Consider the following 230,686-nt stretch of genomic DNA (forward strand, 5'->3'; position numbering starts at 1 on the left):
TGTTGCTTACGTATTTTAAAAAATGCGTAAACCATTGGAATGTAAAACACTAGAAAGGCACAAATCAGAACAATCACACCAAATTGATAATTATGACTGAGATGGAACATGATCTATGCCTCAATAGAAACCTTTCTCGCCCTCTCCAAAGGAGAGGGAATTTATGGAGAGAGGTATTAAATTACTGACAAGCTTCGCAGTCTGGGTTGTCAATTGAACACGCCAATGGCACTGGCGCTGCTGTTGAGAAACCATCATCTTCAGTTTGAACTTCAGCTTTTTCTGCTACAACCGCTGCTACCGCAACCACAGGTGCTTCAACCGATGCTGGTTTCACTGCATTCAGTGCACCCGTATTAATGGTTGATTTCTCAGCCGATGTTGCACCTAAAGCTCGGAGGTAATAAGTGGTTTTAAGACCGCGTAACCATGCCATCTTATACGTGATGTCAAGTTTCTTACCATTCGCACCAGCGATGTAAAGGTTCAATGACTGTGCTTGGTCGATCCATTTTTGACGACGTGACGCAGCATCTACGATCCAGCGAGTATCCACTTCAAACGCAGTCGCGAAGATTGCTTTTAATTCTTCAGGAATACGTGCAATCTTTTGAACTGAACCTTCGAAGTGTTTTAGGTCATTGACCATCACGGTATCCCAAAGACCACGTTCTTTTAATGCACGAACAAGGTAAGGGTTGATCACTGTGAATTCACCAGAAAGATTCGATTTCACATACAAGTTCTGGAATGTTGGCTCAATCGATTGAGACACACCACAAATGTTAGAGATGGTTGCTGTAGGGGCAATCGCCATCACATTTGAGTTGCGCATACCGTCTTTTTGAACTTTGGTACGTAAGCTATCCCAGTCTAAACGTTGTGTACGATCCACTTCGAACATACGCTCTGGACGAGATTTCGCAACGATTTCTAAAGAGTCGATTGGCAGAATACCTTGATCCCACAATGAACCTTTGAATGTTGAGTAAGCACCACGTTCGATTGCAAGGTTGCTTGATGTTTCGATTGCGTAGTAGCTGATCACTTCCATTGATTCATCAGCGAAGTCAACCGCTTCATCTGAGCCATAAGCAAGATTCATTTCATACAATGCATCTTGGAAGCCCATGATCCCCATACCCACAGGGCGGTGTTTCAAGTTTGAGTTCTTCGCTTGTGGCACAGCATAGTAGTTAATGTCGATTACGTTATCGAGCATACGTACCGCAGTTTTTACAGTGCGTGCAAGCTTCTCACGATCTAACACACCACCTTGAACGTGTTGTACAAGGTTGATCGAACCTAAGTTACATACCGCAATTTCGTCTTGGTTTGTATTTAACGTGATTTCTGTACACAAGTTAGATGAGTGAACTACGCCCACGTGTTGTTGTGGTGAACGTAAGTTACATACATCTTTGAATGTGATCCATGGGTGGCCAGTTTCGAACAACATCGAAAGCATTTTGCGCCATAAGTCTTTCGCACGTACTTTCTTGTGTAGCATGTTTTCTTGTTTTGCTACAGCTTCGTAGTGTGCATAACGCTCAGCAAATTCAGCACCTGTTAAGTCATGCAAGTCTGGTGTTTCAGAAGGCGTGAACAGTGTCCATTCAGCATCTTCAAATACACGTTGCATGAATAAGTCAGGAACCCAGTTTGCAGTGTTCATGTCGTGGGTACGACGACGGTCATCACCCGTGTTCTTACGTAGCTCTAGGAATTCTTCAACGTCCAAGTGCCAAGTTTCTAAGTACGCACAAACTGCACCTTTACGCTTACCACCTTGGTTTACCGCAACTGCAGTATCATTGGCAACTTTAAGGAATGGAACTACACCTTGTGATTTACCGTTAGTGCCTTTGATATAAGAGTTCAAAGCACGTACAGGTGTCCAGTCATTACCTAAACCGCCAGCCCATTTTGATAACATTGCGTTGTCACGCATTGCACCATAAATGTCATACAAGTCATCACCGATGGTGGTCAAGTAACAGCTTGATAATTGTGGACGCAAGGTACCAGAGTTAAACAGGGTAGGCGTAGATGCCATATAGTCGAAGCTAGACAATAAGTCATAGAATTCGATTGCGCGGTCTTCTTTATTTTCTTCGTTAAGTGCCAGACCCATCGACACACGCATAAAGAATAATTGTGGTAATTCAAAACGCACGCCATTTGAGTGGATGAAGTAACGGTCAAATAAAGTTTGTAGACCTAAATAAGTGAATTGGTTTGAGCGTTCCGGTTTGATCGCAGCAGCCAATTTTGCAAGGTCAAAGTCAAGCAGATCTTTAGAAAGAAGATCAAGCTCAATACCTTTCTTCAAGAAGGTTTCTAAAGCATCGCCTTCAAGCGTATCTGTAGGTAGACCTAAGAATTCTAAACCTGTGCTAACAAGTTCGCTACTGAGTAAGCGCGCAGTCACATAAGTATAGTTTGGCTCTTGTTCGATACGGGTACGCGTTGCCATCATCATGGTGGTCGCGATATCGCTTTCTTTTACGCCGTTATATAAGTTCTTAACCGTTTCATCCAAAATGGCTTGAACATCAATTCCTTCTAGACCTTCACTTGCAGTTTGAATGGTTGTTGTAAGCGCATCCAAATCCAATGGTTGGAGTTGACCATTAGCATCTGTAATTTGAAGAGTAGGGTGATGGTTCGCACCAGTTTGCTGACGGGCACTTGCGCGTTGGTCACGATAAATCACATAGGCACGAGCAACTTTCTGCTCGCCTGTACGCATCAATGCCAATTCAACTTGGTCTTGGATTTCTTCGATATGAATCGTACCGCCAGAAGGTAAGCGGCGATTAAAGGTGTTCATTACCATTTCAGTCAATTGAGTAATGCGGTCATGGATACGACTTGAGTCAGTACCTTGTTGACCTTCAACTGCTAAAAATGCTTTCCCAATCGCAACAGAAATTTTCTCGGCATTAAATGTCGCAATCTCACCGGTGCGCTTAATGACCTGAAGTTGGCCAGGAGTAGAAGTGATGATGCTCATGTCAGCATAGCTCCATTATCATCTATTTTTATGTTCATGGACCGTTTGAATCGAGCAAAAAGTATGCCACGATGTTTGAGGGATAAACACAATACTTAGTGGTTAAAGTTTATTTTCAACACAAGATACGGGATTTTTTGCAGTAGATCAATCCTTGACATTTTACTAATTTTTTTTTCATGTGTTAACTGCTGAATTCACAGGGACATAGCATAACAAAGCCGTTAAAAAAGGCTTATAGATAACTCTGTGGATAACTCAAAAAACAGACACTTAAATTGTTTTGGGCGAATAAAGAAACAAATTGTTTAACATTGGCACAAAATCTATACTAAATATTCATCCTGTCGGAAAAAGCATAGAGAACTGAAAAATATATTAAAATTCATAATTTTAATAAAAAGATAACAAAATGGCTTAAGCGTGTATCAGTTTGGTGAACGCCTACTTGTTTACAATGTAAACGTGTGTATATTGCAAAACATAAACCAATGTATCTGTCAGATTTCATAGACAGATTCACTCAGATTTTAGGGGCAAACAAATGAGCCAAGAAGAAAAGTTACCGAAGATTTTGATTGTAGAAGATGACGAACGCTTAGCACGTTTAACACAAGAGTATTTGATTCGTAACGGATTAGAAGTTGGAGTCGAAACTGATGGTAACCGTGCAATCCGTCGCATTATCAGCGAGCAACCAGATCTTGTTGTACTGGATGTGATGTTACCAGGTGCAGATGGTCTAACCGTTTGTCGTGAAGTACGTCCGCATTACCATCAACCAATTTTGATGTTGACTGCACGTACTGAAGATATGGATCAGGTTCTTGGCTTAGAAATGGGTGCAGACGACTATGTTGCGAAGCCTGTTCAGCCGCGTGTTTTATTGGCACGTATCCGTGCTTTATTACGTCGCACTGACAAAACAGTGGAAGACGAAGTAGCACAACGTATCGAGTTTGATGACTTGGTGATTGATAATGGTGGTCGTTCAGTGACTTTAAATGGTGAATTGGTCGATTTCACTAGCGCTGAATATGACTTGTTATGGTTATTGGCATCGAATGCAGGTCGTATCTTGTCTCGTGAAGATATTTTTGAGCGTTTACGCGGTATCGAATACGATGGTCAAGACCGTTCAATCGACGTACGTATTTCACGTATCCGTCCAAAAATTGGTGATGATCCAGAAAATCCAAAACGTATCAAAACAGTGCGTAGTAAGGGTTATTTATTCGTTAAAGAAACCAACGGACTCTAAAGTCTCTAAAGCCTCCTTTTTAAAGGGGGCTTTTCCCTTGATAGAGGGCCTGTGCAGTATGGCTGTTCAGGAGAGATTTTAACTAGCTTGGAATTATTTACCCTATGGTAAGTCGAGTACTGAAAAACAGCATATTCTTGCGTATCTATGCTGGTTTGGTGGTTTTGGTTGTTGTGGTTGCAGCATTTTGTTATTTGCTGGTGCAGATCATTAACTATCAACGGGCGCAAGAATATCGTGAATCTCTTACCGATGGCATTTCTTATGTCATTAGTGAAGGGGTGTCTCGTCAGCCAGAAAAGCAACAAAAGTTAGATTGGATTTCCGATGCATCTGATTTGCTGGAATTGCCGATCTACTATGTAGATGCGGAACGGGTAGAATTATCCCGTACCGAGAAAAAGCGCATTGCTGAGCAAAAATCAGTGGTTCGTTATGATGCCAATAATGGCATTGGTTATATTATTATCGGTCTAAAAGACGACCCTAAGCATTTCCTTTATATCAAAGTCGATAAAATTGGCGAACGCCAAATGAAAGCGCTTCCGATTTTTGTACTGGATTATTTGATTTTTTATCCGGGGCAGGAGCGTGAATACTTAGATAAAATTAAAAAGCATTTCTATTATCCGATTGAAATTTCAGATATTAAAAATATCAATTTAGATTCAGAGCAAATTGGTCGTTTGCGCCAAGACCAAAGTGTGTTGCTGTATAAGGATAGTGCAACTGTACGTGGTACCACCATTTCGATTGTTTCTCCAATGCCTAACCATCCTGCACAAGTGCTGATTTTAGGACCTGTTCCAATGTTTAATTGGATGCCATTCCAGCTTTCAGCAGGGATTACCTTATTTAGCTTATTCTTATTGAGCTTGGGTGTTTATGGTCTGATCTTACCGTTAGAGCGTAAAATTCGTCAGGTACGTTATGCCTTGAATAAGATGAAATCAGGTGATTTGTCATTACGTGTGCCAATTGAAGGTACTGACGAAATGGCAAACTTGGCATCCAGTTATAACAATATGTCGGATCATATTCAGCGGTTGATTGAAGCACAGCGTGAGTTAATGCGTGCGGTATCGCATGAGCTGAGAACACCTGTCGCGCGAATCCGTTTTGGTATGGAAATGCTGGCTGAAGAGGATGATTATAATTACCGAATTCAGCAAGTGGATATGATTGATAAAGATATTGAAGCCCTCAATACCCTGATTGATGAGATCATGACCTATGCCAAGCTGGAGCAAGGTACACCATCTTTAGATTTCGAAGACATTGTCTTGGTTGAGGTGCTTGACCAAGTGGCAATGGAAACGGAAGCCTTGAAGACGCAAAAAGAAATTGAGTTAATTGCTCCACCATTGGCTTTGAAAGTGGATGCTGAGCGTCGTTATTTACATCGTGTGGTACAGAACCTTGTGGGTAATGCGGTTCGTTATTGTGATAATAAAGTTCGTATCAGCGGTGGTATTCGTGCTGATGGTAATGCCTATGTTTGTGTCGAAGATGATGGGCCGGGGATTCCTGAACAAGAACGTAGTCGTATTTTTGAGGCTTTTGCCCGTTTAGATGACAGTCGTACTCGTGCTTCGGGTGGTTATGGTTTAGGCCTGTCGATTGTGAGTCGTATTGCCTATTGGTTTGGTGGAACGATTCAAGTCGATCAGAGTCCAAACTTGGGTGGTGCGCGGTTTATCATGACGTGGCCTGCCAAACGTTATAAACAAGTGATGAAAAAATAACGAAAGAGTAAAAAGGAATGATGTATCTCATTCCTTTTTTATGTGCAGCTATAAAAAAGCCAAAGCAAGATGCTTTGGCTAAGTTAGGCCTTTCGGTGACCTCGGGTGATCACGGTCTATTCGTGAAGAGATGGATCTGGTTCAATTAGTGGTTTCCCTGAGCGAAGACCTTGTAGTGCATCTGCATTAAAATCAATGAGCAGCGCATTATTTTTAATATCGATTTTATAGCCTTTGATCAGGGCTTGATCTCCATTTAAGGTTTCGACTTTATAGCTATCTGCAATATTGAGAATACTTTCTAAATTGGTGGTTGTGGCGGCAAAATCCTCTCTAAATACTTCGTATATATCTCTTAAATCAAAAATTGCATTATCAGCATCTGGATGTTTTCGAACATAACTTTCTATATGACGCATCAGCAGTTGTGAAAAAAAGAAATAATCCGAAGCGTGTGTGTATTCTAGATGCATATTTTTCTCCTTTTGTGCTCATTCTAGAATACTCATCTATTGTGTTCGCTGTGTATAAAGATAATTAAAGTATTTAGCTGAATTGCAACATATTATGTCGAAATGACAACTTGGTTTCGACCTTGCCGTTTGGCTAGGTAAAGGGCATCATCGGCTTGTTTAAATAATTGCTCAATTGAATGTTGGTTTTCAGGAATACAAATACAAATACCAATACTCATTTGAATCGAGAAGCTTTGTTGTATTTCATATTCAATTGGGGTTTGGCTGATCTGTAGGCGGATTTTTTCAGCACAAAGATAGGCGGCATCCGCATCGGTGTCGGTCATGAAAATGGCAAACTCTTCGCCACCTAAGCGTCCCAATAAGTCTTGAGGCTTGAGTAAGGTTTGAATGGTTTGTACACAGCTTTGTAAGGCACGATCACCCATTTGATGCCCATAGTTATCATTGACCTGCTTAAAGTGATCAATGTCGAGCATGAGGAAAGCGGTGGTGTGACCAGAGTAGGTTGCTTGTTGTTGCAGCAGTTGTACCGATTGCAAAAATTGACGTCGGGTTAAACTTGATGTGAGTTCATCATGCGCAATGGTATGTTGTAGTTCTTGGATCAACTTGGATCTCACCATATTAATGCTAGACACCGTGAGTGGGGCAATGGTCATCATAATCAGTCCAAGGCGGATCGAGATGGCGTTGTTTAAAAATTGTTCTGGGTAAAGTAATAGATAGTTTTGAGAGACATGATAGATCACAAAAGCACAACTGATCGAGGTAATGATGGCCACTGAAAAATGGCGATAGCTCAATGCACACCAGATCAAGGCAGCAATCGGGTAGAGCAATGACCCTGGGCCCGCATCATAGTAGCCAATTGCAATTGAGAAAATGACCGCAAATAGCGGTAAACTTTGTTGAACTGTCTGTGTTTTAAATTCTTTTAGTTGTTGTTTAAACTCGCTCCAAAGTGGTGCGCTGATGATGGCGGGAAGTAGCAACAATGCATTTTGAATTTCAGCGGTAAACCAGTAGCCGAAATCAATCCAAAATGAACCTAAGGCAAATTTAGTGTTGAATAATGGCAGGGTAATGGCTGCAAAAAACGAGCTGGCCAAACCGCCAATACAGCAAAAACTAAATAGAAATAAATAAAAATAACCATGATGCATTGAACGGATAAATGCATTAAATTTGATATACAAGGTCAATGTCGTGATGACATACAGTAGGTTTGCAGAGGTGAGACAAATATTGAGTAAAAAAGGCGTATCTTGTGAGGTGTCGGCTACTAGATAACCTACGATTGCTCCAATAAAACTGATTGGATGGCGTGTTTGTGGAAAACGAATCAGTAAACCAAGTAGAACTGAGTTGGCTGGCCAAAAAGAGGCTAGAAAGGTGAGATGTCTAGTTGCGATACCGAGTAGGCAGCACAATAGAATTACCCCACTAAAGAGTAAAAATAATTGTAACAGTGAGCGTGGTTTTAATGCTGCATAGGCTTGGGGCATTCTGACGCGGTTCTATGGGGGAGATAAGGTCGCGCTATTATATAAATTCTGTTTAAATTTTCATCATAAATTTGTATCAATGCAATGATTTAGTTCGTGCTGCAATATATTGGGGCGAACCACTAGAAATTTAGTTTTTTTCATAATGTAGAAAAAGAAAAAAATGATCAATATGCTGTTCTTGATTAGATAATTCGATTTTTAGGGGTGAATTAACCATGATCTTGGATATATCGGTAAATTTAAGGACAAAATCATCCGAAAGACTAAAGCGCTTCAACTAGCATGAGAAATTAGAAATCAGGTACAATTGGCGGGATTAATTTTGTGTTTGGTGTATTTGAAGGCCAATACATACATTCTTTGTTAAAAATAGGCCTGCCAGGAGTTATCCCCGCATGAGTGCCATTACTCCATACGAATGGGCAATAATTGCCTTCGTGATCGGCGTTACATTTCTTTGCGTTTTTATGCTGACAGTTCCCTTACTCCTAGGGGGTAAAGCATGGGGACGTGCAAAGCAAGAGCAGTTTGAATCAGGTGTAGTTGGTGCGGGCGGTGCTCGTATCCGCTTGTCAGCCAAGTTCTATTTAGTTGCAATTTTCTTTGTGGTTTTCGATCTAGAAGCCCTCTATCTCTACGCTTGGGCAACTTCAGTTCGTGAAGTTGGTTGGGTTGGTTTTGCAACTGCTGCCGTCTTTATTTTAGTTTTATTAATCGGTTTGATTTATGAACTTTCTACAGGTGCGCTGAACTGGGCTCCTTCAGATCGTCGTAAAGCGGCTGGAATTAAAACCAAAATTGGTTCGCCAAATATGAACATTGCTGACATTACGCGATTCAATAACATTGAAGAGTTAGTCGTCGATCCTACTGGTCATATTCCAGCACAGTCTTCTGGTCGTGTTAAATCAAAAACACCGACTACATCATCATTTGAACAGGAGTAAGTCGGGATGAAATATACTTTAACCCGTGCGAATCCGGATGCAGATCAATATCCATTACAAGATCGTCAAATTGTTACTGATCCACTTGAAGAAGAAGTGAATAAAAGCGTAATGATGACGCGTCTTGAAGATGTGTTGCATACAGCGGTGAACTGGGGGCGTAAAAACTCTTTGTGGCCATTTAACTTTGGTACTTCATGCTGCTACGTTGAATATGCAACAACATTAACTGGCGTACATGACTTATCTCGTTTTGGTGCTGAGGTTATTCGTGCTTCACCACGTCAAGCGGACTTGATGATTGTTGCTGGGACTTGCTTTGTCAAAATGGCACCTGTAATTCAACGTTTGTATGAACAAATGCTTGAGCCTAAATGGGTGATCTCAATGGGTGCTTGTGCAAACTCAGGTGGTATGTACGACATCTATTCAGTAGTTCAAGGTGTAGATAAAATTATTCCTGTTGATGTGTACATCCCAGGTTGTCCACCTCGCCCAGAAGCATTAATCCAAGCATTGATGTTACTTCAAGACCAAATTCAACTAGAGCGCCGTCCACTTTCAGCGGTTATTGGTGATGATCTTCAGCCTGTGTATAAGCCAAAGATGATGCCAGAACGTGACCGTAAAAATGCTGAACGTATTGCGGTGAAAAACTTACGCTCTATGGATGATATTAAATAATTTTGACGATGAGTTTTTGACATGTCCCGTGATGGGTATGGTCATCGGAAAAATTGCCAGAATTTGTATTAAATAGGAAGCCAAGCCAATGGCTGAAACTGACATTGCTATGCCAGAATCAACACCAGTTGATTCCCGCCCTGCATTTGCAATCGTAGAAGAGCTCAAAACCAAATTTGGTGAGAACTTCTACGTGCAGACGACTTTTGAAGAGTTTCCAACAGTCTGGGTTGAGCGCGCACGCGTGCAAGAAGTCCTCATGTTCCTCCGTAAAGTGGAACGTCCTTATGTGATGTTGTTTGACTTGTCAGCGGTAGATGAGCGTTTACGTGTTCACCGTGATGGTTTGCCAGCATCTGACTTCACTGTGTTCTATCACTTGCTATCGCTTGAGCGTAATAGTGATATTCGTATTAAAGTTGCGTTGAATGAAAATGATTTAAGCATTCCAACTGCAACCAACATTTGGCCAAATGCCAACTGGTACGAGCGTGAAGCTTACGATATGTTTGGTATCGATTTCGCAGGGCATCCAATGCTCCGTCGTATCTTGTTGCCAACCTATTGGGAAGGTCACCCATTACGTAAAGAATATTCAGCGCGTGCGACAGAATATACGCCGTATATGCAAGACCAAGCAAAGCAAGATTTCGAACAAGAACACTTACGCTTTGTACCAGAAGACTGGGGTCTAAAACGCGGTAATGACGACGAAGACTTCATGTTCCTGAACTTGGGTCCTAACCATCCATCTGCGCACGGTGCTTTCCGTGTGGTGTTACAGTTGGACGGTGAAGAAGTGAAAGACTGTGTACCTGATATCGGTTATCACCACCGTGGTGTGGAAAAGATGGCTGAACGTCAAACATGGCATTCATTCATCCCTTATACGGATCGTGTTGACTACCTCGGTGGTTGTGCGCAAAACATGCCATATGTGATGGCTGTTGAGCAGCTTGCTGGTATTAAAGTACCTGAGCGTGCGCAAGTCATTCGTGTAATGTTGAACGAATTATTCCGTATCAATAACCACTTGTTGTTCTGTGGTACAGCGATTCAGGATGCGGGTGGTATGACCCCTGTATTCTATATGTTCGCAGACCGTCAAAAAGTCTATGACATCGTTGAGGCGATTACGGGTTACCGTATGCACCCAGCATGGTTCCGTATCGGTGGTACGGCACATGACCTTCCAAATAACTGGCAAAAACTTGTTAAAGAGTTGCTAGAGTGGATGCCGAAACGTTTGAACGAGTACTACACTGCTGCACTTAAAAACTCAGTATTTATTGGTCGTACTCGCAATGTTGCGCAATACGATGCTAAATCTGCGTTGGCTTGGGGTGTAACGGGTACTGGTTTACGTGCGACGGGTATTGATTTTGACGTTCGTAAATATCGTCCATACAGTGGTTATGAAAACTTTGACTTTGATATTCCAGTGGAATACGAAGGCGACGCATATGCACGTGTCTTGGTTCACTTCCGTGAAATCACGGAGTCGTTGAAAATCATTCAACAGTGCTTGGACAACATGCCATCTGGTCCATATAAAGCGGATCATCCATTGGCTGTTCCACCACCGAAAGATAAGACATTACAAGATATTGAAACCTTGATTACGCACTTCTTGAGCGTATCTTGGGGTCCAGTAATGCCTGCTGGTGAGTCATCATTTATGACGGAAGTGGTGAAAGGCGCGAGTACTTATTATTTGACTTCAGACAAGTCAACCATGAGTTACCGTACCCGTATTCGTACACCGACATTCACTCACTTACAGCAAATGCCTTCAGTGATTAACGGCAGTTTGGTTTCTGACTTGATCATTTATTTGGCGACCATTGACGTGGTTATGGCTGACGTGGATCGCTAGGGGTAAACGATTATGATGATTTTGACTGATAAAAAACCTCGTGTGAATGTTGAAGGGATTTTGACTGCTGAAGAAATCCATGAAATTGAACATCACATTGGTCACTATCCGTACCCACGTGCAGCATCGCTTGATGCGTTGAAGTGTGTACAAGGCCGCAATGGTTGGGTAGATGATGCGCAAATGAATGCAATTGCACAATTGCTGACGATAAGTGTGGCGGATTTAGAAGGCGTAGCGACATTCTATAACCGAATCTATCGCCAACCTGTGGGTCGTCACGTGATTTTATTATGTGACTCAATTGCGTGCTTCTTGATGGGTTCAGAAACTTTAGCTGAAGCATTTCAGCGTGAGTTGGGTATCCAGTACGGACAAACCACAGCAGATGGTCGTTTTACCTTGCTCCCAATTTGCTGCTTAGGCAACTGTGATAAAGGTCCAACTTTAATGATTGATGAAGATACTCATGGTTTAGTGGAAGTGTCATCAGTCAAACAGTTATTGGAGAAGTATGTATGAATACTGAACCAAAACCAATTTATGGCGACGGTAACCCAGAAACTCATCCATTAACTTGGCGTTTGAGCAAGCAAGAGCACGTCCGTGCTGCTGATGATTACGAAGCGCTCGAAGGTTATGCTGGCTTTAAAAAAGCACTCGGTATGCCGCCAAAAGATGTGCTTGAAGTGATTAAAGCTGCGACGGTTAAAGGTCGTGGTGGTGCAGGCTTCCCGGCAGGGATTAAATGGTCATTGATGGCACCAAATGATGGTGGTCCACGCTATTTGATCTGTAATGCCGATGAAATGGAACCAGGTACCTTTAAAGACCGTTTGTTGATGGAAAAACTTCCACATCAATTGATCGAAGGGATGCTGATTGCAGGTTATACCCTTGAAGCGACTCAGGGTTATATCTTCATCCGTGGCGAATATATCGAAGCGGCTCAATACTTAAATGAAGCATTAGAGCAAGTTCGTGCCAAAGGTTACTTGGGTGACAATATCCTTGGAACAGGTTGGAACTTTGAGTTGCACGTGCACACAGGCGCAGGTCGTTATATTTGTGGTGAAGAAACTGCATTGATTAACTCGCTTGAAGGTCGTCGTGCCAATCCGCGTACTAAGCCACCATTCCCGCAAGTTGCAGGGGCATGGGGTCGTCCAACGATTGTTAACAACGTTGAAACCTACAATAACTTGCCAGCGATCATGTTGCGTGGCCCAGAGTGGTACATCAATCTTTCTGCTGGTAAGTCGAAAGATCCGGGTACCAAGATCTATGGCGCATCAGGCAAAGTCAAATTCCCTGGTCTTTGGGAACTTCCATTCGGTACAACAGCGCGTGAAGTGATTGAAGAACATGCTGGTGGTATGCGTGATGGTCTTACTTTGAAAGCATGGTTACCGGGTGGTGCTTCGACTGACTTTTTAGCAGCTGAGCACATTGATTTGCCAATGGATTCTGAAACAATCATGAAAGCGGGTTCACGTTTAGGAACTTGTTTGTTGATGGTTGTGGATGAAACTCAATGTATGGTTTCTGCTACACGTAATTTAGAAGAATTCTTTGCGCGTGAATCATGTGGTTTCTGTACACCATGCCGTGATGGTTTACCTTGGGCAGTTAAAGCGCTTAAAGCACTGGAAGCAGGCGAAGGTAAGAAAGAAGATATCGATCATTTACAAGAGCTTACTCGTAAATTGTGGATTGGTAAAACTTTCTGTGCTCACGCACCAGGTGCGATGGAGCCGCTTATGGGCGCACTTAAATATTTCCGTAACGAGTTTGAAGCAAAGGTTAAAACCCATGCTCCTGCTCTAGACGTAGAACAAGCTTAAGGAATTCGACTATGGCTACAATTCATGTCGATGGAAAATCGTATGAAGTCAACGGCTCAGAAAACTTGCTACAAGCATGTCTTAGCCTTGGCATCGACATCCCGTATTTTTGTTGGCACCCATCCTTAGGTTCAGTTGGTTCTTGTCGTCAATGTGCGGTGACTCAGTATGCGAATCCTGAGGATACACGTGGGCGTTTGGTCATGTCATGTATGACACCAGCTGCCGACAATACTTTTATCTCGATTGAAGACAAAGAAGCAACGGATTTCCGTGCATCGATTGTTGAATTCTTGATGACGAATCACCCACACGACTGTCCAGTCTGTGAAGAAGGTGGTCACTGTCATTTACAAGATATGACTGTGATGACTCAGCACGATCGTCGTCGCTATCGCTTTACGAAACGTACTCACCACAACCAAGAGTTGGGTTCGTTTATTGCGCATGAGATGAACCGTTGTATCGCGTGCTATCGTTGTGTGCGTTATTACAAAGACTATGCTGGCGGCACTGACTTTGGTGTCTATGCCAATGCATCACGTGTTTACTTCGGTCGTCCAGAGTCAGGCACTTTAGAGTCTGAATTCTCTGGTAACTTGACTGAAGTTTGTCCAACAGGTGTATTCACGGATAAGACGCATTCAGCACGTTATAACCGTAAATGGGACATGCAATATGCGCCAAGCGTATGTTTCGGTTGCTCTTCAGGTTGTAACATCTCTCCGGGTGAGCGTTATGGCGAAATCCGTCGTGTTGAAAACCGTTTCAATGGTTCAGTGAATCAATACTTCCTTTGCGATAAAGGTCGTTTCGGTACGGGTTATGTGAATCGTGAAGATCGTCCACGTCAACCGCAGTTCCGTAATGGTGACACTGTTGCAACTGTGAGTGTTGATCAGGCACTTGATCAGGTGATTGCTCAGCTTCAAGGCAAGAAGGTATTAGGGATTGGTTCTCCACGCGCGAGCTTGGAATCTAACTACGCACTTCGTGAATTGGTTGGACAAGACAACTACTCAACAGGTATGTCTCAGAAAGACCAAAACTTGGTTGAGTTAGCTGCATCAATCATGCAAACACAGGGTATTTACAACCCGAACATGCGTGAAATTGAAAGCTATGATGCGGTGTTGATCTTGGGTGAAGACTTGACTCAAACTGCGCCACGTATGGCTTTATCGGTTCGCCAAGCTGCGAAAAATAAAGCTAAAGAAATGGCTGCTGCAACACGTACACCAGACTGGCTGGCTGAACCTGTACAGCGTATCGGTCAAGATGCAAAATCACCAATCTATATCCTTGCTGCAACACAAACGCGTTTAGCGGATGTTGCGACAGGTGAAGTGGTCGCATCTCCAAATGACATCGCACGTTTAGGTTTCGCAGTTGCTGCTGCTGTTAAAGGTGAAGCGCTTTCTGGTTTAGCGGATGATGCTAAAGCATTTGCGCAAACCATTGCAGATACTTTGAAAGCAGCGAAAAAGCCATTGATTATCTCTGGTACGAGCTTACAAGATCCTGCAATCATGGAAGCTGCAGCTCAAGTTGCACAAAATTTAGGTGAACATGCAGGCTTGTCATTGACTGTTCCTGAAGTGAACTCAATGGGCTTGGCGCTGTTTGGTGGCTTAAGCTTAGAACAAGCCTTTGCGCAAGATTATGATGCAGTGGTTGTGATTGAAAATGACTTAACTCGTCGTTTACCAGTTGCTCAAGTGAAAGCTGCATTTGACAAGGCTGAGACTGTGATCGTGCTCGATCATAGCGAAACTGAAACCTTGAAACTTGCGGATATCGTACTTTCGGCTGCAAGCTTTGCTGAAGGTGACGGTACTGTGGTTAGCCAAGAAGGCCGTGCACAACGTTTCTATCAAGTGTATGACCCAAGCTACTACAAACCTGAATATGCGATCAAAGAATCATGGCGCTGGTTACATGCCATTGAGACTGGTCTCAAAGGCAAAGCAGTGGATTGGACATTGCTTGATGATGTGATTGATGACATCGTGAAAAATGTTCCTGTGCTTGCTGCAATTGAAGACGTTGCGCCAGATGCTGGCTATCGTATCCACGGTTTGAAAATTGCACGTGAACCACGTCGTTACTCAGGTCGTACTGCAATGCGTGCGCCGTTATCGATTCACGAACCTAAGCAACCGACAGATATCGACTCTGCATTAACATTCTCTATGGAAGGTTATGTGGGGAATCAGACTGCATCTTCATTGGTACCTTTCGCATGGTCTGCGGGTTGGAACTCACCACAAGCTTGGAACAAATACCAAGATGAAGTGGGTGGTCACTTAAAAGGTGGTGATTCGGGTGTACGTTTATTCGATCGTTTAGCAAAACGTCCTGCGCGTAGCTATGTTGCACCTTCAGCTGTTGTTGTGAATCCTGAAAGTTTCCGCCTTGTGCCAATGCACCATATTTTTGGTTCTGGCGAATTCACCATTAAAACACCTGCGATGGAATCTCGTATTCCTGAAGCAATGTTTGCAGTGGGTGAGCAAGATGCGACACGCTTAAATGTTCAAGATGGTCAACGTATTACAGTGAAAGCGGGTGAAACGAGTATTAGCTTGCCAGTACAAGTGATCGAATATTTACCAACAGGTTATATTGGTTACCCAATTGGTTTAGCACCAACTGTTTCATTGGCAGAGCCTGTTTCTGTGGCGGTAGGAGTGTAATTCATGAATCAAGAAATTATACGTCAAACGCCACTTTGGGCTGAGAACTGGCCAATCGCTTATTCAGTGATTCAGGCGATTGTGATCTTGCTGGTGGTGGTTTTAGTTGCAGCTTTGATGTCATTTATTGAGCGTCGTCTCTTGGCATTATGGCAAGACCGTTATGGTCCAAACCGTGTCGGTCCGGGTGGTATGTTCCAGATCGTTGCCGACATGCTCAAGATCATGTTCAAAGAAGACTGGACACCAAAGTTTGCTGATAAGCTGACTTTCCGTTTAGCACCAGCAGTTGCGATGGCAACTGCGGTACTTTCGTTTATGGTGATTCCTGTAAGTCCTACACTGGGCGTTGCGGATATGAGTATCGGCCTATTGTTCTTTATGGCAATGGCAGGTATTGCAGTTTATGCAGTGTTATTTGGTGGTTGGGCATCTAACAACAAATACTCATTACTCGGTGGTCTTCGTTCTGCTGCTCAAACTATTTCTTATGAAGTGTTTTTGGGTATCTCGTTGATGGGTGTGGTTGCGATTGCAGGTTCATTCAACCTTCGTGAGATTGTTGAAGCACAACGTGATATGTGGTTCATCATTCCTCAGTTCTTAGGTTTCTTGATCTTTGTGGTTGCAGGTGTTGCGGTAACGCACCGTCACCCATTTGACCAACCAGAAGCTGAACAAGAATTGGCTGAAGGTTACCATGTTGAATATGGTGGTATGAAGTGGGGGATGTTCTTCGTTGCGGAATACGTCAACGTTGTTTTGATCTCTGCTTTGATCGTGACTTTATTCTTCGGCGGATGGCTTGCACCATTTAACTTAGAAATTCCATTTGTTCCACCATTATTCTGGTTCGTTATTAAAACAGCATTCTTTGTAATGATGTTTGTCTTGGCGCGTGGCTCGTTAATGCGTCCACGTTATGACCAAGTGATGAACTTTGGTTGGAAAGTTTGTTTGCCATTGGCGTTGGTCAACTTGTTAGTGACTGGTGCTGTGATTCTGATGAATCAGGCCTAGGACAGCAGGGAGTACAAAATGTATAAAATTCTAGCTGGCTTTGGATCGATTGTACGTTCGTTATGGATGGTGTTCAGCCATGTAACACGTAAACGTGACACGATCTTATATCCAGAAGTACCAGGTGAACAAATTGCGCCTCCACGCTATCGCGGTCGTATCGTATTAACGCGTGATCCAGATGGTGAAGAGCGTTGTGTGGCATGTAACCTTTGTGCGGTTGCATGTCCAGTGGGCTGTATTTCATTGCAAAAAGCGGAAAAAGAAGATGGACGTTGGTATCCTGAATTTTTCCGTATTAACTTCTCACGCTGCATTTTCTGCGGTATGTGTGAAGAAGCATGTCCAACCACAGCGATTCAGATGACACCAGATTTCGAACTTGGTGAATATGTACGTCAAGACTTGGTGTATGAGAAAGAAAACTTACTCATTTCTGGACCTGGTAAATATCCTGACTACAACTTCTATCGCGTAACAGGTATGGCTGTGAGCGGTAAAGAAAAAGGTCAAGCACAAAAAGAAAGTGCACCAGTAGATGTACGGAGCTTATTACCATGATGTGGCCATTTTATTTGATGGCACTTGTGGCCATTGTTTCGACAGTACGTGTTGTGACCAACACCAATCCTGTGCATGCATTACTTAGCTTGATCGTTTCTCTTCTTGCGGTTGCTGGCATTTTCATGATCGTGGGTGCGCCGTTTGCGGCTGCCCTTGAGATCATCGTTTATGCAGGTGCAATCATGGTCTTGTTCGTCTTCGTTGTCATGATGTTGAACCTTGGACAAGATACCATTGAACAAGAAAGCAAATGGTTGACTTCAGATGCTTGGGCTTTTCCTGCACTCATGAGCTTTTTATTGGGTTTAATTTTGGTGTGGATGCTCGGTGGTGAATACACCACGATTTCTGCGCCAATGGGGACAGAAGTTGTTGGTCCTAAAGCCGTTGGTCAAGCACTATTTACTCACTATCTATTATTGGTAGAAGTTGCCGCGATGTTATTGCTTGCAGCACTTGTTGCAGCATTCCACTTAGGCAAACGTGAACCAGGTGCAGAAGAGGATAAAGAATAATGGGACACATCCCTTTAGAACATGGTTTGATCGTTGCAACCATCCTTTTTGCACTGGGTTTTTACGGTGTAATGGTGCGACGCAACCTTTTATTTATGCTAATGAGCCTTGAGGTGATGATGAATGCTGCTGCGTTGGCATTCGTCTTGGCAGGTAGTGTTTGGGCTCAGCCAGATGGACAGATCATGTTCATTTTGATCCTGACGCTTGCTGCAGCAGAGGCATGTATTGGTCTTGCGATCGTCCTTCAGTTTTATCATCGCTTCCATCACTTGGATGTGGATGCTGCTAGTGAGATGCGCGGATGAGTACATTATATTTAACCGTTTTATTTCCGCTCATTGGTTTTATCCTTTTAGCGGCAGGGCGTGACAAACTTTCTGAAAATGTAGCTGCCATTATTGGCGTCGGTTCAGTTGGTTTATCTGCGTTATTTGCTTTAATTGCCGGTCTTGCATTTACCAGCAGTGGTCAAACCGTTTTTGTTCAACACTTATGGACTTGGTTCAGCGTTGGCGGTTTTGAGCCAGGTATCAGCTTACATTTAGATGGCTTGTCATTATTGATGACAGGTATGGTCACAGGTGTTGGCTTCCTGATTCACATCTTCGCATCATGGTATATGCGTGGTGAAGAAGGTTATGCGCGTTTCTTCTCTTATTTCAACCTATTCGTTGCCAGCATGTTGTTGTTGGTATTGGGCGATAACTTGGCGTTATTGTTCTTAGGTTGGGAAGGCGTAGGTCTGTGCTCTTACTTATTGATTGGTTTCTACTACTCAAACCCTGCAAATGGTTGGGCGGCAATCAAAGCATTCACAGTAACACGTGTGGGTGACGTATTCTTACTCATCGCATTGTTCTTGCTCTATCAACAATTTGGTACTTTGAATATTCAGTACATTGTTGAAAATGCAGCGACTGTTATGACACAAAGCTCATCATTGTCGATCTGGACAGCATTGATGTTGTTCTTGGGTGCGGCAGGTAAATCAGCGCAAATTCCATTACAAACTTGGTTAGCTGATGCGATGGCTGGTCCTACACCAGTATCTGCATTGATCCATGCTGCAACAATGGTTACAGCGGGTGTGTACTTATGCTGCCGTATGTTCTCTGTGATGGAAATGGCACCAGAAGTAATGCAGTTCATCTCGATTACAGGTGCTGTGACTTTGCTGGTTGCTGGCTTTGCCGCATTGGTGCAAACCGATATCAAACGTATCTTGGCTTACTCAACCATGAGTCAGCTCGGTTATATGTTTATGGCAGTGGGTGCTGAAGCATACCAAGCTGGTTTATTCCACATGTTGGCTCACGCATTCTTCAAAGCGTTATTGTTCCTTTCTTCAGGTGCAGTGATTCTTGCATGTCATCACGAACAAAACATTTTCAAAATGGGTGGATTACGTCACAAGATTCCATTCGTATTCTGGTGTTTTGTAATCGGTGGTGGCGCATTGGCAGCACTTCCAATCGTGACCGTTGGCTTCTTCTCTAAAGATGCGATCTTGGGTGCAGTATATGCACAGTCTACAATTGCAAATCTTCCGCTTTACAATACGTTGTACTGGGTAGGTGTTGCGGGTGCATTCTTAACGTCTATCTATACTTTCCGTTTAATCTGGGTGGTATTCTTCGGTGAAGAGAAAACCCATGCACATGCGATTCATGGCGTTACTTACTGGGGGCCGCTTGCGATTCTTGCTGCGTTATCAACAGGTATCGGTTACTTCCTGCAAGCGCCAGTTGCAAAATTACTGACTGCTGCAAGCATTCCAAGTTTTGTTGTTCCTGAGAGCTTAGAAGCAGCTGTTGCACATGCTGAACATTTAGCAAGTGGTGTTGCCCTTGCTGGTTTAGCTGTGGGTATCTTCTTGTTTGCTTTTGCATACGGTGCAGTAAAAGCTTTTGCTCAAACATCTTTGGGTTCAGGTTTAGCGCACATTTGCCGTACAGCATTTGGTTTCGATGCTTTGTATGACATCGTATTTGTAAAACCTTATTTATTGATTGCGAAAATTTTAGGTCGTGATCCAGTTGACGGTTTATGGTTAGTGCTTCCTGCAATTGTGAAGGGTGGTAATAGCTTTACAAGTTCGCGTCAAACAGGTTCATTACGTGAATACGCTTCAAGCATGTCACTCGGTGTAGTGGTGTTATTGATGATCTTGATCGTGATTCAGGTTGTGGGGAAATAAAATGGAAAACAATTTAATTTTACCCGCACTGATTTTAGTTCCTTTCATTGCTGGTTTTATTTGTTGGTTAGTCGATAAATACGACCAACATTTGCCGCGCTGGATTGCCTTGATTGGTATGTTGATTACCTTCGGTTTAGGCATTGCACTGTGGCAAAGTGGTACATTTAGCTACGAGTTGGGCGGTAAAGTCCCGACTTGGGCGGCTGAATTCCATCTTCCATGGATTCAGACTTTAGGCATTAGCATTCACTTAGCGGTGGATGGTTTATCTCTACTTATGGTGTTGTTGACTGCATTGCTGGGTGTACTTGCAGTTGGTTGTTCATGGGGTGAGATTCAAAAGAACGTTGGTTTCTTCCACTTAAACTTACTTTGGAGTTTGGGTGGGGTCATCGGTGTATTCTTGGCGATTGACTTATTCTTGTTCTTCTTCTTCTGGGAGATGATGCTCGTACCAATCTACTTCTTGATTGCGTTATGGGGACACTCAGGGTCGAATGGTCGTTCGCGTGTTTATGCTGCAACTAAATTCTTCTTATATACTCAAATTGCTGGTTTAATCATGTTGATCGGTATCTTAGGCCTTGTGGTCTATGGATACATGATGACAGGTATGATTGGTTTCGATTACAACTATCTATTGGCTGTTGCGAACCACTTACCACCTGAAGTTGCTTATGCATTCATGCTGTGTTTCTTCATTGGTTTTGCGGTGAAGTTACCAGTATTCCCATTACACGGTTGGTTACCTGATGCACATGCTCAAGCACCAACAGCGGGTTCTGTGGATTTAGCAGGTATCTTGATTAAAACAGCTGCGTACGGTTTGCTTCGTTTCGTAATTCCATTCTTCCCGGCTGCATCAGCACAATTTGCTGATATCGCTATTATTTTGGGTCTGATTGGTATTTTCTACGGTGCATTCTTAGCGTACCAACAAACAGATATGAAACGCTTACTTGCGTACACGTCTATTTCACACATGGGTTTCATCTTACTTGCAATTTATGCAGGTAATATCCTGACCTTCCAAGGCCTCATGATCATGATGTTGGCACATGGCTTGTCATCTGCTGCATTGTTCATTATGTCGGGTCAAGTGTATGAGCGTTTACACACACGTGATTTACGCTTGATGGGTGGTCTTCGTGGTCAGCTGCAATACTTACCATTCTTCTTGATGTTCTTTGTTGCAGCATTGGTTGGTGTACCAGGTCTAGGTAACTTTATTGGTGAATTCCTGATCTTGATGGGTTCATTCAAAGCTTATCCAGCGTTCACGATCATTGCCGCAGTGAGCTTGGTATTTGCCGGTCTTTATGGTCTGATTCTGATTCACAAAGCATTATTTGGTGAACCAAACCCAGAGCAAAAACAGCACTATACCAGTCCGCTTAAAGATCTATCTGCACGTGAAGTCACTATTTTGATGATCTGTGCGATCGGTTTGGTTTGGTTAGGTATTTACCCGCAAACATTCTTGGATATGTCTCATTCAAGCATGCAATGGTTAGTAAATAGTTATATGCCAGTACAAGAAGTTGTCGAAACTGTTCAACAGGCTGCAACTCAACTTGAACATGTGGAGATGCAATAAATCATGAACTTCACAATTTCTTTTTCTGAGCTAATGCCACTTGCTCCTGTGATGATTGTGGCTTTGACCGCAATCGTCGTGATGTTATTAACTGCGATTAAGCGTAATCACAATCTGATTGCAACAACTTCGGTTGTGGGTTTAAACCTTGCTGCAATTTATATTGGATACACCATGTTTAGTGGGCACTTTGCACCAGTAAACGTGATGGGCATGTTCATGGTTGATCCATTTACCATGCTCTATCAATTCCTGATTCTGATTGCTGCTTTAGCGTGCTGTACTTTATCTCATGCCTATATTGAGACCTATAAGGACAACCGCGAAGAGTTGTATATCTTGTTACTGTGTTCAGTGACAGGTGCAATGTTGTTGGTTTCAAGCTCACACTATGCAGCATTCTTCATCAGCCTAGAGTTGATGTCGATTCCTGTATACGGCATGTTGGCGTATACCTATCAACGTAGTCAGTCTTTGGAAGCGGGGATTAAATACCTTGTACTTTCAGCGACTGCTTCTGCAATGTTGCTCATGGGTATGGCGTATATCTATGCATATACAGGTTCATTGTCGTTCTATGACTCTGTTCAGGCATTGTTTACTGCAATCAAACAACCAATGGTGTTATTGGGCTTAGGTTTAATCATCTTTGCTGTTGCATTCAAACTTTCACTTGCACCATTCCATAAATGGACGCCAGATGTATATGCAGGTGCGCCAGCACCTATGGCAACCTTCTTGGCAACGGCTGCGAAAGTTGCAACGATTGGTTTATTTGTACGTTACTTACTGACTTCTGGTGCAATCTTGGTTGAATCATTAGTGACAGTCATTACCATCATTGCGGTATTGTCGATCGTGGTGGGTAACTTACTTGCAGTTCGTCAAGTCAACTTGAAACGTATCTTGGGTTATTCATCGATTGCACACTTCGGTTATTTGTTGATTGCTTTAATCAGCATGACTTACGCAAGTCTTGGTAGTGTGACTGTTTATGTAATTACCTATGTATTGACCACAATCGGTGCATTTGGTGCGGTTGCATTAATGTCGAGCCCGTATAACAACGTCGATGAAGCACAAAGCCTTGCCGACTACCGTGGTTTGTTCTGGCGCCGTCCGATCTTGACTGCAACATTAACTGTGATGATGCTGTCTTTAGCAGGTATTCCATTAACAGCGGGCTTCATTGGTAAGTTCTTGGTGGTGATGGCTGCGGTGACAACGCAACACTGGTTCTTGGCTGCAATGATCGTGGTGGGTAGTGGTATCGGTTTGTACTACTACTTACGTGTGATGGTGGTGATGTATATGACTCCACCAGATGTACCACGTATTGATGCTGATGCCCATTGGGGAAGCAAGGTCGGTGGTCTTATGGTCCTTGCTGCTGCGTTATTGGTATTGGTGATGGGTGTTTATCCAGATCCAATGATTAACTTGGCATTGAAGGCAGAGATCCTTTCTCCATTGCACTTTATGTTGTCTCAACAACAGTAATCGTCGGATTTGTACAAAAAAGCCTCCAAAGTTGGAGGCTTTTTTATTGATGAGTAAAAAAACACTTTATAATGGAGTGAGATTAATATTACCTAGGTACTCATTCGTGTCGATTCAAGAAATCCGTCATCCGCTTATTCGCCATAAACTTGGTTTATTACGTCGTTCAGATATTAGTACCAAGAACTTCCGTGAATTAGCGCAAGAAGTCACGATGTTACTGACTTATGAAGCAACAAAGGATCTTCCTGTTGTTGATCATGAAATTGATGGGTGGGCAGGGAAAGTCTCAACTCAGCGTATCGCAGGGAAGAAAATCACCATTGTTCCTATCTTGCGTGCTGGTATTGGTATGCTTGAGGGCGTTCTTAGCCTGATCCCAAGCGCGAAAGTGAGTGTCTTAGGTTTAGAGCGTGATGAAGCGACATTAGAAGTGCGCACGTACTATAAGAAGTTAGTGCCTGATGTTGCCAATCGCTTAGCCATGATTATTGATCCAATGCTTGCAACGGGTAATTCTTTAATTGCTGCAATTGATGTATTGAAAGCAAGTGGCTGTAAAGATATTCGTGTCATGGTCTTGGTTGCTGCGCCAGAAGGTGTTGCGAAAGTAGAAGCTGCACATCCAGATGTGTTGATCTATACCGCATCGATTGACCAAGGTCTGAATGAAGAAGGCTATATTGTTCCTGGTCTAGGTGATGCTGGCGACAAGATTTTTGGTAGTGTTCAAAAAGACTGATTTTTGGAACATTCATAAAAAGAGACTTGATCTCATCCTGATGTTGTTTTAGGGATAGATTGAAAGTCTCTTTTTTATTTTTATATACTGTGATGATCAGATTTGCAAAGTAGGATAAATGTCATGAAGCAAGAGTTCTATCAGGGAAAAATTAAACAATATAATCCAGACAAAGGTTTTGGCTTTATTGGGACCTCTGAAGGGGATGTGTTTTTTCATATTTCCGAGTATCCAGCTGGTGGCGAACCGAAAAGAAATGAAAAAGTGAAATTTGTGGTCGTTGAAAATGACGGAAAGTACAAAGCCACAAAAATAGAGCTTGTTGATCCAAATCCAGCGAAAACCAGAAAAACTAAAATAGCAACGCACAATAATTCGATTACAACCGAGTTGTTATCAAATTTCAGACGCTAATTTTTTGTGATGGTTTGATTTAAACTTGGTTTTAAATTTCAAGAGAGAAGAGGCATTTAGCCTCTTTTTCTTTCTATAGGGTCTAAATACGATCGCCTCTTCATTGCTTTATTGTGGCTAATCAACTGTTGAAGTAAGTCCGAGAGGCAAAAAGCATTTCATCGGTTATTAAGCTAAGAATAAATTATGTGAATTCTCATCATGAGATTTTTATATTTATTAAATAAATGGGTATTATTTTATTAATGATTTTTATTATCATTTGTTAGTTTATCTTATATACTGTGATCAAATTTTTATCGGGGTTTGATCACTTGAAAAAGAATATATTATTTTTATCTCTTATCGCACTACCAATGTTTGCTGTTGCAGATGACAATACTGTTTTACCAACGATTACGGTAAAAGCAGATTCTCAAGCAACAGACGCAACGGGCAAACTTAAAAAAGATGCGACCTTAGGTATTCTCGGTGAGAAAGCAGTATTGGATACACCATTTAGTATTCAGTCATATACAGAACAGGCAATTAAAGATAAGCAAGCCGATTCGATCGCAGGCATTCTTAAAAATGATCCAAGTATTCGTACTACCACCAACAGCGGTCATTTAAACGAAAACTTCATGATTCGTGGTTTTGCCGTGACATGGGAAGATGCCAATATCAATGGTTCTTATGGTATGTCACCAAGTGGTCGTACCCCGACTGATATTTTAAGCTCTGCAAGTGTCTTAAAAGGACCAAATGCGTTGATTGCTGGGATGGCTCCGGGCGGTAGCGTTGGTGGTGTGGTGATGGCGACGACCAAACGTGCTGATCGTGATTTGACTCAAGTGTCTGCCATGTATGAAGATGGTGGCTATTACAAATCAGGTTTTGATGTGGCTCGTCGTTTTGGTGAAAATAATGAGTTTGGTGCACGTGTCAGTGCGACCTATGGACAAGGTGAACATATTGTTGATGGTTTAGAAGATAAAAATACCGCCGCTGTATTAGCACTCGATTATACCACTGATCAAGCCAAAGTTAACTTCGATGCCTATACCACACGCGATAGTCGTGATGGTGGTTCACCAGCAATGATCTCTTTTGCAAGCTTAGAACGTGTTCTATCTGCGCCAGATGGCAAGCTGAATTATTTCCCGCATTTAGAAGGTATGCAAAGTGCCAATTATGTAGGCTTATCGGGTGAATATAAACTTTTACCGAATCTAAAAGCATTTGCTGGTGCTGGGTTCAATGAACGCGAATATCGTGGGCACTTGTTCGGTACCCGTATGGTTGTACGAAATTTAGCTGCAAATTATTGTGGCCCTTTAACAGGTAATAAATGCCTAGGCAATGCCAACCCCTTAGTTGCTGAGAATGGCGATGCGTTGTCACAATATTACCGTGTTGGTTCAAAAGAACATAACACCACATTTAATGCTGGCTTAGAAGGTCAAATTTTCACGGGTGATATTTCTCATACCTTGGCATTCCGTGCTGATTATTTAAAACGTAAATATAGCCAACATAAAGGACGTGGAGCAGCGGAGGTTTACTTCCCGACCAATATTTATAATCCAAGTAGCGAAGGGCATATGCCCAATACATGGCCTGAGATTGTTCCAACTGCGGATGATGTATATGTCAGCTACAGTTTGAGTGATCAAATTTCTATGCTTGATGACAAGCTACAGTTTATTTTAGGTGTACGCTATCAAGACATGAATTTAAAAGCGCTTACGACCAATACAAAACTGAAGGATGACAAAGTATCTCCAAGTGCTGCGATTGTTGTGAAACCTTTTGGTGAAGAAACCTCATTCTATGCCAGCTATGTCGAAGGCCTAGTTAGAGGGGCAACCGTGAATGTACCTACGGATGTCAATTACAATAAAACCTTTGCACCTTTTGAAAGTAAGCAATATGAAATTGGAGCGAAATATCAAGGTGAGCGTTGGTTACATACTCTAGCACTGTATCAAATTAAAAAACCAAGCACGATGACGGATACAACCTATCGTGATCCAAATGATAAAACCATTACCCAAATAACAACCGATGGTGCGAAGACTGAATCCAAAGGGGTTGAATACGGCTTTTCCGGTAAAGTCACTGACGACCTGATTGTTTACGGTAATCTGGCTTATATCGATACCGAATATAAAAAAGCTGCCATCAACCAAGGTAATATAATTGAAGGAACACCAGAATTTACCGCAGGTGTTGGTGTGGATTACCAAATTCCAATGGTTGAAGGCTTAAGTGTCAATGCTTTTGTAACTTATATTGATGACCAATATTTAACGGCTGATAATAAGCTGAAATTACCTGATTATACTTTGGTTGATTTAGGTGCGAAGTATGCAACTAAACTTGGTGGTGTAAATACAACGTTCCGTGCCAATGTTGATAATGTTGCTGATAAAAAATATTGGGATGGTGTGTTTACCAGTGGCTTTACCACAGTAGGTGCAGGTCGTACCTATAAACTCGGTGTTAGCTTCGATTTCTAAATCGAGCGACAATAAAAAACGCTTCCCATCGGAAGCGTTTTTTTATTAGGATGAATTAAACCTGATTTTCGCAGAATTGCAAAAAGGCTTTTAAACCTGGTCCTTGGTATTTTTGACGATGCACTAACATATAAAGAGGGCGGGTTAATTGCCAGAATGGGGTATCCAAGATTACCAGCTGGCCTTTTTCTTGTAGCGGCTCAATTGCCAACCTCGACACGCATGACATGCCTAAACCACCCGCGACAATTTTTAAAATCGCTTCATTATGACCCAGCGTTAAACGGATATTGGCATCGGGAAGGTCTTGCAAAATTGCATTATCAAACACTTCACGTGTACCAGAGCCTTCCTCACGTAGAATCCACTCCACATCTAGGAAATCAGTTGGACTCACGGGGCGATTCAGTTGTGCTAAAGGATGATCAGGCGCACAACATACGGCCAGCTCATCATCACGCCAATGGATACATTGCAGTTGAGGTAAATGACAAGAACCTTCAATTAAAGCTAAATCAAGTTGAAATTGATTCACCGCTTCAATCATTTGACGGGTATTGCCCACTTGCAGTTGCAGGTGTGCTTGAGGATGACGTTGTAAAAAGTCAGCCATCAAATCAGGCATCAAATAGTCACTAATGGTGAGCGTTGCACCTAAACGTAGGTCAATACTTTGGAGTTCCCCTTTAGCTGCTTGCTCAAACGATTCACAGCGACCTAAAATTTCCAAAGCTTGCGGGAGTAAGAAACGTCCCAAATCATTGAGTTGTAATCGTTTTCCTAAACGGTCAAACAGCGGTGCACCCAGTCCATCTTCTAAATCAGCTAAAGCCATACTTGCCGCACTTTGTGTGAGTCGGACAGCATCACTCGCTTTGGTAACAGTTCCTTCCTGAGCGACCGCCACGAAAACAGCCAACTGGCGTAATGTCATGCGCATGTTAAAAGCCTTAACGTATTGAGGATCTCATCGATTTAACAGATCCTAAGAGTATTCATGATTTATCTGATCATGCTAACATGAGCGCACTGTTTCGTGCCACGTTCTCATCATGTCAATTGAAAAATTTAGCGTAGAAAAGGTTTTATCTGTACACCGTTGGACTCATAATCTTTTTAGCTTCACCATGACTCGTCCAGCACACTTTAAATTTACCGCAGGGCAGTTTGCTCGTATTGGTTTAATGGTTGAAGGGGAACTGGTTGTTCGTGCTTATTCAGTTGTATCTTCACCCTTCGATGAAACTTTAGAATTCTTTTCAATTGTTGTGCCTGATGGTGCTTTTACTTCGAATCTGCAACACCTCAAAGTTGGTGATGAGTTGTATCTGGAAAAAATTTCCTATGGTTATTTAACGCTGGCACGTTATCAACAGCCATTACCGCAGGATTTATGGTTATTGGGAACAGGGACGGGACTTGCACCGTTTTTATCGATGTTACAAGATTTTGAGACATGGAATAAATATCAGCAGATCAATCTGGTGTATAGCGTACGTACTGAATCTGAGTTGGCTTATGTCGAGCGTATCCAAGAGATTGCAGCCGTATTTGGCGAAGGGCATACGGGCTTTAAGTTCATTCCAATCATTACTCGTGATCCGAATGCAGCCCTGCATGATCGTTTGCCTGTTTTAATTGGCAATGGTGAATTAGAAAAAGCAGCAGGACTCTCTTTTAACCGAGATAGTAGTCATGTGATGCTATGTGGTAATCCACAAATGGTGGAAGATACCAAAGAAGCGCTGAAGCAACGTGGTTTAATTATGAATCGCCGTGGTGAAGGGAATATTGCCGTAGAGAATTATTGGTAGAAAAGTGATAAATGGATATGTCTTAATGTACAAACATATCCATAAATTCACGAATTTCTTGAATGGCGGTATCGACATCTGTGGTTAACCAGGTGGGTTCAAACAAGCCGATATAATGCTCTAGACGATCTTGTGGGACGACCAGACGGACAGGGCAATCCTCTTCGAGTAACCGCCAAGGTAGAATTGGAACTTCATTATCCAAAAATGGTTGTACATTGCGAATATCGACAATCATGGCATTGATACAATCAGGCAATGGCATTACCGAAAACTCTTCTGTACGACGACGAAAGTATTCTAAATCGCCCCATTTCAGAATATAGCTCGGCTTATTGAACTCAATAATTCCAATCAAATGTTCATCGCGTGTGTGATGTAAAAAACATTGATGAGTAACATCAGTGTCTAATTCAAGAGAAACGCTTTGTTGGCTATAGGACATAAAGCAGAACGGCTGAGAAATGAGTCGCGTATTATAGCTTATTTTTATCGTATTCTAAAACCGACTATATTTTAAACAAAAAATAAATAAAAAAAAGTAGAGTTATGCAACCAGTGCAACGATAGTCCGAAGCTTTTTCACACAATGCAACACTGGGTATTGCTAAGATAAAACTTGAAAAGTAAAAGGATGAGGGCTGCTATCATGCATGATTTTAGTAAGCCACAGCCTCATGTGGCTAGCAAAGAAGAAATAACCAAAAAGAGAAGATTACCCGTTTATATTCTGATTTTAGTGGGAATCTTCCTGATTGCATTACTTGTATATATGGTTGCTGATCATTCAGCCAATCCAACTGCTCAAGTGGTTATGTCACATATGCAGTCGGCCATTCTGAATGCTTAAGTAAGCATATCTTTAGACCAAAACCAATTCATCATAAAGCTCATTGATGTGAATCAATGAGCTTTTTTGCAAAATTATGAGACCTTTTTGTTGTATTAGTGCAGCCATTGATTGATTGGAAAATAGACAAAAATTAAGGTGGAAGCATCCATAAATCATGTTCTTCTTTGCAGAACGTTCTTAGGTGGATGTGTATCAAGATTTAAAAACACAATATAAGGATAACAACATGAATGATTTTTTTAGTGACCCCTCCAATCGTGGAGGATTTGATGCAATGTATTATTGGGATCAGTTTCATCCTATTTTTGCTGCAGTTGTCATCCTACTTGTAGGGTGGATTGTTGCTTTAGTGATTGCGGCAGGTGTTAAAAAATTACTGCAAAAGCTTGATACCAATCATAAATTGTCTTCTGCAACAGGCCGTACTCCAAATATTGAAAATCTAGTCTCCAAACTGGTGTTCTGGTTTGTGATGATTCTTGCTGTCGTAGGCGCTCTTAATGTTCTAAATATCAGTGGTGTTAGCGATCCATTTAGCAATATGGTTGGCCGAGTGCTGGCTTATATACCTAACTTGCTGGCAGCAGTCGCTGTTGGATTCATTGGTTGGATTATCGCGCGTTTAGTTCGTGCAGGGCTGACCAATGTATTGTCTAAAACTGAACTCGACGAGAAGCTGAGTGGTGAAGTTGGTGTGAGTTCTCTCAGCACCAATATTGGTGAGATTTTCTATTGGTTAGTACTATTACTGTTCTTGCCTATTGTCTTATCAATTCTAGGTTTAACAGGGCTTTTAATTCCTGTGCAAAACATGGTGAATGAGGCAATTGCTTATCTACCTAACCTGTTTATTACGGGTGTGATCATTTTCGTGGGCTATGTTTTAGCGAAAATTGTAAGAGGTATTGTTGAAGGGTTAAGTAATAGTTTGGGCTTACAGGCACAAGCTGAAAAAGTCGGCTTATTTAAAAACTCAAATGTAGCTAAGTTCTTAGGTTCATTTGTATTTGCCATTATTATTATTACGACTTTAATTGTGGCCTTTGAAGCCTTGGGTATCCAAGCGATTTCTCAACCAGCAACCGCAATGCTCAATCAAATCATGTATGCAATTCCACAAATCATTGCTGCTGGCTTGATTCTAATAGTGGCTTATATTGTATCGCGTTTTGTGGGACGTTTAGTGGCTGAGTTGATTTCGGGCGCTGGCGTAGATGAAATTCCAATGAAGCTTGATTTACAACGTTTCCTTGGACAAACCCGTGTTTCTGACGTAATCGGTTGTTTAATCGTTTTCTTTACCATGCTATTTGCGGTTTCAGAGGCTGCCAATCGACTTGGCTTAGAGCAGGTCAGTGTACTGATCGCAATGTTTATCCAGTTTGGTGCAAGCATCTTACTTGGTGCTGTGATTCTAGTGATTGGCTTCTGGTTGGCTAATGTAGTTGCCAATATCGTACAACGTGGTGAATATAACAGCTCACGTTGGTTAGGCAATCTGGTTCGTATTCTCATTATGGGCTTAGTGATTGCGATGGGTCTAAAAGCCATGGGTATCGCTGATTCCATTGTGAACTTGGCTTTTGGTTTAACACTAGGCTCAGTCGCTGTGGCTTTTGCCTTGGCATTTGGTTTAGGTGGACGTCAACCCGCAGAGCGTTTACTTAGTGATTTGCTAGATAAAGCAAAAACTGAAGGCAATAAACCAAATCCGTTGCATAAGGATGAGGTTAAGCCAGTAGTTCCTGTGAGCCCGACACCAACGTCATCTGATACTCCGACGAATCCAACGCCACCAACACGGCCTTATTCGGATGAATAGTAAAAATAATCTTTGATTTTTCTGATCAATTCGACCACTCTAAGCAGGGTGGTCGTTTTGTTTGTATCAGCGCTATTGGCCTCTGTTTTGGATTGTGATTGGACATTTTGAGTAAGGTTAGAGGGTTTAAATAACAAATTTGACCTCAAAAGCAATTCATTTATAGCTAAAGTATCAATAGTCTCTAAATAAAAAATCTATAGGAGAATGAAATGAAGAGGCCAAATCGAGTATTCGCACCGATTATTATTGCAGGTATTACTGTTGGATTTTTAGCGAGTGCTTATAAGTTCGTTGTTGCTAAATCAAACTCTTCTAAAGAGAGACCCATTGAAAATACACAGCAAATCGCAACTTCAGAAGCTGCTAACTCTTCAGACCACCAAAACTGAAACAGACTGAATTGAAAAAGTCCGAAGTGCTGTAATTGATAAGGTCATATCAGACAAATTGAGCTGCTGCCTGTGCAGAAGACCATGCCCATTGGAAGTTATAGCCGCCTAAGTGGCCAGTAACATCCAGCACTTCACCGATAAAATATAAACCTTTCTGTTTTTTGCTTTCCATAGTTTTGGAAGAAACTTCACTGGTATCTACACCACCCAATGTTACCTCAGCAGTACGATAACCCTCAGTACCTGATGGTTTTACCGTAAATGCATGCAATTGTGCTGCTATATGCTCGAGCTGTGCATCACTGAGGTTACCAATGGCTGTTTCGCTTTGCTCAGCCCAAATCAGTTGTTGTAACTCCAGTACGATACTTTTGGCGGTAAATTCACTGATTAAAGTGCGTAGCAGAACTTTAGGCTGTGATTTTTTCTTATCTTTAAAGAATTGATTGAAATCTTGGCTTGGGAAGAAATCAATCTTGAAGCTTTCTCCAATGTGCCAGTAGTTGGAAAGTTGTAACGAACTTGGACCACTGAGACCACGATGGGTAAACAACAAAGCTTCAGTAAATTGATGACGATCATTGACCAAGGTTGCATCTAAGGCATTGCCGCTTAAACGTGTAGTCACTTCTTTAAAATGATCGGAGAAGGTGAATGGAACCAGACCTGCACGGGTTGGATAAACATGATGTCCAAACTGTTGTGCAAGTTCATAACCAAAGCCTGAACCGCCGAGGGTTGGAATAGAGAGTCCACCTGTTGCTACTACTACAGATTCACAGTGATAAGTCCCTTGACTGGTTTCAATAATAAAACTTGAGTCCCCTTGAGCTTTAACCTGTTGAACTTCACAATGGGTTTGAATCTGCACCCGTTTGGCTTTGTCACATTCTGAGAGCAAAAGTTCCAGAATTTCTTTAGATCCTTTCAGTGTGAACAATTGACCATGTTTACGTTCTTCATATTCAATACCGTATTCACAGACCAAACCAATAAAATCCCAATTGGTATAGCGGGTGAGGGCTGAAATGACGAAATGTGGATTTTCAGAAAGATAATTAGCAGGCTCGACATCCAAATTGGTAAAGTTACATTTACCACCACCTGACATTAAAATCTTTTTACCAACTTTATTGGCTTTCTCCAAGACTACAACTGAGCGCCCACGTTTGCCTGCTTCTGCAGCCAACATCAAGCCCGATGCACCTGCACCTAAAACAACAACATCAACTTGATGAACCATGGGAGAAATACTCGAGAGAGGAAAAGCGGGCAATTATAAAAGATTTAAAGCCTTTTGAGTATGTTGATTGTTTGATTAAAAAATATACTTTTAAAATCAAAGCATGTTATAAATTTGGTCTCTATAGAGGGGATTAGAATAATGAACGATAAGATATTTTTAGAGAATACACCGCCAGAAAGGCAAGATCAGTTACGCCAATATACTTTGATCATCTATGTATTGTATGCAGTCAGTATTTTTGTCGGCTTGACCAGTATCGCTGCCATTATTATGAATTATATGAAACGTGATGAGGTACAAGGGACATGGTTGGCCAGCCATTTTGAGTGGCAAATCAAAACTTTCTGGGTCACTTTCATTACCGCGATCATTGGTTTTATTTTGTCCTTTGTATTGATTGGTATTCCTATTCTATTTGCGATATCGATTTGGTTTATTTATCGCATCGTCAAAGGCCTAGTGCTGTTTATGGACAATAAGGCAATTGGTGATGGTTGGTTTTAATCATCCCGTTTAATTGGATCGAAAGTCACTTGAGAGTGACTTTTTATTTTAAGCGGCCTTGTAGTCCACCTGTATGAATTGCCAAAATACGGGTATTTTCAGGAAAATGCTGGTTTTGAATTAAGTCGAATAGCCCCATCATCATTTTAGCGGTATATACCTGTTCTAATGGAATTGCATATTGCTGTTCAAAATACCGCATAAATTGTAGTAGTTCTGGATTGGTTTTAGCGTAGCCACCACAGCAATAGGTATCGGTTAAAGACCAGTTGCGTTTATCTGTCCATTGTTGAATATCTTGCTTTAAAAAGTCTCCCTTCAATGCAGAAAACCCTAAAATCTGTTGTTGATCTGAACTACTTTTAATCAGTCCTGCAATGGTTCCACCTGTTCCAACCGCACAACAAATCACATCATAATTTTCCCGATCATCTTCGCTTAAAATTTCCTGTGTTCCTTGTAGTGCAAGTGCATTGCTGCCACCTTCTGGAACAATAAAGGCTTGCGGATATCGCTGTTGTAGTTGTTGTAAATAGTCAGCTTCATAACGCAGTCGGTACTCGGCTCGGCTGACAAAATGCAATTGCATGCCAAAATCGTGTGCAGTTTGCAGTGTAGGATTTAAGTCTTGTGAGCCAAGTTCTTCTCCACGAATGATACCAATACTTTGAAAGCCAAAGCGCTGCGCGGCATAGGCGGTTGCAGCGATATGATTTGAGAATGCACCCCCAAATGTCAGTACTTGGGACAAACCTTGTTGTTGTGCTGCAAGGAGGTTGTATTTCAACTTATAAAATTTATTACCTGAAATATGAGGATGAATCAGGTCCAGACGCTTAATGCTCAGTTGAACTGAATAGGGAAGTTGTAATGTTTGATTGGGTGTGGGAAAAGCAATGTGATCAAACATTTTCGAACAAGGGAAATGGATTTGATCACATTGTAAATGTATTTGATTGAGAATGTCAGTCTTGTCTTAAGAGTCGGTATCCACGGAGGTAATCACAGACATTCCAGGACGCAAGTTTTCGATGCCTTTTTGATTTGGATCTATCGCAATACGTACTGAAATGCGTTGTACCACTTTGGTGAAGTTGCCTGTTGCATTATCAGGTTTGAGCACACTAAATTCAGAGCCTGCCGCTGGGGAAATCTGCTCAACATGTCCAGTAAATTTTTGGTGATTCATGGCATCGACGGTGAAATAGGCTTGTTGTCCAATTTTCATATTGGCAATTTGAGTTTCCTTAAAGTTGGCGATCACCCACGTTTGTTTTGGAATCAGATAAAGCAATTGTGTTCCTGCCGCAACGTATTGGCCGACACGTGGGTTGACTTCACCCAACTGACCATCCAGTGGTGCAACAATGGTACTGTAATCCTTGGTGGTATTGGCTTGATCAAGTTGAGCTTGCGCGCTATTCACCTGTGCTTTTAAACCTGATTGTGCTACCTGAGCTGTTTTCAAAGCTTCTTGCGCGACTAAGATATTGGCTTCAGCTTGTTTCAGTAAAGCATGATTATTCTGTGCATCGGCTGCTGCTTTATCTTGTTCAGATTTTGAAGCGGCGCCGCTATCGCCAAGTTGCTGATAGCGTTTTAACTGTGCCACAGATAGATCATATTGTGCTTTGATCTGATCAAGTTTGGCTTGGGCTGCTGTGACATCGGCCTGACGTTGCGCAATGGCTTGAGTCTGATTGGCAAGACTATTTTCTGCCTGCTCTACACCAGAAACTGCTTGCGTCACTTTTTGATCATATGTGGTTGCATCGATATGCATCAATACCTGACCTTGTTTGACTTGATCAAAATCTTTAACCAACACATCTTTGATATAACCATTGATCTGTGATGACAGGATGGTGGTTTTACCTTTCACATAACTATTGTCTGTTTGTTCAACCGCTGTATGAAAGGGGCCAATGCGCCATGCCCATAAAATAATGGTGATTCCAACCAACAGCACCAATAGCATCCACCAAAGTGTTGAGCTTTTGGTTTTGATGAGCTTACTGGTGGGTGGAGGAGGCGGTGGTGGCATTTGCACGACAGCTTCTGGTGCTTTTACAGCTTCGGATGTTTCTTTTTGCTCGTTGTCTGGAGCTGAATTATTTTCGGGTTTATCTTGTTCAGACATAATGTTTTCTCAATCAAATACAATAAGGATTAACTGGTTGCTTGCAGGCTTCTTCGGGCTTTGTACTTGTTGCGTACATATTTGAATAATCCCCAAACTAAGAGCACCACAGCAAAAATACCGTTCAATACGATCACATCGTTGTAAGCACGTACCTGTGCTTCACGAGTCACCACTTTATTCAGGTTTTGCAAAGCTTGATTATTTTGTATAACAGGGTCATTGCTATTGACCACGGCACTATGCTGATAAGTTTGTAGACGCTGTGCCACAATTGGATCTGTCGGATCAAGATTACTGTTGATTTCGACTTTATAGTCATAGGTATGACGTTGTTGGTAGGTGTTGAAAAAGGATGAGCCGACCAGACCACCAAAATTTTGAGTCGCAGAAAACAGCACAATAAAGGTCACTACATATTGAGGACCGCGTTGTAAGGTACGCATAAATCCCATGAGTAGCAGTGGACCAATAAACACACCACCAGCGAAGCTGACTAAGAATTGACTACGATAGAAATTGGCTGGGCGCACATCACTGGTGAGGTGATAATCCAGTGCACAGGCAATTAAAATCAGGATTTCAGCAAGGAATAAATTCAGAATCAGCCTTTCACGATGAAAGGTCAGCGCACTAAACACCGAACCCGCAATCGTGCCACAGAAGATCACCACATACAGCGGCACGAATTGATCTGGTCCCATGCCCATGGTTTTAAGAAAATTCACAGCAGCATAGCTTTGCTCTGACATGAGTAAGCGTAAGGCAAAGGCGCTCACCACAAAACTGAGTAAATCTCCCGCCGCTAACCAACGGGTCATAATCAGTGGATTGCTACGATAATGTTCGTAGCTTAATCCCAATACAATCAAGCAAAAACCGACAATTAAGGTATAGGCCAACCATGGACTATCAAACCACCACAAAATCGGACCTTGGGTCAATACAATACACAGGCAGGCAAAGCCAGGGGCGAGCAGTGCAAAGGTAAAGAAATCCTGTTTCTCGAACACTTCCAAGCGCAAGCTACGTGGCAGTTTTAATGCAACGACCATAGCAAAACAGCAAATCGCCAAACCCAATTCAAAGGTATAAATCACGTCCCATTGATTGGCGCTGAGCAGAAAAGGGGAAATAATCCAAGCCAAAGGCAGACCGAGTTGCTGAAATCCAAAGGCTAGATAAATCCCTTTGGCCATATCGGCTTTGCCAAACGCTTGCATGGTGTAATACATGCCTAAGGAGCTTAACGGTGCAGCTGCCAAACCTGCAATAAAACGGACAAAAAGGGCCATCTCATAGGTTTTGACAAAGATATGTAATACCAATACAGCGATAAAAGCTAACAGACCAATTTCTGAAAATAGGCGTAAACCATATTGTTGCCGTGCTTTAAACAAAATCAGGTTAGAACTGACATTGGCCATCACATAGGCAGCAGGGAGCCATGCTGCTTGTGAGGGCGTTAAGCCATATTCGCCTTGGAAAATCGGTAAATTGGCAACGATAAAACCATTACTTAAACTGGCTGCAATACAAATAAACAGGCCAATAAAAAAGTAGGCAAAGCGTTTTGGTCGAGCATGTGCAATTGCAGCAGGCGAGCCGGGTAAGGTTGGGCGCTCATCAGCAGACCAATCTGGAGGTGTTTCAAGATAGCGAGGGCTTTTATCCATGTTATTCCTCGAACTAAACTTTTATGCCATTTAATAATAATTCTATTGCCCGTTTGGCTAAGCGAACCTGATCCGAAGCATGATGTCCTTGAAATGACGAACCTAGAATCGCCGTAATCATGGCAAAATCTTGCGGTGTTAAATCTGGTCGACATAATTTGTGTTGTATGGCGCGATCAATCAGTGGTTGTAATGCTTTATCACGTCGCTGATAGATGTTTAGCATGATTGGGTCTTGCCGATCAATAATGCGCCAGTAATCAATCAGTACCACCAGATGTGGTAACTGTTCAATATGACCTTCGATTAAACGAATAAAACCATCATCAAAGTCTTGTAAGGCAAGCGTGCGTTGTTCTAAACGTTCAATTGCACGTTCAAGCAGTGCAGTCATCAGCGCTTTACGATCGCTAAAGTTACGATAAAACGTTGCACGTCCCACGCCAGCATGATCAATAATCGCTTGTAACGGTACATAAACCCCTTGCTTACGGAAGATTTCTTCGGCGGCGTTAAGGAGTTCATCACGATTATGCGCTGCCAATTGCTGACGTTTTGCCATGGCTAAAATTTCTTGGGAGATTTAAGGTGAATTAAACGGACATTTTTGTCCGAAGTAAATATCTACAGAATCTTTATTTTGTTTAATTTCGGTAAAATCGCAGTAATAAGCTATTTTTATAAGACGATACAGTGTTAAAAAATAAGGCTAAATTGCTCATTCATAAAAAATACAAACAGGTGAAAAATGCAAGGACTGATACATCGTTTAGTTAGAGGAATAAAATATCGGCCTTATTTGTCTGCGACATTTTCTTTAGGGCTTTTGATTTATGGGGCTTTACATCTATTCACTCAATGGCATTGGGCGACTTGCTTACAGCTGGGGTGGAATATTGCCATTTGGCTGTACTTATTTCTAACCTTGAAAATGATGTGGCATCTGGATGCAACCCATATTTTACAACGCGCCAAGCAACAGGATGAAGGCAAGTGGATGATCTTGATCGTGGTGCTGATTGCGATAGTGATCTGTTTTATCTCAATTGTGGTGCAATTGGGACATGTGCCTAAAGATCAGCCGATTTTAAAAAGTGCCTTGATTTTACTCACCATCGGGACGATTTTTTCTACTTGGCTATTACTGCATACCTTATTTGCGATCCATTATGCCCATGATTACTACCTTGCCAAAAGTCGTCAGCAAGACGCAGGTTTAGATTTTCCTAAAACCGATCAACCTGATTATCTCGATTTTATTTATTTCAGCTATATCATTGGAACATCTGCGCAGACGGCTGATGTCTCGATTACCAGCTCAGAGCTCAGGCATCTCAATATTTTTCATTGTGTTTTGGCCTTTATTTTCAATACCGTGATTTTGGCTGTTGCGATCAATGTCGCAGCCAGCTTGATTGGCTTATGATTAATAACTTATTTTTATTAATTTAAATAAAAATGATCATTTTTATTTTTGATTTATGTTGGCTATTTTAAATATAGACCGACATCGCAAGGATAAAAATATGAATACCCAGCATCAAGTCAATCAACAACAGTATCAAGATAAATCCCAAGCCTATTTAAATAGCACAGTGCATGCGCAAGGTGTTGAGTTTGCAAAAATGCAGCACTTGATTCAGTCACATCAATTGAAGACCGTGTTGGACTTAGGTTGTGGTGGTGGACATGTGAGCTACCAGATCGCCCCATTTACTGATGAAGTGATTGCTTATGATCTAACGCCGTCGATGGTAGAGATGGTTGCGCAGCAGGCGAAGCAAAAAGGCTTGAACAATGTGAGTGCTCAGCAAGGCGCAGCAGAGTCCTTAGCTTTTGCCGATCAATGCTTTGATTGTGTGATTACTCGCTATTCAGCACATCATTGGCACAACGTGGCGCAGGCGATGGCAGAAATTCGCCGTGTATTGGCACCGCAAGGCAGGGTGATTATTGTCGATATTTTAGGGCACTCAAATCCAGTGATGGATACCTTTTTCCAGACTATTGAAACGATTCGTGATCCAAGTCATGTACGCAATTATAGTTTGCAGGAATGGATGCACTTTGCTGAATCTGCAGTTTTTAGGGTCGAGACTGTTGAAAAGCAATATTTGGATTTAGACTTTGGCAGTTGGACGGAGCGGATGCAAACCCCTGAATATGCGATTCAGACTATTCGTAACCTACAGAAAAAGGCATCGGATCAAACCCAACAGTATTATCAAATTCAGACCGATGGTTCATTCACCAGTGAAGTATTGTATTTGGTTCTTGCTTGATGAGAGCAGTTGAAGTAGATCACCGAGACCTACTTCATTTTTATCATTTCAGAGGCATTTAATGAAATACGGTTTCTAAGGCTTTTAAACCCACTTTAGGGTCGAGCAGACCGTTATAGATTTCAGGAACTTCACGATCCACACCGAAGAATTGATAAATGGCGAGCATGGCGCCACGAATAGAATATTCCACGGTAAACACCACATCATCCTCCAGTTCGATGAATTGACCCAAGAAGGCAAAATTCGCGGCATTCTCTGGAATCAATAGGGGGCGATCACCCGCTTTACGACAGGCAAACAGGGCAGAGGCATAAGGCATCATCACAGTCGTAATATCACTATGTGCCAGTACATGCTCTAGAATATCGTCGAACCCCAATTGATGAATCAACTCAATCAAAATTTCTTGACCTGTGGCTTCACTCATTGGTTTTTTGATGTAGTCACCCATGTGATCAATTTCGAAACCATAGCCCCACAACGTGAATTTACCTTCAGGTAAATCTGCAAAATGCGGTTGTGCTGGAACTACAATTGATAAATGCCAGCCCGACTCAAACCATGTCATGAGTGCACCCGTTCCCGGTTCATTACCTGTGTAATCAATGATGCGTTTAAGCAGCACATCATCATGCAGGGTCAGGGTAAAAGACTTCCATTTATGCTCATCGATATTGCCATAGAACGTCATTGGACGACCAAAATCAGGTGCTTTTTGTGCAAGGGTCTCCCATAAGCGCCAGCCATGATCCTGTCGATCACGAATTAAGGCAGGCACATCATTTTGACCACCATATCGTGAATCCGCTGTGATTGAACCTAGGGTAAATAATGCAAGATCATGTTCACCTAAGATAATCTGCTCAGTACCTTCTGGAAGGTTGAGATAAAGCTTGCTTGCCTTACGTTCTTTAGTCTGTGCATCTTCAACAAAATCAGCGTCGGTAACATAGTTACCAAAACGGACATCCACACCTTGTTCGACTAACCAACGTTGCAAGGGATAAATCATCGAATCATATTGATTGTACTTGGTGCGCTTAACGCCCGCCAAGGTATGGATACGGGGTAATTCTTGAATAAAGCGTAAGAAATAGCGACGTAATTCAGCTGCACTATGCCATTTCTGGAAGGCAAAAGTGGTGCGCCACATCCGCCAAAAATTGCTTTGGAAAAATGCATCATCAAAAAATTCATCAATACGACGACTGCCAATCCGTTCTTCTTTAAGCGCCAACAGGCGCAGCATCTGCGCACGATTCAAGGTGGATAGGCCGAGTTTTTCAGCTTCTGCAATAACATGCTCTGCATCGATTAAACGGGCTTGGGCATGGGTTTTAATCTTGTCATTAAATTCGCGGCATTCTTCACGGACAGAAATGTTTGGATCTTCCAGTGAGGGGATGCTGGAGAATAGATCCCATGTGCAGAGGTAGGTTTCATCTGTTAGCATTCTTCCGCCTCGAGTCACCCATGCATGATTGGGATTGAGTGGGTTATGTCCACCATCCATTGAACCGCCTGAGACCTCAAGTTCTTCTAAAATATGAATGTTTTGGGCAGGTACTTTGGCGTCACGAATGGCAAAGGCTGCCGCCGCCATACCAGCAATACCACCGCCAATAATCCACAGATGTGATTGTGAAGGGTCTAAATTTTTCAATTTTTTAGTTTGCATCTAATGTGCCTCGGTTATCGTTATTGATGAAAATGAATTTAATTCCATAAATTTATTATGGGATTTAAAAAACTAAAAATAAATGAAAGTTACACTAAAATGGATGACAAATTTTGATCATAAAATTAGTTTTATAGAAAAATCGGATACTCGATCCATGAGGGAGATGAATATGTTATTTTTAAGTGTTTGATATTCATTGTAAATTGAGTCTTTGCTCTAGCTAATGACCTTCTAATCAGCTTCTATTGCTTAAAGCTCATAAAAATTGCTGAGATTAGTCAAAATTTTTATATCTTCTAGCTCTGCTTTTTCAGTAAAATTAATATTTGAAAATTATTCTAATCTAGAGGTTTCACTTGGAATCGTTATTGATTTTAGGCTCAATTGCTTTGGCGTTAATGTTGGGTGCGATTAGCCCCGGTCCTACATTTATTTATGTCGCCAAAAACTCAATTGCGATTTCACGTAAGCATGGACTGTTTACCGCCTTGGGAACAGGCACGGGCGCAGCTTTATTTGGTTTGCTTGCGGTGATGGGGTTACAGGCAATTTTATTGGCAGTGCCATCTGCTTATATCGCGCTAAAAATATTTGGTGGTCTGTACTTACTTTGGCTGGCGTATAAAATTATCAAACACGCCAAAGAACCAATGGAAGCGGTGAATGGCACTGTGAATCGCATGAGCTATGCACAAGCCTTTCGTTTAGGGCTGATTACTCAACTCAGTAATCCGAAGATTGCGATTATTCTTGCCAGTATTTTTACCGCCTTATTACCGAAAGAAATACCAAGTTATTACTATGTGGTGTTGCCGATGCTGTGCTTCTTTATTGATGCAGGTTGGTATTCGCTGGTTGCGGTGGCATTGTCAGCAGAAGGCCCACGCAAAGTTTATTTAAAATCTAAATCGCTGTTTGATCGCATCGCAGGCGGTGTGATGACCTTGCTTGGACTAAAGCTGATTTTTGGTATGAAATAATGCAGCAGAAAAAAGCGACCCAATCGGTCGCTTTTTTATTGCTTAGAACCAACGTATCTAACTTAATCTTTAAAATGCACAGGAATCCATTGATAGCTCTTACCATCTGCTGAATAAATATGCCCAATCCCCGGGAAAGGTAAATGTGGTGCGGCAATGGTTTGTCCATTCTTGGCGAAATCAGCAAACTGTTTTAAGCGTGTAGCGACGGCTTTTTTCGGGTCAATATCGTATTCAATCGCAGTTTCGGGTTGATCAAATTGTACGGTATGTGAGTGCACGATATCCCCAATAAACACCACGCTTTCGCCTTTGCTTTTTAATTCATAGCTAAAGTGACCAGGCGTATGTCCCACCGTGTTAATAACTTTAAAACCTTGAATCTCATCACCGAGTTTATAGGTCTTAAAGCGTTGTTTGGCTTGGTATGGGGCAATGGCCTGTTTAATGTGCTTTACGGTTCCTTCATAACCCGCTTGTTTGTCTTTAGGAAGCTTGGCAGCCTGTTTTGGATCTAACCAATAACTGGCTTCATCACTGGAAACGTACACAGTTGCGTTGGGGAAGTTGGCAACACCATCTTTGCTAATGCCACACACATGATCAGGGTGTAAGTGCGTGAGTAAAATGGTATCGACCTGTTCAGGTTTATAGCCTGAAGCTTCTAGATTTTTTAGAATCGAGCCTAAATGTGCACCAAAACAACTGGCTGCACCGCTATCCACTAAAACCAATGATTTTCCTGTATTAACGAGGAAAGCATTGATGGAGGTCTGTACGCCTTTATCCTGATCGGCATAGTATTTCTTTAAGATTTGCTGCACTTGTTGTGGTGAAATATCTTTAAACAAGCTTGGTGACATAAAGTTAGTGCCATCGAGCAGGGCGGTAATTTGTACATCACCGACTTGGTGTTGATAGTAGCCCGCAACCTGTTTTTGTTGTTCAATGATTGGCAGAGTTTTGCTTGTTTCTGCGTGGCTGAGTAAAGGGAAGCAGCTCAAGAATGAGATAGAAAGGAGGAGGGCTGTTTTTTTCATTTATAAATATTCTCAAATTTGGTTGAATTGTCTACTTTTTAGCATGGATATATATTCTTTAAAAGGGAATAATCATTATCGAAGAAACATTATAATCTCAGAATATTTTATTGTTTGTAGTTCCGCTTGGGCTGAAAGAAAGGTACAGCCTGTATTTAGTTTGATAGAGTTTATTCGATTAAAGGTATTAAAATTATTTTGATTTTTTCCATTCAATAACGGCACAAATAGTAGTAATTGGCAGGATGAAAACAAATTGTAGATATAAAAAAGTCAGGAACCAGTCGTGAGCAAATTGTGAAAGTAGCAATAAAAGAGGTGCCCATAATAAACTAGTAAAACAACCGTAAGCGATGGTTTGATATAGATTTGCATTTACTAACTTATCTTTGAATATATGTAAAAATAACTCACCAGTAATATAGGCAGGAATGTAGCCAACAACATAGCCGACTACAATCGCAATTAACATTAAGCAAAGCATAGGAATAACCACACTGGGTGTGATTAAGCTTTGTAAAAAACGGACGGGATGGTCTAAATAAATCAAGATATGGAAACTGATTACAATGATAAATGTTCCAATAGTTGAACCATAACGTGTAAATGTAGTTGTCGCTGAGTTATTTTTATTCATTTTGAGATTCATTTGATTTATTTAAAAATAACATAAAAGGGCTTCCGAAGAAGCCCTTTATATCTTTATTGATTAAGACACTTTATCGCCTGGTTTTGCGCCAGATTCAGGTGAAATCACCCAAACTCCTTCGCCATTACCAGCGGCAAGTACCATACCGTTAGAAATACCAAAACGCATTTTACGTGGTGCAAGGTTAGCCACCATCACCACCAATTTGTCTTTTAGATCTTCTGGCTGATAAAACTCACGGATACCACTAAACACATTACGCGGCTCAGCTTCACCCACATCCAAAGTCAATTGAAGCAATTTATCAGAACCTTCAACGGTTGCTGCCTCAAGTACTTGAGCAACACGAAGGTCAACCTTCATAAAGTCTTCAATACCGATAATTTCAGCTTCACCTACTTTCGGCTCAGGCTTCTTCTCGGCTTTCTTTTCTTTTTTCTTCTCTGCTTTTGGCGCTTCTGCCGCAGCAGCTAAAGAATCTTTAGAGGCATCCACCATTGCCGCAACAGCTTTAGCATCAACACGTTGCATCAATGGTTGGAATTGAGCAATTTCATGCCCAACCAAAATTTGCTGACGTGATGCAAAGTCAAAGCTTTCAAGCTGTAAGAAGGCTTGAACTTGTGCAGCAAGCGTTGGCAGTACAGGTGCCAAGTAAACTGCAAGTTGACGGAATAAGTTAATACCGACTGAACAAACATCATGTACTTGTTGCTCTTGGCCTTCTTGCTTCGCAAGTGCCCAAGGCTTTTTCTCATCAATATACTGATTGGCACGATCAGCCAATGCCATGATTTCACGAATTGCTGCTGAGAATTCACGCGCTTCATAAGCTTGTGCGATTGAATCACCTGCATCAATAAAGATTTGAACCAGTTCAGATTCCACACATGTCTCTGACAAAGTATTATTGAAGTTGGTGTTAATGAATTTTGCACAACGGCTGGCGATATTCACCACTTTACCCACAAGGTCAGAATTCACTTTCTGAACGAAGTCATCTAGGTTCAAATCTGAATCTTCAACTTTGTCAGACAGCTTAGACGCAAAGTAATAACGTAGATATTCAGGATTCAAATGTTCTAAATAGGTTTCAGCTTTAATGAAAGTACCGCGAGACTTCGACATCTTCTGACCATTGACCGTCAAGAAACCATTCACGAATAAACCTGATGGGGTACGGTAGTTGGCACCTTCAAGCATTGCAGGCCAGAACAGCGCATGGAAGTAAACAATGTCTTTACCAATGAAGTGATAAACTTCTTTATCGCTGTCTTTTTTCCAAAAATCATTAAAGCTTAAATCTGGACGTTTGGTTTTGATGTAGTTTTCAAAACTAGACATATAACCAATCGGTGCATCGACCCAAACATAGAAATATTTGTTTGGCGCATCTGGAATTTCAAAACCAAAATAAGGCGCATCACGCGAAATATCCCAATCTGATAAACCAGCTTCAAACCATTCATCTAGCTTGTTGGCAATCGAAACAGGCAGACGACCTTGGTCACGTGTCCATTTCTGTAAATATTCTGAGAAATTCGGAAGTTTAAAGAAGTAGTGATCCGATGATTTCTCAACAGGGGTCGCACCACTTAAAGTTGAGCGTGGATTTTCTAATTCGGTGGCGTTATACGTTGTACCACATACTTCACAGGCATCGCCGTATTGATCTTCCGACTTACATTTCGGGCATGTGCCTTTAATGAAACGGTCAGACAGGAACATACCTTTTTCTGGATCGAATAACTGCGTTACAGGACGAATTGCAATATTGCCTGCTTCGCGGTTTTTGATATAGATTTCTTCTGAACGTGCTTTGTTTTCGTCGCTATTGGTTGAGTCATAGTGATCGAAATGTACGCCAAAACCGTCAAAGTCACGGATATGTTCTTTCTGAACATTGGCAATCTGTTGTTCTGGGCTAATTCCATTGGCCTCAGCGCGTAGCATGATTGCTGTACCGTGAGCATCATCCGCACATACATAAGTCACATCATGGCCCATTGCACGCATCGCACGAACCCAAATATCTGCTTGGATATAACCGAGTAAGTGACCCATATGGATAGGACCATTGGCATAAGGTAGGGCATTGGTGACTAAAATTTTACGCACGGATATTGTTCTCTCATTCGTATTTGCAAGGCAGATGATTTTACATGACTTAGCCTCGACTTGCACAAGGGATTCAGTGAAATCTTTTCAAGCTGAGTGATGCTTCTATTTTGACGACTTCATGCAAGCTTCACTTGTACTTCAATCAAAACACATTTCCTTTACTGATAATGGCTGTATGGTCAGTAAATAAAGGAAACAATCATGAGATCTTGGCATTTGCTCTGTGCATCTATGTGTGCAAGTGTGGCATCGGTTTTTAGTTTTGTGATTCCCTATTGTTTGTTCTTAAACTTTCAACAGCACCATTTATTGCATGTGGTCAGTAATGCGATGCAAGTGATGTTGTACCTCACTCCATTTCTGATTGTGCTTGCTTTTATTTTCTACGTGATTGTTTTATCAGTACTGAAATTGCCCAGCAAAATTTTTGATTTGATGCAGTTTTTTAAAATAAGTCTGATCTTTTTTACGGGGTGGATGTGCTTAGTGCTGATGATTTTGTTTGAAGATCAGGTCAATGGCTTTGATTTTGAAACTTTAGCCATGAGTCTTTTCATTTTTCTTGCTGTTTTGCCTGTGCTTGCAGTGGGGTGTATCAGCGCCAATAGTTGTTATGTGTTGATGTGCAAAAAGAAGTATGGTGATTTAAATCAATTTGAGAGAATTTAGGGAGAAAAGTATGCATCCCGAAGGATTACATACTTTGCATTTGTTTTACAGTGACACTGTGCTTTGAATTCTTTCTTAAAGAGATAATCTTTCCTTTAGACAGGAAATGGATGTGATAGCTCTTTAAACGATCTGTTTTAGGGTCAAGGGTAACTTCTGCGAACATCGGTGTTTGCCAAAGTTCATCACTACCTAAAATACCTAACCAAGCCTGTGCTTTTAAGGCAACACTAAATTCATCTTTGACTTCAAGATCAGTAATACTGAGTTCACTACACCAATGTTCGGTTTTAGGAAATTCGGCTTTAGAAAATTTCCAGCAGATCGTAAGCGCCAGACTGCTTTCAACGGGTGCTTTATCATCACTCTGTTGATCAATAACAGGGATTAACTGTTCAGCAAGGTCTTTTTCAAAAGAAAGAAGCATCTTTTGAATTCTTTTTTTACTTGAAAGAATGTACTTCAAACGTTTTTCTTGGGCCTGAAGCTCATGCTGAATTTCTAAAAGTTCATTTTCATTCATATTAGCTAATTCTGACAACGAGGTTTATGATTGAGATATTTCGGAAGTATATCCGAACTATCTCCTTATATTGTTAATAGTTTTTAATACAAATTTATTGGTTGTAAAAATGATCGAAACAGCTCGACTACGCTTAAGACAATGGCAAGAAGAGGACTATACCTCCTTTGCCGCAATGGGTAAAAATCTACAGGTCATGGAATATTTTCCTAAACTTCTGACCCGAGCAGAAAGCGATGTCATGATTGATAAAATGAAGTCGATTATTGAAACACAAGGCTGGGGCTTATGGGCGGTTGAATTAAAGCACAATCGGCAGTTTATTGGTTTTGTTGGTTTGCACGATCAGCCCACGCAGTTTTCCTTTTCTCCCTGTGTGGAAATTGGATGGCGACTTGATCAAGTGTACTGGGGACAGGGCTATGCGCCAGAAGCTGCTCAAGCTGCACTTACATTTGCTTTTGAACAGTTAAAACTGGATAAAGTGGTTGCCTTTACGACGCTGGAAAATGCTAAATCACAAAAGGTGATGCAAAAATTACAGATGAAAAAAGTGTCCGAGTTTCAGCATCCTGCTTTAGCTGCAGATCATCCTTTAAGCTGGCATGTGCTATATGAGATTTTAAGATCTGATTTTATTGAATAAAGGGGATGTTATTCATTTATATGATTTTTATATCTAAAAATTAAGAAGTTTATCAATCCGCAATCATTTGAATCTTCCTGTATCCCATTTGTTTCAATTTGCAGCGATGCACAAAAAAAGCTTCTAAACACGGTATAACTAAGATTGCTCCAAACAATATGTTTTTTACCTATAGTGAGGAAATATCATGACAAACGAAAAACTTGATGAGTTAAAAGACCAAGCCGCAGAATTGGGGAATGACTTAAAATACAAAGCAAAAGAAGCTCAGCTACAAGGTGAAAAAGCAGTTGATGACTTAAAACACTCTGCTGAAGAATTAAAGTTAAAAGGCGACAAAGCGCTTGATGATTTAAAGAAAGATGTCTCTGAGCAAAATGCAGAAGGTAAAGAGGCTGTTTCATCTAAAGTGGATGATATCAAAGCCAAACTTGAAGATACGCAACACGCGGTTCAAGATAAATTTGACCACTTCAAAGAAGAGGCTAGTCATAAGTTAGATGATGCCAAAGCAAAAGCATCTGAACTAAAAGATGAAGCTGCTGCAAAGTTTGATGATTTGAAAGCTCAAGCAAGTCATAAGTTGGATGATTTAAAGAAAGCAGCAACAGATACCATCAATAAATTCAAAGGCTAAGCTTTGTATAAATGCTAAATAATGGATGCTCATATCTAGAGAAGAAAAGTTGCTATAAAAAATGAGCAATTATCTACTTTGATATGAGCGTCAATTCTTCAATACTGCTAAACTAGCCAGACTCAGTGATATGTTGAACTGTTTTTGGAGTAAACAAAATGTCGTGGCTTTCTTCCTTAAAATCTGTTTTTTCACCAGCGCAAGAAGTGAAGGAAGACGAGATTCAAACAGTTCTACAAAATTATATATTGCCGCATTCTGAAAACAGTTTAAAAGATCGTATCAGCCAAGTGAATGTACAAGGCCGAATTTTACAGCTTACAGTGAATACCTTTCCCCAAGAAAAGGACCATTTACAGCAGATTCACGATGAATTGGCCGAAGCTTTAGAAAAGTGTGGTATCCAAGAATTAAACTTACATATTATTCAACAGAAACATGCAGCGCATGGTGAAGCAGGTCATAGCTGCTTATCAAAGCCAAAAGCAGAGAACACCAATTTACCCCCTGTAATGGATGCTTCGCCTAAGGCGGAAGCCGATCCGAATAATCCACCGATTCAAAAAGCAGCACCACAACAACGCGATGTAGCGGCACATCCACGCATCCAAAATGTGATTTTGGTTTCTTCTGGTAAAGGCGGGGTAGGTAAATCAACCACGACGGTCAACCTTGCACTCGCGTTACAACAACTCGGTTTAAAAGTTGGTGTTTTGGATGCAGATATCTATGGTCCAAGTATCCCAACAATGTTGGGCAATGCAGGCAGAACCCCGCAGATCGAAAATGAACACTTCGTACCTTTAGATGCTTATGGCATGGCGGTGCTGTCGATTGGACATTTAATTGGTGCGCACAATACACCCGTGGCTTGGCGTGGCCCAAAGGCGACAGGTGCGTTGATGCAATTGTTCAATCAGACTTTATGGCCTGATTTAGATGTGTTGGTGATTGATATGCCACCAGGCACAGGGGATATTCAGCTGACTTTGGCGCAACGTATTCCAGTAACTGGTGCAGTGATTGTAACGACACCACAAAATGTTGCGTTGATGGATGCAACCAAAGGTATTGAATTATTTAATAAAGTGAATATTCCTGTACTCGGTGTGATCGAAAATATGTCGACCCATATTTGCTCGAATTGCGGTCATGAAGAACAGGTTTTTGGTACAGGCGGTGGTGATCAACTATCTGAGCAATATCATATTCCATTGCTCGGTCATTTACCTTTAGATGCAAAAATCCGTGAACATGCAGATCAAGGTACACCAAGTGTGATCGCAAAGGATGCAGCCGCAGACAGTTATCTCAATATTGCACAAGCCGTGTTGCAACAAATGGAGAAGTTACCAAAACGTCAGAAAGACGATAAGCGTATCTTCTAAAGTGCTTAAAAACCCAGCATATCCTGCTGGGTTTTTACTATTTGATTAAAATAAGTTTTTATTTTTACGCTTTAAAAATAAATTAAAAAAACAAAAAATGGTATGTTGCTTGCTTATCACTTGTTTTGATTTTTGAGTATAGATCAATGATGCAATTTAAAGGCCTGATGGGTATTGTCAGTGTTTGTGCGGCTTTAGTTTTAAGTGCTTGTAATGGAGATAGTTCTTCAAATAGTAATAATCAGGTACAAGAAAAAACCAAGTTACAACCGATTGTGATCCAAGGTGCATTGCCTGTTGAATCAAAAAGAATGGCCTCAAAATTAGATAATGCAAGCTACGAAATCATTGGTGGTTGGGAATTTTGGAAAGGTACCTATAAAGGTTATCCAATGGTGATCTCTAAAACCCGTATGGGTATGAGCAACTCGGCCGCAGCGACAGCCATTGCAATTCAGCATTATCAGCCGATTGCGATTATCAATCAGGGGACCTCTGGCGGACACGATCCAGATTTAAAGGTATTTGATATTGTGCTAGGCAAATACACCACCAATATTGGTGCATTTAAAACACCAAATAAACCGATTGGTGGTGGTTCAAATGCATTGGAATGGAATGAAGCGTTCGATGTGTTGCCTGAGGATGAGTCTGATCCAGAACCGATTGCAATTCGAAAATTTGAAGGTGATAAGGAACTTTTAGTTGCGGCTTACAAAGCTAAAGCACATTACACCAAGGGACAAGTGGTAGAAGGTACCATCGGTTCGGCAGATACGTGGAATAATGAACTTGATCGTATCAACTTTTTCCATACCAAGTATGGAACCTCTGTAGAGGAAATGGAAGCTGCATCGGTTGCACAAATTGCGCAACAATTCAAAGTGCCATTCCTTGGGGTTCGTATCTTATCAAATAATATTACCAATAATGGTGCTTATAACCCTGCGACAGGAGAAGCTTGTCAGGACTATGCACTTGAGGTTGCAGAACAGTATATGAAGGCAAAAGCCGAAGCTAAATAATCTGTTTTCATAGAGAAGAAATCATTTAGATGGTTTCTTCTTTTTTATTTTTATAGCGATTTTTCCAGCTTCTAATCACCACCCAACGCCAGAGTAAATGTGTACTCAAATAAAATATAATGGCAAATAAAATAGCTTCGATAACGAGTCCAGAAACCAAGATCTTGGCTAAACTAAAATCAATATGACCATGCCCGAAGTTCTTAATCCAGTTTAAAATTTGATGTAACACACCAAGCAACATCTCCTTATTAATCATATTGACGTGATAAATTTTTGTCCCAAACCAAAAGCCTAAATACAGAATCGGTACCACGGTAAAGGGATTGGTCAACCATGCCATACAGAGGCCAATCGGTAAATTCACCTCAAAAAACAACACAGTCAAAATAATAAACAGACTATGGAAAGGGACCGGCAAGATTCCCCAGAAGGTGCCTATAAACATGGCTTTTGCAATCGAGCGACGATTCACATACCAAAGCAAAGGATTTAAGGCGCGGTCACCAAAAATTTTCATCAGCTTTAAGCTCGCGACTTTCTCTGATGAAGGCAGCCACTTGTGAAAGAATTGCTTAGGCATAAAAGGAGTAAATAGACTCGATAAGTCAAAGAAGTTTATGATTGTATATAAAATAGCATTATTTACTTAGTGAAAACTTAAAACATGTGCAAACAATATCGGACTTAAAATAAGTCTTGTACCGATACGTTACATTTATTGTATTTTAAATATACGCTTTTTATGCTGTGACTGCTGAGTAGAGTTGACTTGAAATCTATAAAGTAAATATAAAACAGTTGCTTAATCTATATTTAGTCATAACTGTTTACAGTTAATTTTTTGCTATGGCTTGTGAATTGGATTAATCTGAAACTATCTTCTAGTGAGGTCATTCAATGATTTCATGGTTCTTTATTGGTTTAGTCATTACCATTCTGTTGACTCCTGGCCCAACCAATACCTTATTGGCATCTTCTGGTATTCAGGTTGGATTACGTCGATCTTTATTATTGATTCCAGCAGAAGCAGTCGGTTATATCATTGCAATTACTGCATGGGGAATGCTGATTGGCAAAGTTTCTACAACTTTGCCTGCTTTGCCGATTTTTCTGAAACTATTAAGCGCGGGGTATATCGTTTTTCTAGCGGTAAAACTGTGGCGTACTGCGAACCAAGAAGTGGCCTTAAATCAACCCACGATTCGACCTAGAGAATTGCTATGCGCGACTTTGCTCAACCCGAAAGCACTGTTATTTGCTTCAGCAATTTTTCCTGTTGCAGCATGGAAAAGCCAAGAGCTTTATTTGGCGCATATGAGTAGCTTTGTTGGACTGATTCTTCCTATTGCATTGTTTTGGATTTCTGTTGGGGCAATGTTAGCAACCAATAAGGTGAAATGGCTGTCTCAATCAAAATTACAACGCACAGCCTCTGTCGTTTTGATGGCTTTTGCGATCCCAATTAGCTATTCAGCACTAATCAATCTATAACTTTCACAGTGCGATCCTTAATAAGGGATGGCACTGTTGTTTTCATTGATACCATTTTACGTTAAAGTACTCGCCAATTATTAACTTCGTCTATGGATAAAAAGTCATGGCAATAAAATCTGATCGTTGGATTCGTGAAATGAGCGAAAAACACGGCATGATTGAACCTTATGCAGAGAATCAAGTTCGTTTTGATGAAAACGGAGAAAAGTTGATTTCTTATGGGGTATCGAGCTATGGCTACGATGTCCGTTGTGCGCGTGAGTTTAAGGTATTTACTAACGTACATTCAGCAATTGTTGATCCAAAGAACTTCGATGATAAAAGCTTTATCGATATCGAATCTGATGTTTGTATTATTCCGCCAAACTCTTTTGCGTTAGCACGTACCATCGAATATTTCCGTATTCCACGTAATGTTTTAACCGTTTGCTTAGGTAAATCGACTTATGCGCGTTGCGGTATCATTGTAAACGTTACGCCATTAGAGCCTGAGTGGGAAGGTCACGTTACCCTTGAGTTCTCAAATACAACTAACTTACCAGCACGTATCTATGCCGGTGAAGGTGTTGCACAGATGCTATTCTTTGAAAGCGATGAGGTGTGTGAGACTTCATATAAAGATCGTGGTGGTAAATACCAAGGCCAAACTGGTGTGACTTTACCGAAGACCTAAAATTTTATAGTTGGCAAAACGAACCATTGGTCCAAGGAGCAATGGTTCAATTATAATAAAATACAGTAGAATATCGGTTTTTAAGATGAATTTAAAATAATAAAGAGATAAATTTTAATTTTCACTATTTTATTTATTCTTTAAATTAAAAAATGAAATACTTCTCGTTTTAACATTTTAGGCCTAAGTTATATTTAAAATATTTTTCTTATAATAATTTTTTTATTTTACCACTGGTCAGAAAAAGTGGTGAAATTATTTAAAATATAAAAAGATATGCTAAAAATAAACCGAAATTTTTTAAAAATATTAAAAACAGGTGGGAATAATTGTGAATAAGATCTATCAAGTGGTATGGAATGCTACACATCTTTGCTGGCAAGCAGTAAGTGAAATGGCGAAAGGGGGAGTTGTTGCAACGCAATCAACAACGAAAATCAAATCTAAAACCTCTGTTGCTTATACAGCAAAAGTAACAGCCTTCTTTGCTGTGAATATTTTAAGTGCAAGTATTGTATTTGCAGGACCAACAGGTGGGGTGGTTAGTTCGGGGACAGCGAACATTTCAACAGCAGGAACAACAACAACCATTAATCAATCCACCGCAAAAGCCGCGATTGACTGGAGTAGCTTTTCGACCAATAGCAATGAAATCGTGAATTTCGTGCAGCCGAATAGTAGCTCAATTACGTTGAACCGAGTCACAGGTACAAGTGCTTCAAACTTAAATGGTCAGCTCAATGCCAATGGACAAGTCTTCATTATTAACCCAAACGGGGTGCTATTTGGCAGTACTTCACAGATCAATACTGCGGGTTTAGTCGCATCGACCTTAAACTTAAGTAACAATGACTTTAATAATAATCTCTTTAACTTTAACAATCCTGATAATAATAAAGGTGTAGAGAACCGTGGCAAAATTACCGTACCGACAGGTGGTACAGTGGCTTTAATTGCGCCGACAGTAAAACAGACTGGCACGATTAAAGCACCACAGGGTAATGTATTATTGGCAGCAGGTGGTGATATTACCCTGAATCTAAATAATGGCAGTTTGTTGGGTTACACCATTAATCAAGGTAAAGCACAGGCTTTGATTAATTCAGGTGGAATGATTCAAGCCGATGGCGGTAAAGTTGTTCTTACCGCAAAAGGCATTGATGAGTTAAGCAATGCAGTGGTCAACAGTGTTGGGGTGATTCAAGCACAAACGGTGAATAATGTTCGTGGTGTGATTGAGCTCGGCAGTGATCTAAGTAGTGGTACCGTAAATGTTAGTGGTACTTTAGATGCATCAGCGCCGAACGGTGGCAATGGTGGACAAATCAAAACTTCTGCGGCAGAAGTACATGTCAATTCAGGTACCAATATTACGACACAGCGAAATAGTACGAGCAGTTTACCTCCGACGACCAGTGGCTGGGAGTTGAAATCCAAAAATGTCGATGTCGATTTCTTTGGTGGCACTGTCAGCAGTACCACTTTGGGTGATGCTTTAAACAAAGGCAATGTCAGCTTGAATGCGATTGGTACGGCAGAAGGCCAAGGTAATATTAATGTTAATGATGCAACTAGCTGGAATGCTAATACCGCACTGACACTGACTGCAAACAAAGATATTAATTTTAATAGTGATTTAGATTTAAGTGGAGATAAGGCTAAGCTTGCCATGAACTATGGAGCAGGCTCGGATTATAACTTAAATAATGGTGCCAAGATTAATATCAGTGGTTCATCCCCAACCTTATTAATTAATGGAACTTCTTACATTGTGATCAATGATCTAGGTGAAGAAGGCGATGCCAATATCAATACCTTACAAGGGATGAACAATAACCTGACTGGGAATTATGCTTTAGGTAGCAATATTGATGCCTCTGATACGGTCAATTGGAATGGTGGTAAAGGGTTTAATGCGATTGGACAGCTTCAAGTTAAGGTTGATGGTGGTATACAGTTACCCGAAGGGGGCATTCCACCCGAATTAGAACTACCATTCTTTCAAGGAAATTTTCATGGCCTAGGACATCAGATTGATGCGCTAACGATTAATCAAGCTCGACCTGAATGGGGAAATTTAGTATCTGTTCCAGAGACAGCCCCGCAAGGTCTGTTTAGTATTACCTATGGTAGTGAATTAAGAGATGTGGGTCTTACTAATGTATCTCTTTATGGGTACGCTTATATTGGTGCACTCTCAGGCTTGCATCTTAGCGGTAATATTAAAAATACCTACAGTACAGGTAAGGTTAATGGTTTGCTATATGTAGGTGGTTTAATTGGTATTGCAGGTAATGTTAAAGGCACTGAATTGAATTCACAACGAATTATACAGAGTTATTCTGAGGCTAATATCAAAGGTGTACTTGGTGTAGGTGGATTAGCGGCAGTGTCTTCGATCCCAATTTATGATAGTTATGCCACAGGTAATATTTCTTTGCCTGATTTTACAATGACTGCTGAACAAGAGCAAAATCTGGATCCTAATTATACGGGGGGGTTAATTGCTGGTGGTTTGGTGGGAAGTGGACAAGGCATCTATAATAGTCATGCTACGGGGAATATATTATCTGGCGCATATGTAAATGGAAATTGGCATTCAGAACTCGGTTTTGCTGGTGCAGGTGGTTTAGTCGGGTTTTTTGGATCCCAAGAAAATAATACTCATTATATTGATCAAAGTTATGCTACAGGCAATGTGAGTGGTTTGACTGGTCTAGGGGGATTGGTGGGAGGTACTGCTTTTAGAGGCTATGATTTAGCTCCTCGTTTATATATCAACAATAGCTACGCCACAGGTGATGTAACAGCGACAGGCGGTATTAAAAGTGAGAATATTGGCGGTCTTGTTGGTGTGAATGCTACTAAAGATATTATTAATGGTAGTTATGCGACAGGGAGAGTTAAAGGTGATACCTATGTTGGTGGGCTTGTTGGTCGAAATGACGGTATTGTTACAAACTCGTATTCAACCAGTGCAGTGGAGGGGGAAAACTCTGTCGGAGGGCTAATTGGTTACAACAATGGAACGGTTGAAAATAGTTATTCGAATGGGGGGGTGACGGGTGTAAATCATGTCGGGGGGCTCATTGGAGATGATCCTTATGCTAATGGTATAGTCATTAATAGTTATTGGAATACTGAAACATCAGGTCAGTCTAGCAGCGCAGGTGGCACTGGAAAAACCACAGCAGAACTGCAAAAAATTCTGACTTTTTCAGGTTGGGATATTGCCGATGCTTCTGACCCAAATTCAAGCTCGACATGGGTGATTGATGAGGATAGTACGACCCCATGGCTTCGCTATAATCATTAAGACGAAAAAGACATTATTAGAATATATAAGACCAGAGGCTAATGCTTCTGGTCTTAAACAATAAGATATTGATTAAATTTAGAGAAATAATGAAATTTTATTTATATAAACAAGCAAGGATGTACAGCAGAGTATTTCTTCAAATAATGGGTGGGGTGAATATTCTAGCCATTGCTTCTTCTATTGCTCATGCAGAAGTTGTTATTCCTGATAGTGGTACCATTACCAAACAATTGAATTCTGAGCAATTCAAAGAAACACCTAAAACAGACCAACAATACTTTGGCACTGATTCATCTCGGCAAAACTATAGTCAGGATCAAACCCCCATTTGGGTCACAAAAGTCCAGATAGAAGGGAATCAAAAAATTGCTACAGCCGTTTTACATGATTTAGTCAAATCACTGGAAAATAAAAACAATGTATTGGCTGATTTACAGCTTGGCGCAGAACAAATCACCCAATACTATAAAAAACAGAGTTACTTTTTGGCGAAAGCCTATTTACCCAAACAAAAATTAGAAAATGGAATATTGGTGATCCGAATTTTAGAAGGACAACTGGGGCAAGTCATTTTAAGCAACCAGTCTAAAATTAAAGATACAACGATTACGCGCTATACCGATCAAATTCCTCATGATCAGGCGTTACAACAACTGCAAAGTAATAAAACCTTATTATTGATTTCAGACCTATCTGGTATTGGGAAAATTCAGGCAAGCCTACAGGCCGGTGAACAGACAGGGCAAACGGATCTTGTTTTAGATATTTTGGGACAACCAACTTGGGTGGGGCGAATTGGTATTGATAATGCAGGCAGTAGCTATACAGGCAAATATCGACTTTCAGGCTATCTCGAGAGTAGTAGCTTGCTAGGATATGGAGAGAAGTTATCTGCTCAATTACTCGGAAGTAATCAAGATTTGGTTTCAGGAAGCCTAAATGCCCGATTACCTATAACAGGAACGGGTCTATGGCTGGGCGGTGGTTATAGCAGAACTGAATATGAGCTGGGAGAGCAGTTTAAGCAATTAGATGCGACAGGGACTTCTGAAAACTATAATTTAAATCTCGTTTATCCATTGATACGCAGTCAGAAAACCAACTTAGATTTGAAATTATTGCTTGAAAAAAGAAAGCTCTTTGATGAAATCGCAGTAACAGATACAGAGACATCCAAGCATATAGACGCGAGTCGAATTACACTGAATTTTAGTCGAATGGATGATTGGGGGATTGGCGACATGAAGGGTGGCATTAACCAGCTCGAATTCATCACTACCGTTGGCAATCTGAAAATTCAAAGTCCATCAGCCCTAAATATAGATCGATTGTCTGCAAAGACCCAAGGCGCTTTTTATAAGCATGAGCTGAAACTTTCCAGGCAACAAAGATTGACGGCATATTCATGGGTGACCAGTGAGTTATATGGACAGCTTGCCTCTAAGAATCTAGATTCAGCGGAAAAGTTTTCTTTGAACCCGATGCGTGCCTATCCAATAGCAGAAGGGCTGGGTGATCAAGGTTGGGGCGCATCAATCAATGTGTATCACCAGTTGACACCATTTTTAAATGCTTATCTATTCCAAGATGTTGGTAAAACACAACAAAATAAAAATCCATATCTTACAGATAAAAACAGTCGCTCTTTAGCAAGTACAGGTATTGGTATCGCTGGTGGATATAAAGGCTTTGACTACAATGCAAGTATTGCATGGCGTGATACTTCTGCTGCAAAAAGTGATAAGGATCAGCAACCGCGCTTGCAGTTTGGAGCTGGGTGGAGGTTTTAATTTAACACGTGAATCTAGAAGGGTTTAGTTTCTGTAGGTTATATATCTGGTTGTAACGATAAAGATTGATATTCAATGGTTGTGAGCTTGCCTAAGGCTTTAGGGATGACTTACATTTTGCAACAATAGATTATGAATAGGTGGCTGTTGTAATTTTACTTTATAGAAAATAACAAGTAGAGAAAAATCATTGATCTAAATAGATAAAAGATCTTTAAAATTTTATTTCACTCATCGGAAAATAGACCATTTACCTAAATTATTTTGCTTTTGTGTAAATTATCAGCATAATGAAGAATGAGATTATGTAGGCAGATTGTCTGCATTTGAGTGAAGCGTAAATACGGTTTTCCTATAGTTTGTAGGGCATCACTCAAAAGAAGGATGTTAGAAAAAGAATGATGATGCGGAGCATCAGGTAATAGGAAGGTCAAGATGACTAGATCAACTTCTACGGTTTTGTTTAAAAGAACTGTTTTAGCAAGTTTTATTAGCTTGTGCGTAAGTCAATCTATTTTTGCACTACAAGAAATTTCCGATGATGCTTTAAGTGAAACCACAGGTGAAGGGATTGCACTTTTACCTGAGAACTTTTCGTTCCGTTTTAATGGTGCGGATAATGCCAATAATGGTGCAGGGACTTATGGCGCTGGTTCTATTCGCCTGATCCCTGTAGGGCCTCTAAGTGCGACTGCTACGGCTAAAGGCTATAAAAAAGCAGATGCGTGGTTATATGGTTTGTCTTTATCACAGTCCAATAAAAACTTAGGTGCTGCAATTGATGGCAGTGATTGGGGGACATTATATGGTCGTCCAATTGATTCATGGGGGACTGCCGATAATCCTTGGGTTGTTACCACATTAAATGATCAAAATGTTCCTAATTTCGCTGGAACAATTAGCAATGTCACTTATTTAGCTTTAGAAGCTCCGTTACGTAAAATGGTACTTCCTGCAGCTGGTACCGCAGAATCCTCAGCATATAACTTAAAACTTGGTTTATGGACTGATATCTTTCAGCGCGATGCTGCGGTTCCCGAAAGTGGTTTAAACGGCTTAAGTAATCGTTTACGTCTTGCAGCAGTATGGGATGGTTTTAGTATTAATGGTTCGAATTTGAAAGTATTCCAGACACTTGGTGGCGTGACTCCATCTATGGGGGGGACTTACAATGCAACCTTAAAAATTAATAATGTCCCAACTACCAAAACTTTTAATTATGGAATGAATACCAATTATAACAATACGTTTGGCGTGGCTGGGCTGATCCGTATTAATAGTGGTGCAACTGATACCAAGCGCGGTACGGTCAGCAATCAAACCACGACCCGAGAAATTGTGCAGATTAATTATGATCCTGCAACCAATACTTTCTCTGAGGGGGCAGTATTGGCGACGGCCAATGGAGATATGACTAGCGCGCCAGCGAATGCGACTAATAACACCAATGGAATTCAAATATCTTATACACCAATGACCAATGGCGGGCTTGACCCTTACAAGAAATTTTATTCTGGTTCATTTTCTGGTGGCGGTGTTTGTACAACTCCTCAGTCGAATACAAGTAGTGGAAATGGACAATTTGGACAATGTTTGAACCAGAACGGTTTTACAACCCGTCGTTTAAGGGCGAAAGGGACCAATGATTGGATAGCACCCACTGCAACAAGTGTATTTAGGATTAGTACTCAGGAGATTGCAGGTGGAACTTATGATAGTAGTACCCCAGCATTGGGTGGTGCAGTTCCAAACTTTCAGCCCAATGCCAGTGCAGATGGTATTTTTCTCTATGATATGAATGTCAATCTGGTATTGGGTAATTTATACCAACCGCTAATGCTCAGTACCGATGGTAATAACTTTTCTATGGAGTTGGCACGTATTCCAAACGTACCGGAAGTGTATCGCCGTATTTATACCCGCTATGAAAATATTGACCCAGCCGCATCTGTAGATCCAGGTGTTACCTATCTCGGCTCAACTTGTAATATTTACCAATGTGGTACTTCGACTGTGGCAGGTTATCAAGGCAGTAGCGCGACACATAGTAGTATTACCATCGGTTCAACTGATTATGACCCTGTGACCAATAAATTATCAGCACATAAGGGCATTGGTGCTTATGGTGTTTCGATTGGTGAATTAAAATCTGGTACAGGGTTAGCGAGTGCAACTCAAGAAGATTTTACTCAAGTTTGGTTGCGTTCTCGTACTGCGAGTGGAAGTAGTTGGGGTTCTTGGGGTTCTTGGGGAGTTGTAACCCCTAAAGCTCCTCTGACAGGACAAGTGCATCCTTCATTAAATCGTCCAGATCCTTATGAAACGACATGGCGTCAAAATTATAATAATCAGATATTAGGAATTCAGACTACCACACCAACTGATATAGCTGGACGTCTTAACAATATGCAACCACCTGGTGCAACCGTTAGCAATAACTTTGGTTCAGCGGCAATTGATGGTTTACTAATTCAGCATCTAAAGCTAACCACAACAGGCTTATAAGGATATAAGGCGATGAAGGTTTCTAAAAGTAAAGAATATAGTTTTCGTGGCTTGATGATTGGCTTAGCTAAAGGATGTGGGTTGCTACTACTTTCTACTTCGTTATATGCAATGGAAAGCTTGGATGACTCTAGTTTAGAAAATGTGACTGGTCAGGCAGGTGCAGATCTTTCTTTGAAAATGATTTTAAATCAGGATGATAATGCAAATTTTTTATGTGCAGATTTACTTTATTGCCGCTTGGCATTGTCATTAAACAACCGTTACCACGATGGTACACAGGACACTTATGATGCGCAAGGTAATCGTGTGCCATCAGTGACAGGACGTAAGCAATGGTTAGTGATGAAGGGAATTCAAGGCACAGTCAATATTCAGCAAATCAAACTGGATGGTGAAGACGTCATATATGGTGGTCTAAATCATGCAGCAATCAAATTAGGTTTCGATCCGACCAAGCCGATTCAATTTCGTAATGTTGGATTCCAGTCTTTATCGATTGAAACAGATACCTGTACTGAAAGTAATCAAAACTGTTCCTCTGGTTCTACAAACTTACCTGGTTATTTAACCCCTGCCACGACGTATGGTGGTACTGGCTTTGATGCAAACAAGGAAAAGGGCTTTATTGGTGTGAATATGAATGGAAATCTGTCGATGACAGGGCAAGTTAAAATATTTTCTTGTGGCACATCACATCCACGTTGTTAAAATAAAAAGGAAATGGTTATGAAAAGGACAGTCAATAAAAATAAAACCAGCCATTTTGTTCTAACAACATTGGCAAGCAGTATGTTATGTCTGACTCAAACTGCTTACGCACTGCAAGAACTACAAGATACTGACCTTAGACAGATTAATGGGCAGGACGGTGTATCCTTACAAACTACTTATGATGAAATTAAGGTTGATCAACTTTATTGGGAAGACCGTGCTGGTATGGCGAGCAATGCCGAACAAACACTACGCGCTGTTGCAAATGATGTCAGAGTTCGTAAAAATCTAGCCTATGATGCAGGCGCAGGTGCAGGCAATTATAACTTAGGTACAGATTATAAAATCAATACAGGTTCTAATGGCTCTAAAACAGGTTTGGACTTACAAATCAAAAGTATGCCATCGACTATTTCAGTTGGAAGTTTTCAGATCTGTGCTCAAACCCCAACCGTGAGTTGTAATGCCAGTATTGGGAATTTTGCCATTCAGACTGGCTCCCCACAAGTTATTGCTTTTAATACCAAAGATGGCTTATTTAGTGCAAATTCACAATCCTCATTGCAGCTAGGTTTACAGAATATTAATTTATATGCGGGTTTGGGAACTGGAACAACAAATCAATATAACCAGTTAATTCTAAAGAATTTTAACTTTAATTTTTTAGGTAAAGGTGCGATGTATGTAGATGCAACCAAAGGATTGATTTTACAAACTAATCTTGGTACTGCATCTGCGACTAAAACGACTAGCCCAGATCTGACTTATGGCTATGTTGATTTTACACGTGTCACGGATCCTAATCAGCTCGGTGCGGCAACAGGAACTTATGCAGGGACTAGTTCGGGCTTAAATATTGAATTAATGACTAAAAATAATGTGACCATTAACCCAACCAATCCAATCTATAACTTGGATAACAGTAAAGGGCTAATTCGTGTTGGAATGAGTGGTCGTATAGTTAATGGAATGCTTCAGGTTAGAGGTACTAGTGCAAATGGCATTGCTGCGCCTGTGGATAATAATACAACCAATACCCATACACTAAATAATGTATTGGGTTTCGCCAGTGATGCCAGTACAACAGCAAGTGGTGCTAATGGCACAGTGATTGGTTCTAGTGGTTTGGCTATGCGCCTAAGAGGTGAGTTTACTCAAAAAGGCGATGCCATGTTAGGTGGAGACGATAGTAAAGCAACGACGTTAGAAATCGGTGGAGCTGGCTCGAATACCTTTGGTTTTGAATTTGGAGATCTTAGCCCTCTCGTGATCAACTCCAATCAACGTGCATATTTTGACAGTGGCAATGTGTATATTAACCTTGCAAATACACGTAATTTAAGAATGCCCGAAAACTCGGTACTCCGTAATGCACGTTTAGGTGGAAATGGTGGAACACTAACCAATGCTACAGATTATATTCAGCAAATTCATAATAATACGGTTAACCCATATAGTTTAGTGGTCGCTGTCCGTGGTGCAGATTTCCAAGCGCTTTCTAGACGAGGACGTTTTACGTCAAGTAGTGGAGTTTCTGCGGCCAATGCGATTGCAGCCAATGATGGATTAAATAATAAATGGGGCTTGGGTCTGCCTTTTTATAATGTCAATGCCAATCTGGCTACCTATGCTACCAATTATACGGGTGAAGTGTTTGGCTTAAATAATGTAAATAATAGTATTACTCGTTCGACGGTGACCAACTCACAACGTTTAGGATTGGCTTTAGGATTGAGTACAGAAGGACGTAATGCCGATGGTAGTAAAACTACTTCGATTTTAATTGTGGATGGTGATAAAAACTATTATATGGGTTTACGTAATATTGATATGTTGCTACGTGGTTATGGCAGTATGGGCTTTGAAGGCGGTAATGTTAATGTTGAGCTAAAAGACTTACTCATGGTAATGGCTGCTGAAATCGCTGCAGGATATCTACCAACCTACAGTAATCCAAATAGCGCAACACCAGTGATGGTAAATCCGTTTAATACTAAAGATGATGTGTTATTCGGCCTTAAACTTAAATTCTTGGGCGACATGAACTTAAGTCTGGTACCAAATAATGAAATCACCGCCACTAGTGGGAACCGATTATCCTTTATTGGACGTTATCGCCTGAGAGATGGTTCATTACAAATTAGTGATCCGATTGATGATGCCAGTATCGGTTTTGACAATATGACAGGCTTGGTTCAGTTTAATAATGCAATTGTGGTAAACAAAGACAATGTTGGTTTTAATTTAGGTTTTAACTTTAACCCAGACCGCACACCTAGCGATGTTTTCCGAGTACAAGACATTAACTTTTACCCACGAGTCGATGCGACCAATAACAGGGCGCAACGACTAGGTGAGATGGTGATGACGGGTGGACAGCTTCGCTCAGAATTTGCGATCAGACCACGTAATTAATAAGAGACAGGAAGAAAATGATGAAAAAAGGAATACATAAATCAATATTAGCCTCTTGTTTACTTATACCCGCGCTTGCTACCCATACATGGGCCAGTAGTGGTTTAGTTGAAATGAGCGATAATGAGTTATCTGCAGCACGGGGGCAGGCATTATTGTCATTGGGGTATACAGCCCCAGATACATCCAATGCCTTAAAAAACTTTGGCTATTATAAATTGGGCTTAGAAGCAAAGTTAGAGTTAAATGCCAATATTCGTGCTTTACAACTCGGTTGTGGCGGACGCAATGGCGCGGGTGCATGCGATATTGATATGGATAATGTATCGCTCAGTGGGCCGCCAGATGGAAAATTAGCTGATGGTACCCCAACTTGGTCTAAAGGACGTGCCAATACCAGTGCTTCCTTGACCAACCCCTTTATTGAATTTGCAATCAAGAACCCAACTAGTGCTTCTACACGAGAGGTCGCAGGTTTTCGACTCAGTGCCGAAGAGATTCTAGGTTATTTATCCGCAGGTACAGTCAATGATATTAATAGCAGCGGTCTGTCTACCGGGGGGGGGATTAATAGTTTCAGTGGTTTCTTGAAGGTTGGTCAAACGCCTGTTAATGCTTTTACAGATCCTGCAATTTTTGGTACAAGAGATGATCAGGCAATTTCAGCCGATGTCTGTATTCGAACTTTGTGGTGTAATAACCGTACAGCAACTAGTAATATTAATAAAATGACCCCTGGTCGTCCTGGGTATGAAGCGCCACCTGATAATGCGAATATATATAAATATAATGGTCAGAGTCTATGGGGAATAAACGTTCCTAGTCAAAGTGTTTCTTTTAATTTTCCTGAAACGATTGTCACAGGGAGTCGTATGAAACAATTAAATTTAGTTGTGAAGGATGTACCAATTCCTCGTATAGCAATTGGTCGAGATAGTGGGGGACTTACCTTGACTTTAGATAGCTCTATTCTAGGGACAAGTTCAGCTGGCTTTTTTATGGGGGCCAATAATAATCAAGGAACATATGCTTATTGTGCAGCGAATTATAGTCCTAGTACGTGTTCTTATATTACAGATTTGAAAGCAAATGTTCAGGTTAAACAAAATTTTAATTTGATTCATAATTTACCGATTACCAGTGGGGGCTATTTGGCTTTACAAAATACAGCACTTCAATGGCCTGGGGCTGATGTAGCTGATATAGCACAGCCTGGTTGGTGGTTATCTTTTAAAGATCCTTTGGATTTTGGTGCATTAAACCCTACAACGGGTATTCCAATGCAGGACGTATTACCTCAAATTGCGACTTTTATTACTGATTATCTATCAAATAATACAATTACGGTAAATGAAGGGGAGGCTTTCTTAGCTTTATTTGGGGTACCCTTGTATAAGGGGTTGGGAGATATTCGTTTAGCACCTGATGCTCGTGCAGTGATGGTATTGGAAAATCTTTTATTGGATAGCAACCAAAAACCTGTATCTAACTGTTTTGGTGGTTTAAAGTTCTGTTAATCTAAATAGAACTCTTTATAAAAATGAAAATTAGCCCTCTAGTAAAATAAAGGGGGCTGTATAACAAAGATTTAAGCGATTGTTTTAATTGCTATAGGACAGAAAATGAAAAAAATATTCTTTGGAACTGTATTATTGACAGCAGTCATTTATCAGCCAGTTTTTGCTCAATGTAATTTTAGTTTTAATGCAACACAAGCACAGATTCAGCAGTCACATTCAAGTTCGAGCTCTACAGTTTTGAAGTTCCCAAGTATTAATGGTATGAAGGTTTCTTATACAGTTGCTGCAAATCCAGATATGGGAACCAAAATTAATTATTATGCAATGAATGGAGATGAGTATAAATTCGCATTACCCCAGACTGGAATTATTGCCTATGAATATCAATTTAAAGTACCGACTTCAGTAATTTCTGGTGAGGGTAATATTGTATTTCTCCCTACAATCGGGAGAGGGATAGGGCAAGACCAAATTCCTTTTAGTGTAATGATTGTTTATGCAAATAATTTTGATCCTACACAAAATCAAAATAATATTTCAGTGGCTGTTTACAATTATAATAATGGATCAGGTGGCACAACTGGTCAGTCTTTTAACGTGAGTACGACTCCAAGTGGTTATCAACGTTTAGGGATTTATATTAATCAGGATACCAAACAGGTTGGGGCTATTTTTAATGGCGTCAATGTCGGTTATATCGGAACTGCATCAACTAAGCCTATGAATTATTTTTTTGAAATGAATTTAGGGCAGTATGCAATCCCTGCAGGGAATGCTGTGATTGGGCAAGAAATTTCACAAGAGCTAATTTTGGATAAAAGTCAGTTACAGTTTAAATATCCTGTAGGAACTAAAGACATCTGTGGAGCAGTTCTTTAATCGTTGAATAACTTCAAATATTATCCCTTTTGTGAAACCATCTGAAATGGCTCGACTTTAAGGATTTTATGTTGTGGTTTATTGAGAATATGCTAAGCTATAGTACATATTTTAAACATTTGTCTACGGATGAGGACAATGAATAAAAACAAGAAATTAGGATGTTTGTCGCTATTGTTATTAAGCCCATTGACAATGGCAATGCAACCGATGGATGACCAAAGCCTTTCTACCATGACTGGACAGGATGGTTTAAATATTGGTGTCCAGGCGAATGTTCAATTCAATCAAATGGCGATCATTGATAATGATGGCTTGTCTTATGGTGGCTATACAGCTCCATCATATACTAATCGCGCTGGTTTAGTCATTGCGGGCGTGGCAGGACAAGCGACTGCAGCTCCTGTTAAGGTAACCGCTTTAAATGGTGCCACTGAAACGACATTAGGATTTAAAGCGTTTGTTGATACTGATGCAGGAACCGCTGCTACAGGTGGAGCTTTTGCCAATATTGCTTTAGCTTTTAATAGTAACGTAACAGGCATTCGAATTTCTCCATTTTCTATTTATACGGCTGCGGCAGGTTCACTTTCAAATTTAAGTGGAAGTACTTATACACGTAATTCTATTTTTAGTTCGGGGACGTTACTAAAAAGTGATGTAAAAGAACTACTACGTGTTGGTGGTATCGATATTGTTTTTGCATCAAATAAACCGAGTATGAATATCCAGATGGGTGCTGCTCCACAAGGGCATATGGTGATGTTTGATGGAGCAATTGAGTCGATCTGTGGTACAGGCACTGGATGTAATATTATGTTGGTGTCGGATTATGTAGCGTCTGGAAACTCAACCACGGCACCTGTCGGTGCGAGTTTCGACTTTAAGTTGAAGGGAAATAATGGCAATCCCTTTAGTTTAAAAGGGTTTTATGCTGGTATTTATGGTCCAGTTGATGCGACGGATAAAGGTGGGGTTATTTTTGGAAATGCGGGAACAACGGATAAATTTGATTTACAGCTAAATAACGTATTGCTTGGTACAAATGGTTACCAGCAGACAGGGACATTTAATAACTTGCCAAATGCTTCAATTGGTAATATTGGTATTACAGGTGCTTCTGTGACAAATCTAAAAATGAAAATCAGTGGGATGTAGTAACGGCACCATTTGTTTTGGTTATAAAAAGCGGCTTAGGCCGCTTTTTATTGTAGCGAGAAAGGTATGGAAATCTAACTCTGTTTTAAATACTGAATAATTTCATCTAATTGCTTGATCTTCTTCACCTGACCCCATAATGCTTGTGCTTCAGGATAAGCCTTAGTCATCATGCCCAGCCATTGCTTATAGCGTCCGACCATGCCAATTTCAGTCTTATATTGGCCGCTTAGGAAGCGTAGTTGTAATTCAACTAAATCCTGCCAAGACAGCACTGCCTGATCCATATTCTCTCGAATACACAGGGTTAAATCTGGTGTGGTGACTGCGCCACGTCCAATCATAAGGTCTTGGCAATGCGATTGTGCTAAACACGCTTTTGCATCCGCATTATTCCAGATCTCACCATTGGCAATCACATTAATTTTTAAGGCTTCAGTAATTGGCTGAATTTTTTCCCAATAGGCTGGTGGGGTATAGCCATCAGCTTTGGTTCGTGCATGTACAGTAAGCCAGCTTGCACCTGCATCTTCAATCGCATGAGCATTATCGAGCGTATGATTTTCATCCAGATAGCCCAAACGCATTTTGGCAGAGATAGGAATATGTGCAGGTACAGCATCACGTACCGCTTTTACTAGCAGATGTACTGTTTCAGGCTCATCTAACAAAACAGAACCACCACGATGGCGATTCACCGTTTTGGCTGGACAACCGAAATTTAGATCAATAGCTGGCGCGCCAAGTTCTACGACTTTTGCTGCATTGGCAGCGAGCATATCAGGGTTGTTACCAAGAAACTGTACATGTACAGGTATACCTGCTGCGGTTTTGCCTCCATTTTTTAATTCAGGGCAAAAACTATCGTAGATATGATCAGGCAAGATGCTATCGGTAATACGGATAAACTCAGTCACGCACCAATCAAAACTGCCAACATGGGTGAGTACGTCACGCATGATCGGATCAGTCAGACCTTCCATTGGGGCGAGTACAAGTTTCACGATTTTTTACCTAAATAAGCGAAAACAGCGTTATACGCATTTTTTATTAAGATGTCTAGAAAATGTAGCGTGTTCTAAACATGCTGATCTTGAGCGTTTATAGAGAAGTTAATCCATAAGTTTTGATCATCAAAGTTTTGCACGTAAAGCTTAATTTTTTGTTGAGGATACATATTTTCTGATCCTAAAATAAATTCGCAGTCTTTGTAGTTTACGAAACCAAAAAAAATTTCACTATATTGAACAATTACCCATTGAGGGTAAAAGCAAACAATTTCTGAATCAATACATTGATTAATCTGAAATTTAGTCTTTAAGCGATTCCATGCATTTAAATATTGAGATGTTGATATACTCCAAAAACTTAAAAACTCGTCCTTTGTCGTAACAGATAATTCTTTTAATTGTTCTGAAAAGCTTCCTTCTGGGAGAAAAAAACTAGATGTTTCATTTATAAAAGCCGTATTTAAAATTATCGATGACGTAACACAAATTGCTCTTATGCAGTAATATTCCTGATTTAATTCATACAGGACAATTGTTCCGTCTGTATCTGTATATTTATAGTAAGAGTGCATATGAATCCATTTTAGAACGTTTTATCAACGCCCTAAAATCATTTCCAAAACAAATTTACTGCCCATAAAGCCAATGGCAAGCAGGACAAAACCAGTAATGGTAAAACGAATGGCTTTGCGACCGCGCCAGCCAAATTTGTAATGACCGATGAGCAAGGCGCCATATAAGAACCATGAAATAATACTAAAGGCCGTTTTATGTGCCAGATGCTGTGCAAAGAAGTTATCAATGGTAAAGAAGCCAAATAACAATGCTGCTGTCAATAAACCAAAACCCGTGATAATCAGGTCAAACAACAAAGATTCCATGACTTGGAAAGGTGGCAACAGATTGACCCAAATACGTTTTTTCTGCTTCTTTTTGAGTTCTCGATCTTGAAACCAGAGCAATACTGCATGAATGGTTGCCATTAATAAAACTGCATATGCAGCTAATGACAAAATAATATGTAAATCTAAGCCTAAGCTATGTTGTTCAATAATTTGATTGGGTTGGCTAAAGGCAAAGCCTAATATTAAACCAAAAGCAGCAACAGGTGTCCCGATCAGGTTTAAAGGAAGGATCGGGCGAATCAAACTTAAGATTAAACTCAGAGCTAACATCAGTCCTGAAGTGAATGACATTAGATTAAAGACATCATAATTCACCCCAATCGGTGTCATCATGTCCTGATAGAGCACGGTACTATGCAGTACTAACCCTAATCCAACCAAAAGACCATAGCACCAAAGATTTGGAGTACGTTTTGACATCAAATGAATAAACAAATACCAAAATGAACTGGTATAGGCGATGAGTGCCAAAATTGTGTAAACCAAGGGGAGACTGATCATGTCAAACCTTTTGCAGGAGGATGAATAATATTCACCATATAAGATATAAATTCGCTTCGAACTACAGTATCCTATAGCATCTTACGCATAAATTTTCTATTTTAAGAAAGATTTTTTTGCAACTAGCCATTTTAAGCGGATTTCGCAATGTTTGATACCTTAACAGAACGACTCACACAGAGTTTAAGAAATGTTACTGGCTCAGGGCAGCTGACCGAAGACAATATTAAAGATACCCTACGTGAAGTACGTATGGCACTTCTTGAAGCCGATGTGGCGTTACCTGTAACTCGTGAGTTTATCGCGAAGGTTAAGGAAGAAGCGCTAGGTCAAGAGGTGATGACTCAGCTTTCTCCTGGTCAGGCATTTGTAAAGATTGTCTATGATGAACTCACCAAGATGATGGGTGAGGCCAATGAAACACTAGATTTAAGCGCAAAACCACCTGTTGTTGTACTGCTTGCTGGTTTGCAGGGTGCGGGTAAAACCACAACTGCTGCAAAATTAGCGCGTTTCTTAAAAGAGCGCCAAAAGAAAAAAGTCATGACTGTTTCTGCTGACGTTTATCGTCCAGCGGCAATCAAGCAGTTAGAAACAGTATCGAATGAAGTTGGTGTCGGTTTCATTCCATCTGAAGCATCTGAAAAGCCAATTGATATTGTCAATCGTGCGATTGAACAAGCGAAAATCCAATTCGCTGATGTTTTGATTGTCGATACAGCAGGTCGTCTACATGTCGATGAAGACATGATGGACGAGATTATAGAATTACATGCAGCGGTTAAGCCAACCGAGACTTTATTCGTTGTGGATGCAATGACCGGTCAGGATGCGGCCAATACAGCGAAAGCATTTAATGATGCTTTGGCTTTGACAGGTGTGATTCTGACTAAGACTGATGGTGATGCACGCGGTGGTGCAGCACTTTCTGTTCGTGCGATCACAGGTAAGCCAATCAAGTTCTTGGGGATTGGTGAGAAACTGGATGCACTTGAGCCATTCCATCCAGATCGTGTTGCGCAACGTATCTTGGGTATGGGTGACGTCCTTTCTTTGGTCGAAGAAGTTGAACGCAAGATCGACAAAGAAAAAGCCGAAAAAATGGCGAAGAAATTGCAGAAAGGCGGTACCTTCAATTTTGAAGATATGCTGATGCAATTTGAGCAAATGAGCAAAATGGGCGGCATGATGGGCTTCTTGGATAAGTTGCCTGGTATGAGCAATGCTGGCATTCAGGATGCAATTGAAAAAGCCAATCCTGAAAAGCAAGTTAAGCGTATGGAAGCCATTATTCAGTCGATGACGATCAAAGAACGTCGGAATCCTGACTTGATGAATCCAAGCCGTAAAAAACGTATTGCTGCTGGCTGTGGTATGGATGTTGCCGAGGTCAATAAATTGATCAAGCAACAAGCACAAATGGCGAAAATGATGAAGAAATTTGCTAACCCATCGGGCATGAGCAAAATGCTGAAATCATTAGGCAATATGCAAAAACAATTTGGTGGTGGCGGAAATATGGGACCTTTGTTTGGTAGCAATGACCAGAAAAAGTAAGTTCTATTGTTCTTAAAAAAAGGCGCTTGATGCGCCTTTTTTAATGCGAGCGTATTGTATAAATTTAATACAAAACATCAACATTCAACTGAGTTTAAAAATAAGAAAATTAAAAATAAGTCTATGTTTTACATTGAAAAGTAGTGTTAAATATGTCACATAATTCAAAAAATAAGGTGTTTATTGTACATTGTGAACATGCAGATCCAGAACAACATTGGTATCACTGGCTAGAACATCATCTACAAAATGATGAGCTTGAGGTAGAGCGGGTTTTCCTTGCTGATGCGGGTCATCCTGAAGTGGAGATTTGGCAAACTTGTCTGGATGCACAGTTAAAAGGACTCAATGAGAAGAGTATCGTGGTGGCACATGGTTTATCCTGTGTTGCGGTGGCTCGATTTCTAGCAAAGAAACTGAAGCAAACCACTTTGAAAGCAGGGGTGTTTATCGCTGGTTTTAATGACCGAATCTCACCAGATTCTGAATTCAATCCATTTATTGAACATTCAGCTTTTGAGAGTGGCTTATTGCGTGCCAACATCCAAAGACGTCTGGTTTTCTTTTCCAGTAATGATCCTGTTGTACCTGTGCCGCTCACCTTCAAATTCTCAAATTTACTCAATGCCCAATTGATTGAAGTCGCTCAAGCTGGGCATTTCCGGGCAGAAGATGGTTTTAGTGAATTTCCACAACTATTACAAGCAATTCAAACTTTAGTGAAAGCTGAATTGAGTTGAACATAATGCCTTAAGCCTTTAAGCAATAAATCTGATTCGACTTGGGGCTGATAATGGCTGAGGAATTTGGCGAATAGAGTGGCATCACCACCTGTTAAAATTAGTTTTTTAGGCGATTGCTGCATAATTTGGTCAATGGTGCTGATCAGACCAAGTAAAATACCGTGATGTACAGCATCAACTGTATTGTGACCGGGTTTTAAGTTATCAAAAGCAGAGTCGGGAATTTTAATGCCTTTGGTATTTTGAATCAGTGAATCTCGTTGCAGGTACAAGTTTGGCAGAATATAACCGCCTAGATGTTGCAATCCTTCGACCAAATCAATGGTCAGGGCAGTGCCACAGCCAATCACACAAAAATTTTCATTTGGCTTCGCCATCGCCAAGACTTGTAACCAACGGTCAATCCCCAGTTGGCTTGGGACATCATAGCCACAATGTAAACCTGCATATTCAGCATGGACTTTGGCAAAAATAATCGGGATATCCAAAATATCCAGAATCATGTGAATACGTTGATTATTTTCAGAATCCAAAACCGAAGAAATCCCGACACGACTTAAATTTTGATGACGAAAGTGTTGAATCAACCCCAGTAATAGATCCGCAGGAGATTGTAGGTGTAATTCAGCAGCATGTTCGATCACTTGATCATGTGCTGTGATCCAATATTTTAGGCGCGTATTACCAATGTCCAACCATAAACTTTTCATAGAACCATCATTTCCTCAAATCGAAGCGAGACGCAAACGGCCTTGATAGAATTGTTGAATCTGATCAGTTTTGATCAGTACCGCACCGTCATTGGAAATGCCTTGAAACAGTCCCTGAACTTTACCTTGGGTATGTTCAAATTCAACTTGTTGATCGAGCCAAATCGCATGGTGATTAAAGCGTTCCGCTAGATTATAACTGCCATGTTCAAACCATTGTGCTGCCTGCTGGATTGCGCTGTAGAGTTCAGCAATCAGCGTTAACCGATCAATATGGGTTAAGCCAAGCATCTCTAATGATGTAATCGGTTGATCTGCATTTTCAACGGGTGGGGTATTCAAATTGATCCCAACACCAACAATTGCTTGGTTTGATGAAAGTGGCTCAACCAAAATTCCACCCCATTTGCCTTGTGGGCTATATAAATCATTTGGCCATTTGACTTGTAATGTTAAGCCGTGCAAGCTCGGCATCTGTAAAATATTCAGTGCAACTTCAAGGGCAAGGCGGCCATCGAGTGCTGTTTTGCTTTGAATCAGTGTGCTTAAATAAATGTTGCCTTCAGGAGACGCCCATTGTCGTTGGTGTTGACCTCGACCTTGCGTTTGTAGTGCGCTGCATACCAGTCCTGTTGTAATGCCTTTTTGCGCAATTTCACGCATATCATCATTGGTCGAGGTCGTGGTTGTTTTGAGTAGCACCACTTCTGGAAATTGATTTTTTGCGTTCAATAATTGCTGAAGCTGGCGGGTAGCGAAATCATCCATCATTTTTACAAGTAGAGTGGTCATGTGTTTATGGAGTTAATCATATATTTGCTGATTGGCGCAATTGCTGGATTTGCTGCGGGGCTATTTGGTGTTGGTGGTGGCTTAATTATTGTGCCAATTTTATATATTGTCTTTACGCAAATGAATTATGACCCCAATGTCATTATGCATATTGCAGTTGGAACATCGTTAGCAACCATTATTGTGACTTCGATTAGCTCGGTGATGGCGCATCATAAAAAAGGGGCGGTTCTTTGGTCGGTATTCCGTAATTTAGCACCTGGCTTAGTACTTGGTTCATTCCTTGGTGCTGGTGTTGCTGATTTGATGTCTGGACAGCACTTACAGTTAGTGATTGGTGTCTTTGCTGTTTGGATGGCTTACAAGATGTTTAGAGGTGCAAATGCGGTGGTTGATCCGAATCGTCATCTACCGTCGGCTGCATTACAACTTGCTGCGGGTGGAGGAATTGGGGTGGCTTCAGCGATTTTTGGTATTGGCGGTGGCAGTCTTACCGTGCCTTACTTAAATCGTCATGGCGTCGTGATGCAAAAAGCTGTTGCAACTTCAGCAGCCTGTGGTTTGCCAATTGCAGTTGCGGGAGCAATTGGTTTTATGTGGTTTGGTGCCAAAGAGCAGATTGAAGTGCCGAACACCATTGGCTATGTGCATATCTATGCTTTCTTGGGCATTAGTGTGATGAGCTTTATCACCGCAAAATTTGGCGCCAAAGTTGCACATCGTTTATCGCCAGCCATGCTGAAAAAATGTTTTGCTGGTCTATTAGTGGTTGTCGGTAGCTATTTTATTTATAAAGGATTGATCTAATTTCTTAGTGAATAAGACCATAATGTACTTCAATGGTGGCAATCAAGGTTTCGACCAGAAGAAGTACATCATCTTGCTGACGTGCATCGATAAAGAACATTGGGTAATTCAGTTCTTTGGCTTGCAGCCAGTCACGATAAATCGATAAAGTTCGTTCTGGCATACGGTCGATATGCGTAATTGCAATCACAATATTATTGCCAAACGGTTGGAAAGATTGAATGTATTGCTCTAAATCTAGTAGCGGGTTTTCAGCAGCATGGTCAATCATGACAATGGTGCCAATTGCACCTTTACAAATCACTGCCCAGATAAAATCAAAGCGGTCTTGGCCTGGCGTGCCATATAAACCGACCTTAACCCCATCGTCCAAAGTCAGTTCACCATAATCAATTCCAACGGTGGTGAGTAATTTTTCATGCGATTCAGTATCGGTGTTCAATGCCTCGGTACTCAGCACTTCAATTTCAGACAACGCTTTGATCGCCGTGGATTTACCTGAACCCATGGTGCCGCCAAAGACAATTTTATATTGATGTAAAATCATATTCGTGACCTTAATTAAAAGCCTAAACGGTGGCGTAAGCGACCAAATAGTTTTTTCATAAAATGCTGTTCTGTATTGTTCTGCTGATTTTTTGGACGATATTTCGCCTCAGGGTCTTTAATCAGTTTTCCACAGTTTGCGCCTAAACAAGCTGCAACGAAGTGCCTAACTTTTTGTTCAGGTAGATTCAATTGACTGGCAACCGTTGTGATTTGTGCACCTTGGGCAAAGCAAGCTGACATACGCAAGATATCTTGACGATCAATTTTATTTTTGGGTTGTGGCCACATTTCTAGATAAAAACTAGAAGCAGATGGTGGGCATAGCTCCTCAAAGTCCATTGATGTCCAAAGTAAATGCCATAACCATTGTTTTAAATCTTGTTGAACTGCATCTACGATCCAATACTGATCATTTTGCGTAGCATAGGTATAGTTCAGGCTTGGATCGGTTTGAAACGAGCTAAACTCTGGATTTTGCCATAGCCATTGATTACGCGGATCGGCAATGGCGAGTAATCCTTGGTTATCAAACAACTGAATCTTGCCATTTTTAGGATTTTGGATTTCTTGCAACACGTCTTTAATTTGTTTGCGATGAAAGGTTGGCGTATCTTCAATTTCGGTATTTACTGGAACCTGATTTAAGCGTTCATCCAGATGAAGGCTCAGCCAATGATGTAAGGAGTGAAGATGGTTGAGTGGTAGAAATAAAGTATCGTTTTCGATAGCGCTATTTTTATCTTCATCATTGGCAATCTTGAGTACATTGATCTTATTATTTTGCAGTAGGCTTTTGATATTGGGTGAATCAAAAAACACATGGTTGATCATTAGGATGTCAAGTTGCGGCTCAGCAATATTGCTCCAATTGATCTGGACATGATGAGGCACAGCAGTTTGTACCTGCTGTTTTAACTCATTCAATGTTCTGAGACTCAGCCCAAAAATGGCAATATTAACAGCCTGATCGACACCCATGATATGACTCATCTATATGTGTACTGCGTAATTCGGAGGGAAATTTAAAATGCGATACCTTTAATGAAAATATTATTTTTTGTGAATTACATCAATAAAAATACGATGAAAGAAAATCTTTCAGATATGCGGTTAAATAAGAATAGAACGGTTAAATATCTGATATTAAATATAGAAAAACTGACTTTTTAGTACATATTGAGAATTATTATTTGGTTTTTTAGCATGATTGGCTTAAAAAGCAATAAAATTGTCAGACAATGATATAGAATTTATGCGGTGAGATCAGTTAAAACAAAAAAGCGCAAATAGCATTGGATCAATGCGTATAACAAAGATAGCGAGGGGCTCATGAATCTCGAAGAGGCTGATAGTCTTTCTGAACAGATTGCAAAATATATTAGTGAACAAATTATTAGTGGTGAGCTGGTTGAAGGCGAACGCATCCAAGAGTTGCGCATTGCGAAAGAATTAGACGTCAGTCGTGGATCAGTTCGCGAAGCATTGTTGTTGCTTGAGCGAACTTATTTAATTGAAATTTTTCCGCGCCGTGGTGCAATTGTTTCTGAAATGTCAGCTCAACAAGTTAAAGCATTATTTGACACCAATGTGATGGTGCTTGGACATATTGTGCAACGGATTAGTGAAACTTGGCGAGTCAATGAAGCGGAGCAACTGCAAGCTTTATTGGATCAATTGGTCGAGTTTGTTCGTGCGGGCGATATCGAAAAATTTTACGATGCGATCTTTAAATATCTGGCTGAACAGCATGATATGGTGGCGAATCCTTATCTGATGCAGTTCTATAAAGAACTCCTACCATCATTACGTCGTAGCTATTTTTTGACCTTGAATACTTCACGTCGAGAGCTACAAGAATCGTTTACCCTGTTTAAGTTAGTGATTGATGCTATTTTGATCCGAAAATCACAACAAGCTGCTTTATTTATGGAAGATTTTTGTCGACACTTGCGCAACCTTGTGTTGGAATCTCTGACACGTATGAAACAGATTGAATTGGCTTGGGCTAGACGCTCACGCCGCTAGTTAGGGCAGTATGCGTTTAAGCAGTTTAAAACTTTCAGGCTTTAAATCTTTCGCCGATAGTACAACATTACATTTTAAGGCAAACCGTACTGCGGTGGTTGGGCCGAACGGTTGTGGTAAATCGAATGTCATTGATGCGATTCGCTGGGTTATGGGCGAGTCCAACGCACGTCAATTGCGTGGCGGTAGCATGCAGGATGTCATCTTTACGGGGACAGCCAAGCGTAAACCTGTTGGTGTCGCCAGTGTAGAACTTCGTTTTGACAATACCTATGGCAAATTAGGTGGTGCTTATAACGCCTATAGTGAGCTTGCGGTGCGTCGCCAAGTCACGCGTGAAGGTAAATCTGAATATTTCTTAAATGGTACACGTTGCCGTCGACGTGATATCACTGATATTTTCTTGGGTACAGGTCTCGGTCCACGTTCTTATGCGGTGATTGAACAGGGCATGATTAACCGTCTGGTCGATGCCAAGCCTGAAGAAATGCGTGTGTTTATTGAAGAAGCGGCAGGGGTGTCTCGTTATCAGGCGCGTCGACGTGAAACTTTGCAGCACTTAGAGCATACTGAACAAAATCTGGCACGTTTAGACGATATTGCCGCTGAACTAAAATCCCAACTTAGAAGCTTAAAGCGTCAATCTGAAGCTGCGATTCAATATAAGACCTTAGAAGGGCAGATTCGAACTTTAAAAATCGAGATTCTTTCATTTCAAGCCAATCAAAGTCAAAAGCTACAACAAGAATATACGGTTGAAATGACCGCGCTGGGTGAAAACTTTAAGTTGGTTCGTTCAGAATCTCAAACCATTGAACACGATCTTGAAGCCACCAGTGCTTTATTCCAACGCTTAATTCAGCAGTCTTCACCCTTGCAGCATGAATGGCAACAGGCCGAGAAAAAGCTGTCTGAATTAAAAATGACCTTGGAACAAAAACAGAGTTTATTCCAGCAAAACAGTACCAGCTTGCTGCAACTTGAACAGCAGAAAGTACAAACCAAAGAGCGTCTGCAACTCTCTGAATTACAGGTTGAAACCTTAAGCACTCAATTTGATGAGCAAAATGAAAGCTTGCTTGCCTTAGAACAGCAGACACAAACGGCTGAGCAAAATTTTACTGATGTTCAGGCACAGCACAAGCAAGCACAACAGCAATTTGATCAATTGAAAACCCAAGTCGATCAGCAACAACAGAAAAAGTTGCAGATGGCAGCGCAAATTGAGCAGTTGGGTAAGAATGTTCTGCGGATTGAGCAGCAAAAGCAGACCTTGCAAACGCAAAGCACTCAGATTCGTGCTCAGGTTCAGGATGATGAACAGGCGCAGTTAGAACAATTACAGCAGCAACTGCAACAGGAAATAATTGCGTTAGAAACAGCAATTGAGCAATTACAGCAGGATGTTCAGACAAAGCAAGATCAACAACAGTTGCAGAAGGCTGATGTGCAGAGTTTGAAAACCGAAATTCAGGTTTTATTGGCGGAACAAAAGAACTTAAATCAGCTCGTTGCAAAGCAAAGTCCGAAGCATGATCAAAATGCAGTTCGATTGATGCAAAGCCTACGTTTAAGCGCTCAAGCTAAAGCGCATGCAAGCATTATTGAGAAGTTCTTGGCCAAGTGGCTACAAGCGCATTTACTGGATGGTGAACAGTCATTTCAGGAAGGTGTGGCTCGACAGTTAAAAAATCCCTCCCAACCTCCCTTTGATAAAGGGAGGAGTTCCCCTCTTTCTCAAAGAGGGGTTAGGGGAGATTTAAAATATCTATCAGACTGGATAGAAGCTCCGCAATCTTCACTCTGGGCTAATGTAGCGGTTACAGAGAATTTAGCGATTGCATTGGAACATCAAGCAGATCTCCTGCATGCACAATCTATTCTGACGCTTGACGGTTATCATGTCGGCGCAGACTGGGTCATTGCTTTGCATTATGATGACGACAGTCAAACTGCACAGGGCATGCTCAGTCATCAAGTGCGTTTAGAGGAAATTGAACAGCAACTGGCACAGCAACAACCGCAGTTGCTTGATTTGGAACATCAGTTTTCACAGCAGCAGCAGGCTTTGCAACAGCAACAACAGTGTTTGCAGCAACAACAGCAAAGTCTGAAGCAAAAGCAAAAAGAGCTGCAACAGCTGGATGTGCAAATTGCCAAACTGCAAAGTACGGCACAAGCTTTTGTACTGCAGCAACAGCAGTTGGCCGATCAACTGAAACAGCTTGATCTACAACTTGAAGAAGATGCCATGCAGCGTGATGATCTGGAGATCGATCTACATGCGCTTGCATTGAAATTAGAAGCAGTGTTGCCGAACTATAAGACTTTGCAATTTCAGGTGGAAAACTTGAATGAGCAGTTGGATGAGCAACAACAGCAGTTGACTCAACAACAACAGCAACGTGAAACTTTACGTCGCCAGACCTCGCAAGCTAATCAGCAAATTGAGTTACTGGAAAAAGATATCTCGTTCCTGAAAACGCAGTATCGTCAAATCATTGAACAAATTGAGCAAGCAAAGAAGTTTGTTGATCCGATTCAGCTTGAGCTGCCGAACTTGGAGTCTCAATTCCAAGAGCAATTCCAGCAAACCGAAAAACTGCAAAAAACTTGGAATGAATGGCAGCTTGAACTGAATCAAGTGCAAGAGAAACAGCAGCAACTGACGGAACAACGTCATCAAGCTCAACAGAAAGACGAGCAGGTGCGTGAGCAGTTGGAACAAAAGCGCTTGGCTTGGCAAGCGGCGAAATCAGATCGTGAACATTATCTGGAACAACTGAAAGAACTCAATGCGGAAGTTTTATCTGATCTGTCGATTGAAATTAAAGATCACCAGCAGAAACTGGAAAAAGCCCAGCAGCAATTCGAGAAAATCGGTGCAGTGAATTTGGCAGCATCGCTAGAATATGAGGAAGTGTCGCAACGTTTTGATGAACTGAGTCACCAGATGCAGGATCTACAAAATACGGTTGATCAGCTCAAAGACGCGATGAAAAGTATTGATCAGGAAACCCGTAAGCTATTTATGACCACCTTCGATCAGGTCAATCAAGCGCTGCAGCTGTTGTTTCCAAAGGTATTTGGTGGTGGTGAGGCGACTTTAAGTCTTGAAGATGATTGGCAGTCTGGGGTGAAACTGATGGCACGCCCACCTGGCAAGCGTAACAGCTCCTTGGCCTTGCTTTCAGGCGGTGAAAAGACCTTAACGGCTTTGGCTTTGGTATTTGCAATCTTCAGATTGAACCCTGCACCGTTCTGCGTACTGGACGAAGTTGATGCGCCACTTGATGATGCCAATGTACAACGGTATTGTAATTTGGTAAAAGAGCTTTCTGAACAAGTGCAATTCATTTACATTACACATAATAAATTGGCGATGACAATGGCAACTGATTTACTTGGAGTCACCATGCCAGAGCCAGGTACATCAAAATTAGTGACTGTCGATTTAGAACAGGCAAAAGAATACGGGTTAGTTGCGGAGTCTTAGTATGGAAATGAATACAATAATAGGCATTGTTGCCGCCGTTGCGATTATGCTTGTTGGTTTAATCATGATTTTAAGAAAACCAAAACCAGTTGAGCCGTCATTAGAAGCAGATTTACATATTAATCCTGAAAGTCAGCAACCTGTGATCCCACGTCATGTGCGTGACCAACTTTTACAAAATGAAGTGGTGACTACAACTGAGCGTGTTGAGCCAAGTTTAAATACTGAAGCAATTGTAGTTGAGTCTGTAGCAGAGCAGGCAACTGAAGCGACTAGTGTTGAAACAAAAACGACGGAAGTAGAACAAACTGCTAAAGCAGATGAGACTGTTGAAGCTGTAGCAGAGCTTACAGTGGCTCAAAAAGATGAGACAGTAGTAACTGAAGCAGAAACAACTATCGTTTCTGAAAATGTAGAAGCTACAGAGAAAGCAGAGGAAAGCAAAGCGGAAACTGAGCTTAGCTTAAATCCAAATATTGAAACCGTCGCGATCGAAGAGTTTGATGGCGAAAGTAATATTCTGGATGTGCATTTACATGAACAGCAACGCTATGATGATGAAAGTGCTTTAGCAACCGCAGAGCAAATCATTGCCCTGAATGTTTATCCAAATCCACGTCGTGCCTTATCTGGTGATAAAGCACTGAAGGTATTATTGAAATATGGTTTACGTTTCGGTGAAATGTCATGTTTCCATCGTTATGAAAACACCGATGAGCCAAGTGCCTTGATGTTCTCGGTATTGCGTATGACGGATAATGGTCCTGCAGGTTTTGATTTGGAAACTTTATCGGGCGAGCAGGTGCAAGGTCTTGCATTCTTCTTGGCTTTACCAAATAGCAAAGCAGTTACGGGTTATGACATGATGACCAGTATTGCAGGCTTAATTGCACGTGAAGTGGATGGTAAGGTCTATGATGAAAACAATTTAGAGTTTACACCGCAGTTGAAAGAACATTGGCGTCATCATGTGATTGATTATCGTCCAAATCAAGCAACCGTCTAATGAATCTTTTATAATAAATTTAGTAAAAATTATAGGGCGGTTTTTCCGCCCTTTTATATGGTGAAATTTAAATGGAACACAACTCAGTCATTGAGCAAATGCGTCAGTTGATTCAACTGATTGCAAAACACAATCATGCTTACTATGTGATGGATCAACCCTCCATTTCTGATAGTGAATATGACCATTTATTTCATCAACTGAAAGCCTTAGAACAACAACATCCAGAATGCATTCAGGCGGATACCCCGACCAATAAAGTCGGTGGTCAAGCGCTGTCAAAATTTGAAAGTGTGACTCATGCAGTGCCGATGCTGTCATTGGGGAATGTCTTTAATCAAGAAGACTTGTTCGCTTTCGCCCGCCGTATTGATGAACGTTTACCGAATCAAGAAGTTCAGTATGACGTTGAACTGAAACTCGATGGTTTAGCGATTTCACTGTGGTATGAAAATGGTGTCTTGGTTCGTGGCGTGACACGAGGTGATGGTGAGACAGGCGAGGATATTACCCAGAATGTTAAAACCATTCGGAATCTGCCGAAAGTTTTATCCAGTCAGCATCAAGCAATTCCAGAATTTCTGGAAGTTCGTGGTGAAGTATTGATGCCAAAGCAAGGCTTTGAAAAGCTCAATGCCGATCAAGAAGCCAAAGGGGATAAGACCTTTGCCAATCCGCGTAATGCCGCAGCAGGAAGCCTGCGTCAGCTCGATCCAAATATTGCAGCTTCACGTCCATTGGCGTTCTATGCCTATGGTATTGCACAATGTCAGCCCAATCATGGCCTTGAAACCATGCACGACAGCCTGCATTGGTTAACCCGATTTGGTTTTGAAATTGCAGAACGTCAATTCCTGTGCGCTTCGATTGAAGAAGTTCAACAACGCTATGAGCAGATTCAGCAAGAACGTCCAGATCTTAAAGTTGAAATTGATGGCATGGTCATCAAGGTGGATAGCCTTAAACAGCAGCAACAATTGGGTTTCTTGAGTCGTGAACCACGTTGGGCAACGGCTTATAAATTCCCAGCACAGGCGGCACTGACCAAAGTCGAAAATATTGACTGGCAAGTGGGGCGTACTGGAACATTGACACCTGTTGCGCGTTTGGCACCAGTCTTTGTTGGTGGGGTAACGGTGTCTAATGTGACCTTGCATAACATTGGTGAAATCCATCGTTTAGATGTACGTGTTGGCGATACCGTCAGTGTCTATCGCACGGGTGACGTGATTCCAAAAGTTGAGAAAGTTTGGGCGGAGTTCAGACCTACCGATGCTGAGATGGTACATCTCCCGACCAATTGCCCAGTCTGTGATTCACCTGTGGTGATGCCAGAAGGTGAGGCCTTGGCACGTTGTTCAGGTGGTCTGTATTGTGCGGCACAACGTATTGAAGCCATTCGTCACTTTGTTTCACGTAAAGCACTGGATATTGAGGGCTTAGGCGATCGTTGGGTCGAGTCACTGTTACACCTCGATCTACTCAAAGATGTGGCTGATATTTATCATTTGCGTGAACATCGTGACACCTTATTGACCATCGAGAAAATGGGTGAGAAATCCGTTCAAAACTTGATTGATGCGATTGAAGCAAGTAAGAAAACCACTTTGGCACGTTTTATCTATGCCTTGGGGATTCGCGGTGTCGGTGAAACCACAGCACGTATGCTCGCCAATACCTTCCAGACGCTTGAAGCACTAAAAGCGGCGGATATTGAAGCACTCAAGAAAACCCCTGATGTCGGTGATATTACTGCAGAATGGATTGCTGACTTTTTCCAAGCACCACATAACATCGAAGTGCTGGATCGTTTAATGGCAGCAGGCATTCATTGGGATGCACCGACTGCACCGACACGCCAACCCTTAAATGGCGAAAGTTGGGTGGTCACAGGTACATTGGAAACCATGGGCCGTGATGAAGCAACACAAAAGCTTCAAGCCTTGGGTGCACGTGTCAGTGGTAGTGTGTCCAGTAAAACCAAATGTGTGGTTGCTGGCGAGAAAGCAGGTAGTAAGTTGGATAAAGCGCAGAAGTTAGACATTCGAGTATTGAATGAGCAAGAATTCTTAGAATTTTTGAAGCAGTATGAAGCCTGATTTTTTATTTAGACTTTGAGTCAGCACGAACTGATAAAAAAGGCGGCATTTATGCCGCCTTTTTTTGATATTAAATATATTTTTTCACAATGCCATCATCAAGCAATTGCTGAAAATGTTCACAGACACTCTCGCGCACATCGCGATATTCAATGCCGAGTTCTTGGACGCTGCGTTGCGCATTAAAATAGATTGGATAACCCATATTTAATTTTACAAATTCACGTGAATGTCCGAGAACTGGCGCCACAAAAGCAAAGGCGGTCTTTGGCACAGTAAAATGCGGGAACGGGAATTTATAACCAAACTTTTGTGTGAGTGCTTTACCCATATCTAATAAGCTAAGTGTGCCACCACAAATGATATAACGGCCTTGTGCCTGTGGATTCAATGCCGCAGCCACATGTGCATCGGCAACATCACGGACATCGACAATACCATTCCACATTGGCGGTACTCCAAATAAGGTGGTACCATTACCAAACTGTTGTAATACTTCAATACTACCTGACTGACTGGCATCGGTGAGGGAAGGTCCCATCACTAAGGCGGGATTAATACAGACTAAATCCCAGCGGTTTTGTTGTTCAGCCATTTCCCATGCTTTACGCTCGGCAGCAACTTTTGAATATGGGTAGGGTTGATGGGTTTCGCTACTGGTATTGTTCCAATGGCTCTCATCAAACTCATTATTGGCGGTATTTTGAATCTCAACTGCATCGCCATAGGTTGAAGCAATGCTTGACGTTAGCACCACACGTTTGACCGATTCAGTACGATTAACACTATCTAATACGTTTTCTGTGCCTTTCACCGCAGGTTCGATAATGTCTTTGACTGCATCTTTATAATTGGTCACCACAAAAGGGGATGCGGTATGAATCACGATTTCACAATCTTGCATTGCATCATCAAATGAACGCGGTTCAAGCAAATCTGCTTTAAAAAACTCAATCTTGCCAGAAGATTGATCTGCAAGATCATATAAATGCTGAATCTTATTTTTCTTTGATGGGTCACGCACTGTGGCATGAACCGTATAGCCTTGATTCAACAGACGTTCAATAATCCAGCCTGCAATATAACCCGTCGCGCCAGTGACCAAAATTGGTTTGCTTTTATCCATTGTGGTTTCCACATTATGTTTTTGTGATTGCTGTTATTTACCGAATTTTGCTTAAACAAACAACAGCTGAGCAGTCATTTTTTATGCTTTTTTGATCAAAACATCGGCGAAATAAGAAGCATTGCTAATCGTTACAAAAAATCAAACAAATGATTTTCAATGGAATTATCTCTTTTTAAAACTATAAATGATATGCAAAGGCTTATTTTATTTAGATAAATTGGGCTAATTAGAACTGTAAATGCGTATGTTTCTCATTTTAATTTTATAAAAATCATAAACTTACACACTTTTGTTTTTGCAATTCTATTGTAACTTGGCCATAATATTGTCATTCGATAGGAGTAAGTATTATGCGTGGCAATCCAGAAGTCATCGACTATTTAAATATGCTCATTGGCGGTGAATTGGCTGCTCGTGATCAATATTTAATTCATTCAAGAATGTACGAAGATTGGGGCTTGAGCAAAATCTACGAACGTATTGACCATGAAATGCAAGAAGAAGCATCTCATGCGGATTCAATCATTCGTCGTGTGCTGTTCTTAGGTGCTCAACCGAATATGAATCGTGAAGACATCAATGTCGGTAACGATGTTGTCAGCTGCTTAAAAGCGGATTTAGCACTTGAATATCATGTGCGTGAAAAATTGGCAGTGGGTATCAAACTGTGTGAAGAAAAAGGCGATTTTATTAGCCGTGATATGTTGCGTCAGCAGCTTTCTGATACAGAAGAAGATCATACCTATTGGTTAGAAAAGCAATTACGTTTAATTGAATTGATTGGTTTACAGAATTATATTCAATCACAAATTTAATCGATCAGATTTAAGCTTGTGAGGCATAAAAAGAGAACTTCAAATGAAGTTCTCTTTTTATTTTTAGGGGTATAAATCGTTTATTGAGCTATTAGACTAAGACTTAGAATTTTTTACTATAATTCACGAATAAACGATCTTCTCCAAAGTCATTGCCATGCTTCACATCATAGTCAATGCGGATGTATTGCAGTGCAAAGCCTTTGAGATAAGACTGTTGAAAAGCATAGTTCACAATAATATTGGACTCGGTTTCATGATTTTTCTCACCATTGGCTGTCTTAAAGTCATGACCATAAACATATTTCACCATCGCATTTAGCCCAGGGACATAGTCCTTAAAATCATAGCCATACATCAGGTGATAAGATTTTTCATTCTTTTTGAAGAAGCCTGTAGCATTCCAGTTGATAAAATAGGTTTCAGGCAGGAAACCATCTGGTAACGGGTAGGCAGACTCCCCGATAATCTGTTGATAGCCCAAACCAAAAGACTGATTATTCACTTTTAACATTTCCAGAATTCCAATATTTTGGGCATCAATCTCAAAGTTACTCCCATCATTTTTGGCATTGAAATACTTAAATTTGGAATTCAGAGAGAAGTTGGGTTGTTTCCATATATGGTCTAACCCAAGGTAGTGTTTATTGTAGAGGTCTTCTAAATTGCCAAAGTAGTATTCTGCCTTTAACGAGGGTGTCAGTTGATAACGTAGATCTAGATAATTCAAACCATCAGAATATTCAGTTTTGCCATTGGCAGTAAAAGAAAATTTCTTAAAGTCATCTTCATTACGCGGTGATACTTTGGTGACTCGGCCTATTTCGGCATAGAGTTGATCAGATAGTTGTGACTTTAAATTGGTCCCCCAATATGATGCCAATAGCTGGCGACTGGCATCTACTGCTGTCACAGGCAAGTCCAGCCATAGTTCACCGACACTAAGGAGTGTTTTGTCATAGCCCAGTTTGAGGGTCGCGCCATATTTTAAATAGTCAGACGCTTGAGATTGAGTTTGAGGATCAAAGGGTAACACCGTATCCGCCACGTGCTTATCTTGACTCAAACGTACCGCATATTGCACCGAAGCATCTGCCCCAATGGTGATCGGCTTGTCCGCGATTTGCAGTGGCGTATCCCGCATATTTGACTTGTAAAATAACGAAGCCGCTTGTGACCAACTGCCGGTATCTTTAAGGCTTGGGTTGTCATAGTCACGATTAATATAGGCATTTTTAAGTGTGAATTTCCATTGATCTTGAGTTGGTTGAGCTGTCTCCGCAGCAAAAACAACCGAGCTAGACCAACTGCCCATTGCCAATAGGGTTGCAACCGTTAAATGCGTAGGGGAAAAGCGCTGTAATAATTTCATAATCCATATCCGAAGTCAGTGCGCCAGTCCTCGGCGCACATGGTTTTATTGCTGAGTCAGTGAAGATGGTGAGTTAAAGCTCGTTGCTGGTTGAGCCGCAACCGAGACTTTTAAATTCACCAAGAAGATAGCGAGTGCCGCGATAATGCCGGGAATCGCGATGGCGAGAAAATTCATTTGATGAGGCAATTCAAAGGTCAGCAGAGCACCAGTTAGGACAGGACCGATGATGGCACCGATTCGGCCAATACCCGAAGCCCATCCCATACCAGTGGAACGTACTGCAGTTGGGTAGAATTGCGCCACAAAGGTATAGAGCAGAATCTGTGAGCCAATCGTGGCTGCGCCTGCGATTGCAATCAGGCTGTATAAAATAAATTGTGGGCTATTAAAACCAAGTAAGATCAGGGCAGCCGCGCCGATCACAAACATGCTGGTAATCACTGGTTTTAAGTGGAATTTATCCGCTAATGCACCACCGCCAATCGCACCCACCATTCCACCAATATTCAGTGCAAACAGGAATAGCATACTGGCACCTAAAGAATAACCCGCTTGTAGCATCAGTTTTGGTAACCAACTACCCAATGCATAGACCATCAACAGACACATAAAGAAGGCTACCCAAAACATAAAGGTGCTGAAACTACGACCTTGTTGGAATAGGGCGCGAACGGGCGCATCAGTCGTGGTACTTTCATTTAGAACCAGTTCTGAATGATTGCTTAACTCAGTTTCAGGTGCAATTTTACTGACAATCATTTTGGCTTGATCGTGATGATTCGATTTCACCAAGAAAGCCAATGACTCAGGCAGAAATTTCCAGATTACAGGCAACAGCAATAGCGGAATGCCTGCAATTAAAAACATGATTTGCCAGCCCATGTCTTTGACTAACCATGCGCCCAGTAAGGCAGAGCTCATCCCGCCAATGGCATAGCCACTAAACATCAGTGCGACTAAGGTACTGCGGATTTTTTTCGGCGCATATTCGGTCATCAGAGCCACGACATTCGGCATCACACCACCAATGCCAAGCCCCGCGATAAATCGTAAAATTGCAAATTCAGTGGGGCTTTTTGCAAACGCACCTAAGAAGGTAAAGCCACTAAATAAAGTGACACAGATCAGAATGGTTTTTTTACGGCCCAGTCTGTCTGAAAGCGTGCCAAAAATCATGGCACCAAACATCATCCCGAACAACGCTGCACTGGCAAGCAATCCCGCTTGCACAGCAGTCAGTGACCATTGCTGCATCAACAAGGGTAAGGCGACCCCATAAATAACCAGATCGTAACCGTCAAAAATAATAATGATGAGACACCAGATTAATACTTTCCAGTGAAATGCCGTAAAACTGGCTTTATCAATAATGTCATTAATATTGACCTTATGTGTATCCATTGCTTCACCTCCAATTTGTGAAGTACCGAGTTATTTTTTATTAAGCTATTTTGTTATTGGGTGAGAGTCAAAAACCTAATTGATATATCTTTATGTCTTTAAGGTATTGTGATTTTATTTGCTTAATTTATTGAAATTTATATGTTTGTTATTTTGGTTTGATTCTTTTTTAAAATGTAGGTGAAATATTAAATCGTGAGAATTTTAACTATTTTATGATGTTTAAACCTTATTTTTATAATTAAAAAATCAATAAATAAACTTATAGCATGATTGAAAATAAGTCAGGATATTTTATTTTACCTAATGGTTAAAATAATGATGAACCTCCAATTAAGTTGAATGAGTTGAGATTTTAAAGTGAGATTTTTAAAATTGCCTTACTGAATTTTGATCGCTCAGCTTTAGGTGCAAAGCAGTCTGTTATTCGACAGCAAGGCGGAGAGCCGGGAGAGTTGTTCGCTTTTTCTTAAGCGGATTGTGTTGCAGCGCGTTGAGTGAGAATGAAGTGAGCAATCACTCCAATACAAATGCCCCAAAACACTGAGCTTAATCCTAAAAAATGCATGCCTGAAGCTGTCGCTAGAAAGGTAATCAGTGCAGCATCGCGCTGTTGGTCATTTTTCATGGCAACGGCAATATTGGTGGAAATTGCACCCAGCAAAGCCAAACCCGCTAATGCAGCAACCAGTTCTTTGGGTAGTAAGCTAAATAGCATCACAATACTGCCCGCAAACAGTCCACCGAGAATATAAAAAATCCCATTGGCAATCCCTGCGATATAGCGTTTTTCTTTCAATTCATGCGCATCTTTACCCATACATAGAGCTGCTGTAATGGACGCGAGCACAATGGTAATACCACCAACACAGGCAACCGCTAAGGAGGCAATACTGGTTGCACTAATAATCGGTTTGGCAGGCGTGTCATAGCCACTCAGTTTCATAATTGCCATACCCGGTAAAAATTGACCTGTTAGACTCACGAGGATTAAGGGCAGCGCCAGATTCAAGGTTGAACTCCATGTCCATTCAGGGCTGATCCATTGCGGAATGGCAAGGTTAAAACTGATCTCTACAGGATTCATTTTTCCCAATACCAAGCTCAATAAAATTCCTGTGGCTAATACCCAAATCATGGTGTAGCGCGGCATCAACCGTTTAGCGACTAGAAACACAATTAACATGCTAAACACAATCAGCGGCATGCGATCTGTGGCTGTAAACAGATTAATGCCAAATTGGAACAAGATGCCTGCCATCATGCCTGCGGCAACATCTTGAGGAATCCATTTCAGTAGTTTGTCAAAACAGCCTGTAATCCCAATCAGAAAAATTACAATGGCAGAAGTGATATAGGCGGCAACCGCTTCATTCAGGGAAATGTGTGGAAACAGGGTGACCAATAAGGCCGTTCCAGGGGCAGACCACGCGGTAATGACAGGTGTTTTATATTTAATGGAGAGATAAATCCCAGCAACTGCCGCACCGATGGAAATGCCCCAAATCCATGACACCATCATCTCTGTTGAGACATGGGCACGTTGCGCTGCCTGAAAAAAGATAATTAAGGGTCCTGAATAAGAAATCAGAACCGCAAGAAAACCTGCAACCGTGGCTGAAATAGACCAATCTTGTTTTAATGTTTTGAATAGTGTTGTCATTCTCTGATGGCCTCCATGCACATTCTGTACTTGATCTGAAATGCAAAAATCAGGGCTAACCCTGATCCCCACCTCCCACAGGGATGACGCTACCCGTGATATAGGAGGCATCATCGGACGCAACAAAGACAATCGCTTTGACCTGTTCCTCAATGCTGCCATAACGGCCCATAAAAGTACGATCTATGGTTTGATCCACCACTTGTTGCATCCAGTCTTTTTCTTTTTGACTGAGTGGGTTGTTATTGCGTGGTACTTTGCGAGGTGGGGCTTCGGTTCCACCAGTGGCGATGGCATTGACGCGAATTCCATCTTTGGCATGTTCAAAGGCCAACGATGCTGTCAGTGCATTGACACCACCTTTGGCAGCAGAGTAGGGAATACGGTTAATCCCACGAGTCGCAATCGATGAAACATTGACGATAACACCTGCCTGTTGCTGAATCATTGCAGGCAAGACCGCTCGGCAGCACCATAAAGTCGGAAACAACGAGCGATTCACTTCCTTGATAATTTCCTGTTCAGAAAATTCCTGAAAAGGTTTCATCCAGATTGCACCACCGACATTGTTGATCAGCACATCAACTCGACCAAACTGCTCAATGGCTTTGGCAACCACACTTTGTGCGCCTGCAAAGCTTTCCAGATCGGCTTGAATGGTAATGGCATCAGCACCCAAGGCTTTGACTTCAATCAGTACGTCCTGCACATAATCAGAACGATCTGCCAGAACCAGTTGGGCACCTTCTGCCGCCAGTTGTAGTGCAACCCCACGGCCAATGCCCTGAGCACTGCCTGTGACAATTACCACTTTATGCTTAAATCTTTGAGTTTGAGACATGGCTTGGTTTTCCTGTAGCTATTAATTCGCAGAGAACTTTTCGAACAGGAAATTAGCTGGTTTGATCTGTTCAGCATCTAACCAGCCACGGACCGCTTCGACCATAGGTACAGGGCCACACAGATAAACATCAACATCACCACCGTTTAGCCATTCAGATTCGATATGGCCTGTGACATAGCCTTTACGCGCATGCTGACTGTCAGGATGGGCAACCACAGTCCGATATTCAAACCAAGGGAATTGCGCCTGTAATTCTGCTAATTTCTCCAAAGCCACCAGATCAAAATCGTTGGTCACACCAAACACTAAACGTACAGGTTGGGTTGAACCTTTTTCTTCAAGCACCTGCAACATCGACATAAAAGGAGCAATGCCTGTACCACCTGCGAGCATAAGAATAGGACGAGTAACATTACGCAGATAAAAGCTGCCAAAGGGACCAGTAAAAGTCATTTTGTTGCCTGCTTGCGCAGTTTTACTCAAGAAATCACTCATCTTGCCGTTTGGAACATTTCGCACCACAAAACCAGTTAAACGATTGCCTGGTTTTGAGCTAAATGAATATGAACGGGTTTCACCTGTTTCAGGAATAGCGACATTGACATACTGTCCTGCAAGGAAATGAATATCGGGTTGACCTTCATCCAGTTGAATATCGAAGGTAATGGTCGAGTCAGAAAGATTTTCTACCCGAGCCAATGTGCCTTGGAAAGAATGAATTTCGGTTTTACATACATCAGATGATGCCTGAATTTGGAATACAGCATCTGAGCTTGGACGACATTGGCACGCCAGAATATAACCTTGTTCTGCTTCTTCTGGGGTAAGGGCATCTTCGATATAAGTTTCTTCTGGCATGTCATAACTACCAGATTCGCAGAATGCACGGCAAGTACCACAGGCACCGTCACGGCAGTCCAATGGGATATTAATTTTTTGGCGATAGGCTGCATCGGACAGGGTTTCACCTTGAGCGACACTGATAAAACGCGTCACACCATCTTCAAATTGAAGTGCTACATTGTGGTTTGACATGAGACGTATCCTACAAAATAATTTAAATTTGGGACCTCAACCAACAGTCCATTTGGCTGAGGAGAGCTATTTTTACAGGTGATAGATATCAATCACTTGATTGATATAGTCATTTTTAAGCACCACATACTTGCTTAGAATTTTTGCTTCAGCACCAGAACAATCAATCACATAACGTGACATGCCAAAGTAGCTATAGGTGGTTTTATAACGGAAGCTCAAGGTATTCCAGTTGAAGCGAACGGTGAGCTTATCTCCGTCGCGTTCAATCACTTCAATATTGGCAATATTGTGGCAAGTACGGGTGTCAGGCATGGTGGCAGAAGAACGTTCAGTTTTGATTCGAAACACACGGTCTTCTAAACCTTGGCGATCTGGGTAATAAATTAGCGAGATTTCAGCTTGTGGATCTTCAGTGAGTTGATCGTTGTCATCCCAGGCTGGCATCCAAAAACTGGCTTCAGGCGCGTAGCAATTGAGCCAATCATCCCATTGTTCATCATCTAAAAAGCGTGCTTCACGGTAGAGAAACTGGGCAATATTTTCCAAGCTGCTTTTGTCTTGAATACTCATGCGTTTTCTCCTTGAGCCGCGATTTGCTTCTCAGCGACAATGGCGTGTTTCATGGTATGCAGCCAGTATTGATGTTGCGCCAGATAGAGGCCTTCATCTTCGGTTTTAATTCCGCTTAACATCGGTTTGAGACCAATTTCATTGGCTGCATCATCGGGGCCATAAATCCAGTGTTTTGAACCACGGCACATGTCATTCCATTCCAGCGCGATGCCTGCATAACCAGCCTGACAGGCACGGAATTCTTCTAGATCATCGGGTGTGGCCATGCCTGAGGCATTAAAGAAATCTTCGTATTGACGAATACGACGCGCACGCGCCTCTGGCGCTTCACCTTTTGGTGCAATACAGTAGATTGTCACTTCAGTCCGATCGACCGAAATAGGGCGCAATACACGAATTTGCGAACCGAACTGATCCATCAAATACACGTTTGGATAGAGGCACAGATTACGCGAGCGCTCAATCATCCATTTCGACATCGCGGCACCGTATTTCTCGGTATATTCATCTGCTTTAGGGAAGTTTGGGCGATCTTCTGGATTGGCCCATTGCGTCCATAGCAACATATGACCATTTTCAAAGCCATAAGAACCACCGCCTTGCTTGCCCCAAGAACCTGCGCTCATGGCACGAATATTATCGGCTGTCTGTGTTTCTTTGCGGTGTTGTGTGGTTGCGGCATAGTTCCAGTGCACTGCTGAAACGTGATAACCATCAGCACCATTTTCAGCGGTGAGTTTCCAATTCCCTTCATAAGTATAGGATGATGTACCGCGTAGAACTTCTAAACCATGCTCGGATTGATCGACAATCATGTCGATGATTTTGCTGGTTTCACCCAAAAACTCTTCAAGTGAAGGCACATCTGGATTGAGACTGCCAAACAAGAAACCTTTGTAGTTTTCAAAACGTGCGACTTTTTTCAGGTCATGTGAGCCATCTTGGTTAAAGCAATCTGAGTAGCCAGCTTCACTTGGGTCTTTAACTTTGAGGAGTTTGCCTGAGTTGTTAAAGGTCCAACCGTGGAAAGGGCAAGTGTAAGTGGCTTTGTTCCCGCGTTTATGACGGCAAAGTTGGGCACCACGATGCGAACAAGCATTGATCATGGCGTTCAGTTCGCCGTTACGATTACGGGCGATGATGACAGGTTGACGGCCAATATGAGTGGTGTAGAAATCGTTGTTATTGGGGATTTGACTTTCATGTGCAAGATAAACCCAATTGCCTTCAAAAATGTATTTCATTTCAAGGTCAAATAGGGCTTGATCGGTAAATACTGATCGATGTAGTTTAAATTCACCGGTGTCGATATTATCGACCAGTAATTCATCAATGCGGTCAAGATGGCTGGTATTGATTACAGGAATACGTGGCATGTCCGTTCTCCGACTTTCCAAAACTGTGGAAGTCATCGAGTTGCGCTTAAAGCGTCTCGATATCCTAATATGTTGTGTTGTGGCTTGAACCGATAAGGATGAATGTGGGCAGCTGGAATCTAGCGGAAGCGATTCATAACTTCATCGGTTTATCTCTTGTCTATACCTTAAAAGAATGAGTAAACTCTGTCTAAGACCGAATTTATATTTTTATATATCTTAAAGGTATGGAAACCTCATGGAATTACGTCATTTACGGTATTTTGTTGCAGTTGTTGAAGAACAAAGCTTCACCAAGGCTGCAGAAAAACTATTTATTGCTCAACCACCTTTGAGTCGGCAGATTCAAAATTTGGAAAGTGAGTTGGGTATTCAACTGTTTGAGCGGGGCAGCCGACCTCTACAAACCACACCTGCGGGACATTTCTTTTATCAGCATGCGATTAAACTTTTGTCTAATGCTGAAGAAATTAAAAGTATGACGAAACGGATTGGACTGATTGAACGCAGTGTCACGATTGGTTTTGTCGGATCGTTACTGTATGGATTATTACCTCGGATCATTTATTTATTTAGACAACAGCAGCCACATCTCAATATTCAATTGGTAGAAATGAGTACTACAGAACAGCTGCAAGCCTTAAAAGAAGGACGCATTGATGTAGGCTTTGGACGCTTGCGGATTAGTGATCCTGCGGTCAGACGGATTTTATTGCGGAAGGAGCGTTTGGTTGTAGCAGCGCATACCAGTCATCCGATTGCACAGCGGACGGAAGGGGTATATCTCGCAGATCTGATTGATGAGAAGATGTTTATGTATCCCACTTCGCCGAAACCGAATTTTTCGACGCAACTGCTGAATATCTTTGCCGAGCATAGTCTCGTGCCAAAAAATATGCATGAAGTACGGGAAATTCAACTGGCCTTAGGGTTGGTGGCCGCAGGTGAAGGTTTATGTGTGATTCCTGCCAGTGCCGATACCATTCGCTTTCCACATCTCAATTACATTCCGATTCTGGACAATGGTGCGGTTAGCCCAATTTTTCTGACGGCACGGGCAATGGATCGCAGTGAAGACCTACAGCTGTTATTTGATTGTGTTTATCAGGTCTATGATCTGGAAGGTATTCCGTATCAACGGACTGTGTTTACACTGGATCAGAATCCAATTGATGATTCCAATGGCATTGATTTTTAAACACGTATAAAAATGCCTAGTCTTTAAAAAACTAGGCAGATGATCAATCCAGAAATTGACTCGAGATATTTGAAGCGATTATTTGCTTTGTAAGGTTTTTAAATCCTTCAACACTTGATCGGCATGAGTTTGAGTATTCACACTGGTGTAGTGATACATCACCGCACCTTGAGGATTAATCAAAAAACTCTCGCGTTTGGCAATTTTAGTAATACCCAAGTTTCGAACAATACCAAATTTAGTTGCCAGTTCACCTTTATCATCAGCAAGAATTGGGAATGGCAGACCGAGCTTTTCTGAGAATTTTTGATGTGATGCAACATCATCTAGACTGACACCCAGTACCACAGCATTTGATTTGGTAAATTGAGGGTAGAGTGATTTAAATTGATTGGCTTCTTGGGTACAACCTGCTGTGTTGTCTTTAGGGTAGAAATATAGCACCACCCATTTGCCTTTATATTGATTTAAGGTGTGCCATTTGCCAGTTTGATCTTGCAGTTTAAAGTCTGGCGCAGACTGTCCAACCCATTCTTTTTGTGCAGTATCTTGCTTAGAAAATAAGGTACTTTGTGCGCTACTGAGTGTTGGTGCGCTGAGTAAAAAAAGTGAACTACATAAAACGAGAACTTTGGACTTTATCGTATTCATCATGTTGATCTCAAAGTGTAATAGCAGCTACTTTAGCAAATTTAGAGATTGGATGTGGTAGAAAATTCTTTACAGGGTTTTGCTCTGCTTTATATATTTAAATTGAATAGCGATTTAGAAAAAGAAAAGGAAAATCAATGGATGTTGGTGCAGTTCTGATTAAATTAAAAGCAAATAGGCAGGCTGAGGTCGAGGCTTGGCAGCGAGAAATTCAACAACGTAAAGCCGAAGCCATTCAAACACTTCAAGCTGAAGGGGTAACTGTTGAATCTTGGTTTCAACTTGAATTGAATGGCGATTATTATTTGCTCGCTTATATGCGTGCCAAAGATATTGCTCATGCTCAGCAGGTGGCGAGAAATAGTTGCTTTGATATTGATCAAGTTCATCGACAGTTCAAGCAACATTGGGAGCAAGTGATTCCAGCGCAGCTTTTGGTAGATTTGGAAAATAATAACGAATGTTAATCAGCGTATACTGTGTTGAAGTTTTTGGAATTGAGCAAACGCGTGATCTATAAGATTCTACTCATCACAGGATGGGGTGGTGGTTCCGAATTATTAAAACCTTTACATGAGGCTTTAGAACAAAAGGGACATAGTGTTGAGCGGATAAATATCTTTAATGCGCTGGATAATGACATTTTGCAACAGCATGTCGAACTTGCAGTGAAGTTTGATGTGATTGTCGGATGGTCGCTTGGCGGACAACTGGCAACTTTATTGGTCGATCAAATTCAACAACAATATGCTGAGCAGAAAGTTTTAATCACTTTAGCATCGAATCCATGTTTTGTGGAACAAGCAGATTGGATGACTGCCATGCCTGTTGAAACCTTTACCCAATTCAAACAGTCATTTGAACAGGATGCTATTACCACGCTAAAACGGTTTGGCTTATTGGTGTGTCAAGGTGCCAGTTCAGCAAAAAAAGACTTTTTGGCTATGCAGAAATTGATTCGTCCACAGCCGATAGCATTGCTTAGGGACGGATTGCAGTTGCTGGAGCAATTAAAACTGGTTGAGTTGTATGAAAATTATCAGGGTAGACAGTTGCATGTCTTTGCCGAGCATGATGCTTTAGTTCCTTACCAAGTTATGCAAAAAACTAAAGATTTGGCTGCAAAGAATCTATCTGTTGTTTCGATCGATGGCGCTTCACATGGTTTTCCATGTTTTATGGTTGAGCAGACTGTGCAAATAATTGAAGATTTTATTCAATAGACGGTTTAATCTTGCTTGAATTGAAAGTTCTCGCAATATATTTTAGATTTTGACAAGTTTAAGATTATGCATACAGATTTTAAATCTGTTTAAGGCGGAGTCGTACTGAGTTTTAATTTAATTTCAGGATAAGCTTTCAGCTAGACTTACTTTGGTTTCGCCCAAAGTAAGCAAAGGCATTTGTTAAGCTGATGGTACATCCTTGATACCACAGCTTAACAGGCGGCATCCATGCCGCCTCCATGATGGTAGAAACTGCCATGAATTTAATTGGCTTAGGATGAGGAGTAAATAAAGGATGACAGACCCATTTGATTTAGAACATATATGGCATCCCTATACTTCGATGTTAAATCCACTGCCAACTTTTAAAGTTAAACGTGCCTATAGTGCGACGATTGAATTAGAAGATGGTCGAACTTTAGTTGATGGCATGTCATCATGGTGGTGTGCAATTCATGGCTATAACCATCCTGAACTAAACCAAGCAGTTTCAGATCAATTACAAAACATGGCGCATATCATGTTCGGTGGTTTGACCCACGAACCTGCAATTGAATTAGGTAAATTATTATTAAAAATTACGCCGCCGAACTTAGATAAGATTTTCTACGCAGACTCAGGTTCTGTTGCCGTAGAAGTAGCGTTAAAAATGGCAGTTCAATATTGGGCTGCATTAAACAAACCAGAGAAAACCAATTTTATTACTACCCGTTCTGGTTATCATGGTGACACCTGGAATGCGATGTCTGTGTGTGATCCAGTCACGGGGATGCATCAAATTTTTGGTACAAGTTTACCAAATCGAATTTTTGTACCCGCGCCACAAAGCCGCTTCGATGGTGAATGGGATCCACAAGATATTCAGCAGCTCAAACAGCAGATTGAACAGCATCATCAGAGTATTGCTGCACTGATTATCGAACCGATTGTACAAGGTGCGGGAGGGATGCGTTTTTATCATCCTGAATATTTACGTCAAGCCAAGGCCTTATGTGAGCAATATAACTTGTTATTGATCTTTGATGAGATTGCGACAGGTTTTGGGCGCACAGGTAAAATGTTTGCTTGGGAACATGCCCAAGTTGAACCCGATATTATGTGTATTGGCAAAGGTTTAACGGGCGGTTATATGACGCTGTCTGCAACCTTGACCACTAAGCAAGTGGCTGAAACCATTAGTCGTGGTGAAGCAGGTGTGTTTATGCATGGCCCAACCTTTATGGCGAATCCGCTGGCTTGTGCAGTAGCATTAAGAAGTACGCAATTATTGGTTGAGCAAGATTGGCAAGCCAATATTCAACGGATTGAAAAGATTCTGGCTGAACAATTAACAGATTTAGCTCAGCTCGATCACGTTGCTAATGTACGTGTTTTAGGTGCGATTGGTGTGGTTGAATTGACATCTAATGTCGACATGAAAACCTTACAGCAGCAGTTTGTTGAACGTGGTATTTGGGTACGCCCATTTGGGAAATTGGTCTATGTAATGCCACCGTATGTGATTAGTGATGACGAGCTACATTATCTATTAACACAGATGAGTGAAGTGGTGAAAAATATGCAAGGAGTAAATGTGAATGTCCTTGCTTGATCATTATGCTGAGCAGCTTGACCAACTCAAGCAGCAAGGTAATTTTCGTCAATTTACTTCAAATCAACAGTCTGGACGATGGATTGCCATTCAAGATCGAACTATGTTGAATCTAGCCTCTAATGATTATTTGGGCTTGGCTGCTGATTTGCATTTAAGAGAAGAATTTCTTGATACGCTGAAAATCGAACGAGCGCTCTTTAGTTCATCTTCTTCACGTTTGCTTACGGGTAATTTTGCAGAATATGAACAATTTGAAAATAGCCTAAGCAAAGCCTTTTGTCGTGCTGCCTTACTCTTCAATAGTGGCTACCACATGAATATCGGTATTTTGCCTGCCTTGTGTGATAGCAAAACCGTGATTTTGGCCGATAAACTGGTGCATGCCAGTATGATTGATGGGATTCGTCTGTCGACTGCTCAATATGTTCGTTATCGTCATAATGATTTGCTGCATCTGGAACAGTTATTGCAAAAGTATCATCAAGATGAGCAAGTTGAACGCATTATTGTGGTGACCGAAAGTATTTTTAGTATGGATGGTGACGAGACTGATTTAGCTGCATTGGCTCAGTTAAAGCAAAGTTTTGCCAAAACCATGTTGTATGTTGATGAAGCACATGCGATTGGCGTCAGGGGGGAGCAAGGTCTGGGTTGTGCTGAACAATATGGTGTATTGGATCAGATTGATTTCTTGGTTGGAACCTTTGGTAAAGCAATTGCATCAGTGGGCGGTTATATCATTTGTGATTCGATTATCCGTGACTATCTGATTAATAAAATGCGTCCGTTGATTTTTAGTACCGCTTTGCCGCCAATCTCGATGGCATGGTCAGATTTTATTTTTCATAAAGTGTTGAGCATGCGGCAACAGCGTCAGCATCTGGCTGAGATTAGCCAATATTTACAGCAAGCAGTGATTAGGAAAGGTTTTTCAAGCCCATCGAGCAGTCATATCATTCCGATTATTTTGGGTGAAAGCCAAGCTGCAATTGAAAAAGCACGCTATGTACAACAACAAGGTTTTTATGCCATGCCGGTACGCCCACCAACAGTACCGCAAAATAGTTCACGCCTGCGTATTTCATTAACCTCTTTGGTGCAAAAAAATGAATTGGAACAATTGGTGGAGTATTTGTGAGCATCAATAAAGCACTGGTTGCTCAACGTTTTGCCAAAGCAGGGCAAAGCTATGTCGAGCATGCTGTGGTACAAAAACAGATTAGTGCGCAGTTATTTGAATACCTTAAAGTGTATTGTCCGCAAAGTTTGGGTTCAGTCTTTGAGATTGGCTGCGGTTCTGGCAATTTAACCCATTTATTTCAATCTCATTTTCAGGTTGAACAGCTGTTCTTAAATGACTTGTATGAAGATGTTGAGCAGCATTTTATACATTTTAAAGCTGTGAATTGGCTGATCGGAGATGTTGAACAGCTGACTTTACCTCAGTCCTTAGATGCAGTGATTTCCAGTTCAGCATTACAGTGGATGATTGATCTGCCTAGATTATTGCAGCGAATTCATGCTGTGTTAAAACCCAATGCATATTTCGGTTTTTCTACTTTTGGGCCAGACAATCTAACTGAAATTAAGCAGCTAACAGGGCAAGGCTTAAATTATATTAGCTTAGAATCTTTAAAGCGACAGCTTGAACAGCAAGGTTTTGAAATCCTATTGATACAGCAAGATCATAAGCAGGTTTATTTTGATCATCCAAAATCTGTATTACAGCATTTAAAGGCAACAGGTGTAACGGCAACAGCTCAATCGCATCGCTGGACCAAGCAATCCTTGCAGCAATTTTATTCAGATTATCAACAGTTTTATGATGAGCAGGGTTTCAGCCTGACTTATCATCCGATTTATGTGATTGCGCGGAGAATAGCATGAGTGCAGCAATTTATTTTGTCAGCGGTATTGATACTGAAATTGGTAAAACTTATGCCACAGGTTATCTTGCCAAACTTTGGACAGAACAGGGGCAGCGTGTCATTACTCAGAAGTTGGTACAAACTGGGAATGTAGATATCTCGGAAGATATTGAAAAACACCGTGAAATTATGGGCAGTGGCTGGTTTCAAGAAGATCATGAAAAGCTGACCATGCCTGAGATTTTTACTTATCCAGCATCACCGCATTTGGCGACACGTTTGGATGGACGAGATTTAGATTTCGCGAAAATTGAAGCTGCAACCAAAGAATTGGCTCAGCGGTTTGAGGTCGTATTGTTAGAAGGTGCTGGTGGATTGATGGTGCCTTTAACCACAGAATTGTTGACGATTGATTATATCGCTCAGCATCAATTTCCTGTGATTTTAGTGACTTCTGGGCGTTTGGGCAGTATTAATCATACCTTATTGAGTTTAGAGGCTTTAAAACAGCGTGGTTTGAGTTTGCATGCTTTAGTGTATAACTTAAAGGATGAGTCGAAAGATCCACTTATTTCGAAAGATACCGCTGATTATTTAAAAGCTTATTTGGCAAAGTATTTTCCTGTTGCTCAATGGATTGAGTTGGAAAAGTTTTAGTTTCATCCTTTATTGACGTTATAGTTTTTCATTTTCTAATAAGCGTTGTGCCAAGGAAACTTCAGCATCATAGGCGGTTTTATTCTGGGGCTTAGTCAATTTGATTTGAGGCGGAATACCAAGACGATCGACATCTTTGATGCCCAAATTGACATGAGTTCCTGCATAACTTAAGTAGATTTTATTTGATGGTGTTAACTTTTCTAGCATATTTGATGCTGCAATTGTGCCATAGGTATTTTGCCCCATTGTGATGATATTGGGGTTTTGTTTTACGGTTAAAATAAACTGTTCGCATGAACTTCCACACTCTGAACTCATCAAGATAATCACTTTTTGGGGGTGAGCTAAAGTATCCTGTTTGTTAATGGTGTGCTTAATTTCATCCGTATCAAATAGACTAACCCAATTCCATGGTTGTGTTTGCATTCTTGTGATGATTTCATCAATCGATTCGTTGTCCGAACTATTGTTGAGTAGTGTTTTATAGATTGCCCAAGCTTTAATATTTTCTGGAGTAGAGAATAGTTTAGGTGATTGGAACCAGTATTCATAGTGACCTAATAATTGCATTAAAGGTAAATAATTTGAGTCATTGCCACCGTTATTTTCACGAACATCAATAATGATATAGGGTGCAGTGCGGATATTATCCTGATTCTTTTGAATAACATTTTCTAACTTTTCTTTTACTCCCTCTCGAAAAGAGGTGACTTTGATGTAGGAGGTGAATTCAGATAATTTTTGCGTCTCGATTAATCTCTGATCTGAACTTGAAGTTGGATTCAAATGAAAACCATTAAAGATGGATTGATCCGCTGCCCACAGATGTCCTTTGCGTATCGTACGTAAAAACGGTTCAATGATTTCAACACAATCATTAACAGATGTAATTTGGGCTATTTTATTTTGTTGTGTTTCGAAGGTCTTAATGACGATATCTGGATATTTTTTCCAACCTTCAGCTTGAATACCTGCATCATTTTCTAGTAAAAAGTTTGCGATAAAATTGAAATCTTGTTGGCACTGTTCATTGGTGAAAGTAGTATTGGTCGTTGCTCAATGTGCAAGGCTAGCACAGGTGCTGAGCAATAAAGTAATACAGTATTTTTTCATGATTTATTAAAAGAAACGTATTTGATGTTTGTGTTATTGAAAATGATGTTCAGTTATTGGATTAAGATGAATGAAATGCACTTTTTATAAGCATTATCATTTAATGAAAATCGCTATAATTTCACATATGAATAAGGAAAATGCAATTCATCTGTAAGGATTTTAATAAACTAAAATAATTGATAGATATCATGTTTTTGAATAAGATAGCTTTATTTCGAATGAGACTGAATGGCAATAAAAAAAGCTAACAAGCGAACTTGTTAGCGCAGGAGTAAAATTGTAGTTATTGGATTAATTTATTGTTTTCTTTTTTTAGTTATTACTGACGATACCAATTTTAGTGACATTGCTCTGTTGAGCGAGTGCCATCACCATCGCAATATTTTTATATTCAGCTTGTGCATCAGGCTTAAACTTAATCTGATCCTGATCGGCTTTTTGCGCGACTGAATCAAACAAGGCTTTTAAGGCTGAACGATCTGCTACCGTTTGATCATTCCAAAAAATATGTCCTTGTGCATCAACTCGTAAATTAATGGTCTCAGGTGGTTTTTGCTCTGTCGGTGGAGGCGTGCCATTTGGCAAATTAATGTTAATGGCATTATTTGGAATCGGGATAGTGATAATAAACATAATCAACAACACCAACATGACATCAATCAGCGGTGTCATGTTGACGTCGAGCATCACATCTTCTTCATCATTCTTTGAACCCACATTCATACCCATGTGTGATTCCTCCTGTTATGGCGCAGAAGCAGGCGGGGTAGTGACAAATGCAATTTTGCCAATCCCTGCTTGTTGGGTTGTACTGATCACCTGATCAATTGCTTCATAGTGAGTCTGTTGATCGCCACGAATATGAACCTCAGGCTGCGGACGTTTTTGTGCTTCAGCTTGTAAACGAGCAAGTAAAGTTTCTTTATTTGCAACGTGTTGTTCATTCCAGAAAATATCGCCCGTTTTATTGACGGAAAGCTGGATATTTTGTGGAGTCGTGGCATAAGGTGTGTTTTTCTCTTCGGGTAGTTTTACTGGAACCGTATGTGTGACGACTGGAACTGTGATTAAAAAGATAATCAGCAGTACCAGCATGATGTCGACCAGTGGGGTCGTGTTAATCGTCCCGATGACATCATCGTCATTTTGATCTGAATTAATCATCATGCCCATAATAGTGTTCCTTATTTAGAATCACGGTTTGGGTGATTACTATTTAAGTCACCGCTAAGTAATACAGCATGTAGGTCTGAACCAAATGAGCGAACATTGTCCATCACTGCTTTATTACGACGGGTTAGCCAGTTATAGCCAAGCACAGCAGGAACGGCCACTGCAAGACCAATTGCGGTCATAATCAACGCCTCACCCACAGGGCCAGCAACTTTATCAATCGATGCTTGGCCTGAAATACCAATTGCAGTAAGGGCATGGTAAATCCCCCAAACGGTTCCAAATAATCCTACGAATGGCGCAGTTGAACCCACTGTTGCAAGGAAGGCTAGGCCATTACTGAGATGGCTTTGTACTTTCTCAATAGCACGTTGGATCGAGATCGTCACCCATGTGTTGAAATCAATACGCTCCAATAAGGTGCCATCATGATGTTTGGTTGAACGGATGCCTTTTTCAGCAATATAACGGTAGCTACTATTGCTATTTAAACTTTCTGCAGCGCTATTTAAAGACTCTGCTTCCCAGAAATGACGTTCAGCTTCTGTGCCATGGCGCTTGATTTTACTTTGTTGAAATACTTTCGACAGAATGATGTACCACGTCCCAATTGACATCAGAACCAAGATAAATAATGTTGATTTTGCGACTAAGTCACCTTCGCGCCAAAGTGCTTCTAAACCATATGGGTTATGTACTTTTTCAGCTGTTGCAGGTAATGGTGGCGGGGTTGGTGCTGCTTGTGCTGTGGCATCAGTTGTTACGGTGGTTACTGCTGTGGTTTGCGTAGTCTCATCAGCCCACACGGTTGCAACTGGTAGTAAGGTCGTGCCTGCGATTAGGCCAATTGCTGCGATTCGAGAAATACGTTTTGCTGTGTTCTTCATCTTTAAATTCTCCAAAAATTGTTTATTCAATGCATTTAATTAGGAAATCGTGAATGGATATTCGATTTCGTACCATTCTTGTTGTGGTACACCGTCTTTCATTGCTGGTTTAAATGTACACAGGCTATAAGCTTTGACTGCTGCTTTATCTAAGCTTTTACTACCACTCGACTTTTTGACTTTCGAATCAATCACTTTGCCTGAACCGTCAACCAGTACACGAATACGTACCGTACCTTCTTCTTCATTCATCAGGGCTTCACGTGGGTATTCAGGTTTTTGACATCCTGCTTCACCTTCAGAAACACCACGCGAAATTCCTGCTGGTTTAGCTGGAGCTGCAGGCGCAGTAGGGGCTGTTGGAGCGGCAACAGGACTCGGACTTGCTGCTGGCGCAGGCGTTGGTGTAGCAACAGCCGTTTTAGTTGGTTGAGCAGGTGCTGGTTTTTGTACAGGTGTAACTTTCTCCACCTGTTTCGGTGGGTCAGGCATCTTGGCCACTTTTTCGACCATTTTTGGTGGCTCGGGTGGCTTTTCTTTAGGTTTAGGTTCCTCTGGTTTTGGAGGCGGTGGTGGTTTGATGTCCTGAATAATCTGTAGTTCTACAGGTTTGTCGACGGGCTTGCTAAAGTCGGTCGCTAAACTTGTCATCAGAATATAGGCGATAATGAGATGGAGAAATAACACCAAGCCAATACCAACAAGGCGTTTGGCAGGTTGATTTTCACTCTCAGAAAAGGGAATGCCCATAATTACTCCTGAAATTGTAATCATGGATTCATCATCGTTTGGAGGACGGGATCAATTAAAAAATTGATACTGACCGCTTTAATTTTTGATGAATCATAGGATTACGGTAAACCACTGCGACATAATGGAATTTATGTTGCAGTGGCGAAACTTATTAAAATTTGTAGGTGCCTCTCAGGAAATATGCTCGCCCAGTTACATCGCTGTAGCGAGGGTCGTAACCATATTGGAAGTTATCTAATACATTCGATGCGGATGGTTCCTCATCAAATATATTTTTTATACCTGCAGTAAGCTCTAGATTTTTAAAACCTTTATAGGTTCCTGAAATGTTGTACAGGGTATAGTCACTAACACGATGGTTGTCGAATTTATCATCACCCGTTTCATTTTGATCTTTATAACCTCGGTAGAACTCTTGCTCGAATACCATTTTCCAGTTTTCATAGCTCCAATTTACATTGGCAACATGCTTCCAGCGTAAAATTGCAGGGTCATCGTATTTGCCTGTATAACTGTCCCAAGTTCCACCTTTTTCTTCTTGTCGGTCATAATTAATAATATAAGTTCCATCAATTCCAAAGCCAAAGCGGCCTGTTACGGTCATTGGGGATAGGTAATTTAAGGCAAGGTCAATCCCTTGGGTTTTAACCCCACCCATATTGGTTAATGCGCTATTGATATATTGGAGACGGCCATCTTCACCACGAATGAAACGATCTGCATATTTTTCTGGATCACCAAAAATCATGGCTTCACCAATACTATTAATCAGGCCATCAATTTTGATGTTGTAATAGTCAGCAGAGAAAACAAGATTCTTAATGGGTTCTACTACAAAACCAGCCGTGATTGAGGTGGATTCTTCTGGTTGTAAACCTTTGGTTCCGCCCTGAGTGCGATAAAATTGCGTATTACATTCAGTCTTATATTGTTCTGAGATCGCTTGTCCATTTGGGCAAAGTACAGGGTCATTGTATTTCGCTCCTGTATAGGTCTTACTCTGTGGTGCATTGATGTCATACAGACTTGGTGCACGGAAACCTGTACTGTATGAAGTACGGAACATTAACTGTTTTAAAGGCTCCCAACGGAAGGCTACTTTAGGATTGAAAGTATCACCAAAATCACTGTATTTATCATAACGGGCAGCAAGTTGGGCTTCTAATGTTTTGGTAACAGGGATATGTAGCTCAGTAAAGACGGCTGTGATATCTCGTTTGCCCTTACTTTCTGGTTTGTCTGGATCAATTCCACTGCCTGGGACTTGTCTTACAATGTCTGAGTTAACATTTGCTTTCCAGTCTTGAGAACTGAAGCTTCCACCGAATGCAAAACCGACATCACCAGCGGGAAGGGTATAAATTGGACGACTGACATTAAAGTCAAATGTAGTTGCAGTTAGGGTGCCTTTATTGGTATCTCCTTTAACTTCGAAGGATTGCCATATATTTTGATCAGCACTTGGACCAAATGGATTCAGTTTTCCTGCATTTAAAGCGGCTTGTACTTGGCTCTGATTGAGATAGCCACCCGCAAAACCATCTGTTGCTTCACTGCGCGCATAAGAAACACCAGTGTTGATATCCCATCCATAGGCTTCACCCTCTAAAGCAAGTAGTGCTCGATGTGATTCATTAACAGGATTGGATATTCGATTACCTGCTTGCGAACGTAAATAAAGCTCTAAAGGTTCTCCACTTAAGCCACTGACAGCAGGTGTAATTCCGTTTCCTGGGTAGTAAGGACTTGTTGATGGAAGTGTAACAGAGCGGCTATAAACATCAGGTGCAATAGAAGTTGTAACTTCATTACGTGAATAAACATATTCACCAATGGCATTAAAATTGTCATTTAATTTGAATGTGCCGCGCCCGAGTGCAGAAATGGTTTCTGATTTTGGAACGATACCGATCAATGCTTGTGTATTTAGATAGCACAGCCCACCATCTGCAACTGTATTTGGAGCATTATTACATCCTGTACTCGCATATGGGTTGCCCAGTTTTCCTGTTTTCGGATCACGAAAATTGGCAGGAAAACCATTGGCTGAACTTGCATCGATCCCTAGCTCAGGCAGAATGCCGCCTCTTTTACTGGCTTTACGATCACTTGCCATAATGTCATTTGAACGGCGGTAATCAATGACGCCCATCACATTAAAACCTTGCTCCTCCAAATCCCCATAACCACCAAATATAGAGACATCCTGTTTGTCTCCCTCATTTTCTTCAGGCTGGATCAAACCAGCACTAATATTTAATCCTTCAAAGGACTTCTTGGTAATAAAGTTGATTACACCTGCAATCGCATCTGCACCATAAATTGCAGAAGCTCCATCACGGAGGATTTCAATGCGATCAACCATAGCCATTGGGATAATATTCAGGTTGGTTGTTGATGTACTAAATGGACTATATGCCAGACGACGACCATTCAATAAAATCAAGGTCTTATCTGTACCTAATGCACGTAGATTTGCTGATGAACCTTCGGTATTACTTGCACCAACATTCTGGGCAGTAGCGAATCCAGCTTGGTTGGCACTGACTTTGGTTAAAGCCTCTTCAACGGTGGTTACGCCTTGCTTGGCAAGGTCATCGGCTTTGATAATCGTAATAGGCGATGCACTCTGTGCTGCAACCCCCTTAATGGATGAACCTGTAACAGCAACTTTTACGACTTTGGCTGCTTTTTCCTCGGAAGGCGATTCAGCCTCAGCAGCATGAGCCATGGTTAAACACAGCATACTTAAACTGAGCGTACTGAGTTTAAGTATGGTTCTGCTCGCTTTTGGCAGAGCGCTTGGTTGAGCGAAGTTGGCTTTTTTCATTGATTATTTAACCCCTAAATGGATTGCCACTCTAAAAATTCAATAAATCCGTTTTAGCAAGAGCTGTGCCAAACCCTATTTTTAGATTTCGGTTAATGTAGAATAAAATGTGTAAAAGTGTTTTAGTTTTTATATATAAGCTTTTCATATTTTTACTAAATATTAAAAATATTGAAATAATTTTAAATGTGGATTGGTTAACATAAAGTTCCAAATAAGGTTTGGTTTTGTAATGCATTAAAATGAATCATAAAGTTTTATTTTTGCTTTTTTGTGGTGCAAATCATCTTTTATTGTTATAAAACATGTGTTTTATTATTTTTATTTCATTGAAATGGAAAATAATATATAAAAATATGATTTGGCATAAAGTTACTTTTATTTAAGATGCGTGAAAATTAGACCTGCTAAGAATACATTTTGATTAAAAAATAAACATAATTTTTTTATTTGAAAAGTGGCATGAATTTAGCTAGGTAATTTGCGATCTTTAAGGGGTTTTTCTTTTGACTTAATTTTTCCAACTGGTAAAACATCATTAAATAAATGATTTTTTGATAAAAAATTGGAATGAGAATCGCTGAAAGGGAAACGGTTGTAGTGTTGAATGCTATGCGAAAGTCTAGTATTTATTAAAAAACGATGATGTGAGCACTGATTTGAAGTCAACTTTTTTTACGGTCACAGTATTATCAACCGTTATTGCACTCATGCCGATGGGGTATGCAAAAACACCTGCTCAAGCAGATAAAGTACTCCGTGTTGCATTTGAAGCACCAGATGATGGCTTTGATATGGTTAAAACTTTCAATTTTTATAGTGGCAGTGTTGCCGATGTAATTTTTGAAAGGTTGCTTCAATATGATTATCTAGCAAGCCCAGTTAAACTGGTACCTGCAACAGCTGAGAAGCTACCTGTTATTGAAAAGGATGGTCAAGTTTATATATTTAAAATAAAACCAGGGATTTATTTTACTGATGATCCGGCATTTAAAGGCAAGCGTAGAGAGCTGGTTGCAGAGGATTATGTATATTCAGTTAAGCGGATATTAGACCCTAAAAATCATGCTTCGGCATTTTCTTTTATTGATAATAAAATTATTGGTGCAAATGCATTGGTTGAGCAAGCCAAAAAAACAGGCACATTTAACTATGATGCCAAGATTGAAGGCGTAAAAGCTCTGGATAAATATACGATTCAATTCACGCTGACGCAACCTGATTATAATTTCCCTTATATTTTGGCCTATAGCACCTTTGGCGCGACTGCACGTGAAGTTGTTGAATATTATAAAGATCGTTTGGCTATGCATCCTGTGGGGACAGGGCCCTACATGCTGAGTAAATATGTGCCACGGAGTAAGATCGAACTAGTTGCCAATCCTGATTATCGTGGTTTTATCTGGAACTTTAAATCGACAGGAACAGCTTGGGATAACCAACTTGTCAAAGAAATGAGTGGCAAGCAAATGCCGCAAATTGGTAAGGTCAATATCAGCATTATCGAAGAAGAACAATCACGTTGGCTGGCTTTTCAGTCTAAACAGCTTGATTTTGATAAGGTGACTTCAAGTGCAATTCCGAAAGTGCTCGATCAAAACAACCAGTTAAAAGCCGAAATGAAAAAACAGGGTATACGCCTCTATGCCAATAAAGAGGCAGAAATCACTTATTCTATGCTGAATATGCGGGACCCAATAGTTGGTGGTAATAGTCTAGATAAAATTGCATTAAGACGTGCCATCGCCATGTCTTTTAATGTCAATGAATATATTCGTATCTTAAGAAAAGGTCAGGCGGTTAAAGCTGAAATGCTAGTCCCTGCTGGCATTAATGGTCATAACCCGAATTATCGTAGCAGTATTGGTTATAACCCTTTACTGGCGAATAAATTGCTGGATCATTTCGGCTATAAAAAAGGTCAAGATGGTTATCGCAATCTGCCTAATGGTAAGCCTTTAACATTAAAAATAAATACCGAGAGTGGCACATCTTCTGTGATGTATTCTGAACTGTGGAAGAAGAATTTAGATGCAATCGGTATCCGAGCAGACTTCAAAGTAAGTAATTTTGCAGATAACTTAAAAGCCGCTACCCAGTGTCAATACATGATGTGGAGTGGGGCATGGCATGCAGATTATCCAGAGGGTGAAAATTTCACCCAGTTGCTTTACGGTCCGAATGTTGGGCGTGGCAATCAGTCCTGTTATCAGTCAGCAGCCTATGACAGTTTATATAAGCAAGCGATGCAGCAGGCTCCTGAAAAACGTATGCCATTCTATGAAAAAATGAGCCGCCAAATTGAAGCAGATGGGACTTGGATTTTGCAAGATACACGGATTCGTAACTGGTTGATTCAACCTGAGGTTCAAGGCTTTAAAGCGCACCCAATTATGAATACCAATTGGCAATACTTAGATATTGTTTCACCAAATCAAAAATAAGTGATGCATTTATGATGAAGCAAAATTTTAAACTTTCGATACAAGATTACGGTTTGGCATTGTTATTGGGGACCAGCTTAAGTTTGGGGGTAACGAGTGTAGAAGCAAAAAGCCCAGCCGATCCAAAAAAAGTACTGCGTTATGCTTTTCCTGTAGCGGAAACTGGTTTTGATCCTGTGGCAACGCAAGACTTATATTCTGCCCATATTCTTCATTCGGTATTTGAAACCCTCTATACCTATGATTATTTAGCCTCACCAGCCAAGTTAATACCGAGAACCGCAGTTGCACTGCCTGAAGTCAGTGCGGATGGCCTAACCTATACGATTCGGATTCAGAAAGGCATCTATTTCACACCTGATCCTGCATTTAAGGGTAAGCCACGTGAGTTAACTGCGGCAGATTATGCGTATTCATTTAAACGATTAATTGATCCAAATCTACATTCTCCAAACAGTTGGTTGTTCGAAGATAAAATCGCTGGAATAGACACGCTTATTCAACAGGCCAGTAAAACAGGAACATTTAATTACGATCAGCCAATGGCTGGGATACAAACACCTGATCGTTATACTTTGGTCATTCGTTTAAAAGAACCGAATCATAATTTTCCGATGCTCTTGGCGCATCAACCGACGGGTGCAGTAGCACGCGAGGTAATTGAAAAATATCGTGATAAAGCGGGCTATGTGATGGGACGCCCTGTAGGAACAGGTCCTTATATGCTGTCACATTGGACACCAGGTTCACGGATTATTTTGAAGGCAAACCCAGATTATCGTGGTTTTACATGGGATTTTAAGGCCAGCAGTCCAGAAGATCAAAAAATCGTACAACAAATGCAAGGCAAGAGAATGCCGCAAATTGGTGTTGTCGATATTCAGGTGATTGAAGAATCACAATCAGGTTGGTTATCGTTCCAAAAAGATGGTCTGGATTTATTTACGCTGGATGGTGAATTACCTGTACAAGCACTCCAAACGGATGGCAGCTTAAAGCCAGAGTTAGCCAAGAAGGGCATTCAACTGTCTCGTATTTCTGACCCATCGATTGATTATCTGTACTGGAATATTCAAAACCCTGTGGTTGGTGGTTTGAGTAAAGACAAAATCGCATTGCGCCGTGCGATGTCGATGGCCATTTCTAAGGATAAATTTATTAGTATCTTGGCCAAAGGGAATGCCAAAAAACTCGAATCTCCGATTCCCTTTGGCGTAGCTGGATACGATCCAAATTACAAAAGCAGCATTCCTTATTCTGTTAAAGCTGCAAACTTACTACTCGATCGTTACAACTACAAAGTCGGGAAAAATGGTTGGCGGACTTTACCTGACGGAAAGCCTTTAGTCATTGAGTTTATGCCTTCCAGCAGCAGTGCACGTAGCATGCAAATGGCGGAGTTGCTCAAGAAAGATTTGACCAGCATTAAAATTAATATGGTGTCCAAACCTGTACCTTTTGCTGAAGGCTTAAAAGCAGAAAAACAATGTAAGACCATGTTCAAGGCATCGGCTTGGGTGGCTGATTATCCAGATGCAGATAATTTTGTGCAGTTGTTCTATGGCAATAATATTCACGCAACCAATCATACCTGCTTTAAATTACCTGAATATGACCGTTTATATGAGCAATCACAAAAGCTTGATGATGGTCCTGAACGGGATCTGTTGTACCGCAAAATGTCACGACTGTTAGAGTTTTATAATCCTGTGCAATTCATTTCCACGCGTTATCGCAATGTCGTCGTACAGCCTCGTGTCATTGGTTATAAGAAGCATCCAATTTTGCCAGCAGAATGGATGTATATCGATATTCAAGATAAGAGATAAGCAACAAATTAAATTGGAGAGAAAAATGGCGAAAAAAACGTTGAAGTTATCGACACTGGGTCTGTTATCAATAGCGGTTGCGGGAATGAGTCAATGCATATGGGCTGAAAGCACACGAACAACTTTACCGATTTTAAAAACGGCTGATAGTGCCCAATGGTGTGATGCCAATTTACAAACATTAAAGCAACGTATTGCTCAACTGGAAAAACAAAATATTAAGCCCCAATCTGATGCAGCTCCTGTGTTGGCGGAATGGGATCAGTTGATGGCAAGTTTTGAGGATTTTGCAGGGCCAATTAGCTTATATAGCAATGTTGATCCAGATGCTAAATTACGCCAAGCGGCTGAAGATTGTGAAGTCAAACTCAATCAACTACAAACTGAAATCTATCAGAACCCGAAGTTGTATCAACGCTTTAAAAACACAAAAGCCAACGATGCAATTGATACCAAGTACCGCCAAGATATTCTTGATGCCTTTGAAGATACTGGGGTACAGCTCCCAGCTGCAAAAAGAGCACGGGTCAAAACTATTTTTGATGAGCTCACCAAGCTTTCACAAGAGTTTTCTCGCAATATTCGTGATAATCCAGAAAAATTAGAATTTACACCTGCTGAGTTAAAAGGCTTACCAGACAGTTATATTTCAGGCCTAAAGAAAAATGATAAAGGCAATTATTTACTAGGTTTTGAATATCCAGAATACCAACCTTTTATGGAGCTGGCGGACAGTGATGATGCACGTAAACGTTATCAAACCGCATTTACACGTCGTGGTACAGAAAAGAACTTGGTTTTACTCAAACAAATTATTGACTTACGCTATGAGTTGGCGCAGTTGTTTGGTCAGCCAAGTTATGCTGATTGGGCTTTAAAGAAGCGTATGGCGAAAACGCCAAAAACGGTCAACACTTTCTTGGCCGATGTACATAAAGTCGTTGCACCACTAGAGCAAAAAGAGGTGGAAGAATTACGTACTTTTAAAGCCAAGACTTTAAACACAACTGTAGAAAAAGCTGAAATTAACCGTTGGAATGTGGGTTATTGGAGCGAGAAATTACGTAAAGATAAGTATCAGATCGACCAAGAAAAACTGCGCGAGTATTTCCCAACCTTAGCTGCACAAAAGTGGTTATTTTCGATTTCTTCTGATCTTTATGGCATTGAATTCAAGCCAGCCAAAGTCGCTGCATGGCAAGATGAAGTGGAGTATTACGATGTCACTGACAAAAAAACAGGCGAAGTCCTGGGTGGCTTGTACATGGATAAATTCCCACGTGAAGGCAAGTACGGGCATGCAGCGGTCTGGGGTGTCTATGGTGGCAGTACGCTGAGTAAGCGTAAACCAATTTCAGTCTTGGTCACTAACTTTAACCGCAAAGGTTTAAATAGTGATGAATTGGAAACCTTTGTGCACGAGTTTGGTCATGCCTTACATGGCATTTTATCAAAAACTCGTTATTCAGGTCAGTCAGGCACATCGGTAGAGCGCGACTTTGTTGAAGCACCATCACAAATGTATGAAGAGTGGGCACGTCGTAAAGAGACCTTATCGAAAGTGGCTGACTACTGTGATCCAGCTTGTCCGCGCGTTGACGATGCACTGATTGAGCGTCTTAAATCAGTACACAATTATGGGCGTGGTATGCGTTATGCACGTCAAACGCTTTATGCACAATATGACATGGCTTTACATGGTGCGGATGCATTTAAAGTACAACCGATGGGTGTCTGGGAAAAAATGGAATCGGCAACCGCATTGGGTTATGTACCGAACACCGAGTTCCCAGGGCAGTTTGGACATTTGATGGGCTATCAAGCGGGCTATTATGGTTATATGTGGTCTGAAGTATTGGCCTTGGATATGTTATCGGCTTTTGGCGACAATTTGAATAATCCAGAAGTAGGGCAACGCTACCGTCAAACTATTCTGTCACAAGGTAGTCAAAAGAATGCAGCGCAACTGGTCAAAGACTTTTTAGGCAGAGAGCCAGATAACAAAGCCTTCTTTAATGAAATTACAGGTCAACGGGTCAAATAAGGATTTGCCATTATGCTTGCTTATGTCGTGCGCAGACTATGGCAAATGATCCCGACCATGTTGGGTGTCATTCTGCTGATTTTCTTCTTGTTTAACTGGGTGGGGGGCGATCCTGCATATATTTTGGCAGGAAAAATGTCGAACCCAGAGCAAATCGAAAACATCCGTAAACAGTTAGGAGTCGATCAACCTTATTATGTGCAGCTGTGGATTTTCATTAAACAGATTCTGACTTTTGATTATGGTGCGAGTTGGAGTACGGGTGAATCAGTCTCTCAGATTATCTTGACTCGTTTAGGGCCATCGTTGACGTTATTGATTCCACTCACGATTTTACAAACGGTGATTTCAATTATCTTGGCATTGGCGGTTGCATCGGTTCGTGGTTCATTGACAGATCGTATGGTGATGATGCTCTGTACCATTGGTATGTCGATCAGTATCTTGGTGTATATCATCGTTTTCCAATATGTTTTGGCATATCAGTTAAGTTGGTTCCCAGTACAAGGTTGGAGTGATAGCTTTAGCCAAAATCTATTTCATTATGCGCTGTTGCCGATCTTAATTATGTTGGTGGTCAGTATTGCCCCAACGCTACGTTTATATCGCAGCTTCGTATTAGACGAAATTAACCAAGATTATGTGCGGACTGCACGTGCCAAAGGTGTGGGTGAGTCGCGTGTACTTGGTGTGCATGTATTGCGTAATGCCTCAATTCCAATCGTCACTGAAGTGATGGCTAGCCTGCCAGCGCTACTCATTGGTGCTTTCCTGATTGAGCGATTCTTTGGTATTCCAGGCATAGGACGGGAAATTATTATTGCCGTTGAGCGTAGCGACTTTCCTGTGATTAAAGCGATTACAGTGTATATCGCTGCTGTTACCATGATTTTTAACTTGATCGCTGATCTGATTTATAAGCTCCTCGATCCTCGTGTACAGTTGAAGTAGGAGGATGACGATGCTCAGTACAATTTTTAAAGGCAAAAGCTCCTCAAATGAATCATCTGCTTCAACAGGACTCTGGCATTTGGCTCTGAATCGGCTGAAATCAGATCGGATCGCCGTGGTTTCTTTTCTAGTGGTGTTGTTTTATTTCATCCTACTCGCTTTATCTATGACGGGAGTAATTGCCTCTAACTGGAATAAAGAAGTTGCTGTCAGTTACGCACCACCGACATTTTTAGGTGCAGATACTGAGTCTGATCAAATTAATGCAAATACTGAAAGCACAACAGCTTTGCCTGAAAATCCAGTTGATCCTCTAAAAGATATTATTCAACAACTCAATACCGAAATTCAGGCTGAACAACAAGCTGGAGCTGTAATTGATGATTATGGCATGGTCGATCCGCTGGCTGAGGATATCAAACAGATTGATCAGCAGTTAGGTGGACATCTCCTTGATCAAAAGCAAGAGTTAAAAACTACTTTGCCTTTTGGGGCGGATAAGTGGGGACAAGATGTTTTATTAAAGACTATTAAAGGGGCTGAAACGTCAATTTTAGTCGGCTTACTCTCTGCATTATTGGCAGTGGTGATAGGTACTTTCCTTGGCGCAATTGCTGGATATTTTGGCGGTTGGGTGGATGATGTTCTAAATTGGTTCTATAACATTTTCACCTCGATTCCTTATCTGTTATTGGTATTGGCCATTGCGGCAGTACTACAACAAAAAGGGATTCTGTCGATTGTGCTGATTTTAGGTTTAACCGGTTGGACTGGGGTATTCCGTTTAATTCGTGCTGAATACATGAAACACAAATCGCGTGAATATGTACTTGCAGCCAAAGCCATTGGAGTCAGTCATTTACGTCGGATGTTTGTACATATTTTCCCCAATGTCAGTCATATCGCCTTGGTACAGATTTCGATTCTGGTGGTGTCATTTATTAAATCAGAAGTGATTCTGAGCTTCCTTGGTTTTGGTGTACCTGTTGGGGTGGTGTCTTGGGGCAGTATGCTGAATGAAGCGCAAAGTGAATTGATCTTGGGCAAATGGTGGCAATTGGCAGCGGCATCAATTGCCATGGCTGTATTAGTCACAGCATTCTCGATGTTTACTGATGCATTACGTGATGCATTAGATCCTAAGTTGAAATAGCGGAGAGACAAAATGCAATATCAGAATGAAACGCTATTACGTGTCGATAATCTCCGTGTCAGCTTTAAAGGAGAAAATAAACAATGGATCGAAACAGTCAAAGGAATTTCATTTTCGATTCCTAAAAACAAAACTGTGGCTTTGGTTGGCGAATCTGGCAGTGGTAAATCGGTCACGTCCTTGGCGGTGATGGGGTTGCTGCCAAAAGGGCAAAGCCAAATTGCTGAACAGAGCCAGATTCGCTTTGAAGGTAAAGATTTACTCAATTTATCTGCCAAAGAGATTCGGAAGGTTTGCGGTAAGGAAATTGCCATGATTTTCCAAGAGCCTATGTCATCTTTAAATCCTGTCTTTACAGTGGGAGATCAAATTGCTGAGGTATTGCGTATCCATTTAGGCATGGGGCGTAAGCAAGCCAGGACACGCGTAATTGAGTTACTGAAGGAAGTGGGCATTCCAGCGCCTGAAACCAAGATTGATGCTTACCCGAGTCAGCTTTCAGGTGGTCAGCAACAACGGGTGATGATTGCGATGGCAATTGCCTGTGAGCCAAAGTTATTGATTGCAGATGAACCGACCACTGCTTTGGATGTCACCATTCAAAAGCAGATCATTGATTTGTTGGAATCTTTACGCCAACGCCATGAAATGTCGATGCTATTTATTACCCATGATTTAGCATTGGTGGGAGAAATTGCCGATGAAGTGATTGTAATGCGGCATGGTGAAATTCGTGAATGTGGTCCAGTTGAACAAGTACTGGAGCAGCCCAAAGATGTGTATACCCGCGCTTTGCTGCATTGCCGCCCGCAATTGTCGACCCGTCCATACCGTTTACCTGTGACCAGTGATTTTATGCAGCAGGATGAAAATGGACAACTGATTGAAGCCACCAATCTGTCCGATTTAAATCTGAAACAGCGTGTCCGTGGTTTGTCTGGTGATGAGCCGATTGTGCTTGATGTTAAAGATCTGAAAAAGTCGTTTTATAGCCGTAAGGGCTTGTGGGGGCGAGAAGAATTTCAAGCCGTTAAAGGTGTCTCTTTTCAATTGGCGAAAGGTAAAACCCTTGGTCTGGTCGGTGAGTCAGGTTCAGGTAAAACCACCATTGGTTTGTTGCTGATGCGCTTGCATGAAGCAACAGGTGGACAAGCCTTGATTGGTGGTAAAGATATTCTGGCGATGAGTGAGAAAGAGTTTTGTCAGTATCAACGCAAAATTCAAATCATTTTCCAGAACCCTTATGCTTCACTCAATCCACGCTTTACCATCGGGCAGATTTTATTGGAACCGATGCGGATTCATGGCATTGGTCAAAACGATGCTGAACGTAAAAAGATTGCATTGGAACTGTTGGAACGCGTGAGTTTACCAACACAAGCCTATGATCGTTATCCGCATGAGTTTTCTGGTGGGCAACGACAACGAATTGCAATTGCACGGTGCTTAACTTTGAAACCAGAGATTTTAATCTGTGATGAATCAGTTTCTGCACTGGATGTTTCAGTACAGGCACAGGTACTCAATTTATTGCAGGATTTACAGGATGAGTTTGGTCTGAGTTATATTTTTATTTCACATGATTTATCTGTCGTGAAATATATTTCTGATCAAGTAATGGTGATGAATCATGGCGAACTGGTTGAAATTGCCAACTCAGATGAACTTTATTTACATCCACAACATGAATATACCAAGAAGCTGCTGAATGCGATTCCGCAAGGTATTGTTCAGCTTATTTAAAACCAATAAAAAAACGCTCTATTCAGAGCGTTTTTTTATGATCAGCAATAAGAATTAGAACTTCTTAAAACCTTTGTTAAAACCAATGGTCTTACGGTTATTACTATTGTTGCTATTACCGCTTGGGCGTTGTTGCTGTGACTGATCTTGCTCATCATCACGACGTTGCTGACGTAGGTAGCCACCACGACGTGCCGCCATTGGCTTTTCAGACATACGTTCAGTACGGCGTTTTGCCATACCGAATAAACCTGTGCCTTGACGTGGTTTTAACTCAACAGATTTTGCCAAGTTATCGATATCTGTTTTATCCAATTCCATCCAACGACCTGTACGTAGCTCACGTGGTAAAATCACAGTGCCGTAACGGGTACGTAATAAACGGCTGACTTTCAAGCTTTGTGATTCAAAGATACGACGAACTTCGCGATTACGACCTTCTTTAACCACCACTTGATACCAACGGTTAATACCATCACCACCAATTTCTGAGAATGATTCAAACTTGGCTGGACCATCTTCAAGTTCAACGCCTTTCAGCATGTTATTGCGAATTTGTGGTGTTACTTCACCCATCACGCGAACTGCGTATTCACGCTCAACTTCATTTGACGGATGCATTAAACGGTTAGCGAGCTCACCATCATTAGTGAATAGTAATAAGCCAGTACTGTTAATATCCAGACGACCGACCATCACCCAACGATCATTGGCAATTTGAGGTAAATGATCAAATACTGTTGGACGCTTTTCAGGGTCATTGCGTGAACAAATTTCACCTTCTGGCTTATAGTAAATCAATACGCGACGGCGAATTTCATCTTCAATTTGGAATTGTACTTTACGACCATCGATACGAAGTTCATCACCTGGTTCGATACGTTCGCCAACTTGGGCAATCTGACCATTGATGCTGACACGACCAGCAGCAATGACTTCTTCCATATAGCGACGCGAGCCTAACCCGACTCTCGCTAAAACCTTTTGTAATTTTTCACTCATGACAGCACAACCTTAGACATAATGATCAACAGTTCACCTTTCTCAGGACTTCGGCGCATGTGCGTCGAGTGTCATGAATGCTTCCTTGGCGTTCTGCAGGGGAGGCAATTGACCTAGCGAAGCTAAGCCAAATGCATTTAAAAATTGGGGCGTTGTGACTAACAACGCAGGTCTTCCAGGTAAATCTCTGAAACCAGCTTCTTTGATCCAGTTCCAGTCAAAAAGCGTTCTTAAATTTTGGCTATTGTTGGATACACCACGAATCTGCTCAATATCGGCACGTGTGACTGGTTGATGGTAAGCAATCACTGCGACAGTTTCGAGTAAGGACGGTGATAACTTGGTTGGGCGCTCTGGCCAAACCTGTGCAATAACATTTCGATATTTGGCACGTACTTGAAAGCGAAAACCTTGTGCCGTTTCAATCAACTCGATTGAACGACCATGCTGTAACATTGCCAGTTGCTGTAAAAATGTACGTAATTGCTGCTTATTATATTGGTTTTGAAATGCTTCTTTTAGACGTGCAAGAGAAACTGGCGAGTCACTGGCGAATAAAATCGCTTCAAGTTGTAATAAAACTTCATGATGAATGTCTTCAAATGACATCCCTTCATTTTGCTCAAATTGATCAAAACTCATGCAGTAACTCCTTGAATAGTTAAAGGAGCTTCAATGCCTGTATGGATAATCTGAATTTTTTGCTGACGTGTAAGTTCAAGTACCGCCATAAAAGTGACCACCATTCCCATACGGCCTTGCATGGGATTTAATAACTCAATAAAACTCAATACCTCACCTGATGCAAGTTGGCTTTCAATAAAGGCAATACGTTCTTCTAATCGTACAGGTTCTTGCGCTACCACATGGGTAATCGGTTCTGGGCGGTTGAATACGCAAAATAAAGCATCATGTAAGGCTGCAACATCATAGCCTTCATAGATCGGGGCAATATGACCAATACTCACGTTAGCACTAAAAGTATCGCGTTCGAAGATGGGCATTTGTCCCAATCGTTCCGCAGCTTGCTTAATACGTAGATAAGTTTCTAAACGGTCAATTAACTCTTGTTTTGGATCTTTTTCAAATTGATCAACAGCAGCTGGTTTTGGTAGAAGTAAGCGTGACTTTAGGTCCGCAAGCAATGCTGCCATCACCATATAATCTGCCGTCAGCTCAATATTCAGCGATTTCATGCTATCCATGTAAGACAAATATTGAGTGGCAATCGGAGAAATATCGACCTGTAATAAATCAAAGCCATTTTTTTGAATCAGGTAAATCAGAAAGTCTAAAGGACCTTCAAATTGTTCCAGTAAAATTTCAAACGCAGCAGGCGGTATATATAAATCTTCAGGTATGACTTCTTGCCACTCGTCAAGCACGCGAATGGAAGGAGTGGACTCCAAAGTTTGGGGGAGAATTTGGTTCATTACCGTTATAAGCCACGCGAATTTTCAAAAGCATGAAAGATATAATTTTTTGTGCAAAGAGAGGCACATGCTACCAAGAGCAGGACTATTCTAATCGAAATTGCCAATTTAATAAATTACCCACTTACAAAAACCTTAAAGTTCTCAGGGTATTTTCTATATTTATGCAAGATTACATAGGTCATAGAAAAAACTTATGCTTAAATTAGCAGCAAATGTCATTTTTTATTTAAATTATAAAGCGCCATGAAACATTATCTAAAAACACAACAGAATCAATTTGGGCAAACTGTAGGATTTGCGATTGATCATCAACCTAACCAACTGATTCAAACTAATTTAGATGGGCAATCGGTCAAATTGATTCATATTGCTGGTGAAATCTCTGATCAGGCTGCAAGTCAAGTTTGGGAAGCTGTTGCAACGGAAGAAAATGCTGCCTGTTGGACGTATTTGCCTTATGCAGCACCACAAAGCCAAGTTTCACTAAAACAAGATTTGCAAAATTTATTTGGTTTTAAAGGTTCGACTCATTTTTTAATTGAAATTGATGGCATGATCCAAGGTTGGATTGCTTTGTTAAACCCAAGGTTAGAGCAGGGTGCCATTGAAATTGGTAATGTTTATTTTTCCCATAAAATGAAAAAATCCAAAGCCTCTACTGAAGTGATATTCCTACTCTTACAACAATGTTTTGCTAATGGTTTTAGACGAGTTGAATGGAAATGCGATGATTGTAATGCACCCTCTAAAGCTGCAGCCTTACGTTTCGGGTTTCAGTATGAAGGTTTATTTCGTCAAGATCGGATGACGAAAGGGCATAACCGTAATACGGCATGGTTTTCTATCATTGACGAGGAATGGCCTGCATTAGAAAAAATCTATCAACAATGGCTCAGTCCAGATAATTTTGATGCACAGGGTTTTCAGAAACAGCGATTGTCTGATTTTAATGTAATTTGATTCAGATACTAGGCATCATAAATTGCATATTCGATAATGCGTTGACATTGATCTCGAATGCACAAATTTTGACTTTCTAAATCTGTAAATAGTTCTTTTACTAAAAGAGCTTCTAAAAAATATTCAAAAATCGAGTTGTTATACCGAACTTGTATTAATCCGTCGTGGGGCTCTGTTAAAACAAGAGCTTGTGACTCTAAGAGCCAAGGTTCAATGACATAGATTGTTTGATCATCTTGATAATCATGTATGTTCAGTAAAATTTGGAATAAATCCATTTTTTCTCTTTTATTCTAGACCTACTCAAAAGCACTGACATCACCGACACCACGACGCACAATTTCAGGATTTTCTCCAGATAGGTCGACAATACTGGTGGTGGATAAAGTACCGAAGCCACTATCGATAAACACATCAATACGTTTACCAAGCTGGTTTTCAATATCAAATGGATCATCCAGCGGATCTGTTTGATCAGGTAAAATTAGGGTACTGGTTAACAGTGGTTCACCAAGTTCTTTTAATAGCGCCTGAGCAACAGGATTACTTGGGATACGCAGACCTATGGTTTTTTTCTTAGGATGCATTAAACGTTTTGGCACTTCACTGGTCGCAGGTAAAATAAAAGTCGTAACTGCTGGCGTATTATTTTTCAGTAAACGATACATGGCGTTATCGACTTTGGCATAGGTTGCAATATCAGATAAGTCACAACACATAATCGCATACTGGTGCTTTGGCCCTAAACCACGAATTTGAGCAATCCGCTCCATTGCACTCTTATTTCCAATCTGGCAGCCTATGGCATAGGCTGCATCGGTTGGATAAACCACCACATCACCAGCACGAATACGTTCTACTGCTTGTGTAATTAAGCGAGCCTGTGGATTTTCAGGATGAATATGTAAATGCAACATTATTTTAACTCCCTGATTTATACGGCTAAATTTAGTATGAAACGTGTTAGGGGCATGTTGCAAGTCTTAGATGTGATAATTTTGTCATTTAATCAAGGTGTTCACGTTTAAATTCATCGAGTTGTAATGGTGAGCCTTGACGGATGCATAAACAGATGCAATGAATGAAATGTACGGCATCACGAGGTAATTTTGCTTCACCAGAAAAATAACGCTGTACTTGCGCAAAGACGTGATCTTTAAATTGATCTCCATTACCGCCATCGCCTGTTAAGTTATCTAGCGACACACGAAATTTTCGACCAAAGGCAGTCGCAAATAGCCATTCTATGGCTTGAGGTTTAATTTCAACTTGCTCAAACAGGGCTTGTTGTTCTGAACTTCGTCCATCGGGCGCATACCAATAACCAAGGTCGGGAAGTAGGCGACGTTGCTTGCCAGCAATGCTCCAATGGCTAATCTCATGCAGGGCACTATTAAAAAAACCATGGGCAAATTGAATTCTCGCAGACTGCTCAATTGTCGCTGGGAAATATTCTGGTTCAAATTCACCTTTAACTAGTGTGACATTATGGTGGGAAAACCAGTGATTAAAGTGTAAAATAAGCCAATCGACCTGTTCTGGTTCTGTCGTTAACTTTTGCCAAGATGAACGTTGCACTTGATCTAGCGCTAACGCAGGAACAGAGGTTGAATGGGTGCTTACGAGTAATGAAGATGTTACTTCAAGTTGCGGCTGCAACAGGTACATTGCTTAATTTACCCCGAGTTCTGTCTAAAGAAGTGCAAAATTGTATCTTAATCTTTGACAGAGTACCGATGAATTTGTAGAATTGCCGCCTTAATTATGTCAGCAAATACTTTTCCAAGCCAAATCGAGCCATTTAAATGGGCTGAACAGGGCTTTACATGGTCAGGAACACTGCCATTGTCTCGCTTTGCTCGTATTGCTCGAGAAGCTGTTGGTTCAATTGATGATCAATTGATCAACATAGACTGTAAGCTATCAATGGATATCTATCATCGTATTGTATGGTTAGATGGACATACTGAAGCAAAAGTTCCAATGGTCTGCCAACGTTGTTTGGAAGCCGTTGAAATTGAATTGGTTTCAGACTTTCATTTAGCTTTGATTGATGATGAGTCACTGATAGAGCGATTGGATGAGGATGCTGATTTCATCGTTCTAGGTGAAAGTGAATCTTCAAAAAAAGGTGATTATGATGCACCTGCAGTGATAGATTTACTCGCACTACTAGAAGATGAGCTGTTATTGTTGGTGCCTTTATCTCCTAAGCATGATGCTTGTGAGCATAAGCATCAACCTGCCACTCCAGATGTTGTCGAAGAGAAAAAGCGGGATAACCCGTTTGATGTTTTGGCAGGTCTGAAGGGTAAACTTAACTCATAATTTATGTTATAATGTTGAGTTAAGACAACTGAATTTGTTCTGATCCATTTTTTCGATCTTTGTAAGGAGCCATCATGGCCGTTCAGCAAAACCGTAAAAGTCGCTCTCGCCGTGACATGCGCCGTTCACATGACGCTTTAACCGAGAATGCATTATCTGTAGACCAAACTACTGGTGAAACTCATCGTCGTCACCACGTGACTAAAGACGGTATTTACCGTGGTCGTCAATTATTCGCTAAAGCAGCTGATGCTGAATAATTGAACTATATGCATTAAGCGTTAGCTTAAAGTATAGAAAAAATGGGAGCGAAAGCTCCCTTTTTTGTTGTTTTTCGCAATTAAAAAACGATTTAATCAATGGTAAATTGCCGCATCGGGAAAGAGTCTGTTGTCATTCTCATGTAAAATCATGAGTGTTGATGAAATTGGCGATAGACCATTTTAAGGATTTTTATATGTCGACTAAACGACTTGAGCAGGCTGCTCAAGCAACAAAAACAGCATTTGTTTTTCCAGGTCAGGGCTCGCAAAAAGCGGGTATGCTGGCTGAACTTGCAGAGCAGTTTAGTGTCGTTAAAGATACATTTGCAGAAGCATCAGAAGCGCTTGGTTTTGATCTTTGGCATATTACCCAAAGCGGTGAAGGTTTAGATCAAACTGAAAACACCCAACCGGTATTACTAACTGCAAGCATTGCTTTATGGCGTGTTTGGTTGGAGCTGGGTGGTATTGTACCGAAATACTTGGCTGGACACTCTTTAGGGGAATACAGTGCACTAGTTGCAGCAGAAGCAATGAGTTTGGCTGATGCAGTTAAGCTGGTACATTTACGTGGCAAACTGATGCAGAGTGCTGTGCCTCAAGGTGAAGGTGCAATGGCTGCAATTCTTGGTTTAGCTGATGAGAAAGTGATTGAACTTTGTCAGAAGGTCAATGTATCAGCTGCTGGAAATGGTTCAGTTGAAGCAGCAAATTATAATGCACAAGGACAAGTCGTGATTGCTGGTAGTGCGACATTGGTTCAGCAAGTCATGGCTGAAGCAAAAGAGCAATCAGGCAAAGCAATTGCATTACCTGTTTCTGTACCTTCACATTGTACGCTTATGAAACCAGCAGCAGAAAAGTTTGCAGAAGCTTTGGAACAAACTGCCATTGAGCTACCATGCCTTCCTGTAATACAAAATGTCAACGCGGAAATCGCGACAGATGTTGCTCAGTTACGTCAAGCCTTAACGGCTCAATTGTACCAATCAGTACAATGGACACGGACCATGCAGTATCTACAAGATCAGGGCATCCAGTATGTGGTTGAATGTGGACCAGGTACAGTGCTGAGTAATCTTGCGAAGCGATTACCGAACATAGAAAAAGCATTTGCCATTGATAGCAAAGCACGTATGGAAGATGCCCTAAACGCAGTGTTAGTGGCAGAAGGAAAAATTGCATGACACAACAACGAAAAGTTGCGTTAGTGACAGGAGCAAGCCGAGGTATTGGCGCAGCAATTGCACAGCAACTCATTCAAGACGGTTTTTTTGTGGTTGGTACCGCGACTTCTGAAGCAGGCGCGCAGAAACTCACAGAAAGCTTTGCTGAGCATGGAACGGGTGCAGTACTCGATGTTCGTGATGGTGAAGCGATTGATGCATTGATTTCAGATATTGAACAAAAGCATGGTTCAGTACTGGTGTTGGTGAATAATGCAGGTATTACCAAAGACAACTTGCTGCTTCGTATGTCTGAAGATGATTGGGATGACATTCTCAATATTCATCTGAAAGCCGTTTACCGTTTATCTAAGCGTGTACTGAAAGGCATGACCAAAGCTCGTTTTGGCCGCATTATTAATATTAGTTCAGTAGTTGCGCATTTTGCCAATCCTGGACAGGCGAACTATTCAGCAGCAAAAGCAGGGATTGAGGCATTCAGTCGTAGCTTAGCCAAAGAGATGGGTAGCCGTCAGATTACAGTGAACAGTGTTGCACCTGGTTTCATTGCCACTGAAATGACTGATCAGTTAAGCGAAGAGATTCGTAAAAAAATGATTGATCAAGTAGCTTTAAATCGTCTAGGTGAACCTCAAGATATTGCAGATGCAGTGAGTTTCCTTGCCAGCGATAAGGCTAGTTACATTACTGGTACAGTTTTACACGTAAATGGTGGTCTATACATGGCTTAAGTGGCGATGTATAAACTTTTAAAAAATCTTATATTCAATTAAACTAGTGGCAAATTAAAACGCCACAAGCAATGAGGAGAATTCCTGTGAGCGATATCGAACAACGCATCAAACAAGCAGTAGCTGAACAATTAGGTATGCGTGCTGAAGAGATTAAAAACGAAGCATCTTTCATGGATGACTTAGGTGCTGACTCTTTAGATTTGGTTGAACTTGTAATGTCTTTCGAAAATGATTTTGACATCACGATTCCAGATGAAGATTCAAATGAAATCACAACTGTTCAATCTGCAATCGATTACGTAACTAAGAAACTTGGTTAATCATCTTGCATGATCGAAAGCCACCGCAAGGTGGCTTTTTTGTGTTGATATGTTTTGCAACAGGATGTTTTTCATTAAGTTCTAACGCATATACATATATTTACAAGACCGCGCTAAATTGAAACTCGAGTGTTTTATTTTTTCTGTATAACTAGATGTAAGTCTATTTTGACTATTTTGCAATTAATAATTACAGAGGAAATAACAATGGGTCTTTTTGATTTTGTTAAAGGTATTGGTAAGAAAAATACAGCACCAGCAGAACCACAAGCTGCACCAGCAACACCAGCTGAACCTTCAGCTCAAGAGATTGCGAATAAATTATTAGGTTTGATTAAAAGTTTAGGTCTTCCGATTGATGGCTTATCGGTGACATATAATGGCAATACCGATACGGCAACGATTAAAGGGCAGGTTAAAACCCAAGCAGATAAAGAAAAGATTGTACTTGCTGTCGGAAATATTGATCATGTTGCCCAAGTTGATGATCAACTTACAGTGGAAACACCTGAGCCAGAAAGTAAGTTCTATACTGTGAAATCAGGAGACAATTTGTCTAAGATTTCAAAAGAATATTATGGTGATCCAAACCAATACAATAAAATTTTTGAAGCAAATCGTCCATTACTTAAAAATGCAGATGACATTTTCCCAGGTCAGGTACTCCGTATTCCACAGTAATTGATTTGAAATAAAAAAGGCGCATCTCGCGCCTTTTTTATTGAGTATTCATTTATTCGGGGATGCTTTAAAAGCGTTTTGGAATCTTTTGCCCATTCGGTACAGGCGTTTCTGCCTGTTTTAGTACGCCAAACAACCATGTTTCTGCATGTTGAACCGCAATTTTTAAAGAATCACCCAACGCTAAACGTCCTGCAATAAAGCTTGCCAATGAGCAGCCTGAACCATGATATTGGCCTTCTAAACGAGGGCAGCGACTTTCCGCCAGCATTTTGCCATCGGCATAGAGCACATTACGGATATGATCAGGCGTATCTTCATGCCCACCTTTGACCAATACTGCTTTTGCACCCATTTCGAAAAGTTTTTCAGTAGCCAGCTCGATATCCTCTAAACCTGTTAAGGCTCTTAACTCAACAGTATTGGGCGTAATCACTGTTGCCAATGGAATCAGCTCAACAAAGGCTTTGACTAATGTCGCTTGGTCGCCCAATGAACCGCCACTATTTGCTACTAAAACGGGATCTAGGACATATAAATAATCTGGATGTTCACGCAAGAATTCAGCTAGTGCCGCAATATTGTCAGTCGTACCTAACATACCTGATTTCACGCATTTAATCGGTAAATCACCGACCACGGCATTGGCTTGTGCCAGCAATAATTCCTTTGACGTCGCTTCAAAACCAAACACTTGTTGTGAGTTTTGAATGGTTAAAGCGGTACAGGCAATGGCTGCATGCGCACCACTTTGTCCAATTGCTTCAATATCTGCCTGTAGACCAGCCCCACCAGAAGGATCTAAGCCTGAAAAACAAAGTACGGTTGGACGCACTGCAATTTCCTTTTATTCTGCAATCTACGGTAGTATAGGGAAGTTTCGAGAAACTCTCGACTATGTTGTGTAAGACTGTAAGAGATTGAGCGAATGACGATCAAAAATATTCTAATCGATTTAGATGGGACTTTAACCGACCCGAAAGCAGGGATTCATGGTTCAATTCGTTTTGCGCTAGAAAAATTAGGTCAGCCCATAGCGGATGAGGTCGATTTAGACTGGACTATTGGGCCGCCACTCAAAGCATCTCTTGCAAAATTACTCAATACTCAAGATGATGATTTAGCTGAACAGGCATTACTCGCTTATCGTAAGCGTTTCTCGGTAACAGGCTTATTTGAGAATGAAGTTTATCCTTCAGTTGCCCAGACTTTGCAACAATTGCAATCACAGGGTTATGCTTTGTTTTTGGCGACAGCAAAGCCTACAGTTTATGCGAAGCAAATTTTGGTTCATTTTGATCTAGCTCAGTATTTTACCGAAATGTACGGTAGTGAATTGACTGGTGAGAGAACTAACAAAGCGGATTTAATCGCTTATATTCTGGAACAACAGCAGTTAGACGCACAGCAGTGCATTATGGTCGGCGATCGCCAATATGACATTATCGGTGCGCGAGCTAATGGTATAGAAACCATTGCCGTCAATTATGGTTATGGTCGGGCAGATGAATTGGCTCAGGCACAGCCTGTAACGCAGATTTCTCAATTTAGCCAGTTAGTTGAAACGGTGGCTGAACTGAATGCAGAACGGAAAGTCTCTTAAAATCCATGCAATAAAAAGCCTCGATGATTCGAGGCTTTTTATTTTTAATTAGACATTATGCTTTAAGCGGTATTGCACCAGTTCTTCGATACTAATCACGGTCAAACCATGTGTTTGTGCATAAGCTAAAACTTGAATACCTGAAGCCATAGAACCATCTGGATTGGTTAACTCACACAATACTCCTGATGGTTTTAAACCTGCCAGACGTGCTAAATCAACGGTACCTTCGGTATGACCACGACGGCTTAGGACACCGCCTTCACGCGCACGTAAAGGAAATACATGACCCGGACGGCTAAGGTCACTTGCAATGGCACCATCTTTGGTTGCAGCTAAAACAGTGGTGACGCGGTCTTTAGCAGAAACGCCTGTGGTCACACCTTGTGCCGCTTCAATGGTCACGGTAAATGCAGTTTTAAACTGGCTAGAATTGTCGACCACCATTGGCGGAAGTTCTAAATGATCAGCTAATGCTTCAGTTAGGCATAAACATACAATACCTGAACCATCACGAATCATTTGTGCCATGGTTTCGACAGTTAAAGTTTCAGCAGCAATAATCAGGTCAGCTTCGTTTTCACGATCAAAATCATCCATCACCAACACAGGTTTGCCTTGGCGGATATCTTCTAAAGCTTGTTGAATACGTTGTTCAGCAGGGGAAAGGGCTGAAAAGAAAAGTTCGGGTTGGATTAAACTTGACATAATGAAACGCTCTCGTAAATTGGATACGGTTGAACATTTCAGGACTGTTGTGAAAAATAAGCGTACACCAAAACAACGCAAAAAGCGTGTTTCAGTGGTTTCGTCTTCTTTCATCCGGACTATACCGTCGGCTTTGGTCTCTCACCAAATCTGCGAGTATATAAAAATATATACAGGCTCGTGGGCTGATTAGGTCATTTTATTGCAATGTCTAACTTACCACCGGTGGGGAATTTCACCCCGCCCTGAAGCGATGTGTTTCGATTATAGCCAGATTTTTATGAGAAAAGGCAACTTTTTATAGAATGAATCGTTCTATAAAAATGAAAAAATTTGCTGAGACGTCGCTCGGTTGTTCTACTGGTCTGTGAAACTGGCAATAGATTTAAATTGAGCATACACTCGAAAGATAAAACAACAATAATGCAGAGGAGTGGACTGATGGAGAAAGCGGATAAGACTGAATTAGAGCAATTAGCACAACAATTACGTAGACCTGTAATGAGTCTTCAAGCATTTTCACAACTCTCCCATCAGGATTTGGCTTGGTTAAATCAACAATTACAGCAGGCCATAAAAAATGAAGATCAGAGAATGAATCGTAGTGTGTATCAAACGCCTTTTTTCCTTCGTTGGTTATTCCGAAATAAATAAAATAAGGAAATTGCATGACTCGTTTGGCAGTACAGGCAGAGTTGATTAAGCTCGCTCGCATTTTGCAGGTGTCAGAGCAGGAGTTAGCGTTTATGCAGTCTTTGGCACCTGAAAGCCTTAGACAGTTTAGGTTTGCGATATTAGAACGACTCCAAAATCGTCAGAAAAAACGTTTTCGTTATTTGGCTGCATGGGTGAATTGGTTACCACGCTGGGTCAGTATTTTCATGGTGAAACACTTTTTAGAACCATTTATTGTCGCCCAAATTGCAGTGTATTTATCTACAGAAAACTCTTATCGAATAGCGAAGCATTTACCTGCAAAAACCATAGCAGCAATTGCTGTTTATTTGGATCCTCGCCTGGCAAGAGAACTACTTGGCTATCTCACTACACATCAGATTACTGACATTACTCAAGTTTTATTAGCGCAACGGGACTTTGTAACGATTGGGCGTTTTGTCAGTATGTTATCTGATGCTGTTTTGCAGGATGTTGCACAGGTTGTTGAAAGTGAAAGCGACCTATTGGAAATTGCTTTTTATATTGAGTCCCGTGAGCAAATCGATCATTTAGTCCATGTCTTACCTAAGCAGCGTATTGAACAAGCTTTATTGATTATTGGTGATCCAGCGCAGAGATTAGTGTGGCCAAAAGTTTTGGCTTTGATGAGTTATATCAGTTATGGGCTAAAACAGGAGCTTGGGGATTTAGCGGTTCTGCAAGGTGAGTCTGTTGTTAATGCCATTATTCAGGCAACTCAAGAGGATCAATTATGGGAAGATATGTTACCTGTGGTGGCTTGTTTATCGGCACAGGCACAGAGCTTTGTTGCAAATTTGCCAGCGTTAAGGCAGGTCACCATTATCCATAGTATTGTGGAGGCTGCTGATCGCTGCGATTTGTGGACCGATATGTTGGTCATTGTGAATTATATGCAGGACGAAGCAAGACAAGCAGTAGCAACAGCAATTGCCCAAATTGATGAGGAAGTATTGCATCATATTGCTTATGCATCATTATTGCGTTCGCAATGGGAGGTAACTTTCGACATTATGCGAAGGATGCCAATCGACAAGCAGCAGCAATGTCATCGTATTCTTGATGGCTATATGCAACAGCTAGATCCTGAAACTTATCAATATTTAGATGGCCTATTAGATCGATATCAGATTCACTCGGCTTAAGCATTCGGCAGAGTTTCTCGAATTGGCAATAAGGTCTCGAGGGCATGCTCATAGCCGCGTTCGATCAGTTCATCGAGTTTATGCCAGTCAAACATACCAATGCCTTCAATCGGCATACGGATATGTAAATTGGCACGTTCAATTGCTGCTGTTTGAATCATGGTGTCACTTGCAAGGGTCGCAGTACGCATTAAAATTTCTGCCAGACGTGGTGCATGTAGAAGTTTATCTTTGATGATTTTATTCCAGTTCAATAACGCACTTTGATCTGGTTCTTCTAAACCGATGCCGGGGACTCGAATATCATCATGCAAGCTGACATTGCTGGCAATAATGGTGCCCCTTTCTAGATTTTGCATGACATCAGTTGGTAAATTATTAATCACGCCGCCATCGCAGAGTAGATTTTCATGCCAAGCAACAGGTGGCGCTACACCGGGTACACTCATACTGGTGCCGACCCAAGTGGCGAGCTCACCTTGATCATGAATGACGGCTTGACCTGTGGTGAGATTGGTTGAAATGCAGTAATAGGTCTGTCTGAGTTCTTCAATTCGACGGCTTCCAAAGATAGCATGTAAACGGGAATGGAAACGTTGCCCTCGAATCAGTGATACACGAGGCATGGTGTAATCATTGAGATAATTACGCGCCACAAAAGTTTCATAAGCGATATGGGTCATTTCCACACTATCAAAACCACAGGCGACTAGGGCTGCTACAAATGCTCCCATACTGGTGCCACCAACAATATCAATCGGGATATGTAATTGTTCCAGCGCTCGAATCAAACCGATATGGGCAAAGCCACGTGCACCGCCGCCACCAAGTACTAGACCAACACCTTGGCTAGAGATCTGACGAGCAACGGCACAGATATCAGCTTGTGCCCAAGGATGGATGAAGTAATGGGCACGAGCGTGATAGAGCTGCTTCCAAATCAACGTATGTGGTGAGGGGTCTCCTTCGGAACGGAGCAATACCAGTTCAATCGGGCTTTGCCAATCATGCTGATTCAGTACATCAGACAGTCTGGTCTGAGTAGGTGTTTGGCTGGCTTCTGCCAGAATCAATATTCGATCAGCTTGGTGTAAACAGCGTTTGGACCATTCATCATCACTGCTATCTGCAGCGTAGAGTACGTAACAATGTTTTTCTTCTAAATTGGCTAGCCATTGGCGTAGTTTTAAATCGTCACTACTGTAGTCTAATGGTGTCTGACTGAACCCTACACCAAACAAGGCATCAACATGTGCAGCTGTAACTAAACGAACTTGAGGCCAACGTTGTAAATGTTCGGTCAGTTTTTCTGCCAAATGCGTGGCTGGGATATGGGATGAGACTGGAATCACTGAAAGTGTGCGACTGTTTCCCATCGCATGACAATGTTGCAATTCGGGTTGGGCGCGGTGAATGATGAGACGAGATAAAGCAAACAAGACTTTGGGGTAATGGTGAATAAAATCTAAAAATTGCTGTTGTGGAATACCAAGTAGAGCAGTATCACGGACTGCGTTGACTGTCCCATGATGAGGTTGATTGGAAATAACTCCTGTTTCACCAACAATGTCATGACGGCCAAAATAAGTCAGTAAACCTGCTGTAGTGGTGAGTTTGACCCGACCATAAGCAACAATATAAACATAATCGGCAATGTCATGTGCGCAATAAAGCTGTTGTCCTGTTTGTAGATGCCGAATATGACAATGCGGTACCAAGCTTTCTAAGGTGGTGTGATCTAAGTCAGCAAACAGGCTGACTTTGCTGAGGAGGTGAGTAATATCCATATTCTGCAAATTATCGTTATTGTTTATTTTATTGAATAAGGCATTGAACTATTTTACAAGTTTGCTTGCGTAAAAAATCAGCGGATTTTCCAGTGTTTTTGTAGTTTGCTTGAACTAGGTCTTGGGTTTTCTGGGCAATAAAAAAGCCAGTTCATATCGACTGGCTTTTTAGAAATCTTTTACTGCTTATGCAATTTGTACAGGAATACAGTTTGCAGTGTGATTTACGGTATTGTCTGGATTTGCATAAACCAAGCGAGGTTTGTGGAGGTTCGCTTCTACTTCGGTAAAGTCACCGAAAGTTGCAATGATCACTAAATCTCCAACATCAGCTTGATGTGCTGCACCACCATTGACTGAGATAATACCTGAATCGTCTTCACCACGAATTGCGTAAGTTGTGAAGCGTTTGCCGTTAGTTACGTTCCATACGTGGATTTCTTCGTATTCACGAATCCCTGCTAAGTCCATTAATACGCCATCAATTGCACAAGAACCTTCATAATGAAGCTCTGCATGAGTCACAACTGCACGGTGAATTTTACATTTTAATAAACGAGATAGCATGGCTAGCGTCTCCTGAGTAAGACCTAAGATCAATATCTTATGGTTGACTTGTCACGTTTTCCGCGGGCTATAGGCGGTTTGATGCGCATTTTGCGCTTAAAAATGCAATATGGCAAGCGGGATTGATCAACAATTCAGTTTATGCGGGTTTGTAAGCGTTAATTTGATTCATTGCTTGTGAAACTTGTCCATCAACAAGCATTTTCACTTTAGACAAGGCATGATCAATTGCAGTATCCATTAGTTCTTGTTCACTGCTAGGCGCTTTGCCGAGCACATGACCAGAAACACGTTCTTTTGAACCTGGATGCCCAATTCCAATACGTAAACGATGGAAATTAGCACCGATATGCGGGACGATATCGCGAAGACCATTGTGTCCGCCATGTCCGCCACCTGTTTTCAAGCGGATAACGCCAGGATTCATATCTAGTTCATCATGCGCAATCAGGATTGCTTCAGGTGCAACTTGATAAAATTTGGCGAAAGGGACAACACTTTGACCAGAACGGTTCATAAAAGTGGTAGGAAGTAATAAACGTACGTCATGACCTTCGATTTGGCCACGACCGCTGTATCCGTGAAATTTAGGATCAGCTTTTAAAGAAATACCATAACGGTCTGCAAGCTGTTCAACGAACCAGAAACCTGCATTATGGCGGGTTTGGGCATATTCCTTTCCGGGATTGCCCAAACCAACAATTAGCGAAATATTTGACACTAATTTACGCCTTTAACACTTATGCGCGTTTGAAGTCAGCATGCATAGGTGTGTTTTTAGCTGGGTGACGTTGTAAAGCTTGGATTTTAACGTTCTCAACTTTGTCACCGATTTTGATTTCGATAACTTCTTCGAAGAAAGCGTTATTTTCTAAAGCTTTAACGATTTCACGAAGCTCTAAAGTAACTGCTACAGGCTCAGCACTGCCACCATAAATGATAGCTGGAATTTGTGCAGCATGACGAAGGCGGCGGCTCGAACCTTTCCCTTGTTGTGCTACTTCACGTGCTTGAGCGTTTAATACGAAGTTTGCCATGGGCATATCCTCATTGAGTTTGATGAGCTAAACTTGCGACCAGTTTAGCGATAGAAAAACCCTAGCGAGCTAGGGTTTAAGAAAAAAGCTGGGCTATTATAGATAACTATCGAACATTGCGCTAATAGATTCTTCGTTATTGATACGACGAATTGTTTCAGCAACCATGCTAGCAACAGAAACTTGGCGAATTTTACCTAAGCTTAGTGCTTCATCTGAAAGAGGAATTGTGTCAGTAACAACCAGTTCATCAATCACAGAGTTACGAAGGTTATCAATGGCTTTGCCAGATAAAACAGGGTGAGTTGCATAAGCAACAACACGACGAGCACCAAATTGTTTGAGTGCATCGGCAGCTTTGCAAAGCGTACCTGCTGTATCTACCATGTCATCAACGATCACACAGTCGCGATCTTTAACATCACCAATCAAATGCATCACTTGTGATTCATTTGCTTTTTGACGACGTTTATCGATGATGGCTAAATCGATATCACCCATTTGTTTCGCAACAGCACGGGCACGAACGACACCACCAACGTCAGGCGAAACAACCACAAGATTGTGATGTTGTTGCTGGCGTAGGTCAGCAAGTAACGCTGGCGTACCATAGATGTTGTCAACAGGAATATCGAAGAAACCTTGAATTTGGTCTGCGTGCAAGTCAATCATTACTACACGGTCAATACCAACAGTTGTGAGCATGTCTGCAACAACTTTCGCGGTAATCGGTACACGAGCAGAGCGTGGACGACGATCTTGGCGAGCATAACCAAAGTAAGGAATGACAGCAGTGATACGACCAGCACTTGCACGACGCAAAGCATCAGCCATAACCAAGATTTCCATCAGGTTATCATTGGTAGGGGCGCAGGTAGACTGAACGATAAAAACGTCTTTACCACGAACATTTTCAGTAATTTCAACTGAAATTTCACCATCAGAGAACTTGCTAACAGAAGCAGCACCTAAAGGAATATGTAAATGGCTTACGACTTTTTGAGCGAAATGTGGATGAGCACTTCCACTAAAAACGACAAGATTGGGCATGAAGCACCTGAGCGAGGGTTAAGCGAAGCAATGCTTCCACCGAGCGCAAGGGAAAAATTTTTAATTTTTCCGACGGGTAATTTGGAAACAATTTATTTATATGGCAGGGGCGGCTGGATTCGAACCAACGGATGCCGAGATCAAAACCCGGTGCCTTACCACTTGGCGACGCCCCTAATGCGGCAGAACTTTAAAGGTTTTAAAAGATAATGTCAATATATTTGAGCAAATATCAATATAAAACAAGTCTGTCTAAAGATATGGCAGGGGCGGCTGGATTCGAACCAACGGATGCCGAGATCAAAACCCGGTGCCTTACCACTTGGCGACGCCCCTAAATTCGATATTATGTAATGGCAGGGGCGGCTGGATTCGAACCAACGGATGCCGAGATCAAAACCCGGTGCCTTACCACTTGGCGACGCCCCTAAATATTACATATATCTACAGATGAAAATTGGCAGGGGCGGCTGGATTCGAACCAACGGATGCCGAGATCAAAACCCGGTGCCTTACCACTTGGCGACGCCCCTAACACGTAACTGAAAAATGTCTTAAAGGTGATTCTGCTAAACTATTGACCAAGTAAGCTTTACAAGGCGAGTTTTGCAAAATTTGTTCTATATCCATTTCACTGGTTACCTCAGTAAAAACACAAGCACCTGTACCTGTAAGCTTTGCTAGACCAAACTGATCTAAATATTGCATCGCTTCTTCTACTTCAGGGTATAACTGTCGAGCCAGAGGTTCAAAGTTATTTCCAAAATTAGAAGGTTCTAACTGATAGGCGCAAAATGTAGTGATCTTGGAATCTCTTGTCAATGTTTTTTGAGAAAAAAGCTGTTGAGTGCTGATAAAACAGTCAGGTTTTAAGATTATGAATTTTTTTTGAGCTAAGTCTATGAATGATAAATGTTCACCGATCCCTTCGGCCCATGCATTACGACCTAAAACAAAGATTGGAACGTCCGCACCAAGCTGTACGCCATAATCGGCCAGTTGCTGTTCATTTAAGCCGCATTGCCAAAGTTGATTCAGTACAATCAGCGTGGTTGCCGCATTGGATGAACCACCGCCGAGACCAGCGCCCATTGGAATATTTTTCTCAATGCGAATATTCAAGCCACACAATTTTTGTGCATGTGGTTTAAGCAATTGTGCGGCACGATAGATTAAGTTTTGTTCAAGTTTGACTTCGCTTAAGCCTTCAATTTGAATCGTAGTTTCTGATGATGGTTTAAAAATCATCCAATCATATAAATCAATCAGTTGAAAAATAGTCTGTAATTCATGGTAACAATTTTCACGACGACCTGTGATATGCAAAAACAAGTTCAACTTGGCAGGGGAAGGCACTCTAATCATAAAAACAATCTAAATTATCGGTTTTGAATCACCATTGTAATACGGTTTTCTTTGTCATCGGCAAGTGCTTGCTTCAACAAAAGTTTATTGGGGAGGGTTTGAGCATCGTTATAACTAAAATCGACCGTCCAGCCATCTTCAACCAATTGCTTTAGACGATTATTTTCATCTTTATTCACTTGTGCATTTGAGGTCGCAGGTTTGGCTTGTACCCAATAAGCGAGATGCATAATTGGTGCTTGCCAACCTGTGGCTTTTTCAAGTAACTCTTCTGGGGTAGCTGCAGTAATTAGACCCGTTTTGGCACTGTTTAGCGTCACTTCACCAGGTTTTCCTTCAATTTGGGTCTTGCCAACACCTAAAATTCCTGTGAGTTCAATATCAAACTGATCCTGTTGTTGAACCCATGTGAAAAAAGCACTGCCTGATTGTTGTGGTGTACGGACACCGATTTTGCCTTGTAAGCTAAAATTATTTTCATCTTGAACTTGTGGTGATGCAATCACTTTATTTGGTTGGCTTAAATGTTGGCAGCCCGTTAAAAATAGAACGCTACTACTACATACGGTAATGCACAATTTTGAAAACAAGCGCATGAATTTAACTCTTTTTCACGGTGATGGGTAAGATTAAGCTATCAAGTTGTTGTAATTGTGGGGCATTGGCATGTTTTTGTTTCAATTGCTGTAACACCTCGCTAAATTGCGTGAGTGCGCCTTGCATATACAGGGCTTTGGCATAACGAATACCAATATTGACATTCTCACTCAGCGAATACGCCTGCCCTAAGACTTTAGCTGCTGTATCAAAATCATTTTGTAAGAATGCTATATAGCCTAAAGTATCGAGAATAGAGGCTTGTTCAGGTGCATAGTCGAGCGCTAGTTCTGCATACTTGCGTGCTTCTTTAAGACGACGGTTTTGCAGTGCCAGTGTATAAGCATAAGCATTGAGATAGGTCGGGCTGTTGGGTTCGATTATTAACAGTTGTTTTAAGGTTTTGTCTAATTTATCTCGGTCAGTATAGGGGTCGAGTAATAATACTTCGGCATAAATTAATTCTGGGTCATCTGGCAAGCTCTTAATCGCTTCATCCAGCAACGCTAGCGCCGCTTTCTTATTATCCATCTTCTTTAAAATATCAGCCTGTGCTTGATACAAGAAACTGGCATGTTGAGGATAATTCACCCGTTCTTGCGTCAAGAAACGTAAGGCATCATTCAGTTGCCCTTGCTTCTCGAAAATCGCGATCATATTGCGACGCGAAACAATATATAAACTACCATCAACTAGGCGATAGTAGGCTTTTGCAGTTTCATAATGCTGTTTACGTTGTGCATTGATTGCGAGGTAATAATAAGCTTCATTTTGATATTTTGCTGATGAGCGCAATTCAACCAGATATTGTTCGGCTTTTTCATATTGCTTTAAATCAATACTGGTCAGGCCTGCAATAAACAGGGCTTCTTCTGCCTTGGGATGATCTTTAATGATATCTTCAAGTTTGTCCAAGGCTTCTTGTTGCTGATTGATTTGAATGTAATATCGCGCTTCTGCCATTCGAACATCAATATTATTCTTATTTTTGCGACTCGCTTGAGCAAACCATTTTTGAGTTTCCTCATCATTGCGCAAAGCCATTAATAGGTTGGCTTTCATTAAAATGAAACTGGTTGATTTTGAACGTTTCCGCAATGCACGATTAATATTGTTCAGTGCCTGTTCATATAAACCATCTTGCGCTTCTAAACCTGCAATCAAAGCGAGAATCGAAGGGTTGTTGCGCTCTTCACTGGCACGGAGTGCATTGAGTAGAATCTCACGATCTTGTGCCTGTTCAGGTGCAATACCCGCTAAAATCTCTTCAAGATCGGCAGTAGGATCTATATTTAAAATCTTATCTAGTGTCTTGGCTGCTAACTCATATTCATGTGTTTTTAACGCGATATGCGACAAATAGAACAGGGCGGGAACATCTTTAGGTTCTTGTTCAACCCAATGGGTTGCAATATTTAAGGCAGCTTGTAAGTCATTATATTCTAAGGCAATATCTAACGCACGCTGTTTAATGGTGGTTGAATTGCTACGAATGGCAAGCACAGTATAATTATGTAGCGCGGTTGCAATATCATCATAAGCAAGAGAAAATTCAGCAATCATGCTCTGTTGCAGTGCATGCTCAAAGCTCTTATCCGCATACATGTCGTGTATTGCTTGTGCAGAGACATAAGAGCTCATGCTACCTAACAACAAGATTGTGGTAGAATACCGTCGAATCGTCTTGCCGCTAAAAAGGGTACGGCGATATAGCTGACGCAATTTTTATTGATCCAAAGTAATGCTTTTTATGACACCGATGTTGCACAATAACATAAATTTAGCGAAATGATGATCTGATATGTCTTTCTTTGCATTGGGCGTCAACCATCAAACAGCCTCTGTTGAACTTCGCGAACAAATTGCTTTCAATGCAGAGCGATTAGCTGCGCTATTGCTTGAACAAAACCAACATGCATCACTGAATGATTTGGTGGTGGTGTCAACTTGCAACCGTACCGAAGTGTATGCCATGACAGAAGATGCGGATAGCGTCCTGAGTTGGCTGGCCCAAGTGAATAATATTGATGTAAAACAGTTAATTCATCATGTTTATCGTTACGAAAATGCCCAAGCTGTTACACATTTGATGCGCGTTGCTAGTGGTTTAGACTCATTGATGTTGGGTGAACCGCAGATTTTGGGGCAAGTTAAAAGTGCATTGGCACTGTCAAAAGATGCAGAAACTGTTTCGCCTGAATTGAATAGTGTATTTGAATATGCATTTTACGCAGCAAAGCGGGTTCGCTCAGAAACTTCAGTTGGAAGTCATGCCGTTTCAATGGGTTATGCCGTTGCTCAATTGGCTTCACAAGTTTTTAGCCATACTGAAAAGTTGACGGTAATGGTGGTGGCTGCTGGTGAAATGAATAGTTTGGTTGCCAAGCATTTAGCGGAAATGGGGGTTGCTAAAATCCTGATCTGTAACCGTAGTCGTGAACGTGCTGATCTATTGGCACAAGAAATTGCCCATCAAGTTGATGTTGAAATTATTCCTTTTGCAGAGCTTGCACAGAATTTGCATAGAGCGGATGTGGTCTCAAGTTGTACAGGTAGTTTGCATCAAGTGATTGAATATTCAGATGTTAAAGTTGCACTTAAAAAACGTCGCTATCAACAAATGCTCATGGTCGATTTAGCTGTTCCGCGTGATATTGATCCCAAAGTGGAATCATTGGATAACGTCTATTTGTATGGCGTTGATGATTTGCAAAGTGTGATTGATGAAAACTTAGCGCAACGTCGTCAAGCCGCGGTTGAAGCTGAGATTATGGTCAATCAATTGGCGACCCAATTGATGACTCAGCAAAAGGTGAAAGAGGCGAGTGGAACTATTCAGGCTTATCGTCAGCACAGTGAAGATGTGAGTCAAAAAGAATTGGCACATGCTTTGGAATCGCTGCAACATGGAAATACTGCTGAACAGGTCTTGCAAGAGTTTGCACATCGCTTAACTCAAAAGCTGATGCACCCAACCTCAATTTTGCTCAGAGAAGCAGCCAAAGCTGAAAATCCAGATTACTTTGAATGGCTGCAACAGCATTTGCAAGATGTGTTTGAACATGAACGTAAGCCACGCCAGTAATGACAGTTAAGACAATAAGCGCAAACTAATCTGTTTGGTCAATTCATTTAGTTGTTGGCGTAAATTACGCGATTCAATTAAAGAAATTGGTGATTTCAGTTTTAAGCGCAAATATTTCTCTTGTAGCCCCAAAGCATATTCCTTCGCCAGTTTGTCAGCAACTTCAGGTGCTTGGGTTAAGGACTGAATATTGGTACGCTGCATAATATCAGCCAGTTCATGGCTATAACTACTACAAGCGCCCAGCACATAATAGGTTGCAAGCTCCTGATCATCAGGAAGATCATCAAACACGATATTCAGTGCAGCGAGAATCTTCGCTAATAATTCATTTTGGTCAATCACCGCTCGCAGTTCTTCAAAATGAATATACAGGAAGGGATGGTGCATCAAAATCGCAACCGCAAAATCTTCATCTTTGGTCTGAATATTAAAAGATAGTGATGCATCATGGCTGATTTGTGGCGTGAAGCGTTTACCTAGACCGAGCTTCTCACGGAAAGACTGACTCAGCAAATAACGAAATGAACCGTGTTTAGGTAACAGTTCTGTTAACTCACGTAGTTCACCCATGACCAAGCTTTTGCCTTCAGGGGTACTGACGTCATGTTGTCCTGTTAAATGTGCGAACACAAAGTCAGATAACAGTGGTGCTTGTTGTAATAATTTTTGGAAATTTTCAAAACCTTCTCGACGAATCAGCGAGTCAGGGTCATGTTCATTCGGTAGTACAAAGAATTTTAATTCACGACCATCATTGAGCAGGGGGAGCGCAATTTCTAAAGTGCGTCGTGCCGCTTTCTGTCCTGCTGCATCACCATCAAAGGCAATGGTGATACGAGAATTTTGTTTAAACAGGGTGGTTAAATGATCGGCATTACTGGCCGTTCCCAAGGTCGCGACTGCACCATTGATGCCATATTGCTGTAGGGCAATCACATCCATATAACCTTCCACCATCAGCCAATCATTGGCTTTGAGTTTGCGGCCTTCGTATAGACCATAAAGTAATTGGTTTTTATGGAAAACTTCAGAATCAGGCGAGTTGATATATTTCGGTTTTATCTCGTCGTTTAAGGCTCGACCACCAAAGCCAACCACGCGGCCTTTATGATCGCGAATCGGGAAAATTACCCGTTCACGTAATAAATCGAAATCTCGACCGCTATCGCTGGAACGAATCAAGCCCAGTTGTTTTAAACCTTCAATATCTTGTGGAAAGGCTTTTTCTAAATGCTGCCAATCTTCTGGTGCATAACCCAAACGCCAAAATTGAATGGTCTGTGAGGATAAACCACGCTGTTTGAAATAGTTTTGTGCCTTTTGACTGTTGGGTAATTGCCGTTCATAAAACTGAGCGACATTTTCTAACAAGTCATAGAGATTACCTTCCTGTACCTGTTCATCCATGATATTGAAGGAAGGATCAAACTGGGCAAAGGGGTCATCCAGATAACGATCTGTATCGACAAAATGCCCATCCATAAATTCATCACTCGCCGGTGTCGGCGTAGTATTTTCAGCTACAGGTGAAACTGTCGGTTGTGGTGCGGCAGCTTGTTGAGGGCTGCGCTTATACGACAGTTTTTTATTGTCGTGATTATCTTTAGGGAGTTCTATGCCTGTCTGGTTAGACAGATCCTTCATCACATCAATAAAATTGCGACTGTCAATGTCCATCAAAAAGCGGATGGCATTACCATTGGCTTGGCAACCGAAACAATGGTAGTACTGCTTATCTCGATAAACATGGAATGAGGGTGACTTTTCCTGATGGAAAGGACAACAACCCGAATAGGTTCGCCCCGTCTTTTTTAACTTCACACGTTGACCGATCAAATCGACAATGTCGGTTCGATCTAAAATTTGATCAATCGTATGTTGTGGAATTGCCATGTGTGTTTAACCATTTAAGACGGGGAGTAGAACATTGTTGCTCTGCAAAATGTCAAGAATCATTGTTGCATAAAATGAAAAACAGGCAAGGGGTGACTTGCCTGTTTGCTGTATCAAAGAATTGCAGATTAGTTGGCTGCATCATCCTCAGATGAGTTGCTTGCTTCAGGTTTATCTAAAAGACCAAAGCTTAAACGATTTTTCCAACTTGGCTTATTTTCTGTTGCTGCTGGAGCTACAGGTGCTGCAACTGGAGCGGGTGTTGCTTGCTCAGCTTCTGGCTTACCGAGTAGACCAAAGCTTAAACGGTTGGTTAAGCTACGTTGTTCAGTATTGTTGGTTGCTTCATCTTTTTTGGTTTGAACCGTTTTAGATTCACGACCAAGTAAACCTAAAGTTGCACGATTCACCCAGCTACCTTCTTTACGTGCAGCACGTAAATTCACTTCACCATTCGATTTTACGAGATTCGGATAGTTGAGTTTTAAGATATCAATATATTGTTGCGAGGTCGCATTATCGCCAAGTTTTTGATAGCTATAAGCCAAAGTCGCTAATGCTTCAGGCGTTTGTGGTGTTTGCGGATAGTGTTCAATCACCCATTGTGCACGCTCAGCAGCAGCAAGCCATGCTTTACGCTCAATGTTGAAACGTGCTGCATTCATTTCACTTTCAGCCAATTCTTGGCCGATAAATTTCATACGCTGTGCAGCATCAACTGAATATTGGCTGCTTGGGAAGCGGCGAATCAGTTCTACGAAGTTTTGATACGCTACTTTCACATAGCTCACATCACGGTGTGATTGCTGTAAAGAGGTATAGCGAATTAAGCTGTCGTAATTCATTTCCATGTTGGCTACGCCACGAACATAGTAGGCATAATCAACATTTGGATGCTGTGGATTTAAGCGAATGAAGCGATCTGCAAGTGCAATCGTACCTTCATAATCTTTTTGTTTGAATTTCGCATAAAGCAGCTCAAGTTGAGCTTGTTGTGTATATTGCCCAGTTGGATAGTAAGTATCTAAAGCTTCAAGTGACTTTACCGCATCAGTATATTGATTGCGCTCAAGCGATTTTATTGCTTTTTCAAAATAAACTTGTTCACTCGATTGTGGTCCTTTATCCACCACTTCTTTCTTACTTGGATTGCTGCTACAGCCCACAAATGCAGACGCTACACCTAAAGATAGTGCAAGCACCGTAATTTTATAACGTGGTAGCGACATAAAAACTCCTCTGTTATTCTGGGCAATGAGCTACAATGGTGCTATTAAACCATTTTTGTACCGATCATCAAATGACTTCAGCACAATCTTCCAATTCAAACTTCTCTGAAACAGATTTCTTACTCGAAGATTCTGTGGATGCAGATAATCATAATTCCGACTCAACTGCAACACGTTTATCGTTGCAAATTCAACTTGATGAAAACTATTTAGGTCAACGTATTGATCAGGTTGCCGCATTGGTTTGGAGCGAGTTTTCTCGTGAAAAACTCAAGCAATGGATGAAAGACGGTCATCTGTTGGTAAATGGTAACATTGTTAAACCAAAGTACCGTTGTGAAGGTAATGAGCTGCTTACGCTTGAAGTTGAACTTGAAGCACAAACATCGAGCCAGCCTGAAAATATTCCATTAAATATTGTTTATGAAGATGACGATATTATTGTGATCAATAAGGAAGTGGGGATGGTGGTTCATCCTGGCGCAGGTAATCCAACGGGGACCTTGGTGAATGCGTTACTTTATCATGCGCCAAAATTGGCAGAGCTGTCTCGTGCAGGCTTGGTACATCGTATTGATAAAGATACCAGTGGTTTATTGGTGGTTGCGAAAAATCTTGAAGCGCAATTTTCTTTGAGTAAGCAGTTAGCCAAGAAAACCGTTTATCGTGTTTATGATTTAGTTGTCTATGGCAATGTCATTGCGGGTGGCACTATTGATGAGCCGATTAAGCGTCATCCTGTTGATCGTATTAAGATGGCGATTTTACCGGGCGGACGTGATGCGGTAACACATTATAATGTGAAAGAACGTTTCCGTGACTTTACCCGTATTCAGGCACAACTTGAAACAGGGCGTACTCATCAAATCCGTGTGCATTTTAGCTATCTTGGGCATGGTTTGGTTGGAGACCCTGTTTATGTCAATCGTGTGCGTTTCCCCGCAGGTGCATCAGAAACATTAACTGATAAGCTACGTAGCTTTAAGCGTCAAGCTTTGCATGCAGCTAAACTTGGCTTGGTACATCCGCGTACGGGTGAAGAAATGATGTTTGAAGCACCTTGGCCAGAGGATTTTACTCAGTTGCTTGAAGTATTGCGTAGTGAAAATGAAGCCTATTAAGTAAAGTTCCTTTTTAATAAAGGATGATTTGTTCAGCTCCTCCCTTTGAAAAGGGAGGTTGGGAGGGATTTTATGGAATTTGTACAAGGTCTGCCTAAAGGTGTTTATGTTGGGCAAACACGAATTGAACATCCTCAAACTATTGCAACAGCAAATGAAAATCTGTCTGGGTTTAATCTGGCGTTGCATGTCAATGATGATGCACAACGTGTTCAGCAGCATCGTATGGTCTTGTTGAATCAGTTATCTGTATTTGGTGTAGATAAAATCACATGGATGACGCAAACCCATAGCACGATTTGCCATACCGTGAATGAACAAATTCCATTTATTGCCCTTGAAGGAGATGGTCTAGTCACACAACGTGAAGGCCATGCTTTAATGATGATGACTGCTGATTGCCTACCTGTCGTCATGGGTAATGCCGACGGCACAGAAGTTGCCAATCTGCATGCCGGTTGGCGTGGTCTAGCCAATGGTATTATTGAAAATACTGTCACTGAAATGCAGTCTCAGCCGAGTTGGGCATGGCTAGGTGCAGCAATTAGTCAACCGTGTTTTGAAATAGGTGCAGAAGTCAAAGCCGCATTTTGTGAAAAATATCCTGAACTCGAAACTGCTTTTGTTGCTGGCCAAGTGGTGGGTAAATATCATGCGGACCTTTATGCGATTGCTCGCTTTATTTTAAATCGTTTGGGCGTAGAAACTGTTTTAGGCGGAGATCAGTGCTCTTATCAACAAGCCGAAGATTATTTTTCTTACCGCCGTGATGTAAAAACAGGACGAATGGCAACTTTTGTATTCATGCAATAAATTGCATTGGTTGTGTTGTTGATTCGCCATGTCGTAGTGAAAATGTTAAACTTGATCTAATTCATTGGTTTTTAAAATTCTCCATGTCTGTTATTGAGCAAATTATTCCCCAAGTTAAAGTTTGTGTGGTTTATCACAGTCCTTATGGACATACAGCCAAAGTTGCGCAATATATTACTCAGGGTGCCGAGCAGGCAGGTGCAGAGGTACATCTCATTTCTGTAGCAGCGCCACAGTGGGACTTATTAGACCAAGCTGATGTGATTGTTATTGGTTGTCCAACCTATATGGGCAGTCTCACAGCTGCATTGAAACAGTTTATGGAAGACTCCTCTAAACGTTGGTTAGCGCGGGCATGGCAAGGTAAACTGGCTGCTGGTTTTACCAATGGTGGCGGTCTCAGTGGCGACAAATTGGCGGTATTACAGCAGATTAATTTATTTGCGATGCAACATGGCATGGTGTGGGCTGGTTTACCATTTATGCCGACGGGAAGAAGTGCTTTAGATATTAACCGTATGTCGAGCTTTCTGGGCTTAATGACCCAGTCAGATAATGCCAGTGTTGAAATTACCCCACCAGAAGGTGATTTGGAAACTGCACGTAAGTTCGGAAAATATCTAGCTGAATTAAGATTGACACATATCCCAGTTTAATCTTGAGCGAAAAAAACCTCCAATTATTGGAGGTTTTTTTTATTTATACAGCAGACGAGATTTATCACGTTGCCAGTCACGGTCTTTTTCTGTAGCACGTTTGTCGTGTAATTGCTTACCTTTCACCAGTGCAATTTCCAACTTAACCAAACGGCCTTTCCAGTAACAAGCCAATGGTACACATGAATAGCCTTTTTGATTCACTGCACCCAAAAGCTTTTCTAACTCACGACGAGAAAGTAGCAACTTACGCGTACGTGTTGCTTCTGGAACGACATGGGTTGATGCAGACAATAACGGCTGAATTTGTGAGCCCAGTAAAAAAGCTTCGCCATTTTTAAAAACCACATAGCTTTCAGTGAGCGTCATACGTCCTGCACGCAAAGACTTTACTTCCCAGCCTTGGAGGGACATGCCTGCTTCAAATTTTTCTTCGATAAAGTAATCGTGACGCGCTCTTTTGTTTTGAGCAATCGTGCCACCATTATGTTTTTTTACAACTGTTGCTTGCGCCATAATCTAAACTTCCACAATTACAGCTATTGTGCCGTAAAACGCAACCTTTTTCCATTGTTTAGGAATTTCGCGTTTAGGCCGAACATTTGTTAAAATACGCGTCTTATCTCATTAACTAGAGTACAACGCATGTCTAAAACACGTGTGATTTATCCGGGGACTTTCGATCCAATTACCAATGGACATGTTGATTTGGTTGCAAGAGCATCAAAAATGTTTGATGAAGTTGTAGTTGCAATCGCGATTGGTCATCATAAAAATCCTGTGTTTAGTTTAGAAGAGCGTGTTGAATTAGCCAAAGCATCATTGAGTCATTTGACCAATGTTGAGTTTGTTGGTTTTGATGGTTTGCTGGTTAATTTCTTCCGTGAACAGCGTGCAACAGCCGTACTACGTGGTTTAAGAGCAATTTCTGATTTTGAATATGAGTTTCAACTGGCGAATATGAACCGTCAACTTGACCCACATTTTGAATCTGTATTTTTAACTCCCTCTGAGCAATATTCATTTATCTCATCGACATTGGTAAGAGAAATTGCTCGTTTAAAAGGTGATGTGACCAAATTTGTGCCTGCCGTAGTGGTTGAGGCCTTTGAACGTAAACATCAACAAGGTTGGTAGTGTGTCTTTATATATTACAGATGAATGCATTAACTGTGATGTCTGTGAACCTGTATGTCCGAATGAAGCCATTTATATGGGTGAGCTGATTTATGAGATTGATCCTGCATTGTGTACAGAATGCATCGGTCATCATGATCAGCCACAGTGTCAACTGTTTTGTCCCGTTGATTGTATTCCGCTCGATCCGCAACATGTCGAATCGCATGATGACTTGATGGCGAAATACAAAAAGTTAACTGGGCAAAAAAATGCGAGCAATTAACTTCGATCTTTGATAAGATGCGCCACGAAGTGGGCTGGACGGTCGCTGCTGTGGAGGTCTCCGTGACTGAAACAGGGGAGGAAAGTCCGGGCTTCATAGGGCAAGGTGCCAGGTAACGCCTGGGCGGCGAAAGCCGACGGCAAGTGCAGCAGAGAGTAGACCGCCAATCCCTCCATTCCTCCCTTTAATAAAGGGAGGCTAGGTAGGATTAGGTAAGGGTGAAAGGGTGCGGTAAGAGCGCACCGCGTGTCTGGTAACAGTTCACGGCAAGGTAAACCCCACCGGAAGCAAGACCAAATAGGAATCCTGAGGCACGGCCCGTGCTGGATTCGGGTAGGTCGCTTGAGCGTATGAGTGATTGTACGCCTAGAGGAATGATCGTCCTCGACAGAACCCGGCTTATAGGCCCACTTCTCAAATTTTTTAAAATTGTGCTTGACGTGTGTATTGAAAGTTAAGATAATGCGCCCACAGTTTTCGGCTATGTAGCTCAGTTGGTTAGAGCACCGCACTCATAATGCGGGGGTCACAAGTTCAAGTCTCGTCATAGCCACCATTTTATAGACCACGCTCCTGCGTGGTCTCTTTTTATCTGCAGTTTTTATAACATTCAAAAAACAATCTTTTGACTCGATATTAGTTTCCACTTTGATAAAAGCCCTATCATCATCAAATTTTGTCATAACAAACGAGATCTGTTGAAATTTGATCAATTGATGTTTGATAGCATAAAAACTGTTCATATGTTCTATATTTTCAAGATCATAGACTTGACCAATTGGGTCGGAAACTAGATAATGCGCACACAGTTTACGGCTATGTAGCTCAGTTGGTTAGAGCACCGCACTCATAATGCGGGGGTCACAAGTTCAAGTCTCGTCATAGCCACCATTTTAAAAACCACGCTCCTGCGTGGTTTCTTTTTATCTGCTTACTATGTAAAAATAATTCATCAGATATGCAAAAGCCTGTAAATAAGTCATTTATCTACAGGCTTTACTTTTTATAAATGTTTTTCGATGGTCGCTAAAGTTTGAGGACTCTCATAAAACGGTTTTAAGATGAGGGTAATGATTGGTTCAAGTACATCATGTTCATCTAAAGCCACCACGACTTTAGGATAAAAACGTACCGCCTCATTGAGTAGATCTGTTTCTTCTATGCCGATCGCAGCAAAAACATCTTCCAGACTTTCATCTTTATAGAAGTCATAAAACACTTTTACACCGTATAAGATTAAATCTTGTATGAACGTGGACTGGCGTAATTCTTTCCAGTACTCATAGATCATGACAAAGAACTCTTCTACATCGAGCGGTGTAACTTGTTTGGTGTATTCTGATAAAGGCTGGGCTTTGTTGTCGTCCCAGATATTGCGGGCAAGACTCTCAAGGTCATCATTTGAAAGCAAGCTGAGATCAACCAGCTGTTCTTGAATGAATCGACCAATACTTTCTTCAATCTTTTGTTCAATACGCTGCTGTTGGCGATGCGAAAAGCTTTTTAGTTTTTGCTGCCATTCATATTTACTTTCAGAAATACGTTCTTCATCTGACTGAGTAAATAATTTGGGTAATTTATTCTGTAAAGTCGTGGTCGCAATATATTGGCACAACTGCTGAATTGAAGGACTGTCTTTTAAAAATTGATTTAAATAATGGCGAATATTATCCAGTTCTAAAAATTTGGATAACCACATTTCAAATTGGTGGTCTGAAAATACGTCCTGTAATTGTGCAGATGACTGTAAGGAAAACACATGCAGTCTTTGCGCAATTTCCCCAATAAATTCCAATAAGCCTGCCCCGAGCTGCATTTCAAAGGCATAGCGTTTTACCACAGCCTGGATTTGTTCTAATTCAACTACTTCCTTGAGCTGAATATTGGGTGCATGTTGGAGAAAAAGCTGAATAAATTGTTGGAAGAAATCAGCAGAAAGTTGTGTGGTGAGTTGGTTTTTATAAAATGCAACTTGCTCAAGCATAAGTGCTTGAGCAAGTAATTGTGACTTTTCAGAAACAATTTTTTCAGTCATTCGCGGTCCATCCGTTGACGATCGGGTAGCGTCGTTCACGACTGAAGGCACGTGAACTAATACGTGGTCCAATCGCGCCCTGACGACGCTTGTATTCATTACGATCAACCAAACGAATCACTTTCTCTACCACTTCGGCTTCATAGCCTTTGCCGATAATGTCCGCTTGGCTGAGATCTTCTTCAATATAAGCATATAAGATGGCATCAAGTACATCATAAGCAGGTAATGAATCTTGGTCTTTTTGATCAGGACGAAGTTCTGCTGATGGTGGACGGGTAATGACACGCTCAGGAATCACTGGTGTTTCATCTAGCGTGTTACGGTATTTCGCTAACTCAAACACGATTGTTTTATACACGTCTTTGAGGACTGAGAAGCCACCAACCATGTCGCCATACAAGGTGCAATATCCGACAGAAATCTCTGACTTGTTGCCTGTAGAGAGTACAAGATTACCAAATTTATTGGATAAACCCATCAGTAACGTACCACGAGTACGCGCCTGTAAGTTTTCTTCAGTTGCGTCTGCAGGGGTATTACCAAAGAATGGGAATAAGGTCTGCATAAAACTGTTTACGATTGGATGAATCTCAGCAATACCAAAGGTAACACCCATACGACGTGCTTGTTCAGTTGCATCCTCTACACTCATTTGTGAGGTGTAGGTATATGGCATCATCACAGCCTGTACTTTATCAGCGCCAATTGCATCAACTGCAATTGCCATTGTTAATGCGGAATCGATTCCGCCAGATAAACCAAGAATTACACCTGGGAAGCCAGAGCGTTGCACATAGTCACGTGTTGCCATTACGAGTGCTTGATAAATCTCTGCAAAAGTTTCTAATGCAGGAATAGCATCAGTTGTTTTAAACTGCTTTTGTTCAGCATCATATTCAACGTAACAAAGTGCTTCTTGAAAGCTTGGTACTTGCAGTGCAAGTTGACCGTTCTTATTGCTGACAAAGCTTGAACCATCAAAAATAAGGTCATCTTGTCCACCAACTTGGTTGGCATAGATAACGTTTAGATTCAATTGTTTTGCAAGTTCGTTGAGCGTTTGAATGCGGTGTTGCGGTTTACCCACTTCATATGGTGAAGCATTTAAAACCAGAACCGTTTCAACATTCAACTGACTGAGTTGTTTAACGGTATTCAGTGACCAAACATCTTCACAAATCAAGACGCCGAATTTGTGACCTAGATATTCGAAAACAAGATGTTGATGACCTTCTTGGAAGTAGCGTTTTTCATCGAACACACCATAATTTGGCAGGTTTTGTTTATTATAAACACCTAAAACCTGCCCGTCTTTCATGACAGCAGCAGAGTTATAGCGATGACCATCTTCAGTTTGGTGCACAAAACCGAATACCATCAAGATGTCTTTTACTTCGCTTAACTGGGCAAACGCTTTTTGAGTGCGTTTTTGTAGGTTTGGGCGGAGTAATAGGTCTTCAGCTGGGTAACCGATCGTAGATAGTTCAGGGAAGATGATCAAATCAGCCTGTTGTTGTTTCGCTAAATTTGCTTGCTCAACCATCTTTTGAGTATTTGCATCAATATTGCCAATGTGCGGAGAGAATTGAGCAAGGGCAACTTTAAAATTTTTCATTCAAACCTAATCCTAAGTCTTAACAAGTTATGACATACAAGTTTTTGATTTATATGGGTATAGTTATTAAAAACAAGTGTATGTCATGGCGCCAAACATTTTATATCTTAAAGAAAAATGACAAGTTTACTAATATATACTAAATGCACATTTTTCTGCGTAAAAATAACAAGTTTTTCTGTATAAAACAGCAACATTTCTCAATGTTTGCGTGATTATGGTGCATGAAGATGAATAAATTGAATAGAGTCATCTAAAGTTTTTTTCATGTTATTTTTGCATCATGCTATTACACCCGAGTGACAATATCGACAAACAATAAAAAAATTTAGAAAAAAGAATAACTTTGGGCTTCTATTTTAAATTTTAAAAATAGTTAAAACAGTTGTACTTTTAAAAAATATAAGCTTATTCAATGTCTTGAATTTATATCGTGTATTTTTTATACCGTTCGTCGGGAATGTCTTTGCGACACTTGAGTGTACATTTGTGCACTGCTATTATCCCAATTAATATGAACGGTTGTGCACTTTATTACTCATCAAGTGTACCCAAGCACGCAAAATGAAGAGGTAATAACAATGTCAGTTTTATTATTTCCAGTAATTGCTTTTGGTTTAGCTGTAGTTGTTGGTCGTATTGGAACAGTAATGTTTCGCGAACAAGATCAGCAAGCCTAAGCTAATTATTAAATAGTCATTTTAAATAAAGAGGTACAAAATGATGACTTCAACTATTTTATTGCCTGTAATCGCCTTGGCTTTAGCTATTGGTGTTGGGCGTATTGGTACCATTGTTAAGGATGCGATGCGTGTAGATTTTACGACTGATATGGATGATAGTCATGAACTTAAAACTGAAACTCAAAAAAGCACGGCTGCATAATTTTTCTTGCATACTGCTTAATTAAAAAGCCCTGTAGTTGAAACTTACAGGGCTTTTTATTTTTCTAGAATGATGTTGGGGATTTTATTAAAGTAGATATCTCGTGCAATATCGCCTTGTTGCTCGATGTTATAATTAGAGAAAGCTTTGTTCTTGATAAATTGATATTGATAGGGATTGTATCGCTTAAGACTTAAGTAATAGCCAGCCTGAAGTATTGCACCTTTGACAATGACATTGATTCCTTGCTGAAACTGTAGGATATGCGCCAGCTCATGAATAAAGATTCCTTGCAAGGATAGTGAACATTTTGAATAGTCATGACTAAAATATTTCTGATGTACAAATAAATTGCCGTTTGGTGCCATAAAAATATTGGCAGGCTGCCAAGGTAGATAGGGAATATTAAAAACTTTTATTTGCGAATAATCGATAAGATCGCCAAAGACAGGACGCGCCATTTCGATTTCAGCAGACGTCAAACCACGATATTGAAATTGATTCATTTTGAGGTAAAAGATTAAGCTGGAAGTAAATCGCGCTTTTAATCTTCGTATAGCGTGCTGAAATGGTTTGTTCATCTGAACTATGCATCTGAAAAACGTGGAGATCTGTTTTATTCTAGAATAAAAGCGAAGTGAGCAGGGGGATTTTGGTATGCGAAGCATTAAATTAATTGTTTTTTCGCTCTGCTTGATGAGCACTACGTCTTATGCGGATTTGGATATAAAAAATTATAAAAATTGTACAGGTTTGCCTTTGGTGGAATTAAATGATCATCCCAATCGTGTCTTTTCAATCATTGATTCTTATCAAAGCGATCATTTTAATTATTCTACGGTTTTAGATCGATCCAATACTGAAATGGTGCAGTGTTATGTCACTAGTAATGATAGAAAAGTGATCTTAGATACCATACCCAGCATGATTTCAGACAGTTGCAGTGGGCAATGGGATAAAACAAGCAAAAGCCCTGTATGGATGGCGGATATTGGTGGAGGGAAAGATGGCGTTAACTATTTCCATTATTTGTCTTCGGAGCAATTGAAGCAACTCAATAAAAGTAATGTATCCGAGATCAAGCAAATTGTTGAAGGTATTGACTGCCAACTGTCTTCTTATAAAGAACAAGATGTAGCAGAGCTAAATGATGCTGCATTTTTCCTCTATCAATTGGGGTATTATGATGATTCATTAAGATTGTTAAATCATGTCATAAAGTTAGATCCGAATAGAACCGTAGCTTACTTAAATCGAGCGGACACTTATTTAGTTTTAAAAAATGTGGGCAAAGCCAGAAAAAATTACATGATGTATGCTGATCAAATGAAAAAGTTGGGCTTATCCAACAAAGTCCCGTTAAGAATAAAAAAATATTTATGATCTAATGGCGAGCGCAGAAATACAGATCAATCATTGCTAGCAAGAGATGAAATGAATGATGAAACAAACTTTATGGTTGTGCCTATTTTTATCTGTGTGTGTACAGGGCTATGCAAGTAATGAATATTACTGTTTTGCTGATGGCAAAAAATCAATTTTATTGGTTTCACCACAATATCAAAAGACACTGTCGATCAAGTATTATCCCTATCTCAAAGATATCAAGCTTTCTGAGCCAGTCCATATTGAAGAGGTTGAGATGGGTGAAGTCGCTCAGCCCGAAGTTTATAAGACCATGAATGAGCTGATTGATGGCAAAGTGATCGGACAATATACCTTTGTGTCGCAAGGCTATATTCTTTATGACGTAAGCTATCGAAATCTGAAAACAAAAAAAGAGACCCACTTTGAGCAAGTGTCTTTAAATTTGAAGGGGATAAGCTGTTTATAGTCTGGATGCCTAGATTGGAAACGAATGCTGTAATCATTTTTAAAGAAAATTACAGCATTAGAAAACAAGACTTGTTGTCTTAGAACTGAGGTTTTACTACGACTAAAATCACCACTGCAAACAGAATCAAGGTCGGCATTTCATTAAAGAAGCGCCAAAACTTATGCGATTTATAATGCGCATTGCCAATCAGTTTTTTACGGTAATAACCACAAACAAAATGGTAAATCACCAATAAGCCGACTAGACCGACTTTGAGGTAAAACCATAAGGCTTCGTGGTAATGTCGGGTTGCATCGCCCCAATCAACCAAAAAGTGGGCGGTAATGAGTGTGGCAATCATAGATGGCCACATAATACCGCGATACAACTTACGTTCCATGACTTCAAAGCGTTGATGACTCACAGTATCTTCGCTCATGGCATGGTAAACAAAAAGACGTGGTAAGTAGAACAATGCAGCGAACCAACACACCACAGCAATAATATGTAATGCTTTTACCCACAGGAAAGCATCAGAAGGTGCATCCATCGATAATCCTGTTAAATGGGATTATGCATCCCACTTCTTGAAAATAAGGCAGGCGTTAACACCGCCAAAGCCAAAACTGTTACTCATGACAGTATTCAGTTTTGCATCACGTTTTTCAAGTACAATATCGAAACCTTGTGCGCCTTCATCAAGCTCAGTCACGTTGATGTTTGGAGCAATAAAGTCATTTTGCATCATTAAAACAGAGTAAATCGCTTCCTGAACGCCCGCAGCACCTAAGCTATGACCCGTCATCGATTTGGTTGAGCTGAGTGGAGGAACTTGTCCTTCACCAAATGCGCGTTCCATTGCTTTAAGCTCAGTCACGTCACCTGCTGGTGTTGAAGTACCATGCGTGTTGACATAGTCGATATGTTCTACGCCGTGTTGTTTGGCTTCATCAAGTGCCATGATGATACAACGTGTCGCGCCTTCACCGCTTGGTGCAACCATGTCTGCACCGTCACTGTTAGCTGCATAGCCGATCACTTCAGCTAAAATATTCGCGCCACGCGCTTGCGCATGTTCAAGTGATTCAAGCACCACGAAACCACCACCGCCTGCAATCACGAAACCGTCACGGTCTTTTGAATATGGGCGTGAAGCAGTTTCTGGTGTTTCATTGTATTTTGAACACAATGCACCCATCGCATCAAACAATAAGCTTTGTGACCAGTGATCTTCCTCACCACCGCCAGCAAGCATTAAATCTTGTTTGCCTAATTGAATCAGGTTGTAGGCATAACCAATTGCATCGGCAGACGTTGCACATGCGCTGGTAATCGAGTGCGCTACACCTTGCAGTTTAAATGCAACACCAACGTTCGCCGTAATGGTGTTACTCATATTGCGAGGTACAAAGAAAGGACCGATTTTACGTGCGCCTTTTTCCTCTAACAGTTTGATCATTTCTGCAACAGATGCAGTTGAGTTACCACCAGAACCGCCAGCAATACCGTAACGTGGATTGTTTGCCAAATCTTCTTGTTTCAGTCCAGCATGTTCAACAGCTGCGACAGCTGCGTTATACGCATACATCGCACAGACGCCCATAAAGCGTTTCAGTTTGCGATCAATACCATCAAAATCCTGTTCAGCTGCAGCGCTGACATGGCTCTTGAAATTCAGTTCTGCATAAGTTGGGTTTAAACGTGTGCCTGAGATTCCATTTTTTAAAGAATGAGTGACCTCTTCTAAAGAGTTACCGATACATGAGTTAATGCCCATACCAGTGATTACAACACGTTTCATTTACAGATCCCTTTTATGGTAATACTTAAGCCCTGTGCATCTCGCTATGAATACAAATCAGGAGAACAATAACGATTAAAATGGCTTATGAGTGAATGACACCATGATAGCAGAAAGGTTTTTTATTTCTTATGGCAAATCTTATGCCTATTTCCAGTTGTGTAAATATTCGTAAATATTCGCGATGTTGTGACGAAACGTAAAGAAAGAACACAGATAAAAGTTGAGATAAATCTGCATTCAACCTAGTATTTACCTAGAAATGCACAGATTACACAACAGAGGTACTTGATGACAAAATCTAAAAACAAGCAATCTTCAGGTTTATTTGCACAAGCCTTTGGAGTGGCTAAAAAGCTCAGTTCTGAATTACAGAAATTTCAAGTTGCCCCAACCACATCAGGTGCGGAACTCGCGAATTCATCCAATATTGTTGAAGGGAAAGCGCGTTTCAAAAGTCCATTTGAGGTCGAAAAATATGAAAATCCTCAACAAATGCTACGTCAACAATTTCCAAAATTATCCCATCAATTGTTAGGTCGCCATTATAACCGAGTGAATAGTGTGGCTTCGTTTGTTTCACCAGATTTGGGTGATAAGGTTTCTGACTATTTATTCCAATGGTTAAATGAATTTAGTTCGAATAGTTCCCTAACTGAAAAAATCCTTGAGGAAGCAGGGGTCAAAGATATTATGGAACTGACTACAGATACAGGGCGTTCCCAGCGCTTAAGTCAGGCATTGATTGAACAAAATAAATTATTAGCTGCTGCGCAAGGTGCAATTACGGGTGCAACGGGTGTCTGGGGTGCGGCGATCGATATTCCAGCGTCTATTGTTTTGACTTTGAGAACGATTTATCAAACTGGTCGTTCACACGGTTTTGATTTATCAGAAGATGCAGATCAAGAAATTGTTGCCTTTATCTTTAAAGAAATCGATTTGAGTTTGGTTGCGGAAAAACAAACCTTGTTGGTTGCGTTAAAAGCATTGAAGTCCATGTTAGAAACACATGATTTGCAACAGTTCCAGCAATTGTTAGGTTCAAATAATGATATCGAATTGGTGAAAAAGTGGTTGGTAGATGAAAATGGTCAGTTTAAATGGAACTGGCTGAATCGTATTCCTCAAGCTTCGGTGGTTGGTAAATTGACTCCAATTGCAGGCGCAGCACTGGGTGGTTTCTATAGTTGGAGACTGCTAGAAGATGTTGGACATAAATCGCAATCGATTTTTGGTGCAGCGCGTTTTTATATGAATGAATATCCGAATGAAAAGATTTCACCTTTAGAAGCATATTTTAAAGCTGAAGCCTTATTGAAGAAAGCGAGTCCACGTTTATTAGGTTCTACAACAGTTGAAAATAATAAGACCGCATCAGAAGAAGCGAATGATGTGATTACCCATGTAACCGTTAAAACCAAAGATAGTACAACGCCAACAGTCGCTGTAGATGACAAGGTTGAAGCTGGAATTCAACAACTTGCTGAACAGCATGTGGTTGAGCATCCTCATACAGAACAACAGCCTGTGTTAAAAGCGCAGCAAGATGAAACTTTTGAGGATGCTGAGGCGGAGGTTGTTGCTGAGCAAAAATCAATTGACATAGAGCCTGCCTCAACAAAGCATAGCTAAATTGGGGTGTGATGTTTTTGGTATTAAAAACACAACAAACTTAAGAAATGGTCGACACTTGAAATGTTGACCATTTTTACTTCTTAGCTTACAATTATGTGCCCTTAAAAAGAGGTTCTTTTCTTTTTTTAAGGTTGTTTAATAACGGGAGAATTGCCAAATGGCAACAACAAATCAGTTGATCCGTAAGGGTCGTACAACTTTGATTGAAAAATCTAAAGTTCCTGCGTTGAAGGCTTGTCCACAACGTCGTGGTGTATGTACACGTGTTTATACTACTACACCTAAAAAACCTAACTCAGCAATGCGTAAGGTTTGCCGTGTTCGCTTAACTTCAGGTTTTGAAGTATCTAGCTATATCGGTGGTGAAGGTCATAACCTACAAGAGCACAGTGTTGTTCTTATCCGTGGTGGTCGTGTTAAAGACTTACCAGGTGTACGTTACCATACCGTTCGTGGTTCTTTAGACTGTGCTGGCGTTAAAGATCGTAACCAGTCACGTTCTAAATACGGTACTAAGCGTCCTAAGAAGTAATTCTAGGAAACTAGTCCAAACAACCCTTTAGCGTTTCGCTTGTTTGAATTCTTCATAGTTTTGTAATTCAAGCGACGTATAGTAAGGCCAGCGAAAGTACATGACACTCGTACAAACTGCTGGATTATCCTGAAGTGTCATATTATTAGGTGTATTAAAATGCCAAGACGTCGCGTAGTCGCTGCTCGTGAGATCCTTCCAGATCCAAAATTTAGCAGCCAAACAATCGCTAAATTCATGAACCACGTAATGCAAGATGGTAAAAAATCTATTGCTGAAAGTATCGTTTACGGTGCTTTAGACCGCGTTCAAGAAAAAAACAAAGTAGACCCAGTTGAATTTTTCGAGACTACTCTTGAAAAAGTTCGTCCTATGGTTGAAGTAAAAGCACGCCGTGTTGGTGGTGCTACTTATCAAGTACCTATGGAAGTACGCCCATCCCGTCGTACTGCTCTAGCTATGCGTTGGTTAGTAGATGCTGCTGCTAAGCGTTCTGAAAAAACGATGGCTTTACGTCTTGCTGGTGAGTTGCTTGATGCAGCTGAAGGTAAAGGTGCAGCGATCAAAAAACGTGAAGACGTGCATCGTATGGCTGAAGCCAACAAAGCCTTCTCTCACTACCGTTTCTAAGCGGATAAAACAGTCCCTAATCAGGAGAATATTCATGCGTACCGCGGCTCGATTCAACATCGCTCTTTACCAAAGTGGGGGCTTTGCGGGTATTTAAGTTGCCTGCTTGGATATTCGTGCGCATCAATTTAATTGGTGCGTCCTGTTTTAAATATAACATTTAGGAATGTAGACATCATGGCTCGCCAAACCCCAATTAGTAATTACCGTAACATCGGTATTTCTGCGCACATTGACGCAGGTAAAACAACTACAACTGAACGTATTTTGTTCTACACAGGTGTATCTCACAAAATTGGTGAAGTACACGATGGTGCAGCAACAATGGACTGGATGGAACAAGAGCAAGAGCGCGGTATTACAATTACCTCTGCTGCTACAACTTGTTTCTGGTCTGGTATGGCTAACCAATTCCAACAACACCGTATCAACGTAATTGATACACCGGGACACGTAGACTTCACAATCGAAGTTGAACGTTCTATGCGTGTTCTTGACGGTGCGTGCATGGTTTACTGTGCAGTTGGTGGTGTACAGCCTCAGTCTGAAACTGTATGGCGTCAAGCGAACAAATATAAAGTGCCTCGTTTAGCATTCGTGAACAAGATGGACCGTACTGGTGCAAACTTCTTCCGTGCTGTTGAGCAAGTTAAAACTCGTTTAGGTGGTAATCCTGTACCTATCGTTGTGCCAATTGGTGCAGAAGATACGTTCACAGGTGTTGTTGACCTTATCGAAATGAAAGCGATTATCTGGGATGAAGCATCTCAAGGTATGAAGTTCGAATACGGTGATATTCCTGCTGACCTCGTTGAGATTTCTCAAGAATGGCGTACTAAGATGGTTGAAGCTGCGGCTGAAGCATCTGAAGAGCTAATGGACAAGTACTTGGAAGAAGGTGATCTTTCTAAAGAAGAAATCATCGCTGGTCTTCGTACACGTACATTGGCTTCTGAAATCCAAGTTATGCTTTGTGGTTCAGCGTTCAAGAACAAAGGTGTTCAACGTATGTTGGATGCTGTAATTCAATTCTTACCTTCTCCAACAGAAGTTAAAGCAATTGAAGGTATTCTTGACGACAAAGATGAAACTAAAGCATCTCGTGAAGCATCTGACGAAGCGCCGTTCTCTGCACTTGCGTTCAAAATCATGAACGATAAGTTCGTAGGTAACTTAACATTCGTACGTGTTTATTCTGGTGTTCTTAAACAAGGTGATCCAGTTTATAACCCAGTTAAATCTAAGCGTGAACGTATCGGTCGTATCGTGCAAATGCACGCGAACGAACGTCAAGATCTTGAAGAAATCCGTGCAGGTGATATCGCAGCGTGTGTAGGTCTTAAAGACGTTACTACGGGTGATACATTATGTGATGAGAAAAACATCATTACTCTTGAGCGTATGGAATTCCCAGAGCCAGTAATTTCATTGGCTGTTGAACCAAAAACTAAAGCTGACCAAGAAAAAATGTCAATTGCTTTAGGTCGTTTGGCGAAAGAAGATCCATCGTTCCGCGTTCGTACAGACGAAGAATCTGGTCAAACAATTATTGCTGGTATGGGTGAGCTTCACCTTGACATCATCGTTGACCGTATGAAGCGTGAATTCGGTGTTGAAGCGAACATTGGTAAACCAATGGTTGCTTACCGTGAAACGATCAAAAAGTCTGTTGAACAAGAAGGTAAGTTTGTTCGTCAAACAGGTGGTAAAGGTAAATTCGGTCATGTATATGTTCGTTTAGAGCCTATGGATGTTGAAGAAGCTGGTAAAGAATACCAATTCGCTGAAGAAGTTGTAGGTGGTACTGTACCTAAAGAATTCTTCGGTGCGGTTGATAAAGGTATTCAAGAACGTATGAAGAATGGTGTATTGGCTGGTTACCCTGTTGTGGGTATCAAAGCGACATTATTCGATGGTTCTTACCACGATGTCGACTCTGACGAATTGTCGTTCAAAATGGCTGGTTCATACGCTTTCCGTGACGGTTTCATGAAAGCGGATCCTATCCTTCTTGAACCAATCATGAAAGTTGAAGTAGAAACTCCAGAAGACTACATGGGCGATATCATGGGTGACTTAAACCGTCGTCGTGGTATGGTTCAAGGTATGGACGATCTTCCTGGTGGAACAAAAGCAATTAAAGCAGAAGTTCCATTGGCTGAGATGTTTGGTTACGCGACTCAAATGCGTTCTATGTCTCAAGGTCGTGCGACTTATTCTATGGAATTCGCTAAATACGCTGAAACACCACGTAACGTGGCTGAAGGCATCATCGCTAAGTTCCAAGCTGGCGGTAAAAAAGGTGACGACGAGTAATCTTTCGATTACTATATTACCCAACTAAATTTAGTTAAAAAACCAAGTGCTCATGGGCGACCCTCATGAGCAGTTTATAAAGGAAGATCATCATGGCTAAAGCCAAGTTTGAACGTAATAAACCACACGTAAACGTGGGTACAATTGGTCACGTTGACCATGGTAAAACAACTTTAACTGCTGCGATTGCAACTATTTGTGCAAAAACTTACGGCGGTGAAGCGAAAGATTACTCACAAATCGACTCAGCTCCTGAAGAAAAAGCACGTGGTATTACAATTAATACTTCACACGTAGAATACGATTCTCCAATCCGTCACTACGCTCACGTAGACTGCCCGGGCCACGCCGATTATGTTAAAAACATGATTACTGGTGCTGCTCAGATGGACGGCGCGATCCTTGTATGTGCTGCGACTGATGGTCCAATGCCACAAACTCGTGAACACATCCTTCTTTCACGTCAGGTTGGTGTACCTTACATCATCGTATTCTTAAACAAGTGTGACCTTGTTGATGATGAAGAATTACTTGAATTAGTAGAAATGGAAGTTCGTGAACTTCTTTCTACTTATGACTTCCCAGGTGATGACACTCCTGTTATCCGTGGTTCAGCACTTGCTGCACTTAACGGTGACGCTGGTCAGTATGGTGAGTCTTCAGTTCTTGCTCTTGTTGAAGCGCTTGACTCTTACATTCCAGAACCAGAACGTGCTATCGACAAAGCATTCTTGATGCCAATCGAAGACGTATTCTCTATCTCAGGCCGTGGTACAGTAGTAACTGGTCGTGTAGAAGCTGGTATCGTAAAAGTTGGTGAAGAAGTTGAAATCGTAGGTATCAAAGATACGGTTAAAACTACAGTAACTGGCGTAGAAATGTTCCGTAAATTGCTTGACGAAGGTCGTGCAGGCGAGAACTGTGGTGTTCTTCTTCGTGGTACTAAGCGTGAAGACGTACAACGTGGTCAAGTACTTGCTAAGCCAGGTACAATCAAGCCGCACACTAAATTCGATGCAGAAGTATACGTACTTTCTAAAGAAGAAGGTGGTCGTCATACTCCATTCCTTAACGGTTACCGTCCACAGTTCTACTTCCGTACAACTGACGTAACTGGCGCGATCAAATTACAAGATGGCGTAGAAATGGTAATGCCTGGTGACAACGTTGAGATGTCAGTAGAGTTAATCCACCCGATCGCAATGGACCCAGGTCTACGTTTTGCGATCCGTGAAGGTGGTCGTACTGTAGGCGCTGGTGTTGTTGCTAAAGTAACTGCATAATCGCTTAGAGTGATAAAAAAACACCCCATTGGGGTGTTTTTTTATGTCTGTGGTTTTCTTTTCTTATATCTAAAATCAAAGATTCAATTAAATTTTTCTTTTACGTCAGAAAAGTAGTTTCATTGTTTTTTTTCTCTTGCGTCGGAAATTAGTGTTACTTATTTTCTTTTCCTCTTGCGTCGGAAATTAGTGTTACTTAATTTTCTTTTCCTCTTGCGTCGAAAAATTTAATACTTAATTAAATTTTTCTCCTCATGTCCTAAACTGATACCACGCTGTCCTAAACTGCACTTAATTGATTCGTATAAAACCGTAATATAAAACTCAAGAAAACGAACAAAAGTACTCAGTGGAGATATTCCACTGAAAAGGAGTAGGCAGCATGAATGCTAAAGTGAATGTTTCGAATCGTGCAGGTGCAAGTTTCCCAGTACGTCGTATGAATTTTGATTTTAATGAAGTTCCTGAATATTGGGTCAGTGGTTCAGCTGGATTAACTCATTTTATGACAGGTTTATCTGCGCTATTTCCAGATGGTGAAAAACTCTTTATCGATTCAGTGCGTGCTGTACGTTATCACCCAGCCATTAAAGACAATGAAAAACTGCAAAAAGAAATCAGTGCTTTTATTGGTCAAGAGGCCATGCACACGCAAGAGCATGTCAACTTTAATGCTTCAGCTCAGAAATATGGTCATGATGTCGAGACACTTGAACGAAGAACAGGTGTCGTGATTCAAACAGGTCGTAAACTATTTGCTAAATTAGTTAAACCATTCGGTATGACACAAGAAATGGTGGATTTAACTGCAACTACAGCACTCGAACACTTTACTGCAACCATTGCATCAGAATTATTGCGTAATCCGCATATTCAAGAGTTAATGCAAGACAAGACCATGGAATATATGTGGTTATGGCATGCGGTAGAAGAAAATGAGCATAAAGCAGTTGCTTATGATGTGTATGAAGAAATTTTTGGTCGTGGCGTAAAGGCCTACGCATTACGTAATACAGCGTTGGTTGTTTCGATGGTTGCAATTTTCCTGACCCAATCTTCATTTGTGTTGAAGCTCTTGAAAGATGATGGAAAATTAAATCTCAAAGAGCTCGGTATGATTTATGAATATGCCTATAGTCCGTCGAAAGGAATTATCTCTGGAATGGCGGGTGAAATGTTGGCGTACTTCAAGCCTGGTTTCCATCCAAATGATTTAGATACTGTGCAATTATTGCAAGATTGGAAAGCAAAATTAGGTCTATAACGTTCTTTATTCTTGTCTAGCAATAGCTAAAAAGGGACAATAAATTTTGTCCCTTTTTTTATTTTAATCTTTCATTTCATACAGGATTTTGAGCAAAGCGACATGTCCTAAGATGATGCTTTTATGACCTTATCTGCACTTATTGAATGCGCTGAAAAGGGCGTATAAATAAAGAATAGAAAATGATCAGTAAAACGTATTCATCGTATAGGAGAACCGGGTATGAATGCTAAAGTTAATATTTCAAACCGTGCTGGTGCCAGCTTTCCTGTACGCCGAATGGATTTTGAATTTGGTGAAGTGCCACGCTATTGGGCCAATGGTGATGCTGCACTTACACATTTTATGACTGCACTTTCGGCACTATTTCCTGAAGGTGAGCAATTCTTTGTAAATAGTACCCGTGCCGTACGGAATGATCCTAAATTGGCAGATCAGCGATTGCAGAAAGAAATCAGTGCCTTTATTGGTCAAGAAGCGATGCATTCCAAAGAACATTTAGCCTTCAATGCTTCAGCTCAAGCTTATGGTTATGATGTTCGTAAGTTAGAGGCGCAAACAGGACGCTTGATTAATCGCACAATAGGCGTTGCTTCAAAAGTACTAAAACCATTTGGTTTTAGTAAAGAGATGATTGGGCTTACTGGAACGTGTGCCTTAGAACACTTTACTTCTACTATTGCTGAAGAGTTGTTGAGTAATCCAGACATCCAAGCCATGTTTATGGATCAGACCATGTATCATTTATGGATGTGGCATGCCGTAGAAGAAAATGAACATAAGGCAGTTGCCTTTGATGTCTATGAAGCCATGTATGGACAAGGCCCTAAAGCGTATTTTATGCGTTCATTGGCTTTAGTGATCGCGATGGGATTGATCTTTATCACTCAATCTTATTTCACGGCAAAACTTTTGCGAACTGATGGAAAATTGACATGGCGTGATACCAAATACATGATCAAATTTATGTATGGTTATAAAGGCTTTATGACACGCCAAATCCCAACTTTATTGGATTTTTTAAGACCGAAATTTCATCCAAACGATCAAGATACCACTGCATTGCTGAATAAGTGGCGTGCTGAATTGGGCTTTAATTTGAGTTAACTTCAATGGGCAGTCAAAACTGCCCATTTTTTTATTCAAATTTTGCTTTAAATTGCTGATAATCTGCAGCAGTATTTTATAGAGTAGCAGATCGTGATTCGATTGATGCAAGAAAAAGATTTAGATCGTGTTTCTGCAATTGAAGCTTTAGTTCAAACACATCCATGGTCGAGGCAGCAGTTTCAGGAATCTTTTGCCTCATATCAATGTACGGTATATGAACAAGCCAATCAGGTAGTTGGCTTTTGTATTTTGCAGCCCGTCTTAGATGAAGCAAACTTATTATTGATGGCAATACATCCGAGTCAACAAGGCAAGGGATTAGGCTATGAATTATTAGAAAGTTCAATTCATCAATTAAAAAACAATCCAATTCAGATTTTTTTAGAAGTTCGTGAAAGTAATCTTGCTGCAATTCGTTTGTATGAAAAGACAGGTTTCCACCAAATAGACTTACGCAAAAATTATTATCCAAACTCTGATGGTTCAAGAGAGCATGCTGTGATTATGGTCAAAACATGCACTGATGATTTTGCAGCGTTATTTAATAATTAAATTATTCCACTCAGAAGGTAGCGTACTCATTAATGAATTTCCAAGCTGATGGATTTCATTGTCTGAGAGCGGGCGATTGAGTCGACGCCATTGTCCATCAAGCAATAATTCGAGTGGTGTATATTGCGATTTATAATTCATTTTGGGTGAATGTGGTACCCAATAGCCTAGGTATAAATAGTCTAGGTTCAATGTACGTACATATTCGATTTGTTTGAGGATCGCAAACACACCTAAAGAACGACGTTGTTCATCTGGATCAAAGAAGGTATAGACTGCCGACAGTCCGTCATCCATCAAATCACAAGTTGAAACACCAATCAGTTTTTGATCCTTCCACAACTCAATAAAAAAGCTTTCTGTGCAGCTATGCACCAGAAATTTCTCAAACTGATCTAAACTGGCAGGGTACATATCTCCATCTGAATGACGTTCATTGATATAACGTTCATACAGGTCGTAGTGTTGCTGAGTTGCTTGCGAGGTCGGCAAAATACTCATTTGCAAATCTTGATTACGTTTCCATGCCTTTTTTTGGCTGCTGTTCATTTTAAATTCTTGAACTGGAACACGGCAAGATAAGCATTGGCGACATAAGTGACATTCAGGACGATAGACAAAATCACCGCTACGACGAAAACCAACGCGAGAAAGTTCTGACAATGTCACCACATCAATACGGTGAATTGGGTCTAAGAACACCATTCGAGCTGATTTGTTATCGAGATAACTGCAGTCATGCGGTGGCGTAATATAGTACTGTAAGTCATTTAAAAGGGACTTGGGTTGATATGATTTCATTAATCTGTCCCTCCAAGGTGTTCATCCGTTAACCGTCTAATTTTGCAAAAACTGCTATTGTTTTACTTGAAAATACACGTTCTTGATAACTTTTCCAATTGATAGAGGGGGCAATAATTACATCTTGTAACGATTTAAGGTAGGCTTGGCGAGAAAGTGTACACGCACCGAGGCTTAAAAGATGATCATTGACCAATTGGCAATCAATCCACGGCAACTGATTTTCCTGTCCAATTAGCATTAAGGTATAGAAAGCCATCTTAGAAACATCAGTTTCTGTGCTAAACATAGACTCACCAAAGCATCCTTTGCCGATAGTGACTCCATATAAACCACCGACCAGTTGGTCTTGCTGCCAGACTTCAATACTATACGCATAACCTGCTTGGAATAATGCACAATAGCCTTCGATGATATCTTCACTAATCCATGTTTCGTTGGCATAGCTGCGTGGCATTGAACATGAGCGAATGACCTGATCAAAAGCATGATTAATGGTAATTCGATAATCATGCTTTTTCATATTCCGAATTAAAGATTTACTTGGTTTGTAAGCATGTGGTTCGATAATGCAACGTGGTTCAGGACTCCACCAGCAAATTGGCTCGTCTTCATTAAACCAAGGGAATAAACCATGTGTATAGGCTTCAAATAAAGTAGAAGGGGATAGGTCCGCACCAATACAAATAAATCCTTGTCCTTCAGGATCAGCTTCGATTGGATGAGGGAAAATATATTGTGAGGGTGGGAGTTGTTGCATAGCATAAGAAATCAATCAGACTGATTCTAAGCTAACTGAAGTTATAGGGAATGGCAATCATTTGCAGAGCCACTCCCTATGCCTGATTAATCAAACAAACGTAAATGCTTAGCAATTTCTAATTTTTTACTGTCAATGAAAAGTTGAGCTTTAGTTTGAATAATTTCGATGCTTTTTTCTTTGTCTGATACCGTTTTACCTTCGCTGTCCAAGACTAACCAATTGAGCTGGCTGATCGCATCCTGTACATACTGCGCAAATTCACTTGCTGATGCTAAACCATCAATGAAATGTGCGCGATAGAACAGTTGGTGAAAATGCTCAGTCGGAATACCGATTCCTGTAATTGGGCTAATCAGTACATTATAGTTTTGATGAAAACTTGCTTGCTTTAACAAGTAGTGATTTAAACGATGGCATTGCTCTAGTGTCTGCTGTTTGGGTTCTAAGTTTTGGCAAGGTTGAGCTAAACCTAGGTGCGATAAAATCACTAAAGCATTGAGGATTTTGGCATAGTTGAGATCTGGCAAACTTTGCTCAAGTTCAAAAATGGTTAGCGGTTGATAGTTTTCCTTTGCAAATTTATCACCAATTGGCAGATAAATTTCTTCAATTAAATTAAAAGTACCTAATAATCCACTGATATTGGTTGGCAGTTGTTCCTTAGCTGTGAGCAATACAAAAGCCGTGTTACGAAGTCGCTCTTGTACTTGTAATGGGGTTAGGTTGTTTTTACCTCGAATAAACAGGTCGCGTCTGAATTGTGTGTTGGCAAAATAATCACGGCATTGTTCTTTAAAAATCGGATGCTCAATAGCATTCAAAAATGCTTGGTGTTGTTCTGAAAAATTAATGTTATCTAGGTGGGTATTTAAATCGGTCGAGCCTGCATAGGACAGTTTAATTTCATCCAAAATTCGTACAATTTGCTGGAAAGAAAAACATTGCCAATCTTGATTGAGATATTCATGAATCAAATAATTTGGATTTTGTTGTTTTAAATCCGCAACTTTTTGCACGGCATTGGGATTACGTTGAGCAAAAATCGGATTTTGTTTAAGTAAGTCTTCGCTAAAGGTGAGGGCTTCATTGACCTTTTGCAGAGGGTTGGTACTTTTGCTATTGAATTTAAAATGGCTATGGAACAGTTCGCGAATCGGCATATTGGCTGCCCAACCAGTAACGCAGTTATAGCTGATATAGACAATGCCATTCGGTTTTAAAAATTTACGAATAAACTTTAAAATAATGTGCTGATTTTCATAACTAATCCAGCTCCAAATCCCATGCAGGCTAATTGAATCAAACATGGGGAGGTCGGAACGGTTAAGCAGTTCTTCAAAACTATCATCATAGAAATAATGTTTGGTTTGGGTTTGTTCCGCCAGTTGATTGGCGTGTGCGGCATGCGCTGGATTGAAATCTGTACCGTAGAATGCAGCTTCATTACAGGTTGCGTGAATATTAATACTGACGCCTTGACCAAAGCCAAGTTCGCAGTGGTTATGATTTTCCTGAAAATCTGGACTGTCGATGCCATTTAAAAGTAAGCAGAACTTTTGGAAATTCGGGCTGAGGTCTCGATAATAACCGTAGGTATAATTTACTTCAGTTTGGTAGCCGTTCGTCCAGGTCGTTGTCATTGATATATCCTATAGACTGATTGTTGATATGTTTAAAAAGCCGTCAATTTTTCGATTGTATGGATACTCTCAAAAAAAAACCACCAAAGATTGGTGGTTTTTCAGTTTTGGCTTAATTAGTTTAGATTATCGAGATATTTCTCGGCATCTAGTGCTGCCATACAGCCTGAACCCGCTGAAGTAATCGCTTGGCGATAGATACTATCTGCCACATCACCTGCAGCAAATACGCCTTCAATAGAGGCAGCAGTTGCATTACCTGCAGTTCCGCTATGTACTTGGATATAGCCATCACGCAGATTTAACTGACCATCAAACATACCTGTATTCGGTTTATGCCCAATCGCAACAAATAAACCTTGAACCTGAATATCTTGTGTGCTTGCATCTTGGGTAGATTGAATACGGACAGCTGTTACGCCTGTTTTGTCACCCAACACTTCATCGACTTGATGGTTCCAGATAATACTAATTTTGCCTTCTTTTTCTTTGGCAAAAAGGTGGTCTTGTAAAATCTTTTCAGAACGTAAGCTATCGCGACGGTGAACAAGGGTCACATGCGCTGCAATATTGGAAAGATAAAGTGCTTCTTCAACTGCAGTGTTACCACCACCAACAACCATGACATTTTGGTTCTTATAGAAGAAACCATCACAGGTTGCACATGCACTCACACCTTGGCCCATAAAAGCAGCTTCAGATTCAAGACCTAGGTATTGTGCAGTGGCACCTGTTGCAATAATCAACGCATCACACGTGTACTCTTCCATATCGCCTTTGAGTACGAATGGACGAGTTTTTAGATCTACTTCATTAATATGATCGTAGACAATTTCTGTACCAAAACGTTCTGCATGAGCTTGCATACGTTCCATCAGTACAGGACCAGTTAATCCTTCTGGGTCACCTGGCCAGTTGTCAACTTCAGTGGTCGTTGTTAATTGACCACCTAATTGCAAACCCGCAATTAGTGTTGGCTTGAGGTTAGCACGTGCAGCATAGACTGCTGCGCTATAGCCTGCAGGACCAGAACCCAAAATAATTAACCGTGAGTGACGAGCGCTCATTAAAGAACATCCTTTTTATATCAAAACTGCTAAAATTATACGTGAATCCAGAGCGGAGTGGTTTAAATCCATCGGGATAATATTGATTAACTCAATCGAATTGAGCTATATCCGAGCAGGATGTTAACAACAACAGTAAACAATCGTGCATCTTTTTTGTAAGAACGAGTGCATAATATAAAACTTATTGATTAAGGCATTTTAGGCCTTGAAAGATACTAACAAATAACGAATTGGGTTACAGGACTGTATATGACTGCGGTGTCAAGTGTTTATGCACAACGCTTTTTAATGACATTATTTTTGATTTCTTTTGGCATTTATTTATTTCTTGCCACAGTAACCTATACACCATTTGATCCGGGTTGGATGCATATTTCCAGTGATACCCAGCAGGTTTCAAATGCAAGTGGAGTAGCGGGTGCTTGGATCGCAGATTTACTTTTTGGTTTCTTAGGCTGGGCCAGCTTACTGATTCCGATTTTTTTGTTTATTGAAGCGATTCAAGTATGGTGGCCAAGAAGCTTTTTAAATCGCCCATTTCGTTATGCTGCCCAGTTTTTCTTGATTCTTTCAATCTCTAGCTTGTTGTATTTACATTGGAATACGCCTGCGGATACTTTGGATAATGCGGCTGGGGGAATCATTGGTTATGAGTTAGGACAGAGTTTATCCCAACTACTCACCATCTACGGCGCAACCTTGTTCTTACTTGCATTCAGTATTTTATTACTGACCTTGGCTTTTGGAATTCAGTGGAACAAAACGTGGATCACACTAAAAAATACGCCTGCTTACTTACAGGATTTATTCTATAAAAATGTGCCGCAGCATGAATCTGCATATGACTTGACTGAGCAATTAGCCGCTGCTGATACACCTGCAATTAAAAATAAAGTATCAACTGAGTCTGATCCTGTCGCAGAGACAACAGAAACTCAAACCAATCAAGTTCAGGCAAAACTGATTAAAATTGATGATTCACATCATCAATTGATGGCTGAAAAATTATTTGCTGACGTTGTTGCAAAAGAGCAGCAACAAGGTAGTCGGCCAGTTCAAACTGAGCAAATTGAAGATTTTGAACAGACGTTACAGCGTGCCCATCAGTTTGAAACCGAAAGTCAACGTTTGGTTCAAACAGGTGAAGTATGGCGTGCTTTACAGCGTGATGATGCGAGTCATAAACAGGAGATTGATGCATTATTAAGAGCTGCGGATGACACTCCTCATGCTCCAGCGCAATATGCATCTGCTGCTCATGTAGCAACGTCAACGCAAGTATCCAGTCACAGTAATCTAGACTGGAATGATGATCAAATTTTTGATGAATTGTTGGCTGCTGTACCGAACAGTAAGACCGCAACAGACTTGCATACGCCTTTTACTCAGGAGCCTCCAGCAAATCCAAGCCATCATGCTGATGAAGCCGAGTTTGAGACAGATATTGAAGCACTTATTACTGAATCTGAAAAACCAGCTATTGCACAGCCGCATACAGTAGCCCCTGTTCAGAATATTGCTCAAGATGAGATACATCGTGCTGTCGCGGAAGATATGGATGATTTCAGTGATCTTCTGGTTGAAGAAGAACGAGAACATGCTACACCGCGAACAACAAGCTACGCTCAATCATCTGCTTTTGTAAAAGCACCGATTGAAGTTTCAACACCAACACAAAAAGAAACACTGTCTAAAGAAGCCTTTATCGAAGCTTGGCAAGAAACCGCAGGTAAAGCTGATCCTGATGCAGATTTGGATATTGACGATGATTTTGATCTAGATGCACCATTAACAGATGCGTTTGGTCGTCCGATGTCGCGTGCGATGCACGTGGCGAAAAAGCGTCTTGATTTGCCAACCTTACCGGGCCTAGAGCTGCTTGATAATGTGGATCCAAATAAAAAGGTCAATTTCACTGCTGAACAATTGTCACGCCTTTCTGAACTTTTAGAAATTAAATTACAAGAATTTAATGTGAAAGCACAGGTGGTAGAGGCACAACCAGGTCCTGTAGTCACACGTTTTGAACTGGATCTTGCGCCAGGGGTGAAAGCGTCTAAAGTAACCAATATTTCTCGTGATTTAGCCCGTTCAATGTCTATGGCTTCTGTCCGTGTGGTTGAGGTAATTCCGGGTAAACCGTATATTGGAATTGAAGTACCGAATAGTAGCCGTGAAATGGTACGCTTGATTGAGTTATTGAAAACGCCAGCTTTTGAAGACCCTGCGGGTTTGCTCTCTATGGCGATGGGTAAAGACATTTCAGGCAACCCAGTCATTACTGACCTAGGCAAAGCACCGCATATGTTGGTTGCAGGGACCACTGGTTCAGGTAAATCAGTTGCAGTTAACTCGATGATTCTTTCGATGTTGCTGAAATACACACCAGATCAATTGCGTTTAATTTTGATTGATCCAAAGCAGCTTGAATTAGCCAACTATAACGATATTCCACATTTGTTAACACCAGTAGTCACTGACATGAAAGATGCAGTCAGTGCATTAAACTGGTGTGTCAATGAGATGGAACGCCGTTATAAGCTGATGTCATTCCTGAAAATTCGTAAGTTAAGTGACTATAACCGTAAGGTCGAAGAAGCGATTGCCAATGGTGAAGACCTGATTGATCCAACATGGAAAGCCAGTGATTCGGTTGTTGGCGAGCGTGCGCCACGTTTAGCACCATTACCATCGATTGTCATTGTTGCCGATGAGTTCGCTGACATGATCATGCAGGTGGGTAAAAAAGCAGAAGAAATGATTACGCGTTTGGCACAGAAATCGCGTGCAGCGGGTATCCATCTATTACTCGCAACCCAACGTCCATCGGTTGATGTGATTACAGGTTTGATTAAAGCCAATATTCCAACCCGTGTTGCATTACGTGTAAACAGTAAGATTGACTCGCGTACCATTCTCGATGCAGGTGGTGCAGAAGACTTACTCGGTCATGGTGATATGCTGTTCCTAGGACCGGGTAAAATCGAGCCTGAGCGTGTGCATGGTGCCTTTATTAGTGATGATGAGGTCAACCGTATTTGTGATGCTTGGCGTGAACGTGGTGAGCCTGATTATGTCGATGAAATTCTCACGCCATTTGATGAAGAACCAACATCTCGTGGTTTTGAAGATGGTGATGGAGATCCAAGTCGCGATGCACTATACGATCAGTGTGTATCCTTTGTGCTCGAAACTCGTAAGGCTTCAACTTCGTCGCTGCAACGTAAATTTAGCTTAGGTTATAACCGTGCGGCGCGTATTATTGACCAAATGGAAGAGAATGGCATTGTCAGCTCAATGGGCGCCAATGGTAAGCGAGATATTCTAGTTTAATCAGAAAGACTAAATAAAAAAGCCTCTAGTGATAGGGGCTTTTTTTATTTGCCTTGTATTCGGGAGAGGGATTTCATGTCGTTCCCATAAATAAACCTAGGAGTACTAGAAACCACCACAGGGAACCAAGAATGATGATCACCAGATGTGCAGTACTCGGCTTTTCTTGGATGATGCCATGAACTTGCTCAGCGTGTGTTTTGGCATAATTAAATGCGACAAAAGCAGGGATCAAGAAAATGAAATTGAGTAGGGCAATCAACCAATAAGGATCAGGTAGGTGGTAAGCAAAGGCCACTATTAGATAGCCAAAGAACATCCGTGCTGATGAAAATGACCGTGTATAGCCATTTTCTTGAGCATAGTTCTGAATCTTGTTAAACAGCGAATATAAGAAGAAGATTGAAAAAATGGCACGTGCAGCGGGCATAATGTTTAAATTGTCTTTGATGGCGAAAAATCGCCATGCTTTAAACATCCACCAGATTTGATATAAGCCAAATGAAGTGATGCATAAGACGATAAACCTCTTCATGCTGATAATGTTCAGATCTGCAAGATGGTGTTTTATTGGAGGCGATTCTATTAAATGATTGTTAGTGTTTGTCATAGTCTTTCTTGGAAAATAGAATTGTTTTGGTTTTATTTTAATAAATTACAACGAATTGGTGACATGGTGGTTTTTAATAATGCCACATCATTAATATCTGCTAGAGATAGCTCAGATCAATCATATGGCATTATTGGGGGAAGCAATTAGGCAAATTTTGCCAAGACTTCCAAGAAACCATCTTTTTGGCGTGGGAACTGTGCAATCACATCATGAATGCGTTGTCCTTCTGGATTCGTTGCATTCAAGTCACGACCATCAGCCAAAAATTGGGTAATTAAGCGTTCATAGTCATTTGGACGCATATGTTTGAATGCATGGTAAAGCACATGAAAGTCAGCATTTACGCCAGTTGGAGGAAGTTGGTTAAGGTAGGCAAACACACGCTCATCTGACCATTCTTCATTGAAAGTTGCTGGCTGTGATAATGCCATGACAATCTCCTCAGTCTTATAAAATAATAAAGGCAAAATACTCGTAGTGGGGAAAGTCATACTTTCCAGATCCACCCGTGTATTCTGCCTTTATTTGCGAAAAATCGCTAATGAAAAAACTTCTATCGATCTTCAGGTAAATTGATATTCATTTCTAACATTTCGATATTTGCTTCTGAACGAACCTGCATTTGAATATGCTGTTCATCCACGCCACGAACATAGCGACTTACAACCTGCATGATTTCTTTTTTCATTTGGTCGATTTTGTCTTGGCCTAGGCGACGGCCTAAACCTTGTTCAGAGGCAACAATTACCTTTAAACGATCTTTGGCAGTTTGTGCACTTGATGGTTTTTCATCACTGCTAAAAAGTTTACTCCAGAATCCTGCCATAATTACGCTCCAAATAGTCTAGCTAACCAACCTTTTGGCTGTACTGCAATGTGTCGATAAGGACGGTCTTCGCCAAGGAAGCGAGCCACTAAATCATCATAGGCTTGACCCGCTTTTTCTTCTGCATACAGAATCACTGGTTTACCTTCGTTTGATGCTTGAAGTACGCTCGGACACTCAGGAATTACCCCTAATGTCGGTACACGTAAAATATCTTTAGAAATATCATCAATTGTGAGCATTTCTTGTCGATCAGCACGCTCAGGGTTGAAACGAGTGATACATAGATGTTTACGGATACGACCTTCGTTTTGTTCAACTTTTTTGGTCTTGCTATCGAGCATACCAATAATACGGTCCGAGTCACGAACTGAAGAAATCTCTGGATTGGTTACAATGATCGCTTCATCAGCATGATACATTGCTAAAATCGCACCACGTTCAATACCTGCTGGAGAGTCACAGATAATGTAATCGAACTCTTGAGAAAGTTCATCAATCACACGTGCAACACCTTCATCGCTCAAGGCATCTTTATCACGTGTTTGTGATGCAGGGAGAATGTATAAGTTTTCAATCTCTTTATCACGGATCAGCGCTTGTTGTAAGCGCGCTTCATTATTAATGACATTAACGAAATCATACACTACGCGGCGTTCGCAGCCCATGATCAAATCTAGATTACGTAAACCTACATCGAAATCAATCACAACAGTTTTATGACCACGTAGGGCTAAACCTGTTGCAAAAGATGCGCTTGTTGTAGTTTTACCTACACCACCTTTGCCTGACGTTACGACAACAATTTTGGCCACCGAATCCACTCCTATTTATGGTCATACGCCCCTAAAAGGGCTTATTTGGTGCTTTTAAAACTCAATTAAATAAATTAAAACTGCAAGGCTTCAAATTCAAGTTCTTGCTTGTTATTTAAATAAATATGTACAGGCTTTTTGATCATATCTTTTGGAATATCATCTGCTACACAATAGGTCCCTGCAATAGAGATTAATTCTGCTTCTAGCGAATGGCAGAAAATACGTGCCGCAGTTTGCCCACCTGCACCTGCAATGACTCTACCACGAGCATTGCCATAAATGTGAATATTTCCAGATGCAATTACTTCTGATCCACTATTCATGCCCGCATTTAAGATAATATCGCCTTGATCTTGTACCAAACATTGGCCTGTACGCAAAATCTCATCATGATAAGAGGTGATATAGGCATTCGATGTATTTTTTTGTGGTGTTTGTATTGCAGAGTTATCCGTTGTTTCCACTGGTGTGTGGTCAACGACTTGCTCTTTTGATGCCTTAATACGTTGAAGCGGTTGATCAGCTGGCAGAACAGGGAATTGGATGGCGCGCGCTTCATCGCCCAAAATGCCATCAATCACAGCCATGGGTTGTAAGCCTAAATCGATTAAGAGCTGGATTAAAGCAATCAGTTCTTGCTCAACGGTACTATCTATAATCACTAGGGTTCCGATATAAGAACCTTCGTTTAGCGTGCTGGTAAGTTGCTGGCGGATTGCATTATGGTCGTTTGTGTCGAAAGTGAGTCGACTAAAATTCACCATTCTGCCCGTAATCCGTATATCAGCCATAATTTATCCTTCAGGGCTTTTTAAGCGCTCTATTGTGTTAAAGCAGTTGTAAATAAAAGCAAATGCTAGAACAAATTACACGAATTCTCTAGCTTGATTGGTAATTTTTCTTGTAATCATTCTGCTTTTTTATCCAATTGATCATATTCTTGCAAAGTTTGCTGCCATTGCTTCACTTTGACTTGTTTTCGAATTGCTTCAAGGCTTTCAAATACCACTGATTCAACCAATTCTTCTAGGTATTGATTGTCGATGTTTAATTCACTTACTTTTTCCGCAATGTATTGGTAATTTTCATTGGGCCGTTGTGCTGAGCCTGCTGTAAACGGTTCAATCAAACCAGCACTAATATTTTCGCCTAAGCGTTGTCCAATACTTTGTATCTGCTGTTCGATTCGCCCACCAACAATTGGGATGAGTCTGAGCAATTGGGTTAGCTCTGGAGTGTCTTCAATGGCTTGATTGACAATGACACCTACTTTTTGTGTAATCAAAGGCTGCTGCTGTTGCAAAGCACTTGCAAGAGATTCTTGCAACATCGATGCCAAGGTTACGGTAAAAAGTTGGCGATGGTGATCGACTAAATCATGAATAATTTTTTTATGGCTTGAACTGGTCTCAAGTTCATGTCGTACACCATCAATGACTGTAATGACCACACGATCAGAAAGTTCTTCCATAATTACACGATAATAGAAAATCGCTTTAATACGAATGCCATCGGGTACGACTTTATAACCAAGCTCATGTAAACGATACGCAATGATGCCTGCACGGAATAAACGCAGAAATCGGAAATGTGGAATAATTGCCACAATTTCGTACCAGTGGATAAAGGGAAAGAACCACCAGCGCGCATGATGCTTTTGTACAATAGAGAGAAACCAGCGAATTGATAGTTCAGCAATCAAAAAGATGATAAACCAAGCTTCAGTAGTGATGACCCAAGGGTGTAAATAAGTACGATAGAAATCAAGCACATTCGTGAGGTGAATGGTATTAAAAAACCATGCACCAATATTACTCATCAAGAAAAAGTTCATGCCTAAGCAGAACAAATTAAAAACAATAATAAACACCATGAAAATGTCATAGACTAAGAACAGCTTGAAGAATTTGCTGCTCGGATTGACATAGTTATATTTAGAGTTTTTTCCTGAGTCCTGCTGGGTCATGTTTGTGCTCAATCCCTAATGAGATTATTGATGATACTTGGATTTCATTTGTGAAATCAGTTGGTCTTTTTCAGTCCAGATTTGATCGACCCACTTTTGAAAACGTTCACGATAAATTGGATCATCTTCATAATTGCCACCGAGCACCCAATCTGGAATCTCTATTTTACGTAAATCCACCGCAATACGTGATACATCACCTAACCAAAATTCGCCATAACCGGGTGCACCATCAGGGTACACAATGGTCATATCGACCAATGCATCAATTTGATCACCCAGAATACTGAGCGCCAAGGCTAAACCACCAGCTTTGGGTTTGAGTAAATTTTGAAAAGGGGACTGCTGTGCAGCATGTTTTTCAGCAGTAAAGCGAGTGCCTTCTAAATAATTTAATAAAGTAAAAGGTTGACTGAGTAATTGTTCACAGGCTTTACGCGCTTCGAGCATGTCTCGTGATTTTAGTTCTGGATTTTTTGCAATTTGCTCTTTGCTATGTCGCTTCATCATTGGGAAGCCCAATATTTTGAAAGCTTGCCCCACAAAAGGAATAAAAATAAGTTCCCATTTAGTAAAGAAGCGAGTGAGTGGCATACGAGTCAAACCAAAATACTGATTCACAGTGGTATCAACCCAGCTTTGATGGTTACACATCATCAGATATCGTCCCTGTAAATTCAGGTCGAGTTGTTCATCAATACTGAGGTCCCATTGTAAATTTGGCAGAACGTTGTCAATTAACCAGTTGTTTACCCCTAACCAACTGTTGGTAATTTGAATATTTGTTTCATCTACTTTTGCAGATTGTTTAAATAATTTGGTGAGACCGAGTGCAAGGACGGGCGGACCATGAAAAAAGGTACTGCCAGTAATCACTGAACTAACGGTTAATCCTTTACTGACTTTTTGCAATAGGGATGCTTTTTTATTAGCGGTAGCCATAAATCGAACCTTGAGTGCATATGTTTGAAAAAAGAGATGTTCCAACTATAAACAACAGATGTTGAAATACAACTGTATATTTAAAGATATTGACATTTTTTATATATTCAAATGCGTAGATTGGTTTTTATTGGTAAAGAGTCGCGGTAGCCTTGTCAAGTTTGCGGGTAAATTGCATGGTTTTATTTTGTGATGTATTTCTCATTATTGATTTTTTGTGAGATGAGTACAACAATGGAGAAATTATGTTGCTTTGATCAAGTAAAATGCATCAAAATATTACAAAACTACAAATAAAGTGTTTATTATTAACAAAAAATCAATGGTCTAGCGCCATTTTCTCATTCATCATTTGTCCAGACAACAAAATACATAGACAGGAGCAACGCAATGCGTGCATTAGTAATTTCAACACTCGTAGGGGCTGGATTGGTACTTTCTGGTTGCCAAACGACTGGTAATAACATCGGTGGCGTAGAATACGATAAAGCAGCTTTAGGTGCATTAATCGGTGCTGCTGCAGGTTATGGTGTTTCTAAGGGTAACGCAAATACAAGTAAGCAAAACAACCGTGCTGCGGCAATTGGTGCAATTCTTGGTAGTGCTGGTGGTTTGTATCTCGATAATAAAGAGAAAAAATTACGTGAACAAATGGCGGGTACTGGTGTAGAAGTAGGCCGTAACCCAGATGGTTCTGTACAATTAATCATGCCTGGTAGCATTACGTTTGATACCAACAAATCAAACATCAAACCTAACTTCTACGGTACTTTAAACAAAGTAGCGCAAACTTTAGGTGAAGATAACAAGAGTGCGATCCTTGTAACGGGTTATACAGATAACACGGGTAATGATTCAATCAACATCCCATTATCTCAAGCACGTGCGCAATCAGTTAAAAACTACTTAGCTGGTCAGGGCATTTCTGGTAGCCGTATTGATGCGCAAGGTTTAGGTTCAGCGAACCCAATCGCTTCAAACACAACTGCTGCTGGTAAAGAGCAAAACCGCCGTGTAGAAATCAGCATTTATGCTAAACAGTAATTTTTACTGATTTCTAAAAAACCACCTTCGGGTGGTTTTTTTATTGCATATAAAAATAGACGACAAACTGTGTCGCTATTAAAAATTGAAACATCATAATTTATACATATCCCTAGATTTACTATTGGGATTCTAAAACAGAGATGTCTATAATTGTGCTCGAAAAAACAGGCTCGGAAACGAGAGAGGTATAACCAATGTCATCTGCCAGTCAACTTAATGACAAACAACTTGAGGCCATGAAATATGTTCAGGGGCCATTGTTGGTACTTGCAGGTGCAGGTTCAGGTAAAACCTCTGTAATTACCCGAAAAGTTGCTTTTTTGGTACAGCAGTGTGGAATTCCTGCCTATCGTATTACTGCGATGACCTTTACCAATAAAGCTGCGCGTGAAATGAAAGAGCGTGTCGGAAAACTGCTCTCACGTGAAGAAGCAAAAGGACTTTCGGTTTCGACTTTCCATACCTTTGGTTTAAATTTACTCCGTTTAGAATTAAAACATCTGCCGCTAAAAAACAATTTCTCGATTTTAGATGCTGATGACTGCAAACGAATTTTGATGGATTTGATGCAGCGTGACAATTTGTCGGGTGCAGAGAGTAAAGAACTGCTTGCTAAGGCAATGAAGAAAATTTCAGATTGGAAAAATGATCTGATCGTACCTGAACAAGCACACTCTACTTGTGAAACAGTTGAGGATGTCCAATTCGCGCATCTTTATCAGCTCTATGAGCGCAATTTACGTGCCTATAACGCCGTTGATTTTGATGATTTGATCGTAATGCCAACACGTTTACTTCAGGAAAATGCTGAAGTCCGTGATAAATGGCAGAACCGTGTTCGCTATTTATTGGTGGATGAATATCAAGATACCAACACCGCCCAATATACGCTTGTTAAGCTTTTGGTTGGGGTGATGGGGCAGTTTACTGCTGTAGGTGATGATGACCAATCCATTTACGCTTGGCGTGGTGCAAAGCCTGAAAACATGGCTTTATTGAAAGATGATTTCCATAATCTCAAAGTAATCAAGCTGGAGCAGAACTATCGTTCAACCAGCCGTATCTTAAAAGCTGCCAATGCCGTGATTGAAAATAATCCACATATTTTCGATAAAAAATTGTGGAGTGATAAAGGTCACGGTGAAACCATTCGTGTCATCACCTGTTTAAATGATGATGATGAAGCAGAACGTGTGGTGAAAGACTTGATCACACATAAGCTGATGAATGGTAAGAACTGGAAAGATTATGCAGTGCTGTATCGCGGTAACTTTCAGGCCCGTGTGATTGAAACCCAACTGCGTCAGATGCAAATTCCGTATAAATTATCGGGTGGTCAATCCTTCTTCGCACGCGCTGAGATTAAGGATGTGATGAGCTATTTACGTCTTATCATTAACCCTGAAGATGACAGTGCATTCTTACGTATTATTAATACTCCAAAGCGTGCTATTGGTCCTGTGACTTTAGAAAAACTGGGTTTATTTGCGCAAGAAAATACACTGTCTTTGCTGACTGCGTCATCAGATCAACGCTTAAGTATGGTATTGCCGAAAAAAGCTGCCACTCAATTACATGAGTTTGCTGATTTTATCGCAACATTTACACGTGAGTTGTTAGATGATGATGAGCCGATGCCAAAGGTTCGTCAGATGATCAACGAAGCAGGTTATATCGATTATATTCGTGAACAGGCAGCGACTCCTGCGCAAGAGAAGACCAAACTCGACAGTATTGAAAGCTTGTATAGCAGTATTCAAAATCTATTGAATCGTACCGATGATGTGGATGAGAAAAATATTGAAAGCGTGATTCGTAAACTGGTGTTGTTGGATATGCTCGAACAGCAGCAGGAAGAAGAAGACACCGATAAAGTGAACTTATTAACTTTGCATGCGGCAAAAGGTCTTGAGTTTCCTTATGTGTATATGATCGGTTTGGAAGAAGAGCTATTACCACATAAGAACTCGATTGCTTCAGAAACCATCGAAGAAGAACGCCGTTTGATGTATGTGGGCATTACTCGTGCTCGTCAAGGCTTAACCTTGACCCTCGCAGAGCAACGAAAGAATGGTGGGCAAATGCGTCAAATGACACCGAGTCGTTTCTTGGATGAAATGCCGCAAGATGATTTGGAATGGCATGGTCGCAAAAAGAAATTGGCGCCAAATGTTGATCCAAAAGAGCAAGCTCAGCAGTACCTTGCCAACTTAAAAGCATTGTTGAAACGTTAAGAAATTGTAAGTAGGAAATTTTAATGAAAGTTCAAGTTAAAGTATTAGATACACGTTTAGGTCAAGAGTGGGCTTTACCTTCTTATGCAACCACGGGTTCAGCTGGTTTAGATTTACGCGCATGTTTAGATGAAGCGATTGATATTGCTGCAGGTGAGACTGTTTTAGTGAAAACAGGTTTGGCGATCTATATTGAAGATCCAAACTATGCGGGTTTAATTCTACCTCGTTCAGGCCTCGGTCATAAACATGGGATTGTATTAGGTAATTTGGTTGGTTTGATTGATTCTGATTACCAAGGCGAGTTGATGGTATCGGTTTGGAATCGTGGACAAAATAGTTTCCGTTTAGAACCAGGTGAGCGTTTAGCTCAATATGTATTGGTTCCAGTGGTTCAAGCAGAATTTGAACAAGTAGACGAATTCGTTGCGACTGAGCGTGGAGCAGGTGGTTTTGGTCATACTGGGAAACAATAAGATTTTTCAGTAATTATCACTTTAAATGCAATGTTTTGCTGAAAAACGTTGCATTTTTCATATTGATTGTTGCCTTGATATATATTACAAAGCAGCTGACTAATTATTTTAATTTTTCTGAATAAGGGTTAATTAATTTCTTAATAGTTTCTGCTTTTTTTATGGATCAAAAGATTATAAAAATAGGGGCTTACAGTGAATATACAACATACATTTCCTCTGAGTGTTTTCCGCGCCTATGATATTCGCGGAAAGCTAAGTCATCTAACGCCAAGTATTATTAGCTCAATTGCTTACGCTTTAGCGTCACAATATAAAAATGCTCAACAAACGCATGTTGTGATTGGTTATGACGCACGTTTAACTAGTCCTACCTATGCCAATATCATTCAAAAAATATTCGAAAAACAGGGTCTACAAGTCACCAATATTGGATGTTGTTCATCCCCAATGATGTATTACATTGCTCGTGATTTTGGTGGTAATGGGGTGATGGTCACAGCAAGTCATAATCCGAAATCGGATAATGGTATTAAATGGATTTTAAAAGGTGAGCCACCAACACCAGAAACGATTCAACAGGTGGGGCAGTTTGCACAAGTGTCTATACCTAATCTTGAAGATATTCTGCATTTGAAAAATACTGCACATCAAACTGTTCCCCAATATTGTTTGCAATATCAGGATGCCTTGATAAGTGATATTCAGTTAACACGACCATTAAAAGTCGTTCTAGATGGATTACACGGTTCAGCAGGGCGTTGCGCCAAACTGGTTTTAGAAAAACTGGGTTGTGAGGTGATTGCTTTACGCTGTGAAGCAAATGGACATTTTCCTGATCACGCACCAGACCCGTCGCATGCAGAACATTTAATAAAGTTACAAGCCGCTATTGTTGCCGAAAAAGCTGATCTTGGGATTGCATTGGATGGTGACGGCGATCGTGTCGTTTTACTCGACGAGAATGCACATATTATTAGTCCTGACCGCCTACTGTCTTTATTTGCACAGATGTGCTTACAGCAGCACCCGCATAAAGAAATTGTGTTTGATGTGAAGTGTTCGCGGATGGTGGCGGATACCGTACAGGGGTTGGAAGGTCAAGCCAAAATGATTCGCACGGGCAGTAGCTTCTTGCGTGCTTATTTATCGCAATCAAAAGGTTTTGCCGTATTTGGTGGTGAATATGCAGGTCACTATGTTTTTAATGATGGGCGTGGCTTTGGTTATGACGATGGTTTGTATGCAGCACTACGTGTGATGGAATATTTAACCCAAACCAACGCAGCGACCATGTCTGAGTTATTGGCTACTTACCCAGAACGTTATTGCACAGAAGATACCTATATCAGCACGTATGATGCCGATCCTAAGCAGGTTTTAAATGATATTGAAATTTTAAGTCATCGTTTAGGCGCCCGTTTAAGTAAAATTGATGGTGTAAGACTTGATTTTGACGATGGATTTGGCATTATTCGAGCATCAAATACTGGTGAATATTTTACCGTCCGTTTTGATGCTGATAATCAGAACCGATTAATTGAAATTCGTCAGAAGTTTGTTTCTATGTTGCAAGACCAATATCCACAAATTGCACAAGAACTCGCACAGGCCTAAAAGGAGAGACGCATGCCACATGAGCATATCGGCATTGATAAAGCAAAAATTTTGATCGAAGCTTTGCCGTATATCCAACGTTTTGCAGGAAAAACGCTGGTTGTAAAATATGGTGGTAATGCGATGACAGATCCTGAATTGGAAAGTTCATTTGCCCGTGACATCGTGTTGTTAAAAACAGTGGGTTTAAACCCAATCGTAGTGCATGGTGGTGGTCCACAGGTGGATTCATTGCTAAAACGCCTAGGACAAGAGTCTGATCGTATTGATGGTATGCGCGTGACTGATCAAGCGACGATGGAAGTGGTCGAGATGGTATTGGGCGGTAGTGTCAATAAATCGATCGTGAATCTGATTAATAAACACGGTGGTCGTGCCATTGGTTTAACGGGTAAAGATGGTAATTTACTGCGTGCGCGTAAATTGTTGATGGAAAAACAAGAAGCAGACGGCTCTATTTCGCAAATTGATTTGGGCATGGTGGGTGAAGTCACTGGTGTCAAAACTGATGTGCTAGAAATGTTTACCCAAAGTGATTTTATTCCAGTGATTGCACCTTTAGGTGTGGATGAGGAAGGTAATACTTATAATATCAATGCGGATCTTGTGGCTGGAAAAGTTGCAGAAGCTTTAGGCGCTGAAAAGTTGATCCTACTCACCAATATCACAGGGGTATTGGATGAAAATAAAAACTTATTAACAGGCCTAAGCACACAGGAAGTTGATCGTTTGATCGAAACAGGTGTGATTTATGGCGGTATGATTCCAAAAGTGGGTTGTGCATTAGATGCTGTTAAAGGCGGTGTTGTAAGTGCGCATATTGTTGATGGACGTGTACCGCATGCAAGCCTATTAGAGATCTTCACCGATCATGGCGTGGGTACATTGATTACCAACCGCGCCAAACATTAATTTATTCTATTGATTTTAAAAGAGACCTCGAGGGGTCTCTTTTTTTCGTCATCAGTTGTTCATGTTTTAGTCATTGCAGTGTCATTTAAGCGCTTTAAGGTGAACCTAGCCATAAGGAGCTTTCATTATGCTAGAAAAATTAAATCAATATCGCCAGACATTGACTTTACCCCTACGCCACAAGCCAGCTCAAAATCAATTCCGTTTTGAATGGGTGGATAATTTAAAAGAATTACAAGAAGTACAACGCTTTAGAGCAACACAATTTAGCCATCAGTTTGGGATGCGCTTTGAAGACGGTTTAGACCAAGACTTATATGATTTTGGTTGCGAGCACGCGGTATTACGTGAAAAATGGACAGGCGAAATTGTAGCCTATACGCGCCTTAAATTGTTCCAAGGTCATGAAATTGGACAGAGTTACAGTGCTCAAGAATTTGAAATCGTTCCTCAATTTTCTCATTTACCTAGTATTCTCGAGATTGGACGAACTTGTGTTCATCCAAAGTTCCGTTCGGGTAAAGCACTATCAATGCTATGGTTGAACCTGACGCCTAAAGTATTGTGGTCTATGCGTGCCAAGTATTTAATGGGCTGTGTCAGTATTCATTTAGAAGATAATTTGGCGCGTGCTTATTACACCCATCGTCAGATTCAACAGCTAGGCGAGCATCAGACTATAGATATTCGTTCAAAACGTAGCTTTGAACCAGAACGTCCTGATTATAGTTTCCCGCAAGATGAACGCATGCCAAAACTGTTTCAGACCTATTTGGGAATGCAATCGAAACTATCAAAACAAGCGTTCTATGATGAAGATTTTAAATGCTTAGATTATTTCGTTTTCCTTGAGGTGAATAAGATTGCAACCTCTTTTGTGATGAACAAGATGGTGCAACGTTAGTGCCTTATCATTCTTAATCTAATAGTGAGCACATATTGAGATTTACAAGCCATCTATCCCTCATGCACAATAGGCATAGATGTTTGATAGTTTAAAGATATGTGCCAGCTATTAGGAATGAATTGCGCCACCCCGACAGATATTACTTTTTCTTTTCGTGGGTTTTCACAACGCGCAGGGGTAACCTCTGATCATTGTGATGGTTTTGGGATCGCTTTTTTTGAAGATAAAGCTTGCCGCTTATTTGTTGATAATCAATCTGCGGTTGAATCTCCGATTGCTGATCTGATTCGGAATTATCCAATCAAGTCTCGTAACGTCATTGCACATATTCGTAAAGCGACACAGGGAAAAATCAACCTCGAAAATTCACATCCCTTTTTGCGTGAGCTATGGGGTAGACATTGGATTTTTGCGCATAATGGCGATTTGCATGACTTCAAACCTACACTGAGTGGGCGATTTGAGCCTGTAGGTAATACCGACAGTGAACTGGCATTTTGCTATTTATTGGATCAGATGGTTGAAGCATTTGGCTATACAGAACCAAGTTTAGAAGAAATTTTCTCACTGTTAGAACGTATCTCGCCACAAATTGCAGAGCACGGCACATTTAATTTCTGTCTTTCCAATGGTAAAGCATTATTTAGCTATGCGACGACTAAGTTGCATTGGTTAGTACGAGAATATCCATTTCAACCTGCACATTTAATTGATCTCGATGTTGAGGTCGATTTTAGTCAAGTCACCACGCCTGAAGATCGCGTTGCAGTGATTACGACAGAGCCATTAACACATAATGAGGCATGGACAGCATATCAAGCAGGGGAAATGATTTTATTCCAGCATGGTAAACCGATTCAGCATGCATTGACTCGAGTCGAACGCTTAATCCGTGAAGCAGAAAATCCGGCATTAAAACGAGTCACAAAAGCCGATCAATATTAATATATAAGATATAACTGGAATATATATTTAGCAGGATTTTAATGGAATCTGTATGTCTTTTTTTCTAGTTATATCAATAAAATTAGATAGATAATTTTTCTTGTTGGTTAAAAAATACTTGAGTGTTTTGATTGGTATAAATATTAAAATAAATACAAAACAATGGGTTAATTTATTTATTTGAAAATATTTAAATTCTGACAAAAATGCTGTGTTTTTATTTAATTCATTTGCCGATATTATATCCTTATTCAATAAATCAAATATTGTTTGGGGTTCGATATGGGTATGAAATGGTCTGTCGAATATAATACAGGAATCGAGGTGATCGATGATCAACATCGTCGTATTCTAGATTATATTAATGAAATTGATGAATTAAATGAGGGGGATGACCGGGCAAAATTAAAAGGTATTTTGGATAATATCATTGATTATACCCAGTCTCATTTTACCTTTGAAGAAAGCTTACAAGAAGAAGCAAACTATAAATATCGTGTACCACATAAGCGTGTACATGACTTATTTATCAAAAAGATAGAGACCTATCGTCAACGTTTTGAGTTGGGGCAAGAAATTGATAGTGAGCTGCATGAAGCACTCTCGAAATGGTTAATTAATCATATCCGCCATGATGATGCTGATTATGTCGGTGCAGTAAAAGAAAATATGATCGGAATCATTAAAGAAAATGAAAAGAAAAAAGGGAAAAACTGGTTTTCTCGATTCTTCTCATAATAATAAGACAATAATAAAAGACCCCTTATGATAAATAATAATAAGGTGTGGTATGAGTGTACATAAGGGGTTTACTTAATAATATAATAATTCGTGCGCAGCAAATCACCGTAAGGTGATTTGCTTCTTTCTTTCGAGATCTTTTGTTTTGATTTTCAGGCTTGAGAAAGGCAAAATAGATTGAATATTTCATTGCAAACTCCATAAAGTGCAATGAGTTCAAAGATTTTTCAAGGAATGCATTATGCAGGACACAACTCTGTCACGCTGGCTGGCTCCAGTGATGGCGTTTTGCCTATCTTTTGTCATGATTACGACATTGGCACCTACCGTTGGAATCCAGATTGATCGTCAGTTCGATTTCTGGTTGCTTTGGTTAGGTACAATGATTTTGTTGGCATTACCCATCGGTTATCTTGAAATTGCTTTAGCAAAGCGTTCACAGACCACAGCATTACAAGCACTTTCAAGTCTGACGCGTGACGCGGATGCTTCACCAAGATGGCGTATTGTGGGTTGGTTAGCAGTTGTTTTTGTCCCATTTTTTGCAGGTAGTGTCTTAACTACTACAGCACATGTCGTGAGCCAACAGCTAACGCTTGCTGTATCAGGTCAGATTGTTTTTGCAGCCCTTGCCATTGTTGCACTTGGATTATCTTTTATTCCTCGCCAATTTTTAATCGCTTTGACAACGATTGGTGTGATTGCCGCATTTATTCTTGCCAATGTAATGGGAACAGATCTAACGGCTTGGCATTGGACAGGAATCGAGTTTAAAGAGTGGGGCAATGCCACAGTGCTTGCTTTGGTTGCAAGCGGTTTAGGACTTGGCTTGTACTGGCAAAGTAGTTTAGTCGCAGTGAAAAAACAGGAAGCTGCAACAAGTACAGCCTTGCCAATTTGGGTGGCGCAATTACTTGCTGTGATTGCCTTTGGTTTCTTCTCTGTGCAGGCACAGTTACCTGCATTGGCATGGGTGTTTGCTGCCATCATGTCAGCAGCCTTATTAATTCAATTTGCAAAAGAACAGCTAGCACAGCGTCAGCTTGCGATCGTGATTCAATGGGCGATTTTGCTTGCTGCTATTGCTGTTTGGGGTATACCACAAGTGGAACAAATCTTTAATAGCCTGCTTATGCTATGGGGATTACTGATTTGCTTGATTTACGCAGTATTTGCTGGCTGGATTATGAAGATTAGTCATCTGCGTAAAGCAATGGGCTTTAGCAATGAGTTGTTTTATAACATTTGGCGTATTGCCATCCGTATCGTGTTACCGCTTTCAATTGTCGTGGCAATCATTGCTGTGATGGGACAAGTGCTGTAATGGAGCAGGCTAAACAAGTTTGGGTCGCTTTTTCAAGCCCTGAACAGCAATTCCATATTGCTGTCAGCTTTAGCGAGGGAATGACGGCTCAACAGGCAATTGATACCAGTGGCTTAGCAGCACAGACGGTACTACCAGAAGTTTTACAGTTAGGTATATTTGGTAGCAGAATTGACGCGGATACAGTCCTGCAAGCAGGAGACCGAGTTGAAATCTATCGGGCACTCACCATCAACCCGAATGATATTCGACGTAAGCGGGCAGCAAAGAATCCAGTTGGGCGATTTATCAAAGGTAATCGTTTTAAGGCATAAAGCTGATAAATAAAACCCCTCATGATTGACTCGATGAGGGGTTTCTTTTTACTGGAAAGCCGTTATAGTGGTGGCGCAGTCAAAATAGCTTCTTTTGATGCCGGTAAACCAGGTTGTGATTCTGGAATCGTATCTAAACCTTCTAAGCGTTCTACGTTACCATTTGCATCAAAATAAACTTTTAAATGTTGACCGTGTGCCGCAGGTATTTTTGCTTTTTTCGCATAAGTGCCTGGGATATAGTTGTAGATGTAGTCCCAGCGTTGCGGATTCAGTGGATCTGTTACTGTTGGACTACCAAGCAAGAAACGGACTTGCTGAAAGCTCATGCCCACTTGTACTTGAGAAGCTTGTGCTTTGGTTAATGGTGTTCCTTGTGGAATATCAACTTTATAAACACCAAAGACTGAACAACCGCTAAGTACTGTAGTGACGAACAACGCCAGCATGATTTTTTGCATTTTGCTACACTATCCTGATAAATGATGATGCATTTGATTCAAGGATAGATCATACTGCATCTAAACTCTATTGCCTATTCCAACTTAAGATTTGTTGAGAGACCTTTTTTTATGCCGATTTCTAATCAAGACTTACGCAAAGCTGGACTTAAAGTTACCCTTCCTCGTATTAAGATTTTGGAATTATTAGAAAATTCAAAACAACACCATTTGAGTGCTGAAGATATTTATAAAACTTTGCTCGAGCAAGGTGAAGATGTTGGTTTAGCAACGGTTTACCGTGTGTTAACACAATTCGAAGCTGCGGGTATTATTCAGCGTCACCATTTTGAAAACAACCATTCAGTTTTTGAAATCATGCAAGAAGATCATCACGATCATCTAGTATGCTTAAACTGTAATAAAGTTGTTGAATTTACGAATGATATTATCGAGAAAGAGCAACATTCAGTTGCAGATAAACATCAATTTGCTTTAACAGGACACTCTTTAAATCTTTACGGCTACTGTAGTGATGCAGAATGCCAAGAGGCTTATCGTAAAAAATAAGTTGTATTGAGTAAACATTTAAGTGTTCACGAAAATTGAACAAATAAAAAAGGGAAGGTTACAAAAACCTTCCCTTTTTTAATGGTTTAGTTTGAATTATTGGCCATCAAAGGTGATGTTGCGGCTGGCACTGAGTAACTGGTCTGCGCCTTCTTCTGAAAGTTTGATGGTGAGGCGTAAGTCGTTTGGCGAATCTGCATGCTTTAATGCATCTTTATAGGTAATTTGCCCAGCTTTATAAAGATCAAATAACGCTTGGTCAAAGGTTTGCATACCCAACTCACGTGAACGTTTCATCAGATCTTTGATCTCGTGAATTTCACCCTTTCGGATATAGTCAGCCAGAAGTGGCGTATTGATCAAAATCTCAATCGCAGCACGACGTGAATTACCATCTGGTGTTGGAATCAATTGCTGTGCGACGAGTGCTTTTAAGTTCAGCGACAAGTCCATATACAATTGACTATGACGGTCTGCTTCAAAGAAGTGAATGATACGATCGAGGGCTTGGTTGGCGTTGTTGGCATGCAGGGTAGCGAGTACCAAGTGACCTGTTTCTGCGAAAGCGATGGCATAGTCCATGGTTTCACGCGAACGAATCTCACCAATCAAGATCACATCTGGCGCCTGACGTAGGGTATTCTTTAGCGCAATTTCAAACGAATCTGTATCAATTCCAACTTCACGCTGCGTCACGATACAGCCTGCATGTTGATGCACAAATTCGATTGGGTCTTCAATGGTGATGATATGACCTTTGGAATTTTGATTACGGAAACCAATCATTGACGCTAAAGAGGTCGATTTACCTGTTCCTGTTGCACCAACAAAGATGATGATGCCACGCTTAGTCATCGCTAATTCTTTGAGGACTTCTGGTAGTTTTAGATCATCCATACTTGGAATATGGGTTTCGATCTTACGCAGTACCATGCCTGGCATATCACGTTGCTGAAAAGCACTGACACGGAAACGTGCCGTCTTTTCACGGTTCATGATCGCGAAGTTACATTCACGGGTCTCTGCAAATTCTTTCCGCTGTTTGTCGGTCATAATGGATTGAACCAGTTGACCCACAATTTCCCCTGAAAGTTTCGATTTAGAGACAGGCACGATCTGCCCGTTAATTTTCATTGAAGGTTCAACATCTGCGGTGACAAATAAGTCCGATGCATTTTGTTGAATCATCAAATTGAGTAAATCATTAAAATCCATGATATTTCTCTAATCCATTTATTTTTATAGGAATGATTCGGGTTGTTTTGCAACTGTACGTGCAGTTTGAGGACTAATTAAGCCTTTAGACACCAGTGTTTTTAGGCTTTGATCCAAAGTGGTCATACCGTAGTTAGCACCTGTTTGGATCGCAGAATACATTTGTGCGACTTTGTTTTCACGTACGAGGTTACGAATCGCAGGAATACCGATCATGATTTCATGTGCAGCCACACGACCACCACCATTCTTTTTCAATAGTGTTTGAGAAATCACGGCTTGTAGAGATTCAGAGAGCATGGCACGAACCATGTCTTTTTCTTCTGCTGGAAATACGTCGATAACACGGTCAATGGTTTTTGCAGCAGAGGTGGTATGTAGGGTACCAAACACCAAATGACCCGTTTCCGCAGCGGTTAGTGCCAAACGAATGGTTTCTAGGTCACGCATCTCACCGACCAAAATAATGTCTGGGTCTTCACGTAGAGCTGAGCGAAGTGCAGCATTAAAGCCATGGGTATCGCGATGTACTTCACGTTGGTTAATCAAACATTTTTTTGATTGGTGTACAAATTCAATTGGATCTTCGACCGTTAAAATATGGTCATAACGGTTTTCGTTAATATAGTCGATCATCGCTGCGAGTGTGGTGGACTTACCCGACCCAGTAGGACCTGTCACTAGGACAATCCCACGTGGATAATCACAGATTTCTTTGAAAATTGAGCCTAAACCCAAATCTTCCATAGTTAAAACTTTGGAAGGAATGGTACGGAACACCGCACCTGCACCGCGGTTCTGGTTGAATGCGTTGACACGGAAACGGGCAATATTAGGTACTTCAAATGAAAAGTCAGTTTCTAAATCTTCTTCAAAGTCACGACGTTGTTTATCATTCATAATGTCATACACCAAACGGTGTACATCTTTATGTTCAAGCGCAGGTAAGTTAATGCGACGAACTTCACCATCCACACGAATCATAGGAGGCATACCCGCTGAAAGGTGTAAATCGGAAGCACCGTTTTTAACTGAAAAGGCGAGTAGTTCTGTAATATCCATAATTTCCCCGAAACAAACTAAAATGTCTCATTATTTTGTAGAATAATATAAGGCTTTCATTCAGGCTTACCAACACCTTAAAGAATGGAAAGCAAAAAAAGATTTCGTAAATGAGAACTGTGTCAATGAATCAATCGCAACAATCCCGCCAATCTGTTTTAAATCAAATAGAACAAGCCTGTCAGCGTGTTCAACGTGATCCTGCAACAGTGCAGTTGTTGGCTGTTTCCAAGACACATCCAAGTGCCAGCCTTCGCGAAATGTATGCAGTCGGGCAGCGCTGCTTTGGTGAAAACTATTTGCAGGAAGCATTGGAAAAAATTGAAGAACTACAAGACCTAGAGATCGAATGGCATTTTATTGGTCATGTTCAACGCAATAAAACTAAGCATCTAGCTGAAAAATTTGATTGGGTGCATGGGGTAGATCGTTTAATTATCGCTGAGCGTTTATCCGGTCAGCGTTTAGATGCTCTACAACCCTTGAATATTTGTCTGCAAGTGAATATTGATGGGCAAGATTCTAAAGATGGTTGCCAACCTGCCGAGGTCGCTGAACTGGTTCAGCAAATTAGCCAGCTGCCAAATATCCGTTTACGGGGTTTGATGGTAATTCCTGCACCTGAAAATCATGCTGCATTCGCAGATGCTAAAAGTTTATTCGATCAAGTGAAAGTTCAACATGCACAGCCGCAAGACTGGGATACTTTAAGTATGGGGATGTCGGCTGATCTTGAAGCAGCTATTGCGGCGGGTTCAACCATGGTCAGAGTAGGAACTGCATTATTCGGAGCACGGGATTATTTAAACTAGTATAGGGTGAATTGAATAAATATTCGCAGAGATAAAGAACAAATTACAATTATATAAAATATATTTGCTGTTGAAAAAAACGGCATAAATTAAGATAACCTGTTTATTCATTTATATCGAACATCGGTATAAATGAATAAAGATTATTTTTTACAAAGATAAAAATTGAATTTAGGATCACGTTTAAAATGAAAAAACTGTATTTTTTAATTTCTTTTATTCTATGTTTATTTTTAGCAGCTTGTAGTAAAAAACAGAGTGATGTGGCTGCAGAAGCGAGCGATAGTAATGCTCAAGTGGCTGTAGATGAAAAGCTCGGTACCAAATGGGGCGATGAAATTAGCTCGCATGTGACCGAGGTGAATTTAAGCCGCTTAACAGAGCAACCAATTGCTGAGTCACAAGTTCGTTATGCCAATAAACAATATCAAGGTAAGACGGTAAATAGTATTTCGTTGGTAGCAGGGAAAATTAATTTTTCTATTGTTGATGATGCTGATCAACCATTTGCCTTATCTCGTGACGGTCAAAACTATTATCTCTCAGCAAAAGATGGTCAAAGCTACCAATTAAAATATGAAAATCATACCGACAATACCTATGAAGTCGTAGCAAGTGTTGATGGGATTGATGTGTTAGACGGCAGTGCTGCTTCACGAAATAATGCAGGTTATGTGCTTCATCCGCATAGTGAAATTACAATAGAAGGCTTCCGTAAGAGTGATTCTGCTGTTGCTTCTTTTACCTTTAGTAAGCCCGAGGATGCATATGCGGCAAATTCAGATAATGGTTCAATTCAGAATACAGGTATTATTGGAACAGCGATTTATCAAGTTGAATCAATGAAATCCGCTGATGCAGCCGCACCAGAAAAGCCATCTAAATATGCTCCTCCACCAAAGGCTTTCCCCGCGGATAAAAATGAATAATGGATGAGAAAATCCTTAGAAGATTGGTTATCTTGAAGGGATTCTTTTTCTCGAAGTTATTTACTCGAGGCATTTTAGTGTTTCGATGAAGTTTTTAAAATGATGTAGATTTTGATCAGCTGTTGCTGAGAAAATCACTGGATTGGGATGAAAGAAAATGGTTTTCATCCCGACTGCCTTTGCACCTTGTATATCTGCTAATTCATTATCTCCGACAAAGATACAATCTTGTGGGTGAACACCGAGCTGCTGACAAGATAATAGAAAAATTGCGGGATCTGGTTTTCTAAGTCCGACTGACTCGGAAACAATGATGCTCGAAAAGAATTCAGTTAGCCCTAGCGCATAAAAATTATGTTCTTGAAAGGGCGTTCTGCCATTAGAGATTAATCCAATTAAATAGCCTTGCTGTTTTAATTGGATGATGATGTTTTCCATATGTTCAAAGCAGCATGAAAATTTATTAAAATCATTGATATAGCTGGCTAAAAGTATTTCTTTAGCATGATGCTGAATTGAAAATTCCTGAATCAGATTTTCATAAACACGATCTTTCCAAACTTTGCCATTATCATCTAATTCAAGAAAGCGTTGGATAAATTTTTCTCTGTCATTGGCAGGCACCAATTGAAAGAAATTAATCTGCCAAGTGAGGAATTTTATTAACGATGTTGTTCGATCAAGTAAGGTCTGATCGAGGTCAAAAATAACCGCCTTATTTTGATTCATGTGATTTAAGCATTGTGATTCTTTAAGCATCATAAAATTTGCTCACACATGAGTGCAATCAGAAAGTGTAACTAACTAAATTCTAAATAGTGTTGGTCAATCGCTTGTTCAATCGTAGAAAACCATTTACAACGAGACAGAGGTGACTCTTCAAGTAACAACTCAAAGGTTAGTTTTTTAAAATAAGCATGATCCTCATTTTAGGATGTAGGGTTATAAAAATTAGTGCATAGCACAGCATATTGTTTTGTTTCTAAGCTATATAAACAAACGTATTCCGCAAGTTGTTGATTAGAAATACGCTTGAATATTGGCATGAGTTGGAAGAGATCATTTTGTTTGATGTTTGATTTCCATAAGTATGATTATATTTATCCTACCACTTCAATCCGACTCGAACCTGACCCAATTGGCTGTACTTGAATTTGTACAGGAATACGCTCATGCATTTCCTGAATATGCGAGATCAACACCACTTTACGCCCTTGGCTTTGCAGTTGATCCAGCGCATTCATCACCATATGCAACGAAGAAGCATCCAGCGTCCCAAAGCCTTCATCAATGAACAGTGATTCGATTTTCATGGAACCAGAGGCCATATTGGCAATTGCCAAGGAAATCGCAAGAGCAGTGAGAAAAGACTCACCACCAGACAGAGAAGCCACTGAACGAGTTTCTCCATCCATATCATGGTCAATGATGGCCAAACTCAGAGAGTTCTCTAAACGCTTTAAGGTATAACGCTGGGACAACATGCTGAGTTGTTGGTTGGCATATTCAAGCAGAATATCCAGATTATATTGCTGGGCTAAATCACGGAAATCCTTGCCTTTAGAATCACCAATCAAACTGGAAATTTTATTCCAGCGATGTTCCTGTTGCTGAATCTGCTGGATTTGATCTGCAAATTGCTTTTGCTTGGCAACATTTTGCTGATGTAGTTCCAGTTTCAGTTTGAATTGATCACGTTGTTCAGCTTGCTGCTGTAAGTTCTCATGATTGAGATGGATGTACTCAAGCAACTGGGTGTATTCGATGGGTGGCTGTTGTTGCTGATGTGTCTGTAATTGCTGTTGCAGCGTTTTCAATGCAGAGGTGGCTTCATTGAGTAAGCGTTCTGCATGTTGTAGCGATGTTCGAATGTGCTGTTCTTGCTCAGCTCGAATAGCAAGTAAATCAGCTAATAGATGTTCTTCAAACTCAGGATGCTGGCTTAACCATGCTCGAATTTCAGTTTTAGATTGAGCAAGGGTAGATTGTTGCTGTTGTTGTTGAGCCTTGAGCTGTTCCAGTTCATTTTTCTGCTGTTCAAAGCTTTGACGAGCCTGTTCAAAACGCTGCTTGATCTGCTGGTATTGATTTTGGAGTTGCTGACGCTGCTGATCGTGTTGGTTTAACCATTCATTGGCTTTCAGTTCGGTTAAACCTGTCATCGCCACAATCAGTTGATGCGCTGATTCTGTATTTTGTTTACCTTTGATCTCGATGTCTTTGAGTTGCTGATTAAACTCGGCATGTTGAGTCAGCAAACTTGTTAAATTGGACTTTAATAGATTCAGTTGCTGTTCAAGCTGTTGCTGCTGTTTGCTGAGTGTTTCAGCTTGTTCTAGTTGTTGAATGCGTTGCTGCAAACGTAGTGCTAGCTGCTGGGCGTAACTCAGTGTTTGCTGTTGCCATAGGTTTTGCTCATCGCTGCTCAGGCAATTTACAACATGCTGAATCTGTTGCTGTGACTGCTGTATGCTTTCGAGTTGATAACGGATATTTTGAATCGTTTGAGTCAGGTGATAGTGGTCTTTATTGGCCTGATGTAGTTGCTGTAACTCAATTTCAATCTGCTGTTTGAATTGGGCTGTCTCATTGATGTATTGCTGTTGAACTGTAGTGATTTCAGCATGCGACTGAGTTAAATCTAGCTGGATCTCGAACTGTGCTGCATGTTTGACTAATTCCAGATGTTGCAGCCTAATTTTGTCATCGGCTTGTTGCATGGCAGATTGCAATTGCGTCAGTTCGGTACGAATTTGGGTAAATTGCTGCTGTGCGTTTTGCCAAAGCTGGAAACACTGCTGCTCCTGTTGAATGGCTTGTTGCTCTTGTTGTTGCTGAAGTTCATACAGGGCTTTGGAGAGCTGACTGGCATCATCACGATAGGGGTGTTCAGTGCTGCCACAGACCAGACAGGCTTCACCGTGTTTGAGTTCAGCACGGAGATGTTCAATATTTTCAGCATGTAATAAACGTTGTTGTTGCAACATTTGCTGCAATTTCTCCCGTTCAGTTTTGGCTGACTGGAATTCGACTTCGCTGGTTTGCAGTTGTTGTTCAAGTTGCTGATATTGTTGCTGTGCACTACTGAGCTTATGGCTTAGTTCATCATGTTCTTTTTTCAGTTCAAAATAATGCTGTAACTTCTGTTGAATCAGGTCCAGTTGATTCAGTCGGGCTTGTTGCTGTTCTCTGAGTTTTTGTTTCTGCTCAAGTTGGCTTTCGATCTGTTGTGGTGTGCCAAATTTTTGAATGAGCTCATTCAATACGATCTGATCTTGTTCAAGCTTGGATTGTGCTTGTTGAATCGAACCTAAATTCTGTTCGACTTTTTGGTATTGCTGAATAAATTGCTGCAGTTGTTGAAGATGTGCATTCAAGCCTTTATCCAAAGTGGAGAATTGTGCGCTCTGTTGCAACTGTTCAGAGCAACTTTGTTGTTGCATGGATAGGTTGCTGCGACTTTGTTCAAATTGCTGCTGTTGCTCAAGCAATGGTTGTTGTTGCGCTTCGTTTTGGTTTAAACGGACTTTGGTTTTCTTATATTCTTCTGCAATGTATTCACGTTCCTGTACATATTTACGCACTTGGGTGAGTTCATGCTGATGGTTTTGTTCAAAGCTTTGAAATTGATCTAAGGCCGTTTCCGCTTGGGTATAAGCCGATTTTTCTTGCTCAAATTGGGTGCTTAAAGCGGTAAAGTGCTGCTGCTTGTGTTGAATCTGCGGTTCAAGCTGTTGCAGTGCTTTTTCCAATTGTTGCTGTTGGAACACAATCGGACGAATGCCTGAAAAGGTTTCGAGTTGGTTGAGTCGATTGCGATCTGCTGCCAAAGCCTGATGTGCTTGAATTTGAATGTCATGCTGTTGCTGTTTCAGTGTGATTTCAGTTTCGAGTTTTTGTCGCTGTTCAAACCATTGTTGCTGTTGATTGAGCTGAACTTTATCAGCTTCCAACTGTTGAACCTGTTGTTGTATCTGCTGAAATTGAGTCTGTAATTCGGCAACTTCTTCATCTGAACGAATTTCTATATGACCTAAAACATTTTCCAGTTGTTTGCGTTGGTTGCTTATTTCACGGGTCTTTTCAAACGCCAGTTGTCCAATTTTGGCAAAAATACTGGAATTGGTCAGATATTCGAGTAATTCACCACGCTCATTATCCCGAGCCTTTAAAAATGCGGTGACTTCGGACTGAGCCAACAGTACTGCACGAGTGAATTGCTCAAAGCTGAGTTGGGTAATCTGTTGAATATGGGCTTCAACTGCTTTGGTTTTATCTGCAATCACTACACCGTCAGTCAGACATTTGAGTGAGCGTTGCACACTTTGCAGTTTGCCACTGGCATTTTCACGCGCACGTTTAATTTCCCAACGTGCGAGATAATGTTTCTGATCTTGTGCTACAAAACACAGTTCGGCAAAACCATGGCCTGTACCGCGACGTAGAACCGTTAAAGGGGAGTTGGTGAGTAGCTCAGAACCATCGACATCTAACAGTTTGCCGTCACTTTCTTTCAGACGTGGAATTTTATTAAATAAGGCCAGACACATGGCATCTAAAATCGTAGATTTACCTGCGCCCGTTTTTCCAACAATGGCGATTAGTCCCGCACTGGCCAAAGGCTCAGTTTCAAAATCAATAAAATGCTCATCTGCCAGAGATGCCAAATTTTTCAGTCGAATTGATAAAATTTTCATGGCAGCTCCTTAAACAGTCTGATCATCTTCAAGTTGCTTTTGCGCTTCTGCGACTAAACTCATAAAGTCTTGAGTGACTTCATCATCAGCGTGATAGCCCTTTTTCTCCCAAATTTGCTGAAATAGTTTTTCTGGTGTCGGTGGTTCTAAGCTAATTGTTTGCTTGCTCTCGGCATTAGTTTCATTGGAGAGATATTGTCTGGAAATCCGCACCAGTCGATAACGATCTTTGGGCAAAGCATCTTCAAATTGTTGTCGTAAATTAGGCTGTGGTGGTGTCGCGGTATGATATTCGATATCAACATATTCACAATGCTCAAGATTTTCGATCGGTTCATTTGGCAGATTGCGAAGGCGTTGCATAACTACGGTGAGTTCATCTTTAATTTTATGCAGTTGAATACTTCGTGGTATCGCTAAAGCTTCAAAGCTAAATGAGTCTGCATTTTTTGTGGGATCAATGGTGACTTCAACCACTTGGTGATTGTATTTAATCTCGCTAAATGACAGTGGAATCGGTGAGCCGCTATAACGAATATGTGGATGCTGTACTTTTTGTGGTTTATGCAGATGTCCCAGTGCTACATAATCAATGCTGTCGTCGAACAGAGCTGTAGATAGGGCTTCTTCATTACCAATAATAATCGGTCGTTCTGAATCGGAGGTTTCTCCGCCTTGCATATGCGCATGCGACATCAGAATCAGGGCCTGTTCATCGGTTTTACGTCGTTTGGCTTCTTCAATTAATTGTTGGTGTAGATAAGCAATCGCATTTTGGCTATTGGTAGTGTGCTCATTAAAACCTGTGATTTCAGCAGAACGTAGGAATGGCAGGGCAATACACCACGCGACAATCTGTTTTTGTTCATCATAAATCGGCAAAATTAAACGTTCTAAATCGAGGCTTTTATCTTGATTCCAACGAATCACACCAACCGTTTTAGCATTGTATTTTTCTAATAAAGGCTCGACTTGTTCAATGCGATAACCCGAATCGTGATTGCCTGCAATCATTAAAGTTTGCATATGCGGTGCAAGCTCATGTGCATCGGCAAGGAATTGATAGAGTTGTTTTTGTGCCTGTGAACTCGGATTAATCACATCAAAAATATCACCTGCAATGAGCAAGGCATGAGGTCGTTTTACTTTAATCTGCTCAAGTAACCATGTCAGAAATTGTTCATGTTCGTAGTGGCGGGAATGATTATAAAAAAACTGCCCCAAATGCCAGTCAGACGTATGAAAAAAACGCACGGTCATAAATGAATCTAAAAATAAAATAAACCAGAATAAGGTAGCACGTATTCAGGTGGAAGGGAGAGTCTTACGGAGCAGAAAAGCACTACAAGATCTGCCTTGATCATTTTTCAACGATCCTCTAGTTTGATCTGAATGCCATTATTTTAACAATGAGGATAGATAAAATGAGCTTAGGTAAAGTAAGCCGTGAAATCATGGATCAGATCATGTTGATTGGTCTGGATCGTGTGGAAAAACGTAATGCTTTTGATAGCCATATGATTCATGACTTATCTCAAGCTTTAACTGAATATGAAAATAACCCAGAACTGCGCTGTGCTGTGATTTTTGCGCATGGCGACCATTTTACAGCGGGCTTAGATCTGGTGGAATTACAGTCTAAAATAGAACAAGGCATTTTTAATTTCCCAGCAGACCAAATTAATCCATGGGGAACAGGTGGGCGGCATCGCACTAAACCTGTGGTGGTGGCTGTCCAAGGGATTTGTTATACCGCTGGCGTGGAGTTAATGCTGAATGCTGATGTGGTGATTGCCAGTGAAAATACGGTCTTTGGTCAGCTTGAAGTGCAACGTGGGATTATGCCTTTTGGCGGTGCAACGGTGCGTTTTGTACAAGCTGCGGGTTGGCAAAAAGCCATGCCTTATTTACTGACGGGTAAAACATTTAATAGCAAAACGGCTTATGAATTAAATCTTGTGTCCGAGGTCGTCGAATCGGGGCAACAACTTGAACGTGCCCTCGAAATTGCCAAAGAAATCTGTGTTTCTGCACCTTTAGCAGTACAGGCATTATTGGCTTCTGCGACTGATGCAGTCGTGGAAGGACAAACAGTTGCATTTGAAAAAATGAACAATTATTTGATGCCGCTGTTTGTATCGGAAGATGCTCAAGAAGGGGTTCGCGCCATGTTAGAAAAACGTCCACCGCAGTTTAAGGGGCGGTGACAATTTTAATTTAACTTGAGTACGTTATTACGCATGTTCATCGATTTCGCAAATGCCAAAGGTATTATGATCGAGGTCGATGAAATAGCCTTGCCAGCAGCGGTTCGGGATCGCAAATTTATCCATGGCGATAATCCCACCTAAACTTAAAATTTTAGCTGCCGTTTCATCGAAATTTGCCACCTCTATACTACAGGTAAAGGCATTGGTTCCACATCCTGTTGCTGGGGTTGCTACAGGACGTTGTAATAAACCGCCATGAATTCCTGTGGTTGCGATACGATAATATTCAATCGGTAGGCCTTCTACTTTTTCAAATTGCCAGCCAAATACGGATTGATAAAAGTGAATGTCACGTTGTGGAGCTGATGACTGAATTTCAAAATAAATAATGTTGTTCATTCAATCTGCCCTTAATTTTTATGGTTGTAGAATTATTCTAAAGAGATATGAAATTGGAAGATGAGAGATTTATGTAAGCAGGTGCGCATTTTGCGGTTTGATCATAAAATCGCGTTGAATACATTTGAGTAGAGTATAAGAGGTTAATCCTGCATTGATGAAAATTATTAAATTAGCGAATCATCCTGAATTGCGAGAACAGGCTGCAATGTGGTTTTCAGATAAATGGGAGATTCCTGTTGAGGCCTATCGGGACAGCATACAAAGCTCGATTGAACAGTCTAAAGGAATTCCGCAATGGTACGTGATTTTGAATGAACATCAGCACATCATTGCAGGCACTGGGGTAATCGACAATGATTTCCATGAGCGCAAAGATCTCAGTCCAAACTTATGTGCTTTGTTTGTTGATGAGGCTTATCGAAAGCAAAATATCGCCAAACAGCTGCTGGATTTTGCCCGAGTAGAAATGAAAAGTTTAGGCTTTGAAAAGCTTTATCTGGTGACTGACTTAGATGATTTTTATGAAAAATGTGGTTGGACATTTTTAACCATGGTAACTGAAGATGAGGGTGGGCTGATTAAAATGTATGTTGCCGATACCTAATCAAACCCAAATTACAGGCAAATAAAAACCGACGATTCGAGTGATGATAAATCGTCGGTCAAAATCTTTTTCAATGGTTCTGGCTGCTAACACAACCATTGTTAAAGATGGAGAGTCATAATGAAAGGTCACCGAAAACATTGCGGATGCCGTGCAATGTACAATCGGTTGCTGCGACCTTGTACCCTATATAACGCTGCTGGTTGAGGATTGGTTGACATAAAAATGAAAAAAAAGTGAAAAAAATTTATAATTATTTTCTAAAGCCAGTCTAATTAGGTTTATCTTTATGATTTCATTGCGTTTGTACTATCTCTGGTTTTTTATAATTTGTTTTACTGCGACGTTGTTGGCAGGTGTACTGGCAGCTATTTTACCAAATAGTATTGGTGGCGTGCTGACTGCGGTTCCTTATTTAATTGCCATCATTGTTATTTTATTCAAATTTCTCAAGCAACAACGCCGTGCACCGACACCACAGGAACGAAAACGTTTAAGCATCGGCTTTAGTCTGATCTTTTGGGGCTATAATGCATGTGGCTTATTCCTCGGTCTATTTATTTTTGCACGTAAAGATCCCGAAGTTTGGCAGAACTTTTTACTCTATCTGAAACAGCCCCAATTTTTGCTGACAGTATTGGCGATGTGGTTTGTGATTGCTGTACCGTTATTCTTGATTACCTATTGGTTTTATGGACCACAAGCACAGCGAATGGCCAATAAAATGTTTAACTAGTTGAACAAAGTTCACTTGTAATTCACTTTCATTCTGCTAAGACTGAGATATCGAGCTGATCAATATCATGCGGGATGAGAGTGCCATGCAAAAACAGACGGTTTTAATCACAGGCGCAAGTGGCTTTATAGGCTCACATTTGTTGCCTTTTTTATTAGAACGACAATATCAAATCATTGCACTGACCCGACAGCCCAATCGGGTTTCTCAGCATTCAGAGTTACGTTGGGTGAGTGATCTTGATCAAATTGAAACGCAACAAATTGATTATGTGATTAATCTGGCTGGTGAAAATATTGGCGCAAAACGCTGGACTGAACAACGTAAGCAGCAATTAATACACAGCCGTGTTGCGGTGACAGAGCAATTGTATCAATGGCTGGAACAACGGCAAATTTTTCCGAAATCTATTATTTCTGGTTCTGCGATTGGTTATTACGGTATTGATCCACAAGAACAATGGAAGCTTATTTGTGATGAAAATACAGCACCGCAAGCGATTTTTATGTCTGAACTTTGCCAAAAGTGGGAGCAAACCGCTTTAAAATTTAGCCAACAAAATACCAAAATCATTCGTTTGGGTGTGGTTTTTGGACAGGGTGGGATTTTGCCACAAATGCTATTACCGATTCGATTGAATGCGGTTGCAAAAATTGGTTCGGGACGACAACCGATCGTGTGGATTCATATCCAAGATGTACTGAATGCTATAGTTTTTTTGCTGCAATCCAATCACAGCCAAAAGGTGTATAACCTTGTCGCACCTGAACAAATCAATCAACAACAATTCGCTCAAACGGCTGCCCACATTTTAAAGCGCAAACCATTTATGCGAATGCCTAAGTGTGTATTTACATCGATGCTTGGCGAGCAAGCACAGCTTATTTTAAATGGCCAATATGTGATTCCGAAGGCGCTGTTGGAACAGGGCTTTCAATTTCAATACCCAGATTTAAATGTGGCTTTAACTGCAATTTTAGCAAGAAATTAAATCCTGTTGTTTTAAGCGCAGAGGTGAATAAGCATTCGGATCAACCAGCGTATCTTGCCTTAAAATGAGTTGACGCAGTAGACGTGCTGAACCTGAACCCATGCATAGACCATTGCGGAAATGTCCAAAATTGGCCCAAAGATTTTCCAGTTCAGGCATTGCGCCGATATAGGGAATGCCTTGTGGAGAACTTGGACGTAAACCTGCCCAGCGTTTTACAATCGGGAATTGCGCTAATTCAGGCACCATCTCTAAACAAGCGTTGAGAATATCCTGTTGGGTGTGTTCATCCACAGCAGTGCTAAAGCCTGTATCTGCCATGCTTGAACCACAGACGATATGACCATCTTGACGTGGAATCAGATACATCACCCGATTCATACACATGGTTGGCAGCCAGTTTTCAGGGGTTTTAAATAATAGCATTTGCCCTTGTACGGGATGCACGGGGATATTACGTTGAATTTGCTCGGCCCATTGCTGACTCCATGCACCAGACGTAATCACCACATGATCTGCACTAAATTTCTGACCATCTTCGGTTTCAATCGCTTGAACTTTTTTATGTTGAATCATTAATTTTTCAACAGGGCACTGCTCAAAGAAGCGCACGGCAGGATGCTGTTTTAAGTAGCAAATTAACGATTGTAATAAGCGTGGATTACGAACATTCGAGAGTTGTGGGAAATAGATGGCTTGTTGGAATTGTTGGGAAATATAGGGATTAATCTTTTCGAGTTTGGTGCGATTGAGCAACTCGCATTGCTGCATCGGCTCTTGATATCGAGTGGCATAATTCAAGCCAACCTCAAAATCTTCCTGATCAAAAATCAGCATGCCCGTATCGTGGATTTGAAAATCAATACCCGTAACAGGGAGAAGTTTTTCATTCCATGTTTGGTAGAGTTGTTTGCCATATTGGGCTAATTGATTCACTTCGGGCGCATAGCGCCAAGGATACATGGGGGAAAGGATACCTCCACCCGCCCATGAGGCCGCTTGACCTGCAAGTTGTTGGTCAAAAATATCGACAGAGCAGCCTTGTTCAGCAAGTTCCAATGCTGACATTAAGCCACTAATACCCGCACCAATGATGGCAATATGCATGATAAAGTTAAACCAGTTTAAAAATTCCCCTCTTTATCAAAGAGGGGTTAGGGGAGATTTTATTTCATCTCTTTTAATTTACGTGCTGCATCTTCCGCAAAATAGGTCCAAATCCCATCTGCACCTGCGCGACGGCAACACATCAACGATTCTAGAATCACGCTGTCAGAGAGCCAACCATTTTGAATTGCGCCCGCAAGCATGGCGTACTCACCACTGACTTGATAAATGAATGTTGGCACACCAAAAGTATCTTTAACTTCACGAACTACATCGAGATAAGGCATACCCGGTTTGACAATCACCATATCCGCACCTTCTTGCAGATCCAGTGCAATTTCATGCAAGGCTTCGGCACGGTTACCTACGTCCATTTGGTAATTGTATTTATTGCCACCTTTCAGATTGCTGGCAGAACCAACGGCATCACGGAAAGGACCGTAGAAGCTTGAGGCATATTTTGCTGAATAGGCCATGATGTTGGTGTAGATAAAATCGTTTTGCTCAAGTGCTTGGCGAATCGCACCGATACGACCATCCATCATGTCACTTGGTGCAATCACGTCTGCACCAGCCGCAGCATGACTGAGTGCTTGTTTCACTAAGCATTCAACGGTTTCATCATTGAGTACATAACCCGTGTCATCAATAATACCGTCTTGACCGTGAGTGGTATAAGGATCAAGTGCACCATCAGTAATCAAGACCATCTCTGGTAATTCTTTTTTAAGTAGGCGACAGGTCGTCTGAACCAAGCCATTGTCATCCCAAGCGGCTTCTGCTGTTAAGCTTTTATCTTGTTGTGGTGTGACAGGGAATAAGGCAAGTTTTGAAACCCCGAGTTCAAGTAAGGTTTCTGCTTTTTTAAGTAGTAAATCAGCTGACAAGCGTTGCACATTAGGCATGCTTGGAATGTCTTGGGTTTGTTGCTGTCCTGGTAATACAAACACTGGATAAATCAAATGATTCGCAGTTAAATGAGTTTCGCTGACCATGGCACGAAGTTGGTCATTTTTACGGATACGGCGCATGCGAGTCGCAGGAAAAGCTGGACGATTGAACGTATAAGTCATAACAATCTCGATGTTCAGTATTACACTATAGGAATAATTGAGGTATTAAGTCAGGCTAGGGAGAGCTTAGCGCTGTTACCCAATTACAGAACCCCGCTATTGTAGCCCCATATTTTTAGATTTGTGCAAAATAATGGAAAGTTATTCTTTCCATTGAGTGTAGGCCGCGTATGAATGATGTAAAGAGAAACTGGACTGGGAATATTCAGCTAGGTGCCAAGGCAGACCACCAAGTGGTTTTAAAACAGCTGTGCAAGGCATTTAATGCCTGTCCATTTTTTAAATACAGTGGCATGGTCATGCGAGTGGTTGATGATCAGATTGAAGCGTATTTTGAGATGCAGCCAGAACTGGTGGGGAATGTTGCATTTCAGATTCTACACGGAGGTGTCGCAGCCACGATTTTGGACAGTATTGGTGGAGTGGTTGCGATGGAGCAGCTTTATCGCCGTGCTACCCCAGAAGATTTACCAGATACCATCAAAAAAGTATCGCGTTTAGCGACGGTGGATATGCGGGTCGATTATCTGGCACCAGGACGTGGCAAACATTTTATTGCACGTGCTGAAACCTTACGTCTAGGTCGTAAAGGTTGCACCATGCGTATGACCATGGTCAATGATGAAGATAAGGCGATTGCAACCGCAATTGCGTCTTATGCCTATTAATTTAAATCGCAAGACCTCAGCTGTCTTTTAAGCAGTAGTTTCTGTCCTGAACACGGCTTCCTTTTGTCGCTTTGATATCGTATTTCTATCTAGAATGATTTAAGTGTCAGAAAAGGGAGCTTCATTGTGGCAAAGCCAATCCATCATTTCGATTTTCTCAGCCATAATCGTGCAGCTTGGGATCAGCAAGCGAGAGAGCAGCAGGCTTGGTCGCGACCTGTCGGCCATGAACTGATTCACGCAGCTCGTCATGGTGATTGGGAGGTCCATATCACGCCAAGACAATTATCCAAAACATGGCTCGGTGATATTGTCGGAAAAAACATCTTGTGCTTAGCCTCTGCAGGTGGGCAACAAGCACCTGTGTTGGCGGCTGCGGGTGCGAATGTCACAGTCTTTGATCTTTCTGATCAACAATTACAGCAAGACCGAATGGTTGCTGAAAGGGAAGGGCTTCAGCTCAAGACTGTACAAGGAGATATGTGTGATTTGCAGGCATTTCAGGATGCTGAATTTGATCTGATCATCCAACCGATTTCAAACCTGTATGTTGCTGATGTCCAAGCGGTATGGCGGGAATGCTATCGGGTACTCAAACCGCAAGGGGTTTTGATCGCCAGTTTTTATAATCCTGTGGTTTTTATTGCAGATCGCAATCCTGAATATGCCAAACAGGGGCTGATTCATCCGATTTATAAATTACCTTATTCCGATCTTCAAGATCTGAGTGCAGATGCACTCAATGCCAAGATGCAAGCAGGTGAGGCGGTGGTGTTTGGACATAGCCTAACGGATTTAATTCAGGGACAATTGGCTGCAGGTTTTCTTATTCAAAGCTTTTATGAAGATGATCAACCACAACCACGTTTTTTGGTAGATCAATTTATGCCAACCTTTTTGGCAACACGGGCGGTTAAAAATTAATGGCCTATCTTCCTTAAAATATGATTCGATGAGTCTGGTTGGGGTGCGAATATTTTCACCCCAATTGGCTTCGTCATCTTGCAATAGACTGATCACAAAATAATTCCAAAACTGGATAGAGATCTGGAAAAAGTGGATAGAGTCCAGCCATAAATCAGGCTTCAATCATGAAAAGGTTTTTTATGGATTGGAGGAGATAAAAATGGCTCCACGTAATATTGCAGAATGGCAAGATTTCATCACAGGATGTCTGGATTTTCGCCCGAAAGAGGGTGTATTCCGCATTGCTCGTGAGATGTTCACAGAGGCTGAACTTTTCGATTTGGAAATGGAATTGATCTTTGAAAAAGTTTGGATCTATGCCTGCCACGAAAGTGAAATTTCCAACAATCATGATTTTTTAACTGTTCAGATTGGACGCCAACCGCTGATTATTAGCCGTGATGGTCAAGGTCAATTACATGCCATGGTCAATGCCTGTGAGCATCGTGGTGCGACCTTAACCCGTGTGGCTAAAGGTAATCAATCCACCTTTACCTGTCCATTCCATGCTTGGTGTTATAAGTCTGATGGCCGTTTGGTCAAGGTCAAAGCACCTGCTGAATATTGTGAAGATTTTGATAAGTCGAGTCGTGGTCTCAAACAAGGACGCATTGCCAGTTATCGTGGTTTTGTTTTTGTCAGTCTGGACACACAAGCCACAGATACCCTTGAAGACTTTTTGGGGGATGCCAAAGTATTCCTCGATTTAATGGTTGAGCAATCACCTACAGGTGAGCTGGAAGTCCTGCAAGGCAAGTCTGCCTATACTTTTGCAGGAAACTGGAAGCTGCAAAATGAAAATGGTCTGGATGGCTATCACGTCAGTACTGTGCACTATAACTATGTCTCAACCGTACAACATCGTCAACAGGTCAATGCAGCCAAAGGCGATGATCTGGATACCTTGGATTACAGCAAATTGGGGGCAGGTGATAACCAAACCGATGATGGTTGGTTCAGTTTTAAAAATGGTCACAGCGTTTTATTCAGCGATATGCCAAATCCAGCCGTGCGTCCTGGTTATGACACGGTGATGCCTTATCTGGTGGAAAAATATGGTACTAAGCGTGCTGAATGGGCGATGCATCGACTAAGAAATCTAAACCTCTATCCAAGCTTATTCTTCATGGATCAAATCAGTTCTCAACTGCGGATTGTCCGTCCTGTGGCATGGAATAAAACCGAAGTGATTAGTCAATGTTTGGCGGTGAAAGGCGAGTCGACTGAGGCGCGTCGTAACCGCATTCGCCAGTTTGAAGACTTTTTCAATGTCTCTGGCTTAGGTACGCCAGATGATCTGGTGGAATTCCGTGAGCAGCAGAAAGGCTTCCAAGCGCGTTTGGAGCGTTGGAGTGATATTTCCCGTGGGCAGCATAAATGGTGCTATGAGCTGACGCAGAATGCACGGGATCTCGGGATTCAACCTGTGATTACGGGCCGTGAACTGACGCATGAGGGTTTGTATGTCAATCAACATGGTCAATGGCAGCGTTTAATGCTGGATGGTTTAAATCGCAAGGCCTTAAAAATGCAGGATATTACCTACCAGTTAGATACTGTGACAGAGGAGGTCTAAGCCATGACTGCTGAATTACATTTTGCTGTTTCACAATTTTTATATCAGAAGTCTGAACTGTGTGATCGCTATGATTGGGATGCCTATCTGGAACTTTATGATGAAGATAGTGAATATCACATTCCGCAATGGATTGATGATCATCGTTATGTAGAAGATCCGAATCAGGGCCTGTCTTATATCTATTATGCTGATCGCTCAGGTCTGGAAGATCGCGTATTTCGTATCCGTACGGGCAAAGCGGCATCAGCCACGCCATTACCCCGCACGCAGCACAGCATTCAAAATGTACAGGTCAAAACCCTGCAAGATGGCTTGATTGAAGCCAAAGTTGGCTGGAGTACTTTATATAACCGTCAAGGTCTGGAAGGTTGTTTCTATGGACATGCCACTTATCTGCTAAGACCCACAGAGGAAGGATTCCGTATTCGCCGTCAGCACACGATTTTGCTGAATGACAAAATTGATTCGGTCTTAGATTTTTATCATGTTTAAGGGAGCATCATGATGGGACATTCAGTTGCGCTTAATTTTGCCGATGGAAAAACCTTCTTTATTTCAGTTCAAGAGGATGAGTTACTGCTCAATGCCGCGATTCGTCAGGGCATTAATTTACCCTTGGATTGTCGTGAAGGCGTGTGCGGGACTTGTCAGGGACAGTGTGAATCAGGTAGCTATGAACAGGAATATGTGGATGAAGATGCGCTGAGTGAACGTGATCTGGCTGAGCGAAAAATGCTCGCCTGCCAAACGCGAGTCAAATCCAATGCAGCCTTTTATTTTGATCATAGCTCTGAGATGTGTCATGCAGGTGAAACCTTAAAAATTGCCAGCAAAGTGACCAAAGTTGAACTGGTTTCAGAGACCACCGCCATCCTGCATGTCGATGCCAGTTCACATGCCAAGCAACTTGAGTTTCTGCCGGGTCAATACGCCCGTTTGCAGATCCCTGAGACAGAGGATTGGCGTTCTTATTCTTTTGCCAATCGTCCCAATCCAAACAATCAACTGCAATTTTTAATTCGTTTATTACCTGATGGGGTGATGAGTAATTATTTGCGTGAGCGTTGCCAAGTCGGTCAAACCATTATGATGGAAGCGCCTTTGGGCAGTTTCTATTTACGTGAAGTGGAACGACCGCTGGTATTCATTGCTGGTGGCACAGGTCTATCCGCCTTTTTAGGCATGTTAGACAATATTGCCGAGCAAGCGAATGCCCCTACAATCCAGCTGTATTACGGGGTTAATCAGGAAGCCGACCTCTGTGAGCAGTCTCGTTTACAGGCCTATGCTGAACGGATGCCTAATTTTAACTATCAACCTATCATTACCCAAGCCTCAGATCGTTGGCTGGGAAAAACAGGTTATATCCATCAGCATTTGAATCGGGATCAATTGGCGGAACAAGCTTTTGATATGTATTTATGTGGACCACCACCGATGATTGAAGCAGTTAAAAGCTGGCTGGATGATCAAGCATTAAGTAATTACCGTCTCTATAGCGAGAAGTTTTTACAAAGTAATAGCGTACGTACTGCGCTAAGCGCTTAACAGAAAAAAGGATGGAACATCGTAATGACCATCCTTTTTTCTCATCTAATCAAAAACACCATCCTCAGAATTTAAATATGGGATGTATGAAGTAAGACAATCCTAAAGGAGAGATTGGCTCAAGCTTTTTTATTTATCTAACAAACAAAATTTTAACAGAATTTGCTTTTAAGGGAATAAAGATGAAGACAGTTGATGTTAATACAGTAATCAATCGTGACAGCTTATCGCCACTGCAATGGCTGGTATTTACACTGGGTTTCTTGGTATTTTTTTGTGATGGTTTAGATACCGGGATTATTGGTTTTATCGCGCCTGCCTTACTGGATGATTGGGGCATCAGCAAACCAGAGTTGGCACCTGTGCTCAGTGCCGCGTTGGTGGGAATGTCGATTGGTGCAATTATTTCTGGACCATTGGCAGATCGGTTTGGACGCAAAGGGGTGATTGTGTTCACGACCTTATTATTTTCAGTATTTACGATTCTATGTGGTTTTGCTTCTTCCACGCAGGACTTGATGATTTACCGCTTTATTACCGGTGTGGGCTTGGGTGCTGCCATGCCAAATATCAGTACCATCGTTTCAGAATATATGCCTGCGAAACGTAAAGCCTTTTTGACTGGGTTAGCAGGTTGTGGGTTTATGTTGGGGATTTCCTGTGGTGGTCTATTGTCTGCCTATTTACTGGAAAATCTCGGTTGGGCCAAAGTGGTGATTTTGGGTGGCATTATTCCCTTGTTCCTCGTGGCGGTGTTATTAGTGAAATTACCAGAATCAGTCCCGTATCTGATTAAACGAGAGCAGCAAGCCAAAGCGCAACAGATTCTGGCAAAGATTCAAGGTTATGCATTTACCGATACTGTTAAAATCGAGTTGCCACACCTTGACGTGGATCGCAGTGAAAGCCCAGTGAAAACAGTTTTGGGCAAATATCTGTGGGGCTCTGTGATGTTATGGCTGTGCTGTTTTATGAGCCTGTTAGTGTTCTACTTGCTGACCAGTTGGATGCCAACCATTTTAAAAACCGCAGGTTTTAGCACACAGCAGTTTAGTTTAATTGCCGCGATTTTCCCTTTTGGTGGGGTGATAGGTGCTGTCATCATGGGCTGGTATATGGATAAACTGAATCCAACTCAGGTGATTAAATATGCTTACCTGACTGCATTTATCATGTTTATCGTTGCGGGCTTTGTCAGTTCCAGTATCCTATTGCTTGGCATCAGTATTTTCCTGATCGGTGCATTACTGACAGGGGCGCAATCATCACTGCTACCTTTGGCGGCATTGTTTTATCCATCACAGTGTCGTGCGGTAGGGGTGTCATGGATGCATGGGATTGGCCGAGTGGGTGCTATCTTTGGGGCATTCTTTGGTTCTTACATCTTTACCTATGAGATCAGTCTTGGTGGAATTTTCTATCTGCTGGCCTTGCCAACGTTTATTGCTTTTATTGCCTTAAGTTTAAAAGCTATGCGTCAGAACAATAAAGCCAATCCAGTGTTAAGCACGAGTTAATAGATAAAAGCCCAGTACACAAAGACTGGGCTTTTTTATGTTTAAGATCGTTCAATCTGCTTTATTTCGGGTCTCACTGGGTTTTTCCCCAAATTCATCTTTATAGTCTTGAGCAAAACGGCTGAGATGATTAAAGCCCCAGTCATAGGCTAGTTTTGAAATTGAGATTTTCTGCTGCTTATCAGCACGACTCAAGGTTTTATAAATTTGCTGCAACCGATATTTGCGTAAATAGGCCATTGGACTCAGGCCATAATACTGCTGAAATTCTTCATAGAGTTTGGATTTAGACACACCTGCCAAAATGTGGAGACTTTCGGCATTTAGGGCTTCATGGGCATGCTGAATGATAAAGTTTTTTACTTTGCGCAGGTATGCTGGCTCTCCTCGTTTGCAGCGTTCATGTAGCGCCGCAGAATAATTATTTTCCTGAGACAGCAGTAAGGCCTTAATTACAAAATTTTCATAGTCTTCCGAAAACATGGGTAGGCCAGAAAAGTCCGCATAGTGGGATTTAAGCTGCAAAAAGTTTTCAATATTGTGCCACCATGCCTTCATCAGACCAGTCATCGACAGGGAAATTTCAGGGTTAAAGACGATGGCTTCTTCAATCGGATGATTGAGCAGTTCGGACAGAACCAGTTGCAGGCTGTTTTCAGGAATCACCACCTGAAATTTTTGACAGTCCTGATTAATGATCAAGTCCTGTAAGTCCTGATTAGAGACAATTAAACCCGTTTGTGCATCGGACTGGTACTTCGCGCCACGGATACTCAGCGTTTGTTTGCCGCGAAAGGGCAGGCTGATGCTATAGGCTTTCAGATTGGCAATATTGATGGCGACATTGGCTCCATAACTGATGGTTCCGATCGCCATTTTTTTATGCGGTAAACGAATCCCGTCATAATGAAAATCGAGTGTTTCTCGACATAGGGTATCCAAGCGGTGTTCACCACAGATCATTGACATCAGATCTTGAGCAAAATCGGCCTGATGCGAATGATGGATAAGATCCATGTTTTGGCTGAGTGATGTCATCGTCCTTTCACCTAGCTAGTGTTTGTTGTTTTAGCAGCAAGAAAAATGCCATTTTGATCCATAAATGACCGTGCTTTTCTCGCGTGGAAGAATGGGTTACTTCACAAAAATCAATATTCCACCTAAGTTCATTAGAACAAATTCAGCCAAATACACAAGTCTATTCCACATATATCTTCATGCTTTATAGGTATGTTCAGTGGCGTTGCATCAAGGGGGGGTGAAGATCATTCGCTTAGAATCCAAACTTTAAGTTTCTTATCAGTGTAAAAATATCAATTTATAAGAATTGAACGCATCAGTTATATTTTTTATTCTCGTCATGTGATTTTTTATCGTTAAAATGCGAAATAATTTTTTATCCGTGTTTTGCACTTTGGTTTTTTAACATTCAGTTAAGTTTTCAAACATAGACTGATCGGCTGATCAAACCAAAAGTTAAAAAGTCTCTTTAATTTTCAGGAATAACCTATGACTGACGCCCAAGCCAATCCACAGGATGCTACTGTAAATTCGGCATCAGATGATGCAATGAAAGCAAAACGTAAAAAGTTTCTCGGATTTTTCGCACTCATTCTCATTCTCGCTGCAATTCTGTATGGCATTTGGGCGTTATTCTTTAACCATTCGGTCAGTACTGATAATGCTTATGTCGGTGCAGAAACTGCACAAATTACCTCAATGGTCAGTGGGCAGGTGGCAGAAGTACTAGTTAAAGAGACACAACAAGTCAAACAAGGCGATGTGTTGGTGCGTATTGATGAACGTGATGCCAAGATTCAATTGGCTCAGGCGCAGGCAGAACTTGCTAAAGCACAACGTCAATACAAACAAAGCCAAGCCAACAGCAGTTCTTTGAATTCTCAGGTTGTCGTCCGTAACGATGAAATTACCAGTGCACAAGCACAAGTGACCAAAGCACAAGCTGATTACGATCGCGCTGCATTAGAGCTTAAACGCCGTAATGAACTGGCTGCGACAGGTGCAATTTCTAAAGAAGAATTGAGTAAGGCGCAAAGTGCGGTTTCAACTGCAAAAGCAAGTCTGGATTTGGCTCAAGCTGGTTTGGCACAAGCAACATCAAGCCGTAAAGCGGCTGAAAGTACCTTTGCTGCCAATGAGGCCTTGATTCAAGGGGTGAATGAAGCATCAACGCCTGATGTATTGGTGGCGAAAGCACATGTAGAACAGGCCACATTGGACTTAGAACGTACGGTGATTCGTGCGCCTGTTGATGGTGTCATCGCACGCCGTAATATTCAGATTGGACAAAGGGTTGCGCCAGGTACGGTGATGATGTCTGTGGTACCAGTTTCTGCACTGTATGTTGATGCCAACTATAAAGAAAGCCAATTGGCGAAAGTCAAAGCAGGGCAGAAAGTAACTTTACGTTCTGACTTATATGGTGATGACGTGGTTTATCACGGTACGGTACAAGGTTTCTCAGGCGGTACAGGTGCAGCATTTGCTCTGATTCCTGCGCAAAATGCCACAGGAAACTGGATTAAAGTGGTACAGCGTTTACCTGTGCGTATCAACCTTGATCCGAAAGAACTTGCAGAACATCCATTGCGTGTAGGGTTGTCGATGCAAGCGGATATTGATCTCGCATCGAAGTAATCAGCCATGAAAACGCAAAATCCATTTGCAGAACTTAGTGGCGGGCGCTTACTGCTTGCCGCCTTTGTGATCGCGCTTTCCAATTTTATGGTGGTACTGGATACCACCATTGCCAACGTTTCTGTCCCTCATATCACGGGGAACCTTGCGGTTTCTAGCTCACAAGGCACGTGGGTCATTACTTCTTATGCTGTTGCTGAGGCAATTTGTGTCCCTTTAACCGGTTGGTTGGCTGGACGCTTTGGTACAGTGCGCGTGTTTGTTTTTGGCCTGATTGGGTTCACCATCTTTTCTTTCCTATGTGGTTTAGCAACTTCGCTGGAAATGCTGGTATTTTTCCGTATCGGGCAAGGCCTGTGTGGTGGCCCACTCATGCCACTGAGCCAAACGTTACTGATGCGGATTTTCCCACCAGAAAAGCATGCACAAGCGATGGGGCTCTGGGCGATGACCACGGTGATTGGACCAATTCTTGGACCGATCCTTGGCGGCTTAATTAGTGACAATCTCTCTTGGCACTGGATCTTCTTTATCAATATTCCTGTGGGTATTTTCTGTGTTTTAGCAGCGATACGTTTGTTGTCTGTGGCTGAAACTAAAACTGAAAAACTGCGGATCGATGCCATTGGTTTAGGATTGTTGGTACTCTGGATTGGCGCACTGCAATTGATGCTCGATCTAGGGCATGAACGTGATTGGTTTAATAGCAGCAGTATTATCATGCTGGCCTTGATTGCGGTGGTTGGCTTCATTGTGTTTATGATCTGGGAGCTGACCGAAAAGCATCCCGTGGTCAATCTGTATGTGTTCCGACATCGGGGCTTCGCCGTGTCTGTATTGGCATTGGCCTTTGGCTTTGGTTCCTTTTTTGGCAGTATTGTGCTGATTCCGCAGTGGTTACAGATTAACTTGGGCTATACCGCCACATGGGCAGGTTATCTCACTGCCACCATGGGCTTTGGTAGTCTGACCATGTCGCCAATTGTGGCGAAATTGTCGACCAAATATGACCCACGTGCCTTGGCCAGTTTTGGTTTGGCTCTGCTCGGTGTTGTGACTCTGATGCGTGCCTTCTGGGTCACTGATGCGGACTTTATGTCTTTGGCTTGGCCGCAAATCTTGCAAGGTTTTGCAGTGCCTTTCTTCTTTATTCCGCTGTCTAATATTGCAATGGGCTCAGTCTTGCCGCAAGAAATGGCATCGGCCGCAGGTTTGATGAACTTCCTGAGAACCATGGCAGGGGCGATTGGTGCTTCAATCGCAGTTACCATATGGGATGATCATGCCAAAGTGGCACGTAGTGAAATGGTGAATAACTTGCATCCACAAGAAGTACAAAATACTTTATTGCAAAATGGATTCTCCTCTGATGCGACGCTCGCCACGATTGCCAATCTGGTGGATAAAGAGGCGATTACCATGTCTGCCAATCATGTGTTTATGTTATTGGCGATTGTGTTTGTCTTTGCCAGTGCCCTGATCTGGATGAGTCCAAAACCGAAACCTATGGCTGGTGGACCAGCACCACATTAAAGTAAATAGGGACTTGAAAAAGTAAGTTCCGCAACAATATAGGGTTATAAGCGCATATTTTGCTCGATGCTTAGAAATTAAGATTTAAATTCTAGTCATCTATGCTATGATTGCGCTGTACTTTGGGGATGTTCCTGGCTTCGACGCTGGTGATGAAACTCATAGATGCATGCCGAGAGCGCATTTCCTCTCGTAAATCAAATTTGCATTTTTTAGTCGCAAACGACGAATCATACGCTCTAGCTGCCTAAGGGCAGCTTGTCCGCCTCTCTGAATACTTGTGGTTAGAGAGTCCGACTGAAGCGCACGCACACAAGTCCGTATAAAGCCAAGCCTCGGGGCTTTGTACTAAACTTAGAGGATCGCGATTTGTACCCTGTTCGTCGGGTCACAAAGAGTTAAAATAGTAGACGATATCTAAGCATGTAGTATTCTCGAGCGTAGTGCTGGCGGACGCGGGTTCGACTCCCGCCATCTCCACCAAAATATTATTCGGGATTGTTCAATCCGATATAAAAAAGCCTTTAAGTTCAATACTTAAAGGCTTTTTTATTTGCCTGTTTGTCCGATATCATCCGACTTGATTTGACCTTATTTTTGCCTTTTAAGGGGCAAAATTGGGACAATTTGACCCACAATATTCAAAATGAGTGGGACAGGAAAAATGGCACTAACTGATGTGGAATGCAAAAAGGCATTACCTAAAGAAAAGCAATATCGATTATCAGATTCTAATGGGTTGTCACTCATCATTGATCCCAAAGGGGGTAAATATTGGGCGCTTCGACTTACGGTTGATGGGCAAAGAAAATCTAAAGCACTAGGGCAGTATCCTGATCTAAGTTTGAAAAAAGCTCGTGAAATTGCTTTAGATATAAAATATAAGTTTTCTCGTGTAGAGGCGGTTGATGAGTTAAAACCACTTTTTAAAGAGGTGGCTGAAGACTGGTTTGAGAACCAAAGAGAGACTTGGTCATCTAAACATATTAGTAATGTGCGAGCATCTTTAGATGAGCTTTATATTGCTCTAGCCAATAAACGTATTAATCAAATTCAAGCACCAGAGATATTGCAGATAATCAAAAAGATTGAAGCTAGGGGCTCTTTAGAGGTGGCTAAGCGTGTGGTATGGTCATGAAATATGCCATAGCTCATGGATACAGATACGATAATCCAGCAAGTGATTTGGTCTATGCACTCAAGAATAAAAAAGTGAAGAACTTAGCTTCATTATCAGAAAGCGAAATGCCTGAATTCCTTAGACACATCAAAACGTATCCAGCAGATGCTTAAATAATAGAGCCTAATTTAGGCTAGAATGAAATTGCAAAGGCTATATAGACGGGTTTCTGTGACTCCAGCTTCGCCCAAGTAGTCAGTATGATAATAGTGTTCTGATTTGAACATTTTTATAGAAATTAAGCAGTAGTTGTTTAAAAAGATGATTGGGGTAAATTCGGGTGAAAATCTACAACTTATATTTTTTAACAAACAGATTTCATTGGAGATTTTTGGTCAGTTAAACTGCCGCCACCTCGGAATTATTCGTCAAGAATAAATTGGAGATCTTCGCTGAAGATATGCTACGACATTAGGTCTACATTTCATAAAGATTGAAGCTTAGTATTTTGATGTATTTGTTGCTTAATTCATTAAATATTTGTTTTAGCTTATGATATAATGAAAATTAATTTCTCTTTTATTTTTAGAATTAAGTGAATTAGAAAATAATAGAGACATTGCTATAAGATTTTAAGTCTGATTAAATAATTAAATGCGGGGTTGGAAAATAGTATATGATTACAGAAACAGATACCATTAATAGATTGGAAAGAGCATTAGTTAATCTATTGTTTAGTCTGTCGGGGGTACCTAATTATAATAAATTAAAAAATCAAATTTTAACAATTAATCGTAAGCTACGAATTACAAGAGAGTTGGCTAATACGAAATATATTGCTATAGCAGGAACCCAAAGTGCTGGAAAATCACGACTGATTCGTGAAATTTATAACTTAGATGCTAAATGGTTATTGGAAAATGAAGGACGAAGTGAACAATTACCACTCTTTATTCTTGAAAAGCAAAGTTGTACAGAACCTTATGCTGTTAAAGTTGAGTTAGATGAAGAAAAAGGGATAGAACAAGAAGTAAAAATTGAATCAGATGAATTGCAGGAAATATTGAGAAATTATAAGTCTGATAACACAATACTATTAGTCAAGTTATATGTCCCTATAAAGCATTTTAAAGGTGAAGAGTTTGGCTTTGTATTATTGCCAGGTTATGAGCTAGAAACGCGTGTAAATGAAAAATGGCAAGAATTGATGCGCCATACTTTAATCCATGCATTAGGGTGTATTTTAGTTACGGATGAAACACGTCTTGCAGCAAATAGCTCACGAAAAATATTAAATGATTTACATAGTAAGTATTTAGAATATCGTCATCCAATCATTGCTGTAACTAAAACAGAAAATTTAACTGATGAGCAACGGCAAGAGTTGAAAGCAACTGCAGCTGAAGTTTTTCAGTTTTCAGAACAGCAATTAGCTAATATTGTGTTAACAGGTGCATCTGATGATGAATATAAGAATAGGTGGGAACAAGCATTAATTTTTGCAGTTTATAATAATACACTTAGTTCTAGAGAGTCAGAAAATGCAAAATATAGTGAGTTAGATGAAATTTTATCTAGTGAGATAGATTTCATTATTGATCAAATTGAAGATGATTTACTTTCTATGGGATTGAAATCTGCAGTTGGAAAAGATAAAAATGTTGAAGAAATCTTATCAAAATTTGATGAGGCTCAAGCAAAATTTAAAAAAAGCTATAGTAGAAAGCTTGTTGCTCAAACTCAAAGCTATGTAAATGCAGCTATAGAAAGTGCTGAAAAATCCTATAAAAATAATGAAGAGGGCTTCGGGAATTGGCTAAAAAATACAACCAATACATTGATACAAAATAGTGATAGTGGTCGTCATAAAGAACGGATTAGACAGTTTTGGTTAGATAATCACAATTCAGAGGATAGTCAGCCAAGAACAATCATCGAAAGTAATTTATTAGCCTTGTCATATCTGTCTAAAGAACAATTGAAGTTAGATATTGCTATAAATTATGAACGAAATGGTAACATGGTAATTAATACACAAGAGATATTGGGAGAAACATCTCATGATAAGATTACTTTGCTTAATAAACCTGAGGTAAAAGATGGACTCAGTTTATTATTTCGTCCTGATTTAGTAAAAGAAAAGGATAATATAAAATTTGATGAAAACTCTGATTTTCCAAAAGCAATAGCATTAGTACCAGCCATTGTCATGGAATATGCACGTATAATGCAAATTGCTACAATCGCAACACCCAGCATAAATATTGAAAAAGGTATGAGTGAGTCTCAGTTAATTGAGAATATTGCAAAATCTACCAGTGACAGTCTACCGAAATTCAAAGAGTCATTTATACCTATAATAAGAACAATGGCTACTATTCTTGCTGTAGATATTGTTGCAGATGCAAAAATTGATACGATTCCTGCATTAATCTCAGTATTATCTGGAAATAGCACTGCTACTGCAGGAGCAGTTGGTATTGGTGGAACAGTATCTATGGTAGCGGCAGGCGTTATTATTACAGGTTATCTGGCTTATCAAATAGGAAAGGAAACAGAGAACTATCATAATAGTCAGAAGGAATATATTTCGGCCGTATTAGGACATTATGGTGATGCAAATGTGCAAACATCATTGGAACATTATGATGATGTAATGGAAAATATTCGTGAAGTAATACGTAATAATCTAGATAAGGCATATGGATTGAATAAAGATTTGCTTAAAAAAGACACAATATATCGTTGTCTAAATACAGTAAAAAATTCTCAAGAAAATTTACAAAGGTTATTAAGTGGAAAACAATCGAGATTGGCTTGAGCTTTATAGCCAACGCGATCAATGGGCAACAAAAGCATATCAGGATTTCCTTGATCAGGTTGATCCTGACTTAGAAGCTGATTTAACACGCTCTGATCAAATTACTATAGTTGTTTATGGTTCGACACAAGTAGGAAAGACAACCTTAATCCTAAAACTGCTTAGGATTAAGGATGATTGTATAGATGAAGTTTCTAAACCATTACGTGGTGGTCGGGAAATTGGAAAATCGTCAACGGTTATGCCTATTCGTTATCGTAAATCTGTGGATGATCAGTGGCATTTTCGAGATAGTCAAAATAAGTCTATTGATGTAAATACAGTCGATGAATATTTTGGAAAACTACGAGAAGCAGTAGAACAAGGTAAGTCATGGAAAAAAGAGATTATTGATGTTCATATCCCTAATAAATATTTTTATCATGATGTAGATCAGAAACCATTAGATATTCGTATTTTGGATTTACCAGGAATTCAAGCAAGAGATGAAAATGAACAAAAGCATGTAGAAGAAATTGCTAGAATATATGCAAGAACAGCTGATATTGTACTTTTGGTTGGGCGACTAGATGATTTATCTTTCCTAAATCCTGAGAGATTAGTATTAAATGAATTTAAATCTTGGACATCACAGTTAAATCGGTTTAGGGTTGTTTTAACATATTCTTTTTCACCAGTAACAGTTTTAGATTATGTAAAGGCTAATAAAGAGTATTTTGACTTAGACAGTTTTAAGCAAAGGATTGCTGAGCAACTCTGTACTCATGATTTTATCAGTTCGAATGAATATAAAGAAATAATATTTCCATTGGAGTTTGGACGCTCATTGGTGAACATAGAAAGTAAGCATCCTAGTTATTTTGATGTAATCCAAAAAGTTAATCATGATTCATTTGTTGCACTTTATGATAGTTTACATAAGGCTGCAAATCCTTATGCTCGTTTCATGAATGGTTTTAATGTTCAATATTTGGTTAAACAAAAAATTAATAATGAACAAAATAACTATGAGAAGCAATGTAAAAAACTGAATGAAAAAATGGAAAAATATAAAGCAGATAGAGATTGTTTGGAAAATATTTGTGGTGATTATGAATATAAGAAACAAAAAGTTCAGGGTGAAATTGATGATTTATTGGATATAGAGAAGAAATCATTTATTACAGATATGATTAAGCAGTTTTCAAAAATTTCTAATTCACAGAAACCGGATGCACATACTGTTCCTGCATTAAAGACTTGGCTCAAAAAGACGATGATACTATTGAGCCAGAGTTGGACAGCAGTAGAAACTAATTCAATTTTAAAACTGGAGGAGTTTTATCTTGGGCAGCCTCCATCATTAGATACAGCCAACTTGGCATCTTGTTATAAAATGTTGAGTGACTATTGGTTTGATGACTACTGGTCTGCTGCGAGTTTCAACAAAGATTTCGATATTTTACATCAGGCAATAGAGCAGGAAATTGCTAACTTTGCTAAAGATGCTGATAAACAAATTAAACAATATTGCAAAAAAAAATTAATACAAAAGAAGAAGGAATTTCAAAAGATTAGAGAAGAAATTAGATCATTTGAGTTTTCGAAAGATGAGATAGAACAGAAAGTGAGAGAGATTGAAAATACATTAAAAGTTCTGAATGATAAACATGAAAAATTTATTGTAAGTATGATAGATGCGAAAGGACATGCAGAAAGTTTTCAAGATCTGATGAAACGCTCATTCGAAGATGCATGTAAGCAGTCAAAGAGAGATTTTATTTATGAAAAAGATATAGTTAAAAAATTCCATAGGTTGTGGTATGGCATGGTGTTAGAACAACAATATGCTAAATTTTCTGAGGTAAAATACTAATGTTAAATGAAACTGAAATTCTAAATGTGAATGATACGTCAATGGATGACCTAAAAAATCTTGTTGATAATATTATTAATACACCATTAAATGATAATTTTGAAAAACATATTGATGATTTAAAATGGAATGTTGATAGTGCTAAAGAAAAAATAAAAGAAAATATTTCTATAAGTAATAATACAAAAAAAGAATTAAAAATATTAATTGAGGAGAATATTGATGGTTTTGATGCTGTTAAAGAATTAATTGGATATCACAGTAAACTAATAGTGCGCAGTGTAAGTGAAAGAGTTAATGATATTGAAAACATTTTGAAAGTATCTGAGCAGAAAACGATGCAATTAGCAAAAGATTATAAGGAGGGTTGTGATGAGAAATTGGAAAATATAAAAAATGAATTACATAAAAACTTATTGCATATTGATACTCAATTTAATGATATGGAAAAATTTTTAAGAGATCAATCTGAAAATACTATAAACAAATTTGAATTAATGAAAAAACAATTAAATGAGAGTTCTGAAGAGTTAAAAAATCTTTCTTTACAAATCGATACCCAACGTCAAGAAAATAGTAAATTACAGGTTGGATTAATCATCGTAAGTATTGTTAATTTAGTTCTTATTATTGTATTGAATTATATTGATTTTCAAAGTTAATCTAATGCGCTTATTTGAATTTTTAAAGAATATTGGATGCAGTTACGAATATTCTTGTTAAAAGTCTGATTTGCCAAAACTAAAAAGCTTATTACGATACATTGTAAACTAGTACGAATCATTCAGATTTACTATCATTTATTGAGTTAATTTTGGATATAATGTTTGATTGAACAATAAATTATGATAGGCCGTACAAGCAGTCTTCTTCTCGTCTAAAATATTGAGTGCGAGGAGTTCAAAGGCCTAGAATCACTTGATTTGGCTTAAAACCCTCGATAACTGTATTGGAGACTAACTTGATAAAGGCTTCGGTTTTTCCGTAAGCCATCCACTGATCAAGAGCCTCATAGTAAGCCAAACGATTTTCTACTGTAAACACACAAGGAGGATAGCCTGCTTTTAATAGTTCAAGATTCATTAAAAGACGTGAAGTACGTCCATTACCATCAATGAATGGGTGAATACCAATAAAGTCTGCATGAACTTTTGCTGCACGTTCGATAGGGTGTAATGTCTGTGCTGTTATACCAATCAACTAACTAGACCATTTTGTTATTGAGTAAGGTATAGTCAGAAGGCGTAGTTGTAGCACCAGAGATTAATACGTTTTATTGGCGATATCGCCCTGCATTGTCATCATCTATATTTTTCAAAATGAGCTGATGGATATTGCGAATTTGCCATTCAGAAAATGACTCTTCCTTTCTAATAATGTCTTCGACGTAATAAATCGCATTTCTATGGTTGATTGCCCCGAAATGTTCTCGTAATGCTTTTCCGCCAACAGTTATGCCTTCCAAAACAACTTTTGTTTCCAACAATGTAAGTGTATTGCCTTCGATTGCATTTGAATGGTATGTCCAGCGAACAATAAGATCTTCTTGTAGATTCTTTATAATAGTTGGAGAAAGAGGACTATGCTGATCTAATTTTGCTTTTAAAGCATCAATCTTTTCAAACATAATCTTGTCCCTGCAGTTGTGTTCTTAAATGATACATGAAAAAGTAATACTATAACATATCGTTTAATGTGAAATGCACACGTGTTAAAATCAGTATCCAAGTTCAAATCCTAAAGGTGAATTTGAACAAAATTAGTTTTAAGATTTAATACACTAAATTTAATTTGGGTACAGAATATTTTAAGTTATAAAATAAGTATTTAAAATCATTGATTTGGGTTTTGAGTTCAACTGACGCCATCACCAGAATTTGTTATATAAATCAGCTATTTTCATAAATGGCTTTTTTATTAGACAAGTTTAGCCTGCTTTGAGCATATCCATCTTGGGCTTCTTCTTCTTATTTTGCATGTATTTGGTGCAGTGTTTCATCATTTGCAAACTGTGATCCATAGAGCTTTTATGAACATTCGTCTCAATCTATCCATTAGCTTTATAATTGTATACCTAGTGGGGTTGAAGAGGTGTTGAGTTTTAGCGATAGAGATTAGTTAAATTAACAGACAAGTATTACCTCCTATTCTTATGGCTGTAGAGAATTGGGATACTTGGAGTAAAGTAAAATAAGAAGAATTCTAGACTGAAAGAAAGCACTTAATTGTAAAGCTTCAAAGTAGAAAAGAGAGGTTTTAGAAATTATTGATAAATTTTCTACGTTCATAAGAGATAAAGGTAAAGTGGGAAGAGATTAAATTAATATATAATGTTAATTAATGAAAAATATATTATGGTTGGAAGGCGTAGTGGTCATTGAGGTTGTGTTTATTAATTTGTTGTTGATCATATATCTTTTTATTAAGCTAAAGGTAATACTTTTTTATTTTTAAATCTCCTTTAAATTGAAGAATTAATTTTTATTTTTTACCTAAGTGAGGGGTAAAGATGTAGATTTTTAATATTATAGATGGAATATGGTTTTAATCTATTATTGATTAATTTTAATTTATATATTTTGCTTATTGTTTAGTTAACTTAACTTATCTTTTTTAAAAAAAATTTTAATCTATTAATAGTTGTTTGTTTTTAAAAAATGCAATAAAATTAATAACATAAAATAATATTATTAAATGAAACTTAAATATCAAGGGGTTGAAATGTCATTAAAAGTTTGGCAGAAAATGCTATTGGGAGCAGGGGTGGTTGTAGGGGTTAGTCAAAATTCCTCTGCAACAGAGCAACAAGGAGTAAATTGGTTAAAAACCTCAAGTAACTCTATAATGGCAACTCCATTACAAGCTGTATATGAAAAAGAGATTACTTTAGGTTTATATGGTCAAGAAAATAATAATATTAATATTGATGAGTTATTAAATGATGAGCAAAGTACAGAGGCTTTAGTTAAAGCTGTTATTTTATTGAAAATTCAACAAAAAGCCACTGATCAGATTGTTAATAAAATCTTAAGTTATCAAAATAAAGATGGTGGTTTTGGACATTTAGTAGATTGGCAAAGCAATGCTTTAGATACAGCATGGGTATTACTTGCACTTAAGCAAGTTAATTTCTCAGATAACACAAAAATATCAAAAGCTATTGAATATTTGGTGAGTCAGCAAAGAGCAACAGGCGCATTTCAAGTTGTTTCATTAGATGAGTTTTATGTTTCAGCTTATGCTTTGACAGCTTTAACTGAATATTTAAAAGCGTATCCTCAATATAATGCGATTGCTTTGAAAACGGTTAATTACTTGGAATCTAAACAACTTAGTGCAGGTAAGTGGACTGAAAATGTAGATCAACTTTTTATTGATGCTTTATTGAATGAGGCTTTACATCCTTATCGCGGGATTGATAGTCCAGCGCGTGATGCTTTTAAAACCAAAGCATTGGGTACACAAGCACAAGATGGCAGTTGGAATCAAGATGCTTATACGACTTCAATTATTCTACGTTCTTTAAAAACACAATCTAAGCCTCCTGTTAATCCAGTTACGTCTACAATTAGTTTTAGCGTGATTGATGCGGAAACTAAAGCGAATATTTCTGGGGTAACGATCACTAGTTCACAGGATAGTGCATCTACTTTAACTGTTCAAAGTAAAGAAGATGGCACTGCTATTTTCACGGATGTTAAGGCTGGTGACTACAGATTTACAGTGAATAAAGAGGGCTTTGGTTCACTCACTTTCCAGGTAACATTAAGACAAGGTGAAAGTTTAAACCTTGGTCAAATTGAATTAACCAGAAAAGCAAATGTCACAAGTGCTTTAGTTCAGGGGCGAGTCACAGACAAAACAACAGGACAGCCAGTGATAGGTGCTGAAGTTAAGTTAGTTAGTGGGACAAATACATTGTCGGCTATAACTAATACAGATGGACGTTACCAGATTACTTTGACACAACCCGCGGCATTTACGATCAATGTAGTGTCAAAGGGTTATATGGCGAGTGGAGGTTCAGGTACAGCGACAGCCGGGAGTACTTTTGACTTTTCTCCTCAATTAATCACTGAAGAAAAAGTCTCAACTAAGTTTATTGGTAAAGTTGTTGATAAAAACGGAAACCCATTAAGTAATGTCGCGATATTTTTAGATGGAAAGCATGTCGGTAACTCAGGAAGTGATGGTAACTATATCATTAATAATTATGAGGTTCCTAAAGGTGCACTAGATGATTATCTAGAAAATATTAAGCCATCAGGCTCTGTAATTAGTAAAACTTTAACTTTAACTGTCAATTATCCTGGTTATGCAGCATCAGAAAGAATGTTGACCTTAAAACAGGATCAAGTTAATGATTTGGGTATAACCATGATGTATCCAAAAGATCCTAACAATCCAGATAAATTACCTGATGAACTAACACCTGTTTTTTTTGATGTCGTAGTAAGGGATATAGAAACTGGTCAAACATTATCGGGATATTATGTCTATGTTGATAGACTAAATGATGCTGGTGAAACAATCAGTAGTGCTTCTAGTTATGCAACTACCTCTACAACAAATTGGCAAACTACAGCAGGTTTGCGAAAGGTATATGCGGTAAAAGGAAATTATCATGATTCGGAATCAGTAATATCAGAATTTAAAGTTGGGGAAAATAAGAAAACTATAGAAATCGCACTTAGAAAGCTTGGAACTGGTGAGGTCAAGTTTAGTATATTAAACTCAGAAAGTAAGCAACCTATTTATAATGCACAAATTATTGCTGAACAATTAGATTTAAAGGGAAATGTTATAAAAACCTTAAAGTCAAATATGGGAGGGGATAAGTTTTCTGATGATTATGAGTTAATGGAAGGTACTTGGCGGTTTAAAGTCCTACATCCAAGTTTTGAAGACAGTCAAAGTTATACAGTAAAAATTGAAAAAGGAAAGCCACAAACACTGAGTGTTGCTCTAAGTTTTAAGCCGTATACAGTTAAAGGAATTATTGTTGATTCTCAAACTAATAAGCCTATTAGTGGTGCAAATATTATAATTTATAGACAGGATAATAACCAGCAACTTTCAACGCTAAAATCTGATGCTGCAGGGAATTTTAAACTTGATCAGGTGAGAGTTCCTAATCTAAAGATTCTTATTCAGTCCACGCCACATTTGGCCTCTGTGCTTAATATTGATAAACAATATATCACTGATACGGAAGCTAATTTAGGAGAGATTCGTTTACGTCCGTTATCAGCGGATATTAGTATGCCTGATCTTAAAGTAGTGATGACAGATACATCTAGTTTAAGCACTGATCAACAGAGCTTACAAACTACAGGTGTTCTAAAGGCAAAAATTGGTAATGTAGGTAATAAAGCATTTACTAAAACTCAGGATGTCGAGATTCTTGCTTTTGCCGATACAAATAATAATCGAATTTTTGATGAAGGCGAGATTATTCTTGGTAAAACCAAGCTACCAAAAGGGTTGGATGTACAGGAAGAAATAGAAGTTAGTTTACAAATTGAAGGGAAATCTTTATTTAGAGATGCCCCAATTGGTGTGTGGGTAGACAGTACTAAGCAAGTTGCTGAACGGGATGAGAATAATAATATTCGTTTGACCAGTGATGCCGTGGAAATTAAACCTCAACAAGGGACATTAGAAGCAGAGATTGTATGGAAACATTCAGCCTCAACTGATTCTAGTCCAACAGTTGCGCCATTAGATGATACTAATGGAGATGGAATGATTGGAAAAGGAGATATTGCGACTATTGTATACAGGTCTGGGGGGCAATATCGTGCAATTGATGGGAAAACTGGAGCATTAAAGTTTACTTTGGCAGGATCTGGTGCTCAGGAAGTAGCTGCAATTGCAGATTTAGACAAAGACGGAATCCCTGAAATTGTTGTAAAAAATAGTAATAGTTTGCTGATATATAATAATAAAGGACAAATTAAGAAGCAATTTACAAATCCTAGCTTTAGTTTAAATGCAAGTGGATGGTCATCTGATGCTTATCATCCAAATATTGCAGACTTAGATGGGGATGGTATTCCTGAAATATTAATAAATAATAAAATTTTTAATTATGAGCAGGGTTTACTTGTAAATAATTTAACTTCAGGTCAAACACAAGCTGTCGCAGATATTAATGGTGATGGTTATCCTGAAATTATAGGTTTAGAGGGGGTAAGTGATCGTCAAGGAAATCTGTTATATAGATTTAAAACTAAGGCTGGCACACAGCTTATGCTTAAATTTTTAGCTGTGGGTGATGTTCTAGGTAGCTCAAAACCTCAAATTATTGCTGTGTATGGTAGTTTAGTCTATATTTTCGATGCGCAAACTGGTATTGAAATTGCCTCTTATAATGCTCCAAGTAGCGCCGGTGGGTCGCCTGTTATTGCTGATTTTGATGGGGATGGTATTGCCGATATTGGACTTGCTAGAACCTATAATTATGTTGCACTTCGGGGGGATGGAAGTGTCATTTGGTCTACACCTATTAGCGATGGTTCTGGTGGAACTGGCTCAACCGTTTTTGATTTTGACAATGATGGTAAACTAGAAGCGGTTCATTTTGATGAGCAAAATATTCGTGTATATGATGCTGCTACTGGAGTTGAGCGGATTAAAATACCGAATAGTACTGCCACTGCACATGAATATCCTGTTGTTGTGGATGCTGATGCTGATGGCCATGCAGATATTATTCTAGGGTCTAGTGGCCACGGTATCCGTATGATTTCAGGCAAGAATCGAGATTGGGCAAACACTCGTAATATCTGGAACCAGTATAGCTATCATGTAACCAATATCAATGATGACCTTACTGTCCCTAAAAAAGAAGTAAATAGCTGGGAAGCACACAATACCTATCGTGCCAATCTTTTACTTAACCAAAATGCTACAGCAGCAGCCGACCCAACCGCTTCTTATATCCGAGTGAATGACCTAGGTGGATTGAATAAAGCAGAATTTACCGTACGTATTGGTAATGCTGGTGGTAAACGGATTGCCAAAGACTTACCAGTTAGCTTCTATCGCCTGACAGCTCAACAAGTTACCAATGGAGAAAAAGGTACGCTACTAGGAACTATTCTCACAACTAAAGCACTCAATGCGGGTGAATATGAAGATGTAACTTATAGTTATACAGGCAATTTGGCAGGCTTTGGTGAGATTATTATTGTAGCCAATGATGTTGGTCAAAGTACGGCAACGAAGATTCAGGAATACACTGAAGCCAATAATACTGCTCGTTTAAGTGTTACAGGTGGCTATGAATCATTGGGATTAACAGCAAGCTTAGACAAGGCCGCTTATCAAGCTAGTGAGAATGTACAAATTACTGCCAATGTGAGTAATTTAGGAAGTTTTGCTAGTGGTGCAACAGTACGACACAGCATTTATGACAGTGCTAATAATTTAGTTGCAACTTTACCAAGTTATGAGATCAGTCTAGCGGCAGCTCATCAAACCAATGATAGCCATACCCAGGCTTTACCATGGTCATTGGTTGGTATTTATAGTGGGCAATATCGAGTTCAGACGGATCTTATTAAACAAGGTAGTGTGATTGCGACAGCCAATAATACGCTAACTGTACAAAGTTCAGCAGCGGCGAATGGCTTAACAGATACACGAATCCGTACTGATAAACAGCAATATCCAGTGAACGGTCTAGTTGCCCTTGAGATGCAACTGCAAAATACTTCAAACAATGATCTCGGTGGAGAGGCCACTGTATTAACTGAGGTTCTCGATAGTGTTGGACAAGTGATCTTTAGCCAAACGGCTAGCTACCCACAACTTGCTGCCAATGCCTTAAAACAAGAACAATATCCATTACAACTTTCCAATGCGAAAGCTGGCAACTATATAGTTCGTACAACGACGACATCTGGACAACAAAGCTATACGCGCCAAACAAGTTTTAACGTGCTCAGTTCGACTCAAACTGGTTTAGGGTTGGTCGGTGCGCTAAGTGCAACACCAAATGAAGTACCTATAGGAGATAGTGTATTACTGAATCTGCAAGTTCAGAACACAGGTAGTGAGGTTTGGTCGAATTTGCCGTTGAATATTCGTCTATTTAAAAATGATGATGTTGATGCTATAGCAACATTGAGTACCACAGCAAGTCAACTTGCACAGGCGCAAAGCTACCAACAAAGCCTAAGCTGGAAAACGCTGGGACAAAATGGTGATCGTATCACCGCAGCGTTGACCTACATTGCAGGTTCGGGGCAGGAAAAACCGCTTGCTCAAGCCAGTTTTAAATTGACTCAAGTGCCTGTAGAGGTGGAGTTGCCCGATTATAAACAGGTGAATAATCAGTTGTTGGTCTACTATAGCTGTGAAGCTGGATGGCACAAATCTGTTCTGAATTGGGCATTTGGTAAGTTTGATTACGCTTGTTTTAGTGAACGAGGAAATACACTCAATCGCTATCTGAACGAAATTAAATTAGAAACGGGTCTGAATTATAAAATTACCTATAGTCCGAATGAGTTTAAGAAACTCATGCGTAGTGGACGTTATAACAACTACTGGGTTTTAGGTGCAGTTGAGAAATTCCAGATCAGTACCAACGATGAACTGCGTGAGCTGAGCTTTAATGGCGAGTCTGTTTTATTCGATAAAGGGATCTTGGACTGGACTAACTATGAATTATTAAATCTGACGGATATACGCTATCGTGGACATCTGCTGCTTTCGAAAGGAGAGATGAAAGCCCATGAGCCAGTATATGAAAATAATTTCCCAGTGCTAACACCAATAGGTGACACATTAGCATGGTATCTAGGTTCAAGAGCCAAAGTTACAGCAGATTATGATGGTCGCTACTGTGCAGGGTTTGACAAAGACTGGATTACGTCTATAGAAACGATTGTCGATTTGAAGTTCTATATCTGCAATA

The 230,686-nt window shown here is 40.7% G+C and carries 203 protein-coding genes, 6 tRNA genes, 2 other RNA genes, 3 pseudogenes and 1 riboswitch (2 of these 215 only partly in view); of the genes and pseudogenes, 124 read left to right on the forward strand and 90 right to left on the reverse strand.

The window, feature by feature from the left end:
• Both F3J02_RS04410 and F3J02_RS04415 read right to left on the reverse strand, forming a co-directional pair.
• Positions 1-110 carry the 5' portion of a hypothetical protein gene (locus F3J02_RS04410; RefSeq protein ID WP_004804753.1) on the reverse strand. Its footprint begins 22 nt before the window's first position, so 110 of the gene's 132 nt are visible here — the first part of the coding sequence; the start codon lies at positions 108-110; its stop codon lies off the left edge, out of view.
• Positions 111-181: 71 nt separating this feature from the next.
• Positions 182-3,016: a ribonucleoside-diphosphate reductase subunit alpha gene (locus F3J02_RS04415; protein ID WP_167247916.1), complete on the reverse strand. Its 2,835-nt coding sequence runs from the start codon at positions 3,014-3,016 to the stop codon at positions 182-184.
• A 544-nt stretch (positions 3,017-3,560) separates the two neighbouring features.
• Between F3J02_RS04415 and bfmR the strand changes: the two genes are divergently transcribed.
• Positions 3,561-4,277 carry a response regulator transcription factor BfmR gene (bfmR, locus tag F3J02_RS04420; RefSeq protein WP_000076440.1) on the forward strand — a complete coding sequence of 239 codons (717 nt, stop codon included), beginning with the start codon at positions 3,561-3,563 and terminating at the stop codon, positions 4,275-4,277.
• A gap of 104 nt (positions 4,278-4,381) precedes the next feature.
• Positions 4,382-6,022 (forward strand): sensor histidine kinase BfmS, encoded by a 1,641-nt coding sequence (bfmS, locus tag F3J02_RS04425; RefSeq protein WP_216076265.1) that lies wholly within the window; start codon positions 4,382-4,384, stop codon positions 6,020-6,022.
• A gap of 116 nt (positions 6,023-6,138) precedes the next feature.
• Here bfmS and F3J02_RS04430 read toward each other — a convergent pair whose 3' ends face one another.
• Together F3J02_RS04430 and F3J02_RS04435 are read right to left on the reverse strand one after the other, a co-directional pair.
• The gene (locus tag F3J02_RS04430; RefSeq protein WP_167247917.1) at positions 6,139-6,495 is read right to left on the reverse strand and encodes a hypothetical protein; all 357 of its coding nucleotides are present in this window, start codon (positions 6,493-6,495) and stop codon (positions 6,139-6,141) included.
• Positions 6,496-6,587: 92 nt separating this feature from the next.
• Positions 6,588-8,006 carry a sensor domain-containing diguanylate cyclase gene (locus F3J02_RS04435; RefSeq protein ID WP_167247918.1) on the reverse strand — a complete coding sequence of 473 codons (1,419 nt, stop codon included), beginning with the start codon at positions 8,004-8,006 and terminating at the stop codon, positions 6,588-6,590.
• 398 nt (positions 8,007-8,404) lie between these two features.
• Between F3J02_RS04435 and ndhC the strand changes: the two genes are divergently transcribed.
• The 16 genes from ndhC (at position 8,405) to F3J02_RS04515 (ending at position 27,112) form a co-directional block, all read left to right on the forward strand.
• Entirely contained in the window at positions 8,405-8,956 is a 552-nt protein-coding gene (ndhC, locus tag F3J02_RS04440; RefSeq protein WP_005292010.1) for an NADH-quinone oxidoreductase subunit A, read from the forward strand.
• 6 nt (positions 8,957-8,962) lie between these two features.
• Entirely contained in the window at positions 8,963-9,640 is a 678-nt protein-coding gene (locus F3J02_RS04445) for a NuoB/complex I 20 kDa subunit family protein (protein WP_004655450.1), read from the forward strand.
• A gap of 88 nt (positions 9,641-9,728) precedes the next feature.
• Positions 9,729-11,516, forward strand: coding sequence for an NADH-quinone oxidoreductase subunit C/D (gene nuoC, locus F3J02_RS04450; protein ID WP_004804769.1), 1,788 nt, complete (start codon positions 9,729-9,731; stop codon positions 11,514-11,516).
• A gap of 12 nt (positions 11,517-11,528) precedes the next feature.
• The gene (nuoE, locus tag F3J02_RS04455) at positions 11,529-12,038 is read left to right on the forward strand and encodes an NADH-quinone oxidoreductase subunit NuoE (RefSeq protein ID WP_005151248.1); all 510 of its coding nucleotides are present in this window, start codon (positions 11,529-11,531) and stop codon (positions 12,036-12,038) included.
• Entirely contained in the window at positions 12,035-13,360 is a 1,326-nt protein-coding gene (gene nuoF / locus F3J02_RS04460) for an NADH-quinone oxidoreductase subunit NuoF (RefSeq protein WP_167247919.1), read from the forward strand. The genes nuoE and nuoF overlap by 4 nt, the downstream gene beginning before the upstream one ends.
• Positions 13,361-13,371: 11 nt before the next feature.
• Positions 13,372-16,056, forward strand: a complete 2,685-nt coding sequence (nuoG, locus tag F3J02_RS04465) for an NADH-quinone oxidoreductase subunit NuoG (RefSeq protein WP_167247920.1) — start codon at positions 13,372-13,374, stop codon at positions 16,054-16,056.
• A 3-nt stretch (positions 16,057-16,059) separates the two neighbouring features.
• Positions 16,060-17,076, forward strand: a complete 1,017-nt coding sequence (gene nuoH / locus F3J02_RS04470) for an NADH-quinone oxidoreductase subunit NuoH (RefSeq protein ID WP_004804775.1) — start codon at positions 16,060-16,062, stop codon at positions 17,074-17,076.
• Between the two features lie 18 nt (positions 17,077-17,094).
• The gene (gene nuoI, locus F3J02_RS04475) at positions 17,095-17,637 is read left to right on the forward strand and encodes an NADH-quinone oxidoreductase subunit NuoI (protein WP_004655439.1); all 543 of its coding nucleotides are present in this window, start codon (positions 17,095-17,097) and stop codon (positions 17,635-17,637) included.
• Positions 17,637-18,155: an NADH-quinone oxidoreductase subunit J gene (nuoJ, locus tag F3J02_RS04480; protein WP_171061079.1), complete on the forward strand. Its 519-nt coding sequence runs from the start codon at positions 17,637-17,639 to the stop codon at positions 18,153-18,155. The genes nuoI and nuoJ overlap by 1 nt, the downstream gene beginning before the upstream one ends.
• The gene (nuoK, locus tag F3J02_RS04485; RefSeq protein WP_004655436.1) at positions 18,155-18,463 is read left to right on the forward strand and encodes an NADH-quinone oxidoreductase subunit NuoK; all 309 of its coding nucleotides are present in this window, start codon (positions 18,155-18,157) and stop codon (positions 18,461-18,463) included. Before nuoJ ends, nuoK begins: the two co-directional genes overlap by 1 nt.
• Complete coding sequence (gene nuoL, locus F3J02_RS04490) at positions 18,460-20,355, forward strand: NADH-quinone oxidoreductase subunit L (RefSeq protein WP_005191273.1); 1,896 nt, start codon at positions 18,460-18,462, stop codon at positions 20,353-20,355. The genes nuoK and nuoL overlap by 4 nt, the downstream gene beginning before the upstream one ends.
• Position 20,356: 1 nt before the next feature.
• Positions 20,357-21,955 carry an NADH-quinone oxidoreductase subunit M gene (gene nuoM / locus F3J02_RS04495; RefSeq protein WP_005191270.1) on the forward strand — a complete coding sequence of 533 codons (1,599 nt, stop codon included), beginning with the start codon at positions 20,357-20,359 and terminating at the stop codon, positions 21,953-21,955.
• Positions 21,956-21,958: 3 nt separating this feature from the next.
• Positions 21,959-23,455: an NADH-quinone oxidoreductase subunit NuoN gene (nuoN, locus tag F3J02_RS04500; protein ID WP_004804782.1), complete on the forward strand. Its 1,497-nt coding sequence runs from the start codon at positions 21,959-21,961 to the stop codon at positions 23,453-23,455.
• A gap of 106 nt (positions 23,456-23,561) precedes the next feature.
• Entirely contained in the window at positions 23,562-24,197 is a 636-nt protein-coding gene (upp, locus tag F3J02_RS04505) for a uracil phosphoribosyltransferase (RefSeq protein ID WP_017402053.1), read from the forward strand.
• A 123-nt stretch (positions 24,198-24,320) separates the two neighbouring features.
• Positions 24,321-24,611, forward strand: coding sequence for a cold shock domain-containing protein (locus tag F3J02_RS04510; protein WP_005191262.1), 291 nt, complete (start codon positions 24,321-24,323; stop codon positions 24,609-24,611).
• Between the two features lie 356 nt (positions 24,612-24,967).
• Positions 24,968-27,112 (forward strand): TonB-dependent receptor, encoded by a 2,145-nt coding sequence (locus F3J02_RS04515; RefSeq protein WP_171526042.1) that lies wholly within the window; start codon positions 24,968-24,970, stop codon positions 27,110-27,112.
• Between the two features lie 55 nt (positions 27,113-27,167).
• Here the strand turns inward: F3J02_RS04515 and gigC are convergent, their stop codons facing one another.
• Entirely contained in the window at positions 27,168-28,052 is an 885-nt protein-coding gene (gigC, locus tag F3J02_RS04520; protein ID WP_167247922.1) for a LysR family transcriptional regulator GigC, read from the reverse strand.
• 112 nt (positions 28,053-28,164) lie between these two features.
• On the opposite strand from gigC, the gene F3J02_RS04525 reads away from it, so the two are divergent.
• Positions 28,165-28,926, forward strand: coding sequence for a ferredoxin--NADP reductase (locus tag F3J02_RS04525; protein WP_167247923.1), 762 nt, complete (start codon positions 28,165-28,167; stop codon positions 28,924-28,926).
• A 22-nt stretch (positions 28,927-28,948) separates the two neighbouring features.
• Here F3J02_RS04525 and F3J02_RS04530 read toward each other — a convergent pair whose 3' ends face one another.
• Positions 28,949-29,371: a hypothetical protein gene (locus F3J02_RS04530; RefSeq protein WP_004804795.1), complete on the reverse strand. Its 423-nt coding sequence runs from the start codon at positions 29,369-29,371 to the stop codon at positions 28,949-28,951.
• Positions 29,372-29,575: 204 nt separating this feature from the next.
• Here F3J02_RS04530 and F3J02_RS04535 point away from each other — a divergent pair, with 204 nt between their 5' ends.
• From F3J02_RS04535 to F3J02_RS04545, 3 genes are all read left to right on the forward strand, one after another.
• A complete protein-coding gene (locus F3J02_RS04535) occupies positions 29,576-29,776 on the forward strand; it encodes a hypothetical protein (RefSeq protein ID WP_167247924.1) in 201 nt (66 codons plus the stop codon).
• Positions 29,777-30,005: 229 nt separating this feature from the next.
• Entirely contained in the window at positions 30,006-31,601 is a 1,596-nt protein-coding gene (locus F3J02_RS04540; protein ID WP_167247925.1) for a mechanosensitive ion channel, read from the forward strand.
• Positions 31,602-31,813: 212 nt separating this feature from the next.
• Positions 31,814-31,993: a hypothetical protein gene (locus F3J02_RS04545; RefSeq protein WP_004804800.1), complete on the forward strand. Its 180-nt coding sequence runs from the start codon at positions 31,814-31,816 to the stop codon at positions 31,991-31,993.
• A 49-nt stretch (positions 31,994-32,042) separates the two neighbouring features.
• Here F3J02_RS04545 and F3J02_RS04550 read toward each other — a convergent pair whose 3' ends face one another.
• The gene (locus F3J02_RS04550) at positions 32,043-33,239 is read right to left on the reverse strand and encodes an NAD(P)/FAD-dependent oxidoreductase (protein WP_167247926.1); all 1,197 of its coding nucleotides are present in this window, start codon (positions 33,237-33,239) and stop codon (positions 32,043-32,045) included.
• A gap of 141 nt (positions 33,240-33,380) precedes the next feature.
• On the opposite strand from F3J02_RS04550, the gene F3J02_RS04555 reads away from it, so the two are divergent.
• Positions 33,381-33,746 (forward strand): DUF4870 family protein, encoded by a 366-nt coding sequence (locus tag F3J02_RS04555; protein ID WP_167247927.1) that lies wholly within the window; start codon positions 33,381-33,383, stop codon positions 33,744-33,746.
• 43 nt (positions 33,747-33,789) lie between these two features.
• Here the strand turns inward: F3J02_RS04555 and F3J02_RS04560 are convergent, their stop codons facing one another.
• From F3J02_RS04560 to F3J02_RS04575, 4 genes are all read right to left on the reverse strand, one after another.
• Entirely contained in the window at positions 33,790-34,656 is an 867-nt protein-coding gene (locus F3J02_RS04560; protein ID WP_167247928.1) for a 1-aminocyclopropane-1-carboxylate deaminase/D-cysteine desulfhydrase, read from the reverse strand.
• Between the two features lie 66 nt (positions 34,657-34,722).
• Positions 34,723-35,790, reverse strand: a complete 1,068-nt coding sequence (locus tag F3J02_RS04565) for an HlyD family secretion protein (RefSeq protein WP_228284336.1) — start codon at positions 35,788-35,790, stop codon at positions 34,723-34,725.
• Positions 35,791-35,915: 125 nt separating this feature from the next.
• Entirely contained in the window at positions 35,916-37,562 is a 1,647-nt protein-coding gene (locus F3J02_RS04570) for an MFS transporter (protein ID WP_167247929.1), read from the reverse strand.
• Positions 37,563-37,575: 13 nt separating this feature from the next.
• Positions 37,576-38,124 carry a TetR/AcrR family transcriptional regulator gene (locus F3J02_RS04575; protein ID WP_167247930.1) on the reverse strand — a complete coding sequence of 183 codons (549 nt, stop codon included), beginning with the start codon at positions 38,122-38,124 and terminating at the stop codon, positions 37,576-37,578.
• A 186-nt stretch (positions 38,125-38,310) separates the two neighbouring features.
• Here F3J02_RS04575 and F3J02_RS04580 point away from each other — a divergent pair, with 186 nt between their 5' ends.
• Positions 38,311-38,988 (forward strand): DUF1345 domain-containing protein, encoded by a 678-nt coding sequence (locus tag F3J02_RS04580; protein ID WP_167247931.1) that lies wholly within the window; start codon positions 38,311-38,313, stop codon positions 38,986-38,988.
• Positions 38,989-39,088: 100 nt separating this feature from the next.
• The gene (locus tag F3J02_RS04585; protein WP_167247932.1) at positions 39,089-39,844 is read left to right on the forward strand and encodes a class I SAM-dependent methyltransferase; all 756 of its coding nucleotides are present in this window, start codon (positions 39,089-39,091) and stop codon (positions 39,842-39,844) included.
• 58 nt (positions 39,845-39,902) lie between these two features.
• Here F3J02_RS04585 and F3J02_RS04590 read toward each other — a convergent pair whose 3' ends face one another.
• Positions 39,903-41,525 (reverse strand): oleate hydratase, encoded by a 1,623-nt coding sequence (locus F3J02_RS04590; RefSeq protein WP_167247933.1) that lies wholly within the window; start codon positions 41,523-41,525, stop codon positions 39,903-39,905.
• Positions 41,526-41,926: 401 nt separating this feature from the next.
• On the opposite strand from F3J02_RS04590, the gene F3J02_RS04595 reads away from it, so the two are divergent.
• Positions 41,927-42,508, forward strand: a complete 582-nt coding sequence (locus F3J02_RS04595) for a LysE family translocator (RefSeq protein WP_171526043.1) — start codon at positions 41,927-41,929, stop codon at positions 42,506-42,508.
• Positions 42,509-42,570: 62 nt separating this feature from the next.
• Here the strand turns inward: F3J02_RS04595 and F3J02_RS04600 are convergent, their stop codons facing one another.
• The 3 genes from F3J02_RS04600 to metG form a co-directional block, all read right to left on the reverse strand.
• Complete coding sequence (locus F3J02_RS04600) at positions 42,571-43,548, reverse strand: MBL fold metallo-hydrolase (RefSeq protein ID WP_167247934.1); 978 nt, start codon at positions 43,546-43,548, stop codon at positions 42,571-42,573.
• 193 nt (positions 43,549-43,741) lie between these two features.
• Complete coding sequence (locus F3J02_RS04605) at positions 43,742-44,185, reverse strand: hypothetical protein (RefSeq protein WP_167247935.1); 444 nt, start codon at positions 44,183-44,185, stop codon at positions 43,742-43,744.
• Between the two features lie 72 nt (positions 44,186-44,257).
• Positions 44,258-46,315, reverse strand: coding sequence for a methionine--tRNA ligase (gene metG, locus F3J02_RS04610; protein WP_167247936.1), 2,058 nt, complete (start codon positions 46,313-46,315; stop codon positions 44,258-44,260).
• A gap of 204 nt (positions 46,316-46,519) precedes the next feature.
• Here metG and F3J02_RS04615 point away from each other — a divergent pair, with 204 nt between their 5' ends.
• Positions 46,520-46,987 carry a hypothetical protein gene (locus F3J02_RS04615; protein WP_167247937.1) on the forward strand — a complete coding sequence of 156 codons (468 nt, stop codon included), beginning with the start codon at positions 46,520-46,522 and terminating at the stop codon, positions 46,985-46,987.
• A gap of 25 nt (positions 46,988-47,012) precedes the next feature.
• Here F3J02_RS04615 and F3J02_RS04620 read toward each other — a convergent pair whose 3' ends face one another.
• Positions 47,013-47,510, reverse strand: coding sequence for a hypothetical protein (locus F3J02_RS04620; RefSeq protein WP_167247938.1), 498 nt, complete (start codon positions 47,508-47,510; stop codon positions 47,013-47,015).
• Positions 47,511-47,619: 109 nt separating this feature from the next.
• Between F3J02_RS04620 and F3J02_RS04625 the strand changes: the two genes are divergently transcribed.
• The 4 genes from F3J02_RS04625 (at position 47,620) to F3J02_RS04640 (ending at position 51,206) form a co-directional block, all read left to right on the forward strand.
• Positions 47,620-48,156, forward strand: coding sequence for a GNAT family N-acetyltransferase (locus tag F3J02_RS04625; protein WP_167247939.1), 537 nt, complete (start codon positions 47,620-47,622; stop codon positions 48,154-48,156).
• A gap of 187 nt (positions 48,157-48,343) precedes the next feature.
• On the forward strand, positions 48,344-48,793 hold the full coding sequence (locus tag F3J02_RS04630; RefSeq protein WP_167247940.1) for a hypothetical protein: 450 nt from the start codon (positions 48,344-48,346) through the stop codon (positions 48,791-48,793).
• A 158-nt stretch (positions 48,794-48,951) separates the two neighbouring features.
• Positions 48,952-50,181 (forward strand): iron-sulfur cluster carrier protein ApbC, encoded by a 1,230-nt coding sequence (gene apbC / locus F3J02_RS04635; protein WP_167247941.1) that lies wholly within the window; start codon positions 48,952-48,954, stop codon positions 50,179-50,181.
• Between the two features lie 146 nt (positions 50,182-50,327).
• Positions 50,328-51,206, forward strand: coding sequence for a 5'-methylthioadenosine/S-adenosylhomocysteine nucleosidase (locus F3J02_RS04640; RefSeq protein ID WP_171526028.1), 879 nt, complete (start codon positions 50,328-50,330; stop codon positions 51,204-51,206).
• A 25-nt stretch (positions 51,207-51,231) separates the two neighbouring features.
• Here the strand turns inward: F3J02_RS04640 and F3J02_RS04645 are convergent, their stop codons facing one another.
• On the reverse strand, positions 51,232-51,789 hold the full coding sequence (locus tag F3J02_RS04645) for a DUF2062 domain-containing protein (protein ID WP_167247942.1): 558 nt from the start codon (positions 51,787-51,789) through the stop codon (positions 51,232-51,234).
• A gap of 317 nt (positions 51,790-52,106) precedes the next feature.
• On the opposite strand from F3J02_RS04645, the gene F3J02_RS04650 reads away from it, so the two are divergent.
• The 10 genes from F3J02_RS04650 to F3J02_RS04695 all read left to right on the forward strand — a co-directional run bounded on the left by F3J02_RS04650 (position 52,107) and on the right by F3J02_RS04695 (position 67,676).
• Positions 52,107-52,700 (forward strand): LysE family translocator, encoded by a 594-nt coding sequence (locus F3J02_RS04650; protein WP_167247943.1) that lies wholly within the window; start codon positions 52,107-52,109, stop codon positions 52,698-52,700.
• Between the two features lie 106 nt (positions 52,701-52,806).
• Positions 52,807-53,376: a dCTP deaminase gene (gene dcd, locus F3J02_RS04655; protein WP_003653416.1), complete on the forward strand. Its 570-nt coding sequence runs from the start codon at positions 52,807-52,809 to the stop codon at positions 53,374-53,376.
• A gap of 331 nt (positions 53,377-53,707) precedes the next feature.
• Positions 53,708-56,692, forward strand: a complete 2,985-nt coding sequence (locus F3J02_RS04660; protein WP_167247944.1) for a filamentous hemagglutinin N-terminal domain-containing protein — start codon at positions 53,708-53,710, stop codon at positions 56,690-56,692.
• An 89-nt stretch (positions 56,693-56,781) separates the two neighbouring features.
• Positions 56,782-58,485, forward strand: coding sequence for a ShlB/FhaC/HecB family hemolysin secretion/activation protein (locus F3J02_RS04665; RefSeq protein ID WP_167247945.1), 1,704 nt, complete (start codon positions 56,782-56,784; stop codon positions 58,483-58,485).
• Positions 58,486-58,920: 435 nt separating this feature from the next.
• Positions 58,921-60,990, forward strand: coding sequence for a hypothetical protein (locus F3J02_RS04670; RefSeq protein ID WP_167247946.1), 2,070 nt, complete (start codon positions 58,921-58,923; stop codon positions 60,988-60,990).
• Positions 60,991-61,002: 12 nt separating this feature from the next.
• A complete protein-coding gene (locus F3J02_RS04675) occupies positions 61,003-61,701 on the forward strand; it encodes a hypothetical protein (protein WP_171526029.1) in 699 nt (232 codons plus the stop codon).
• Between the two features lie 18 nt (positions 61,702-61,719).
• Entirely contained in the window at positions 61,720-64,119 is a 2,400-nt protein-coding gene (locus F3J02_RS04680; protein ID WP_167247947.1) for a DUF6160 family protein, read from the forward strand.
• Between the two features lie 17 nt (positions 64,120-64,136).
• Positions 64,137-65,636, forward strand: a complete 1,500-nt coding sequence (locus F3J02_RS04685; protein ID WP_171526030.1) for a hypothetical protein — start codon at positions 64,137-64,139, stop codon at positions 65,634-65,636.
• A 105-nt stretch (positions 65,637-65,741) separates the two neighbouring features.
• Positions 65,742-66,518: a DUF4882 family protein gene (locus F3J02_RS04690; RefSeq protein WP_167247949.1), complete on the forward strand. Its 777-nt coding sequence runs from the start codon at positions 65,742-65,744 to the stop codon at positions 66,516-66,518.
• A 138-nt stretch (positions 66,519-66,656) separates the two neighbouring features.
• Positions 66,657-67,676 carry a DUF6160 family protein gene (locus tag F3J02_RS04695; RefSeq protein ID WP_167247950.1) on the forward strand — a complete coding sequence of 340 codons (1,020 nt, stop codon included), beginning with the start codon at positions 66,657-66,659 and terminating at the stop codon, positions 67,674-67,676.
• A 74-nt stretch (positions 67,677-67,750) separates the two neighbouring features.
• Here the strand turns inward: F3J02_RS04695 and F3J02_RS04700 are convergent, their stop codons facing one another.
• The 3 genes from F3J02_RS04700 to F3J02_RS04710 all read right to left on the reverse strand — a co-directional run bounded on the left by F3J02_RS04700 (position 67,751) and on the right by F3J02_RS04710 (position 70,092).
• Positions 67,751-68,680, reverse strand: coding sequence for a tRNA dihydrouridine synthase (locus tag F3J02_RS04700; protein ID WP_323127286.1), 930 nt, complete (start codon positions 68,678-68,680; stop codon positions 67,751-67,753).
• Positions 68,681-68,754: 74 nt separating this feature from the next.
• Entirely contained in the window at positions 68,755-69,258 is a 504-nt protein-coding gene (locus F3J02_RS04705; protein WP_167247951.1) for a hypothetical protein, read from the reverse strand.
• Positions 69,259-69,282: 24 nt separating this feature from the next.
• Positions 69,283-70,092 (reverse strand): cytochrome C assembly family protein, encoded by an 810-nt coding sequence (locus tag F3J02_RS04710; RefSeq protein WP_167247952.1) that lies wholly within the window; start codon positions 70,090-70,092, stop codon positions 69,283-69,285.
• 147 nt (positions 70,093-70,239) lie between these two features.
• Between F3J02_RS04710 and ffh the strand changes: the two genes are divergently transcribed.
• Both ffh and F3J02_RS04720 read left to right on the forward strand, forming a co-directional pair.
• The gene (gene ffh, locus F3J02_RS04715) at positions 70,240-71,649 is read left to right on the forward strand and encodes a signal recognition particle protein (RefSeq protein WP_167247953.1); all 1,410 of its coding nucleotides are present in this window, start codon (positions 70,240-70,242) and stop codon (positions 71,647-71,649) included.
• Between the two features lie 152 nt (positions 71,650-71,801).
• Positions 71,802-72,389 (forward strand): RBBP9/YdeN family alpha/beta hydrolase, encoded by a 588-nt coding sequence (locus F3J02_RS04720; protein WP_167247954.1) that lies wholly within the window; start codon positions 71,802-71,804, stop codon positions 72,387-72,389.
• Here F3J02_RS04720 and F3J02_RS04725 read toward each other — a convergent pair.
• Together F3J02_RS04725 and F3J02_RS04730 are read right to left on the reverse strand one after the other, a co-directional pair.
• Positions 72,359-73,102: a pantothenate kinase gene (locus F3J02_RS04725; protein ID WP_167247955.1), complete on the reverse strand. Its 744-nt coding sequence runs from the start codon at positions 73,100-73,102 to the stop codon at positions 72,359-72,361. The two genes, F3J02_RS04720 and F3J02_RS04725, sit on opposite strands and share 31 nt — an antisense overlap.
• Before the next feature lie 15 nt (positions 73,103-73,117).
• On the reverse strand, positions 73,118-73,894 hold the full coding sequence (locus F3J02_RS04730; RefSeq protein WP_167247956.1) for a biotin--[acetyl-CoA-carboxylase] ligase: 777 nt from the start codon (positions 73,892-73,894) through the stop codon (positions 73,118-73,120).
• Between the two features lie 6 nt (positions 73,895-73,900).
• Here F3J02_RS04730 and F3J02_RS04735 point away from each other — a divergent pair, with 6 nt between their 5' ends.
• A complete protein-coding gene (locus tag F3J02_RS04735) occupies positions 73,901-74,701 on the forward strand; it encodes a sulfite exporter TauE/SafE family protein (RefSeq protein WP_167247957.1) in 801 nt (266 codons plus the stop codon).
• 4 nt (positions 74,702-74,705) lie between these two features.
• Here F3J02_RS04735 and F3J02_RS04740 read toward each other — a convergent pair whose 3' ends face one another.
• Both F3J02_RS04740 and F3J02_RS04745 read right to left on the reverse strand, forming a co-directional pair.
• Positions 74,706-75,248: a GTP-binding protein gene (locus tag F3J02_RS04740; RefSeq protein WP_167247958.1), complete on the reverse strand. Its 543-nt coding sequence runs from the start codon at positions 75,246-75,248 to the stop codon at positions 74,706-74,708.
• 14 nt (positions 75,249-75,262) lie between these two features.
• Positions 75,263-76,228, reverse strand: coding sequence for a hypothetical protein (locus F3J02_RS04745; RefSeq protein ID WP_167247959.1), 966 nt, complete (start codon positions 76,226-76,228; stop codon positions 75,263-75,265).
• 351 nt (positions 76,229-76,579) lie between these two features.
• On the opposite strand from F3J02_RS04745, the gene F3J02_RS04750 reads away from it, so the two are divergent.
• From F3J02_RS04750 to ligA, 4 genes are all read left to right on the forward strand, one after another.
• Positions 76,580-77,275, forward strand: a complete 696-nt coding sequence (locus F3J02_RS04750) for a GntR family transcriptional regulator (protein WP_005151133.1) — start codon at positions 76,580-76,582, stop codon at positions 77,273-77,275.
• 10 nt (positions 77,276-77,285) lie between these two features.
• Positions 77,286-80,771: a chromosome segregation protein SMC gene (gene smc, locus F3J02_RS04755; RefSeq protein WP_167247960.1), complete on the forward strand. Its 3,486-nt coding sequence runs from the start codon at positions 77,286-77,288 to the stop codon at positions 80,769-80,771.
• Position 80,772: 1 nt separating this feature from the next.
• Entirely contained in the window at positions 80,773-81,777 is a 1,005-nt protein-coding gene (locus tag F3J02_RS04760; protein WP_167247961.1) for a cell division protein ZipA C-terminal FtsZ-binding domain-containing protein, read from the forward strand.
• A 71-nt stretch (positions 81,778-81,848) separates the two neighbouring features.
• Entirely contained in the window at positions 81,849-83,876 is a 2,028-nt protein-coding gene (ligA, locus tag F3J02_RS04765) for an NAD-dependent DNA ligase LigA (RefSeq protein WP_167247962.1), read from the forward strand.
• A gap of 70 nt (positions 83,877-83,946) precedes the next feature.
• Here the strand turns inward: ligA and F3J02_RS04770 are convergent, their stop codons facing one another.
• The gene (locus tag F3J02_RS04770; protein ID WP_167247963.1) at positions 83,947-85,002 is read right to left on the reverse strand and encodes an SDR family oxidoreductase; all 1,056 of its coding nucleotides are present in this window, start codon (positions 85,000-85,002) and stop codon (positions 83,947-83,949) included.
• Positions 85,003-85,355: 353 nt separating this feature from the next.
• On the opposite strand from F3J02_RS04770, the gene ftn reads away from it, so the two are divergent.
• Positions 85,356-85,820: a heteropolymeric bacterioferritin subunit Ftn gene (gene ftn / locus F3J02_RS04775; protein ID WP_005191131.1), complete on the forward strand. Its 465-nt coding sequence runs from the start codon at positions 85,356-85,358 to the stop codon at positions 85,818-85,820.
• Positions 85,821-85,923: 103 nt separating this feature from the next.
• Here the strand turns inward: ftn and F3J02_RS04780 are convergent, their stop codons facing one another.
• From F3J02_RS04780 to benA, 7 genes are all read right to left on the reverse strand, one after another.
• Positions 85,924-87,192 carry an OprD family outer membrane porin gene (locus F3J02_RS04780; protein WP_167247964.1) on the reverse strand — a complete coding sequence of 423 codons (1,269 nt, stop codon included), beginning with the start codon at positions 87,190-87,192 and terminating at the stop codon, positions 85,924-85,926.
• Positions 87,193-87,237: 45 nt separating this feature from the next.
• Positions 87,238-88,596 (reverse strand): MFS transporter, encoded by a 1,359-nt coding sequence (locus tag F3J02_RS04785; RefSeq protein ID WP_167247965.1) that lies wholly within the window; start codon positions 88,594-88,596, stop codon positions 87,238-87,240.
• A 469-nt stretch (positions 88,597-89,065) separates the two neighbouring features.
• On the reverse strand, positions 89,066-90,259 hold the full coding sequence (benE, locus tag F3J02_RS04790) for a benzoate/H(+) symporter BenE (RefSeq protein WP_167247966.1): 1,194 nt from the start codon (positions 90,257-90,259) through the stop codon (positions 89,066-89,068).
• A 55-nt stretch (positions 90,260-90,314) separates the two neighbouring features.
• Complete coding sequence (benD, locus tag F3J02_RS04795; RefSeq protein WP_167247967.1) at positions 90,315-91,100, reverse strand: benzoate diol dehydrogenase BenD; 786 nt, start codon at positions 91,098-91,100, stop codon at positions 90,315-90,317.
• Positions 91,101-91,121: 21 nt separating this feature from the next.
• Positions 91,122-92,138 (reverse strand): benzoate 1,2-dioxygenase electron transfer component BenC, encoded by a 1,017-nt coding sequence (benC, locus tag F3J02_RS04800; protein ID WP_167247968.1) that lies wholly within the window; start codon positions 92,136-92,138, stop codon positions 91,122-91,124.
• 72 nt (positions 92,139-92,210) lie between these two features.
• A complete protein-coding gene (gene benB / locus F3J02_RS04805) occupies positions 92,211-92,711 on the reverse strand; it encodes a benzoate 1,2-dioxygenase small subunit (protein WP_167247969.1) in 501 nt (166 codons plus the stop codon).
• Positions 92,708-94,090 carry a benzoate 1,2-dioxygenase large subunit gene (gene benA, locus F3J02_RS04810; protein WP_167247970.1) on the reverse strand — a complete coding sequence of 461 codons (1,383 nt, stop codon included), beginning with the start codon at positions 94,088-94,090 and terminating at the stop codon, positions 92,708-92,710. The genes benB and benA overlap by 4 nt, the downstream gene beginning before the upstream one ends.
• Before the next feature lie 238 nt (positions 94,091-94,328).
• Between benA and F3J02_RS04815 the strand changes: the two genes are divergently transcribed.
• Entirely contained in the window at positions 94,329-95,288 is a 960-nt protein-coding gene (locus F3J02_RS04815; protein WP_167247971.1) for a LysR family transcriptional regulator, read from the forward strand.
• A gap of 78 nt (positions 95,289-95,366) precedes the next feature.
• Here F3J02_RS04815 and F3J02_RS04820 read toward each other — a convergent pair whose 3' ends face one another.
• Positions 95,367-95,942 carry a peroxiredoxin gene (locus tag F3J02_RS04820; protein WP_167247972.1) on the reverse strand — a complete coding sequence of 192 codons (576 nt, stop codon included), beginning with the start codon at positions 95,940-95,942 and terminating at the stop codon, positions 95,367-95,369.
• 134 nt (positions 95,943-96,076) lie between these two features.
• Between F3J02_RS04820 and F3J02_RS04825 the strand changes: the two genes are divergently transcribed.
• From F3J02_RS04825 to bioD, 6 genes are all read left to right on the forward strand, one after another.
• The gene (locus F3J02_RS04825) at positions 96,077-96,406 is read left to right on the forward strand and encodes a DUF6176 family protein (protein ID WP_167247973.1); all 330 of its coding nucleotides are present in this window, start codon (positions 96,077-96,079) and stop codon (positions 96,404-96,406) included.
• 42 nt (positions 96,407-96,448) lie between these two features.
• Positions 96,449-97,162 carry a hydrolase gene (locus F3J02_RS04830; protein WP_167247974.1) on the forward strand — a complete coding sequence of 238 codons (714 nt, stop codon included), beginning with the start codon at positions 96,449-96,451 and terminating at the stop codon, positions 97,160-97,162.
• A 298-nt stretch (positions 97,163-97,460) separates the two neighbouring features.
• Positions 97,461-98,756, forward strand: coding sequence for an adenosylmethionine--8-amino-7-oxononanoate transaminase (gene bioA, locus F3J02_RS04835; RefSeq protein WP_167247975.1), 1,296 nt, complete (start codon positions 97,461-97,463; stop codon positions 98,754-98,756).
• Positions 98,743-99,897 carry an 8-amino-7-oxononanoate synthase gene (locus tag F3J02_RS04840; RefSeq protein ID WP_167247976.1) on the forward strand — a complete coding sequence of 385 codons (1,155 nt, stop codon included), beginning with the start codon at positions 98,743-98,745 and terminating at the stop codon, positions 99,895-99,897. Before bioA ends, F3J02_RS04840 begins: the two co-directional genes overlap by 14 nt.
• On the forward strand, positions 99,894-100,646 hold the full coding sequence (gene bioC, locus F3J02_RS04845; RefSeq protein ID WP_167247977.1) for a malonyl-ACP O-methyltransferase BioC: 753 nt from the start codon (positions 99,894-99,896) through the stop codon (positions 100,644-100,646). The genes F3J02_RS04840 and bioC overlap by 4 nt, the downstream gene beginning before the upstream one ends.
• The gene (gene bioD, locus F3J02_RS04850) at positions 100,643-101,284 is read left to right on the forward strand and encodes a dethiobiotin synthase (protein ID WP_167247978.1); all 642 of its coding nucleotides are present in this window, start codon (positions 100,643-100,645) and stop codon (positions 101,282-101,284) included. Before bioC ends, bioD begins: the two co-directional genes overlap by 4 nt.
• An 18-nt stretch (positions 101,285-101,302) precedes the next feature.
• Here bioD and F3J02_RS04855 read toward each other — a convergent pair whose 3' ends face one another.
• The 6 genes from F3J02_RS04855 to F3J02_RS04880 all read right to left on the reverse strand — a co-directional run bounded on the left by F3J02_RS04855 (position 101,303) and on the right by F3J02_RS04880 (position 108,046).
• The gene (locus F3J02_RS04855) at positions 101,303-102,073 is read right to left on the reverse strand and encodes a S41 family peptidase (protein WP_228284324.1); all 771 of its coding nucleotides are present in this window, start codon (positions 102,071-102,073) and stop codon (positions 101,303-101,305) included.
• A 642-nt stretch (positions 102,074-102,715) separates the two neighbouring features.
• The gene (locus tag F3J02_RS04860) at positions 102,716-103,132 is read right to left on the reverse strand and encodes an ExbD/TolR family protein (protein WP_167247979.1); all 417 of its coding nucleotides are present in this window, start codon (positions 103,130-103,132) and stop codon (positions 102,716-102,718) included.
• A gap of 15 nt (positions 103,133-103,147) precedes the next feature.
• A complete protein-coding gene (locus F3J02_RS04865) occupies positions 103,148-103,576 on the reverse strand; it encodes an ExbD/TolR family protein (protein ID WP_167247980.1) in 429 nt (142 codons plus the stop codon).
• Positions 103,577-103,587: 11 nt separating this feature from the next.
• Positions 103,588-104,463, reverse strand: coding sequence for a MotA/TolQ/ExbB proton channel family protein (locus F3J02_RS04870; RefSeq protein WP_167247981.1), 876 nt, complete (start codon positions 104,461-104,463; stop codon positions 103,588-103,590).
• A 39-nt stretch (positions 104,464-104,502) separates the two neighbouring features.
• Positions 104,503-105,213: a TonB family protein gene (locus F3J02_RS04875; protein WP_167248372.1), complete on the reverse strand. Its 711-nt coding sequence runs from the start codon at positions 105,211-105,213 to the stop codon at positions 104,503-104,505.
• A gap of 154 nt (positions 105,214-105,367) precedes the next feature.
• Positions 105,368-108,046 carry a TonB-dependent receptor gene (locus F3J02_RS04880; protein ID WP_167247982.1) on the reverse strand — a complete coding sequence of 893 codons (2,679 nt, stop codon included), beginning with the start codon at positions 108,044-108,046 and terminating at the stop codon, positions 105,368-105,370.
• Positions 108,047-108,705: 659 nt separating this feature from the next.
• On the opposite strand from F3J02_RS04880, the gene F3J02_RS04885 reads away from it, so the two are divergent.
• Genes F3J02_RS04885 through F3J02_RS04910 form a run of 6 tightly spaced genes read left to right on the forward strand, consistent with a single transcriptional unit; the run spans position 108,706 to position 118,210 of the window.
• Complete coding sequence (locus F3J02_RS04885) at positions 108,706-110,490, forward strand: ABC transporter substrate-binding protein (protein ID WP_167247983.1); 1,785 nt, start codon at positions 108,706-108,708, stop codon at positions 110,488-110,490.
• Between the two features lie 11 nt (positions 110,491-110,501).
• Positions 110,502-112,319, forward strand: a complete 1,818-nt coding sequence (locus F3J02_RS04890; protein WP_416224641.1) for an ABC transporter substrate-binding protein — start codon at positions 110,502-110,504, stop codon at positions 112,317-112,319.
• 25 nt (positions 112,320-112,344) lie between these two features.
• Positions 112,345-114,363 (forward strand): M3 family metallopeptidase, encoded by a 2,019-nt coding sequence (locus tag F3J02_RS04895; protein WP_167247984.1) that lies wholly within the window; start codon positions 112,345-112,347, stop codon positions 114,361-114,363.
• 12 nt (positions 114,364-114,375) lie between these two features.
• Positions 114,376-115,314 (forward strand): ABC transporter permease, encoded by a 939-nt coding sequence (locus tag F3J02_RS04900; protein ID WP_004655290.1) that lies wholly within the window; start codon positions 114,376-114,378, stop codon positions 115,312-115,314.
• Positions 115,315-115,324: 10 nt separating this feature from the next.
• Entirely contained in the window at positions 115,325-116,467 is a 1,143-nt protein-coding gene (locus tag F3J02_RS04905) for an ABC transporter permease (RefSeq protein WP_167247985.1), read from the forward strand.
• A gap of 12 nt (positions 116,468-116,479) precedes the next feature.
• Positions 116,480-118,210 (forward strand): ABC transporter ATP-binding protein, encoded by a 1,731-nt coding sequence (locus F3J02_RS04910; protein ID WP_167247986.1) that lies wholly within the window; start codon positions 116,480-116,482, stop codon positions 118,208-118,210.
• Positions 118,211-118,264: 54 nt separating this feature from the next.
• Here the strand turns inward: F3J02_RS04910 and rluB are convergent, their stop codons facing one another.
• From rluB to F3J02_RS04925, 3 genes are read right to left on the reverse strand one after another with little or no spacing between them, the layout of a single operon-like run.
• Positions 118,265-119,212, reverse strand: a complete 948-nt coding sequence (gene rluB / locus F3J02_RS04915; protein ID WP_167247987.1) for a 23S rRNA pseudouridine(2605) synthase RluB — start codon at positions 119,210-119,212, stop codon at positions 118,265-118,267.
• A 42-nt stretch (positions 119,213-119,254) separates the two neighbouring features.
• On the reverse strand, positions 119,255-119,854 hold the full coding sequence (gene scpB / locus F3J02_RS04920) for an SMC-Scp complex subunit ScpB (protein ID WP_167247988.1): 600 nt from the start codon (positions 119,852-119,854) through the stop codon (positions 119,255-119,257).
• On the reverse strand, positions 119,851-120,645 hold the full coding sequence (locus F3J02_RS04925) for a segregation and condensation protein A (RefSeq protein ID WP_167247989.1): 795 nt from the start codon (positions 120,643-120,645) through the stop codon (positions 119,851-119,853). The genes scpB and F3J02_RS04925 overlap by 4 nt, the downstream gene beginning before the upstream one ends.
• A 246-nt stretch (positions 120,646-120,891) precedes the next feature.
• On the opposite strand from F3J02_RS04925, the gene F3J02_RS04930 reads away from it, so the two are divergent.
• The gene (locus F3J02_RS04930; RefSeq protein WP_167247990.1) at positions 120,892-121,608 is read left to right on the forward strand and encodes a GNAT family N-acetyltransferase; all 717 of its coding nucleotides are present in this window, start codon (positions 120,892-120,894) and stop codon (positions 121,606-121,608) included.
• Between the two features lie 8 nt (positions 121,609-121,616).
• Here the strand turns inward: F3J02_RS04930 and F3J02_RS04935 are convergent, their stop codons facing one another.
• The 3 genes from F3J02_RS04935 to F3J02_RS04945 all read right to left on the reverse strand — a co-directional run bounded on the left by F3J02_RS04935 (position 121,617) and on the right by F3J02_RS04945 (position 123,276).
• Positions 121,617-121,886, reverse strand: a complete 270-nt coding sequence (locus tag F3J02_RS04935) for a hypothetical protein (protein WP_167247991.1) — start codon at positions 121,884-121,886, stop codon at positions 121,617-121,619.
• A 21-nt stretch (positions 121,887-121,907) separates the two neighbouring features.
• Positions 121,908-122,525: an L-threonylcarbamoyladenylate synthase gene (locus F3J02_RS04940; RefSeq protein WP_167247992.1), complete on the reverse strand. Its 618-nt coding sequence runs from the start codon at positions 122,523-122,525 to the stop codon at positions 121,908-121,910.
• 88 nt (positions 122,526-122,613) lie between these two features.
• Complete coding sequence (locus F3J02_RS04945; protein ID WP_167247993.1) at positions 122,614-123,276, reverse strand: elongation factor P hydroxylase; 663 nt, start codon at positions 123,274-123,276, stop codon at positions 122,614-122,616.
• A 96-nt stretch (positions 123,277-123,372) separates the two neighbouring features.
• On the opposite strand from F3J02_RS04945, the gene F3J02_RS04950 reads away from it, so the two are divergent.
• The 6 genes from F3J02_RS04950 (at position 123,373) to lysM (ending at position 127,121) form a co-directional block, all read left to right on the forward strand.
• Entirely contained in the window at positions 123,373-123,936 is a 564-nt protein-coding gene (locus tag F3J02_RS04950; protein ID WP_167247994.1) for a YceD family protein, read from the forward strand.
• 74 nt (positions 123,937-124,010) lie between these two features.
• A complete protein-coding gene (gene rpmF, locus F3J02_RS04955; protein WP_004638135.1) occupies positions 124,011-124,196 on the forward strand; it encodes a 50S ribosomal protein L32 in 186 nt (61 codons plus the stop codon).
• A gap of 197 nt (positions 124,197-124,393) precedes the next feature.
• Entirely contained in the window at positions 124,394-125,386 is a 993-nt protein-coding gene (gene fabD, locus F3J02_RS04960) for an ACP S-malonyltransferase (RefSeq protein ID WP_167247995.1), read from the forward strand.
• Positions 125,383-126,117, forward strand: a complete 735-nt coding sequence (gene fabG, locus F3J02_RS04965; RefSeq protein ID WP_167247996.1) for a 3-oxoacyl-ACP reductase FabG — start codon at positions 125,383-125,385, stop codon at positions 126,115-126,117. Before fabD ends, fabG begins: the two co-directional genes overlap by 4 nt.
• Positions 126,118-126,203: 86 nt before the next feature.
• Positions 126,204-126,440: an acyl carrier protein gene (acpP, locus tag F3J02_RS04970; RefSeq protein ID WP_004655272.1), complete on the forward strand. Its 237-nt coding sequence runs from the start codon at positions 126,204-126,206 to the stop codon at positions 126,438-126,440.
• Between the two features lie 207 nt (positions 126,441-126,647).
• Positions 126,648-127,121 (forward strand): peptidoglycan-binding protein LysM, encoded by a 474-nt coding sequence (gene lysM / locus F3J02_RS04975; protein WP_004804950.1) that lies wholly within the window; start codon positions 126,648-126,650, stop codon positions 127,119-127,121.
• A 67-nt stretch (positions 127,122-127,188) separates the two neighbouring features.
• Here the strand turns inward: lysM and F3J02_RS04980 are convergent, their stop codons facing one another.
• Positions 127,189-127,956: a hydroxymethylpyrimidine/phosphomethylpyrimidine kinase gene (locus tag F3J02_RS04980; protein WP_167247997.1), complete on the reverse strand. Its 768-nt coding sequence runs from the start codon at positions 127,954-127,956 to the stop codon at positions 127,189-127,191.
• 93 nt (positions 127,957-128,049) lie between these two features.
• Between F3J02_RS04980 and F3J02_RS04985 the strand changes: the two genes are divergently transcribed.
• The gene (locus tag F3J02_RS04985) at positions 128,050-128,724 is read left to right on the forward strand and encodes an HAD-IA family hydrolase (RefSeq protein WP_167247998.1); all 675 of its coding nucleotides are present in this window, start codon (positions 128,050-128,052) and stop codon (positions 128,722-128,724) included.
• A gap of 48 nt (positions 128,725-128,772) precedes the next feature.
• Here the strand turns inward: F3J02_RS04985 and ribB are convergent, their stop codons facing one another.
• Complete coding sequence (ribB, locus tag F3J02_RS04990) at positions 128,773-129,432, reverse strand: 3,4-dihydroxy-2-butanone-4-phosphate synthase (protein ID WP_167248374.1); 660 nt, start codon at positions 129,430-129,432, stop codon at positions 128,773-128,775.
• Between the two features lie 98 nt (positions 129,433-129,530).
• A riboswitch (FMN riboswitch) is annotated at positions 129,531-129,688 on the reverse strand.
• A 185-nt stretch (positions 129,689-129,873) separates the two neighbouring features.
• On the opposite strand from ribB, the gene F3J02_RS04995 reads away from it, so the two are divergent.
• Positions 129,874-130,086 (forward strand): hypothetical protein, encoded by a 213-nt coding sequence (locus tag F3J02_RS04995; RefSeq protein WP_167247999.1) that lies wholly within the window; start codon positions 129,874-129,876, stop codon positions 130,084-130,086.
• A 14-nt stretch (positions 130,087-130,100) separates the two neighbouring features.
• Positions 130,101-131,273, forward strand: coding sequence for a hypothetical protein (locus F3J02_RS05000; RefSeq protein WP_167248000.1), 1,173 nt, complete (start codon positions 130,101-130,103; stop codon positions 131,271-131,273).
• Here the strand turns inward: F3J02_RS05000 and F3J02_RS05005 are convergent.
• From F3J02_RS05005 to F3J02_RS05060, 12 genes are all read right to left on the reverse strand, one after another.
• Complete coding sequence (locus F3J02_RS05005) at positions 131,270-133,060, reverse strand: patatin-like phospholipase family protein (RefSeq protein ID WP_167248001.1); 1,791 nt, start codon at positions 133,058-133,060, stop codon at positions 131,270-131,272. The two genes, F3J02_RS05000 and F3J02_RS05005, sit on opposite strands and share 4 nt — an antisense overlap.
• Before the next feature lie 186 nt (positions 133,061-133,246).
• Positions 133,247-133,627 carry an aspartate 1-decarboxylase gene (panD, locus tag F3J02_RS05010; protein WP_004655255.1) on the reverse strand — a complete coding sequence of 127 codons (381 nt, stop codon included), beginning with the start codon at positions 133,625-133,627 and terminating at the stop codon, positions 133,247-133,249.
• Positions 133,628-133,766: 139 nt separating this feature from the next.
• Positions 133,767-134,348 (reverse strand): aminoacyl-tRNA hydrolase, encoded by a 582-nt coding sequence (gene pth, locus F3J02_RS05015; protein WP_167248002.1) that lies wholly within the window; start codon positions 134,346-134,348, stop codon positions 133,767-133,769.
• A 19-nt stretch (positions 134,349-134,367) separates the two neighbouring features.
• On the reverse strand, positions 134,368-134,664 hold the full coding sequence (gene rplY / locus F3J02_RS05020) for a 50S ribosomal protein L25 (RefSeq protein ID WP_004663523.1): 297 nt from the start codon (positions 134,662-134,664) through the stop codon (positions 134,368-134,370).
• 96 nt (positions 134,665-134,760) lie between these two features.
• Entirely contained in the window at positions 134,761-135,714 is a 954-nt protein-coding gene (locus tag F3J02_RS05025) for a ribose-phosphate pyrophosphokinase (RefSeq protein ID WP_005273299.1), read from the reverse strand.
• Positions 135,715-135,815: 101 nt separating this feature from the next.
• Positions 135,816-135,890 (reverse strand) — tRNA-Gln (locus F3J02_RS05030).
• An 85-nt stretch (positions 135,891-135,975) separates the two neighbouring features.
• Positions 135,976-136,050: transfer RNA gene (locus tag F3J02_RS05035), tRNA-Gln, on the reverse strand.
• 18 nt (positions 136,051-136,068) lie between these two features.
• A tRNA-Gln gene (locus F3J02_RS05040) sits at positions 136,069-136,143 on the reverse strand.
• A 29-nt stretch (positions 136,144-136,172) separates the two neighbouring features.
• Positions 136,173-136,247: transfer RNA gene (locus F3J02_RS05045), tRNA-Gln, on the reverse strand.
• Complete coding sequence (gene ispE / locus F3J02_RS05050) at positions 136,246-137,079, reverse strand: 4-(cytidine 5'-diphospho)-2-C-methyl-D-erythritol kinase (RefSeq protein ID WP_167248003.1); 834 nt, start codon at positions 137,077-137,079, stop codon at positions 136,246-136,248. The genes F3J02_RS05045 and ispE overlap by 2 nt, the downstream gene beginning before the upstream one ends.
• 14 nt (positions 137,080-137,093) lie before the next feature.
• On the reverse strand, positions 137,094-137,675 hold the full coding sequence (lolB, locus tag F3J02_RS05055; RefSeq protein WP_167248004.1) for a lipoprotein insertase outer membrane protein LolB: 582 nt from the start codon (positions 137,673-137,675) through the stop codon (positions 137,094-137,096).
• 4 nt (positions 137,676-137,679) lie between these two features.
• Entirely contained in the window at positions 137,680-139,398 is a 1,719-nt protein-coding gene (locus F3J02_RS05060; RefSeq protein ID WP_216076266.1) for a tetratricopeptide repeat protein, read from the reverse strand.
• Positions 139,399-139,477: 79 nt separating this feature from the next.
• Between F3J02_RS05060 and hemA the strand changes: the two genes are divergently transcribed.
• Positions 139,478-140,761 (forward strand): glutamyl-tRNA reductase, encoded by a 1,284-nt coding sequence (gene hemA / locus F3J02_RS05065; protein ID WP_167248005.1) that lies wholly within the window; start codon positions 139,478-139,480, stop codon positions 140,759-140,761.
• Positions 140,762-140,767: 6 nt separating this feature from the next.
• Here hemA and F3J02_RS05070 read toward each other — a convergent pair whose 3' ends face one another.
• Both F3J02_RS05070 and F3J02_RS05075 read right to left on the reverse strand, forming a co-directional pair.
• Positions 140,768-142,657, reverse strand: a complete 1,890-nt coding sequence (locus F3J02_RS05070) for a DNA primase (RefSeq protein WP_167248006.1) — start codon at positions 142,655-142,657, stop codon at positions 140,768-140,770.
• 128 nt (positions 142,658-142,785) lie between these two features.
• Positions 142,786-143,886 (reverse strand): outer membrane protein assembly factor BamD, encoded by a 1,101-nt coding sequence (locus F3J02_RS05075; RefSeq protein ID WP_167248007.1) that lies wholly within the window; start codon positions 143,884-143,886, stop codon positions 142,786-142,788.
• A 71-nt stretch (positions 143,887-143,957) separates the two neighbouring features.
• Here F3J02_RS05075 and rluD point away from each other — a divergent pair, with 71 nt between their 5' ends.
• From rluD to F3J02_RS05090, 3 genes are all read left to right on the forward strand, one after another.
• Positions 143,958-145,007 carry a 23S rRNA pseudouridine(1911/1915/1917) synthase RluD gene (rluD, locus tag F3J02_RS05080; protein ID WP_167248376.1) on the forward strand — a complete coding sequence of 350 codons (1,050 nt, stop codon included), beginning with the start codon at positions 143,958-143,960 and terminating at the stop codon, positions 145,005-145,007.
• A 72-nt stretch (positions 145,008-145,079) separates the two neighbouring features.
• Entirely contained in the window at positions 145,080-145,820 is a 741-nt protein-coding gene (pgeF, locus tag F3J02_RS05085; protein WP_167248008.1) for a peptidoglycan editing factor PgeF, read from the forward strand.
• 83 nt (positions 145,821-145,903) lie between these two features.
• Positions 145,904-146,476 carry a flavodoxin family protein gene (locus tag F3J02_RS05090; RefSeq protein ID WP_151716560.1) on the forward strand — a complete coding sequence of 191 codons (573 nt, stop codon included), beginning with the start codon at positions 145,904-145,906 and terminating at the stop codon, positions 146,474-146,476.
• A 39-nt stretch (positions 146,477-146,515) separates the two neighbouring features.
• On the opposite strand, the gene smpB is transcribed toward F3J02_RS05090, so the two are convergent.
• Complete coding sequence (gene smpB / locus F3J02_RS05095; protein WP_005190982.1) at positions 146,516-146,992, reverse strand: SsrA-binding protein SmpB; 477 nt, start codon at positions 146,990-146,992, stop codon at positions 146,516-146,518.
• A gap of 129 nt (positions 146,993-147,121) precedes the next feature.
• Between smpB and coaD the strand changes: the two genes are divergently transcribed.
• The 5 genes from coaD (at position 147,122) to F3J02_RS05120 (ending at position 148,769) form a co-directional block, all read left to right on the forward strand.
• Entirely contained in the window at positions 147,122-147,613 is a 492-nt protein-coding gene (coaD, locus tag F3J02_RS05100) for a pantetheine-phosphate adenylyltransferase (protein WP_099948220.1), read from the forward strand.
• Between the two features lies 1 nt (position 147,614).
• Positions 147,615-147,878 carry a YfhL family 4Fe-4S dicluster ferredoxin gene (locus F3J02_RS05105; RefSeq protein WP_004805118.1) on the forward strand — a complete coding sequence of 88 codons (264 nt, stop codon included), beginning with the start codon at positions 147,615-147,617 and terminating at the stop codon, positions 147,876-147,878.
• A gap of 26 nt (positions 147,879-147,904) precedes the next feature.
• Positions 147,905-148,296: RNase P RNA component class A (rnpB, locus tag F3J02_RS05110), an RNA gene on the forward strand.
• A gap of 61 nt (positions 148,297-148,357) precedes the next feature.
• A tRNA-Met gene (locus tag F3J02_RS05115) sits at positions 148,358-148,434 on the forward strand.
• A gap of 258 nt (positions 148,435-148,692) precedes the next feature.
• Positions 148,693-148,769 (forward strand) — tRNA-Met (locus tag F3J02_RS05120).
• A gap of 112 nt (positions 148,770-148,881) precedes the next feature.
• Here F3J02_RS05120 and F3J02_RS05125 read toward each other — a convergent pair.
• Entirely contained in the window at positions 148,882-149,913 is a 1,032-nt protein-coding gene (locus F3J02_RS05125; RefSeq protein WP_167248009.1) for a hypothetical protein, read from the reverse strand.
• On the reverse strand, positions 149,906-151,531 hold the full coding sequence (locus tag F3J02_RS05130) for an NAD+ synthase (RefSeq protein WP_167248010.1): 1,626 nt from the start codon (positions 151,529-151,531) through the stop codon (positions 149,906-149,908). Before F3J02_RS05130 ends, F3J02_RS05125 begins: the two co-directional genes overlap by 8 nt.
• A gap of 720 nt (positions 151,532-152,251) precedes the next feature.
• Between F3J02_RS05130 and F3J02_RS05135 the strand changes: the two genes are divergently transcribed.
• The gene (locus tag F3J02_RS05135; protein ID WP_167247873.1) at positions 152,252-152,416 is read left to right on the forward strand and encodes a hypothetical protein; all 165 of its coding nucleotides are present in this window, start codon (positions 152,252-152,254) and stop codon (positions 152,414-152,416) included.
• A gap of 56 nt (positions 152,417-152,472) precedes the next feature.
• Here the strand turns inward: F3J02_RS05135 and F3J02_RS05140 are convergent, their stop codons facing one another.
• The gene (locus F3J02_RS05140) at positions 152,473-152,997 is read right to left on the reverse strand and encodes a hypothetical protein (RefSeq protein ID WP_167248011.1); all 525 of its coding nucleotides are present in this window, start codon (positions 152,995-152,997) and stop codon (positions 152,473-152,475) included.
• Positions 152,998-153,073: 76 nt separating this feature from the next.
• On the opposite strand from F3J02_RS05140, the gene F3J02_RS05145 reads away from it, so the two are divergent.
• Both F3J02_RS05145 and F3J02_RS05150 read left to right on the forward strand, forming a co-directional pair.
• Positions 153,074-153,799: a tetratricopeptide repeat protein gene (locus tag F3J02_RS05145; protein WP_167248012.1), complete on the forward strand. Its 726-nt coding sequence runs from the start codon at positions 153,074-153,076 to the stop codon at positions 153,797-153,799.
• Between the two features lie 55 nt (positions 153,800-153,854).
• Positions 153,855-154,250, forward strand: a complete 396-nt coding sequence (locus tag F3J02_RS05150; protein WP_167248013.1) for a hypothetical protein — start codon at positions 153,855-153,857, stop codon at positions 154,248-154,250.
• A gap of 79 nt (positions 154,251-154,329) precedes the next feature.
• On the opposite strand, the gene hemJ is transcribed toward F3J02_RS05150, so the two are convergent.
• Positions 154,330-154,782 (reverse strand): protoporphyrinogen oxidase HemJ, encoded by a 453-nt coding sequence (hemJ, locus tag F3J02_RS05155; protein WP_005239243.1) that lies wholly within the window; start codon positions 154,780-154,782, stop codon positions 154,330-154,332.
• 21 nt (positions 154,783-154,803) lie between these two features.
• Positions 154,804-156,033, reverse strand: a complete 1,230-nt coding sequence (locus F3J02_RS05160) for a beta-ketoacyl synthase N-terminal-like domain-containing protein (RefSeq protein WP_167248014.1) — start codon at positions 156,031-156,033, stop codon at positions 154,804-154,806.
• A gap of 291 nt (positions 156,034-156,324) precedes the next feature.
• Here F3J02_RS05160 and F3J02_RS05165 point away from each other — a divergent pair, with 291 nt between their 5' ends.
• The 8 genes from F3J02_RS05165 (at position 156,325) to rimI (ending at position 165,358) form a co-directional block, all read left to right on the forward strand.
• Positions 156,325-157,668: an EcsC family protein gene (locus F3J02_RS05165; protein WP_167248015.1), complete on the forward strand. Its 1,344-nt coding sequence runs from the start codon at positions 156,325-156,327 to the stop codon at positions 157,666-157,668.
• A 160-nt stretch (positions 157,669-157,828) separates the two neighbouring features.
• Positions 157,829-158,203 (forward strand): 30S ribosomal protein S12, encoded by a 375-nt coding sequence (rpsL, locus tag F3J02_RS05170; protein ID WP_004648013.1) that lies wholly within the window; start codon positions 157,829-157,831, stop codon positions 158,201-158,203.
• Positions 158,204-158,362: 159 nt separating this feature from the next.
• The gene (gene rpsG / locus F3J02_RS05175; RefSeq protein WP_004655203.1) at positions 158,363-158,833 is read left to right on the forward strand and encodes a 30S ribosomal protein S7; all 471 of its coding nucleotides are present in this window, start codon (positions 158,363-158,365) and stop codon (positions 158,831-158,833) included.
• Positions 158,834-159,010: 177 nt separating this feature from the next.
• Positions 159,011-161,149, forward strand: a complete 2,139-nt coding sequence (gene fusA / locus F3J02_RS05180; protein ID WP_005205454.1) for an elongation factor G — start codon at positions 159,011-159,013, stop codon at positions 161,147-161,149.
• Between the two features lie 92 nt (positions 161,150-161,241).
• On the forward strand, positions 161,242-162,432 hold the full coding sequence (gene tuf, locus F3J02_RS05185; RefSeq protein WP_004656295.1) for an elongation factor Tu: 1,191 nt from the start codon (positions 161,242-161,244) through the stop codon (positions 162,430-162,432).
• Between the two features lie 382 nt (positions 162,433-162,814).
• A complete protein-coding gene (locus F3J02_RS05190; protein ID WP_159884804.1) occupies positions 162,815-163,696 on the forward strand; it encodes a metal-dependent hydrolase in 882 nt (293 codons plus the stop codon).
• 222 nt (positions 163,697-163,918) lie between these two features.
• Complete coding sequence (locus F3J02_RS05195; protein ID WP_167248016.1) at positions 163,919-164,803, forward strand: metal-dependent hydrolase; 885 nt, start codon at positions 163,919-163,921, stop codon at positions 164,801-164,803.
• Positions 164,804-164,896: 93 nt separating this feature from the next.
• Complete coding sequence (gene rimI / locus F3J02_RS05200) at positions 164,897-165,358, forward strand: ribosomal protein S18-alanine N-acetyltransferase (protein ID WP_323127315.1); 462 nt, start codon at positions 164,897-164,899, stop codon at positions 165,356-165,358.
• On the opposite strand, the gene F3J02_RS05205 is transcribed toward rimI, so the two are convergent.
• The 4 genes from F3J02_RS05205 to trxB form a co-directional block, all read right to left on the reverse strand.
• Positions 165,344-166,159 (reverse strand): arginyltransferase, encoded by an 816-nt coding sequence (locus F3J02_RS05205; RefSeq protein ID WP_167248018.1) that lies wholly within the window; start codon positions 166,157-166,159, stop codon positions 165,344-165,346. The two genes, rimI and F3J02_RS05205, sit on opposite strands and share 15 nt — an antisense overlap.
• Positions 166,160-166,187: 28 nt before the next feature.
• Positions 166,188-166,919 (reverse strand): leucyl/phenylalanyl-tRNA--protein transferase, encoded by a 732-nt coding sequence (gene aat, locus F3J02_RS05210; protein ID WP_167248019.1) that lies wholly within the window; start codon positions 166,917-166,919, stop codon positions 166,188-166,190.
• Positions 166,920-167,005: 86 nt separating this feature from the next.
• Positions 167,006-168,562: a class I SAM-dependent methyltransferase gene (locus F3J02_RS05215; protein WP_167248020.1), complete on the reverse strand. Its 1,557-nt coding sequence runs from the start codon at positions 168,560-168,562 to the stop codon at positions 167,006-167,008.
• Between the two features lie 116 nt (positions 168,563-168,678).
• Positions 168,679-169,629: a thioredoxin-disulfide reductase gene (gene trxB / locus F3J02_RS05220; RefSeq protein ID WP_005210951.1), complete on the reverse strand. Its 951-nt coding sequence runs from the start codon at positions 169,627-169,629 to the stop codon at positions 168,679-168,681.
• 252 nt (positions 169,630-169,881) lie between these two features.
• On the opposite strand from trxB, the gene F3J02_RS05225 reads away from it, so the two are divergent.
• Positions 169,882-172,965 (forward strand): DNA translocase FtsK, encoded by a 3,084-nt coding sequence (locus F3J02_RS05225; RefSeq protein ID WP_167248021.1) that lies wholly within the window; start codon positions 169,882-169,884, stop codon positions 172,963-172,965.
• Positions 172,966-173,038: 73 nt separating this feature from the next.
• On the opposite strand, the gene F3J02_RS05230 is transcribed toward F3J02_RS05225, so the two are convergent.
• From F3J02_RS05230 to F3J02_RS05260, 7 genes are all read right to left on the reverse strand, one after another.
• Positions 173,039-173,575, reverse strand: a complete 537-nt coding sequence (locus F3J02_RS05230; RefSeq protein ID WP_167248022.1) for a hypothetical protein — start codon at positions 173,573-173,575, stop codon at positions 173,039-173,041.
• Positions 173,576-173,721: 146 nt separating this feature from the next.
• On the reverse strand, positions 173,722-174,009 hold the full coding sequence (locus F3J02_RS05235) for a PA4642 family protein (protein WP_005150979.1): 288 nt from the start codon (positions 174,007-174,009) through the stop codon (positions 173,722-173,724).
• Between the two features lie 122 nt (positions 174,010-174,131).
• Complete coding sequence (gene minE, locus F3J02_RS05240) at positions 174,132-174,404, reverse strand: cell division topological specificity factor MinE (RefSeq protein ID WP_004655180.1); 273 nt, start codon at positions 174,402-174,404, stop codon at positions 174,132-174,134.
• A 2-nt stretch (positions 174,405-174,406) separates the two neighbouring features.
• On the reverse strand, positions 174,407-175,219 hold the full coding sequence (gene minD, locus F3J02_RS05245) for a septum site-determining protein MinD (protein WP_005321435.1): 813 nt from the start codon (positions 175,217-175,219) through the stop codon (positions 174,407-174,409).
• Positions 175,220-175,293: 74 nt separating this feature from the next.
• Positions 175,294-176,013, reverse strand: coding sequence for a septum site-determining protein MinC (gene minC / locus F3J02_RS05250; RefSeq protein ID WP_167248023.1), 720 nt, complete (start codon positions 176,011-176,013; stop codon positions 175,294-175,296).
• A 116-nt stretch (positions 176,014-176,129) separates the two neighbouring features.
• The gene (locus F3J02_RS05255) at positions 176,130-177,188 is read right to left on the reverse strand and encodes a preprotein translocase subunit SecA (protein ID WP_167248024.1); all 1,059 of its coding nucleotides are present in this window, start codon (positions 177,186-177,188) and stop codon (positions 176,130-176,132) included.
• 24 nt (positions 177,189-177,212) lie between these two features.
• Positions 177,213-178,130: an acyltransferase gene (locus F3J02_RS05260; RefSeq protein ID WP_167248025.1), complete on the reverse strand. Its 918-nt coding sequence runs from the start codon at positions 178,128-178,130 to the stop codon at positions 177,213-177,215.
• Between the two features lie 390 nt (positions 178,131-178,520).
• Here F3J02_RS05260 and F3J02_RS05265 point away from each other — a divergent pair, with 390 nt between their 5' ends.
• The 10 genes from F3J02_RS05265 (at position 178,521) to F3J02_RS05310 (ending at position 188,647) form a co-directional block, all read left to right on the forward strand.
• Complete coding sequence (locus tag F3J02_RS05265; protein WP_005321446.1) at positions 178,521-179,174, forward strand: OmpA family protein; 654 nt, start codon at positions 178,521-178,523, stop codon at positions 179,172-179,174.
• Positions 179,175-179,371: 197 nt separating this feature from the next.
• Complete coding sequence (gene rep / locus F3J02_RS05270) at positions 179,372-181,411, forward strand: DNA helicase Rep (RefSeq protein ID WP_004655168.1); 2,040 nt, start codon at positions 179,372-179,374, stop codon at positions 181,409-181,411.
• A gap of 23 nt (positions 181,412-181,434) precedes the next feature.
• Positions 181,435-181,887, forward strand: coding sequence for a dUTP diphosphatase (gene dut / locus F3J02_RS05275; protein ID WP_167248026.1), 453 nt, complete (start codon positions 181,435-181,437; stop codon positions 181,885-181,887).
• Positions 181,888-182,082: 195 nt separating this feature from the next.
• A complete protein-coding gene (locus tag F3J02_RS05280) occupies positions 182,083-183,504 on the forward strand; it encodes a phosphomannomutase/phosphoglucomutase (RefSeq protein WP_167248027.1) in 1,422 nt (473 codons plus the stop codon).
• 12 nt (positions 183,505-183,516) lie between these two features.
• A complete protein-coding gene (gene argB, locus F3J02_RS05285) occupies positions 183,517-184,416 on the forward strand; it encodes an acetylglutamate kinase (protein ID WP_004655163.1) in 900 nt (299 codons plus the stop codon).
• Between the two features lie 127 nt (positions 184,417-184,543).
• Complete coding sequence (locus F3J02_RS05290) at positions 184,544-185,320, forward strand: GNAT family N-acetyltransferase (RefSeq protein WP_016541957.1); 777 nt, start codon at positions 184,544-184,546, stop codon at positions 185,318-185,320.
• Between the two features lie 99 nt (positions 185,321-185,419).
• Complete coding sequence (locus F3J02_RS05295) at positions 185,420-186,268, forward strand: class II glutamine amidotransferase (protein ID WP_167248028.1); 849 nt, start codon at positions 185,420-185,422, stop codon at positions 186,266-186,268.
• Positions 186,269-186,550: 282 nt separating this feature from the next.
• Positions 186,551-187,006: a bacteriohemerythrin gene (locus tag F3J02_RS05300; RefSeq protein ID WP_004655155.1), complete on the forward strand. Its 456-nt coding sequence runs from the start codon at positions 186,551-186,553 to the stop codon at positions 187,004-187,006.
• Between the two features lie 244 nt (positions 187,007-187,250).
• On the forward strand, positions 187,251-188,333 hold the full coding sequence (locus F3J02_RS05305) for a hypothetical protein (protein WP_167248029.1): 1,083 nt from the start codon (positions 187,251-187,253) through the stop codon (positions 188,331-188,333).
• Positions 188,333-188,647 carry an RnfH family protein gene (locus F3J02_RS05310; protein WP_167248030.1) on the forward strand — a complete coding sequence of 105 codons (315 nt, stop codon included), beginning with the start codon at positions 188,333-188,335 and terminating at the stop codon, positions 188,645-188,647. The genes F3J02_RS05305 and F3J02_RS05310 overlap by 1 nt, the downstream gene beginning before the upstream one ends.
• Before the next feature lie 62 nt (positions 188,648-188,709).
• Here the strand turns inward: F3J02_RS05310 and F3J02_RS05315 are convergent, their stop codons facing one another.
• Complete coding sequence (locus tag F3J02_RS05315) at positions 188,710-189,108, reverse strand: outer membrane protein assembly factor BamE (protein ID WP_004805189.1); 399 nt, start codon at positions 189,106-189,108, stop codon at positions 188,710-188,712.
• A gap of 111 nt (positions 189,109-189,219) precedes the next feature.
• On the opposite strand from F3J02_RS05315, the gene fur reads away from it, so the two are divergent.
• Positions 189,220-189,657: a ferric iron uptake transcriptional regulator gene (gene fur / locus F3J02_RS05320; protein WP_005150955.1), complete on the forward strand. Its 438-nt coding sequence runs from the start codon at positions 189,220-189,222 to the stop codon at positions 189,655-189,657.
• Between the two features lie 96 nt (positions 189,658-189,753).
• Here fur and F3J02_RS05325 read toward each other — a convergent pair whose 3' ends face one another.
• Both F3J02_RS05325 and F3J02_RS05330 read right to left on the reverse strand, forming a co-directional pair.
• Complete coding sequence (locus F3J02_RS05325; RefSeq protein ID WP_004805191.1) at positions 189,754-190,872, reverse strand: PilT/PilU family type 4a pilus ATPase; 1,119 nt, start codon at positions 190,870-190,872, stop codon at positions 189,754-189,756.
• Positions 190,873-190,896: 24 nt separating this feature from the next.
• Positions 190,897-191,934: a type IV pilus twitching motility protein PilT gene (locus F3J02_RS05330; RefSeq protein WP_004655144.1), complete on the reverse strand. Its 1,038-nt coding sequence runs from the start codon at positions 191,932-191,934 to the stop codon at positions 190,897-190,899.
• Between the two features lie 125 nt (positions 191,935-192,059).
• On the opposite strand from F3J02_RS05330, the gene F3J02_RS05335 reads away from it, so the two are divergent.
• Both F3J02_RS05335 and F3J02_RS05340 read left to right on the forward strand, forming a co-directional pair.
• On the forward strand, positions 192,060-192,746 hold the full coding sequence (locus F3J02_RS05335; protein WP_167248031.1) for a YggS family pyridoxal phosphate-dependent enzyme: 687 nt from the start codon (positions 192,060-192,062) through the stop codon (positions 192,744-192,746).
• A 188-nt stretch (positions 192,747-192,934) separates the two neighbouring features.
• Entirely contained in the window at positions 192,935-193,675 is a 741-nt protein-coding gene (locus tag F3J02_RS05340; RefSeq protein ID WP_167248032.1) for a hypothetical protein, read from the forward strand.
• 60 nt (positions 193,676-193,735) lie between these two features.
• On the opposite strand, the gene F3J02_RS05345 is transcribed toward F3J02_RS05340, so the two are convergent.
• From F3J02_RS05345 to F3J02_RS05355, 4 genes and pseudogenes are all read right to left on the reverse strand, one after another.
• Positions 193,736-194,404: an HAD family hydrolase gene (locus tag F3J02_RS05345; RefSeq protein ID WP_167248033.1), complete on the reverse strand. Its 669-nt coding sequence runs from the start codon at positions 194,402-194,404 to the stop codon at positions 193,736-193,738.
• Between the two features lie 71 nt (positions 194,405-194,475).
• Positions 194,476-194,748, reverse strand: a pseudogene (locus F3J02_RS18560) (hypothetical protein).
• 27 nt (positions 194,749-194,775) lie between these two features.
• On the reverse strand, positions 194,776-198,372 hold the full coding sequence (locus F3J02_RS05350; RefSeq protein ID WP_167248034.1) for an AAA family ATPase: 3,597 nt from the start codon (positions 198,370-198,372) through the stop codon (positions 194,776-194,778).
• Positions 198,373-198,381: 9 nt separating this feature from the next.
• Positions 198,382-199,632 (reverse strand): exonuclease SbcCD subunit D, encoded by a 1,251-nt coding sequence (locus tag F3J02_RS05355; protein WP_167248035.1) that lies wholly within the window; start codon positions 199,630-199,632, stop codon positions 198,382-198,384.
• Between the two features lie 164 nt (positions 199,633-199,796).
• Between F3J02_RS05355 and F3J02_RS05360 the strand changes: the two genes are divergently transcribed.
• A complete protein-coding gene (locus F3J02_RS05360) occupies positions 199,797-200,579 on the forward strand; it encodes a crotonase/enoyl-CoA hydratase family protein (RefSeq protein WP_167248036.1) in 783 nt (260 codons plus the stop codon).
• Between the two features lie 27 nt (positions 200,580-200,606).
• On the opposite strand, the gene F3J02_RS05365 is transcribed toward F3J02_RS05360, so the two are convergent.
• Entirely contained in the window at positions 200,607-200,981 is a 375-nt protein-coding gene (locus tag F3J02_RS05365) for a VOC family protein (protein ID WP_167248037.1), read from the reverse strand.
• Positions 200,982-201,138: 157 nt separating this feature from the next.
• On the opposite strand from F3J02_RS05365, the gene F3J02_RS05370 reads away from it, so the two are divergent.
• The 3 genes from F3J02_RS05370 (at position 201,139) to F3J02_RS05380 (ending at position 203,315) form a co-directional block, all read left to right on the forward strand.
• The gene (locus tag F3J02_RS05370; RefSeq protein WP_167248038.1) at positions 201,139-201,588 is read left to right on the forward strand and encodes a GNAT family N-acetyltransferase; all 450 of its coding nucleotides are present in this window, start codon (positions 201,139-201,141) and stop codon (positions 201,586-201,588) included.
• Between the two features lie 289 nt (positions 201,589-201,877).
• On the forward strand, positions 201,878-202,324 hold the full coding sequence (locus F3J02_RS05375; protein WP_167248039.1) for an ABZJ_00895 family protein: 447 nt from the start codon (positions 201,878-201,880) through the stop codon (positions 202,322-202,324).
• An 85-nt stretch (positions 202,325-202,409) separates the two neighbouring features.
• The gene (locus tag F3J02_RS05380) at positions 202,410-203,315 is read left to right on the forward strand and encodes a TIGR01777 family oxidoreductase (RefSeq protein WP_167248040.1); all 906 of its coding nucleotides are present in this window, start codon (positions 202,410-202,412) and stop codon (positions 203,313-203,315) included.
• Here the strand turns inward: F3J02_RS05380 and thiO are convergent.
• Together thiO and hemB are read right to left on the reverse strand one after the other, a co-directional pair.
• Positions 203,301-204,422: a glycine oxidase ThiO gene (thiO, locus tag F3J02_RS05385; protein ID WP_167248041.1), complete on the reverse strand. Its 1,122-nt coding sequence runs from the start codon at positions 204,420-204,422 to the stop codon at positions 203,301-203,303. The two genes, F3J02_RS05380 and thiO, sit on opposite strands and share 15 nt — an antisense overlap.
• Before the next feature lie 59 nt (positions 204,423-204,481).
• Positions 204,482-205,495 (reverse strand): porphobilinogen synthase, encoded by a 1,014-nt coding sequence (gene hemB, locus F3J02_RS05390; protein WP_167248042.1) that lies wholly within the window; start codon positions 205,493-205,495, stop codon positions 204,482-204,484.
• A 170-nt stretch (positions 205,496-205,665) separates the two neighbouring features.
• Here hemB and F3J02_RS05395 point away from each other — a divergent pair, with 170 nt between their 5' ends.
• From F3J02_RS05395 to F3J02_RS05420, 6 genes are all read left to right on the forward strand, one after another.
• Entirely contained in the window at positions 205,666-206,163 is a 498-nt protein-coding gene (locus F3J02_RS05395) for a thioesterase family protein (RefSeq protein WP_167248043.1), read from the forward strand.
• Between the two features lie 126 nt (positions 206,164-206,289).
• The gene (locus F3J02_RS05400) at positions 206,290-207,087 is read left to right on the forward strand and encodes a class I SAM-dependent methyltransferase (RefSeq protein ID WP_167248044.1); all 798 of its coding nucleotides are present in this window, start codon (positions 206,290-206,292) and stop codon (positions 207,085-207,087) included.
• Positions 207,088-207,289: 202 nt separating this feature from the next.
• Positions 207,290-208,705: an anthranilate 1,2-dioxygenase large subunit gene (gene antA, locus F3J02_RS05405; RefSeq protein WP_167248045.1), complete on the forward strand. Its 1,416-nt coding sequence runs from the start codon at positions 207,290-207,292 to the stop codon at positions 208,703-208,705.
• Between the two features lie 3 nt (positions 208,706-208,708).
• Entirely contained in the window at positions 208,709-209,200 is a 492-nt protein-coding gene (gene antB, locus F3J02_RS05410) for an anthranilate 1,2-dioxygenase small subunit (protein WP_167248046.1), read from the forward strand.
• Between the two features lie 6 nt (positions 209,201-209,206).
• On the forward strand, positions 209,207-210,256 hold the full coding sequence (gene antC, locus F3J02_RS05415) for an anthranilate 1,2-dioxygenase electron transfer component AntC (protein ID WP_167248377.1): 1,050 nt from the start codon (positions 209,207-209,209) through the stop codon (positions 210,254-210,256).
• Positions 210,257-210,438: 182 nt separating this feature from the next.
• Positions 210,439-211,773, forward strand: a complete 1,335-nt coding sequence (locus tag F3J02_RS05420; RefSeq protein WP_167248047.1) for an MFS transporter — start codon at positions 210,439-210,441, stop codon at positions 211,771-211,773.
• 51 nt (positions 211,774-211,824) lie between these two features.
• On the opposite strand, the gene F3J02_RS05425 is transcribed toward F3J02_RS05420, so the two are convergent.
• Positions 211,825-212,811, reverse strand: a complete 987-nt coding sequence (locus tag F3J02_RS05425) for an AraC family transcriptional regulator (protein ID WP_167248048.1) — start codon at positions 212,809-212,811, stop codon at positions 211,825-211,827.
• 471 nt (positions 212,812-213,282) lie between these two features.
• Between F3J02_RS05425 and F3J02_RS05430 the strand changes: the two genes are divergently transcribed.
• From F3J02_RS05430 to F3J02_RS05460, 7 genes and pseudogenes are all read left to right on the forward strand, one after another.
• Positions 213,283-214,431 carry an HlyD family efflux transporter periplasmic adaptor subunit gene (locus tag F3J02_RS05430; RefSeq protein ID WP_167248049.1) on the forward strand — a complete coding sequence of 383 codons (1,149 nt, stop codon included), beginning with the start codon at positions 213,283-213,285 and terminating at the stop codon, positions 214,429-214,431.
• A 6-nt stretch (positions 214,432-214,437) separates the two neighbouring features.
• Positions 214,438-215,964, forward strand: a complete 1,527-nt coding sequence (locus tag F3J02_RS05435; RefSeq protein WP_167248050.1) for a DHA2 family efflux MFS transporter permease subunit — start codon at positions 214,438-214,440, stop codon at positions 215,962-215,964.
• Positions 215,965-216,088: 124 nt separating this feature from the next.
• Positions 216,089-216,447: a transfer-messenger RNA gene (ssrA, locus tag F3J02_RS05440) on the forward strand.
• A gap of 181 nt (positions 216,448-216,628) precedes the next feature.
• A pseudogene (locus tag F3J02_RS05445) lies at positions 216,629-217,254 on the forward strand (tyrosine-type recombinase/integrase); the annotation flags it as partial.
• Positions 217,255-217,760: 506 nt separating this feature from the next.
• Positions 217,761-219,905 carry a hypothetical protein gene (locus F3J02_RS05450; protein ID WP_167248051.1) on the forward strand — a complete coding sequence of 715 codons (2,145 nt, stop codon included), beginning with the start codon at positions 217,761-217,763 and terminating at the stop codon, positions 219,903-219,905.
• Positions 219,880-221,760 (forward strand): GTPase domain-containing protein, encoded by a 1,881-nt coding sequence (locus tag F3J02_RS05455; protein ID WP_167248052.1) that lies wholly within the window; start codon positions 219,880-219,882, stop codon positions 221,758-221,760. The genes F3J02_RS05450 and F3J02_RS05455 overlap by 26 nt, the downstream gene beginning before the upstream one ends.
• Positions 221,760-222,422, forward strand: a complete 663-nt coding sequence (locus F3J02_RS05460) for a hypothetical protein (protein WP_167248053.1) — start codon at positions 221,760-221,762, stop codon at positions 222,420-222,422. The genes F3J02_RS05455 and F3J02_RS05460 overlap by 1 nt, the downstream gene beginning before the upstream one ends.
• Before the next feature lie 238 nt (positions 222,423-222,660).
• Here F3J02_RS05460 and F3J02_RS05465 read toward each other — a convergent pair.
• Positions 222,661-223,387 (reverse strand): annotated as a pseudogene (locus F3J02_RS05465) (Fic family protein).
• Between the two features lie 1,094 nt (positions 223,388-224,481).
• Here F3J02_RS05465 and F3J02_RS05470 point away from each other — a divergent pair.
• A protein-coding gene (locus tag F3J02_RS05470) for a carboxypeptidase regulatory-like domain-containing protein (protein WP_167248054.1) crosses the window boundary here: on the forward strand, positions 224,482-230,686 show its 5' portion. It continues 755 nt past the right edge of the window; 6,205 of the gene's 6,960 nt are visible here — the first part of the coding sequence; the start codon lies at positions 224,482-224,484; its stop codon lies beyond the right edge, outside the window.

The sequence above is a fragment of the Acinetobacter sp. Tr-809 genome (assembly GCF_011753255.1).
In the GTDB taxonomy this organism is placed as follows: domain Bacteria; phylum Pseudomonadota; class Gammaproteobacteria; order Pseudomonadales; family Moraxellaceae; genus Acinetobacter.

Excerpts from the sequence above, each read along its gene's own strand:
- F3J02_RS04630 (WP_167247940.1), top strand. The coding sequence starts at position 48,344 with ATGACAAACGAAAAACTTGATGAGTTAAAAGACCAAGCCGCAGAATTG.
- F3J02_RS04680 (WP_167247947.1), top strand. The coding sequence starts at position 61,720 with ATGAAAAGGACAGTCAATAAAAATAAAACCAGCCATTTTGTTCTAACA.
- dut (WP_167248026.1), top strand. The coding sequence starts at position 181,435 with ATGAAAGTTCAAGTTAAAGTATTAGATACACGTTTAGGTCAAGAGTGG.
- F3J02_RS05335 (WP_167248031.1), top strand. The coding sequence starts at position 192,060 with ATGAATCAATCGCAACAATCCCGCCAATCTGTTTTAAATCAAATAGAA.
- F3J02_RS05340 (WP_167248032.1), top strand. The coding sequence starts at position 192,935 with ATGAAAAAACTGTATTTTTTAATTTCTTTTATTCTATGTTTATTTTTA.
- benC (WP_167247968.1), bottom strand. The coding sequence starts at position 92,138 with ATGTCAAACCACAATGTAGCACTTCAATTTGAAGATGGTGTGACGCGT.
- F3J02_RS05365 (WP_167248037.1), bottom strand. The coding sequence starts at position 200,981 with ATGAACAACATTATTTATTTTGAAATTCAGTCATCAGCTCCACAACGT.
- ftn (WP_005191131.1), top strand. The coding sequence starts at position 85,356 with ATGCGTGGCAATCCAGAAGTCATCGACTATTTAAATATGCTCATTGGC.
- F3J02_RS04515 (WP_171526042.1), top strand. The coding sequence starts at position 24,968 with ATGTTTGCTGTTGCAGATGACAATACTGTTTTACCAACGATTACGGTA.
- F3J02_RS04645 (WP_167247942.1), bottom strand. The coding sequence starts at position 51,789 with ATGCCTAAGCAATTCTTTCACAAGTGGCTGCCTTCATCAGAGAAAGTC.
- bioA (WP_167247975.1), top strand. The coding sequence starts at position 97,461 with ATGACAGACCCATTTGATTTAGAACATATATGGCATCCCTATACTTCG.
- F3J02_RS04670 (WP_167247946.1), top strand. The coding sequence starts at position 58,921 with ATGACTAGATCAACTTCTACGGTTTTGTTTAAAAGAACTGTTTTAGCA.
- ligA (WP_167247962.1), top strand. The coding sequence starts at position 81,849 with ATGGAACACAACTCAGTCATTGAGCAAATGCGTCAGTTGATTCAACTG.
- benD (WP_167247967.1), bottom strand. The coding sequence starts at position 91,100 with ATGTCTCAAACTCAAAGATTTAAGCATAAAGTGGTAATTGTCACAGGC.
- F3J02_RS04445 (WP_004655450.1), top strand. The coding sequence starts at position 8,963 with ATGAAATATACTTTAACCCGTGCGAATCCGGATGCAGATCAATATCCA.
- rplY (WP_004663523.1), bottom strand. The coding sequence starts at position 134,664 with ATGGCAAACTTCGTATTAAACGCTCAAGCACGTGAAGTAGCACAACAA.
- F3J02_RS04740 (WP_167247958.1), bottom strand. The coding sequence starts at position 75,248 with ATGATTTTACATCAATATAAAATTGTCTTTGGCGGCACCATGGGTTCA.
- nuoF (WP_167247919.1), top strand. The coding sequence starts at position 12,035 with ATGAATACTGAACCAAAACCAATTTATGGCGACGGTAACCCAGAAACT.
- F3J02_RS04565 (WP_228284336.1), bottom strand. The coding sequence starts at position 35,790 with ATGCCACCACCGCCTCCTCCACCCACCAGTAAGCTCATCAAAACCAAA.
- F3J02_RS05330 (WP_004655144.1), bottom strand. The coding sequence starts at position 191,934 with ATGGATATTACAGAACTACTCGCCTTTTCAGTTAAAAACGGTGCTTCC.
- F3J02_RS04760 (WP_167247961.1), top strand. The coding sequence starts at position 80,773 with ATGGAAATGAATACAATAATAGGCATTGTTGCCGCCGTTGCGATTATG.
- ribB (WP_167248374.1), bottom strand. The coding sequence starts at position 129,432 with ATGTCAAGTTTAATCCAACCCGAACTTTTCTTTTCAGCCCTTTCCCCT.
- F3J02_RS04550 (WP_167247926.1), bottom strand. The coding sequence starts at position 33,239 with ATGGTTCATCAAGTTGATGTTGTTGTTTTAGGTGCAGGTGCATCGGGC.
- F3J02_RS04895 (WP_167247984.1), top strand. The coding sequence starts at position 112,345 with ATGGCGAAAAAAACGTTGAAGTTATCGACACTGGGTCTGTTATCAATA.
- fusA (WP_005205454.1), top strand. The coding sequence starts at position 159,011 with ATGGCTCGCCAAACCCCAATTAGTAATTACCGTAACATCGGTATTTCT.
- F3J02_RS04615 (WP_167247937.1), top strand. The coding sequence starts at position 46,520 with ATGAGATCTTGGCATTTGCTCTGTGCATCTATGTGTGCAAGTGTGGCA.
- F3J02_RS05395 (WP_167248043.1), top strand. The coding sequence starts at position 205,666 with ATGAATGATGTAAAGAGAAACTGGACTGGGAATATTCAGCTAGGTGCC.
- F3J02_RS04650 (WP_167247943.1), top strand. The coding sequence starts at position 52,107 with ATGATTTCATGGTTCTTTATTGGTTTAGTCATTACCATTCTGTTGACT.
- F3J02_RS05195 (WP_167248016.1), top strand. The coding sequence starts at position 163,919 with ATGAATGCTAAAGTTAATATTTCAAACCGTGCTGGTGCCAGCTTTCCT.
- F3J02_RS04860 (WP_167247979.1), bottom strand. The coding sequence starts at position 103,132 with ATGGGTATGAATGTGGGTTCAAAGAATGATGAAGAAGATGTGATGCTC.
- F3J02_RS05325 (WP_004805191.1), bottom strand. The coding sequence starts at position 190,872 with ATGGATTTTAATGATTTACTCAATTTGATGATTCAACAAAATGCATCG.
- nuoJ (WP_171061079.1), top strand. The coding sequence starts at position 17,637 with ATGTGGCCATTTTATTTGATGGCACTTGTGGCCATTGTTTCGACAGTA.
- F3J02_RS05450 (WP_167248051.1), top strand. The coding sequence starts at position 217,761 with ATGATTACAGAAACAGATACCATTAATAGATTGGAAAGAGCATTAGTT.
- F3J02_RS04870 (WP_167247981.1), bottom strand. The coding sequence starts at position 104,463 with ATGAAGAACACAGCAAAACGTATTTCTCGAATCGCAGCAATTGGCCTA.
- F3J02_RS04900 (WP_004655290.1), top strand. The coding sequence starts at position 114,376 with ATGCTTGCTTATGTCGTGCGCAGACTATGGCAAATGATCCCGACCATG.
- F3J02_RS04575 (WP_167247930.1), bottom strand. The coding sequence starts at position 38,124 with ATGGCAAAACGTCAGCAATTGGCAGCGCATAATCGTGATGAACTCCTT.
- F3J02_RS05225 (WP_167248021.1), top strand. The coding sequence starts at position 169,882 with ATGACTGCGGTGTCAAGTGTTTATGCACAACGCTTTTTAATGACATTA.
- ndhC (WP_005292010.1), top strand. The coding sequence starts at position 8,405 with ATGAGTGCCATTACTCCATACGAATGGGCAATAATTGCCTTCGTGATC.
- F3J02_RS05075 (WP_167248007.1), bottom strand. The coding sequence starts at position 143,886 with ATGTCGCTACCACGTTATAAAATTACGGTGCTTGCACTATCTTTAGGT.
- benE (WP_167247966.1), bottom strand. The coding sequence starts at position 90,259 with ATGACAACACTATTCAAAACATTAAAACAAGATTGGTCTATTTCAGCC.
- fabD (WP_167247995.1), top strand. The coding sequence starts at position 124,394 with ATGTCGACTAAACGACTTGAGCAGGCTGCTCAAGCAACAAAAACAGCA.
- F3J02_RS04510 (WP_005191262.1), top strand. The coding sequence starts at position 24,321 with ATGAAGCAAGAGTTCTATCAGGGAAAAATTAAACAATATAATCCAGAC.
- apbC (WP_167247941.1), top strand. The coding sequence starts at position 48,952 with ATGTCGTGGCTTTCTTCCTTAAAATCTGTTTTTTCACCAGCGCAAGAA.
- F3J02_RS05350 (WP_167248034.1), bottom strand. The coding sequence starts at position 198,372 with ATGAAAATTTTATCAATTCGACTGAAAAATTTGGCATCTCTGGCAGAT.
- F3J02_RS05165 (WP_167248015.1), top strand. The coding sequence starts at position 156,325 with ATGACAAAATCTAAAAACAAGCAATCTTCAGGTTTATTTGCACAAGCC.
- F3J02_RS04685 (WP_171526030.1), top strand. The coding sequence starts at position 64,137 with ATGATGAAAAAAGGAATACATAAATCAATATTAGCCTCTTGTTTACTT.
- F3J02_RS04540 (WP_167247925.1), top strand. The coding sequence starts at position 30,006 with ATGAATGATTTTTTTAGTGACCCCTCCAATCGTGGAGGATTTGATGCA.
- F3J02_RS04945 (WP_167247993.1), bottom strand. The coding sequence starts at position 123,276 with ATGTACCTGTTGCAGCCGCAACTTGAAGTAACATCTTCATTACTCGTA.
- F3J02_RS04880 (WP_167247982.1), bottom strand. The coding sequence starts at position 108,046 with ATGAAAAAAGCCAACTTCGCTCAACCAAGCGCTCTGCCAAAAGCGAGC.
- thiO (WP_167248041.1), bottom strand. The coding sequence starts at position 204,422 with ATGCATATTGCCATCATTGGTGCGGGTATTAGTGGCTTAATGTCAGCA.
- F3J02_RS04910 (WP_167247986.1), top strand. The coding sequence starts at position 116,480 with ATGCAATATCAGAATGAAACGCTATTACGTGTCGATAATCTCCGTGTC.
- F3J02_RS04625 (WP_167247939.1), top strand. The coding sequence starts at position 47,620 with ATGATCGAAACAGCTCGACTACGCTTAAGACAATGGCAAGAAGAGGAC.
- F3J02_RS05370 (WP_167248038.1), top strand. The coding sequence starts at position 201,139 with ATGAAAATTATTAAATTAGCGAATCATCCTGAATTGCGAGAACAGGCT.
- coaD (WP_099948220.1), top strand. The coding sequence starts at position 147,122 with ATGTCTAAAACACGTGTGATTTATCCGGGGACTTTCGATCCAATTACC.
- rluD (WP_167248376.1), top strand. The coding sequence starts at position 143,958 with ATGACTTCAGCACAATCTTCCAATTCAAACTTCTCTGAAACAGATTTC.
- F3J02_RS05290 (WP_016541957.1), top strand. The coding sequence starts at position 184,544 with ATGCTAGAAAAATTAAATCAATATCGCCAGACATTGACTTTACCCCTA.
- F3J02_RS04865 (WP_167247980.1), bottom strand. The coding sequence starts at position 103,576 with ATGGGCATGATGATTAATTCAGATCAAAATGACGATGATGTCATCGGG.
- hemA (WP_167248005.1), top strand. The coding sequence starts at position 139,478 with ATGTCTTTCTTTGCATTGGGCGTCAACCATCAAACAGCCTCTGTTGAA.
- F3J02_RS05230 (WP_167248022.1), bottom strand. The coding sequence starts at position 173,575 with ATGACAAACACTAACAATCATTTAATAGAATCGCCTCCAATAAAACAC.
- F3J02_RS04925 (WP_167247989.1), bottom strand. The coding sequence starts at position 120,645 with ATGAACCAAATTCTCCCCCAAACTTTGGAGTCCACTCCTTCCATTCGC.
- F3J02_RS04750 (WP_005151133.1), top strand. The coding sequence starts at position 76,580 with ATGAATCTCGAAGAGGCTGATAGTCTTTCTGAACAGATTGCAAAATAT.
- F3J02_RS04825 (WP_167247973.1), top strand. The coding sequence starts at position 96,077 with ATGGATGTTGGTGCAGTTCTGATTAAATTAAAAGCAAATAGGCAGGCT.
- F3J02_RS05125 (WP_167248009.1), bottom strand. The coding sequence starts at position 149,913 with ATGACTGAAAAAATTGTTTCTGAAAAGTCACAATTACTTGCTCAAGCA.
- F3J02_RS05295 (WP_167248028.1), top strand. The coding sequence starts at position 185,420 with ATGTGCCAGCTATTAGGAATGAATTGCGCCACCCCGACAGATATTACT.
- hemB (WP_167248042.1), bottom strand. The coding sequence starts at position 205,495 with ATGACTTATACGTTCAATCGTCCAGCTTTTCCTGCGACTCGCATGCGC.
- dcd (WP_003653416.1), top strand. The coding sequence starts at position 52,807 with ATGGCAATAAAATCTGATCGTTGGATTCGTGAAATGAGCGAAAAACAC.
- F3J02_RS04820 (WP_167247972.1), bottom strand. The coding sequence starts at position 95,942 with ATGATGAATACGATAAAGTCCAAAGTTCTCGTTTTATGTAGTTCACTT.
- nuoG (WP_167247920.1), top strand. The coding sequence starts at position 13,372 with ATGGCTACAATTCATGTCGATGGAAAATCGTATGAAGTCAACGGCTCA.
- F3J02_RS04720 (WP_167247954.1), top strand. The coding sequence starts at position 71,802 with ATGTCACATAATTCAAAAAATAAGGTGTTTATTGTACATTGTGAACAT.
- benB (WP_167247969.1), bottom strand. The coding sequence starts at position 92,711 with ATGAGTATTCAAGACAAAAGCAGCTTGGAAAATATTGCCCAGTTTCTC.
- F3J02_RS04745 (WP_167247959.1), bottom strand. The coding sequence starts at position 76,228 with ATGGGTGTCGATCAGGCTGTTAATATTGCCATTTTTGGGCTGAGTCTC.
- F3J02_RS04430 (WP_167247917.1), bottom strand. The coding sequence starts at position 6,495 with ATGCATCTAGAATACACACACGCTTCGGATTATTTCTTTTTTTCACAA.
- minC (WP_167248023.1), bottom strand. The coding sequence starts at position 176,013 with ATGGCTGATATACGGATTACGGGCAGAATGGTGAATTTTAGTCGACTC.
- F3J02_RS04555 (WP_167247927.1), top strand. The coding sequence starts at position 33,381 with ATGAACGATAAGATATTTTTAGAGAATACACCGCCAGAAAGGCAAGAT.
- rep (WP_004655168.1), top strand. The coding sequence starts at position 179,372 with ATGTCATCTGCCAGTCAACTTAATGACAAACAACTTGAGGCCATGAAA.
- tuf (WP_004656295.1), top strand. The coding sequence starts at position 161,242 with ATGGCTAAAGCCAAGTTTGAACGTAATAAACCACACGTAAACGTGGGT.
- nuoH (WP_004804775.1), top strand. The coding sequence starts at position 16,060 with ATGAATCAAGAAATTATACGTCAAACGCCACTTTGGGCTGAGAACTGG.
- F3J02_RS05000 (WP_167248000.1), top strand. The coding sequence starts at position 130,101 with ATGACTCGTTTGGCAGTACAGGCAGAGTTGATTAAGCTCGCTCGCATT.
- nuoK (WP_004655436.1), top strand. The coding sequence starts at position 18,155 with ATGGGACACATCCCTTTAGAACATGGTTTGATCGTTGCAACCATCCTT.
- F3J02_RS04620 (WP_167247938.1), bottom strand. The coding sequence starts at position 47,510 with ATGAATGAAAATGAACTTTTAGAAATTCAGCATGAGCTTCAGGCCCAA.
- ispE (WP_167248003.1), bottom strand. The coding sequence starts at position 137,079 with ATGATTAGAGTGCCTTCCCCTGCCAAGTTGAACTTGTTTTTGCATATC.
- fabG (WP_167247996.1), top strand. The coding sequence starts at position 125,383 with ATGACACAACAACGAAAAGTTGCGTTAGTGACAGGAGCAAGCCGAGGT.
- F3J02_RS05380 (WP_167248040.1), top strand. The coding sequence starts at position 202,410 with ATGCAAAAACAGACGGTTTTAATCACAGGCGCAAGTGGCTTTATAGGC.
- fur (WP_005150955.1), top strand. The coding sequence starts at position 189,220 with ATGCCGATTTCTAATCAAGACTTACGCAAAGCTGGACTTAAAGTTACC.
- F3J02_RS05435 (WP_167248050.1), top strand. The coding sequence starts at position 214,438 with ATGAAAACGCAAAATCCATTTGCAGAACTTAGTGGCGGGCGCTTACTG.
- F3J02_RS04875 (WP_167248372.1), bottom strand. The coding sequence starts at position 105,213 with ATGGGCATTCCCTTTTCTGAGAGTGAAAATCAACCTGCCAAACGCCTT.
- F3J02_RS04535 (WP_167247924.1), top strand. The coding sequence starts at position 29,576 with ATGCATGATTTTAGTAAGCCACAGCCTCATGTGGCTAGCAAAGAAGAA.
- F3J02_RS05260 (WP_167248025.1), bottom strand. The coding sequence starts at position 178,130 with ATGGCTACCGCTAATAAAAAAGCATCCCTATTGCAAAAAGTCAGTAAA.
- F3J02_RS04435 (WP_167247918.1), bottom strand. The coding sequence starts at position 8,006 with ATGCCCCAAGCCTATGCAGCATTAAAACCACGCTCACTGTTACAATTA.
- F3J02_RS05300 (WP_004655155.1), top strand. The coding sequence starts at position 186,551 with ATGGGTATGAAATGGTCTGTCGAATATAATACAGGAATCGAGGTGATC.
- bfmS (WP_216076265.1), top strand. The coding sequence starts at position 4,382 with ATGGTAAGTCGAGTACTGAAAAACAGCATATTCTTGCGTATCTATGCT.
- F3J02_RS05145 (WP_167248012.1), top strand. The coding sequence starts at position 153,074 with ATGCGAAGCATTAAATTAATTGTTTTTTCGCTCTGCTTGATGAGCACT.
- F3J02_RS05025 (WP_005273299.1), bottom strand. The coding sequence starts at position 135,714 with ATGCCCAATCTTGTCGTTTTTAGTGGAAGTGCTCATCCACATTTCGCT.
- F3J02_RS05215 (WP_167248020.1), bottom strand. The coding sequence starts at position 168,562 with ATGACAACGACCTGGACGAACGGCTACCAAACTGAAGTAAATTATACC.
- F3J02_RS04560 (WP_167247928.1), bottom strand. The coding sequence starts at position 34,656 with ATGTTTGATCACATTGCTTTTCCCACACCCAATCAAACATTACAACTT.
- F3J02_RS04950 (WP_167247994.1), top strand. The coding sequence starts at position 123,373 with ATGTCAGCAAATACTTTTCCAAGCCAAATCGAGCCATTTAAATGGGCT.
- lysM (WP_004804950.1), top strand. The coding sequence starts at position 126,648 with ATGGGTCTTTTTGATTTTGTTAAAGGTATTGGTAAGAAAAATACAGCA.
- hemJ (WP_005239243.1), bottom strand. The coding sequence starts at position 154,782 with ATGGATGCACCTTCTGATGCTTTCCTGTGGGTAAAAGCATTACATATT.
- F3J02_RS04690 (WP_167247949.1), top strand. The coding sequence starts at position 65,742 with ATGAAAAAAATATTCTTTGGAACTGTATTATTGACAGCAGTCATTTAT.
- F3J02_RS04570 (WP_167247929.1), bottom strand. The coding sequence starts at position 37,562 with ATGGATAAAAGCCCTCGCTATCTTGAAACACCTCCAGATTGGTCTGCT.
- F3J02_RS05375 (WP_167248039.1), top strand. The coding sequence starts at position 201,878 with ATGATTTCATTGCGTTTGTACTATCTCTGGTTTTTTATAATTTGTTTT.
- F3J02_RS04780 (WP_167247964.1), bottom strand. The coding sequence starts at position 87,192 with ATGAAATTATTACAGCGCTTTTCCCCTACGCATTTAACGGTTGCAACC.
- F3J02_RS05265 (WP_005321446.1), top strand. The coding sequence starts at position 178,521 with ATGCGTGCATTAGTAATTTCAACACTCGTAGGGGCTGGATTGGTACTT.
- smc (WP_167247960.1), top strand. The coding sequence starts at position 77,286 with ATGCGTTTAAGCAGTTTAAAACTTTCAGGCTTTAAATCTTTCGCCGAT.
- F3J02_RS04545 (WP_004804800.1), top strand. The coding sequence starts at position 31,814 with ATGAAGAGGCCAAATCGAGTATTCGCACCGATTATTATTGCAGGTATT.
- gigC (WP_167247922.1), bottom strand. The coding sequence starts at position 28,052 with ATGCGCATGACATTACGCCAGTTGGCTGTTTTCGTGGCGGTCGCTCAG.
- F3J02_RS05160 (WP_167248014.1), bottom strand. The coding sequence starts at position 156,033 with ATGAAACGTGTTGTAATCACTGGTATGGGCATTAACTCATGTATCGGT.
- scpB (WP_167247988.1), bottom strand. The coding sequence starts at position 119,854 with ATGAGTTTTGATCAATTTGAGCAAAATGAAGGGATGTCATTTGAAGAC.
- F3J02_RS04995 (WP_167247999.1), top strand. The coding sequence starts at position 129,874 with ATGGAGAAAGCGGATAAGACTGAATTAGAGCAATTAGCACAACAATTA.
- rpsG (WP_004655203.1), top strand. The coding sequence starts at position 158,363 with ATGCCAAGACGTCGCGTAGTCGCTGCTCGTGAGATCCTTCCAGATCCA.
- F3J02_RS05090 (WP_151716560.1), top strand. The coding sequence starts at position 145,904 with ATGTCTGTTATTGAGCAAATTATTCCCCAAGTTAAAGTTTGTGTGGTT.
- F3J02_RS04675 (WP_171526029.1), top strand. The coding sequence starts at position 61,003 with ATGAAGGTTTCTAAAAGTAAAGAATATAGTTTTCGTGGCTTGATGATT.
- F3J02_RS05235 (WP_005150979.1), bottom strand. The coding sequence starts at position 174,009 with ATGGCATTATCACAGCCAGCAACTTTCAATGAAGAATGGTCAGATGAG.
- F3J02_RS04415 (WP_167247916.1), bottom strand. The coding sequence starts at position 3,016 with ATGAGCATCATCACTTCTACTCCTGGCCAACTTCAGGTCATTAAGCGC.
- nuoC (WP_004804769.1), top strand. The coding sequence starts at position 9,729 with ATGGCTGAAACTGACATTGCTATGCCAGAATCAACACCAGTTGATTCC.
- F3J02_RS04735 (WP_167247957.1), top strand. The coding sequence starts at position 73,901 with ATGGAGTTAATCATATATTTGCTGATTGGCGCAATTGCTGGATTTGCT.
- F3J02_RS04665 (WP_167247945.1), top strand. The coding sequence starts at position 56,782 with ATGAAATTTTATTTATATAAACAAGCAAGGATGTACAGCAGAGTATTT.
- trxB (WP_005210951.1), bottom strand. The coding sequence starts at position 169,629 with ATGAGCGCTCGTCACTCACGGTTAATTATTTTGGGTTCTGGTCCTGCA.
- F3J02_RS05150 (WP_167248013.1), top strand. The coding sequence starts at position 153,855 with ATGATGAAACAAACTTTATGGTTGTGCCTATTTTTATCTGTGTGTGTA.
- F3J02_RS04605 (WP_167247935.1), bottom strand. The coding sequence starts at position 44,185 with ATGAATAAAAATAACTCAGCGACAACTACATTTACACGTTATGGTTCA.
- rpsL (WP_004648013.1), top strand. The coding sequence starts at position 157,829 with ATGGCAACAACAAATCAGTTGATCCGTAAGGGTCGTACAACTTTGATT.
- F3J02_RS05355 (WP_167248035.1), bottom strand. The coding sequence starts at position 199,632 with ATGACCGTGCGTTTTTTTCATACGTCTGACTGGCATTTGGGGCAGTTT.
- F3J02_RS05460 (WP_167248053.1), top strand. The coding sequence starts at position 221,760 with ATGTTAAATGAAACTGAAATTCTAAATGTGAATGATACGTCAATGGAT.
- F3J02_RS04815 (WP_167247971.1), top strand. The coding sequence starts at position 94,329 with ATGGAATTACGTCATTTACGGTATTTTGTTGCAGTTGTTGAAGAACAA.
- panD (WP_004655255.1), bottom strand. The coding sequence starts at position 133,627 with ATGCTATCTCGTTTATTAAAATGTAAAATTCACCGTGCAGTTGTGACT.
- F3J02_RS04890 (WP_416224641.1), top strand. The coding sequence starts at position 110,502 with ATGATGAAGCAAAATTTTAAACTTTCGATACAAGATTACGGTTTGGCA.
- antA (WP_167248045.1), top strand. The coding sequence starts at position 207,290 with ATGGCTCCACGTAATATTGCAGAATGGCAAGATTTCATCACAGGATGT.
- rpmF (WP_004638135.1), top strand. The coding sequence starts at position 124,011 with ATGGCCGTTCAGCAAAACCGTAAAAGTCGCTCTCGCCGTGACATGCGC.
- F3J02_RS04770 (WP_167247963.1), bottom strand. The coding sequence starts at position 85,002 with ATGGATAAAAGCAAACCAATTTTGGTCACTGGCGCGACGGGTTATATT.
- lolB (WP_167248004.1), bottom strand. The coding sequence starts at position 137,675 with ATGCGCTTGTTTTCAAAATTGTGCATTACCGTATGTAGTAGTAGCGTT.
- F3J02_RS04930 (WP_167247990.1), top strand. The coding sequence starts at position 120,892 with ATGAAACATTATCTAAAAACACAACAGAATCAATTTGGGCAAACTGTA.
- F3J02_RS04905 (WP_167247985.1), top strand. The coding sequence starts at position 115,325 with ATGCTCAGTACAATTTTTAAAGGCAAAAGCTCCTCAAATGAATCATCT.
- F3J02_RS05420 (WP_167248047.1), top strand. The coding sequence starts at position 210,439 with ATGAAGACAGTTGATGTTAATACAGTAATCAATCGTGACAGCTTATCG.
- F3J02_RS04840 (WP_167247976.1), top strand. The coding sequence starts at position 98,743 with ATGTCCTTGCTTGATCATTATGCTGAGCAGCTTGACCAACTCAAGCAG.
- smpB (WP_005190982.1), bottom strand. The coding sequence starts at position 146,992 with ATGGCGCAAGCAACAGTTGTAAAAAAACATAATGGTGGCACGATTGCT.
- F3J02_RS05130 (WP_167248010.1), bottom strand. The coding sequence starts at position 151,531 with ATGAAAAATTTTAAAGTTGCCCTTGCTCAATTCTCTCCGCACATTGGC.
- F3J02_RS04695 (WP_167247950.1), top strand. The coding sequence starts at position 66,657 with ATGAATAAAAACAAGAAATTAGGATGTTTGTCGCTATTGTTATTAAGC.
- aat (WP_167248019.1), bottom strand. The coding sequence starts at position 166,919 with ATGCAACAACTCCCACCCTCACAATATATTTTCCCTCATCCAATCGAA.
- nuoE (WP_005151248.1), top strand. The coding sequence starts at position 11,529 with ATGATGATTTTGACTGATAAAAAACCTCGTGTGAATGTTGAAGGGATT.
- F3J02_RS05205 (WP_167248018.1), bottom strand. The coding sequence starts at position 166,159 with ATGAAATCATATCAACCCAAGTCCCTTTTAAATGACTTACAGTACTAT.
- F3J02_RS05430 (WP_167248049.1), top strand. The coding sequence starts at position 213,283 with ATGACTGACGCCCAAGCCAATCCACAGGATGCTACTGTAAATTCGGCA.
- F3J02_RS05135 (WP_167247873.1), top strand. The coding sequence starts at position 152,252 with ATGATGACTTCAACTATTTTATTGCCTGTAATCGCCTTGGCTTTAGCT.
- F3J02_RS05310 (WP_167248030.1), top strand. The coding sequence starts at position 188,333 with ATGGAGCAGGCTAAACAAGTTTGGGTCGCTTTTTCAAGCCCTGAACAG.
- benA (WP_167247970.1), bottom strand. The coding sequence starts at position 94,090 with ATGCCACGTATTCCTGTAATCAATACCAGCCATCTTGACCGCATTGAT.
- F3J02_RS05255 (WP_167248024.1), bottom strand. The coding sequence starts at position 177,188 with ATGACCCAGCAGGACTCAGGAAAAAACTCTAAATATAACTATGTCAAT.
- F3J02_RS04525 (WP_167247923.1), top strand. The coding sequence starts at position 28,165 with ATGTCAATTGAAAAATTTAGCGTAGAAAAGGTTTTATCTGTACACCGT.
- F3J02_RS04785 (WP_167247965.1), bottom strand. The coding sequence starts at position 88,596 with ATGGATACACATAAGGTCAATATTAATGACATTATTGATAAAGCCAGT.
- ffh (WP_167247953.1), top strand. The coding sequence starts at position 70,240 with ATGTTTGATACCTTAACAGAACGACTCACACAGAGTTTAAGAAATGTT.
- F3J02_RS04940 (WP_167247992.1), bottom strand. The coding sequence starts at position 122,525 with ATGTTGCATTTACATATTCATCCTGAAAATCCACAGGCTCGCTTAATT.
- F3J02_RS04590 (WP_167247933.1), bottom strand. The coding sequence starts at position 41,525 with ATGCAAACTAAAAAATTGAAAAATTTAGACCCTTCACAATCACATCTG.
- minE (WP_004655180.1), bottom strand. The coding sequence starts at position 174,404 with ATGGCAGGATTCTGGAGTAAACTTTTTAGCAGTGATGAAAAACCATCA.
- F3J02_RS05005 (WP_167248001.1), bottom strand. The coding sequence starts at position 133,060 with ATGGATATTACTCACCTCCTCAGCAAAGTCAGCCTGTTTGCTGACTTA.
- nuoL (WP_005191273.1), top strand. The coding sequence starts at position 18,460 with ATGAGTACATTATATTTAACCGTTTTATTTCCGCTCATTGGTTTTATC.
- bfmR (WP_000076440.1), top strand. The coding sequence starts at position 3,561 with ATGAGCCAAGAAGAAAAGTTACCGAAGATTTTGATTGTAGAAGATGAC.
- F3J02_RS04985 (WP_167247998.1), top strand. The coding sequence starts at position 128,050 with ATGACGATCAAAAATATTCTAATCGATTTAGATGGGACTTTAACCGAC.
- F3J02_RS04595 (WP_171526043.1), top strand. The coding sequence starts at position 41,927 with ATGTTGGGTGCGATTAGCCCCGGTCCTACATTTATTTATGTCGCCAAA.
- F3J02_RS05315 (WP_004805189.1), bottom strand. The coding sequence starts at position 189,108 with ATGCAAAAAATCATGCTGGCGTTGTTCGTCACTACAGTACTTAGCGGT.
- bioD (WP_167247978.1), top strand. The coding sequence starts at position 100,643 with ATGAGTGCAGCAATTTATTTTGTCAGCGGTATTGATACTGAAATTGGT.
- F3J02_RS04710 (WP_167247952.1), bottom strand. The coding sequence starts at position 70,092 with ATGATCAGTCTCCCCTTGGTTTACACAATTTTGGCACTCATCGCCTAT.
- F3J02_RS04935 (WP_167247991.1), bottom strand. The coding sequence starts at position 121,886 with ATGGATTTATTCCAAATTTTACTGAACATACATGATTATCAAGATGAT.
- F3J02_RS05345 (WP_167248033.1), bottom strand. The coding sequence starts at position 194,404 with ATGAATCAAAATAAGGCGGTTATTTTTGACCTCGATCAGACCTTACTT.
- F3J02_RS04725 (WP_167247955.1), bottom strand. The coding sequence starts at position 73,102 with ATGAAAAGTTTATGGTTGGACATTGGTAATACGCGCCTAAAATATTGG.
- F3J02_RS05190 (WP_159884804.1), top strand. The coding sequence starts at position 162,815 with ATGAATGCTAAAGTGAATGTTTCGAATCGTGCAGGTGCAAGTTTCCCA.
- pgeF (WP_167248008.1), top strand. The coding sequence starts at position 145,080 with ATGGAATTTGTACAAGGTCTGCCTAAAGGTGTTTATGTTGGGCAAACA.
- F3J02_RS05305 (WP_167248029.1), top strand. The coding sequence starts at position 187,251 with ATGCAGGACACAACTCTGTCACGCTGGCTGGCTCCAGTGATGGCGTTT.
- F3J02_RS05425 (WP_167248048.1), bottom strand. The coding sequence starts at position 212,811 with ATGACATCACTCAGCCAAAACATGGATCTTATCCATCATTCGCATCAG.
- F3J02_RS04580 (WP_167247931.1), top strand. The coding sequence starts at position 38,311 with ATGCAAGGACTGATACATCGTTTAGTTAGAGGAATAAAATATCGGCCT.
- rluB (WP_167247987.1), bottom strand. The coding sequence starts at position 119,212 with ATGAGTGAAAAATTACAAAAGGTTTTAGCGAGAGTCGGGTTAGGCTCG.
- F3J02_RS05360 (WP_167248036.1), top strand. The coding sequence starts at position 199,797 with ATGAGCTTAGGTAAAGTAAGCCGTGAAATCATGGATCAGATCATGTTG.
- F3J02_RS04730 (WP_167247956.1), bottom strand. The coding sequence starts at position 73,894 with ATGACCACTCTACTTGTAAAAATGATGGATGATTTCGCTACCCGCCAG.
- nuoI (WP_004655439.1), top strand. The coding sequence starts at position 17,095 with ATGTATAAAATTCTAGCTGGCTTTGGATCGATTGTACGTTCGTTATGG.
- F3J02_RS05070 (WP_167248006.1), bottom strand. The coding sequence starts at position 142,657 with ATGGCAATTCCACAACATACGATTGATCAAATTTTAGATCGAACCGAC.
- F3J02_RS04600 (WP_167247934.1), bottom strand. The coding sequence starts at position 43,548 with ATGAAAAAAACAGCCCTCCTCCTTTCTATCTCATTCTTGAGCTGCTTC.
- F3J02_RS04705 (WP_167247951.1), bottom strand. The coding sequence starts at position 69,258 with ATGCACTCTTACTATAAATATACAGATACAGACGGAACAATTGTCCTG.
- antB (WP_167248046.1), top strand. The coding sequence starts at position 208,709 with ATGACTGCTGAATTACATTTTGCTGTTTCACAATTTTTATATCAGAAG.
- F3J02_RS04640 (WP_171526028.1), top strand. The coding sequence starts at position 50,328 with ATGATGCAATTTAAAGGCCTGATGGGTATTGTCAGTGTTTGTGCGGCT.
- F3J02_RS04585 (WP_167247932.1), top strand. The coding sequence starts at position 39,089 with ATGAATACCCAGCATCAAGTCAATCAACAACAGTATCAAGATAAATCC.
- argB (WP_004655163.1), top strand. The coding sequence starts at position 183,517 with ATGCCACATGAGCATATCGGCATTGATAAAGCAAAAATTTTGATCGAA.
- F3J02_RS05140 (WP_167248011.1), bottom strand. The coding sequence starts at position 152,997 with ATGAACAAACCATTTCAGCACGCTATACGAAGATTAAAAGCGCGATTT.
- nuoM (WP_005191270.1), top strand. The coding sequence starts at position 20,357 with ATGGAAAACAATTTAATTTTACCCGCACTGATTTTAGTTCCTTTCATT.
- nuoN (WP_004804782.1), top strand. The coding sequence starts at position 21,959 with ATGAACTTCACAATTTCTTTTTCTGAGCTAATGCCACTTGCTCCTGTG.
- F3J02_RS04530 (WP_004804795.1), bottom strand. The coding sequence starts at position 29,371 with ATGTCCTATAGCCAACAAAGCGTTTCTCTTGAATTAGACACTGATGTT.